Origin of the sequence: Vibrio sp. FF266 (assembly GCF_041439695.1) — a bacterium.
GTDB classification, from domain to species: domain Bacteria; phylum Pseudomonadota; class Gammaproteobacteria; order Enterobacterales; family Vibrionaceae; genus Vibrio; species Vibrio tasmaniensis_A.
Window position 1 is genome coordinate 1 of sequence record NZ_JBGOOO010000005.1, and the last position, 207,921, is coordinate 207,921.

At 44.4% G+C, this 207,921-nt stretch carries 172 protein-coding genes and 5 pseudogenes; 102 read left to right on the forward strand and 75 right to left on the reverse strand.

The window, feature by feature from the left end; translation table 11 throughout:
• Window positions 1–55: 55 nt before the first annotated feature.
• A pseudogene (locus tag ACED59_RS05730) lies at window positions 56–574 on the forward strand (sensor histidine kinase); the annotation flags it as partial.
• Window positions 575–697: 123 nt separating this feature from the next.
• Window positions 698–994, forward strand: coding sequence for a Bor family protein (locus tag ACED59_RS05735; RefSeq protein ID WP_017097222.1), 297 nt, complete (start codon window positions 698–700; stop codon window positions 992–994).
• Between the two features lie 224 nt (window positions 995–1,218).
• On the opposite strand, the gene ACED59_RS05740 is transcribed toward ACED59_RS05735, so the two are convergent.
• The 6 genes from ACED59_RS05740 to ACED59_RS05765 all read right to left on the reverse strand — a co-directional run bounded on the left by ACED59_RS05740 (window position 1,219) and on the right by ACED59_RS05765 (window position 9,176).
• On the reverse strand, window positions 1,219–3,669 hold the full coding sequence (locus ACED59_RS05740; RefSeq protein ID WP_017097221.1) for a family 20 glycosylhydrolase: 2,451 nt from the start codon (window positions 3,667–3,669) through the stop codon (window positions 1,219–1,221).
• Window positions 3,670–3,777: 108 nt separating this feature from the next.
• Window positions 3,778–4,407 carry a bifunctional 4-hydroxy-2-oxoglutarate aldolase/2-dehydro-3-deoxy-phosphogluconate aldolase gene (locus ACED59_RS05745; RefSeq protein WP_017097220.1) on the reverse strand — a complete coding sequence of 210 codons (630 nt, stop codon included), beginning with the start codon at window positions 4,405–4,407 and terminating at the stop codon, window positions 3,778–3,780.
• An 18-nt stretch (window positions 4,408–4,425) separates the two neighbouring features.
• The gene (locus tag ACED59_RS05750) at window positions 4,426–5,394 is read right to left on the reverse strand and encodes a sugar kinase (protein ID WP_017097219.1); all 969 of its coding nucleotides are present in this window, start codon (window positions 5,392–5,394) and stop codon (window positions 4,426–4,428) included.
• Between the two features lie 130 nt (window positions 5,395–5,524).
• Window positions 5,525–7,039, reverse strand: coding sequence for a sodium:solute symporter family protein (locus ACED59_RS05755; RefSeq protein WP_371704844.1), 1,515 nt, complete (start codon window positions 7,037–7,039; stop codon window positions 5,525–5,527).
• Between the two features lie 206 nt (window positions 7,040–7,245).
• Window positions 7,246–7,638: a RidA family protein gene (locus ACED59_RS05760; RefSeq protein ID WP_017065166.1), complete on the reverse strand. Its 393-nt coding sequence runs from the start codon at window positions 7,636–7,638 to the stop codon at window positions 7,246–7,248.
• A 104-nt stretch (window positions 7,639–7,742) separates the two neighbouring features.
• Window positions 7,743–9,176, reverse strand: coding sequence for an amidohydrolase family protein (locus tag ACED59_RS05765; RefSeq protein WP_017097218.1), 1,434 nt, complete (start codon window positions 9,174–9,176; stop codon window positions 7,743–7,745).
• Window positions 9,177–9,352: 176 nt separating this feature from the next.
• Here ACED59_RS05765 and ACED59_RS05770 point away from each other — a divergent pair, with 176 nt between their 5' ends.
• Both ACED59_RS05770 and ACED59_RS05775 read left to right on the forward strand, forming a co-directional pair.
• Window positions 9,353–10,627 carry an amino acid deaminase gene (locus tag ACED59_RS05770; protein WP_017097217.1) on the forward strand — a complete coding sequence of 425 codons (1,275 nt, stop codon included), beginning with the start codon at window positions 9,353–9,355 and terminating at the stop codon, window positions 10,625–10,627.
• A 117-nt stretch (window positions 10,628–10,744) separates the two neighbouring features.
• Window positions 10,745–11,608, forward strand: a complete 864-nt coding sequence (locus ACED59_RS05775) for a MurR/RpiR family transcriptional regulator (RefSeq protein ID WP_012600047.1) — start codon at window positions 10,745–10,747, stop codon at window positions 11,606–11,608.
• On the opposite strand, the gene ACED59_RS05780 is transcribed toward ACED59_RS05775, so the two are convergent.
• On the reverse strand, window positions 11,605–12,144 hold the full coding sequence (locus ACED59_RS05780) for a hydrolase (RefSeq protein ID WP_012600046.1): 540 nt from the start codon (window positions 12,142–12,144) through the stop codon (window positions 11,605–11,607). The genes ACED59_RS05775 and ACED59_RS05780 overlap by 4 nt on opposite strands.
• A gap of 363 nt (window positions 12,145–12,507) precedes the next feature.
• Between ACED59_RS05780 and ACED59_RS05785 the strand changes: the two genes are divergently transcribed.
• The 6 genes and pseudogenes from ACED59_RS05785 (at window position 12,508) to ACED59_RS05810 (ending at window position 17,580) form a co-directional block, all read left to right on the forward strand.
• Window positions 12,508–13,077, forward strand: a complete 570-nt coding sequence (locus tag ACED59_RS05785) for a porin family protein (protein WP_371701267.1) — start codon at window positions 12,508–12,510, stop codon at window positions 13,075–13,077.
• A gap of 232 nt (window positions 13,078–13,309) precedes the next feature.
• Entirely contained in the window at window positions 13,310–14,932 is a 1,623-nt protein-coding gene (locus ACED59_RS05790; RefSeq protein WP_017097216.1) for a phosphoethanolamine transferase, read from the forward strand.
• A gap of 324 nt (window positions 14,933–15,256) precedes the next feature.
• Window positions 15,257–16,192, forward strand: coding sequence for a CorA family divalent cation transporter (locus tag ACED59_RS05795; protein WP_009845989.1), 936 nt, complete (start codon window positions 15,257–15,259; stop codon window positions 16,190–16,192).
• Window positions 16,192–16,737 carry a mechanosensitive ion channel family protein gene (locus ACED59_RS05800; RefSeq protein WP_009845990.1) on the forward strand — a complete coding sequence of 182 codons (546 nt, stop codon included), beginning with the start codon at window positions 16,192–16,194 and terminating at the stop codon, window positions 16,735–16,737. The genes ACED59_RS05795 and ACED59_RS05800 overlap by 1 nt, the downstream gene beginning before the upstream one ends.
• A pseudogene (locus ACED59_RS05805) lies at window positions 16,731–16,814 on the forward strand (AraC family transcriptional regulator); the annotation flags it as partial. The gene ACED59_RS05800 and the pseudogene ACED59_RS05805, both read left to right, overlap by 7 nt.
• Before the next feature lie 133 nt (window positions 16,815–16,947).
• Window positions 16,948–17,580, forward strand: a complete 633-nt coding sequence (locus ACED59_RS05810) for a triacylglycerol lipase (protein ID WP_017097215.1) — start codon at window positions 16,948–16,950, stop codon at window positions 17,578–17,580.
• Between the two features lie 175 nt (window positions 17,581–17,755).
• Here ACED59_RS05810 and ACED59_RS05815 read toward each other — a convergent pair whose 3' ends face one another.
• Window positions 17,756–18,730, reverse strand: coding sequence for an arginine deiminase-related protein (locus ACED59_RS05815; RefSeq protein ID WP_009845992.1), 975 nt, complete (start codon window positions 18,728–18,730; stop codon window positions 17,756–17,758).
• A gap of 565 nt (window positions 18,731–19,295) precedes the next feature.
• Between ACED59_RS05815 and ACED59_RS05820 the strand changes: the two genes are divergently transcribed.
• Both ACED59_RS05820 and ACED59_RS05825 read left to right on the forward strand, forming a co-directional pair.
• On the forward strand, window positions 19,296–21,146 hold the full coding sequence (locus ACED59_RS05820; RefSeq protein ID WP_017097214.1) for an ABC transporter ATP-binding protein: 1,851 nt from the start codon (window positions 19,296–19,298) through the stop codon (window positions 21,144–21,146).
• A 296-nt stretch (window positions 21,147–21,442) separates the two neighbouring features.
• Window positions 21,443–22,147 carry a DUF445 family protein gene (locus ACED59_RS05825; RefSeq protein ID WP_017097213.1) on the forward strand — a complete coding sequence of 235 codons (705 nt, stop codon included), beginning with the start codon at window positions 21,443–21,445 and terminating at the stop codon, window positions 22,145–22,147.
• 109 nt (window positions 22,148–22,256) lie between these two features.
• On the opposite strand, the gene ACED59_RS05830 is transcribed toward ACED59_RS05825, so the two are convergent.
• Entirely contained in the window at window positions 22,257–22,745 is a 489-nt protein-coding gene (locus tag ACED59_RS05830; protein ID WP_009845995.1) for an Lrp/AsnC family transcriptional regulator, read from the reverse strand.
• 279 nt (window positions 22,746–23,024) lie between these two features.
• Between ACED59_RS05830 and ACED59_RS05835 the strand changes: the two genes are divergently transcribed.
• Window positions 23,025–23,195 carry a hypothetical protein gene (locus tag ACED59_RS05835; protein WP_009845996.1) on the forward strand — a complete coding sequence of 57 codons (171 nt, stop codon included), beginning with the start codon at window positions 23,025–23,027 and terminating at the stop codon, window positions 23,193–23,195.
• Window positions 23,196–23,257: 62 nt separating this feature from the next.
• Here ACED59_RS05835 and ACED59_RS05840 read toward each other — a convergent pair whose 3' ends face one another.
• From ACED59_RS05840 to ACED59_RS05860, 5 genes are all read right to left on the reverse strand, one after another.
• Window positions 23,258–23,428: a hypothetical protein gene (locus ACED59_RS05840; protein WP_017097212.1), complete on the reverse strand. Its 171-nt coding sequence runs from the start codon at window positions 23,426–23,428 to the stop codon at window positions 23,258–23,260.
• A gap of 441 nt (window positions 23,429–23,869) precedes the next feature.
• Window positions 23,870–25,396: a sodium/proline symporter PutP gene (putP, locus tag ACED59_RS05845; RefSeq protein WP_017097211.1), complete on the reverse strand. Its 1,527-nt coding sequence runs from the start codon at window positions 25,394–25,396 to the stop codon at window positions 23,870–23,872.
• Window positions 25,397–25,545: 149 nt separating this feature from the next.
• Window positions 25,546–26,250, reverse strand: a complete 705-nt coding sequence (locus tag ACED59_RS05850; protein WP_017097210.1) for a 1-pyrroline-5-carboxylate dehydrogenase — start codon at window positions 26,248–26,250, stop codon at window positions 25,546–25,548.
• A gap of 11 nt (window positions 26,251–26,261) precedes the next feature.
• A complete protein-coding gene (gene putA, locus ACED59_RS05855) occupies window positions 26,262–29,417 on the reverse strand; it encodes a bifunctional proline dehydrogenase/L-glutamate gamma-semialdehyde dehydrogenase PutA (RefSeq protein WP_371704843.1) in 3,156 nt (1,051 codons plus the stop codon).
• A 181-nt stretch (window positions 29,418–29,598) separates the two neighbouring features.
• The gene (locus ACED59_RS05860; RefSeq protein WP_012600035.1) at window positions 29,599–30,423 is read right to left on the reverse strand and encodes an AraC family transcriptional regulator; all 825 of its coding nucleotides are present in this window, start codon (window positions 30,421–30,423) and stop codon (window positions 29,599–29,601) included.
• Window positions 30,424–30,921: 498 nt separating this feature from the next.
• Here ACED59_RS05860 and ACED59_RS05865 point away from each other — a divergent pair, with 498 nt between their 5' ends.
• The 3 genes from ACED59_RS05865 (at window position 30,922) to ACED59_RS05875 (ending at window position 35,178) form a co-directional block, all read left to right on the forward strand.
• Window positions 30,922–32,031 carry a PEGA domain-containing protein gene (locus ACED59_RS05865; protein WP_009846003.1) on the forward strand — a complete coding sequence of 370 codons (1,110 nt, stop codon included), beginning with the start codon at window positions 30,922–30,924 and terminating at the stop codon, window positions 32,029–32,031.
• A gap of 157 nt (window positions 32,032–32,188) precedes the next feature.
• Window positions 32,189–34,018 carry a formylglycine-generating enzyme family protein gene (locus ACED59_RS05870; protein WP_017097207.1) on the forward strand — a complete coding sequence of 610 codons (1,830 nt, stop codon included), beginning with the start codon at window positions 32,189–32,191 and terminating at the stop codon, window positions 34,016–34,018.
• Window positions 34,019–34,395: 377 nt separating this feature from the next.
• The gene (locus ACED59_RS05875) at window positions 34,396–35,178 is read left to right on the forward strand and encodes a PAS domain-containing protein (protein ID WP_371704842.1); all 783 of its coding nucleotides are present in this window, start codon (window positions 34,396–34,398) and stop codon (window positions 35,176–35,178) included.
• 87 nt (window positions 35,179–35,265) lie between these two features.
• Here ACED59_RS05875 and pdxH read toward each other — a convergent pair whose 3' ends face one another.
• Complete coding sequence (gene pdxH / locus ACED59_RS05880; protein ID WP_009846006.1) at window positions 35,266–35,901, reverse strand: pyridoxamine 5'-phosphate oxidase; 636 nt, start codon at window positions 35,899–35,901, stop codon at window positions 35,266–35,268.
• Window positions 35,902–36,091: 190 nt separating this feature from the next.
• Between pdxH and ACED59_RS05885 the strand changes: the two genes are divergently transcribed.
• The 6 genes from ACED59_RS05885 to ACED59_RS05910 all read left to right on the forward strand — a co-directional run bounded on the left by ACED59_RS05885 (window position 36,092) and on the right by ACED59_RS05910 (window position 45,675).
• Window positions 36,092–37,990 carry an ATP-binding protein gene (locus ACED59_RS05885; RefSeq protein WP_371704841.1) on the forward strand — a complete coding sequence of 633 codons (1,899 nt, stop codon included), beginning with the start codon at window positions 36,092–36,094 and terminating at the stop codon, window positions 37,988–37,990.
• 100 nt (window positions 37,991–38,090) lie between these two features.
• Window positions 38,091–39,395, forward strand: coding sequence for a sigma-54 dependent transcriptional regulator (locus ACED59_RS05890; RefSeq protein WP_029223839.1), 1,305 nt, complete (start codon window positions 38,091–38,093; stop codon window positions 39,393–39,395).
• A 112-nt stretch (window positions 39,396–39,507) separates the two neighbouring features.
• Window positions 39,508–40,899, forward strand: a complete 1,392-nt coding sequence (locus tag ACED59_RS05895) for an HlyD family type I secretion periplasmic adaptor subunit (RefSeq protein WP_017097204.1) — start codon at window positions 39,508–39,510, stop codon at window positions 40,897–40,899.
• Between the two features lie 59 nt (window positions 40,900–40,958).
• On the forward strand, window positions 40,959–41,627 hold the full coding sequence (locus ACED59_RS05900; RefSeq protein WP_012600028.1) for a transglutaminase-like cysteine peptidase: 669 nt from the start codon (window positions 40,959–40,961) through the stop codon (window positions 41,625–41,627).
• A 5-nt stretch (window positions 41,628–41,632) separates the two neighbouring features.
• Entirely contained in the window at window positions 41,633–43,543 is a 1,911-nt protein-coding gene (locus tag ACED59_RS05905; RefSeq protein WP_012600027.1) for a LapD/MoxY N-terminal periplasmic domain-containing protein, read from the forward strand.
• A 17-nt stretch (window positions 43,544–43,560) separates the two neighbouring features.
• Window positions 43,561–45,675 carry a type I secretion system permease/ATPase gene (locus tag ACED59_RS05910; RefSeq protein WP_371704840.1) on the forward strand — a complete coding sequence of 705 codons (2,115 nt, stop codon included), beginning with the start codon at window positions 43,561–43,563 and terminating at the stop codon, window positions 45,673–45,675.
• A gap of 148 nt (window positions 45,676–45,823) precedes the next feature.
• Here ACED59_RS05910 and ACED59_RS05915 read toward each other — a convergent pair whose 3' ends face one another.
• The 4 genes from ACED59_RS05915 to ACED59_RS05930 all read right to left on the reverse strand — a co-directional run bounded on the left by ACED59_RS05915 (window position 45,824) and on the right by ACED59_RS05930 (window position 52,446).
• The gene (locus ACED59_RS05915; protein ID WP_017097202.1) at window positions 45,824–47,494 is read right to left on the reverse strand and encodes a FapA family protein; all 1,671 of its coding nucleotides are present in this window, start codon (window positions 47,492–47,494) and stop codon (window positions 45,824–45,826) included.
• A gap of 530 nt (window positions 47,495–48,024) precedes the next feature.
• The gene (locus tag ACED59_RS05920) at window positions 48,025–50,157 is read right to left on the reverse strand and encodes a GNAT family N-acetyltransferase (protein ID WP_371704839.1); all 2,133 of its coding nucleotides are present in this window, start codon (window positions 50,155–50,157) and stop codon (window positions 48,025–48,027) included.
• Window positions 50,158–50,248: 91 nt separating this feature from the next.
• A complete protein-coding gene (locus tag ACED59_RS05925; protein ID WP_009846015.1) occupies window positions 50,249–51,223 on the reverse strand; it encodes a ParB/RepB/Spo0J family partition protein in 975 nt (324 codons plus the stop codon).
• A 5-nt stretch (window positions 51,224–51,228) separates the two neighbouring features.
• Window positions 51,229–52,446, reverse strand: coding sequence for a ParA family protein (locus tag ACED59_RS05930; RefSeq protein WP_009846016.1), 1,218 nt, complete (start codon window positions 52,444–52,446; stop codon window positions 51,229–51,231).
• Window positions 52,447–53,707: 1,261 nt separating this feature from the next.
• Here ACED59_RS05930 and ACED59_RS05935 point away from each other — a divergent pair.
• Window positions 53,708–55,687, forward strand: a complete 1,980-nt coding sequence (locus tag ACED59_RS05935) for a replication initiator protein RctB domain-containing protein (RefSeq protein WP_012601303.1) — start codon at window positions 53,708–53,710, stop codon at window positions 55,685–55,687.
• 435 nt (window positions 55,688–56,122) lie between these two features.
• Here the strand turns inward: ACED59_RS05935 and ACED59_RS05940 are convergent, their stop codons facing one another.
• Genes ACED59_RS05940 through ACED59_RS05950 form a run of 3 tightly spaced genes read right to left on the reverse strand, consistent with a single transcriptional unit; the run spans window position 56,123 to window position 58,431 of the window.
• A complete protein-coding gene (locus tag ACED59_RS05940) occupies window positions 56,123–56,668 on the reverse strand; it encodes a hypothetical protein (RefSeq protein WP_017097200.1) in 546 nt (181 codons plus the stop codon).
• Window positions 56,665–57,597, reverse strand: coding sequence for an ATP-binding cassette domain-containing protein (locus tag ACED59_RS05945; RefSeq protein ID WP_017097199.1), 933 nt, complete (start codon window positions 57,595–57,597; stop codon window positions 56,665–56,667). Before ACED59_RS05945 ends, ACED59_RS05940 begins: the two co-directional genes overlap by 4 nt.
• Window positions 57,598–57,606: 9 nt before the next feature.
• A complete protein-coding gene (locus tag ACED59_RS05950; RefSeq protein ID WP_029223838.1) occupies window positions 57,607–58,431 on the reverse strand; it encodes an ABC transporter ATP-binding protein in 825 nt (274 codons plus the stop codon).
• 361 nt (window positions 58,432–58,792) lie between these two features.
• On the opposite strand from ACED59_RS05950, the gene ACED59_RS05955 reads away from it, so the two are divergent.
• Both ACED59_RS05955 and ACED59_RS05960 read left to right on the forward strand, forming a co-directional pair.
• Window positions 58,793–58,987, forward strand: a complete 195-nt coding sequence (locus ACED59_RS05955; RefSeq protein ID WP_004732575.1) for a PA3496 family putative envelope integrity protein — start codon at window positions 58,793–58,795, stop codon at window positions 58,985–58,987.
• A 189-nt stretch (window positions 58,988–59,176) separates the two neighbouring features.
• Window positions 59,177–59,737: an NADAR family protein gene (locus ACED59_RS05960; protein WP_017097197.1), complete on the forward strand. Its 561-nt coding sequence runs from the start codon at window positions 59,177–59,179 to the stop codon at window positions 59,735–59,737.
• 209 nt (window positions 59,738–59,946) lie between these two features.
• Here the strand turns inward: ACED59_RS05960 and ACED59_RS05965 are convergent, their stop codons facing one another.
• Window positions 59,947–60,705, reverse strand: a complete 759-nt coding sequence (locus tag ACED59_RS05965; RefSeq protein WP_017097196.1) for an ABC transporter substrate-binding protein — start codon at window positions 60,703–60,705, stop codon at window positions 59,947–59,949.
• An 88-nt stretch (window positions 60,706–60,793) separates the two neighbouring features.
• On the opposite strand from ACED59_RS05965, the gene ACED59_RS05970 reads away from it, so the two are divergent.
• Together ACED59_RS05970 and ACED59_RS05975 are read left to right on the forward strand one after the other, a co-directional pair.
• Window positions 60,794–63,220 (forward strand): response regulator, encoded by a 2,427-nt coding sequence (locus tag ACED59_RS05970; RefSeq protein ID WP_017097195.1) that lies wholly within the window; start codon window positions 60,794–60,796, stop codon window positions 63,218–63,220.
• 370 nt (window positions 63,221–63,590) lie between these two features.
• Entirely contained in the window at window positions 63,591–64,250 is a 660-nt protein-coding gene (locus tag ACED59_RS05975; RefSeq protein ID WP_017097194.1) for an HAD family phosphatase, read from the forward strand.
• Window positions 64,251–64,344: 94 nt separating this feature from the next.
• Here ACED59_RS05975 and ACED59_RS05980 read toward each other — a convergent pair whose 3' ends face one another.
• A complete protein-coding gene (locus ACED59_RS05980; RefSeq protein ID WP_017097193.1) occupies window positions 64,345–64,527 on the reverse strand; it encodes a hypothetical protein in 183 nt (60 codons plus the stop codon).
• A gap of 83 nt (window positions 64,528–64,610) precedes the next feature.
• Between ACED59_RS05980 and hppD the strand changes: the two genes are divergently transcribed.
• Genes hppD through maiA form a run of 4 tightly spaced genes read left to right on the forward strand, consistent with a single transcriptional unit; the run spans window position 64,611 to window position 68,625 of the window.
• Entirely contained in the window at window positions 64,611–65,684 is a 1,074-nt protein-coding gene (hppD, locus tag ACED59_RS05985; protein ID WP_017097192.1) for a 4-hydroxyphenylpyruvate dioxygenase, read from the forward strand.
• Window positions 65,677–66,852 (forward strand): homogentisate 1,2-dioxygenase, encoded by a 1,176-nt coding sequence (locus ACED59_RS05990; RefSeq protein ID WP_371704838.1) that lies wholly within the window; start codon window positions 65,677–65,679, stop codon window positions 66,850–66,852. The genes hppD and ACED59_RS05990 overlap by 8 nt, the downstream gene beginning before the upstream one ends.
• Before the next feature lie 9 nt (window positions 66,853–66,861).
• Window positions 66,862–67,899, forward strand: a complete 1,038-nt coding sequence (locus ACED59_RS05995; RefSeq protein WP_017097190.1) for a fumarylacetoacetate hydrolase family protein — start codon at window positions 66,862–66,864, stop codon at window positions 67,897–67,899.
• Window positions 67,900–67,920: 21 nt separating this feature from the next.
• Window positions 67,921–68,625, forward strand: a complete 705-nt coding sequence (maiA, locus tag ACED59_RS06000; protein WP_371704837.1) for a maleylacetoacetate isomerase — start codon at window positions 67,921–67,923, stop codon at window positions 68,623–68,625.
• A 235-nt stretch (window positions 68,626–68,860) separates the two neighbouring features.
• Here the strand turns inward: maiA and ACED59_RS06005 are convergent, their stop codons facing one another.
• Together ACED59_RS06005 and ACED59_RS06010 are read right to left on the reverse strand one after the other, a co-directional pair.
• Window positions 68,861–69,790, reverse strand: coding sequence for a carbamate kinase (locus tag ACED59_RS06005; protein ID WP_017098807.1), 930 nt, complete (start codon window positions 69,788–69,790; stop codon window positions 68,861–68,863).
• Between the two features lie 528 nt (window positions 69,791–70,318).
• On the reverse strand, window positions 70,319–72,340 hold the full coding sequence (locus tag ACED59_RS06010) for an acetoacetate--CoA ligase (RefSeq protein WP_017098808.1): 2,022 nt from the start codon (window positions 72,338–72,340) through the stop codon (window positions 70,319–70,321).
• A gap of 199 nt (window positions 72,341–72,539) precedes the next feature.
• Here ACED59_RS06010 and phhA point away from each other — a divergent pair, with 199 nt between their 5' ends.
• The 4 genes from phhA (at window position 72,540) to ACED59_RS06030 (ending at window position 74,968) form a co-directional block, all read left to right on the forward strand.
• Complete coding sequence (gene phhA, locus ACED59_RS06015; RefSeq protein WP_009846042.1) at window positions 72,540–73,334, forward strand: phenylalanine 4-monooxygenase; 795 nt, start codon at window positions 72,540–72,542, stop codon at window positions 73,332–73,334.
• Complete coding sequence (locus tag ACED59_RS06020) at window positions 73,324–73,662, forward strand: 4a-hydroxytetrahydrobiopterin dehydratase (RefSeq protein WP_017098809.1); 339 nt, start codon at window positions 73,324–73,326, stop codon at window positions 73,660–73,662. The genes phhA and ACED59_RS06020 overlap by 11 nt, the downstream gene beginning before the upstream one ends.
• Window positions 73,663–73,945: 283 nt before the next feature.
• Window positions 73,946–74,155, forward strand: a complete 210-nt coding sequence (locus ACED59_RS06025) for a DUF3283 family protein (protein WP_004732615.1) — start codon at window positions 73,946–73,948, stop codon at window positions 74,153–74,155.
• Window positions 74,156–74,251: 96 nt separating this feature from the next.
• Window positions 74,252–74,968, forward strand: a complete 717-nt coding sequence (locus tag ACED59_RS06030) for a YebC/PmpR family DNA-binding transcriptional regulator (RefSeq protein ID WP_009846045.1) — start codon at window positions 74,252–74,254, stop codon at window positions 74,966–74,968.
• Between the two features lie 179 nt (window positions 74,969–75,147).
• Here the strand turns inward: ACED59_RS06030 and ACED59_RS06035 are convergent, their stop codons facing one another.
• Window positions 75,148–75,399: a DUF2798 domain-containing protein gene (locus ACED59_RS06035; protein WP_371704835.1), complete on the reverse strand. Its 252-nt coding sequence runs from the start codon at window positions 75,397–75,399 to the stop codon at window positions 75,148–75,150.
• 84 nt (window positions 75,400–75,483) lie between these two features.
• Between ACED59_RS06035 and ACED59_RS06040 the strand changes: the two genes are divergently transcribed.
• The 16 genes from ACED59_RS06040 to rlmJ all read left to right on the forward strand — a co-directional run bounded on the left by ACED59_RS06040 (window position 75,484) and on the right by rlmJ (window position 97,325).
• Entirely contained in the window at window positions 75,484–76,386 is a 903-nt protein-coding gene (locus ACED59_RS06040; protein ID WP_371694797.1) for a LysR family transcriptional regulator, read from the forward strand.
• Between the two features lie 12 nt (window positions 76,387–76,398).
• Window positions 76,399–77,274, forward strand: coding sequence for an NAD(P)-dependent oxidoreductase (locus tag ACED59_RS06045; protein ID WP_012601274.1), 876 nt, complete (start codon window positions 76,399–76,401; stop codon window positions 77,272–77,274).
• 442 nt (window positions 77,275–77,716) lie between these two features.
• The gene (locus tag ACED59_RS06050) at window positions 77,717–79,327 is read left to right on the forward strand and encodes a methyl-accepting chemotaxis protein (RefSeq protein ID WP_017098814.1); all 1,611 of its coding nucleotides are present in this window, start codon (window positions 77,717–77,719) and stop codon (window positions 79,325–79,327) included.
• A gap of 232 nt (window positions 79,328–79,559) precedes the next feature.
• Window positions 79,560–80,240: a hypothetical protein gene (locus ACED59_RS06055; protein WP_017098815.1), complete on the forward strand. Its 681-nt coding sequence runs from the start codon at window positions 79,560–79,562 to the stop codon at window positions 80,238–80,240.
• Between the two features lie 87 nt (window positions 80,241–80,327).
• Window positions 80,328–81,026 (forward strand): ABC transporter ATP-binding protein, encoded by a 699-nt coding sequence (locus ACED59_RS06060; RefSeq protein WP_017098816.1) that lies wholly within the window; start codon window positions 80,328–80,330, stop codon window positions 81,024–81,026.
• On the forward strand, window positions 81,014–82,312 hold the full coding sequence (locus ACED59_RS06065; protein WP_017098817.1) for an FtsX-like permease family protein: 1,299 nt from the start codon (window positions 81,014–81,016) through the stop codon (window positions 82,310–82,312). Before ACED59_RS06060 ends, ACED59_RS06065 begins: the two co-directional genes overlap by 13 nt.
• The gene (locus ACED59_RS06070; protein WP_017098818.1) at window positions 82,305–83,087 is read left to right on the forward strand and encodes an outer membrane lipoprotein-sorting protein; all 783 of its coding nucleotides are present in this window, start codon (window positions 82,305–82,307) and stop codon (window positions 83,085–83,087) included. The genes ACED59_RS06065 and ACED59_RS06070 overlap by 8 nt, the downstream gene beginning before the upstream one ends.
• A gap of 9 nt (window positions 83,088–83,096) precedes the next feature.
• On the forward strand, window positions 83,097–84,389 hold the full coding sequence (locus tag ACED59_RS06075; protein ID WP_371704834.1) for a hypothetical protein: 1,293 nt from the start codon (window positions 83,097–83,099) through the stop codon (window positions 84,387–84,389).
• Window positions 84,389–85,423 carry a sensor histidine kinase gene (locus tag ACED59_RS06080; protein WP_017098820.1) on the forward strand — a complete coding sequence of 345 codons (1,035 nt, stop codon included), beginning with the start codon at window positions 84,389–84,391 and terminating at the stop codon, window positions 85,421–85,423. Before ACED59_RS06075 ends, ACED59_RS06080 begins: the two co-directional genes overlap by 1 nt.
• Window positions 85,424–85,495: 72 nt before the next feature.
• Entirely contained in the window at window positions 85,496–86,320 is an 825-nt protein-coding gene (locus tag ACED59_RS06085; protein ID WP_017098821.1) for a LytTR family DNA-binding domain-containing protein, read from the forward strand.
• Between the two features lie 249 nt (window positions 86,321–86,569).
• A complete protein-coding gene (locus ACED59_RS06090) occupies window positions 86,570–89,332 on the forward strand; it encodes a pitrilysin family protein (RefSeq protein WP_017098822.1) in 2,763 nt (920 codons plus the stop codon).
• Between the two features lie 326 nt (window positions 89,333–89,658).
• A complete protein-coding gene (locus ACED59_RS06095; RefSeq protein ID WP_017098823.1) occupies window positions 89,659–92,439 on the forward strand; it encodes an insulinase family protein in 2,781 nt (926 codons plus the stop codon).
• A gap of 290 nt (window positions 92,440–92,729) precedes the next feature.
• Window positions 92,730–93,212, forward strand: a complete 483-nt coding sequence (locus ACED59_RS06100) for a hypothetical protein (protein WP_032499963.1) — start codon at window positions 92,730–92,732, stop codon at window positions 93,210–93,212.
• A 273-nt stretch (window positions 93,213–93,485) separates the two neighbouring features.
• On the forward strand, window positions 93,486–95,285 hold the full coding sequence (gene secD, locus ACED59_RS06105) for a protein translocase subunit SecD (protein ID WP_017098825.1): 1,800 nt from the start codon (window positions 93,486–93,488) through the stop codon (window positions 95,283–95,285).
• A gap of 2 nt (window positions 95,286–95,287) precedes the next feature.
• Window positions 95,288–96,226, forward strand: coding sequence for a protein translocase subunit SecF (secF, locus tag ACED59_RS06110; RefSeq protein ID WP_017098826.1), 939 nt, complete (start codon window positions 95,288–95,290; stop codon window positions 96,224–96,226).
• A 232-nt stretch (window positions 96,227–96,458) separates the two neighbouring features.
• Window positions 96,459–97,325 (forward strand): 23S rRNA (adenine(2030)-N(6))-methyltransferase RlmJ, encoded by an 867-nt coding sequence (gene rlmJ, locus ACED59_RS06115; protein ID WP_017098827.1) that lies wholly within the window; start codon window positions 96,459–96,461, stop codon window positions 97,323–97,325.
• Window positions 97,326–97,593: 268 nt separating this feature from the next.
• Here rlmJ and ACED59_RS06120 read toward each other — a convergent pair whose 3' ends face one another.
• From ACED59_RS06120 to ACED59_RS06135, 4 genes are all read right to left on the reverse strand, one after another.
• Window positions 97,594–98,415, reverse strand: a complete 822-nt coding sequence (locus tag ACED59_RS06120; protein WP_009846065.1) for an HNH endonuclease signature motif containing protein — start codon at window positions 98,413–98,415, stop codon at window positions 97,594–97,596.
• 207 nt (window positions 98,416–98,622) lie between these two features.
• Complete coding sequence (locus tag ACED59_RS06125) at window positions 98,623–99,711, reverse strand: alkene reductase (protein WP_017098828.1); 1,089 nt, start codon at window positions 99,709–99,711, stop codon at window positions 98,623–98,625.
• A gap of 52 nt (window positions 99,712–99,763) precedes the next feature.
• The gene (locus ACED59_RS06130; RefSeq protein ID WP_017098829.1) at window positions 99,764–100,972 is read right to left on the reverse strand and encodes an MFS transporter; all 1,209 of its coding nucleotides are present in this window, start codon (window positions 100,970–100,972) and stop codon (window positions 99,764–99,766) included.
• Between the two features lie 83 nt (window positions 100,973–101,055).
• A complete protein-coding gene (locus tag ACED59_RS06135) occupies window positions 101,056–101,739 on the reverse strand; it encodes an SDR family oxidoreductase (RefSeq protein WP_017098830.1) in 684 nt (227 codons plus the stop codon).
• Window positions 101,740–101,855: 116 nt separating this feature from the next.
• On the opposite strand from ACED59_RS06135, the gene ACED59_RS06140 reads away from it, so the two are divergent.
• The 3 genes from ACED59_RS06140 (at window position 101,856) to ACED59_RS06150 (ending at window position 104,941) form a co-directional block, all read left to right on the forward strand.
• Window positions 101,856–102,791 carry a LysR family transcriptional regulator gene (locus ACED59_RS06140; protein WP_017098831.1) on the forward strand — a complete coding sequence of 312 codons (936 nt, stop codon included), beginning with the start codon at window positions 101,856–101,858 and terminating at the stop codon, window positions 102,789–102,791.
• A 205-nt stretch (window positions 102,792–102,996) separates the two neighbouring features.
• A complete protein-coding gene (locus tag ACED59_RS06145) occupies window positions 102,997–103,671 on the forward strand; it encodes a response regulator transcription factor (protein ID WP_017098832.1) in 675 nt (224 codons plus the stop codon).
• Entirely contained in the window at window positions 103,655–104,941 is a 1,287-nt protein-coding gene (locus ACED59_RS06150; RefSeq protein WP_017098833.1) for a HAMP domain-containing sensor histidine kinase, read from the forward strand. The genes ACED59_RS06145 and ACED59_RS06150 overlap by 17 nt, the downstream gene beginning before the upstream one ends.
• Window positions 104,942–104,986: 45 nt before the next feature.
• On the opposite strand, the gene ACED59_RS06155 is transcribed toward ACED59_RS06150, so the two are convergent.
• Window positions 104,987–105,706: a hypothetical protein gene (locus ACED59_RS06155; RefSeq protein ID WP_133151472.1), complete on the reverse strand. Its 720-nt coding sequence runs from the start codon at window positions 105,704–105,706 to the stop codon at window positions 104,987–104,989.
• Between the two features lie 365 nt (window positions 105,707–106,071).
• Complete coding sequence (gene nagE / locus ACED59_RS06160) at window positions 106,072–107,550, reverse strand: N-acetylglucosamine-specific PTS transporter subunit IIBC (protein ID WP_017098835.1); 1,479 nt, start codon at window positions 107,548–107,550, stop codon at window positions 106,072–106,074.
• 240 nt (window positions 107,551–107,790) lie between these two features.
• Here nagE and ACED59_RS06165 point away from each other — a divergent pair, with 240 nt between their 5' ends.
• From ACED59_RS06165 to ACED59_RS06180, 4 genes are all read left to right on the forward strand, one after another.
• Window positions 107,791–108,183, forward strand: coding sequence for a GFA family protein (locus ACED59_RS06165; RefSeq protein WP_029224043.1), 393 nt, complete (start codon window positions 107,791–107,793; stop codon window positions 108,181–108,183).
• A 56-nt stretch (window positions 108,184–108,239) separates the two neighbouring features.
• Window positions 108,240–108,707: an OsmC family protein gene (locus ACED59_RS06170; RefSeq protein WP_017098836.1), complete on the forward strand. Its 468-nt coding sequence runs from the start codon at window positions 108,240–108,242 to the stop codon at window positions 108,705–108,707.
• A gap of 122 nt (window positions 108,708–108,829) precedes the next feature.
• Window positions 108,830–110,062, forward strand: coding sequence for a MalY/PatB family protein (locus tag ACED59_RS06175; protein WP_029224044.1), 1,233 nt, complete (start codon window positions 108,830–108,832; stop codon window positions 110,060–110,062).
• Window positions 110,063–110,272: 210 nt separating this feature from the next.
• Window positions 110,273–110,617 (forward strand): ribosome recycling factor family protein, encoded by a 345-nt coding sequence (locus tag ACED59_RS06180; protein WP_017098838.1) that lies wholly within the window; start codon window positions 110,273–110,275, stop codon window positions 110,615–110,617.
• Between the two features lie 255 nt (window positions 110,618–110,872).
• Here the strand turns inward: ACED59_RS06180 and ACED59_RS06185 are convergent, their stop codons facing one another.
• From ACED59_RS06185 to ACED59_RS06260, 16 genes are all read right to left on the reverse strand, one after another.
• Entirely contained in the window at window positions 110,873–111,112 is a 240-nt protein-coding gene (locus tag ACED59_RS06185; protein ID WP_009846076.1) for an RNA-binding protein, read from the reverse strand.
• A gap of 113 nt (window positions 111,113–111,225) precedes the next feature.
• Window positions 111,226–111,900 (reverse strand): SDR family NAD(P)-dependent oxidoreductase, encoded by a 675-nt coding sequence (locus tag ACED59_RS06190; protein WP_017098839.1) that lies wholly within the window; start codon window positions 111,898–111,900, stop codon window positions 111,226–111,228.
• Window positions 111,901–112,105: 205 nt separating this feature from the next.
• On the reverse strand, window positions 112,106–112,369 hold the full coding sequence (locus ACED59_RS06195) for a hypothetical protein (RefSeq protein ID WP_017098840.1): 264 nt from the start codon (window positions 112,367–112,369) through the stop codon (window positions 112,106–112,108).
• Window positions 112,370–112,699: 330 nt separating this feature from the next.
• On the reverse strand, window positions 112,700–113,242 hold the full coding sequence (locus tag ACED59_RS06200; protein WP_017098841.1) for a DUF3833 domain-containing protein: 543 nt from the start codon (window positions 113,240–113,242) through the stop codon (window positions 112,700–112,702).
• Window positions 113,239–113,826: a chalcone isomerase family protein gene (locus tag ACED59_RS06205; RefSeq protein ID WP_017098842.1), complete on the reverse strand. Its 588-nt coding sequence runs from the start codon at window positions 113,824–113,826 to the stop codon at window positions 113,239–113,241. Before ACED59_RS06205 ends, ACED59_RS06200 begins: the two co-directional genes overlap by 4 nt.
• Before the next feature lie 3 nt (window positions 113,827–113,829).
• A complete protein-coding gene (locus tag ACED59_RS06210; RefSeq protein ID WP_017098843.1) occupies window positions 113,830–114,351 on the reverse strand; it encodes a DUF2878 domain-containing protein in 522 nt (173 codons plus the stop codon).
• Complete coding sequence (locus ACED59_RS06215) at window positions 114,329–115,609, reverse strand: cyclopropane-fatty-acyl-phospholipid synthase family protein (RefSeq protein ID WP_029224045.1); 1,281 nt, start codon at window positions 115,607–115,609, stop codon at window positions 114,329–114,331. Before ACED59_RS06215 ends, ACED59_RS06210 begins: the two co-directional genes overlap by 23 nt.
• 100 nt (window positions 115,610–115,709) lie before the next feature.
• Window positions 115,710–116,525 (reverse strand): DUF1365 domain-containing protein, encoded by an 816-nt coding sequence (locus ACED59_RS06220; RefSeq protein ID WP_017098845.1) that lies wholly within the window; start codon window positions 116,523–116,525, stop codon window positions 115,710–115,712.
• Window positions 116,522–117,793 (reverse strand): NAD(P)/FAD-dependent oxidoreductase, encoded by a 1,272-nt coding sequence (locus ACED59_RS06225; RefSeq protein ID WP_017098846.1) that lies wholly within the window; start codon window positions 117,791–117,793, stop codon window positions 116,522–116,524. The genes ACED59_RS06220 and ACED59_RS06225 overlap by 4 nt, the downstream gene beginning before the upstream one ends.
• 2 nt (window positions 117,794–117,795) lie before the next feature.
• Complete coding sequence (locus ACED59_RS06230; protein WP_017098847.1) at window positions 117,796–118,527, reverse strand: SDR family NAD(P)-dependent oxidoreductase; 732 nt, start codon at window positions 118,525–118,527, stop codon at window positions 117,796–117,798.
• Window positions 118,527–118,958, reverse strand: coding sequence for a nuclear transport factor 2 family protein (locus ACED59_RS06235; protein ID WP_017098848.1), 432 nt, complete (start codon window positions 118,956–118,958; stop codon window positions 118,527–118,529). Before ACED59_RS06235 ends, ACED59_RS06230 begins: the two co-directional genes overlap by 1 nt.
• A 14-nt stretch (window positions 118,959–118,972) precedes the next feature.
• The gene (phrB, locus tag ACED59_RS06240) at window positions 118,973–120,388 is read right to left on the reverse strand and encodes a deoxyribodipyrimidine photo-lyase (protein WP_102248802.1); all 1,416 of its coding nucleotides are present in this window, start codon (window positions 120,386–120,388) and stop codon (window positions 118,973–118,975) included.
• Window positions 120,385–121,332, reverse strand: coding sequence for a DUF523 and DUF1722 domain-containing protein (locus tag ACED59_RS06245; RefSeq protein ID WP_017097810.1), 948 nt, complete (start codon window positions 121,330–121,332; stop codon window positions 120,385–120,387). The genes phrB and ACED59_RS06245 overlap by 4 nt, the downstream gene beginning before the upstream one ends.
• A 176-nt stretch (window positions 121,333–121,508) precedes the next feature.
• Complete coding sequence (locus ACED59_RS06250) at window positions 121,509–122,219, reverse strand: ChrR family anti-sigma-E factor (protein WP_017097809.1); 711 nt, start codon at window positions 122,217–122,219, stop codon at window positions 121,509–121,511.
• On the reverse strand, window positions 122,212–122,859 hold the full coding sequence (locus ACED59_RS06255; RefSeq protein ID WP_009846090.1) for a sigma-70 family RNA polymerase sigma factor: 648 nt from the start codon (window positions 122,857–122,859) through the stop codon (window positions 122,212–122,214). Before ACED59_RS06255 ends, ACED59_RS06250 begins: the two co-directional genes overlap by 8 nt.
• A gap of 110 nt (window positions 122,860–122,969) precedes the next feature.
• Window positions 122,970–123,590: an LON peptidase substrate-binding domain-containing protein gene (locus ACED59_RS06260; RefSeq protein ID WP_017097808.1), complete on the reverse strand. Its 621-nt coding sequence runs from the start codon at window positions 123,588–123,590 to the stop codon at window positions 122,970–122,972.
• Between the two features lie 310 nt (window positions 123,591–123,900).
• On the opposite strand from ACED59_RS06260, the gene ACED59_RS06265 reads away from it, so the two are divergent.
• The 5 genes from ACED59_RS06265 (at window position 123,901) to gltS (ending at window position 129,855) form a co-directional block, all read left to right on the forward strand.
• Window positions 123,901–124,287, forward strand: coding sequence for a tautomerase family protein (locus ACED59_RS06265; RefSeq protein ID WP_029223927.1), 387 nt, complete (start codon window positions 123,901–123,903; stop codon window positions 124,285–124,287).
• A gap of 259 nt (window positions 124,288–124,546) precedes the next feature.
• A complete protein-coding gene (locus tag ACED59_RS06270; RefSeq protein WP_017097806.1) occupies window positions 124,547–125,725 on the forward strand; it encodes an O-antigen ligase in 1,179 nt (392 codons plus the stop codon).
• Window positions 125,726–125,803: 78 nt separating this feature from the next.
• A complete protein-coding gene (locus tag ACED59_RS06275; protein WP_017097805.1) occupies window positions 125,804–127,768 on the forward strand; it encodes an acyltransferase family protein in 1,965 nt (654 codons plus the stop codon).
• A 187-nt stretch (window positions 127,769–127,955) separates the two neighbouring features.
• Window positions 127,956–128,312 (forward strand): YibL family ribosome-associated protein, encoded by a 357-nt coding sequence (locus ACED59_RS06280; protein WP_009846095.1) that lies wholly within the window; start codon window positions 127,956–127,958, stop codon window positions 128,310–128,312.
• A gap of 316 nt (window positions 128,313–128,628) precedes the next feature.
• A complete protein-coding gene (gene gltS, locus ACED59_RS06285) occupies window positions 128,629–129,855 on the forward strand; it encodes a sodium/glutamate symporter (protein WP_017097804.1) in 1,227 nt (408 codons plus the stop codon).
• Between the two features lie 202 nt (window positions 129,856–130,057).
• Here gltS and norW read toward each other — a convergent pair whose 3' ends face one another.
• From norW to ACED59_RS06305, 4 genes are all read right to left on the reverse strand, one after another.
• A complete protein-coding gene (gene norW / locus ACED59_RS06290) occupies window positions 130,058–131,227 on the reverse strand; it encodes an NADH:flavorubredoxin reductase NorW (RefSeq protein WP_017097803.1) in 1,170 nt (389 codons plus the stop codon).
• A 1-nt stretch (window position 131,228) separates the two neighbouring features.
• Window positions 131,229–132,734, reverse strand: coding sequence for an anaerobic nitric oxide reductase flavorubredoxin (gene norV / locus ACED59_RS06295; RefSeq protein ID WP_017097802.1), 1,506 nt, complete (start codon window positions 132,732–132,734; stop codon window positions 131,229–131,231).
• A 539-nt stretch (window positions 132,735–133,273) separates the two neighbouring features.
• Window positions 133,274–133,930, reverse strand: coding sequence for an NAD(P)H-dependent oxidoreductase (locus ACED59_RS06300; protein WP_009846099.1), 657 nt, complete (start codon window positions 133,928–133,930; stop codon window positions 133,274–133,276).
• 323 nt (window positions 133,931–134,253) lie between these two features.
• A complete protein-coding gene (locus ACED59_RS06305) occupies window positions 134,254–135,120 on the reverse strand; it encodes a hypothetical protein (protein ID WP_009846100.1) in 867 nt (288 codons plus the stop codon).
• A 565-nt stretch (window positions 135,121–135,685) separates the two neighbouring features.
• On the opposite strand from ACED59_RS06305, the gene ACED59_RS06310 reads away from it, so the two are divergent.
• From ACED59_RS06310 to ACED59_RS06320, 3 genes are all read left to right on the forward strand, one after another.
• Window positions 135,686–137,584: a PTS mannitol transporter subunit IICBA gene (locus ACED59_RS06310; RefSeq protein ID WP_017097799.1), complete on the forward strand. Its 1,899-nt coding sequence runs from the start codon at window positions 135,686–135,688 to the stop codon at window positions 137,582–137,584.
• Between the two features lie 191 nt (window positions 137,585–137,775).
• On the forward strand, window positions 137,776–138,924 hold the full coding sequence (locus tag ACED59_RS06315; protein ID WP_017097798.1) for a mannitol-1-phosphate 5-dehydrogenase: 1,149 nt from the start codon (window positions 137,776–137,778) through the stop codon (window positions 138,922–138,924).
• A gap of 50 nt (window positions 138,925–138,974) precedes the next feature.
• Window positions 138,975–139,511 (forward strand): MltR family transcriptional regulator, encoded by a 537-nt coding sequence (locus ACED59_RS06320; RefSeq protein WP_017097797.1) that lies wholly within the window; start codon window positions 138,975–138,977, stop codon window positions 139,509–139,511.
• A 32-nt stretch (window positions 139,512–139,543) separates the two neighbouring features.
• On the opposite strand, the gene ACED59_RS06325 is transcribed toward ACED59_RS06320, so the two are convergent.
• The 4 genes from ACED59_RS06325 to ACED59_RS06340 form a co-directional block, all read right to left on the reverse strand.
• Window positions 139,544–139,960: a hypothetical protein gene (locus tag ACED59_RS06325; protein WP_009846104.1), complete on the reverse strand. Its 417-nt coding sequence runs from the start codon at window positions 139,958–139,960 to the stop codon at window positions 139,544–139,546.
• Between the two features lie 32 nt (window positions 139,961–139,992).
• Window positions 139,993–140,268 (reverse strand): hypothetical protein, encoded by a 276-nt coding sequence (locus ACED59_RS06330; protein WP_017097796.1) that lies wholly within the window; start codon window positions 140,266–140,268, stop codon window positions 139,993–139,995.
• A gap of 103 nt (window positions 140,269–140,371) precedes the next feature.
• A complete protein-coding gene (nagB, locus tag ACED59_RS06335) occupies window positions 140,372–141,172 on the reverse strand; it encodes a glucosamine-6-phosphate deaminase (RefSeq protein ID WP_009846106.1) in 801 nt (266 codons plus the stop codon).
• Window positions 141,173–141,713: 541 nt separating this feature from the next.
• A complete protein-coding gene (locus ACED59_RS06340) occupies window positions 141,714–142,067 on the reverse strand; it encodes a DUF413 domain-containing protein (protein ID WP_017097795.1) in 354 nt (117 codons plus the stop codon).
• Between the two features lie 156 nt (window positions 142,068–142,223).
• Between ACED59_RS06340 and ACED59_RS06345 the strand changes: the two genes are divergently transcribed.
• A complete protein-coding gene (locus tag ACED59_RS06345) occupies window positions 142,224–143,114 on the forward strand; it encodes a LysR family transcriptional regulator (RefSeq protein ID WP_029222811.1) in 891 nt (296 codons plus the stop codon).
• Between the two features lie 210 nt (window positions 143,115–143,324).
• On the opposite strand, the gene ACED59_RS06350 is transcribed toward ACED59_RS06345, so the two are convergent.
• Window positions 143,325–143,528: a hypothetical protein gene (locus ACED59_RS06350; RefSeq protein WP_012601212.1), complete on the reverse strand. Its 204-nt coding sequence runs from the start codon at window positions 143,526–143,528 to the stop codon at window positions 143,325–143,327.
• Window positions 143,529–143,760: 232 nt separating this feature from the next.
• Here ACED59_RS06350 and ACED59_RS06355 point away from each other — a divergent pair, with 232 nt between their 5' ends.
• From ACED59_RS06355 to ACED59_RS06365, 3 genes and pseudogenes are all read left to right on the forward strand, one after another.
• Window positions 143,761–145,209, forward strand: coding sequence for an AlkA N-terminal domain-containing protein (locus ACED59_RS06355; protein ID WP_017097793.1), 1,449 nt, complete (start codon window positions 143,761–143,763; stop codon window positions 145,207–145,209).
• A gap of 82 nt (window positions 145,210–145,291) precedes the next feature.
• Window positions 145,292–145,774 (forward strand): methylated-DNA--[protein]-cysteine S-methyltransferase, encoded by a 483-nt coding sequence (locus ACED59_RS06360; RefSeq protein ID WP_017097792.1) that lies wholly within the window; start codon window positions 145,292–145,294, stop codon window positions 145,772–145,774.
• 198 nt (window positions 145,775–145,972) lie between these two features.
• Window positions 145,973–146,362, forward strand: a pseudogene (locus ACED59_RS06365) (hypothetical protein).
• On the opposite strand, the gene nhaD reads toward ACED59_RS06365, so the two are convergent.
• Entirely contained in the window at window positions 146,359–147,798 is a 1,440-nt protein-coding gene (nhaD, locus tag ACED59_RS06370; protein ID WP_012601208.1) for a sodium:proton antiporter NhaD, read from the reverse strand. The pseudogene ACED59_RS06365 and the gene nhaD sit on opposite strands and share 4 nt — an antisense overlap.
• A 426-nt stretch (window positions 147,799–148,224) precedes the next feature.
• On the opposite strand from nhaD, the gene ACED59_RS06375 reads away from it, so the two are divergent.
• From ACED59_RS06375 to ACED59_RS06390, 4 genes are all read left to right on the forward strand, one after another.
• Entirely contained in the window at window positions 148,225–148,962 is a 738-nt protein-coding gene (locus ACED59_RS06375; RefSeq protein ID WP_009846112.1) for a nucleoside recognition domain-containing protein, read from the forward strand.
• Window positions 148,962–149,429, forward strand: a complete 468-nt coding sequence (locus ACED59_RS06380; RefSeq protein WP_017097791.1) for a YjiG family protein — start codon at window positions 148,962–148,964, stop codon at window positions 149,427–149,429. The genes ACED59_RS06375 and ACED59_RS06380 overlap by 1 nt, the downstream gene beginning before the upstream one ends.
• A 647-nt stretch (window positions 149,430–150,076) precedes the next feature.
• A complete protein-coding gene (locus ACED59_RS06385; RefSeq protein ID WP_009846114.1) occupies window positions 150,077–150,463 on the forward strand; it encodes an MAPEG family protein in 387 nt (128 codons plus the stop codon).
• Window positions 150,464–150,471: 8 nt separating this feature from the next.
• A complete protein-coding gene (locus ACED59_RS06390; protein WP_009846115.1) occupies window positions 150,472–151,002 on the forward strand; it encodes a hypothetical protein in 531 nt (176 codons plus the stop codon).
• Between the two features lie 70 nt (window positions 151,003–151,072).
• On the opposite strand, the gene ACED59_RS06395 is transcribed toward ACED59_RS06390, so the two are convergent.
• Window positions 151,073–151,708: an START domain-containing protein gene (locus ACED59_RS06395; protein ID WP_009846116.1), complete on the reverse strand. Its 636-nt coding sequence runs from the start codon at window positions 151,706–151,708 to the stop codon at window positions 151,073–151,075.
• Window positions 151,709–151,946: 238 nt separating this feature from the next.
• Window positions 151,947–152,423: a YHS domain-containing (seleno)protein gene (locus tag ACED59_RS06400; RefSeq protein ID WP_017097790.1), complete on the reverse strand. Its 477-nt coding sequence runs from the start codon at window positions 152,421–152,423 to the stop codon at window positions 151,947–151,949.
• A 110-nt stretch (window positions 152,424–152,533) separates the two neighbouring features.
• Here ACED59_RS06400 and ACED59_RS06405 point away from each other — a divergent pair, with 110 nt between their 5' ends.
• Window positions 152,534–153,373, forward strand: a complete 840-nt coding sequence (locus ACED59_RS06405) for an AraC family transcriptional regulator (RefSeq protein WP_012601206.1) — start codon at window positions 152,534–152,536, stop codon at window positions 153,371–153,373.
• Between the two features lie 158 nt (window positions 153,374–153,531).
• Here the strand turns inward: ACED59_RS06405 and ACED59_RS06410 are convergent, their stop codons facing one another.
• Both ACED59_RS06410 and ACED59_RS06415 read right to left on the reverse strand, forming a co-directional pair.
• Window positions 153,532–154,572, reverse strand: coding sequence for an acyltransferase (locus ACED59_RS06410; protein ID WP_017097789.1), 1,041 nt, complete (start codon window positions 154,570–154,572; stop codon window positions 153,532–153,534).
• Window positions 154,573–154,695: 123 nt separating this feature from the next.
• The gene (locus tag ACED59_RS06415) at window positions 154,696–155,652 is read right to left on the reverse strand and encodes an AEC family transporter (RefSeq protein WP_009846120.1); all 957 of its coding nucleotides are present in this window, start codon (window positions 155,650–155,652) and stop codon (window positions 154,696–154,698) included.
• A 161-nt stretch (window positions 155,653–155,813) separates the two neighbouring features.
• Between ACED59_RS06415 and ACED59_RS06420 the strand changes: the two genes are divergently transcribed.
• Together ACED59_RS06420 and ACED59_RS06425 are read left to right on the forward strand one after the other, a co-directional pair.
• A complete protein-coding gene (locus tag ACED59_RS06420; RefSeq protein WP_017097788.1) occupies window positions 155,814–156,407 on the forward strand; it encodes a TetR/AcrR family transcriptional regulator in 594 nt (197 codons plus the stop codon).
• Window positions 156,408–156,646: 239 nt separating this feature from the next.
• Window positions 156,647–157,495, forward strand: a complete 849-nt coding sequence (locus ACED59_RS06425; protein WP_029223925.1) for an alpha/beta hydrolase — start codon at window positions 156,647–156,649, stop codon at window positions 157,493–157,495.
• Window positions 157,496–157,629: 134 nt separating this feature from the next.
• Here the strand turns inward: ACED59_RS06425 and ACED59_RS06430 are convergent, their stop codons facing one another.
• Window positions 157,630–160,170: a glycosyl hydrolase family 18 protein gene (locus tag ACED59_RS06430; protein WP_017097786.1), complete on the reverse strand. Its 2,541-nt coding sequence runs from the start codon at window positions 160,168–160,170 to the stop codon at window positions 157,630–157,632.
• A gap of 401 nt (window positions 160,171–160,571) precedes the next feature.
• Window positions 160,572–161,036: a DUF2850 domain-containing protein gene (locus ACED59_RS06435; RefSeq protein ID WP_012601200.1), complete on the reverse strand. Its 465-nt coding sequence runs from the start codon at window positions 161,034–161,036 to the stop codon at window positions 160,572–160,574.
• A 383-nt stretch (window positions 161,037–161,419) separates the two neighbouring features.
• Here ACED59_RS06435 and ACED59_RS06440 point away from each other — a divergent pair, with 383 nt between their 5' ends.
• The gene (locus tag ACED59_RS06440) at window positions 161,420–161,701 is read left to right on the forward strand and encodes a pyrimidine/purine nucleoside phosphorylase (RefSeq protein WP_009846125.1); all 282 of its coding nucleotides are present in this window, start codon (window positions 161,420–161,422) and stop codon (window positions 161,699–161,701) included.
• A gap of 231 nt (window positions 161,702–161,932) precedes the next feature.
• Here ACED59_RS06440 and ACED59_RS06445 read toward each other — a convergent pair whose 3' ends face one another.
• The gene (locus ACED59_RS06445) at window positions 161,933–162,805 is read right to left on the reverse strand and encodes a pirin family protein (protein ID WP_017097785.1); all 873 of its coding nucleotides are present in this window, start codon (window positions 162,803–162,805) and stop codon (window positions 161,933–161,935) included.
• A 158-nt stretch (window positions 162,806–162,963) separates the two neighbouring features.
• Between ACED59_RS06445 and ACED59_RS06450 the strand changes: the two genes are divergently transcribed.
• Window positions 162,964–163,245: a hypothetical protein gene (locus ACED59_RS06450; protein ID WP_009846127.1), complete on the forward strand. Its 282-nt coding sequence runs from the start codon at window positions 162,964–162,966 to the stop codon at window positions 163,243–163,245.
• Here the strand turns inward: ACED59_RS06450 and ACED59_RS06455 are convergent.
• Window positions 163,242–164,431, reverse strand: a pseudogene (locus ACED59_RS06455) (GGDEF domain-containing protein). The gene ACED59_RS06450 and the pseudogene ACED59_RS06455 overlap by 4 nt on opposite strands.
• Window positions 164,432–164,765: 334 nt before the next feature.
• Here ACED59_RS06455 and ACED59_RS06460 point away from each other — a divergent pair.
• The 7 genes and pseudogenes from ACED59_RS06460 (at window position 164,766) to manA (ending at window position 175,022) form a co-directional block, all read left to right on the forward strand.
• On the forward strand, window positions 164,766–165,104 hold the full coding sequence (locus ACED59_RS06460; protein WP_012601196.1) for a DUF1840 domain-containing protein: 339 nt from the start codon (window positions 164,766–164,768) through the stop codon (window positions 165,102–165,104).
• Window positions 165,105–165,217: 113 nt separating this feature from the next.
• Window positions 165,218–168,132 (forward strand): annotated as a pseudogene (locus ACED59_RS06465) (alkaline phosphatase family protein).
• A gap of 366 nt (window positions 168,133–168,498) precedes the next feature.
• Window positions 168,499–169,893 (forward strand): hexose-6-phosphate:phosphate antiporter, encoded by a 1,395-nt coding sequence (uhpT, locus tag ACED59_RS06470; RefSeq protein WP_009846131.1) that lies wholly within the window; start codon window positions 168,499–168,501, stop codon window positions 169,891–169,893.
• A 202-nt stretch (window positions 169,894–170,095) separates the two neighbouring features.
• Complete coding sequence (gene uhpA / locus ACED59_RS06475; protein ID WP_009846132.1) at window positions 170,096–170,704, forward strand: transcriptional regulator UhpA; 609 nt, start codon at window positions 170,096–170,098, stop codon at window positions 170,702–170,704.
• Window positions 170,704–172,200 carry a signal transduction histidine-protein kinase/phosphatase UhpB gene (uhpB, locus tag ACED59_RS06480; RefSeq protein ID WP_032499231.1) on the forward strand — a complete coding sequence of 499 codons (1,497 nt, stop codon included), beginning with the start codon at window positions 170,704–170,706 and terminating at the stop codon, window positions 172,198–172,200. The genes uhpA and uhpB overlap by 1 nt, the downstream gene beginning before the upstream one ends.
• Window positions 172,201–172,208: 8 nt before the next feature.
• The gene (locus ACED59_RS06485) at window positions 172,209–173,549 is read left to right on the forward strand and encodes an MFS transporter (protein ID WP_017097783.1); all 1,341 of its coding nucleotides are present in this window, start codon (window positions 172,209–172,211) and stop codon (window positions 173,547–173,549) included.
• 267 nt (window positions 173,550–173,816) lie between these two features.
• Window positions 173,817–175,022: a mannose-6-phosphate isomerase, class I gene (gene manA / locus ACED59_RS06490; protein ID WP_017097782.1), complete on the forward strand. Its 1,206-nt coding sequence runs from the start codon at window positions 173,817–173,819 to the stop codon at window positions 175,020–175,022.
• Between the two features lie 11 nt (window positions 175,023–175,033).
• On the opposite strand, the gene ACED59_RS06495 is transcribed toward manA, so the two are convergent.
• The 4 genes from ACED59_RS06495 to ACED59_RS06510 all read right to left on the reverse strand — a co-directional run bounded on the left by ACED59_RS06495 (window position 175,034) and on the right by ACED59_RS06510 (window position 178,814).
• Window positions 175,034–175,543 (reverse strand): N-acetyltransferase, encoded by a 510-nt coding sequence (locus ACED59_RS06495; protein ID WP_029223924.1) that lies wholly within the window; start codon window positions 175,541–175,543, stop codon window positions 175,034–175,036.
• Between the two features lie 96 nt (window positions 175,544–175,639).
• Window positions 175,640–175,897, reverse strand: coding sequence for a YdcH family protein (locus ACED59_RS06500; protein ID WP_009846137.1), 258 nt, complete (start codon window positions 175,895–175,897; stop codon window positions 175,640–175,642).
• Window positions 175,898–176,364: 467 nt separating this feature from the next.
• A complete protein-coding gene (locus ACED59_RS06505) occupies window positions 176,365–177,354 on the reverse strand; it encodes a rhodanese-related sulfurtransferase (RefSeq protein ID WP_017097780.1) in 990 nt (329 codons plus the stop codon).
• Window positions 177,355–177,665: 311 nt separating this feature from the next.
• Window positions 177,666–178,814, reverse strand: a complete 1,149-nt coding sequence (locus tag ACED59_RS06510; RefSeq protein ID WP_017097779.1) for a PLP-dependent aminotransferase family protein — start codon at window positions 178,812–178,814, stop codon at window positions 177,666–177,668.
• Window positions 178,815–178,929: 115 nt separating this feature from the next.
• On the opposite strand from ACED59_RS06510, the gene ACED59_RS06515 reads away from it, so the two are divergent.
• Both ACED59_RS06515 and ACED59_RS06520 read left to right on the forward strand, forming a co-directional pair.
• A complete protein-coding gene (locus tag ACED59_RS06515) occupies window positions 178,930–179,799 on the forward strand; it encodes a GyrI-like domain-containing protein (protein ID WP_017097778.1) in 870 nt (289 codons plus the stop codon).
• A 24-nt stretch (window positions 179,800–179,823) separates the two neighbouring features.
• Window positions 179,824–180,066 carry a hypothetical protein gene (locus ACED59_RS06520; protein WP_012601190.1) on the forward strand — a complete coding sequence of 81 codons (243 nt, stop codon included), beginning with the start codon at window positions 179,824–179,826 and terminating at the stop codon, window positions 180,064–180,066.
• Between the two features lie 139 nt (window positions 180,067–180,205).
• Here the strand turns inward: ACED59_RS06520 and ACED59_RS06525 are convergent, their stop codons facing one another.
• The 3 genes from ACED59_RS06525 to ACED59_RS06535 form a co-directional block, all read right to left on the reverse strand.
• A complete protein-coding gene (locus tag ACED59_RS06525) occupies window positions 180,206–183,061 on the reverse strand; it encodes an FAD-binding and (Fe-S)-binding domain-containing protein (protein ID WP_017097777.1) in 2,856 nt (951 codons plus the stop codon).
• A gap of 429 nt (window positions 183,062–183,490) precedes the next feature.
• The gene (lldD, locus tag ACED59_RS06530) at window positions 183,491–184,630 is read right to left on the reverse strand and encodes an FMN-dependent L-lactate dehydrogenase LldD (RefSeq protein WP_017083007.1); all 1,140 of its coding nucleotides are present in this window, start codon (window positions 184,628–184,630) and stop codon (window positions 183,491–183,493) included.
• A gap of 248 nt (window positions 184,631–184,878) precedes the next feature.
• A complete protein-coding gene (locus tag ACED59_RS06535; protein ID WP_017085042.1) occupies window positions 184,879–186,585 on the reverse strand; it encodes an L-lactate permease in 1,707 nt (568 codons plus the stop codon).
• 83 nt (window positions 186,586–186,668) lie between these two features.
• On the opposite strand from ACED59_RS06535, the gene ACED59_RS06540 reads away from it, so the two are divergent.
• The 11 genes from ACED59_RS06540 (at window position 186,669) to ACED59_RS06590 (ending at window position 201,321) form a co-directional block, all read left to right on the forward strand.
• Complete coding sequence (locus ACED59_RS06540) at window positions 186,669–186,797, forward strand: hypothetical protein (RefSeq protein WP_261879047.1); 129 nt, start codon at window positions 186,669–186,671, stop codon at window positions 186,795–186,797.
• Between the two features lie 34 nt (window positions 186,798–186,831).
• Window positions 186,832–187,749: a LysR family transcriptional regulator gene (locus tag ACED59_RS06545; protein WP_017081288.1), complete on the forward strand. Its 918-nt coding sequence runs from the start codon at window positions 186,832–186,834 to the stop codon at window positions 187,747–187,749.
• A gap of 11 nt (window positions 187,750–187,760) precedes the next feature.
• Window positions 187,761–189,821 carry a prolyl oligopeptidase family protein gene (locus ACED59_RS06550; protein ID WP_017097776.1) on the forward strand — a complete coding sequence of 687 codons (2,061 nt, stop codon included), beginning with the start codon at window positions 187,761–187,763 and terminating at the stop codon, window positions 189,819–189,821.
• A gap of 374 nt (window positions 189,822–190,195) precedes the next feature.
• Window positions 190,196–191,536: a carbohydrate porin gene (locus ACED59_RS06555; protein ID WP_017097775.1), complete on the forward strand. Its 1,341-nt coding sequence runs from the start codon at window positions 190,196–190,198 to the stop codon at window positions 191,534–191,536.
• Between the two features lie 598 nt (window positions 191,537–192,134).
• Window positions 192,135–193,142 carry a LacI family DNA-binding transcriptional regulator gene (locus tag ACED59_RS06560; RefSeq protein WP_017097774.1) on the forward strand — a complete coding sequence of 336 codons (1,008 nt, stop codon included), beginning with the start codon at window positions 192,135–192,137 and terminating at the stop codon, window positions 193,140–193,142.
• An 18-nt stretch (window positions 193,143–193,160) separates the two neighbouring features.
• A complete protein-coding gene (locus tag ACED59_RS06565) occupies window positions 193,161–194,408 on the forward strand; it encodes an ABC transporter substrate-binding protein (RefSeq protein WP_017097773.1) in 1,248 nt (415 codons plus the stop codon).
• 66 nt (window positions 194,409–194,474) lie between these two features.
• Window positions 194,475–195,461, forward strand: a complete 987-nt coding sequence (locus tag ACED59_RS06570) for a carbohydrate ABC transporter permease (RefSeq protein ID WP_009846152.1) — start codon at window positions 194,475–194,477, stop codon at window positions 195,459–195,461.
• A gap of 46 nt (window positions 195,462–195,507) precedes the next feature.
• Entirely contained in the window at window positions 195,508–196,356 is an 849-nt protein-coding gene (locus ACED59_RS06575) for a carbohydrate ABC transporter permease (RefSeq protein WP_017097772.1), read from the forward strand.
• Window positions 196,357–196,373: 17 nt separating this feature from the next.
• A complete protein-coding gene (locus ACED59_RS06580) occupies window positions 196,374–197,723 on the forward strand; it encodes a GH1 family beta-glucosidase (RefSeq protein WP_029223922.1) in 1,350 nt (449 codons plus the stop codon).
• A complete protein-coding gene (locus ACED59_RS06585; RefSeq protein ID WP_004732790.1) occupies window positions 197,723–198,814 on the forward strand; it encodes an ABC transporter ATP-binding protein in 1,092 nt (363 codons plus the stop codon). Before ACED59_RS06580 ends, ACED59_RS06585 begins: the two co-directional genes overlap by 1 nt.
• 92 nt (window positions 198,815–198,906) lie before the next feature.
• Window positions 198,907–201,321, forward strand: a complete 2,415-nt coding sequence (locus tag ACED59_RS06590; protein ID WP_371704831.1) for a GH36-type glycosyl hydrolase domain-containing protein — start codon at window positions 198,907–198,909, stop codon at window positions 201,319–201,321.
• Between the two features lie 73 nt (window positions 201,322–201,394).
• Here ACED59_RS06590 and ACED59_RS06595 read toward each other — a convergent pair whose 3' ends face one another.
• Window positions 201,395–202,342, reverse strand: coding sequence for an aldose 1-epimerase (locus ACED59_RS06595; RefSeq protein ID WP_371704830.1), 948 nt, complete (start codon window positions 202,340–202,342; stop codon window positions 201,395–201,397).
• Between the two features lie 64 nt (window positions 202,343–202,406).
• Here ACED59_RS06595 and ACED59_RS06600 point away from each other — a divergent pair, with 64 nt between their 5' ends.
• The 3 genes from ACED59_RS06600 to ACED59_RS06610 all read left to right on the forward strand — a co-directional run bounded on the left by ACED59_RS06600 (window position 202,407) and on the right by ACED59_RS06610 (window position 207,686).
• Window positions 202,407–205,481, forward strand: a complete 3,075-nt coding sequence (locus ACED59_RS06600) for a GH116 family glycosyl hydrolase (protein ID WP_029223921.1) — start codon at window positions 202,407–202,409, stop codon at window positions 205,479–205,481.
• A 96-nt stretch (window positions 205,482–205,577) separates the two neighbouring features.
• Complete coding sequence (locus ACED59_RS06605; RefSeq protein WP_029223920.1) at window positions 205,578–206,591, forward strand: LacI family DNA-binding transcriptional regulator; 1,014 nt, start codon at window positions 205,578–205,580, stop codon at window positions 206,589–206,591.
• A 375-nt stretch (window positions 206,592–206,966) separates the two neighbouring features.
• Complete coding sequence (locus ACED59_RS06610) at window positions 206,967–207,686, forward strand: hypothetical protein (RefSeq protein WP_012601173.1); 720 nt, start codon at window positions 206,967–206,969, stop codon at window positions 207,684–207,686.
• Window positions 207,687–207,921: the final 235 nt, after the last annotated feature.

The window sequence follows — 207,921 nt, forward strand, 5'->3', positions numbered from 1 at the left end:
CTTTGAAAAACAATATGTCGCTTAATGCGGTGTCCAGTCTTACTGGAGCAGATCACTACTATATTACGCAAAACTCGACAGTTGTGATCTAGATAACTTACTACAGCCATTAGAGGTAAGAGACTTTCTCGATCACGCAATGAGCCGTTGGAACAAAGAGACTGAGTTTAGTATTGATCTATCACTACCAGAACAACCTCATTTGATATTAGCAGATGATACGCTGCTCAATCGCGCGTTAGATAACCTAGTACGTAACGCGATGAAATTCGCACGCTCACAAATTTCGATAGAAGCAAGCGTGCACCACGATATGCTACAAATCGCCGTGCATGACGACGGTGACGGCGTAGCAAAAGAGCACCGTTCTCGCCTATTCGAACCTTTTTATGTTGGAGATAAAGCGCGTAACAAAGCCAAGAGTGGCCATGGTCTAGGGCTTTCTATCGTCAAGAAGATCTGTGTTCAACACGGTGCAACAGTACAAGTCGCACAAAGCAATACTTTAAAAGGCGCCGTATTCACTATAGCCTTTCCACTGTGTAACGATTCGACTGACAAACCCATACAGTAACGACCAATCATCTCTGGAATAATGTTCAACATCAACCGAAGGAGGCTAGATATCCCCCTTCAAAACCAACAACACTCGTTCACCCTTACTAACGTGAGCTGAATTTTATCTCTGGAGAAACACATGAAAAAATTAATGATCATTGCGGCACTATCGCTAGTAGCAACAGGTTGCGCTCAACAAACTTTCGTAATGGCCCCTCAAGAGAGCGAAGCAACAGCACCAACAACTGAAAAGTCACACCACTTTTTCATCAATGGTCTAGCGCAGAAAAAGCAAATTGATGCAGCTAAAGTATGTAACGGTATCGACAACGTTGCTAAAGTTGAAGTTCAAGAGACATTCGTGAATGGTTTACTAGCAGCCGTAACTTTTGGTATTTATACACCACGAGAAGCACGCGTTTACTGCAAAGCTTAACTCGTCGTTATTTGTCCACGAACCAACTGACGACACCAAAAGTTTGGTCTTGGAAGCTTCTACCTGACATTAACGTTAACGCTACAGAGTAGTGTTAGTGAGTAGTCGCTTATATTGGGCGAGAAATTACACCCAATTGAGAAGCTAAAACTAAAAAACCGCCCACAGAGGGCGGTTTTGATTCACTTATTGGCGTGTGACTTATTCGCTAATCCGTTAACGACTTACTCAGCTAGCTGCTTCAACAGTAACTCTGTAGGGCGAACAATCGCGATGATCGATTCATCATAGATTTTCGCTGCTTCAGACAATATCGCTTGGTAAGCATTTGCATCTGATGCTCTAACTTTTTCATCCGCTTGTGCTTTAGCAATCAAGGTTAACGCCAAGTCTGCGACTTCCGCGGTTTTCTCTGCGACAATCACAGTCTCTACCGAAGACACATTACCTGCGAAGACAGTCTCAGCAGCGAGTGCAGCCGCTTTTGCTTGTTGATAATGCTGGGCAAGTTGCTCAAGCGCTTGTTGATTACCCGTCTCGACTTCACTGACCAAATCTTGCATCTCATACACCGCGTAGCTTTCTACTGGCAGCGCATCAACAAAGCGGTTTAGACGCTCGTATTGGCTGTATAAAGTGCCCTTAGGCTCCGTAGAGTTCCACTTCTCCCAGTTACGTGCATAGTACTGTGCTGGTTCAATGTATTTCGCAAGCACGCGTAGATCGTGGATATCCTGCCCTTTAGCAATACGTTTTAACAACATGTCGGCATCCGCATGGTGACGCAGGCCAACCGACACTTCAGACCATGTATCCATCGCTTTCATGCGCTTGTACATGCTGCGTTCGTCCGTCAATTCCGCATCAGACCAGAAGCGCTCTGCAATCGCATAGCTGCGCGGCCATAGGTAGTTTTCAACCGTGAGGCTGTCTTTATTCTCTAGCCACATGGTGATCTCGCCTCCCAAGATAAGCTCTTTTTCTTTGTCGGTTAATTCTGCAGGGTAACCACCATTTGGTTCAGGAATCACGCTGCCTTCAACATCACTGCTCGCAATCACTTCACCTGTGGTTGGCCAACGCACATTACCGACCAATTGGTAACTGCCTTCGGTAAAACCCTTGGGATTTAGGTTTAGGTTGAACTCGGTGTACGACATGAAGTTATCGAAGTGACCGACAAAGGTTTTACCCGGTACATAATCAAGGATGTAGATCTCTTCACGAGACTTGCCGTTATAATCACTGAATGCGCGGAAAGTACCGTCTTTCCCTTCAATAATAGTCAGTGTTCCCTTACGTGGGCCGCCTTTTGAACGTGGCTTCTGCCATTGATACGTCACGAACTTTTCGCCACTGTGCAGCTTATCGTCAACTGTGATGCCACTTGGCATTGGGTCATTGCGATAGTGGTAGCTAGTCGGCTGAGGTTGATCTAGGTAATAACCCGTAGAAAGAATACCTGGGTAGCCCTCTTTCGCCGCACGACCAATGCTGTCATGCCCTTGCCAGCTTTGAATCACGATGGAAGTCGGCAGATCTTTATGCCAAATCTCATCCCAACCGGTCATCTTCTTACCGCGCTCTTCGAGCATCTTCTCAACTTTTACATTGAGGTAAGACTGCAGACCACGCTCGCCATCGATATTGTTCTCTTCAATGAACTGTTGGTGCTTTTCGCTGTTTTTCCATTGCGCATAGTTCGGCTCATCGCCACCGATATGAAAGTACTCATCAGGGAACAGCTCGGTCACTTCGTCAAACACGTCACCTAGCATCTCATAGACTTCTGGGTTCAGTGGATCCATGAGCGGTTCAAACACTCCCCACCCTCTTTCTTGCTCGTAGTTTTGCCCTTCAACGCCCGACATCAAACGCGGGTAAGCATGAGCCACGGCAGAAGAGTGACCCGGAAGAGAGACCTCAGGGATAACACGAATACCAAGATTACGGGCGTATTCAACTAAGTAGCGAACTTGGTCTTTGGTGTAGTAATTACCATCGGCAGTTTCAGACCACAGACGCGGCCAAGATTCCGTTTGAATTCGAATGCCTTGATCGTCCCAGAAGTGCCAATGGAACACGTTCATCTTCGCCGACGCCATCGCATCTAACTGACGAATCAGCACATCGAATTCAATGAAGTGACGTGAAGTATCGTAAGAGACACCACGCCAACGAAAACGGGGCTCATCGACAATTGTTACGGCAGGAATATGGTAGCCAGTCGCTGTGGTTTCAACGAGCTGTAAAAGGGTTTCGATGCCGTGAATAGTGCCGTATGAGCTTGGAGAGCTCAGCGTGATTTGTTCACCCTGAGTGGTAATTTTGTAGGACTCTACAGAGTCGATGTTCTGTACTTCAGACTTTGGTGCCGCATCGATATCTATGATCAGGTCCGCTTGATCTGCACTATCAACCTGCCAATTTAGAATCGGCACACCTGTCTGACGCTCAAGGCGATCAATAAAGCGTTTCGCCGTGTACTCAACGCGATCAGAATTAAAGCCTTTGATGTAAACTTGAAAATTACCATCTACTTTCACTTGCCCAGCTTGCAGCTCGACCGTTTGTGGGTACGGCATTAAATTTAGATCGGTATTTGGAGCCATTGCTAACGCCATTGGGGACACTACTGAACCTGAAATCAATAGGGATAATATAGTTTTTTTCATTATTAGTTTTCCTATATAAATATGGTTCTGTTTTGTTTATCGGAGGCAATTCACAAAACAGAACCATCAACCACTGCTGTTGTTTATCTTTATTCCAAACGCTTCTCGTTAGTCCACAAGAGCGACTGCTTCACGAACCAATGCCGCGATCTCGTCCCACTGTTCATTCTCGATCATCTTCGGAGATACCATCCAAGTACCGCCACAACACACCACGCGATCCACGGCTAGGTAGTCATTCACGTTGTGCTTGCCGATACCGCCCGTTGGCATTAAAGACACATCAACGTATGGCGCTAACAGAGATTTCACCATGTTGATGCCGCCAGACGCTTCTGCAGGGAAGAACTTCAAGAAGTTAAGGCCAAGCTCTAGCGCTTGCTCTACTTGGCTTGGGTTATTTACGCCCGGAACGATTGGCATACCGATCTCTTGGCAACGTTTTACGGTGTTTGGGTTCAGGCCCGGAGCTACGATGAATTCGCTGCCCGACTCTTTCGCAAGGTCGATCTGCGCTGGCGTTAATACTGTGCCGGCACCGATACACATTTCTGGATACGCATCGCGCATCGCACGAATCGCGTCTGCTGCCGCTTCAGTACGGAATGTGACTTCAGCAACTGGTAGGCCGTTTTCTACCAACACTTTTGCCAGTGGAATCGCGTGTTCAACCTTGTTGATTTGGATAACAGGGATAACTTTGAATTGTTTAAGTTTGTTGATCATTTCTTGAGACATAGTAATTCCGCTTTTTATTTATTTTTTAATCAGTTGGCTCATAGCGCTCACGGGGATGATTGCGCCAGAGTATTGAATAACGATGGAAGCTAGTTGGTGGCCAAGTTCGGCTGCGTCGGTGGCGCTCTCGCCAGTAAGACGCGCAGCTAAATAACCCGCAGCGAATGAATCGCCCGCCGCGCAGGTGTCGACCACGTTAGAAACACGAGTCGCTGAGACATAATTCTCAACAATGTTGTCCTGTTCAACTTGAACAATCTTGCATGGCTCGCAGCCACGTTTGATGACGATCTCTTGGCAACCCAAACGGATACAACGTTGTTGAACGCTCTCTGAGTTCCCCCAGACAAGCAGATCGTCGTCTTCGGTAATCAAGGCGATGTCCACCAGCGGCAGTAACTTGGCATACCAATGTCGAGCTTGCTCGGTGATCCAAAGTTGCGGGCGATAGTTATTATCAAAAATCACCTTACCGCCTTGGTTTGAGAACACGCTAATCGCTTTGAATAAACGCTCGCGAGAGGCATCATCCAAGATCGCGATACTGATACCGCTGATGTAAATCGCATCGACTTGTTTCTCTGTCAGGGCGATTTCAAGCTTATTCAGGTTGTCGGTTTGCTTGTTTAAGTTATCAATTTGAAAGTAAGATTTTACTGCCGCGTCGTTGCGCCAGTAATGAAAGTGTCGCTCGCCTGTCTCGTCGGTTTCGACCATGTAGAGCCCAGGAAGCTTGTTCGCGATGCGTTCGACGAAATTGGTTTGAATACCTTCGAGCTGCCAGCTATCAATCATATTTTGAGACAGCTCATCACTGCCCAGGCCTGTCGCGTAATGAACAGAGAGGTTTTGATGTTGAGTTAAGCGAGAAAGGTAAAGTGCGGTATTGAGTGTGTCACCACCGAATTTTTTGGTTAATGGAGAGCCGCTGATTTCGACCATGCACTCGCCAAAGAAAGCAATATTGAAGTTAGAAGATGCAGGCATAGCAGATCCTAAAATAGAGAGATAAATGGGGAAGAAGGCCCTACCGAGAAGCAGAGCCTGAGCTAGCTAAACCACTCCACAACTTGTTGTACTGAATTTGTTGTACTAACTAGCTGTGGAGCGTTTTAGATTAGCTTGTTTGATTTGCAGGACGTTGAGAAGACGCGTCTTCTTCAAGCACACCTGAGTCTGACAATTCCATTTCCATCAGAGCACGCTCGTCATCAAGGATTGCTTTCGCCATTTCTGGTGTTACTTGATTAGCCGGAGTACAAAGGCTTACCAGCACACCAGCCGTTAGAGCCACTAGACAAGAAGGAATCACAGGGTTGCCCCAGAAAGCCGTGTAGTCTGCGTTTAGCATTACGACAAATGAAGCCACAGATGCACCCGCTAGCGTAGCAAGCGCACCCTGCCAGTTGTAACGTTTCCAGAATCGACCCAACATACCGCACACAAACATGCCCGACATTACGGTTGAAATCATTTTCGTGATGTAGCCAATGATGTCGTTTGACGTTAGTGCGAACAACAGTGCAAAACCAATCACCACAATCAGTGCCAAGCGAGAATAGTTCACCATTGACTCTTTGTTTGGTACGCGGCCTGTGAACATCACGTAAACGTCACGCAGTAGGATAGACACGCCCGCAATCGCATCTGAGCTTGCGCTCGACATGGTTGCAGAAAGACCCGCGATAAGAACAATCATGCCAACGCCAACCGGAAGAACCGTTGCAGCTACGTAAGGGAACGAGTAGTTCGGGTTATCCAATGATGGGTCGATTGCGTGTGCAGCCATACCAATGATTGCAGGAATGATTGAGAAGAAAAGGTACAACACACCCGATGCAACAAATGAGCGACGGATGGTTTTAACGTCTTTGCCTGAGTAGATACGTTGACGGAATGAAGGCGTCGCCAGTACACCCACACCGATAACCACAGCCAGAGATACAGCAGGCAGAATGCCCAGTTTATCGATTGCTAAAAAGCTCGTAGCAGCAGGGTCCATCGCAGCGTAAAGGTTATCCATGCCACCGATGTGATCCACAGACATAACCGCCATCAAGATGAAGCCAGCAAAAAGGATGATAGCTTGGATAGTATCGGTCCAAACAACCGCTGTGTAACCACCGATCACCACGTAGATAGTAAATGCCGCAGCAATAATAATCTTCGCAAGGTTAAGGTCGATGTCAGCAATCCACGCTAGGTACATGCCGCCACCTAGAATATGCGCACCCAACCAACCGATTGACGCGATAAAGATAAGCAGACCAACCACGTTTTTCACGATTCGGTTAGCGCCAACATAGTAAGCCAGCTCTTCACTCATGGTCATGAAGTTCAGTTTACGAACCGGAGCAAACCAAAGGGCTAGCAATAGGATGCCGATAGCACCGCCAATTCCGTACAGAGCACCTGCCCAACCATTCGCGTAGCCGAAGCCAACCGCACCCATACTTGAGCCCGTGCCGACCATAGTCGCGACGGTTGTACCCAGTACTAAGAATAATGGCAGGCCACGGCCGCCTAATAAGAAATCTTCGCCAGACTTTTGATTACGCGAGACAAACCAGCCTAACCAAATTAAAAAACATACGTACACGCCGAAGCCTGTAAGAAAAAGTGTGCTGTTCATTTGACACCTCTCAGTGAAATATTAAGTTCATTCCTGAACTTTATTTATGATTCATTCATTTTATATTTCATATAATTACTTTATTGGTTTTGTATATTTTTAATTAAAGTAATTTTTATAAATGTAGGGTGAGAGTATTAAAGGATAATAACAGGGATGCTTACCCCCTAGTACTCTCTAAGTAGGTTATTGTGATTAGGTTATAACTAAACGCGATCAGCGCGGTAGCAAGTCACATCTACTTCAACTTTCACGTCTACCACTAGGTCACAGACCATGCAGATACGTGCCGGTGGGTTAGCACCGAAGAACTCTTTGAATACTTTATTAAAAGATTGGAAGTAACGAGAATCCGTTAGCACAACCTTTACGTGCATTACGTCTTCTAGGCCGTAGCCCGCTTCAGTCATGATATCGACACAGTTTTGGATCGCTAGGCGAGACTGGTCAACAATGCCACCCTCAACCACTTCACCATCTGTCATCGGTGTCTGGCCAGAAACGTACAGGAAACCACCCGCTTCAGTTGCGCGTGCAAATGGTAAATGTTGTCCGCCTGTACCTGTACCGCCTTCAACACCGTAACGTTTAATAGTCATTTTTTAACTCCACTTCTTTATAGATAATATTGGCTATGTTCCAATATATTTAAATTAATTCGTCGTTTTTATATTTACCGTAAATTTAATTTGATAATTAAAATCTAGTTTCGGTAAATAAAAACGCCTGAACGATTATTTTTCACTTTTCCTTTTTGGTAAGTTAACTCACCATTTACAAATACACTTTCTATTCCCTCAGCAACTGAAATAGGATTTTCAAATGTTGCTGTGTCTTTAATATTCTTTGGATCAAATAAAACTAAATCGGCAAATGCACCGCAGCGAACTTCGCCTCGGCCCGCTAAGTTGTAACGCTCTGCCGACATTCCGGTCATTTTGTGAATCGCTTCTGGCAACGAGAACAGCTTTTCATCTCGGCAGTAGTGACCCAATACTTTCGGGAAGGTGCCCCACAATCTTGGGTGTGGATGCGGGTCATTTGGTAAACCATCAGAACCGACCATGGTCAGCTTGTATTTCAATACGCGCTTTACGTCGTTCTCATCCATACAGTGATAAACCGCACCTGCTGGTTGAAGTGCTTTCGCCGCATCCATCAGAGGTAGATTCATTTGATCAGCAATCTGCTTAAGCGTTTTTCCTGCATGTTCTGGCTTTGCTTCAGACCAAGTGATGAAGATGTCGAAATCATCCGTCACCTGTTTCAAATCCAGTGTTGAAGAGCTCGCTGAATATGGGTAGCAGTCACAAGACACATCTTGGTGTTCTGAAACCTTGTCCATCAAATCAAGCACTTCAACGGTTCTGCCCCAGTTGCCCGCACCCGCACATTTAAGGTGAGAGATAACAACGGGCACTTTCGCGTATTGTCCTGTCTCAAACGCTTCTTCCATCGCGCTTAAGATCTCTTCGAATTCGGTACGCATATGCGTGGTATAGATGCCACCGTGGCTAGACAGTACCTTTGCTAACTGCATCACTTCGTTGGCATTCGCTTGCTTCGCACTTGCGTAAGCCAGACCAGAACTCAAACCTAATGCACCTTGCGCCATCGCTAAATCAAGGTTGCTTTGCATCGCTGCAATTTCATCTTCGTTTGCGGTGCGTTGCAGGTCGTCCATCACTTGGTTACGCAGTGTGGTGTGGCCAACTAACGCAGCTACGTTTACTGCGGGTTGAGCTTGCTCTACCGCTTGTGCGTACGCCGCAAAAGTTGGGTATTTAAAATCAGCCTGCGCACCTAAAAGATTCATTGGGTCAGGTGGATCACCAGCCAAAACCGTTGGTGATGCGCTGATGCCGCAGTTGCCAACAATCACGGTTGTCACACCTTGGCTGATCTTAGGTAGGCAATCTGGGTAACGAATTACGTTGGTATCGTCATGTGTATGTACATCGATAAATCCAGGAGCCAATGCTAAGCCTGCTCCCTCAACCAACTGGCCACAATCTTCGTGATCGATTTGACCAATTTCGGCGATTTTTCCATCTCGGATTGCTACATCGGCACAAAACGATTGTTCGCCGGTGCCATCAAACACCTCTACATTTTTAATTATCGTATCGAACAACATTTTTCACTCTCTCAATCCACTGTGTTGATGGAGCTATCTTAAAAATTTGGCCGATTGTTTTCAGTGACAAAACACACATAATACTTTAAATTGTGTGATAGTTTCTATCACAAACAATAAGAATGATAGATTTACACATAACAAAACAACGACTTACATCATGTTAGGAATCAGCAATGAAAAATAACCCTGCACTCGAAAATGTTAGAAAGTATCAAAGAGAAGGTTTTATCTTAACTGAAAAAGGCCAAAAAGGGAGAGCGGTATCACAATCTGAGAACGGTGTTTATCGACTGATTGACGAAGATGTTTCGCTCCCAGTTGCGGTTATCAAGCAATCCGCCTTAACCAATAACCTAAATTGGATGCAATCATTCGCCGATCATCATCAGGTTAAATTGTCGCCACATGGCAAAACATCAATGACACCTGCTTTTTTCCGCCAACAGCTAGAAAATGGCGCTTGGGGTATTACAGTAGCAACGCCTGCACAGGCAGAAATTGCCGCTATGGCGGGTGCAACACGAATCATCATGGCCAACCAATTGGTGGGTAAAACCAACATGGCGATCGTTGAACAGCTGATCAGTGAGTTTGATATCGACTTTTACTGTTGTGTGGATTCTTCGGTAAACGTGCAGCAACTTAACCAATATTTCTCTAATACAAAACAGACACTAAAAGTACTGATCGAATTTGGTGTAGCGGGTGGCCGTTGTGGTTGTCGTTCACCACAAGAAGTTCTAGAACTGGCTCAAACCATCCAAGACACACCTGCCCTTTCGCTGGCGGGTATTGAGGTGTATGAGGGTGTGATTCACGGTGACAACGCAGAACAAGACATTCGCACCTTCTTGAAACAGGCACTGACTTCGGTCGAAAGCCTCGTATCAGATGGTCTAATTACAGAGCAACCTATTATCACTGGCGCAGGCTCGGCTTGGTATGATGTGGTGGCAGAATGTTTGGCGAACCTAACCGATTACTTGGCGATCATCCGCCCGGGCTGCTATGCCATTCACGACACAGGTATTTACCTAGACGCACAAAGCAAGGTGTTGCAACGTGCCCAAGTAAACCAAGGTTATGCGTGTGAATTGGGCGGTGATTTAGAATCGGCACTTGAGGTGTGGGCTTATGTTATCTCTCGCCCAGAGCCGACCAAGTTAGTGGTTGGGCTAGGCAAGCGTGATGTGGCCTTTGATGCGGGTTTACCGATTGCCGAGCGCGGCTATCGCAATGGTGAAGCTATCTCAGTAAAAGGTCTCACCGCGACGGCTGTGATGGATCAGCACACCTTTGTTGAAACCGATGGTTCTTCTGAGATTGAAGTGGGCGACATGATTGCTTTCTCGACCTCACATCCGTGTTTAACCTTCGACAAATGGCGCTACATTGCCATCAGCGATGACGATCATCAGGTAAGACACTGGGTAGAAACCTGCTTCTAGTTCGATTTTTCAATAAGCTAGAATCAGCGAAGCAATAAGATATACTAACGGAGCTAAGCTTTAGCGACCAATGACTAGGTATTAGCAAATAGCCCCATCAACAAAGGATCAGGATTCTTGAGTTTAGAAGTAGATATCATTTCACAGATAACAGAGCGTTTTCCTGCTCTTCGTGATGCAGAAAAGAAAGTCGCCAAGCTGATCATGGATGACATTGATTTTGCTGCTAATGCCAGCATCACAGAACTTGCTGAAGGTGCTCAAGTGAGTGAAGCCACCATTACGCGTTTTGCTAAAGCGATCGGCTGCAGCAACGTGCGTGATATGAAGATTAAGTTGGCTCAAACACTAACCGTTGGCCAGCGCTTTATCCTCGAACCTGTTGACCAAACTGGCTATCAAGGTATCTACGAATCAATCAAGCAGAGCCTAGATATCAACCGAACTCTGTTCAAAGAGCAAGACGTTGAAACTGCAGTGAGCTGGCTGCATAACGCCAGACAGATCATTGCTATCGGCATGGGTGGCGGTTCGACCATTGCTTCTCAAGAGCTGCAACATAGACTGTTTCGTTTGGGCTACCCAGTGGTGTCGTACAACGATGGCTTGATGTCACGTATGGTTGCTGCCACGGCAGATGCCAATGACGTGATGGTGATGATTTCAGCGACAGGCTTTACGCCCGTGATCACTGAAACTGCCGAGCTAGCCAAGCAGTACGGACTTAAGATCATCGCGATTACCCCACAAGACACACCGCTAGCAAAAATTGCGGATATCTTGCTACCAATCAAGCATATGGAAACTGACTTCATCTACAAACCATCGGCTTCTCGCTACGCAATGCTGGCGTTGGTGGATGTGCTTTCAATGGGTATGGCAGTCAATCACAAGAACCGTTCGCGCGACAAGCTGCGTCGCTTGAAAGTTGCGCTAGATTCCTACCGAGGCGGTGGCGACCGACAACCTCTCGGTGATTAACGAATCAAGGATAGAATGAGCTTAAATTCACGCGCGCGGCAGTCCTTTACCAGTTCGTATAAGCTCATTTCCAATCCTGTGATTTCGATACCAGCATCCATTAGTCGACAGATTGCTAGATTCTTGTTGAGTGCCGTTCTCGAACTAATACAGTCGCCAACCACCTGAACCTTGTACCCAAGATCTAACAACCCCATTGCGGTTTGATAAACACAAATATGAGCCTCAATGCCACACACTAACCAAGTCTCCACACCCTTGTCTTGCACAGCTTCAACAAATTTGGGCTCATCACACGCATTGAACGTGAATTTAGGTATCGGCTTTGCATCATTCAACAAGTCATTAAGTTCGTCGACTGTAGCACCTAGCTTCTCTGGATTCTGTTCCAAACGAATAATTGGCAGACCCAAAACCTGCGCTCCTTGAGCTAACTTTCCGCAATTAGCAATCAGCGTATCGCTCTCATCAACAAGGCGTGCGAGCTTGCCTTGTACGTCCACAACCACCAAACCTGTGTTTGCTCGGTTTAACATCCAACTCTCCTTGTCATGATTAGAATCAGCGTACTGCTTTGCTTTCAACAAACACCGCAACAAATACTACAATAGAACAAATACAATGTTTGTTATGTTTATTTTTCAATTAGTTAGGTAAACCCGTTCTCACTTCAACCTTAAAAAACATCGTTTTATTTAGCAAATTTAACCTTTTGTCAATATGTGAATTTTATTTATAAAGAATATAACCAACAAATATGACCTTACCTCTTGATAAATCAAGGGCTACAGATAGTCACTTTATCAATGAAAAAATAGGTTTCATTTGTGAGGGTTTTATAAATCATTCGTCAGCGATACCGTGACTTACATCACAGGATGAGTAAACAAGGTATTATCATGAAAAAATCAGTATTAGCACTCGGCTTAATCGGTTTAGTTTCACTTCCAACTTTTGCAGCAAGCACAGATGGTGGCGCGTATGTAGGTGGTGGACTTAGTGTCTATCAAGACTCCGATACAGATGGTCACGGTAATTTAGATTCAGATGGTATGGGTTATAACCTATACGGTGGTTACCAATTCAACCGTATTGTTGGCGTAGAGCTTGGCTACAACGATTATGCAGATTACAAAAATGGCGCAGAAAAACTCTCGCCAACCTCTATTTCTGCATCAGCGAATATCGGTTATACGTTTGACAACACTATTCGTCCATTCGTGTTGGCTGGTTTAAGCTCTGTTGACCTTCACGCGAACCAAGCGGCAAACTATGGGGACGACAGCGGTACTGGCTTCCACTTTGGCGTAGGTGTTGAATACACGCCGATTGAACACTTAACACTTCGCCTTATTTCACAAGCTGACGCGGTGAGTGTTGATGACTATTCCTATCAGGGTTCTCTCAAAAACGATGACCACACACTAGCATTCAACAGTGTTAGCTTCGGTGGTTCATACAACTTCTAATGTGCTCCTCACGGCCACGTTGTAAGTAAATAACTCAAATTCACTTTGCTACTCTGCCCTATGATAAGGCAGCACAGTAAAGTGAATTTTTGTATCTATACACCCTATCGAGCCATTTCACTTTAGCCGGTTATCACTCACCATCACTTCTCGATCTTTATGCGTTGATATTAGAGCTTTCTTGATAGGGATACTAAAATAAAGAGATAAGATACGCAGGGAAAAAAAACCTATGAATCTACCAAGCTTAAACATGTCGATAAACAAGCTGCCCTTTGTGTTGGCTGTGTATTATCTGCTTATCATCAACATCCCTCTCTCCCTAGAACTGTTTAGTATTGTTCAGGCATCAAAGTCTGAAAGTGTCGCGTTTCTTATATCCATCCCGCTCTTCTTCCTTGCTGCTTTTAATTTCATCTTCCAAGTCTTTAATTGGCCGATATTCTCCAAACCGTTTTTCATCTTATTACTGATCACCTCAACCTTAGTCAGCTACAGCATGTTCAATTACGGCATATTCGTCGACTACGGGATGATAGAGAATGTGTTTGAGACCAATAGTGGTGAAGCAGCAAGCTATGTAAGTACCCACTCCATCTTATGGTTACTTGCGATGGGCGGTATTCCATCGATCATCCTGTTGTTCACCAAACTTGAAAAAGAATCGTGGAAAGATTTCTTTGTCTGGAAATCGATTGGGCTGCTCTCTTCCTTGATCGTCATTGCCATTATTGCCGGGATTTTCTACAAAGATTACGTATCGATTGGTCGTAATCATTCGCACATCAAAAAGATGATCATCCCGACCGAGTATGTGTCATCAACGGTTAAATACATCAATAACACCTACATAAAACAGCCTATCCCTTATCAAGAGTTAGGGTTAGATGCGAAGCAAACAGCACAAGCCAAAGCGGCAACCAAACCAACATTATTAGTGTTTGTTCTTGGTGAAACCGCACGCGTGTACAACTACCAATATCATGGCTATGAGAGAGAAACCAACGCTCATACCAAGCCTTACAACCCGATATTTTTCTCTGATGTTCAGTCGTGCGGAACAGCCACTGCGGTTTCTGTGCCATGTATGTTCTCGAACATGAATCGCAGCAACTACGATCGCGACAAAGCCTACAACCAAGATAACGTGGTCGACATTATGAACCGCGCGGGCATTCACTCTATCTGGCGAGAGCATGATGGGGGAGACAAAGCCGTCGCACATCGAATCAAAGAGATGACTCTCGTCGCCAAAGACAGCGACCCTTTATGTAATAACGATTTATGCTACGACACGGCAATGCTAGAGAACTTTGAGCAAGATACTCAAGATCTTAAGCAAGATAGCATCATTTTCTATCACATTTCGGGGTCTCACGGGCCTACTTACTTTGAACGTTACCCTGACGAACATAAGAAGTTTACGCCAGACTGCGCTCGTGCAGACATTGAAAACTGCACCAAAGAGGAAGTAGTTAACACCTACGACAACACCATCTTGTATACGGATTTCTTTCTCTCACAGGCGATTCAGAAACTGGAGAAACTGACCGACAAATACAATGTCGCGCTGATGTATATCTCGGATCACGGAGAGTCTTTAGGGGAGAATGGTGTGTATCTTCATGGTATGCCCTACTCGCTGGCACCAAAAGAGCAGACTCACGTACCTATGATCCTATGGATGTCTGATGGTTTTGCTGCGCAGAAAGGGATAAGCGAGACCTGCTTAAGAAAGGCGGGAAAAGAGCAGAGCTTCTCCCAAGATAATCTGTTCGATTCTTTACTCGGTCTAATGGATGTACAAACCAAAGAATATCGAGAGAACCAAGATATTTTTGCTTCTTGTCGCTAGTGCTTTTGCTTATGTAAACCATCGGAAAACTCAAGTTGCCTGAGCAAGCTCTCCTCAACTTCCCCTAAAAAGAAAAGACCTCGGTCTTTTTTTTTTCGTCGCTAACATGGAGCCAGAGTGCTAATTTATAACGACGAAACAATGAGCTACATTTAATAGACACAATAATGGAAGAGTCCGTCGTGCTCCAAAGACCAACCTGTCTTATTAGACTTAATCTCACTCACATCGCTCATTGAGCTTACCAAGATTAAGCTCAGTTCAATACGGCACCTGAATGGCGCCTAATATCAATGTTTACGTCATATCATTAAGGACAAATGAATGGACGCTTTCATAATTTCAAGCTGGCAATTTTCTGAGGGTGTGGCACATGAACACACCACCAGCCCAGCCTCATTCGAGCAATCAACTTGGTATCACTGCCAAAGAGATGCTGACGGTTTGAGAGAATGGCTCCACAGTAATACGGTTCCAAATGCCATCATCGATTCATTACTCACCGATGACACCCGCCCTCGGTTCGAACAGTTTGGACACGACTGTTTTTTGATGATTCTGCGAGGCATTAATCTAAACGAAGGTGCTAACCCTGACGACATGCTTAGCCTACGCATCTTATGGTACAAAGGCACTTTAATATCGACACGTAAAGTTCCTTCAAAAGCGGTCAGTAATCTGGTGTCTGATCTCATTCAAAACCAAGGCCCCACATCATTGCCTGATGTGTTGTTGGGCATGATCCGTGGAATCAACCACAGTATTTCAACCTTCCTAGCACCCGTCGAACTATTAATTGACGAGTTAGAATCTAACTCCAATATCGACATAAGATCCATTAACGCTCTACATTCAAGGCTACTCAGACTAAGGCGTTATTTGAAGCCACAGAAATACGTTTTTGAAGATTTAATGAGTGACCTACCTGCACCATTGAGTAATCACAACAGTCATATAAAGAACAGCCTTGATACCATCCTGAGAATTAACGAGTCTGTTGAGTTTTACATCGAACAAATTAATGTATTTTTAGCGAGCCTAAGTCAGCAACAAGCTGAAAAAATGAATAGAAATACGTACCTATTTTCTATCATTGCAGGTATTTTCCTCCCTGCTGGGTTTTTCACCGGTTTACTGGGTGTCAATATCGCGGGGATACCCGGAACAGATAACCCAATAGCATTCCCACTATTTTGCGTTGGGCTGCTCGTAGTCATAGCGGCAGAGGTCATTATTTTGAAAAAATTGAGGTTTATTTAATGGTTGAGTTTTTGCAATCCAATATGTGGCTTAGACAAGTAGTTTTAGGTTTACTTCTTATCACTGTGTATTGGGTGATCAAACGCTTAGGTAAGAACTGGATAGAAACATTAGCGGAAAATAAGCGTGTCGAATTGAAGCGAAAGCAGTTCGTGATTAAGTGTTTCAATATTGTTCTGTTTCTACTCTTCATCGCTGTGTTTACGATTGTTCTTAACTTGGGTTTTGGTGATATTTCGCTGTTCTTATCATCCATATTTGCGGTGCTGGGTGTCGCTTTATTCGCGCAATGGTCCATTCTAAGTAACCTCACAGCCAGCGTACTAATATTTTTTGTCTTCCCTTATCGCATTGGCGACAGAGTAAGAGTCGCGGAGAAAGACGAAGACATCAGCGGTGTGATCATCGATATCACCATGTTCCACGTTATTCTTCGACACAGTTCGGGTAACATTATCACCTACCCCAACAACCTGATTTTACAAAAAGGCGTGATAAAGGTTTTGGTTGAACCTGAAGCAAAAAGTGAAGCTTCAATAAGGTAACAGGCCTAACACCGAATACCTATGCCAAACAAGGTGGGTTAACGATTGATGTGTATGGAGGAGTGAGATCAGAGTAACCCACTCTTTGTCTATAACGCACATTCTTTCTATAGCGAAGGCTCTGTCTTTTGTGTCCCATTAGCCGCAAGTTTTATTGAGTTTAGATTTGCGACTAAATATACTGGGGGCATCATCAGACGGAGGACAAAAATGAATAATAAAAACAAACATATAGTTTTAATTCATGGTCTATATATGCCTGCGTTGATCATGCAATATCTGGATAGAAACTTCAAAAAACGCGGCTTTACAACGCACAAGTTTGCCTACAACTCGCTGCGTTTCCCTTCTGCAGCCAAACGCCTCAATCGCTTCGTGAATGCTCGCTTTGATGAGTACGATGAGGTCTACTTTTTTGGTCACTCACTGGGTGGCTTGCTGATTCGCCACTACTTTAAGTTCTACCAGCCCGACTTTGCAGACACCTGCATTATTACCGCAGGCACACCGCACAATGGGGCAACCATAGCCAAAACACTATCGAATCATGGGCTTGGATTTATATTTGGTTCGAGCAAAATGATCTTAAGCGATGGCCTGGGTGACTACGACATTGATGTGCCGATTGGCGTGATTACAGGCACTTACGACGCCGGAGTTGGACGTATTGTACTGGGGAAAAACCCGGGAGATGGCACGGTAACACTCGAAGACGCAAACCTGAGAGGAGCAACGGATACTTACGCTCTCAAACTCAACCACACGGCGCTTGTCTACTCCAAGGAAGTCGTGGCACTGTCGGCTCAATTCATCGAACACAGAGCTTTTAAGGACGCTTCATAGCTTTTGCGTTAGCTCGTGTCTCTAGCTCTGGTTCTCATATTACTGTTTTCTTACTTCTGGTAGACCGATACAAAGATAGATAAAAACAAAAATACCACTCTGCGATAAGAGTGGTATTCGAAGATCCATTACTGGAAATGAGCGCTTGCTATACTTTCTATACTTTCTATACTTGCTACAGACGATTCACTCGGGTTGGTAAGAACACCTCGCCCAACATGCATCGCACCGAACCACCGCCGATGTCTTCGATCGTTTTCACGTTAAATGGTAGTAGCTTACCGTGTGTCGAAAGCTGAGCTAACTGAGCTGGAGAAAACGCATCATAAGCCGATTGAGACATCGCGATCACCTTGTCGCCATTCACAGTTTCAAGCTGAAGGATGTTGCCACAAAAACGATTCATCTGATCGATTGAGATAGAGATAACTTGCTTGTCTTTGGCAAGAGACTTCACAACAAAGCGGCGCTCAAACTCTGGGATCACTTCATCACAGATCACGCAGAAGTTATCACCAATCGCCATCATCACATTGGTATGGTAAATCGGTTGACCAGACGGTAATGCCGTTTGGAACGAGACCACGCGAGAATAGCCAATGCGCTTCGCGTAATCTTCCAATACTTCGCGGTCACAACGTTGTGAAAGCGCAGCATAAATGGTCTTGTTGATATGGTCGATCACCATCACGCCAGTGCTCTCTAGATAAGAACCTTGAGCAACGTACGACTCCATAGACTCACTGTGATTAACAATGCGACCAGACGCTTCCAACGCTTCAATAAGTGCATTCGGCTTAACTTCATTTTGACGGTTTTCACACGCCATAGGGAAAGTGAATAGGCTTCCATCACTACAAGTACTGAACCAGTTGTTTGGGAACACTGCGTCAGGGGTTTCAACACCCAGTTCCGGATAATCAAACTCTACAACTTGCACACCTTCTTTACGTAGCGAAACCACCATAGCCTTAAACTCGGCCATCGTTTCTAACTTTACCTCAGCTTCAGTCAGATCGACTCTGTGCTGAAACTCGTTATCACGGGCTGTTTCTTCGTTAAATTTAAATTCTTTTGGCGGCACCATAACAACGCAATTTGCGTTTTGAACATTAGTAATATGCAGTGATTTTTTGTGTAGGTTTAACATTTTAACCGTCCCTATCTTTTATTTACATCAGAATTGTAAACAACTTGTTACGACAAAATTCACTGAAAATCACAACGATTTGAATATTTATCCCAAGTAATTACTGCGGATTTTAGATTAGTCGGTAATTTTTACTGCAAGATAACAGCACATCAGAAAGAACCAACTGTATGCATATTCGTTAAAGAATTTACTGGATAAATATTCTCATTTCATTTTTCAACTCCACACGAGTTTTGATTACAATTTAATCCATTTAACGTTAGGATTATCACCGTTGCATAACCATCAATTACGTTTGAAATAAGCTTAACTTTTCCTGTCTAATTCAATCTAAAATTAGCTTCATGAAAGACACTCTTTGGAAGTGTTCTGTGTCGCTTAAACCAAGTACTTACATAAGAACTAAACAAAAATCTATCGAATGGCTTAATACTTATAAGAACGCGTTGGCACTTATATAATTTCAAACTAAAACTGAAAAATTCAAATCAAGACTATAAAAACAAAGCTGCACATCACGATGCTCTAGCTCAAAGATGCAGTAGCTTATAAAGGGAAAACTATGTACAAGAAATTTGAAGGCTTTACTGAAGCCTTTCCAAAGGGAGAGCCAATACAACCTCCTACTGGAATACTGGCATTTTGCCGCCATTACACTCGTGGTTTTGAAAAACCGTTGATCTTGCTCGGATTGATGAGCATGACCATCGCGATCATCGAAGTTGCGCTGTTCGGTTACATGGGACAACTGGTTGACTGGCTATCAACTAGCAACCCGGACACCTTCTTAGCAGACAACCAATCCACTCTGATGGGGCTTGGTATCCTGTTACTGGTCGTGATGCCAATCTTGATCAGTGTTTATTCGCTATTGCTTCACCAAACTTTGCTGGGCAACTATCCAATGTCGATTCGTTGGTTAGCTCACCGCTACCTTTTGAAGCAAAGTTTGTCGTTCTATCAAGATGACTTTGCCGGGCGTGTTGCCACCAAAGTGATGCAAACCTCGCTCGCGGTACGTGAAACCGTGACCAAAATGGTCGATGTGTTTGTTTACGTGACGGTTTACTTTACAGCGATGCTGTTCATGCTCGCTGAATCGGATTGGCGCTTAATGGCTCCAATGTTGATTTGGTTGTTCATTTACGTTGGCATTCAACTGCACTTCGTACCAAAGCTGAAAGACGTGTCTTCAGAACAAGCGGATGCTCGCTCGTTGATGACGGGTCGCATTGTGGATAGCTACACCAACATCGCTACGGTCAAACTTTTCTCTCATAGTAAAAGAGAAACCGAGTACGCCGAAGAAGGCATGGAAGGCTTCCTAGACACAGTCCATCGCCAAATGCGCTTGGTTACTGGCTTCAACATCTGCGTTGAATTCGCTAACTACTTGTTGGTGTTCAGCATTGCCGGTATCTCTATCTACCTATGGCTAGATAACGCGATCACCGTAGGTGCAATTGCGATTGCGGTCAGCTTAGCTCTGCGTATTAACGGCATGTCGAAATGGATCATGTGGGAAATAGGTGGTCTGTTTGAAAACCTAGGTACCGTGATTGATGGTATTAAAACACTGTCTAAGCCCATTGCTATCGAAGACAAAAAATATGCGAAACCTTTGGACGTTCCACAAGGCGGTATCAACTTCGACAACGTGAGCTTTAACTACGGTGAGAATAAGGGTGTGATTAACAACCTAAACCTCAACATCAAACCGGGTGAAAAAGTCGGCTTGGTTGGCCGTTCAGGTGCAGGTAAATCGACCCTAGTTAACTTACTGCTGCGTTTCCACGATGTAGAAAGTGGTCGCATCCTGATTGATGACCAAGAGATCTCGAGCGTTACTCAAGATTCTCTGCGTAGCAACATAGGTATGGTGACTCAAGATACCTCACTGCTGCACCGTTCGATCAAAGACAACATTCTTTACGGTCGTCCTGAGGCAACAGATGAAGAAGTGTATGCCGCAACCAAACAGGCACACGCTCATGAGTTTATCGAAACGCTAACTGACCCGTTTGGTAACGTTGGCTACGATGCTCAAGTAGGTGAACGTGGCGTCAAGCTTTCTGGTGGTCAGCGTCAACGTGTCGCTATCTCACGTGTACTTCTGAAGAATGCTCCGCTGTTGGTTCTAGATGAAGCAACATCAGCTCTCGATTCAGAGGTTGAAGCTGCGATACAAGAGAGCTTGATTGAACTAATGGAAGGCAAAACCGTTATCGCGATTGCACACCGCCTATCGACCATTGCCGCAATGGACCGTTTGATCGTACTCGACCAAGGTAATATCGTCGAAGAAGGCACGCACCAAGAGCTGATTCACCAAAATGGTATCTACGCTCAATTGTGGAATCACCAGACCGGTGGCTTTATTGGTGATGATCTTGAACAGACAACGAGCGCTTAATTTATCTTCCATTTTAAAAGTGCGGCGTAATTCACACCAAAATGTTAATTGGCGGTAAATTACACATGGCAGAATGTTATGTCGTAATCATATAATGACATTAACAGCAATGACGCTTCGCTTGCGCGTTCTGGAATAAGGCTAGACTTCGGGGGGAGGCTAGCCTTTTTTATGTCTGTTATTCTTCGCCCTTTCTCGTCTGTTTTCTTTGGTTCTATAAACTTCATCGATCCTTTTGTTTTTTTCTTGGCGTTTTTTTCTTAAAATGCGCGCAGTATTCTTTCTAGAGATCAACCATGAACAAAAGTGTCTTAACTAACGTTATTGCGTTAGCACTGCTTGCTGGCGGCTATGCGACAGCAAACCAATACTTGCTTTATGCAGGTTTATTCGCATTTTCTGGTGCTATCACCAACTGGCTTGCGATTCACATGTTGTTCGAGAAAGTACCCGGCCTATACGGTTCTGGCGTTATTCCTGCGCGCTTTGAAGAGTTCAAGGCAGCCATCAAAGAACTGATGATGGAGCAGTTCTTTACCGAAAGTAACATCGACCGTTTTCTTAGTAGTGAGATGACCGGAAAGTCACTCAACCTAGAGCCTGTGATTAAGAAGATCGACTTTAACCCTGCATTCGAATCGCTGGTGCATGTTATCGAAAACTCACAGTTTGGTGGCATGTTGGCGATGGTTGGTGGTACAGAAGCACTGCAGCCAATGAAGGCGCCATTTGTTGAGAAGATGCAAGAGTCTGTGATTGAAATCAGCAAGAGCGATTCGGTAAAAAATGCTATCAAGGATGAACTTGAATCGCCTGCAATGATGGATGAAATTAAAGAGAACATTGAGGCGATCATCGATCAGCGCTTGAATGAACTGACTCCAAAACTGGTTAAAGAGATGGTTCAGACCATGATCAAGAAACACCTTGGTTGGTTGGTCGTTTGGGGTGGGGTATTCGGCGGTGTGATTGGTTTAATCTCTGCCGCAATTACGCTGTAAGGCGGAGAAGTTTATCCGATTGCTCTTTATCTGACGTTCAACAAAAATGGAAGCTTATTGGCTTCCATTTTTTATATCTAAATAACCTTGGTAAGGCGAAAGCAGGTCACTATTTTATGGTGGCCAACAACTCAGGGTTAACACCAAAGCCCTTCTTGTGTTCTTCAATCACCACTTCGCTGCGTGTCTGAATCACACCTGGCAGGGTACCCAATTTCGTTGCCATAAACGCTTGGTACGCCTTCATGTCTTTTACTCGAACCTTGATCATGGTGTCAAAATCCCCCGACAGCGAATAGCACTCTTCGACTTCAGGCATCGTTTCAACCGCTTGGGCAAATTTATCAAAAATTGAAAAACTGGTTTGATCGAGGCGAATATGGATAAACACTTGGACATCGAGCCCCAACTTTTCTGAACAAAGCTCAGCATGATAACCAGTGATGTAGCCCACTTTTTCCAATCGCTTCAACCTATCAGAGCAAGGTGAAGTTGTTAGGTTGACCTGTTTCGCTAGTTCAACAACGGGCAAACGGCCTTTCATATGCAGAATTCTTAGTATCTCTTTATCGATACGATCGAGTTGATGCTGAGACATAATATTCCTTAAACATTCTAGATTGCGCTCAGTATATTCCATACTAAGAGCAATCGAAGAAAACCTTGCTCACACATTTAGAAAACTAAATAGACCATTCCTATTCACGTTAAATATGAAACCGAACAGAGCGATAACAACCCTTATAAATCAAACTCCAGTTATTAACAAATTATTATAGAAATGACCCGATTAACAAATAAGTTGAGCCAGAAACGAAAGAAAGGATATAGGCCAAAGTGAATAATAGAATTCTCAAAGAGAAAGGATGACTCTATTATGAAAACGCAAGAACTCGCATATAAACCTTACGGAATCGGTTCATGGACACACGTAACGGTATCAAAAGATGTTGCCCAAGCACTCGCAAGTGAATACTCAAACTATGGCTGGGAAGTTAAGATTGATGGTAATGTCGTCGAGGCAGAACCTTCACTAAAAGCGGCATAAAAAACGAAAAAACCTCCATCAGGGAGGTTTTTAAATCTAAGTTAGTAAGCACTTACTACAATCTAAGCCAGACCAACTTGGGGAACTGCAGTTCCTGTTTCACAACGACAGTTACACGTTCGACAGAAGTGCTGAGTTTCCATGTCGTAGTACAGGTTTCCACTAAATAGCTTTGACGTCCATTGCATCATACGGCCAGAGGTTGTCTCAGGCTCAGATTCACAACGTTTCATTATAGACTTATGTAGTGTTGTTTTTTTACATCCTTTGCAATAGAGATCAGGCATACCTTTGTCCTATAGGTCTTTAGTGGTTACTGATAATTGACACATGATGTCCAATTCAGTGTAATAATTCACCGAGCTAATAACAAAAGTGAGCGCCAAGTTCAAAAAATAGCCATTTTATCGGTTATTTTTTGACATCAAGCGCTATGAAAAGCCTTTATCTTCTATTTATTTCCCTTCTATCATTTGGTTTCGATTTACATTGTAAACCTCATAACAGCCGTGCTTCTTCTGTATCCTACTGGTTTTTTATAAGACAAAGGTAGTGCCCACATAAAAAAATAGAGCCACCGAAGTGACTCTATTACTTTTATTTTTCAATTTCTTTTTACAATTGCTTTTTAGCTAATGTTCTTTTGCTAATTCACATCTGTTTTACAATGTAAATTAGTCTAGCTCAACTAGGTTCTTCTCGAACTCAGCGTGTTGCTTCTTAACTTCGTCTTCAGGCTCGCCAGTCATTAGGCTCACGATAACGATAGAAAGCGTCGATAGGATGATTCCCGGTACGATTTCGTAAACATCGAACCAACCGCCCGTGAACTGCTTCCAAAGTACAATCGTAACACCACCAACCACGATACCCGCTAGAGCGCCGTTACGGTTCATACGAGACCAGTATAGGCTTAATACGATTGCAGGACCGAATGCAGCACCAAAACCAGCCCATGCGTAAGATACAAGGCCAAGTACTGAGCTGTCTGGTGTCATCGCTAGAACAAGAGCAACAAGAGAGATTAGGATAACCGCGAAACGGCCTACACGAACAATCTCTTCTGACGTTGCGTCTTTCTTCAGAACTTGCTTGTACAAGTCTTCTGCCATTGCAGATGAAGAAACAAGAAGTTGTGAATCCGCAGTACTCATGATTGCCGCTAGAATGGCAGCAAGTAGGATGCCGGCGATGACTGGGTGGAACATCGCGTTCACAAGAAGCATGAAGATCTTCTCGCCATCATCTAGCTTAGGTGCGCCAGAGTTCGTCACATAGATTAGACCAACAAGACCCACAAGCATTGCACCAATCATAGACAGTGCAGTCCAGATAACGGCAATGCGGCGCGCTGTTGTTAGGTCTTTATTACTACGTGTTGCTTTGAAACGCGCAAGGATGTGTGGTTGGCCGAAGTAACCCAAACCCCATGCCGCTAGTGAGATGATCGCAATAGCAGACAGTGGCTCACCCTTCGCATCATTCCATAGCGTTAGAAGCTCTGGGTTGATGTTGTGTAGGTCGCTAGAAAGCTGACCTAGGCCACCGTTCATTGCCGCGATTGGTACAATCAATAGCGCTGCAGACATGAGTAGACCTTGAACCAAGTCAGTCCAAGATACCGCTAGAAAACCACCAAACAGAGTGTACGAAACTACACAAACTGTACCGATAATTACCGCAGTTGTGTAATCTAGGCCGAATACCGTTTCAAACAATTTACCACCCGCTACCAAGCCTGAACTTGTGTAGAAAAGGAAGAATAAAAGGATAAAGAAAGCAGAAATTGTTTGGATCAGCTTAGAATTATCATTGAAACGACGAGATAGGAACTCAGGCAGCGTCAGTGATTCAGTCGTAATGCTGTAAGTACGTAGACGTTTTGCACTGATTAACCAGTTTGCCCAAGTACCAACAAGTAGACCACCAGCAAGCCAAAATGCTTCAAAGCCAGCAGCGTAAGCGTAACCAGGCAGGCCAAGTAGCAACCAACCACTCATGTCTGATGCACCAGCAGAAAGTGCAGCAGGCCATGGGCCTAACGAACGACCACCTAGGAAGTAGTCAGTTGAGTTAGATGTACGTTTGTAAGCAATAACACCGATCGCTAGCATCATAATTAGATACGCAATGAACGTCGTCGTTATTGCAAAACTGTTTTCTATCATTTGATAGTCCTCATTTTGTAGAAAGCCTTCCATGCCCAATTCAATGCAAGGCACTCACCGTAAAGGCAAGCAAGTGCATTGAGTTAGGTATTGAGGCTCCAAAGCACTATGAGTTAAATCCAAAGATGGTGAAAACCAAAGTTGGAAAAACCAAAAGTGCTTAGAGCCAATTTTACTGAAGGTTAGTGAGCTTCGCTTCCAAGTTCGAGCAAGGTCGCGTTACCGCCCACGGCTGTTATATTTATAGTTCGCGTACGCTCGGTAATGAAGCGCAGCGATAGGTGTGGATCATTAGCAACATTCATTGTCACCAGATCCATTTCAGCTACTAAACCGACGATTGCACCGTCACGCTTAGCAAGCTGTAAATTGATAGCTTGTGCCGTTTGCGAGTTACCTACGTAACCCACGCTACGTACATCGCAAGACAACAACTGTTGAGCAGCATCATACGAGGCAACTTGCACCAAGTTAGTTGGCAAGTTCGCCGACTTAGCTGCGTCTGCAACTAAGGTATTGAACTGCACATCATCACTGCACAATTGAACACTGTTACCTGCCAATAGCGCAGCAGTAATCAAAGCCATTGCAGTTTGCAGCGCTGGCACTTTCTCTTCGCAATCATCAACAATCACCAAAGCCACACCGCGACCAGCGGCATACAACTCATTGGTTTCGCCCGTAGGACCTGCCATTAGGTGATGTTCAGAAAGCAGCGCAGACGCTTGCTCTAGATGATAAGTCGCCACCATCGCCAAAGGCGAAGACTGACTTTCGATCTCTGATTTAAGCGCAAGTACCTGAGCACTCTTGTAATCAAAATCGGTAAGGTTCCATTGTTCCCACGCTAGCAAAGCATCAGAAAAACCTGTCACTTGATGAACCATGATAATGCTCCTTATGCCTTGTCTTGTGATTGAGAGAAATGAACATCAGTAAAGCGGTATAGGTAGTGAGGACCACCCGCTTTAGGGCCAGTACCTGACAAACCTTGACCACCAAATGGTTGAACACCAACAACGGCGCCCACTTGATCACGGTTAATGTAGCAGTTACCCACACGAACGTGTTTTTCGATCCAACGGTAAGTTGTCTCGTTACGGCTGTGGATACCCATGGTTAAGCCAAAGCCCGTTTGGTTGATTTGGTCTACCACTTGCGCTAGCTCACTCGCTTTGAAGCGAACAATGTGTAGCACTGGGCCAAACTGTTCTTCTTTCAAGCAGCTGATGTCATCAATTTCAAAAGCACTTGGTGGAACAAAATCACCATGTTCACAATCACTACCTAGAGAAAGTTGAGCCACCTTCTTCTGGGTATTGGTCATGTTTTCTAAGTGCGCCATTAGCTTCTGTTTCGCGTTTTGGTCGATAACAGGGCCAACATCGGTTTTATGAAGGTGTGGAATGCCAACACTCAGCTCGTCCATTGCACCGTGAATCAATCCAACCACGCGGTCTGCTATGTCTTCTTGGATGTAAAGCACACGTAGTGCAGAACAGCGCTGACCTGCTGAAGCGAATGCTGAACGAATCACATCACGAACTACCTGTTCAGGCAGTGCAGTACTGTCGACGATCATCGCATTCTGGCCGCCTGTCTCCGCAATAAACGGAACTGGCTTAGCATTACGAGTGGCTAATGACACATTGATACGCTGTGCCGTTGGTGTAGAACCAGTAAAGGCAACGCCCGCAATCGCATCATGACTGGTGAGCGCACTGCCGATCTCAGCACCGCGACCCGGTAGTAGCTGAATCGTGCCAGCAGGGAAGCCCGCTTCATTCATCAGTTCAACCGCACGAGCTGCAATCAAGCTTGTTTGCTCGGCAGGCTTCGCCACAACCGTGTTACCCGCCACTAGTGCTGCAGTAATTTGGCCAAGGAAGATCGCTAGAGGGAAGTTCCAAGGGCTGATACAAACGAACACACCACGACCTTGTCGCGAAGCGATTCGAGTTAGACCATCAAAGCCTTTTAGCTCAAAACCTTGTAGGTTGTTCGCTTGTTTTGCGTAGTAACGACAGAAGTCGACCGCTTCACGCACTTCATCAACGCTGTCGTGAATCGTCTTACCTGCTTCTTGATGACAAATTGCCACCAGCTCAGCAAGGTTGTCTTCCATCAGGTCAGCCAGCTTATCAAGTGCTGCCACTTTGGTTTCAACTGAAGTTGCGTTCCAATCAGCAAATGCTGCGTCTGCGCCAGTGATCGCTGCGGAAACATGATCAAGGTTAGCGAAAGCCACCTGACCCACATTAATACGACGATCATAAGGTGCAGTCACTTGCTCAACGTTCTGATCAGCCTTGATCATGCTTTCGGCAAGAGATTCACCGTTGATCACAGGACCAGCAGTCCATTGATTGTTTAAAAAGCCTTTTACTTGCTCTTCAAACTGGTGTGCTTCGCTTTCGATATCAATGTTCACACCGTATGAGTTTTTACGCTCAGGGAATACCGCTGGAGGCAGAGGAATCTTAGTGTTGTTCAATGTATCGAACGCCAGAAGCATATCGACTGGGTGTTGAGTCAGCTCTGTCACTGGGCAACGAGCGTCAACCAAACGGTGTACAAACGAGCTGTTTGCGCCGTTTTCTAGCAAGCGACGTACTAGGTATGGCAGTAGATCTTTGTGGCTGCCAACCGGTGCGTAAATACGTACTGACTGTTGGTAAGCTTCCATCGCATGGTTGTAAAGAGAATCACCCATCCCGTGTAAGCGTTGGAATTCAAAGTCTTTATGGTCGGTCATTACGGCAATAGCAGAAACCGTATGAGCATTGTGACTCGCAAACTGCGGGAAGATATTGCCACGAACGCTTGGGCTCAGTAGGTAACGCGCACACGCAAGGTAAGCCACATCCGTCGCTTCTTTACGCGTGTAAACTGGGTAATCAGTAAAGCCCGCTTGTTGCGACCATTTGATTTCACTATCCCAGTACGCACCTTTCACCAAGCGAAGCGGGATCAAATCACCCTGCTCTTTCGCTAGGCGGTTTAACCATACTAGAACCGGTAGTGCACGCTTTGAGTAAGCTTGAATAACCAGACCAAATTTACCCCACCCTTTTACAAGGTCAGTGCGGTACAGCTTTTCGAATAATTTAAGAGAAAGCTCTAGGCGATCCGCTTCTTCAGCATCGATCGTAATTGCAACGTCAAGCTCTACTGCGCGGCACAATAGCTGCTCTAACGTGTCGCAAAGTTCCGTCAATACGCGGTCTTCGTTCGCCACTTCATAACGTGGGTGAAGCGCAGAAAGCTTGATAGATACCGATGGCGCAGGGCTCGATTTTGAAGAGACCTTCGATTCTGGAGAAACATAGTTGTCTCGACCTACGGCTTCAATCGCCATTAGGTAATCTTTGAAGTATTTGTTTGCGTCAGCTGTAGTCAGTGCCGCTTCACCTAGCATGTCGTATGAGTAGGTAAAACCTTTATCACGCATAGACTTACCGTTCTTTTGCGCTTCAGCAATGCTGCGGCCAAGAACGAATTGGTGACCCATCACCTTCATTGCTTGGTGCATCGCTTTACGAATTACCGGCTCAGAAAGCTTGTTCACTAAACGGTTAACCGCTTGACCTGCACTCTGTTCTTTAGATGAAAGCCCAACTACCTTACCCGTTAGCATTAATCCCCAAGTGGATGCGTTCACAAACACTGAGTCAGAATTCTTTAGGTGAGATTTCCAATCCGCAACGCTGAGTTTGTCGCGAATCAATGCATCAGCCGTTGCTGAATCAGGAACACGCATCAAGGCTTCCGCTAGACACATCAGCAAGATGCCCTCTTGAGTATCTAAGCTGTATTCAAGCAACAGTGCATCGATCATCTGGATAGAAGTCTTATCCGCACGGATAGCTTCGATCAATGAGGTCGTTTTCTCTGAAATTTGCTGCTTCTCTGACTCAGAAGGGGTAGCTAGCGGCAGAAGTTGCTCTAGCCATTGGGTTTCATCCACCATATATAATGGTGAGATAAGCGACCATAGATCAGCAAGCGACTGCTCGTTGAATTCTGGCTTTAACACATCAGTAGCTGTAAACATGCGTTTTCCTTAATCTCACACCCGGAATTAGCCCGGGATCTCTACAATGGCTGCAGTGTATTTAGAGTATATAAGGATTACTTGTCAAAAACTCCGAGTTTTTTGCTAAAAACTCGCTTTATTAACAAAACAAACACAAGGTCACATATGAAACTTTAAAATAATATGCCGTTTTGTTTCACTATTTAACAGAAATTTTCTTTTTGTATTGAGATGGTGACATGCCTTGAAGGCGTGAAAAGGTGTGAGTAAAGGAAGATTGACCGGAGAAACCAGCCAGTTCAGCGACCTGACCAAGGCTGAGGTTACCTTGTTCGATTAAACGACGAGATCGGTCGATACGCTTACCTAACACGTACTGATGCGGAGTAATACCCATTTGATCTTTGAATAGCATGTGGAACTGGCTTTCACCCAAGAACACACTACCCGCAAGCTGCGCGACGGAGATCTTATTTGCTAAATGCTGTTCTATGTAGCGATCCAACGCTTCAAGATCAAAGCGTGAATCTTTGATTGAGGTTTCGAATGCCGAGATGTGTCTTTGCATCAGCGCGATCACTGTGTCATTACAGGCTCGGCTTAGTAGCAGATCATTAGGACTCGCCTGCATTTCTTGCACCAACATATGGATAAGCTTTTGAATTTGCGCGTCTAATTGGAAGTAGACGTTCGATGATTCTAACTGATTGATCTTCTCTAGCATCAGAGGGTCATCATCCGTTGGCACTGGCATATTGAGTACTAGGATGTCCGACTGGCCAACCACACCACCGAAAGCATGATCAGAGCTCGCCGTTACCACACAACCTTGACCTGGGCCGACAAGATTACCTTTACCGCTCACTTCAAATTCAGCCTGACCTTTTAAACCAATCACCACCTGCGAATAATGATGATCGTGACAGTCCATATGCGAAGGCAAAGTTATGATTTCCGCTGGTCGGGGGCCTGTAAGCCCTAGCGGAGACAAGTCTAGGTTTGGAAAGGGTAAAGGTTTTGGCATGACAGCAAAGTACTTAGGTCGACATGATAAGAATAATACTCTGAAATCTGCAGAAGATGAATTTGTAAATGATCATGAGAGATGTTTTCTCTTCTTCAAAGAAAGATCATTATTGATAACCACGTGATCATGTCTCCGGAAGTATGATCAAGTGAGCCCAAACTACGGGCTTTGTAAAGTCAACCTTCCAATCTTTAGGCCACTCTTCCTTGTTCCAAGAGCAAATAAATCTGAACACCAAAAGTCAAAGCAAGTCACAAATGGAAACCAAATGACTACACCATAACGACAATATTTTCTTATATAGCTCAATTATTTCGGTGTAAATATGTAAAAAGTGTATCCGAAGTACCGAAACTTAGCTTTTGAGTAGATTGGAGGGCAATAAAACGGTATAAAGACGGGTACTGTGTTAATTGCTAATAACTAGTGACTGACAACTAGGAAGTAGACACTTTATTAACGAGCCAATTTTAAATATACAAGTTGCAGGGACCTATGACTAACTTTCGAATTTCAGCGCTTTTACTTGCGCTATCCCCACTTTGGGTATCTGCATCGTTATCAGCTGAAGAACTGAATCAAGTCGATCCCGTTTCAGCTATCGATGCAAAGCTAACAGAGAAAAACTCAGATATTGAGCGTATTTCAGCGACCAAAGTATCGGCAACTGAGACCTTAAAACAACTTCAAAACCAGAACAGTAAGTTGTTACGTGAAGGTGAAGAGTTAAAGGCAAAACGTAACCGAGCTAAATCTGTACTCGACAAACAATACAGTCGCTTACTTGACGATCCAGAAACGGATCTGGTTTCTTTTCAGAAAGGATACCAAGATGCTTGGGCTGCGGTTAAAGAGAATCAATCGTCTCAGCTAGATAATCAGCAAGCGATGAATGAGAACGAAATTTACCTTTCTCAAATTAAGCAAAAGCAAGCTCGTTTGAATAATGAGCTGGCTAACTTGAAAGAATCAAAAGTTGAAGCTCGCGTTAAACGTATTGCAACAGAACTTCGTGAAAGTGCCGTTCTTGAAACGAGCTACACCACCACATGTTCATCAACAATGACACTGGGTGAGTGTATTGCTCAAGGTAAACACCTGACGAAGCAGAAAGCAGTACAAAACTTCAAGAGCAAATTACTTGAACAGCTCACAGAAAGCACGCTAGCGAAGCAAAACTTACAAGGTGTTCAATTGAACATTCATGTTCAAGACAGCCAAGCAATCAAGAGCGGTTTCTCTGGAAACAACTCTTACTTTGTGCAGATGCAAGCTCAACTTCAAGCAAAACCAGAAGCGATTGCAGCATGTAACTTATTGAACGTTTCAACTCGCTACTGTTTAACGGACAGCGACGTTAAGGTTACAAAGAAGAGCGACAAGCAGTGGGCAAACGTGATGGTACGTTCTGATCAGTACAATGACTCAGTCACTATCAACGGCATTAAATACGGCAGCACACCCCTAGAGGTTTCGCTACCGAGCGGTCGTCATCAAGTAACCATTTCAAAAGAAGGTTACGAGTCATACAACCGCACAGTGACTATCAACGGCAGCGATACTATTTGGGTGAAACTCCTTCCTAGTAAAGAAAATGAAATCTAAATATATAAAGCTAAGCCTGATATAAATAGCCGTGCCTATTTCACAAAGCTGAATGAATACTCGCCATCTTGTTGTAGTTATAGAAAGTAGCTTCAAACGAAATGGCGTTTTCGTTAGAATATTCAATTAACCTAAATTACGACTGAAGTAGCCCAACATGCGCCAAGGTTTTCCTACTCTATTATTTGCACTTGCTCCATGCTTAATGACGCCTGCTGTTTTCGCTGAAGCGACATCTCCAGCAATCACGTCATCAGTCATCGACATTGAAAGCTCTCTTTTCGAAGAACATGCCAGTTTAACGGCTATCGAGAAGAAGATGGCGGACAAACAAAATCAAGTCGACAACCAAGCAGAGCAAATGGCACGTCAAGCCAAGTTATTAGCTCAATCAGAGCAAAAACTCGCAACGGCGAAAACTAGCCTAGAGCAAGATTACACTCGCATGATTGATGAGCCAGATTTCGATATCTCACCAGCTCAAAACCGCTTTCAAGATGCCTGGAAATCGGTAAAAGAGCACAAGCTTACGATTTCGGATTCAGAGCAAAAGCTTCAAAGCTTAGTGATGGAACTAGAGGCCATCAAAGCCGAAAAATCGGCTGTAGAAATGTCTATCGCCCATTTGAATCAAGACAAACTAAGAGCAAGAGCTGAGAGATTAAGAAGCGAGGTCACTCAAACACAAGAACATACTGTTAGCTTTACCAACCGCTGTAGCAGCGACATGACGTTAGCTCAATGTTCAGACCAAACGGTGGCTTTGACACTTCAAAAAGCAGTAAAACAATTTCAAAATAGCCTTGTATCCAACGCGACAGAATCAAAAATAGTAAAAGAACACCTAGCGTCTGCATCTTTGAATATTCACGTTCTACAACACAGCGTGAAATCATCTGGCTTCTCCGAAGATAACCGTTACCGAGCAGTGGTTGCTGCGAATTTAGAAACTCGTCCAGATAAGAACACTCCTTGCCGCTTACTTGGCATTCAATCCTCAAACTGTTTCGATCAGAGCGATCTGCAAGCCGATGATCAGCAGAAAGAAGTTGCTTGGGTTAACTTGGTGGTTCGCTCAAATCAATATAATGACAAGGTTTCTATCAATGGTGTGAACTATGGCAGCACACCGGTGGAAGTGATGCTACCGACAGGGCAGCACATGGTTACGATTGAGAAAGAAGGTTACCTTTCTTTCCACCAAGAGCTGAAAATAGCCCGAGATCACAACCTAAGAGCGGTATTACAAGCGAAGCAGAACTCACTGAATGTGGGGACTAAGTTTGCTGACCCAATGGGCAATGGTGCTCAAAGTCCAGAAATGATTGTGGTTGGATCTGGGACTTACCTACTCGGTGAAAATAACGCTGAGCAAGTCACTATCAAACACCCATTTGCATTAGCGGCAACCCCAACTCGTGTTCAAGATTTTAAAGCATTTGTGAAAAATACGGGGTACCAGACAGACGCTGAGCTGATGAACACTTGTGATACCTTCGTGAATGCAGAAATCACGACTGTGTCAGACAATGACTGGAAAGCTCCTGGTTTCAAGCAAGTCGATAACTCACCCGTTGTATGTGTCAGCCAAAGCGATGCGAAAGCGTACACACGTTGGTTATCTAAAAAAACAGGCTTTACTTACCGCCTACCAACACAACAAGAGTGGGAAGCGGCGGCAAGAGCGGGTCAAGATACCAGCTTCTGGTGGGGCAACAAATTCCGTTCAGGTAGAGCTAATACTGGTTGGTCTGGTACACAGTGGTCAAACGTCAGTACTTCTCCTGTTAAATCATTCTTGCCAACGCCAACGGGTTTCTACGACATGGTAGGTAACGTTTGGGAATGGACTGCAACCCAAAAAGGCATCGCTAAAGGGGGCGCGTGGAGCTTCTCTCCTGAAGAGGCAAAAGTGTTTGCTGAACTGTACGTTTCGCCTTCTACTGCCGCTAACTACTTAGGATTCCGAGTATTACGAGAGCTATAAGCTCTTGGTATTACTCAAAGCCCTCAAATATTTACCTTAGATTCTCCTAGTATCAGGTTGAGTCAGTGTTTATAGGGGAATTCCCTCCTTATATTCGATCTCGCCTAGGAGTAAATTCGTCGATAGAGTAGTAAGTCACTCTGGGTATCTAACTGATACCTCAGCTTAATTTACATGACCCTCGTAAATTAAACTGGAAATCTTCTACGTGTCGACAAGGTATATCTTGTCTTTGGCCAGCCCTTCTTCAGGCTGGCTTTTTTTTAGCTTCTTTCTCATCCTTTTTGTTCAGCCACCGATCAATAAAAGCGCACTTAAACAGCACACCGTTCAACTATTGATCACACTCCATTTTTGATGCATAACTCGACTTCTAATTGTCATTGCAGCTCTATAAGAAACTGATATCATTGCAATACTCCCTCTTACGAGATAAAGCCTTGCCGGATCCCCTCAACTCCATACATCGTTCTTTATTTGAACAACTTCCAGGTTGCTGGGGTTGCAAAGATACTGACTCTGTCTTCGTGTATGCCAACCTTGCTTACAACCAATTAATTGGCTTAAAACCCAACGAAACTTGTACGGGCTTAACCGATTTCGATATGCCTAGTCAAACAACCGAATGCGCGCAGGATTTCAGGGCTCAAGACAAACATGTAATGGATACACGCAGTACTCTTAAAATCCTCGATATTCACCCTTATCCAGACGGACGCTGGCACGCCCATATTTTTACTAAAACCCCTTGGCTTGATGGGAATGGCGAAGTTCAAGGCACCATTTTTTATGGTCAAGAACTCACCGACACAGCCATCTTAGAAGTAGGCCATTGGGTGTGTCAGGCGACTTGCGAAAAAGACAATCAAGTGTCCATTGCAGGATCAAAGCCACGCATATCAAAGCTAAAAAAGCGACTGACTTCGCGAGAATCAGAAGTGCTGTTCTTGCTGCTATTCGGCAAGAAACCACAGTACATCGCGTCTACGTTGAACATTTCAATCAAAACGGTCGAAGGGCATGTCGCTAGGTTGAAACAGAAATTTGATGCGCGCAGTAAAAGCCAGTTGATTGAGTATGCGTTGGACTCGGGGCTAGGCTCTATGATCCCAGAAACCCTGCTTAAAAAGCAGATCTCCGTTGTTCTGCACAGTGACTAGATATTGGTTTGAAGAGATACAGACAAAAAAATACCGTTGATAAGTCTAATCAACGGTATTTTTGGATCAGTTAAGCAGTTAAGCAAATTAAGGCGCCAGGCGGTCGATATCCCAACGGCTATCTTGGCGTGAGAACAAGAAGCGATCATGCAAGCGGTGCTCTCCACCTTGCCAAAACTCAATGCTATCCACACGCACACGGAAGCCACCCCAGAAAGAAGGCACAGGAATCTCTCCTTTCGCGAACTTCTGTTTAAGCTCTAGATATTTACCTTCTAAAATCCCACGAGCAGAGATACGGCTACTTTGCTTACTTGCAATTGCGGCCAATTGGCTCTCTTTTGGTCGTGACGAGAAGTACTTCATATTTTCCATTGCTGTCAGTTTTTCAGCCGTGCCCGTAATATGAACTTGTCGCTCAAGAGGGTGCCAAGGGAAATGCAAACTGATTTTGCTATTGTGTTCTAGCTGATGCGCTTTACGGCTACCTAAGTTGGTGTAAAAAACGAAGCCGTCTTTATCAACATTCTTTAGCAGAACAATTCGCTGGAATGGCTGACCATTTTCATCAACCGTAGCAACTGTCATGGCAGTAGGGTCCGTCAACTTAGCTTCAATAGCTTGCTCTAGCCATAGATTGAATTGCTCAATCGGGTCTGCGGCTAAGTCTTTACGTCTCAATCCACCCTTAGCGTATTCGCGACGAATATCGGTCAGTTCCATTTGGTTGCTCCTTTCAATTTTTTTTGATTTTGCGCTGTAATCCTTTGAAACACAAGTCTAAGCCATGGTTTTGTCTCACAGAAGGTGCTCTGTGTTAACAAGATCTCGGTACTCTATCCATCATATTGATAATCTTTATACAAACCGATGACATGCTGAGATCCTAGTGACTAAGATACTGCTTAACATAATGACTCCCTTCGTTTTATTCTCATTGTTATTGGGGGCTATTGGGCTGAGCGCAACTCATTTTTTGGCAGTACAATTTCAAGAAAAAGTGGTCACTCAAAAGCTCAACGAAGCAGCCAATAAAGCGAACCTACAAATCGACTCTGAACTGGATAAATTCAAACAGATCCCTGATTTGCTCAGCCATGACCCACGTCTGCTCTCTTATTTTGACTCATCACCACAAACAGACAAGATTTCCGCGGCGCAGCTCAATCAATTGCTATTTGAATGGTCTAATCAAAGCCAAGCTGACACCATCTATATTCATGACCCGAGCGGTACTGTGGTCGCTTCCAGTAATTACCAGAAGCTAGGTACTTTCGTGGGTGAGAACTTCTCGTTTCGTCCTTATTTTGCGTCCGCGATTGAAGGTAACAGCACACACTATGTCGCACTGGGTGCTCGCTCCAACGTACGCGGTTACTTTTTGTCTTCGCCCCTGTATATAGAGAATGACATTGTTGGGGTTATCACCGTTAAAGTGAGTCTAGAGAACCTTGAAAACATCCTAACCAGCGATGATTTTGAGATTGTGGTACTCGACTCTAACCAAGTGGTTTTTCTCTCGAGCCAAACTCAGTGGCTTTATCACTCGTTGTTGCCGTTAAGCCAGAAGCAACAAACCGATATCGCCCTGCAACGCCAATACGGTCAAAGCGAAATTTCGATCATAGAAGCTTTTCGCTCTTCCAACTATCAACCACAAGTTAACGACGCTAATCAGCCCAACAACATTCAACCAAATCGAGTACAAAAAGAACTTACGGCAAACCGATTGTTTAAACTTGGGCCGTTCAATCTTTACCCCGCCACCTTCAGTAACAATCAGTACCAAGTTGTCGCATTAAAAAAGGCCAAAGCAGAGCTTATTAAAGTGCTGCAGATCGATGTCATCTTCGTGGTGATTTACAGCTTGGTGATGCTCATCGCGTGGTCGTGGCGACAGACTTACGTCGCGAAAGTGGCGCTAACCCGGCTCAACCAAAACCTAGAACAAACCGTTGATAAACGTACTCACTATTTAAAGAAATCCAATCAACAACTTCAGCAAACCATTTTTCAATACCAAGCATCACAGTTAAAGCTGAAGCAGACAGAACAAGAGCTGACCCAAACAGCAAAATTAGCGGTACTCGGAGAGCTGTCAGCCAGCATTAACCACGAAATCAACCAACCGCTTGCAGCACTTCGAACTTATAGCGAGAACAGCTTAAAGCTGCTAGAAATGGAACGGACAGATTTAGTGAAGAGCAATCTTGAGAAAATGATTGGCCTCAACAACACCATTACCGACATCATAGCGCGACTCAAAGTCTTTACTCGCAAGGTCACTAAACAAGAACATCATGTCGCGAACCTGCACCAAGCGGTCAACAACGCCACCAGTATTCTCAGTGCGCTGATGATCAAGCAAGGCATTACACTAAGACTAAGCACGGTGCCAAATCACATTAATATTGCAATTCATCCAACCGAACTCGAGCAAGTACTGGTGAATCTAATTCACAACGCGACCCAAGCGCTTCAACAACACGTTCTTGAACAGAAAATCTTGCAGGAGCAACAAAACCTGGAAAACGTTGACCAACCGGCCAGCCCACAGATAGGCATCGAATGGCAATTGCATCATAACTCTTGTCAGCTGATCATTTGGGACAACGGAATTGGCATGCCGGACGATAAGCTAGAACAGCTTTTCAACCCGTTTTTTACCACGAAACCGGAAGGCTTAGGGCTAGGGCTTTCAATATCGAAACGGATTATTGAAGCTTATCACGGCACGATCAGCGCCAACCGATTAGAGCCTTCAGGCATGGTATTCTCGCTAAGCATCCCGTTATATAACGATAAGGGCTAACGTGCCGTTGTTATCGTTGATTAGAAAATGAATTTTACATACTGCTAATTTCACACATAGTTAACCTCACATACTGTTAAGGATTCGACTTTTGCACCCTCTGCCTAAACTCTATTTTGTCGATGATGAACCCGCCATTCGAGACTCTGTAGAACAAGCCATGCTCATTGAAGGCATCGATATTGCCTGCTTCCCCAATGCCATTGAGGCACTAAAGAGAATAGATGTGACGCAAGCTGGGATTGTCATTACCGATATTCACATGCCAGTGATGGATGGCATTCAATTGACACAAAAGCTGCTGAATCAAAACCCTCATTTTCAGATCATCGTGCTGACAGGCCATGGGGACGTGCAAACAGCCGTATCCGCAATGAAAGCTGGCGCTTATGATTTTTTGGAAAAACCGTTTGTGGTCGATGCCCTGCTGACCGCAGTAAAAAAAGCATCGGATAAGCTGGCACTGGTTGAAGAGAATAATCTATTACGTAAAGAGTTGGCGGTACAGAATCAGGTGGGTCCAAAGTTGATTGGTCAATCGCCATCAATGCAGACATTACGCCGAGAACTGATCTCTCTAGATACCAAAACTAACCCACTTCTACTGTTCGTCGGCGATTTAGGAACGGGTAAAAGGGTCACGGCGCAGTACACGCACGATCTTCACAGCCATCAAGCCGCAGAGCTTTGCCCTGTTGCTGCGTTTAATTTGCCACGCAGTGACGAAGCGACATTCCATCAGTTTGTTTTGCAACTGTTCTTGAAACATCAGGGTGGGACACTTTATATCCATGAAACAGAAGCATTAACTCAAGACCAATGGCAGTGGCTAGCGAACCTAAAACCCACTCTACTTCGTGAAAACTCATGCAAGACCAGTGCAACTTGTATCATTTTAGCAACCACAATACTTCCTACTACAATGGTAAGTGAGTTCCGTCGATTTGATTTGCTACCGCTAGCGCAACGAACAGAAGATATTGGTTCTTTGTTTAAACATTTTGCTCGTGGTGCGGCAAGTCGATATCAGTTACCCCCTCCGGTGATTACAGAAAAAGAGGTTCAACGATTGATCGCCACTCACTGGAGTGAAAATATTCGACAGCTTCGCCAACATGCAGAACTCAGAGTGTTGACTAAACCCAAGCTGGCATCGCTTGAATCAGAGCCTAATCATAATCAAGAGCAAAGCGACAAAGACCACATCGTTCTAAAGACTGAAGAGCAACAACTGTCATTAAGCCAACGAACCGATAGCTTTGAGCAAATCCTCTTGATAGAGGCACTACATCGTCATCAAGGGCGTTTAAAAGAGGTACAGCAAGAGCTGCAAGTATCGCGAAAAACGCTTTATGACAAGCTGAGAAAGCACCAACTTGATAAAACAGATTTCAAAAAACAATAAGAGTTAAAAAATATATAAATTCAAAGATTTAAAGGAGCAAAGCCTTAACATTTATCAAAAGTAAGAATACACTCACAAAGCTTGCACTTTTATTTAGCGAACAAGGACTGTTATGAGTCAGAAAAATTTCAGCAAATTGAATGAGACCGAACTTGAGTATGTCGATGACAAAACAGCGGCACTGCTCCTCAATACGCCCACCAGTGCGCGTATTATGTTGTGGGTTATCGTTCTGTTTTTTGTCGCTGCTATTGGTTGGTCTGCTTGGGCTGAAATCGACAAAGTGACTGTTGGCCAAGGCAAGGTGATCCCTTCCTCTCAGATTCAGGTGGTGCAAAACCTTGAAGGTGGTTTGGTTAAAGAAATTTTAGTCAAAGAAGGGCAACGAGTTCAAAAAGGGCAACAATTACTATTAATAGATGACACTCGATTCCGCTCTGACTTTCGTGAACGTGAGCAACAAGTTGCGAACTTAACGGCTAATGTACTCATGCTGTCCGCCTCACTGACCAGTGTTGTTATCAATGAAGAATTCTCAGTAAAAGAGTGGAAAAAAAGTGTCTTACTCGACTATGGTAAACTTGCCTTCCCACCACTATTCTACGACCTTCACCCCAAATTGGTTAATCGCCAAAAAGCAGAGTATCGTCAAGATCTGAATAACCTGAAGAACCAACTTTCCGTTTTTGATCAACAGGTTGGACAGAAGCAACAAGACCTAGTTGAAATAAAAGCGCGCGTTCAGAATTTAAGACAGAGTTACAAGTTTGCCCGCCAAGAGCTGGATATTACCAAGCCTCTTGCTGATGAAGGGGTGGTGCCAAAAATTGAACTGCTCAAGCTGCAAAGACAAGTAAACGACACTCGCCGAGAAATGACCTCTAGCGAACTCAAAATCCCTCTTCTGCGTTCAGCAATCAAAGAAGCGATGCTCAGTCGTATCGATGCTGCATTGAACTTCCGATCAGAACAACAAGAGAAGCTAAACCAAGCACAAGATAAGCTCTCTGCAATGACGGAATCAGCGGTTGGCCTTGAAGACAGAGTTAATCGAACTGTAGTAGTTTCTCCAGTAACAGGAACCGTCAAAACGCTTGGTATTAATACCGTAGGCGGTGTTATCCAGCCGGGTATGGACATTGTTGAGATTGTACCAACTGAAGATTCCCTATTAGTTGAGGCGAAAATTGCTCCACAAGATATCGCATTCCTCCGTCCAGAATTGAGCGCTGTGGTTAAATTCAGTGCCTATGACTTTACTAAATATGGTGGTTTAGTGGGTGTGTTAGAACACATCAGTGCTGACACCACTCAAGATGAAGAAGGCAATAGTTTTTACATCGTGCGTGTTCGTACCGAGAAGTACAGCTTTGGGGCTAATGAAGAGCTGCCTATCATTCCTGGTATGACCGCTTCTGTCGATATCATCACCGGCAAAAGAACCGTGCTTGAATATATGTTGAAGCCAATTTTGAGTGCTCAAAACAATGCACTAAAAGAGTAAGGACGGTTAATGCTTGATAACGTCTTCCTACGTGCAGTGAAAAAACAAGAGCAGCAGCAATGAAGTCTCGGTTTTCGTTATTGCTACTGTTCCTTACCTCTTTTACTTCCGGGGCACTGAACAAGAGTGACCAAAGGTGGATCGACGCAGTCTCTGTAACCTACGGAGAAAGAGCAGGGAAGCGAGTGTCGACATGGCGCTCAAATATGACGTCGTACGCAGGGTTAAGTGAAAAAGAGAAACTCGATTCGGTAAATAGGTTCTTCAACCAAATGTACTTTGTCGATGACAGTATACTTTGGGGAAAGAATGACTACTGGGCGACACCGCTGGAATTTTTGGGCAGTAACGCGGGTGACTGTGAAGATTTCACTATCGCAAAATACTTCTCTTTACTTGAACTAGGCGTCCCAGATAAGAAATTACGATTAGTGTATGTAAAAGCACTTGAGTTAAACCAATTCCATATGGTGTTGGCTTACTACTCTACACCCAGTGCAGAACCACTAATTTTAGACAACTTAAACCCTGAAATAAAACGCGGCTCCAAGCGCAGAGATCTACGACCGATATACAGCTTCAATGGTAAAAACCTATGGTTAATCAAGTCGGCGGCAGGCAGCGGCAAGTTATCAGGAAAATCTTCAAGATTGAGCTTATGGAACGACTTACGTTCGCGTGAGCGCTCTCTAAAATTAAACAAACCCATTATCAATTACGATGAGTAGGTACAATGACTTTATATAAACAGCTTGTGGTCGGAATGGTTGCGGTTTTCATATTACTGATGACCTCAGTTTTTATGATCGAATTCAATACCACCCGTGACTACTTAGAAGAGCAGCAACGCTCTGAAGTAAATAATACCATTAATACTGTTGGACTGGCGCTCGCCCCTTACCTCGAAGAAAAGGATCAAGTGGCTGTAGAGTCTGTTATCAACGCACTGTTTGATGGTAGTTCTTACTCTGTCGTACGATTGATTTTTTTAGACACAGGAGATGATATTCTTCGTTCATACCCTGTGAAACCAAGTGGTGTCCCACAATGGTTTACCAACCTGGATTTGTTTAAACCGATTCATGATCGCCGCGTGATTACTAGTGGTTGGATGCAACTTGCTGAAGTTGAGATAGTGAGCCACCCAGGCCCAGCCTATACTCAGCTTTGGGAGGCATTTACACGGCTAGTGACCTTCTTTGGAGCGATTTTCTTACTGGGTTTGATCTCGATTTCATGGATACTCCAACGAGCGCTACGTCCGCTGTCATTAATCATAAAAAAAATGGATCAAATCGCCAAAAATCAGTTCGGTGAGCCTCTGGTTCGCCCTAAAACAAAAGACCTCATCTTAGTCGTCGACGGTATTAACCACATGTCGACTCAAGTTGAACTTGCATTTAAGAGCCAAGCACAAGAAGCGCAACGACTTCGTGAACGCGCGTATATCGATCCTGTATCTCAGTTAGGTAACCGTGCTTACTACATGTCTCAACTAACTCAGTGGTTAGAAGAGTCTAGTTTAGGTGGTCTGGCGGTGCTAAAAGCCGAATTTATTAGTGAAGAATATGATGACAAAGGCTATCAAGAAGGCGATGCCTTAGTTCACCAATTAGCTGAACAGCTACAGGCTTCTATTTCATCTCCAGATATTACTATCGCTCGTATTTCTAGTGATGAGTTTGGCTTCATTATGCCGAACATTGATGAAAATGAACTGAAACTCGTCGCGAGCAGCATCGTAAACTGCATTCAAAATCTAGGTTCAGATCCAACAGGTATGGCGAATCCACACATAGCTCTCGGTGTGACGTACAGTAAGAAACGTAAAACCAGTACTGAAATCATGTCTTTGGTCGATAACGCACTGTCTAGCGCGAAAGCGAACCGTGAGCTCGCTTACGGTTACGTAACTGCTGACGACCATGGCGCTGTAATGGGTAAACAGCAATGGCGCATGTTGGTCGAAGAAGCAATCATCAATGACCTAGTAACTTTCCGCTTCCAAGCTGCAAATAATAGTTTTGGCAAAACCTATCACCAAGAAGTGTTCTCTGCGATTGAGAAAGAGGGGGTTCGTTACGGTGCCAACCAATACTTATACGCATTAGAACAGCTTGAAATGAGCCACATCCTAGATCAATACGTTATCGAGAAGATGATTGATAAACTGAATGCAAAAGAGCTTACGAGCCCCGTTGCTATCAATATCTCGCCAAGCAGTATTTCTCAGCCAAGCTTCATCCGTTGGATCGGAAAGTCTCTTGAGAAAAATGCGTCAATCGCTCATCTGTTGCATTTTGAAATTCCAGAAAACTGTTTCGTCAATGTTCCTCACTACACAGCACTATTGTGTAACACCATTCGCAACGCTGATGCGGTGTTTGGTGTCGATAACTATGGACGCAACTTCCAATCACTCGATTACATCAACGAGTACCGCCCTAGCTATGTGAAGCTGGATTACCTATTTACTCATAACCTTGATGACGAAAAACAGAAATTTACGTTAACGTCTATCTCAAGAACGGCTCATAACCTTGGTGTGACGACTATTGCGTCACGAATTGAAACTCAGACTCAGTTAGATATTTTGTCTGATAACTACGTAGAAGTGTTCCAAGGCTTCATTGTTGATAAATAGTTGTAAGGTTATATCGCATGCAAGATCCACTATTAAACTCACTGATCTACGTTAGTCGGTATTACGGGTTAGCCAACTCGCCCGAAGCGTTGATCAATGGGCTACCACTCTCTGATGGAAAGCTAACCCCTTTCCTATTCCCTCGCTCTGCAGAGCGTGCGGGGTTAGTGGCCAAAGAAAACCGTTCCGATCTAGAAAACATCCCTCACTTAATTCTGCCAGCCGTATTGTTACTCAAGCAAGGTGAGGCTTGCGTTCTTAATAGTATCGATATTAAGAAGCAAGAAGCCGAAATCATCACAACGGAAAGTGGGATGATGCCAATCATCATCCCAATCGAAGAGTTGAAAGAGCAATTCATCGGCCGTTACTTCTTAGTAAAGAAACAATTCCGTTATGATGAACGCTCACCAGAAATTTTAAAAACGCGCGAAGGTCACTGGTTTTGGAGCACAATTTGGCAATCTAAAAAAATCTATCGAGATGTGCTGATCGCATCAATTCTAATCAACCTTTTCGCTATTGCAGCTCCAATGTTTACTCGTTTGGTGTACGACAAAGTGGTGCCAAACCTTGCGTTTGAGACGCTATGGGTACTCGCGAGTGGTATTTTTGTCGTCTTCCTCTTTGACTTGCTTTTAAAGTTAATGCGAAGCTACTTTATTGACGTTGCGGGTAAGAAATCCGATATCCTGATTTCATCTAAGTTGTTCAGTAAGGTGCTCGGGATTCGTATGGAAGCGAAGCCTGCTTCTGTCGGTGCTTTTGCTAAAAACCTGCAAGAATTCGAGTCAATCCGTGAGTTCTTTACTTCGGCAACAATAGGCTCATTAATCGATTTGCCATTCGCTCTTATGTTCCTGGCGTTAATTTGGTTAATGGCTGGCAACCTTGTGTTTGTTCCTGTCGTTGGCGTGGTGATACTGATCATCTATGCGTTGTTAATACAAGGCCCGCTGCGTCGTACCATTGAAGAAGGCTCTCGCCTTGCTTCTCAGAAGTACGCAAACTTAATTGAGAGTTTAGCGGGGCTAGAAACCGTTAAGCTATTCAGCGCTCAAAGCCAGTTCCAATTCCGCTGGGAAGAAGCTGTTGCGCACATGGCAAACTGGAACATCAAAAGTCGTCGTATTACCGATAGCATCCAAAATACAGCAGGCTTTGTTCAACAAAGTACCAATGTGGGGATGATCATTTTTGGTGTGTACCTAATGGCAGAAGGCACTCTTACAATGGGTGGCTTGATTGCCGCTACTATGTTGAGTGGTAGAGCAATTGGTCCTCTTGTCCAATTATCATTGCTTTCTACGCGTTATAACCAAGCGAAGTCATCAATGACCTTGATTGAACAAGTCATGTCGATGCCCAGTGAGCAAGAGGAAGGTAAGCGATACATCCACCGCCCTATTATTCAAGGGCATATCGCGCTTGATAAAGTAACATTCCATTACCCTGATTCGCCAATCGCTTCTATAAGAGACCTGACTCTTAATATTAGTCCAGGTGAAAAGGTCGCGATTATTGGGCGAATTGGTTCAGGTAAAAGCACACTTGAACGCCTGATTATGGGCCTGTACAAGCCCACAGAAGGTCATGTTCGCATTGATGATACCGATATGGAACAACTTCACCATGTCGACGTACGACGCAATATAGGCTGTGTGCCGCAGGACAGTAATCTATTCTATGGCACGGTAAGAGACAACATTACCTTGGGACGCCCGTTGGTTGACGATCGTGATGTCATGGATGCAGCCAACCGTGCAGGTGTTACCGCTTTTACTCAGCAAGATCCCGCAGGCTTAGAACGCCAAGTCGGTGAAGGTGGTGGTTTACTCTCAGGAGGTCAACGTCAGTCGATAGCCATAGCTAGAGCCTTCCTAGGGCGCCCTCCTGTATTATTGATGGACGAACCTACCAGCGCTATGGATAACCGTTCAGAGATGCACATTAAGCATCAGCTGAGCCAGCTGTTACCTAGTGAGACTTTGATTCTTATCACCCACAAAACGTCGATGTTGGATATCGTGGATAGAGTGATTGTGATGGAGAAAGGCAGCATTATTGCCGACGGACCAAAATCACAAGTTCTGTCAGACTTGAAGCAAGGAAAGGTAAAAGCGGCAAGTTAAAGCGCTCATGTGACTTAAAGAATAGAACTAAGTCAATATCAGCAAAAGCAAAGGGGGAGCATCAGCTCCCCCTTTCTTATTTGGTCTAATGAGCAGAAAACTGCTCGAACCGCTCTATTCAGTATTGGGCAATTTCCGAGTCGCTCAATTACAATGAGATATCTTCTTTCTCCATTTTGAAAGAACATTGAATTTCATATTGATTGAACGAGAAAACACTGCCGCCGTGCGTTCGCTTAGTCGTCACCATCTCATCACCAAACAAAACAGATACACGGGTGTACACTTTCTCGTGCGCCTCTACTGTGCACTCGGCAAGGTTTGTTTCAAATTCAGCTTCGAGTGTATCCAACTGCGATTTAGTCTTCTCTATCGCTTGATTGTTTTTTTCTCGTTGCTGCTCAATCTCCAACGCTTGCTCTTCGCTTCTTTCCGCTTTTGGTCGCTTCTTAAATTCGAGTTCTTGACGGATGACGTCCATGGTTTGTTCTTGAGCGTGCTTATAAATCTCCTTCAATTGAGCTATCTTTTTTTGATATCCCTCGAAGCGAGCAAAGCCATGAACCTTAGTTGCTGTATCCCCTTCAACGCCTAAGAAAACACATTCCACTTTACCGCCGACTTTAGCTTCACCGCCACTAAGTGTGCCATGCTTCTTAAAGGTATCCATCACAATGAGGTTGTTGCCACAACGAATGTCGTTACTCATGCTATGTAGGTTGAGTAGAATGTCATTGGCGGTTTGCAGTTCAGTATTCTGTGCGTAGCTTGCTGTGATAGAGCCTTTGCTAAGTACCTTACAACTTTTTGGCTCATCCTCTTTGGTCGTATGACCAATAATTCCTTTCGCGACTTTTATATCCCCCTGAGCCTGAACTTCTGCAGATTCAATAAAGCCACCAACAGTAATGCTTCCGGTCGCCTTCACTATCATTCCAGGTTCTATATTCCCAGAGACAAACACATTACCTTTGAATTTAACGTGCCCAGTAGATACGTCGACATTGCTAACACATAAGGCGTCATCCACTTCGATACTTCGCTCTTTAATAATGGGCAGACCAGAGGATGAAGAAAGTAATAAATTAGGGTCGTCAGGGGAAATGTGGGTGCCTTTTCCTGGCTTAATCAAACTGTCTTGGCCCGGAAGGGGTGGGATAATTCGACCTTGGACGGTAAAGCCCGCAATACCTTTGGTGGCAGGAGTACGCTTCATTAGCGGGTCATTCTGACCAACGGTAATGGTTTCACCGAGATCTCGCATATCGATCTTACCGGCGTCTTTACTGCGAGGCTTTAATACTTGATGAGTAATATCTTCAACCAATGCTGAAAACTTAGCATCTTTACCCTTCACAGCTGGAGAACCTTTGGCTACGGGCTGAGTAAATTTTTCACCCGGCTTTAGCTTGCTGCTCATCATCAATACTTTTCTAAGTGCTAGCTTATTAATTCCTTTCGTTATGTGAGCCTGAGCCAAGCAATGAATGATATCGCTGCCACGTAATGCCTGCCCATTATATGCCCCAGTTACAACAAGACTTGCGAGCATCTCATCATCAGACAGTTCAACCGTAACACTGGAATTACGAACTTCAGCAATTAATATTCCTTGATAAGCTTCTCCCTTACCTTCTTTAGCAAGAGTGACAAAACGCAGTATCTCTTCTTCGAAAATAAAATAATTTGATGCGTTCAAAGCTTCTAAGGTTGTTGGCAATGTCTTATTGTCAAAGCTTGCGTTGACCACAAACCCAGACGGCAGACATGCCATCACTTGCTTCCTATCTTCCGACAATGTAACGATGCTATCCCACATTCGAATTGTGTACCCTTAATAACTCTGTTGTTATGCAGTCTATATAATTCGCTCAGTGCTTAGAATCACTACAGTAGAATAATCAGCGTCACATCACTTACTTTCGATGTTGCAAAGGGACTCATAAATAAGACTGACCGATTCTAATCTCTTCTTCACCTTTACAAAAAAGATTCTTTCACGATTTTTCAAACTATGAATATTGGGTACGAGCATAAGATCGCAATACAGCGACGGATCTTCATCACCAAACGATTCGGGATGAATTGATGTGATAATATGAAATTATACCTTCCAAACAACGGCGATGATTAGATCGGTAGAATTGAGATAGGAAATGAGCGCCATGATGGACATGTTCAACAAATTGAGAAATTGCATAAAGATTGGATAATTGAAATCACATAGGTCATTACATACCGCGGTTCAGTTTACAGTGTAAATCCGGCCTTCTAATTTACACTGTAAATCTAATTAACAGCTCGACATATGCTCTGTCGTTCCAAATTTAGTGACGATCGTTGACCTACTTATTTACAGTGTAAATTTAATAGTAGAGTACCGACATCTTTCCTAAACTGTAGCTCAGCTTGTTTTCGTCCGACTAGATTAAACTGTTCGACACAAGTCCCCCACTCTTTCTGCTGCACGACTTTCGCGATAAGTAAGTCTGAAACAACGAAACCTGTATCGATTATAGCGTCAGATTCAGTTATGTGCGCTTGATGACCATTACTTTGGAGAATCAAATTCAGGACACTGAAACCAATGCTGTCGTAACTATTACCACCATCGACATAATTCCTGAGGAGTTGGATTTCAGACTCTGCCATAGATTCCGCTTGCCTTGGTAATAATGCGCGCACCATATCAACCTCGAGAGAAGCCAAAGAACCAGAAGTGAGAAAACAGAAACTACGTTCAAAGTGACTTATCAGATTGTAGACCCAATTCTGTGCGCTTTTATTAAGTGGCTTAACCATCAATACCGAGTGACAGCCGCTTGCTTGATCGCGCTGGTGGCCAATGTGCACAGGTACAAAATCGTTATCGCGCCAGAATGAAATCAATTCACTGGTCGCGCCAAAGCTCGTTGCTAAGTAATCCGCCTGATTAGTTTTCTTTGACAACTGCCCCAACATCCAACGACCAATCCCCGAACCTTGATGACGTGTTGAAACGGCAATACGCATAACTCGAAGGCAACGACTGAGCGCCGCTTGCGTACAACCCAGTTGGTTTGCGAGTAACACTGGAGCTAGGTGACCTTGAGGTCTTCGTTTTCCAAGTTGAATCTGAGCAATCAGATCGCTATCCAACCCACCTTCTTCAGTTACCAACATACAACCTAAACATTCGTTTTTCTGCCAAGCAGCGTACAAACGGATTGCTGGATTGTTGAGAAACTGCATTAGATCGTTTGGTGACGTTTGATAATGAGCGTCAACAAGAAGAGAAAAGCATTGCTGTAGCGGCTCCGGGTTCGCCAAGCATTCTGCCTTTGATAACTCGACCAAGCTCAGTTGGTTGATTGCCAGATCAGAAAAGCTATCTAACTCATGAATCACCGAGTCACTTAGCGACGCGTCGTTACCAAGCAAGAAGCAATCAAACAACCAACGCTCTAGTGGATCATTGCGATTCCAACGAATGGGCTGATCGAGCTTAAAACCTTTCCACCCTGGGCGATGCTCTGAAAGCCAAGACTCGAACTTAAGTCCAAACCCTCTCCCACTCCCCTCGTATCCGTGAACGGTGGTTGAAAAAACCATACGATGATAAATGCCAACCATAGATTTGAGCATCGGGATTGGAATTGCAGCCGCTTCATCGACTAATAGCAAATCACAATCAGGCTTAGACTTAAGTAATTCATCTGGTGCTACGAATCTTAAACTTCCGCTTTGATAGCAAATGTAAGTTGCGTTGAGCACTTCACAGTCTTCTAGGCTTTGACTCGCGTGGGAAAATACAGGCTCGATTGCTTTCACTGAAGGCGCTGTCACGATGATATTTAATCCATGACGCTCAACCAAAAGCTGAGCAGCGGCAATACCCAATGTAGAGCTTTTACCACGTCCTCTATCTGCCGTGAGAACTAAAGGTCGTTTACGATGCCCAGACACCACTTTTTTAACCAACTCAACAGCCAGATTTTGCTGTTCGAATTTGTCCAAACTGTTTTCAAAGTCTTGCTTGAGAGGAAGTGCTTTAGTCGCTTGAACAACATCGTCTGTTTCGTTGTGTCGTGAAACCGAAATGAGCTTATTGAAATTCTCCTTTAACCAACGTTGGCCAAAGCTCTCGTTATCTTCAGAGTCATCAACTTTTGGCGGCAACACCAACAACAGCCCACCACCGATTAACGAACCTAGTGCAGCGCTAAAACCATTCGCATCAAACTGCTCTCTAAAATCACAAACAAGAACTTGGCACTCACGACCAAGCAATTGTTGGCCTTTTTTGACTGGAGCATGAATCACACCTTCAAACGGAGTTCCACCAATCTGGAAGATGCTCGGAGTGTACGAATTTTCAAGGAAGGTTAAAACAGCAGAGTTTTGCCAATCAAAGTCGCCATCAAAGACCACACCGTAACGGTGACCATTGTGTTGGGCAATATTAGAAAGTGTATGCAGAAAAGTATTGGTTGGGTTTGTCATAGTTAGCGTCCAGATTCATCTAAACACAGTTTATCACAGCCAAATAAAAAGCCGCATAAAGCGGCTTTAGAGGAGTAATGAAAGTCGTGACTTAGTCTAACTTAGATTGTACGAATGCTAGGATTTCTTCCATTGTTGTATCATCAACTTTCTTAAGATTTAACGCCAAGTTTGAACCCTTACGGCTATATGACGCTCGACCTTTAATAAGTTCAACTTTTGGAGAAGCTTTCTTCGCGGGTGCTGGTGCTAGTTCGAGCACCCAACCTTCTAAAGTCTCTGTCACGTCTTTTGTTAAACGAGTTACGCCTTGAGCTTCGCTGCGCTGCCACACAAAACCTTCAGAAGCACCACACTTGGTCAGTAATGTTTGTTGCTGCTCACTAGTAAGACCGCTAAATTGTTTGTGTAACTTAACAATAGTCGGACGGCCAAGATCGCTCACATTTGGGTAAGCTTGTAATAATTCAAGTGGTAAAGCGGCCGCTTTCAACGCGCCACTCACCAAAGCTTCACTGCACTGGAACATTTTAGCGAGTGCTTTCTGGTCTTCAGCTTCGCCTTTATCAAGCTTCGCTTGCATCTCCTTCCCCTTCTCATAGAGAGAAAGTGGTTTATGAGCGTTAGCTACATCTGATAAAAACTTAGCATGTTCGCCGTTAATGTTTTCAGCGACATAGATCAAGAACTCTTTGTCAGCCAAAATACATGACATACGACGACGGCTACCATCAAGAACTTCAATCTTGCCGTCTTTGTTCTTACGGCCAACCGCTGGATATTGCTGGCCGCGCTCTTTAAGCGTAGTTAGTACGTCAGAAAGCGCGTGCTCATTCAAGAAAGACTGCTCACGAGCATTCTCTTCAAAAACAACCGTTCGTGTTGCTACATCAGCGGCTGGAATTCGAACCAATTCAAATGAAACTAAATCTTCACCCGCAACAGAAAGCTCAATCACTTGAGCTTGCTCTTTTACCGCAGTTTGAGCTTCTTGTGGCGTAGCTACGCGACGTTTGTTTGCTTTACCAAATAGCTTTGCATTTAAGTCAGATGTTTTAATTGCCATTCTTGTTATCCCTGATTAAGTGAAGGCCAGTTGCTATGTAATACACGCTCTAATTCTAGAGCACTTTTTTGTACTGCGTCTTGAGCCACAGCCAGAGTTTTCTTACCGCCCTCAAAGTCGCTTACCGTCAGATCGAAAACCGTGCTGTAAGTGTCAGCACAAGTTTCAAAGGCGCGGCTTCTTGGAATCGTGGCCATCATTACTTGGTCATTCAACAGGTAGTTCATCTCAGTCAGAACTGATACCTGCTTTTTATTGTCGTCTTCAAACATCGTTGGCATTAGACGAACGAACTCAAGCCCTTTCCAATCGTCCGGGAACATTTCATAAACCGTTGGCAAGTGCTGGAAGAAGTTAACCGTTGAAGCCCAGTCCAAACGCTTGGCTGCACATGGTATTAAAAGCGCGTTCGACGCGTACATTGCATTCCACACTAACGGGTCCACGTGTGGTCCAGTATCAATCATGATCACATCAAAATCATCGGCGATTTTGTCGATAAGCTTTTCTTTCAAAAGACGAACAATATCAAGTGACTGATCTCTAGACAGACTTTGCCATGCTTCAGCGTTAAACATCGCATCTTCTGGGAAGGCTGAAATAGTCTTCAAGTTAGGATACTGAGTTGGCAACAGCACGTTCTTACGCAAGAATTCTAGGTCAACATCCTGCTCTTCTGGCACATTATCCAACATGATATCGACTGCAGAATAAATGCTGTCATGCTCTGCACCACTAATTTGTGGGTTTAAGAACAGACGCAAAGAGCCTTGTGGATCCAAGTCAATCAGACAGATACGGTAGCGCTTATCCAAATTTAGAGATAAGCACGCAGCTAAGTGAACTGCCGTCATTGATTTACCCGTACCACCCTTTTGGTTTTGTACGTTGATAATCCATGGTTTATTGTCAGCATGCTGCTTACGTTGATGGAACTTTGGCACTTCTGCCGCGTCCATCAACATGTGAGCTTCTGTCAATGAAATCGAGTAGTGATTGGCGTTGTTCTTTGTAAACTGATGGCCATCAGCTTCAAGTTTAGTGATCGCTTCATCGAGTTTACGACGCGTTAAACCAGAACGAGTCTCCATCATAGCTTTAGACATTGGAGGGAAATGTTCATCACTTCGCTCTTCCAAAATAATCTCAATTCGGTCAGCCTGAACTTGTTGAGTTTGTTCGGCTAGCTGATAGAGCTTATCAATCGTTTGTTCTCTTTTCATTGCCAGTTTCCGTAATGATTAACTAAGTACAAATTGTACAGCGATTAACAACAAACACAACAAAAACATGAACATGCATTTATGAGTAAACTCACATAAAATAGACAGTGTTTTTACAATTTGATGAAACATCACCTCAGAGTAATACTAAAAGTCATCATTTTCACCATGCACAACCATGTTATTTCTAGTGCACATTTAAAATGTTACAGCATCACTTATTTACAATGTAAATGATATTATCGCTAAAAAGCTGCGGAACGATTGAAACACAACCACAGATTACGGTTGGTGTGATTTGCATTCGAATTTATAGATTTTCAATTCAATAAAAATTAAATAACGCTCAATGGACAAAAAATTCAAAACATAAGAGAAGAGGAGTTGCAAAAAAACAACAGAGGATTCTAACCAGAGCGGAAGAATGATCATGGAACACATCTAATGTAAGAGAATTAATAACACCAAATTATGAAGCATGATCAAGGCGCAAACTTAGCAATATTGATCCGAGCAACTGCACATTACAAATGATCAAACTCCGGAAAAATGATCAAGTAAATATCGTTCCGGAAGCATGTGATTTAAGAGCTAAGTTACGGACAAATGCTTTTGTAATGGGGATTCAACGCCTATAAGGGCTCAATGATTGAAAATTCAATCTACACTGACCGAGAATACGCAAACATGACAATTTCATGATCATGCTTCCTAGTTAACTCCCACCTACGCTAAATACGTCAAAGCTATCCATTTTCAACAGATACAGGTTAAATTTTATCCTCAATAGGGCGGGAAGGATAAAAAAGTACCATCACTTGATCATTGTTCCGATAGATTGGCCATCATAAATATCCGTATTGAGTTGTATGAAGTGACTTAGAAGATGATGTTGACTTCCGAACTGTGGATAAGCTGTATAAGTATAATGATCATGCTTTCAAGCCAATAATGATCATGCTTACAATGACTTAATGATCATACTTCTGGTGTTCTGTGATCATGCTTTCTTTGATTTAATGATCATAGTTTCGGGGTTTTTATGATCATGCTTTCCAAGGGGTTTTATTTTAAACGTTTAAATTCAGCAACTTAAAGGAAAAGAAACAGCCAGATCATTAGATCACTTAATCATTTAAGATCATATTAATCAAAAAGATCAGTTATTTAAAAGCCAATAAATTCTCTTTATTTATGATCATTCTTTCTTTATCATTCAGGAACTATAGTGAAATTACGGTTAGTGTGATACGGATCAAAAATGAAACCAGAAGAGAAATTGTTAATTAAGGCACGAAGCCACAAAGATGGTCATTTATTTGAGGTCTCTGAAACAGCCGTTGAATGGATAGAACAATATCAGCACTTCAAAGGTGTCACCAAAAGCATCGTTGAGCTTCTTAACCTAATTTCACTTCGTGGGTTTAGCAGCAAAGACGGTTACGTTTCTACTACCGAGATTATTGAATCAACCGATGGTCAAGTTACTCGTGCAGCCTTACAGCAAAGGTTAAGAGCTGCGGTTAGTATCGGTCTTTTCAGGCAAATTCCGGTTCGCTTTGAAGAAGGTCTTGCTGGTAAAACTATGCTGCATCGCTTTGTTAACCCAAACCAATTGATATCAGTATTGGGTGCTACTAGCTTAGTGACAGAAAGTGTGAAGCAAAATGAGAAGCAAAAGCGATCTAAAGCTCTAGCTCAAACCAAAGTCAACAAACGCTTATTGAATGAACACGGACTCAATACCCCACCAACGATGAAAGACGAAGCCGATCAATTTATTGTGTCGCCAACCAATTGGGCGGGCATTATTGATCAAGCCTTAGCGCCCCCTAGAACGCGCAAGAGCTACCAAAAATCAATGGTTTCGATCTCTGGCACTCGAGCGGTGATCGAGACACGATCTTCAAAAAACATTATGACGGTTGATGATCTGATGACGCTATTCGCGTTATTCACGCTTACTGTTCAATATCATGATCATCACCAAGATGATTACCATCTAGACGCGAAACACACACCGAACAAAACACCACTTTACATCACGGATATTTTGTCCTTGCGTGGCAAGAAAGACAGCGGGCCGGCACGTGATTCGATCCGTGACAGTATTGATCGTATCGAATTTACCGATTTCCAATTGCATGAGCTCACCGGCCGTTGGCTTAGCGAGAACATGCCAGAAGGCTTTAAGAGTGATCGTTTCCGATTCCTAGCTAGAACCATTACCGCATCGGAAGAAGCGCCTACAGAAGGCTCTGACGGCGAAATTCGCATTAAACCGAACCTATACATCCTGGTTTGGGAACCTTCGTTCTACGAAGAGTTGCTGACGCGTGACTATTTCTTCCTATTTCCGCCAGAAATCCTGAAGCAACATACCTTGGTCTTTCAAATGTATTCGTACTTTAGAAGCCGCATGGCACGTCGCCATTCAGATAGCATGTTGCTCAGTGAACTCAACCAGAAATTGGCGCGTAACATCGATTGGCGTCGTTTTTCGATGGATCTGATCCGCGAGCTCAGAAAGTTAGGTGAAGTAGGGGATCAAGAAGATACCTTCCTGGTTAACCTTTGGGGTTATCACTTAACGATCACCGCGTTGATCGAAAAAGGAAAAACGACTGATTATCAGGTTGATATCAAATGTAATGTGGAAGAAGTCTTACGTTACTCAAGAGCACGCACCACCAATGCAGGCAAGCGTAATATGGCACCAACGTTACCGAACCCACTGCGTAATGAAATGGTGTCTAAGCAGAAGTTGGAAGAGTTGTCTGAGATTATTGATGGTGAGTTTGAGCCAATTCAGCGCAAAGCACCGTCGCCAAGAGGCAAATTGGGACGTCGAGTTAAGCAGCGTAAACACTCTGTTGAGATCAACGCTGACGAGATCATGATTACTCTCTCTAAATATACCTCTGCAGAGGCTCTAGAACGCAGTATAACGGCTTTATCTGCTATGACAGGGCATTCACATGCTTCAATCAAAGAAGAGTGTTCTGAGCTCATTGAGAAGCTTGATTGGTTGAGAGTAGGGGAGGACGTTATCCCATACGAAACACTGAGTCGCTTGATTGAGCTTTACAACGACCGTGACAGCACCAGCAATCGACACTTGTCTATTGAGCGTTTGATCTCTGGTTTAGCTGTGCGTCGTAAAGTGTGTAAACAAGTTCACGAAGGTCATTTAGACGAAAACGTGTTCTTAGCGCTCGACGAAATGGCGATTGGCCACTAGTCATTAACCACCAATCACTGTCACTGCTCAGTTGTAAGAAGCCCATATTTACGGCCGACGAATGGATAGTTTGAACACATTAGGTGCTGATTAAAACCGCACCTAACGCTGACAAATTGATGACAATGTAGCGCATCCAGTTGATTATTATTTATCCCGAATAGACAACCTTTTGTCCTTTCTTATGATTAATAGATTGGCTCATATTTTGTTACATCATACTGAATAGATTTTTGCGAGTTCCTAAGGGACTCGCTTTTTTTTGCCTGTAATTCGGCTAATCATTAACATTCAAAAGCTTACCATTTAAATTCTACAGCTTATGGAGTCCGTTCCTGAAGCATGATCAAGGTGAGATCATGCTTTCTACGGTGCTTATTTTTGATGGGGTTCAGCTTTGATGCTTGATCGAACAGGGGTTGAACAAGGAGTGGATCAGTGCAGTTGACGTAGAGCTATACCTTGATCATCGTTCTGGTGTTGACTTGCCATAAAGCGTACATGCGATTCGATCAATTTTTCTGATTCTTCTTTCCAGCGCGGTTCTTGTTGTTGGTTGGTAAACTCCAAAGCCAATACACACAAGTGCTGTAGCCGCTGTGTACACCACTCTTGTAAGTCAGGTTCTGATTTTGGATTACAAGACACAGCTTGAAGCTTACTATAGGCAAACATCAGGTATTGGAAAGCTTTTTCCTGATGGTGCGAGCCACAAAGTTCGTTTGAGATAGATGGTGGGCTTGGTGGTGGAAGCTTTGTCGATGCCGTCAGAATTTCATCTTTATATCGATAAAACGTAAAGATTCTCAAGCATCCGTCTAACCAGCATGCGATGCCTTTGCTCTGTTCATCCGTGATCAAAGGCCCCCAGAGTGCATCTGGAGGCGTTAAGATCAAAGGCTCTAACTTCTCCACTTGATCATGCTTTCGGTCTTTGTACCAATTTCCGATCCGCTCTAACCAAGTGTCTAGTTCATTCATGCAACGTTATCCCACTGTTTAACATAGTGATTATCTGAAACTTGCTTGATCTCATGCTGTATTTCACTGCTTTGTTCACGAATACGATCTGCGTCTATTGAATAGTTTGGCTCATTTTTCACGAGTTCGCCAAATGGTAGATCAGGATCGGGCACTGCAGAGATCAATAACTTAGTGTATGGGTGTTGTGGGTTGGTTAAGATCGACTGGGTTGATCCCCACTCAACGATCTGTCCCTTGTACATCACAGCCGTCTCTTCTGCGATGTAGTGTGCTGTTGCGAGATCATGCGTAATGTACAAAAAACCTATCCCTAACTCTTTCTTCATCCTCTGCATTAGGTTCAAAACACCGAGTCGTATTGAAACATCCAACATCGAGGTGGGTTCATCGGCAAGGATAACCTCAGCACCGACTGCAAGTGCTCTTGCTAAGTTTATGCGCTGTCTTTGGCCTCCACTGAGCTCATGAGGGTATTTGGTGAGAGTTTCGATGGGCAACTCCACCAGCGTTAACAACTCTTTGAGACGCTCTGTGAGAGCTTGTTTCGTAGCAACTTGCTTGTGGATCTTAAGGGGCCGCGTTAAGTGGTGTTCAATGGTGTGGGTTGGATTGAGTGAGCCAAATGGGTCTTGAAATATCATTTGCACGCGGCTTCGGTAATCCAAGATATCTTTACGACTTTTTAAGGTAGAAATATCTCTGCCATTGAACAGTATTTCTCCCTCTGTTGGCGGATACACTTTGGTCATCAGTCGAGCGCAGGTGCTTTTCCCGCAGCCTGATTCGCCAACCAGTGCCAATGTTTTACCTGCATGTAAATCAAAACTCACCCCATGCAGTGCTCTAAAGATCTCTTCTTTGCCAAATCCACCACCAACAGTGAATTCTTTAACGAGGTTTTTTACTTGAAAAATAGGTTGTGACATGGAGCTCTCCTAGCACGCAGTTGCGTGAGCGTGTTCGTGAATATTGGGGAAGGAACTCCATAGCTTTTGGGTGTAGGAGTGCTGAGGGTTATTGCGAATCTCATGGGCTTGGTTGACTTCAACTATCTGTCCATGACGCATGATGGCAATTCGATCGCACAGTTGGCTCATTAGTGCGAGGTCGTGGGTGATAAACAATATTGAGAAACCAAACTCTTCTCTGAGTTGGTGTATTTGCTGCAGAATTTCGCGCTGTACAACCACATCCAGTGCCGTGGTCGGTTCATCCATGATAATCAACTTAGGGTTGAGCGCGAGAGCTATCGCAATCACCAAACGTTGACGCATCCCACCGCTAAACTGGTGTGGGTACTCGGCTAGACGGTGGCGAGGGATATTGACTAGGTCGAGTAACTTTTCGGCGCGATCTTTTGCTTGCTCGTTGTTCATGCCCTTGTGGTGGCGCAATACATCGGCAAACTGTTCTTCAATGGTCAGTACAGGGTTAAGCGAGTTCATCGCGCTCTGGAACACCATTGCGATCTCACTCCAACGTAAGGTGTTCAAGTGGCTGTCCGATAAGCTCAGCAGATCTTGCCCGCCAAACAGTATTTGCCCGCCAGAGATGAAAGCCGGTGGCTTATGCAGGCGGTTAATGGCAAATGCGATGGTACTTTTGCCACACCCGGATTCTCCCGCTAAACCAAAAATCTCGCCTTGGCCTATATTAAAGCTTACGGATTTTACGGCATTAAAATCGCCGTCATCGGTAATGTAATCGACACATAGATTCTTCACTTCGAGAAGAGGTGTCTCTGAATTTTCCCTAGACATGATAAACACTCAGTTATGATATTGATAATCATTATCATTAACATGTGTTGAATTTAGTGGAAGAGAAGAGCACAAAAAGAATGAAGTGACTCGAATTATTTTTTGATTATTTCATGAAGTTTCAGCGGGAAATAGGAAATGAGAACGAGGAAAATGAGAGGTGGATCAAACCACATTTCTTATGGGGAATCTTTTAAATGTAATGGCACAAAATGGCTTTGGCAAAGTTTAAATGAGGCATTTATTAATTAGCTTTGTGAAGCGTCGGAATCATCACATTTCAGTACAGAATTGCTTAACAAGCGAAATAGCATTTGCTACAGATTACCTGTCCATTACATGGTGCTTTTCGGAGGAAAACATGTCCATTAATTCTATCAACCATGATGAAATGACAAATATTGCAAATAAGTGGGATGCTGAAGAAGAAGTATCTTTCAAACCAGAAAAGAAAATGAAGTCTGCTGAAGCTCGTCGTCGTATTGAAGCTCTAAGAGAAATTAGAGAAAGCGGTTTTAGTCTGGAAGAAGCGAGGGAGCTAGGTCTAATTCATTAACAATCCCCATTGCATTTAGAAGGGTGGCGCACCGCCACCCTTTGATTTATCTGATTTTTTTAAGAAACTTGTGCTTTTTATAAGTAAACCATGCTCCTTGCCTCTCTCCATTTAAATCCATTGTCCTTCCTCTACATTACTTGTTCTCGACTAAAAACATGCCCTTGGCATACTCTTTAACTAAGTTGTTTGACAGTTATATGCAACGCCACTAATTTTAAAGTTAAAGCAAAAATATGCGATGTTGCTGGTAAGGAGAAGGCTATGTCTAATTCGGTGGCTAAAGCCAAAGAAGTGCTGTTCTATGAACCTGAAGATCCAAACGGGTACCTGTCAAATTTTGCCGCTTGTCCTATCAAAATCGACGATCAAGTTTGGGCAACCAGCGAGCATTATTATCAAGCGATGAAGTTTGCCTCTCAAGCGCTGCGTAACACCATTCTCGAAGCCTCGACTCCTGCTGAAGCATTCTCTTTAAGCCGTGATTATGAAGACCAAGTTCGGGAAGATTGGTATGACATTCGTGTTGAAGTGATGCAGTTCATTGTCACAGAGAAGTTCAGGCAGAACCCACAGTTTGCGTTGTTTCTTACTAATACCGGAGATTCGGTGATAAAAGAACATTCGCACAAAGACCACTTCTGGGGGGATGGTGGCGATGGAACCGGCGAGAACCATTTAGGCAAGATTCTGATGGCAGTACGACAAGAGCTTCGTACTCAGCAACTGCATTTGATTGCTGCACACTAATCCATTTACCTCCGTGGTTCCAAATTAAGTAGGTCGATTACAGGTAAACTCTTTTAGCCCTTATAGATGAATTAAAAAAGGCCGCCCTACTTAGCTTCTGTGCTAATCAGGGCAGCCTTTTAGGCTTAAGAGCGAGTTAGTCATCGAAGAGAGCTAAATTACGATACCTAAGCTATACCTTTATGCGAAGGTTACAACTGATGCTGTTGCTATAAGTAACTCTGTACGATGTCGTTGAGCTGACCATCGTCTTTCATTTGGTCGAGGCGCTGGTCGATGAAGCTCTGCAGTTTAGGATCCATCTCTGGGTCAAATGCTAAATGGATGGGGTAGTTATTGATCACTGAGCCAAACTCTTGCATCTGGTAGTCATCAATACTGAGTTTCTGCTCATTTAGGTTGTATTTGATTCGAGATTCCATTTCAACAAAAACGGTATCACCCGGAGCTCGGTTTAATACACGAAAAGCCGCGCTGTAATCTTTAACTCGAATCTCGTTAAGCTTACCTTGTTGGATATAAGGCTCTAGATTTGGATATTCAAACCCCACCAGTAATACTACCGCTTTTCCGTTTAAATCATCGATAGTGTTGAACTCAAATGGCTTCTTGCCGCTGCTAAGTAACACATGTTTTACATTGTAAATCGGATCTTTAGACAGGTTTACAGATTGGATATTTCCCCAACTTGGGCTGCCATAGGTGACCCAGTTTGGATTCTCTCTAGCGTCGAGCTTATCGACCATTCTGTTGAAAGGGTAGGTGTGGTAATCGATCTCGTATTGGCTGTCGTCAAATACGGCTTCAACAATATCCGAAACCATTCCTCTGTGAGATGACCCGTCAGTTTCGATCTGAAAAGGTTGCGCTTGGCTTGCAATAATGTAGTAGTGAACAGGTTCGCTTGCAAAAGCATAACTGCTTGAAAACAAACTGACTATGGATGCAACTATTAGATGTTTTTTCATAACCTTCCCTAGTTATTTGATGAATGACTACTATTATACTAGTTGAGTAATTGTAGTTTGCTAGGATAACAATAATGGTAATTTTTGTATGGTGAATAAAGGAAAACGCTATATTGGACTCTCCCGACAGTTGATCGGGGTAATCATCGCAATCAGTACCTTATTCACAGTCATAGTGACAGGTCTAGGTTTGTATGTGGAGTACCAAAATCGAGTTTCTTTTATCAGTTCTCAGATCGAACAGGTTAAGGATGGTTATCTTTCCGGCTTAACCGCCAGTTTGTGGGTTGAAGACCGAGAGCAACTGTTTGTGCAAGCTGAAGGTATCTCCCGCTTACCCTCGGTCAGTTATCTGTTAATAGAAAGCCCCGATGAAAAAATTTTAGAATTAGGTCAACAGACGTCCGGTCAGTCTTATTCTCAATCTTGGGATATGGTGCATCAGATGGGAGGCTCAGAGTTCCAACTGGCGACGCTCACGGTGCAGTCTGATCTGAGTATGATTCTCAACGACTTTGAAGATCGGGTATTATTATTGCTCGCCTTCGAAGCAGTTAAAATCTTCTTATTGTCTCTGGTGTGTTTAACCATCGTCTATCGCCTTGTAGTCAAGCGCTTAATGACCATGTCTTCTCAGATCAACCATCAACAGGTTGAAGACAACAAACCGCGATTTTTAACACCCACTAACTCTACCTACAGTGATGAGATCTCGACACTAGAGAGTAGCTACAATCAGTCGATTGAACGTATTCGCCAACAATACCAAGAATTGGAAAAAGCCAAAGATACTGCAGAGGTAGCGAACCGCAACAAGAGTGAGTTTCTTGCCAACATGAGCCACGAAATCCGCACTCCAATGAACGGGATTATCGGGCTTTCATCACTGCTTTCTGAAATGGATATGCCGAAAGAGCAAAAAGAGTATGTCGACATGCTTAACACCTCTTCGCTTACTCTACTCGATTTAATCAATGACATTCTCGACTACTCGAAGATTGAAGCGGGTCGTTTAGAGCTTCAGCAAGAGCCGATGAAAATGATGGGTATTGCTGCCGATGTAGAGTCGACCTTCAGAGTTAAAGCCGAGCAAAAAGGGCTCAAATTCCAACTGGCGATTGATCCTAAGATCCCAACCATGGTGATTGGTGATGGCACCCAGCTAAGACAAGTGCTGAATAACCTAGTCGGCAATGCCATCAAATTTACCGAACATGGTCATGTCATGCTCTCACTTCGTTTAGAAGAAGTCATAGAGCCGGAACAGAAGCTCAGAGTGAAATTTGAGGTGACCGATAGTGGTATTGGTATCGCAGAAGACAAACAACAATCGGTATTCGATAAGTTTCAACAAGCCGACGGCAGCACCACCCGCATCTACGGAGGCACGGGGCTTGGTCTTACGATATGCGATAAGATCGTGACCTTAATGGGCAGTAAGCTTGAGCTAACCAGTGTCGTAGGTAAGGGAAGTACATTCTACTTTACCGCAGACTTTGACCCGAGCTTAGACGTTGACGAGAGCAACATAGATTTTAATAAAGTCTCGGTACTTCTGGTTGATGACAGCCAGTTGAACATGCGTATTACCTCAACACAACTTCAATCATTCGGCGTTAAGTCTGAGTGCTGTGAAACCGCCACTCAAGCGTTAGAGCTTGTTTCAGAGTCTGTGGCGAAGTCGTTGCCTTATGATTTGGTGCTGATTGATAAAGTGATGCCGTCTATTGACGGATTCCAATTAGCAAGAAGTTTGATTGAGCGTTTTGACAAAGCTTGTCCGAAGCTAGTGATGATTTCTGCCGACCCTCGAAAACAAGATGAAGCACGCGCCAAACAAGTGGGTTTTGTTGCCTACATTGCTCGCCCTTATCAAGATAATCAGCTTAAATGGACGCTGAGTGAAGTCCTGGCGAGATCGGCTGATACCTCAACCTTTACCTATCCAAATCGAGGTGAGGTAGCGTTTAAAGATAATCAACCCGTGCCATTAACCAAATCATCGAGTTCTGTTGAAGCTACAACACCTGCTTCTGTTAGAACGACACAAATAGACAAACAAGCTCCAATCAAAGAAGAGCCAAAACCAGTGGCTGCTCCGTTTAGTGGTAAGGTTTTGGTCGTTGAAGATTCTAGAGTGAACCAACAAGTTGCCAAAATGATGCTTAAGAAGCTGGGGTTTGAGGTGGATATTGCAGACAACGGTGAAATTGGTGTCGAGAAATTTAAGGCCAATGACTATGTGATGATTTTCATGGATTGCCAGATGCCAGTTCTTGATGGTTTCGAAGCGACTAAGCAGATCCGAGCGCTCGAAGAAGGAACCTCTAAACACATTCCGATCGTTGCGCTGACGGCCAACGTCGTGCAACGAGATAAGCATTTGTGCTTCGATGTGGGTATGGATGAATTTTTACCAAAACCCGTCAATCAAGGGAAACTAAGAGAGATCGTTGCCAGTTTCTTGTCGAAAGGAACTGAGTCGAGCAAGGAACATGAGCAGAAAATCGTTTAGGTTCAATTAGCTGATGTCTCGCTAAAGCATATCCAACTCTATAAGAAACTCCGACAGAATCAGTCGGAGTTTCTTTTTTTTGCTAATGAGCACTTGGTTAGCTAATACACCTAGTTAGCGACATACACATAGTTATTTAAATACACATAGTTATTTAAATACATATAGTTAAATAACTATGTGTATCAATACTGATTGAATCCATAAGCTGTTGTATTTAAGAAAACAAGCATGTGGTGATTGTCATAGCCGTGAAATACAACTGCCACGAAAATATGCTCTTAATGTCACAATCCCGTTATAGCATGCAGCCAACTAGAACTATGGTTTAGTTTTAACCTTAACGAAATTCACCCCGTGAGAGCCTAAGATGTTCAAACCTTTGTATGTATTTGATATGGACGAAACACTGATCAATGCCGATGCAGCGATGCTTTGGAATGAGTTCTTGGTTGAAAGGGGCATTGCCACAGCGCCCAACTTTATTGAAGAAGATAAGCGCTTAATGGGTTTATATTCGGAAGGCAAATTGAACATGGAAGATTACCTAACATTTTCCATGCAGCCTTTGGCCGATATGCCAACAGAGCAAGTTACAGCATTGGTCGAAGAGTGTGTTGAACAGCATATTTTGCCTAAACAGTTCAAGCAGTCGAAACCCTTGATTGAGCAGCTTGAGAATGATGATATCGATATGTTGATCATCTCTGCCAGCGTGACTTTTTTAGTGGAAGCGGTGGGTCGCAAGATTGGTATTGAGAACGCACTTGGTATTGATTTGATTGAAAACCAAGGTCGCTTCACGTCTCAGATCTCAGGTGTACCAAGCTACCGTGAAGGCAAAGTGACGCGTTTAAAAGAGTGGTTAGACAATCAAGAAACCAACTACTCAGACATCCACTTTTATACGGATTCAATCAACGACTTACCTTTGTGTGAACACGCTGATTTTGCTTACCTAGTAAACCCATGCCCGCGTTTGAAAGCACTGGCTGATCAACCGAATTGGTCGATTCTCAACTGGGATTAACGCTGATCCCATCTTTGAATTAGGTTCTTTCTAGAACTCATCAAGCCGCTGACTACAGCGGCTTTTTTGCATCATCAGTCTAATGTTCGATTTATTACCTTAGCTGATAAAAGGATGTATGTAACAATTCAATAACATCTATTACTCTGCTGTAAATCAAACAACCATCTTTCAATCCCTTGATAGCACTCACTTTCTTGTGAATAGAGTTTATGTGTAACAAATATTTTACAAACTGACGGGCTTTTAGCGTTATTGTCCATTTCCTTCCATCCATTCCAATCTGTCGGCTTGTGAGCCAAATTTAATTAAGGACAAAAAACACACAACACAAAACCAATAGGTACAAGGAGAAAGTTCATGGTGGATACATACAACCCGCTTGGCACGGATGGATTCGAGTTTGTTGAATACACTGCCGTTGACCACAAGGGAATTGAGCAACTTAAAGCGCTGTTTGTGTCACTTGGTTTTGCTGAGATTGCCAAGCACCGCTCAAAAGAAGCTTGGTTGTATCGACAAGGTGACATCAACTTTATCGTCAATGAACAGCCACACAGCCAAGCGGAAGCGTTCGCCAAGGTGCATGGGCCATCGGTCTGTGGTATGGCTTTTCGTGTCAACGAAGCAACCGCTGCAATGGAGCAAGCATTCAAGGGCGGTGGTGAAGAGTACAAAACAGAAATAGGGCCGATGGAGCTAAGCATTCCTGCCATTTACGGCATCGGTGAAAGCCTGCTCTATTTTGTGGATCGCTATGGTAAGCAGAGTATCTATGACGTCGATTTCCGATTCTATGACGATGCGGAACAACGCATGGCTGAAGCCAATGTTGGCTTGTATGAAATCGACCATCTCACGCACAACGTCAAACAAGGCAATATGGATGTATGGTCTGGGTTCTATGAGCGTCTTGGCAACTTCCGCGAGATTCGCTACTTCGACATTGAAGGCAAGCTGACAGGCCTTGTGAGCCGCGCCATGACCTCACCGTGTGGCAAAATCCGAATTCCAATCAATGAGTCTTCCGACGACAAATCACAAATCGAAGAGTTTATTCGCGAATACAACGGCGAAGGCATCCAACACATCGCACTCGCCACCGATGACATCTACAAAACCGTGAAGACTCTGCGTGATCGCGGTATGGACTTTATGCCAACCCCAGATACCTACTACGAGAAAGTCGACGAGCGTGTAAAAGGCCACGGGGAAGACACCGATCTATTGCGTGACCTACGCGTTTTGATTGATGGCGCGCCGACCAAAGACGGCATCTTGCTGCAAATTTTCACACAGACGGTAATTGGTCCTGTGTTCTTTGAAATCATTCAGCGTAAAGGCAACGAAGGCTTTGGTGAAGGTAACTTCAAGGCGCTGTTTGAATCGATTGAAGAGGACCAGATTCGTCGAGGAGTATTAGACGATGCATAAATGGATCTCATTTCCTCATCGGGAGGGTGTGTGCTCTAAACAAGCGCACGCCGATTTTCCCGAAGAGGCAATTTATGAGCGAGAGGCGGGCCGAAGTGGATTCTTCGGCCCTGCCGCTCATTTTCACCACCAACATGCCCCAACAGGTTGGTCGGAGTGGGAGGGCGATCTGCGCCCTCGCGCTTTTGATTTTACGCTGGTGGAAAAAGCCAGCCAGATAACCCCTTGGGCGGTGCCTCATCTTTTGCACAATGCGGACTGCAAAATTCGCGTATGGCGCATGGATGACAAGATGGATTTCTTGGTGCGTAACTCCGATGGCGATGAGCTGCTGTTCATTCATCAAGGCAGCGCCGATCTCTATTGTGACTATGGTCATCTAGCGGTGAGTGAAGGGGATTACGTGATGATCCCGCGCTCGACCAACTGGCGTTTAGAGCCAAGCGAGCCGATGTTTATCTTGATGATTGAGAACACAGACGCGGCTTACTCCTTGCCAGAGAAAGGCATGGTCGGTAATCACGCGGTGTTTGATCCTGCGGTGCTCGACATTCCTTCAATCAATGATCAATTCCGCGCTCAATATTCAGAAAACCAGACTCAGTTTCAGGTGAAACGCCACGACAAAGTCAGCGTGATCACTTATCCGTTCAATCCATTGGATGCCATTGGCTGGCATGGCGACTTAGCGGTGGTGAAAGTGAATTGGCGTGATATCAGACCGCTGATGTCACATCGCTACCACTTGCCTCCTTCTGCGCACACCACCTTTGTGGGTGCAGGCTTTGTGGTGTGTACCTTTGTGCCACGCCCGATTGAGAGCGACCCAGGTGCATTGAAAGTGCCGTTCTACCACAACAATGACGATTATGACGAAGTGCTTTTCTATCACGCTGGTGACTTCTTCAGTCGCGACAACATTGAAGCGGGCATGGTGACTTTTCATCCGGCTGGGTTTACGCATGGGCCTCACCCTAAAGCCTTCAAGGCGGGTCAGGCGCATAAGAAGAAGTTTACCGATGAAGTCGCGGTGATGATCGATACTCGCCATGCGCTGCAGTTTTCTGATGAACTCGATAGCGTTGAGAACAAAGAATATGTCTACAGTTGGCAAGACACGGGTTTGCAAGAGACAGGTTCTCAAACCATGGCTGACGATAAGAAGTAAGGGACAAGGATGAAATTAGCAACCAAGAAAAATGGCACTCGCGACGGTCTATTGATGGTCGTAAGTAAAGATCTTAAACAATGTGTAGCTGCCACCGAAATTTTCCATGCGATGCATCTAGCGCCAACCATGCAGGTAGCATTGGATAACTGGGACAGCGTGGCTTCTCAGTTAGAAGAGTTATACACCTCGTTAAACAACGGACATGTCACAGGCAGTGAAGTGTTTGCACCTCAGTATTGTGAATCGCCTCTGCCACGCGCTTATCAATGGGCGGATGGCAGCGCGTATGTAAACCACGTTGAATTGGTGCGTAAAGCACGTGGTGCTGAAATGCCAGAAAGCTTCTGGGTCGATCCATTAATGTATCAAGGCGGCTCAGACGCGTTTATCGGCCCTCGTGACAATATCGAATTTGCCAGCGACGAATGGGGCATCGATTTCGAAGGTGAGGTCGCGATTGTGACCGGTGACGTGCCAATGGGTGCAAGTGCTAAACAGGCGCACGAGTCGATTCGATTACTGATGTTGGTGAACGATGTGTCGCTGCGCGGCTTGATTCCGGCTGAGCTCGCGAAAGGCTTTGGCTTCTTCCAGTCTAAACCGTCTTCGGCGTTTTCTCCGGTTGCGGTAACACCTGATGAGCTTGGCGAGCAATGGAGAGGCAGCAAGGTGCATCTGCCACTGACTTCAACCTACAACGACGCACCTTTTGGATGCCCGAATGCAGGTGTGGATATGACCTTCAACTTTGCAGAATTAGTTGTTCACGCTGCGAAAACTCGCCCACTATCGGCCGGTGCAATCATTGGCTCGGGCACGGTTTCCAATAAGCAAGGCACTGACCATGGCACCTCAATTGCCGAGGGCGGTGTGGGTTATTCATGCATAGCTGAAGTTCGTATGATTGAGACCATCCGCGATGGTAAACCTTCGACTCAATTTATGTCGTTTGGCGATTCGATCAAGCTTGAGATGTTTGATGCTGCAGGTCATTCTATTTTTGGCGCGATAGACCAAAAAGTGAGCCAGTATCGAGCGCTATAATCCACATAATAGGATTTCTGTATGAGCGAGAGCATCGTGAACAAGAACATTATACTTTACGGTTACTGGCGCTCGTCCGCAGCCTATCGAGTGCGTATTGGATTGAACCTAAAGCAACTCAACTATGAGTCGAAATCGGTGCATTTGGTGCGTAATGGCGGCGAGCAACATGATCCACAATATCGCGAACTCAATGCCAGTGAGTTAGTGCCTGTGCTGGTGGATGGTGACGTTCAACTCAATCAGTCACTGGCTATTCTTCAGTATCTCGATGAGCACTATTCTTGTGAGAGTAGCCCGGAAGTCTCGCTGATTCCTGAGCAAACACCACTGCGCTATCAAGCACTGGCGATGGCTCAGGATATTGCCATGGAAATTCATCCTCTTAATAACCTGCGCGTGTTGCAATATTTGGAGCGAGAATTGTCGTGCGAGCAAGAGGCGAAAATGGATTGGCTTCGTTACTGGATGAGCCAAGGGTTTTCAGCGTTAGAAGAGAAGCTGGCCAAACACCGAAAAACACACGGTGATTCGGTGTATAGCCTCACGGGTTCGCCTTGTATCGTAGACATTTGCTTAGTGCCGCAGGTGTATAACGCGCTGCGCTTTGGCGTTGATATGTCGCCTTATCCGCTGATCAACTCGATTGTCGAAGCGTGTAATCAGTTACCAGCCTTTATTGATGCGATGCCAGAGAACCAAGCGGATGCAAATGCACCGATGTGAACGTATTGAATTGTTTTTTAATGAACTGGAAACGTTATTTGGATTAAATCACGTTATAATTAAGATTGGGTATATTTAAAGATATTATGTATTAATTCTTTTCGGGTTTAATTTCCAAAATTATGAATACTTATCTCATCTAGCATTAAACGGTCCGAATAAAACAAGCCTCATTATAATTAAATAAGAGGCTTGTAATATAATTTATATTAGTGGTGATTATCATTCGACAATATTAATAATAAACAACACCTTCGCCTTTTGTAATCAGAGTACCAGCTTCATTGGTAATTATTTTATCTAAATCAAATAATGAACCAATCGCCGCATGACCCAATCCAGCTTCAACGAACTTACACACGGCATCAATTTTTGGTCCCATAGAACCGGCAGGGAATGAAAACTCTGCTAAACCAGCAGGCGTTGCTTGCTTCATTTCTGCTTGGTCTTCTTTACCATAGTTACGGAAAATCGAACCATCGGTTAAGATAATAAATAAATCGGCATGGATTTTTTCAGCCAGTAGTTCAGCCGTAAGATCTTTGTCAATTACGCACTCTACGCCAGTACTCTTACCTTGCTCAATACTCACGGGAACACCGCCGCCGCCACAAGCGATAACAAGGTTTTCTGTATCTAGAAGAGTTTCAATTTGCTGAATTTCAACAATGCTTTTTGGCATAGGAGAAGGCACAACGCGTCGGTAGTACTCGCCATCAGCTTTAAACTGCATTGTGCTTTGAGCCATTAATTCTTTAGCTCGTTGCTCTGTATATACAGGCCCAACAAATTTTGTCGGGTTAGCAAACGCAGGGTCTTTTTTGCATACTTCAGTTTGCGTGACTAGCGTCGCTACGTCTAATTCAGGGTCAATGTTTCTTAGCTCTTGTTGTAGCATGTAGCCCACCATGCCACAGGTTTGAGAGCCGAGTACATCCATTGGGTATGGGGTAGTCTCTGGCGAATATTCGCTATAAGCCGCGTTTTGTTCCATCAACAAACCTACTTGTGGGCCATTACCATGAACGATAACAATCTCATGCTCGCGTGCGATCGCGGCAATACTCGCCGCTGATTTTATTATATTTTCACGTTGGTTCTCAGCCGTTAATGCTTGGCCTCTTGCTAAAAGAGCGTTACCGCCTAAAGCTAATACTATGCGCATGATAATGTCTCCGATCATTTGATAATGATTTTATTTATTTTACGTAGGGATTAACCGCTTGTTTCTAATTAAATTCAAGCTTATTAATAGGAGTGACTAGTTTTTTTTAATTACTCTTAAGTAAGTAACATGCCGAGATAGTATGGGAAAATAACTGTTCTAAATGTGATAGTTATCAAATTATCATTTCACTAGAAATGGGGCTGTGGAAACGGGAGTTATTGTAATTCGATTAAATATCCATAAGCTTGGATACAATTCAGTGGTGGACTCTTTTTTTGTATAAATGATTCGTCTTTAGTGAATATTATCTCTGGCTATAAAATGATTAATTTTCAAATTTTGTTTTAAATATGACGTTCAGATCGCATTAAGATCTTTAGAAAAGGCACGAAGCCAAACAGATGAGAGGGTTCATGAGCTCAAAGAGTGGCTTCGATTTAGTTTTCAATCGGCTGCCTTTACTCTAGATGTTATCTGACAACCAAGTGAAAATTGGAGATAGTTAGCCACTTTCTAAGGCTAAAGCTAAAGCGAAACAACGCGCTTTATCTCTTTCAAAACCTCGGCGTTAGCAATTGCCCCGAGGTTTTCTACATCCTTACCATTTACAACCTGTTTCACCGCCAACTCCACCAGTTTGCCAGAGCGTGTTTTTGGTACATCGCTGATCGCAAATATCTGGCTTGGCACATGCCTTGGTGAGCAAGATGATTTGAGTTTACTTCTGATGGCTGTCAGTAACGTTTCATCTAGACTCACATCTTGCTGCAGTTGGACAAACAGCCATATCTGCTCATTGCGGTCGATGTCTTTGCCGACTGCTATCGAATCCACAATGCCTTCAATAGTGTTCACTTGCTGGTAGATCTCAGCGGTACCAATTCGCACGCCACCGGGGTTGAGTGTGGTGTCGCCTCGCCCATAGAACAGGTAGCCGCCATGTCCGCTCTGTGCGACTTCATCTCCGTGATGCCACACATTATCGAACCTATCCCAATAGGTGTTGTGATAGCGCTCTCCGGTGTCATTCCAGAAGCCAACAGGGAAGTTGGGTAGGGAGTTGGTACACACCATTTCGCCACGTTCGTGATCGACCTTGTGACCAGAAGAGTTGAACACCTTGATGTCGACGCCGAGCCCTGCCTGTTGGAACTCACCACGATACACCGGCGAGATAGGGTTGCCTAAAACAAAGCAGCCACAAATATCCGTGCCGCCAGAAATAGACGCCAAATGTAGGTCTTGCTTGATGTGTTTGTAGACGTAATCGAATTGCTCAGGGTAGAGCACTGAACCCGTCGAGCACAGTGTTCTTAAGTGGGGAAGAGAGTGGCTGTCGATCGGTGAGAGTTCCGCTTTCTCAATCGCTTCTAGGTACTTGGCTGAGGTGCCAAATGTCGATACATCAGCTCGCTGCGCTAAATCCCACAGAACGCTAGGTTGCGGATAAACCGGGCTACCATCAAAGATCACCAAACAAGCCCCGCTGGCGAGCGCAGAGACGTGCCAGTTCCACATCATCCAACCACAAGTGGTGTAGTAGAACACGCGATCTCTTGGTTTAATATCGCAGTGAAGTTGATGCTCTTTTAGGTGGTTGATGATGGTGCCGCCAACAGAATGCACAATACATTTTGGCTTGCCGGTGGTGCCAGAAGAGTAGAGTACAAACAGAGGTTCATTGAAGCCGACACGAGTAAATCGAAGAGGTTTTGGTTGATACTGATTGATGATGCTGTGCCAGTTTTGGAGTGACACGTCATGCTCAAAATCATTGTTCTTTAAATAGCCGATCTGACACACCTGTTTTAATTCGTTTAAGTGTTCGATGATTTCACGGTTTTTGTCCGTCATATCGAACGTCTTGCCATTGAAGGTGTAGCCGTCACAGGTGAAAAGCACCTTAGGTTTCACTTGGCCAAAGCGCTCAATCACGCTCTCGACGCCAAAATCAGGCGAAGTCGATGTCCAAATCGCACCCAAGCTAGTAGTTGCCAACATCGCAATCACGGTTTGAGGAAGATAAGGGGTATAAGCAGCAACTACATCACCTTGTTGAACACCTATATCGACAAGCCATTGTTGAACGTTAGATACTTCCTTACACAAGTTTTGCCATGTGTAGCTTTGATGCTCGCCACGCTCATTCTCAAACCAAATCGCAAGCTCGTTTGGTAACGTTTTTGATGAGTGCAGCAAGTTTTCGGCGTAGTTAACTTGAGCATTCGGAAACCACACCGCATCGCGATTCGATTTTGACTGTTGCCAACGGCTCTCGCCTTGAGTTTTGATGAGCTCTCTTTGTGCGTTATCAATACTGTCTTGCGAGCCCACCATTCCACAAAACTGCCAAACGTTCTGCCAAAACGACTCGGGATGTTCCACAGACCATTGATGAAGCTCCGTGTAGTTTTTCCATTCCGTCTCTAGCCCTAAGTCTTGTGGCTTTAATCCTGACAGAGTGAGGCTATCCATAAATCGGGTTACGTTGGCGTGTGCGATACGCTGGTCGCTAGGCTGCCAAATTGGCTTATTGCTTTCGTGCATTCCTTTACCTTTAACAAAATGTTAACGATTTCAGTCTGGTATTTAGGTTTTACAAAGTCAAAAGATCAGCAAAATAAGGGTGCGTCGGAACTGTGTAAACAAAATGTTACACAATCGCTTGTTTCGAAAAATCGCGCAAATTGGCGGATATAAGGAGTGGAGATAGGCTTAAAGTGAGACATTCGAAAGGAGGTGTGTAATGACTCAATATCATTCTAAGCCCGTGAGCCAAGAGGGATGGGTTGAGTGGAGCCTCGAAGAAGACGCCATTTGGCACGACTTAGTGAAAAGGCAACTGGACGCCATTAATGACCGCGCATGCGATGCTTATTTGCACGGTTTGACCCTGCTGGATCTGCCATTAGACAGAGTCCCTCAGCTTCCAGAGATAAATAAGGTGCTAATGGAAACAACAGGTTGGCAGGTTCAGCCTGTGCCCGCATTGATCGATTTCGACCGATTCTTTGATTTGCTCGCTAATAAAAAATTCCCAGTTGCGACATTTCTGAGAACGCGAGATGAGTTCGATTACTTACAAGAACCTGATTTCTTTCATGAAATTTTCGGCCACTGTGCCATGCTCACCAATGCCGATTTCGCGGCTTTCACTGAGCATTATGGAAAACTAGGCCAAGCCGCTACATCTAAACAGCGCGCCTATCTTGCCCGTTTGTATTGGTTTACGGTTGAGTTCGGTTTAGTAAAAGAGGGACAAAAACTGAAAATTTACGGCGGTGGTATTCTCTCGTCTCCGGCGGAAACCATGTATGCATTGGGTGGTGATTTGGCGGTTCGTGAGCGGTTCGATCTGCAAACAGTGTTAAGAACTCCTTATCGTATCGACATCATGCAGCCGAAATATTACGTGATCGACGAGCTGTCTGAGCTCTTCCAAATCAGTCAGGAAAACCTATTACAGCAAGCTGATCTCGCCATCGATGCGGGGTTACTACCACCACTTTTTGAACCCAAGGAACCAACACATGTTGAATGAACAAAAATGCGAAGCCTGCAGTATCGACGCGATTGCCCTAAGTAAAGACGAGCAACAGTCTTTATTGTTGGAGTTGTCTGATTGGCAAATCATCGAAAGAGACAGCATCCCACAGCTTGAGAAGGTGTTTAAGTTTAAGAACTACAAACAAGCGTGGGCATTCAGCAACAAAGTGTCAGAATTGGCGGAAGAAGAGTTTCACCACCCTTCGATCTTACTGGAGTGGGGCAAAGTCACCGTCACTTGGTGGAGCCACTCAATCAAAGGTCTGCACAAAAATGACTTCATCTGCGCCTCACGTTGCGATGTGTTCGCCGTGAGTGAATAGACTTTTGGGGTTCGAGGAGGCGTCTTTCTTGGTTCTGTGATGCGATTATCTAATTATTCGGCTCATTAGGTGAGTCGAATAACTGTTTAAACGGCTCATGGTATGAGTTGAATAAGCGATACTTTCTCATCAAGGGTATAACTTCTCTCAAACTAGCTTGACCTGCATCAGCGACTTGATGGTTTCTCGTCCTACAACCCCCACTATTGCTCATAGTATTGGTTTTATGAGGCTGCTCTATGATATATTTCTCGGCCAAGCGTATTACAGACGAAGGCTAATAATGTCTATCAACCTTTCACTCCTTCCACCCAGTGAGAAAAATAAAATCGAACTGGATAAGCAAGCATCGTTTCTTGTTTGGAAACTGAAGCAAGCGAAATGTGGCCCTGAAGCCATTGTTGAAGAAGCAATGAAGCTAGGTGATCCAGAAGAAAAGGCTTGGTTTGATCAGTCTGTTGAAAAATACAAACGGGTAATGGGTGTCGCATAAACGCAGATAAACCTTACCCAGCAAAGCTGTTGAATTGAAATGACACAGTAATTTGCTAGAATTTGCACCGTTAATTGAATCAGAGAGAAGATCCCGATGGGAAGAAGTTTTGAAGTGCGCAAGGCCTCAATGGCGAAAACTGCAGGCGCAAAAATTAAAGTTTATTCTAAATACGGTAAAGAGATTTACGTACTGGCTAAGAACGGTAGCTCTGACCCAGACATGAACTTACCTCTTAAGCACCTGATTGCTAAAGCGAAGAAAGACCAAGTACCCGCTCACGTTATCGACAAAGCGATCGATAAAGCGAACGGCGGCGGCGGTGAAGACTTCCAACCAGCTCGTTACGAAGGTTTTGGCCCAGGTGGCACAAGCGTAATCGTTGACTGTCTAACTGACAACGGCAACCGTACTTTCCAAGACGTTCGCCAATGTTTCGTTAAAACTGGCGCGAAAATCGGTGTTGAAGGTACTGTTTCTCACATGTTCGCTCACCAAGCTGTATTCCAGTTTGCAGGCGAAGATGACGAGATCATCCTAGAAACGCTGATGATGGAAGACGTAGACGTGACTGACGTTGAGCTAGAAGACGGTGTTATCACTGTATTCGCTCCAACGACTGAGTTCTTCAAAACGAAGACAGCACTAAACGCTGCGTTCCCAGACCTAACGCTAGACGTCGAGGAAATCACTTTCGTTCCTCAAACAACTACGCCAGTAGCTGAAGAAGATTCTGAGAAATTCCAGAAGTTCTTAGACATGCTTGACGACTGTGATGACGTTCAGCAGGTTTACCACAACGCTGAGCTGTAATATCAATCTATAATTGATAGCTTTGCTCTTGTGAGTAGAATGTAGAATACAAAAAACCGAGCCTAGTGCTCGGTTTTTTTATGGGCGTAATTCAGACGTTTATCCGTGAGAATGACTCTTTGATCGCAACCCCTTGATGGCAGCTTCTAGATCATAGCTCCTAGAGCATAAGTCCTTGATCATCGTTCCGTGACATCAGGTATGCAAAGCGCTCTCGGGCGACAAATCCATGCTGAGAGTTTTCTGATCAAAGGAAGCACGGTGAGGTTGAGCGTGATAGCACACGGCCAAGCAATGAAAAAGCTTTGTAGCCAGATTGGCGGCCACTCGGGGCTGAATCCCATTTTGTAGCCAGAAATTAACCCAGACATGATAGTCGCCATGGTCAGGGAGGATAAAATCGCGGTTACCCAAAATTGTTTGTTGTTCATACTGTGTTCTCCCGTGATTTTCTGTTGTTGATGAGATAAGGTTACATCTATCCATTAATGAGAAAAATAGGCACATATAGAAGTATGAATTCCATATTTGGAAACATTGATGATCTGTTCTTATTCTGTGCAGTGGTTGAAGAGGGCTCTTTGCTATCGGCTTCTAAACGGCTGCAACTCCCAGTGTCGACTATGTCGCGTAGGCTAACCGCATTGGAAGATCGCCTGAATATCCGACTTTTAGAAAAGAAAGGTCGTGAGCTGGTGGCCACCAAAGACGGCGAGGCGGCCTTTTCTGCACTGAGCAGCGGCATGGAGTCGATTCATCAGGGCTTTAATAGCTTGCTAGAAGAGCGTGACGCTATTCAAGGCAAGATAAAGCTCGCCGTACCTCACAACTTCTATAGTGGCTTTTTAAGGTCGATGGTAGAGCAATTCCTCACTCAATATCCGAACGTTCAGCTCGACCTTACCTTGAGCCAGCAACAGTTTATCCCGCAGACCGACCGTGACTTACTGATCACGTTTAAGATCTCAGAGATGGAAGGCATGATTGCTCGTCCACTTTTCAAAGCCAAACACGGATTTTTCGCGAGCCAAGAATACTTAGATTCGCGTGAGACGATTGAAAAGCCGGACGACCTAGAGCTTCAAGACTGGATCAACGTTGATGATGTGTTTGATATGCCACTCTACAAATCCGACCGCTTGGAACAGATGATCACGATTAAACCCAAGTTCATTGTCAACGATATTCATGCGGTAGCGGCGGCCGCGCAAAAAGGCTTGGGGCTTGCTTCATTGCCTTTTCGTCATGTATCCCCTGAGATGAATTTGATTCAAGTGCTCCCTGAGTATCATCGGGGTGATCGCCAAGCGTATTTAGTGTACAAAGAAAGAAAATATCAGCCAAAGGCTTTGACCCTGCTTATTGATGCGTTGATTGAGAGTGTTCGATCTTTTCATAGCGATGACTTGGTCAAATAAAAGGAGAAAGAAATGAAAGTAAGTTTTATCGGGCTAGGCGTTATGGGCTTCCCAATGGCAGGCCACCTAGTCAAAGCCGGTTTTGAAGTAACGGTGTTTAACCGCACTCACAACAAAGCATTAGACTGGGCTGATAAACACCAAGGTAAAACGGCAGAATCTGTGGCTGAGTGTGTCGCAGAAGCTGACGTGGTATTGGTTTGTGTAGGTAATGATGACGACGTACGCAGCATGACAACCAGCGAAACAGGCGCATTGGCAGCAATGAAGCCAAACGCGATTCTTGTCGACCACACTACAACGTCTGCTGTGCTGTCTGAAGAGCTTGAAGTGGCAGCGAAGCAAGCTGGTGTTCGCTTTATGGACGCGCCTGTATCTGGTGGCCAAGCGGGCGCAGAAAACGGCGTGCTAACCATCATGTGTGGCGGAGAACAAGCGCTTTTCAACGACCTTCAACCTGTGTTCGAAGCTTACGGTAAGTCGTCAGTTCTGATGGGTAAAGTAGGCCAAGGCCAACGCGCAAAGATGGTCAATCAGATCTGCATTGCAGGTGTATTGAATGGTCTTTCTGAAGGTTTGGTACTTGCAGAGAAATCAGGTCTTGATATCCCAACTCTGGTTGATTGCCTTAAAAATGGCGCTGCCGGTTCATGGCAGATGGAAAACCGCGCGACCACAATGGCGCAAGATAAATTCGATTTCGGCTTTGCCATTGATTGGATGATCAAAGACTTAGGTTTCTGCCTAGATGAAGCAGAACGCCAAGGCATCCAACTTCCTTTGACGGAAAAGACCAACAACGCCTACAAGACACTGTCTGCCCAAGGACAAGGTCGCATGGATACATCAGTATTGATGAAAGCTGTAGTTGAAGAGACTAAGAAGTAGAAGAGACGAAAAAGTAGAAGAAACTAAGAAATAGAAGAGTTTGAATAGTAGACGAGATTAAGTAGAGAGACTAAAAGTCGTCGAAGCTTCGCTCTGTTTTGACAAAATAGCCGCTAACTAGCGGCTATTTTTTGTTTTTAATCAAAAAGAAAAATAACATATCTTTCAACAATGTAAGTGGTTGTAAGCTTATTTTGGTTGAAAGTCCATCAGCACCGTTCGCGTGCTGCGAGATCTGTATCAATTTCGCTTCACTCTATGCTGGTGAATTGTTTAATTGATCAAGTTATGTTGCTATTCCATTACAAAATAGTTGAGGAACGATCGCAGTTTGAACTGGTCTGTTTAGGTTGGTGGGTTATAAGTCAATGATAAAATCATTAAAAAGCGTGATACAATTATCATTATTAATAAATTCCCATACATTATTTTTCAGGGTTATATGAAATCAATATCAACAAAGCTTCTTCTAGTTCCACTGTTCTTTTCTATCTTTTTAGTTGTAAGCAACTTAAAAAGCGAAGCTACTTCAAATGAGGTTATGGACAGTTTTCACTCTGTGTACGAGGACCGAGTCATTCCGTTATCTGATTTGAAAAGTATTTCGGATTTGTACGCGGTAAGCGTGATTGATGCGGCGAATAAATACCATGTGGGAATGATAGAGCAGACGGCTTTTTATTCTGGTGTTTCTGTTGCGATGAAAGAGGCTCATGAGCTATTCCTTCATTATCTGGCAACGCAGCTAACACGAGAAGAAGAGGGGTTGGCAAAAGAGCTTCAACTTAAAATAGACAAGGTGGAGCGAGAAGTACCATTAATTCTTGATAAACATAGAAATATGATGATTGATGATTCTGAGATGATCACTCAGCTTTATCTCCTTGTTGATGATATGGGAGGCGTTCTTGGTGAATTGATCTCATTGCAATTGGACGTCGCTAAGGAAGAATTAGCCCATTCTGATTCAGTTTTAGAGTCCAACTCTTCTTTCTCATGGTGGCTGGTTCTTTTCTCTTCTATCGTTGCTTCTGGCTCATCTTATTTCCTAGTGAAAAGAGAATTGAGAAATTTGCCATTGATCGTAAATTGGATTAGAGCCCTTGAGAATGGACGTTTATCGGACGTTAAATTGAAAGAGGGTGGAAATGAGCTCGACACTATTTCAGATTCTTTGTCTCAACTGTCTGCAAAATTGAATGATATCCTGTCACAGGCAGGTGTAAGCATGAATTCAATTAACCAAAAGCAAGAAGAGTCTTTAGCTCTGATAGAGCGATCCCAGAGTAACTCTTTGAATGAACTATCATCGGTAGAGCAAATCGCGACGGCCGCGACTGAGTTATCTTCAACAGCAAGAGATGTTGCAGACAACGCACAAAGAGCTGAGCAGTCAGCGATGGAAGCGAATGACATTATTCAGCTAAGCCATGGAACATTGAAAAACTCAACTGACACGACAGAAGAAATTTCTGAATCAATATCAGAAACTCAAACGGTCGTGAATTTACTTAGAGAGCACTCAGAGCGTATCAGCAGTGTTGTTGAGGTAATTAAGAACATCTCTGAGCAAACCAACTTGTTAGCGCTTAATGCCGCGATTGAAGCGGCTAGAGCCGGTGAGCAAGGAAGAGGGTTTGCTGTTGTTGCTGATGAAGTAAGAGCTTTGGCTGGGAAAACTCAGCAGTCGACTATCGATATTCAAGAGATCATTGCGCAGTTACAAGACCAATCTAAGCAAGCGGATGAATCTATGGTGAAAAACGTTGAACTGATGCGCTTAACAAAGTCTACGACCGATGAGCTTGCTCAATCTTTTCATTCGATATCAGAAAAGGTTTTAAGTATTTCAGAAGTGAATGCCATCGTTGCTACGGCATCAGAAGAGCAAAGTGCCGTTACGACAGATATATCGACACAGCTTGAAAATATGAACATATTGGTTCAACAAAACATTGAAGGCATTGATCAATCTGCACAAGCAAACCAAAGCGTTGTTGAAGTGACGAAAGAACTCAACTCAGAGCTAAGTTTCTTTAAGTTAGATAAATAATGAGTCATGCAGTGTGCCTTTTCTTTAGATGTGAAGCATAGTTGATTTAGACCATGACAAGATAGCCGCCATTGAGCGGCTATTTTTTTGTCTGTATTTTTTGTCTCTCTTTACCGTTCACACTCTCGAACAACCATTCACTCCTCGTAATTACCATTCGTCGCATTGATAAAACGGCATGACAAATTCTAGTTAACCTTTCAACGTCAACATTTGAAAGGGATTAGAAATCATGACTACTTCACACTCATTTAATTCAGGCTCTACCACTTCTCTGCTTAAGCGTTCATTACTGATTGCGCTTGTTTCTTTTGCACCGTCGTTAGCTTTGGCTAACCCAAGCTCTGACGTGCTCGATATCTATAATCAAGCCGCGCAAGGCAATGAAGACTTGGTTGAAGTAGCGTATGAACGCCTGAATGACACGTTACAACAAAATGGTGCTACGCCACTGACTTTGGTTTATCTAGGCAGCACAGAAACCCTGATGGGGCGTGATGCGTTCTTACCTTGGAACAAGATGAAGTATGTGGAGAAAGGCTTATCAACCATTGATAAATCACTGGTGCTGCTGAAAGACGAAGACCAACCGATTCATGAGCAACCTCGTGTTCAAGGGCTGCCAGATTCTTACCTAACTCGCGCAATGGCCGCCGTTACTTACACCTCGCTACCCGACATGTTTAACCATTTCGATCGTGGTTATGACTTGTTCCTCTCGTTACTTGCGGAAGATGATTTCCAACAACAACATTTCGCTGCGACCTCATGGATTTACCGTTACGCCATTACCGCATCGATTCGTGCTGAAGACTTCGAGCAAGCACAGGTGTGGCTTGAAAAAATGGAAAATACCGATGCCGGAAACATCGAGACCATGACAGCGAAGGCCCTAATAGCGAAAGCCAAGTAACAGTTGCCAAAGCCAAATAACAGCTGTGAAAGCTCAATTTCGGCTTGCGAGAGCTTGAGAATGGATTGGTAATAAGAGGACAACGAAATGATTGAATTTAAAAATATCGGCAAAGCATATGTCACGGGCGGTCAACGTGTTGATGCATTAAACGGGGTCGATGGACATATCCAACGCGGTGAAATGGTGGCGCTGTGTGGGCCGTCTGGGTCAGGGAAAAGCACACTTTTGAATATTCTTGGATTGTTGGATATGGACTACCGAGGCGAGATAAATATTGATGGCCAACCATATCCGACAGAGAAAATCGCCGCTGCACGTTTTCGTCGTCAGTCGTTGGGTTTTGTATTTCAGCGCTTCAATTTGGTTCCTGTGATGACGGCGCTAGAAAACGTCGCTTACCCATTGATGTTGAACCAATGCTCAAAACAAGAACAGCAGACCAGAGCTCAAGAGATGTTAGAGCGTGTTGGGCTAGGAGATTACGTTCATCACCGTCCAGACAACCTTTCAGGCGGTCAGCAGCAACGTGTTGCGATAGCCAGAGCCCTTATCCATAACCCAAGCTTGGTGATTGCCGATGAGCCGACCGCTAGCTTAGACAGCCACACCGCCAACCTTGTGATCGACATTATGAAAGAGCTTGGCCACGAAATGGGCACGACTTTTATTGTCGCAACGCACGACCCAAGAATGGCACAGCGCTGCGATCGAGTCATTGAACTTATCGACGGTCAACTGGCGCCACAAGCTGTAACCACGGAGGCGATCTCATGGGCAAGTTAACACAAAGAATGAGCACGTTTTTACTTCCAACTTCGGTGCGTTTGGCGTGGCTTAATTTATTAAGAAATGGTCGCCGCAGTCTGCTTTCGGTATTGATTATCGCCATTGCGGTATTTGCGCTGACGTCGGCAGGAGGTTACGGGCTTTACACCTACGAATCTTTGAGAGAATCGACCGCTCGAGATACTGGTCATCTTACTTTGAGCACGCCGGGATACTTTGAACAAGACGAAGACATGCCGCTGAGCAATGGTCTGGACAACGTTCAAGCGCTAACCAAGAGCATTATTGGCGACAGCGACGTGCGTGGTGTGCAGCCGCGAGTCTATTTCAGCGGTTTGGTGTCTAACGGCAGCAAGTCGACCATTTTTATGGGAACAGGCGTGAATGAGCGTGAGTTCGATATGAAAGGACCTTTCCTTGATGTGCGCAGCGGGCAAACCCTGTCGGATGTGAAATCCCCAAGATACGACAGCCAAGAACCACAAGTGATGCTAGGAACTGACCTTGCTCGTAACCTCAAAGTTGCGGTTGGTGATTGGGTTACACTGCTTGCGACTACTAGTGATGGCGCTTTGAATGCCTTTGATTTTAAGGTGCAGGGCATCTACTCGACAGGGGTGCCTGAGCTGGATAAGCGTCAGCTTTACGTACACATCACCACTGCTCAAGAGCTTTTGGCCTCAGACAAAGTCAGTACCTTGTCGGTGTTCCTATTTGAAACCAACAAGACCTCGACCGTTCAACAGCGTATCCAAACTGCTTTAGATCGAAATAGCGCGAGCCAAAACGATCAAGGCGCAGAGATCGAGATCACCCCATGGCAAGATCGCGCGTTTTTCTACACCAAGGTTAAAGATCTTTACGACCGTATCTTCGGCATCATGGGCGCAGTGATGGCATTGGTGGTGTTCGTGTCTTTGTTTAACACTATGACCATGTCGGTGACAGAACGTACTCGTGAAATCGGCACCTTGTCGGCACTCGGGAGTTACCCCTCTGAAATCGTCACAGGCTTCTTAAAAGAGGCGGGATTGCTGGCTGTGATTGGCAGCGCGATAGGCGCATTAGTGAGTGGCTTAGTGTCGGTGTTATTGCTGGTGGTTGATATCCAAATGCCACCACCTCCGGGTCGAACCGAAGGCTACCCACTCAACATTTACTTCTCATTAGAATTGGTTGGTTACGCTACTTTAGGTGTGCTGACGATATGTTTGCTGGCAGCTTATTTCTCTGCTCGCAAAGGCGTGAATAAGCCAATCACGGAGGCGCTGGTTTATGTATAAATTTACTCGTTTACTCACTGTTTTAGGTTCTGTATTGGTTCTGGTTTTAGTATCGACACCAAGCTGGGCGGTTGATTCACAACAAGTCACTGAGATGATTGCCAAGGCAGACAGCTATCGTTTGAACAGCGCACAAGCCTCTAAGGTAGTGTCTTTGGTGGCGCTGTATCAAGACGAGCAACTGGACAAAACCCGTGAATACAACGTCTACACAAGGCCAAACCGAGAGTCATTAGTGGTCTTTAAATCAGCCGTTGAGGCTGGTCAAAAGATGCTGATGATAGAAGATAATTATTGGCTACTGATGCCGAAATCTCGTCGCCCAATTCGTATCACACCGATGCAAAAGCTATTGGGAGAAGCTTCTGTGGGGGATATCTCGACGCTCACTTGGAGCGAAGATTACCAAGGTGAGTGGGTTGCCGAGCAACAGGTTGAGATGCCGACTGGCGAGACACTCGATACCCATCACCTAAAGCTCGCGGCGAAAACCAAGGGTGCCAGTTATCAATCGATTGATCTGTGGTTAACGGCAGACCGAGCGTTTCCAGTTAAAGCGGATCTTTATCTGCGTTCAGGAAAGCTGGCGAAACAAGCGTGGTTTACTGAAGGTGTGCGTGATGGATTACCCACAGTGATGTCGATGACCTTGCTCGATAAGATTCAACCAAGCAAGAAAACCGTGATTGAGTATCGCGAAGTGATTGAGCAAAGCTTGGAAGACAAGTATTACAACCCTGCTTACTTATCGCGTAACAGCGTGTCTGGGCTGTAGGTGAGCGTCATGAAAGCTTCCAATCGCCGATTCCACATTAAGTCTTCAATCGCTACTTTGCTTGCCTTGTCTTGTGTGAGTCACCCGATTCAAGCGGACGATCTGAGCTTGGCGTGGGACTGGCAACTCAGTGCAGAAGCGATTGAATCGCGAGAGTCGCCATTTAGCCCTTTACCATCTGATAATCGTCAGTCTTTGAATGGCTTGTTGGATCTTGAGGTTGGATATGACAATTGGCTTGGTCTGTTCGCAGTGAAAGCCAACGATATTCTAAGCAATAACCCTCAACAACAAGACGCAAGCTTTGAATCTGAATTCATTGTGCGTGAGTTGTTTTGGCAAGGTGGTGTTGAGCTGTCGAATTCATTAATCGGTGACCACTATCTTGATATTACGCTTGGTAAGGTTCGTTTGGATTGGGGCGTGGGTTATGGCTATCGACCGTTAGACATCATCAAGCCGTATCGACAAAACCCAGTGGGTATTGTCGCAGAAGAGGGCGCGGGTGTGGCCTCGGCGTCACTGTTCGATATGACGGGAGAATGGACACTGCTTTACAGCGATTCGTCATGGACTTCTCAAGACGTAAATGAATTCGAAAAGCAGAACCAACAACAAGGCTTTGGGCTGCGTCGTTATAACCTGGTGGGCGATCACGAATATCAATGGGTCGCTTATTATGACGATGTACGTCACGGCTTGCTTGGGGCGAGTTTAGTGTCGGTGTTGAACCTCGCTTGGGAGTTTCATGGCTCGGTGGTCTATCAACGACAAAGCCTTGGCTACAGTCAGCCTAACATACTGCTTAAACCGGTTTATCTTGAAGAGCAGGGCGAAGCTTATCAAGCGTTGGCAGGACTAACATGGGCCAATGACACGGGTCACAATGTGGTCTTGGAATATTGGTTTGATAGCCGCGCTTGGAGCAATTCTGAATGGCAAAGTGCAATAGAAAGTGCCGAGTCTTTGTCGGTTAATTCGATGACAGCATCACTGGCAGGGTCTTACGCGCAAGGTTATCAACACGCCAATTTGGTTCAGCACAACATCATGTTTCACTGGTCTTTGGATTCGACACATGGCTGGCTTGAAGATATTACGCCAACATTCGATGTGATGTTGTCTCCTCAAGACGGCGGTTTTATTGCGACTCAGTGGCTCAATTATCAAGCATTAGATAATGGCAATTCATTGTTGGATTTGGAACTTGCTGCACGCTTTCTAGGCGGTAAAAGTGATTCTGCTTACGCCAGCTTACCCGATAGTCATATGATTCTCTTAAATATCAAAGGGCGATTTTAATGGACACTTCTTCAAACAGTCGATTTTCATGGATTAAGAGTTTCGCGTTCACCACGCTATTTTGTGTTCTTATTGCGATTACAACCCATACGATTTGGGGCGGCGGATTAACGGTTAACCTGGCAATCAGTTTTGGCTTTGGTTACAGCGCCGTGGGTTCTTCTTTCATCTTGGTGAAGTTGTTTAAGAGGACATCTCGAACGCTTGAAGTGGGTATCTCAATGGTGATCGCGATGACCTTTGGTACCTTGAACGCGCACTATTGGTTGAACGGATATTTCGGAGCCAATATCTCGGACCTTAAATCTGTCGTGTTGCTCGGTGTGATCTTCTGTTCGGTTTGCTATTACTATTTCTATACCCGAGAGCAGCAGTTACGTGCCGATAACGAATTGGAAGTGGCCAAGCGTCGTCAGGCCGATCAAGAAAAGGTGGTGGTGCTCAGTCAGCTTAAACAACTACAGAGCCAAATTGAACCGCACTTCTTGTTCAACACACTTGCGACCATCAATGTGTTGATTGAGAGTGACAGCGCGAAAGCCAAGTTGATGCTCGAAAAACTGACTGACTTATTGCGTGTGACTTTGAAAAACAGCCGCAACGAGCAATCGACCATCGCACAAGAGGTCGACTTGTTAGACGCTTATCTTAATATCCAAAAGATACGCTTGGGGGAGCGCTTAACGTTCTCGATTGAAACACACGAGATTAGTGAATTGCAGGTGATTCCACCGTTCTTGATTCAACCTTTGGTCGAGAATGCACTCACACACGGTATTGAACCCAAAGCCGCTGGTGGCCAAGTGAATATTCGTATTACTCAACAATCCCAGCAGCTAAAAATTGAAGTGGCTGATAATGGCGCTGGGTTGAAAACGCCTTCTGCGAATACGGGTCACGGTGTTGGGTTAAGCAATATTCGTCAAAGAATAGAAACCCTGTATGGTGATAAGGCGAGCCTAACGATTACTGAACACGCTGAAGGTGGGGTAGTCTCAACGATCTTGTTACCGTTGACTGATGCAGCCGCCTAGAATTACAGACCAGAAAGCACAGAACAGTGACGAAAAATAGACGATTTACAGTGTGAATTTAAAGGACTAACCATGAACAACCCAGCAGTACAGCCGATCGTAACGGCGATTATCGCAGACGATGAAGCACTGTTAAGGCACCACCTAGACAAGAGTTTGGCTGAGGTTTGGCCGGAGCTAGAGATCGTCAGCAAGGCACAAAATGGTTTGGAGGCGATGCAGAGTATTCAGCAGCTTAAGCCCGACGTGGCTTTTCTCGATATTCGTATGCCTGAGCTAGATGGCATCTCGCTGGTGAAACAACTCAACAAGCTAGCTTCACCGCCATTGATTGTGTTTATCACGGCTTATGACGAATACGCGGTCAAAGCTTTTGAGCACAATGCGATGGATTACCTGCTTAAGCCTATCAATGAAGAGCGTTTACTAGCGACATGTCAGAAGGTGCAAGCGCGTCTGTCGAGCAATCAAACACAATCAGGTATTACGCCAGAACAGCCCGATATTACGGCGTTAATGAGTCAGCTTCAGCTATTATCTCAATCAACATCACAGCAAGTTCAATATCTAACATGGCTTAAAGCCAGTGTCGGAGAAGACATTCACTTAATCGCTGTCGATGATGTGGCTTACTTCAAAGCGGAAGACAAGTACGTCTCGATATTCAAAAAAAGCCAAGGCGGCTCTCTAGAGGAGTTTATTCTTCGCGTGTCTCTAAAAGAGCTGATCGCCCAGCTTAACCCGGATGAGTTCTGGCAGATCCATCGTTCGGTGGTGGTGAAAGTGTCGGCCATTGATAAGGTAAAGAAAGGGCTCTCAGGTCAGATGTCGGCGTATGTTTCTGGAGAAAAGTTACCGATCAGCCGTGCTTCCCAAGCTCTTTTTAAAGGGATGTGAGAAACTTGTTTAAAGGAATCCAATAAATTAGTTTAAAGGAATCGAATCATAAGCTTGGAGATGAAGCGAATTTAAGAGGACCTGATACCCCGATCTACAACCTATGACTATCAGCTTGTGTAATTTATAAAGTTGACAGTTTCATGCATGTTTAGATTGTCTCTCAAAATTTAAATGACTGAATTTATATAAAATTATTATGCTATTGCGATCGGATATATTGGAGGAAAGCCCTTCAAAGAGATCGTTATGAAAGCATACTATTTAGTCGTCGTATTGAGCTCCACATTGCTAGGTTGCAGCTCTACTCCTCAACAACAAACGTTATTGAAATCCGATCCATACTGGGTCAAAGGAGAGTTAGATAACGGATTAACCTACCATGTCTACCCTGACCAAGAACAACCGGTCTCGGTACGCTTACTAGTGCATGCCGGATCTTTGCAAGAGAGCGAACAACAGAAAGGGTACGCCCACTTTGTTGAGCATATGGCGTTCAATGGCAGCAAGAACTTTTCAGGAAATGAGGTGGTTGAGCTATTTGAGCAATCTGGTGCCAGTTTTGGTGCAGACTTAAATGCTTACACCTCTTACCAAGAAACCCTCTATAAATTAGATCTACCTGACAATAAGAATTTAGATAAAGCGCTGGCTTGGTTTAGAGACATTGGCGATGGTTTATTGCTGTCCGAAGCTGAAATCGAAAAAGAGAAAGGTGTGATACTTGGAGAGTTTCGATACACGCGAGTTGAAGATAAACCTCTCTCGTTTAAGTTCTACGATCATCTGGTTGAAGGGACGACTTACCAAAGTAACGATCCTATTGGCAATAAAGAATCCGTTTCTAAAGCGAATGTTCAAGAATTAAAGAACTATTACCAAACCTGGTATCAACCTCAGTTAACCGAAGTGATTGTCTCTGGTGATATCACACTGGCAGAAGTGATCCCTTTGATTGAAGACACTTTCTCTGATTGGCAAAGAGGCACAACACCGGTTCCCGTGAAGAACACGTCAGTGGATTACAATACTCAAGATTTTGTGGCGTATGGATCTGCTGTCGAGCCACCGAGCATCGGGATAGTCATTGATCGTGGGGAAAGAGTGACACAGAGCCATGAGCAACAACATCAGCTTTGGTTAGATGATATTGCTCAACAACTTATCCAACAAAGGTTGAATTCTGACTTTGTTGACGCTGCGTTACCTGTGCAGTGGGTTTTTTCAACACCCTACTTATTAGAGTACCAAAGGTATTCGATTACTACCGTCAGTTTTCCTGTTGGTAGCCGAGAGCAAAGTCAGCAGCAGTTTGTTTCTACTCTCGCCTCTTTGCGTGATTATGGCGTAAGTGAATATGAGTTGGCGAGTGTGCTTCAGCAATACCAAGCGAACCTTGACGATATTCAACTAAACTGGGATCAAATGGATGCTGTGGCTCATGCTGATGGTAAATCGACAGCATTGGTGATTAACCAACCCGTTCAATCACAGCTTGATTATAAGTCGAGTTTGAAAACGTTTCTTGCGAATACGGATCTCGAGGCCGTGAATGATAACTTAGATGATTTGCTTTCTAGCCCTTACATTTTGGGGTTAGGTTTATCTTCTAAGGAAGATCTTCAAGCCATGGAGAATGAGCTAAAAGATGTCAGAAAATCCTATAAAAAGACAGGTAATAAACCACTGCTTGTTACCGCAAGTTCTGCGTTTAGCGTGCCAGAATCTCAAGGCGACATTGTGAAACAAATTCAGGTGAGTGAGGATCCTAACTTACAACAATGGACATTGAGCAATGGTATCGAGGTTTGGTATTTACGAAACCCTGAGGTGGGTAATAATGTTGGTGTTTATTATGCGAGTGAAGGTGGAAAAGCAGCCCTAGATTCTTCTTTATTTCCTGCGTCAGAGGTGGCGATTTCAGCATCGATCCGTAGTGGTGTTGGTAAATTCAGTGGATCGGAATTAAATACCCATTTGAAACGCAAAGACATCCAAATTTATTCCTTCATCAACTTTACTCATCATGGGCTGGAAATAAGCACTAAGAAAAAGACGCTCGCAGAAGGCTTAGCTGCGCTGTATACCATTGTGACCGAACCTAAAATTGACAGCGATCAGCTTGAGGCTGTGAAATCTGCATTTGCACAAGATCGCACGGCTTATCTAGAAACACCAGTGGGTCAGTTTATGAAAATGGTTAACCATAATAGTTATCAAGATAGCAGTCGTCATATCATGCTGGAAAGTGAAGATATTGAAGCCGTGACATCTCAAGATATACTTGACGTTCAGCACCAACTCTTTCAGAAGTTAAGAGACAATACGCTTGTCATCGTTGCTGATATTAAACCATCTGAAATTAAGCCTCTCGTACGCCAATATGTTGCTTCATTGCCATTGGAAGCCGTTGTGTCTCCTGACTATCAAGTTGCCTATAGCACTGATTCGAAAGAACGAATCGATATATCTATCAATAATGAAGACAGCAGCCAGTACTTATTACGTATTATTTCTCAGCAAGCTCGAGAGAAAACAGCAAAGGATGTGTTCATGGACGATATGCTGCAGCGTGTATTGTCGAGCCGCCTAACGGCTTACGTTCGTGAAGAGTTAGGCTTGGATTATGCGCCTTTTGTGTATTCGGTATCTCAAGACAGTGAGCCAAGTTATGACTGGTTGGTCGGCTCTTTAGCTGCGCCTGAGAACTCAGATAAGATAGAACAGGCGATTGATAAAGTTATTGCTGAAGCCGTTAAAGGCATTTCTGAAGATGAGACTCGAACCGCAGCTAAACAGCTAGTGGCTGACCTCACGCCACTTCAATATAAGCCCACGCAACAAGCTTGGTTTATTTCACGTTACATAATTCATGACTATGGTGTTGAGGCACTGTTTGACTTACAGGGAACGACAGATTCAATTTCTAGTAAAGATATGACGGAGTATGCTAAAGAAATTTTTGGAGATAACAGCTACCAGTTGAAGAATTTGTTAAGGCCACAAAGTTAAGCTGATTGAGTAAAGTGACTTTTCAGAAAAGTCGCTTTCACCCTGAATATATGATGTCGAATCTAAGCCAAATGCACCGTCATTTGGCTTTTTTATTTGGGTTAGGGTTAGTCTTTAAACTCGTTACTTTTTAATTCATCACTTTCAAGCTTGTCACTTTTAAACTAGTTACTGACTTTTAAATGCTCGTAATTTGCGCCTTATATAACTGAGTGCAATTTATAAAATAAAGATCCAGATCACAAAGATACTCATTCGGTTCAGTATTAAATAATAATCATTAACTCAAGCTGTATATTGTCGATGAATGACATTAAGAGGTTGTTATGAAAACATATTATTTAGCGACGGCAATATGCCTTACCTTGGTTGGCTGTAGTTCAACATCCAAAACGACTGACACCTTCATCCAACCGGACCCGGCTTGGACTTCAGGCCAACTAGATAATGGCTTTACCTATCATGTTTACCCTGATCATGAAGCGCCAGTTTCTGTTCGTTTAGTCGTACATGCAGGCTCTATTCAAGAAACTCGTCAACAAGAAGGTTATGCGCATTTTGTCGAACACATGGCATTTAATGGCAGTAAGAACTTCTCGCAAAACGATGTGATTCGACTATTTGAAGATGCAGGTGCTAGTTTTGGTGATGATATTAATGCTTATACCTCTTATGAAGAGACGGTATATGAGCTAGATTTACCCGATAACGTCCAATTACAGTCAGCCCTAACGTGGATGCGAGACATCGGTGATGGATTGGATCTCGCCAGTTCAGAAGTTGAAAAGGAAAAGGGAGTGATTCTTGGTGAGTTTCGTATGGCTCGTCTTGATGATAAATCATTCTCAGAAGTGTTTCATGACCACTTTATTGAAGGTAGCCCGTATGAATATCAAGACGCATTGGGAACTAAAGAATCGGTTGTAAATGCCACTTCTCAAACCCTAACCGACTTTTACCAGACTTGGTATCAACCACAAATCGTAGAGCTCGTTGTCTCGGGTGATGTGGATATCGAAACCGTGATCCCATTAATCGAAGCGAAGTTTTCTAGCTGGCAGCGTGGTGAAACGCCTAAACCATTAAAACAGAAAGTCACCACTTTCAACGAAGGTGACTATGTTGAGTATACGAAGAGAGAAGCCCCAAGTATTGCATTGGCGTTTAACCGAGGTTCAAACATCATTGAAACTCACGATCAACAGCACCAACGTTGGTTGGATGAAACCTCCCAGTTATTGATTCAACAACGACTCGAGGCGGTATTTAATGATGCGGCTTTGCCTACTCAATGGATAGCGTCAGACAGGCTTGAAATAGGCGCTCTGCTTTATTTATCAACAAGCATTGGGTTTCCAGTCGGAAGTCGTGAAGTGACACAGCAAAAGATGCTCTCGACGTTGGCATCATTACGTGATTACGGTGTGTCGGAGGCGGAGATCGTCGGTGAGCAGCACTACTACCAAAACTTACTCGATAATATTGAGCATGATTGGGATAAAGAAGATGGTGTCGATCACGCGAACAACAAAGCAAGTGCTTTAGTGACTGGCCGAATCGTTCAATCACAGAAAGATTATCAGGCCAGTATGGGAGATTTCATTTCCAACTTCAGTCTTAAAGCGATTAATGACAATATAAAAAGCATACTTTCTGGTGATTATTTCATGATCATTGGCATGAATAAGACTGAACATAGAGCCGAAATCAACAATTCTTTAGATAGCTTAAAAGCCACTTATAGCCAGGTGGGAAACGCGCCGTTGGTTGCTGCGGCGGGCAGCACTTTTGCTGTGCCGAGTTCGCAAGGCGATATTGTGTTGGTTGAACAAATATCTGTCGACCCATACATTCAAAAATGGACGTTAAGTAATGGCGTTGATTTGTGGTACTTGCGTGATTCTCTTGCTAGTGATGACGTAGGTATTTACTACACAAGCTTAGGTGGTAAGGCGGCTCTAGATCCTAGTTTCTATCCAGCGACAGAGCTGGCTCTTGCTGCTATCGGTAGAAGTGGCGTTGGTGATTTTACTGGAACGGAGCTTGATGCCCACCTTGATCGTGAAGATATTCAGGTTTATCCGTTTATCGATTCTACTCGTCATGGCGTCGAAATTAGACTCAACAATAGCGGCTTAGGTGAAGCTTTTGCCGCACTCAACGCGATCGTTACATCGGTTAAAGTATTACCAGATCAACTTGAGGCGGTTAAACAAGAGTTTATTCAAAATCGAGAATCCTACTTAGCAAGCTCTGCTGGTCAGTTCACTTATGCTATAAATCAAAACACGTATCAAGCGAACAGCGATCATGTGTTACTCGATGGTAAAAGTGTAGAAGCTGTTACCATCGAGGATGTAAAGAATGTGCATCAACAGTTATTCGGTCAATTGCGAAATAACCAACTGGTTATTGTGGGCGATATTGACCCAAGTGAGCTGAAACCTCTCGTTCGACAATATTTGGCTTCTATTCTGTTGGAAAAAGCCGACGTGCCTGACTTTAACGTCGAGTATAAGCACCCATCTAAAGCGATCATTGATCTGGAGGTCAACAGTGCCAATAGTACCGAGTATACGCTAAGAGTGATTGCTGAACCTTCCGCTAGTACTAGTGTGGTAAGGGGGCAAACTGCGAAAGATGTCTTTATGGAAGACTTACTGCTACGCGTACTTGCTACTCGTTTAGACACTTACATACGTGAAGATTTAAGTCTAGATTACTCACCTTATGCTTACTATGCATCTCAAGATGGTGAAACTAGCCATGACTTGTTTATTGGATCGATGATTGACCCTAAAAATGTCGATAAGATAGAAGTTGCGATTGATAAAGTGGTTGCAGATCTTTTACTCGGTGTTTCACTAGGCGAACTTCAAGTTGCGGGCAAGCAATTAGAAGGGGATTTTACGCCTTTAGATGATAGCACTATTGACCAAGCATGGTACGTCTCTCGCTATCTTTTGTACGACTATGGCATAGAAGCTTTGTTTAACGTGAAAGCGACGGTTAACTCGATTTCTCGTGAAGACATGAATCAACTTATCCAACGTATTTTTGGTGAGAACAGCCGTAAGGTTAAGAACATCATGCGTCCTAAAGCCTAAAGCCTAAAGCCTAAAGCCTAAAGCCTAACGTAGAGCGCGAAAACGATAGCCAAAAGTGCTTCGACAAATACCCCATTAAAGCCAAGCATTCATTGCTTGGCTTTTTGTTTTTTGACGACTTTGTATGCGTGAATACAGCGCTAGGAGGTCAGCAATTGTCAGCGTAGTGTCAAATGTGTTCGGTTGTGTTTCTAAATCAATTGTAACTTTCATAGCTGTTATATATTGTCGCAGTGTTTACTATTCAGGATTATTGTTAATTGCTTAAACTAGGTACCCGATTAGTCTTAATGTTGTTTTTACTGAGCTTTGGCTTAGTGAACTCTAACGGCTATTCGTTTCCTTCTAAGCCATTCCAAATTCAGTCGGCTCAAGAGCAATCTTCGCAGAATGAACAATCTTCCTCGATAAAACAGTGTAAACAAGCCACTACGGATAATCCGTCGGCCTATTTAGAGTGCGATAAGGCTCCGTTTGGCACCGTGCCTTATGGCGACAGTTCCAACTATCATGACACCGAGTCGAGCCTCCAAGCTGCAAACTTCAGACGTATGCTCAGTAACGAGCAAGAAAGCGTGGCCGACCTTGAGCCTGCTTATCATCTACTGATCGACTTCTCTCCCCCTTCAATACTGGCTTCTCTGCTCTTCAACACGCCGTTGTTGGATTCCAAGCAGCACTGGACCAGTATTGTGAGTTCTCCGTCCTCCCGGCTTTCTGGGTGGAAAGAGGGCAATATTCAATACTCGCATTTCCGAGAACTTCTTAGCTAATCGTTTGACCCTAAATTGGTCGTATCGATGGTCACCTCGTGCCCGTTGAACTCGCCAATTAACCCAATATAGCGACACACAATTATTAGCCTCACTATTACTCAATCAGCTTGTTTTGGTTGTGACTAGTTGTCGTTCGTGTTCGCAAAGCATTAGTTATACCAATCGCAGTAAATAACTGGCCATCCAAGCTGGTTAAAACGCTCGATCACTGCTTTTTCCCGGCGCTATTTTTGAGCACGTGTTTACGGTGATTGGTAAAAAGAAGAGATCTTGACTGTGAAAAAACGCATTCCAAGAAAACAAATTAACCACTACTCAAAGTGGAAATACGCGGTGCTTATCGCCACCATTATCATCATGGTTCTGAGTGCTTTACCTTCTTGGTATGGCGAGAATGCATCGGTTCAAATTAGCAACCGCTCTGAGCAGACGATCGACGCTACTCAAGTGACGCAATATCTTGCTAGCGAAGGCATTCAAGCCAAATCAGCCTTTCAAAAAGACAAACGTTTAGTGGTGATCTTAGAAGATGCGGAGCAACAAGCGAAAGCCAAAGAAGTGCTTAATGAGCGCCTATTGGATAACGCGACAGTTGCGCTTGCTATGGAGCCTGCAGCACCTAAATGGCTGACTGATATGGGCTTTGCGCCGATTCAGCTAGGTCTTGATTTACGTGGTGGTGTTCAGTTCTTATTAGAAGTGGACATGGAACCGGTTTACCACGCACAAGCTCAAGCGATGGTCGATGAGGTGACCAGTCAGGTGCGTTATGCACGCGGTAAAGTGGTCAACAACCAAGTTCAGTTTGATTTCCGTACCGACGCCGATTTCGAAAAAGCACAAAAGCTGATTCGTGAAGAGTTCCCACATTGGCTACGTGATCGTTCAGATAAGTCACTGACGTTAACTCAGTCTGAAGAAGAGCAAAGAACGCTAAGCAACCTAACAGTTCAACAAAACCTGCAAATCATGCGCAGCCGTATTGAAGAATTAGGCATCACAGAAGCATCGATTCAACGCCAAGGTGAAAGCCGTATTCGTATTGAATTGCCAGGTGTTCAAGACCCTGCAGCAGCAAAAGACGTGATTGGTGCAACCGCATCTTTGGCGTTCTACTCTGTTTACGACAATGCAACTCGTAATACTCAAACGCTAAAAGATACAGATGGCAATCGTGTCGTTGTCGCTCGCAAAGCAGTACTGAGCGGTGAACACATTATTGATGCTCGTAGTGGCATTGGTGAGATGGGCAGCGCAGAAGTAAACATTACCCTAGATTCTTCTGGTGGTAAGAAAATGTCTGAGTTTTCACGCCATAACATCGGTAAGCCAATGGCAACCGTGTACAGCGAATACAGTCGTGATAGAGCGGGCAACAGCAAGCAAGACAGTGAAGTGATCAGTGTGGCAAACATCCAGTCTCAACTGGGTAGCCGCTTCAGAATTACTGGTGCTGGCAGCTTGGCTGAAGCGCAAGAGCTTGCGTTACTGCTGCGTGCGGGTTCACTGACTGCGCCAGTGACCATCATTGAAGAACGTACCATTGGCCCATCTTTGGGTGCTGAAAACGTAACTAACGGCTTTGCTGCTTTGGCACTTGGCCTTGGCCTGACGCTAACGTTTATGGCGCTATGGTACCGCCGTCTTGGTTGGGTCGCGAACGGCGCATTGGTGGTTAACATGACCACATTGTTTGGTTTGATTGCGCTACTACCGGGTGCGGTATTAACTCTGCCGGGTATTGCTGGTTTAGTACTGACCGTTGGTATGGCGGTGGACACCAACGTGCTTATCTTCGAGCGTATTCGAGACAAGATGAAAGAAGGGCGCAGCTTTGCTAGCTCTATTGACCGTGGTTTCGATAGCGCATTCTCGTCAATTTTCGATGCTAACGTCACCACCATGATCGTTGCTGTGGCTCTATATACCATTGGTAATGGACCGATTCAGGGCTTCGCTCTGACACTGGGCTTAGGTCTTCTAACCAGTATGTTTACGGGTATTTTTGCTTCACGAGCGATCATCAATTTGGTTTGGGGGCGTGACCAACGCCACGATGTAAGGATTTAAGCATGAGTACTTCAAAAATGACTATTTCAGATCGCTATTTTTCAAATAGCAATATGACTCGCCTTCGTAAGGTGATGTCTGTGATTTCTATTGTGCTGTTCATGAGCTCTGTGATGCTGGTGGCAGTGAAAGGTTTTAACTGGGGCTTGGACTTTACTGGCGGTGTGGTTGCCGAGGTTCAGCTCTCTGATCAAGTAACTAAAGATGCGTTAAAAACCAAACTTGATACGGCTTTCCAACAAGACGTACAAGTGGTTGGTATGGCAGAACAGGATCGCTGGACAATTCGTTACAGCCAACTGACAGACGCTCCACAGCCAAACTTAGTGGATGCTTTGTCATCGGTGAGTGATCAAGTAAAAGTGCTTAACAGCAGCGTGGTTGGCCCTCAGGTGGGTCAAGACATGGTTGACCAAGGTGGCTTGGCGGTATTGGTGTGTTTCCTAATGATCATGCTGTACCTGAGTGTTCGATTTGAATGGCGTTTGGCACTTGGTGCTCTTGCTGCAATCATTTACGACGTGACGCTTATCTTAGGTTTGTTCGCTTTTACTCAATTTGAGTTCAACCTGACTGTATTAGCGGCTGTGCTAGCGATTCTCGGTTATTCATTGAATGACTCGATCATCATTGCTGACCGTGTTCGTGAAATGCTTCGCGGCAATCCAAACGGTGATACTGACAACCTGCTTAACGAATCAGTTAAAGCGACCTTCTCACGCACCATGGTGACATCAGGAACGACGCTAATCACCGTGTCTGCGCTTTGGCTACTTGGTGGTGCGGCACTGCAAGGTTTCGCTATTGCACTCGTTGTGGGTATTGTCAGCGGTACGTGGTCCTCCATTTCAGTAGGCATCACCCTACCTAAGTTACTTGGATTGCAGCCTTGTCACTATCAGGTGAAACCAGTAGTAGAAGTTGAGGGTGAGTATCCTTAGTTTCCTGATTGCTTAAGTCTTCTAATTAGATAGCGCTCAGCCATAGTCCTCATGGACTAACGAGTGAGTTCAGCAAAGCCTTTCGTTTGTAGCAAGACGAAGGGCTTTATTTTTTATAAGAGTCAGTCAGTTAGTTAAAAGAGAGGCTATTTCAAAAAACAATGGATTGAGCAGGCAAGCCCCCATTATATGAAGTATGTTTATATGACGTCAGTAGAAATGAGGCAAGGTAATGGAATATCGACATCAATGTCATGTAGGCGACCACGGTGATGCACTCAAACATCCAGTATTGAGTGCTCTGGTTAAATCATTAATGCAACAACACTCTCGCCTCAATGTTATCGACACGCATTCAGGCACAGGGTGTTATGACCTCACTACAGCGCCAAGCAATCACGCGGGTGAGTTCGCTGAAGGGGTCGGGTACTTGTGGCGAAACAAAGCTTATCTTCCTCCAGCATTCGCTTCTTTTATGTCGGTGCTGGAATACTACAATCCGAATCAACTTATCTCTCTCTATCCGGGCTCAGCAGCCATCACTTACCAACAAGGCCGCAGCCAAGATAGTTTCTATTTTTCAGACATTCAGCAAGATGAAGCTGATTTACTGCAAACTAACATTGAGAAGTTACAACGTGACCTTGATGTTTCAAGCAAGCTCACTATTACCGCAGGTGATGGGCTCAAAGCGCTGCCTGATGATGTAGCAAAACACGATAATCATCACCTGATTGTTATCGATCCTCCCTATGAAACCGATTCTGAATATCTCGCGGTGATCGATGCCTTGGTTAAGGCGTATCAACAATCTGATAAGGTATCTGCACTAATTTGGTACCCGCTTTACACGGATGACAAGAGCTCACTGATTCTGAATCACTGTGTTACTGCAGTGAAAGATGGTTTGCTGCCAAGTCCGATTAAGTCGGAGCTTCGCCTTCGAGACCCTAAGGGTGATGATCGCCTAATCGGCAGTGGTTTGTTGTTATTCAACCCACCACAAGGCATTTCAGGAATAGTCGCAGATACGCTTGATTATTTACACAGCCAACTCTCGACCAATGGTGAAGGCTACTGGCAAATGAGAAGCCTATAGATCTGATTTTTATGGGTTTTATGATGATTTTCGAGATGTAGATCGCTAAATCATTTCAATCTGTATGGTTTAAATTGACCAAACTCTAACTTTTATCGATTGATTTATCGCGATGAATCATATAAAAATAGTACATCAATGCGCACAGGTGCATACTGGCTCATAAGTTAAATAATTACCCAAATTAATATCAGATTGTGGTTTACCCCCTAAACTGCATAAGGCTCGCACTAGTCACGCGAGCCTTTCTTTTGCCTGTCGAAAATGTTTACAACAGATTCTCTTCAATTTTTAGTGCTTTCTCGATGAGTTTCGCATTGAAATCTGCAGCTTCCACAGAGTAATGTGCTTTACGATGGCAAGTCGGACAGAGTGCAATTACATTTTCAGGGCAATCAGCTCCACCATCAGCTAACCGTGTCAGGTGATGCACTTCTAGGTAAGGACCTGACTTGGTCTCAAAAGGCGAGGGCACACCACAACCTTCACAAAGCCCATTTGCTCGTTTCTTTGCGTAAAGCTTGATTGCTTCACTGCGGTACTTCACATGCGTGAGTTGTTCTTTGGGGTCAGCTTTTAGTGGCGTTGAAGCTAACGCAATGTCTCGTAATTGCTTCAGAGACTTACTTTTAGTTGGCTTAGTAAGGTATGAAACTTTCGGAGATTGAATGATGTTTCCGATACTTTGAGGGACGATATCTAAATGGAAAACTATTGCATCACGGAGTTGATCGTTCTTGTCTGGGCGCTGTTCGATGTGATGACAGATGTAGTTGCAAACACCGACGAATCTTACGAAGCCAGTTGAGACTGATTCGAATAAGAGAATCTCTTTGAGGTTGTTTTGGTGTTCAAAGATGGCCAAGTTTCCTTTAACCATTTGCATATCACCTTCTTGCCCTTCTCCTGTATATCGGAAAGTGCCGTCTGCACTAAAACCATCAGAGTAGCCAAATTCTTCACCAGCATCGCTAGTGAAGATAAACACATATGGGTGAGCAGCCGGCGTCGCGATACCGCCATATTGCTGACCTTTGTAATGACCGTGTATATCTGTACGTCGATTGTAAACCTGTCCTACATTGAACAATGGAGAGTCCTCATTTATCCGTTTAAATCGGAATTATTATTGATATTTCTATAATTTAATTTTTGTGTAAAGTTCAAATATAACAGTGGTTTAAGTTGAAATGTGCAATTGGATTTTCGAGTGTAAAAAGGTATCGGCTCGGTCACGTTTCTAGACAATTAAGCCTGCAGTACTCTGCAGGCTTGGTGTTTGTTTAATGCTTTATCACTACAACGCTGGATAATCGGTATAGCCTTTTTCGTTGCCGCCGAACAGAGTGGCGCCGTCGAGATCGGATAGTTCGTTGCCGTTTTGTAAGCGTGATACGAGATCTGGATTCGCAACGAATGGGCGACCAAATGCGACAAGGTCAGCGTAGCCTTTGCTTAACACTTCTTCGGCGCGTTCTGGTGTGTAGCTGCCAGCGACGATGATTGTGTTAGAGAATAGTTCTCTTAGCTCTACACGGAAGCTTTCAGGTATCACAGGCGCGTCATCCCAATCGGCTTCTGAAAGGTGCAGATAAGCGATATTACGAGCTTGCAGTTCCTTTGACGCTTCTAAAATCGTTGGCACGATGTCTGGACAATTCATGTCTTTGAAGGTGATAAACGGGGCTAAACGTACACCCACTTTATCGGCACCAATCGCATCAATGACTGCATCCACTACTTCGATTAGAAAACGAAGTCGGTTCTCGCGGCTGCCGCCATAGTTGCCGGTGCGCTTGTTTGAATTTGTTCTTAAGAATTGATCGATAAGGTAGCCATTACCACCGTGGATCTCGACGCCATTGAACCCTGCCTCGACCGCTTTTTTTGCTGATTCCGCAAAATCTTGAACCACACGATCGATATCGGCTTGGGTCATTTCTCTTGGTTGAATGCAATCCACCATGTTGCCATTTCCATTCTCATCAGAAATCCAAACTTGAGTTTCTACCGGAGCCAGTGCCGAAGGCGCGATTGGCAGTTCACCTTTTTGGAAGGTTGGATGAGATACGCGCCCCACATGCCATAGTTGGCAGAATATCGCTGCGCCTTGTTTTTTAGCGGCAGAGGTGACACCTTGCCAGCCTTTCACTTGTTCGCTTGTGTAAACGCCGGGTGTGAATGAGTACCCTTGAGAGTCATCTGAGATTTGTGTCGCTTCAGTGATGATTAGCCCTGCACTGGCACGTTGTTGGTAGTAAGTCGCCATCATTTCATTTGGCACGTTTCCAGGTTGGCTAGTGCGAGCGCGTGTCATGGGCGCCATAACCACACGGTTTTGTAGTTCTAGATCTTTGAGTTCTGCTGTTTCGAATAATTTGCTCATGGTATTTACCTTGTGTCGGTCATGTGTTGATTGATTTAACGTGCGGTGGTCACTATTTCGATTCCGCAGGGCTGAAGATAGAGTCGTTTTGTGGCTTTTCAGCTCGGTTGGCTTTTGCAATAAGCAACAAACCAATCACTGGGACAACAACGGCTGCGAATGGAATCATTCCTGCGCCTAGTTGGCTGTCGAGTACCATGCCGCCTAGGAAGCCACCGAAGGCATTGGCCAAGTTAAACGCTGAGATATTCGCGGTTGCTGCTAGCTCTTGGCCTTCGCCACCGTGGTTCATTACTCGAAGCTGCATAGCAGGAACGTTCGCAAATGATGCAATACCAAAGACAAATGCAGCTGCAACGAATAGGATTTTGTTGTCTACAACAAGGCCAACCACTACTAATGAAACGATCATCGCGATAGCCCAAAATATCGATGCTTTGCCTAAATCTTTGTCAGAAGAGCGTCCGCCCAAGGTGTTACCGATGATTAAGCCGACACCAACAATCACTAAGATCCAAGTTACTGATTCTTGACCGTAACCCGTGATGTGCATGGCGATAGGCGCAAGGTAGCCGTAAAGCGTCATGAAGCCAGACCAAGCAAAAGCGGTGATCGCCAAGCTGATGAGAAGCATTGGATTTTTGAATGCCAACAGCTGAGTTTTGATGTCTTTCGCTTCGCTGTGACCTGAAGATTTTATTGACGTTAAGATTGAAATCATGGCGATGGTGCCAAGTGCTGCCACGGTAAAGAAAGTGGTGTGCCAACCGAATTGCAAGCTCACCCAAGTTCCTGCGGGAACCCCAAGAACGTTAGCGAGCGTTAAGCCAGCGAACATCTGGCCAACAGCACGACCTGCCATTTTCTCAGACACTAAATTGGTCGCGACAACGGCACCTATGCCATAGAAAGGACCTTGCACTAAGCCTGCGATAACGCGGCTTGCAAGTAGAAGTGGGTAGCTAGGAGCTAAGGCTGACAAGATATTGCCGATGATGAACAAAGCCATTAAGCCAATCAGTACCATCTTTTTGTTAAAACGTGCGAGGTAGATGGTTAAGATTGGGCCACCAATAACGATAGCCAATGCATAAGCACTGATTAGGTAGCCAGCTTGACCTTCGGTGATCGAAAGGGATGTGGCAATTTGTGGAAGGATGCCTGCAATAACAAACTCAGCGGTGCCGATGGCAAAAGCTGCGAGTGTCAGTATCCAAACTTGGAATGGGATCTTTTCTTTATGGATCGCTTCTGGTTTCATAGTGAAGTACCTGTGTTAATTCTTGTTTGTTAGGACGTTTAGATACACGCCCTAACGATTGTTCTTTGCTTCTTTGCGAAGTGTTAGCCGAGTAGAGCCCCGCCATCGATGTCGATGATTGACCCCGTTACGTATGGGTTGTTAATCGCGAATAGATAGCCCATTGCGATATCTTTAGCCTCTCCGACTTTGCCTGCTGGTAGGTTGTTTTTCGCGTTGTCGTACATGGTTGAGCGAGCTGAATCGCCCATGTTTTTGTAAGCCTCGGTCATCGTAAGGCCGGGGCTGACCGCGTTGACTCGAATCGGTGATAGCTCTTTGGCAAGCACTTTAGTTACGCTCTCTAGTGCGGCATTAATCGCGGTTTTTACGTAAGTACCAGCAACTACTTTGCGTGACAGCATGCCCGTGGTTAGCGTGATTGAGCCGTTTGGAGTCATGTAACGTGCGGCGTGCTTGGCTACGTTTAAGCTTCCCCAAAACTTGGTATCAAATGCTGCTTTTGCGTCTGCGATAGCAACGTCTGTCACTTTTCCTGCGGGGGCGTATGAACCCGCGGTTATCACCAAGTGATCAAATGCACCGATCGATTCGAAGTATTCACAAACCGATTTCTCATTGCTGATATCAACGCCGGTGTGTCGGCTGGCAATGTGTACTGTGTTGTCTTCGTTTCTCAATTGCATTGCTAATGCTTTGCCGATACCTGATGTCCCACCAATGATGACAAATGTGTGCTTTTCTTGGTTTGTAAGTTCGTTGTTCATGTTCTGAATTCCTGCGTGTTCTGCTGATGGTTGTCATTATATTTATTCGACTAAATTTGATAATTGGCTAAAATATAAAATCATTATTCGGATTAACTGAATGGTAGGAGAGGTGAATGGACAAGTTTTCAGATATGGCGATGTTCGTGAGCATTGTTAAGCATCACGGGTTAGCAGCGGCGGGGCGAGAGTTAGGGCTTTCTCCTGCGACCATGACAGCAAGGCTTCAGGCGTTGGAAGAGCGTTATGGTGTGAAGCTGCTGAACCGAAGCACAAGACATGTGTCTTTAACTGACTCTGGGGAGCTGTATCACAAGGCGTGTCTGGAGATATTGGATAACGTTAGCGAGGCTGAAAACCTGATTCAAAATGGCGTCAAAGAGGTTAAAGGCCCACTAAAGATTGCAGCACCTAAAGACATCGGAAAGCAGTACATCCTTCCTATTTTGTCGGAATTTTGTCAGCAGTATCCAGACGTTATTCCCTACCTGTATTTGAACGATCACCTATCGAATATCGCTGAATCAGGCATGGACATCGTGATCCGTTATGGGGAATTGGTCGACAGTAGCTTGATCTCAAGACGCTTATCACCAAGCCGACGAGTGCTGTGTGCTTCACCAGAATATCTTGTCAAGCATGGAACGCCGTTAACACCACAAGATTTGGTCGAGCACGACTGTTTGGCTATGCTGCGTAGCAATGAAGAGCTCAAGACATGGCACTTTCAAGATCATGATATGAAGAAGACTGTGACGGTTGTGCCGAAGCGATTTTCAGACGATGGCGAAGTGATTCGATACTGGGCATTGCAAGGAGAAGGGATTGCGTTGAAGTCGGTGCTGGATGTGCAAGATGACATCAATAACCAACGCCTTGTGACGCTACTTAATGGCTACATGAAGAACTTCAATACTTCTACGTCAGTATCGAGCGCCGACTTGAATGTGGTGTACATCAGCAAGAAGTATCAGCCTAAGCGTATCCGGCTGTTTTTGGATTATCTGTTTGATAATTTTAATGACTTGGTCGAGATATCAGGCAGAGATTAATTATCGTTAATCTATTGAAAATGAAACCTCAATGACGATAGATCTATAGTGACTTTGAAGCTTTATTGATCAAATAAACTTTATTAACGAATTGCAGTTTACCCCCTAAGTTGCATCTGGCTCGCATTAGTCACGCGAGCCTTTCTTTTTTTGGCGATAAGTATTTGGTTTACGATAATATTTATCTCCGATAAAGGGGGAAGTAGTGAAAATACTAATTATCGAAGATGACACCACCACAAGAGAATTTGTGGCCAAAGGTCTTGAAGAACATGGTTATGCGGTCGACCAAGCAGAAGATGGCAAAAAAGGCTTAATGATGGCGTTAAGCTCCGAGTATCAACTGGTGATTCTTGATCGCATGTTACCGTATTTGGATGGAATGAAAGTTCTCTCTGCAATCAAAGCGACAGAAGAAAATTTACCGGTATTAATTTTGAGTGCCATGGACAGCGTGGAAGATCGAGTGAATGGCCTTCAAGCAGGAAGTGATGATTATCTGATAAAACCTTTTGCGCTGGCTGAACTTATCGCGCGCGTAGACATCATTATCAATAGAACCAAACGTCAGCCCGTTACTGAGACAAATTTAGTCTATGACTGCTTAGAAATCGATTTACGAGCACATCAAGTCACTTGTATGAATCAAGATCTCCAATTGCAGCCGAAAGAGTTTCAACTGATTCAGTATTTTGTCGAGCACAGTGAGCAAGTTGTCTCAAGAATGCGCTTGTTTGAGGCTATTTGGAGCTACCACTTTGACCCGAAAACCAATGTCATTGATGTTCATGTCGCCAATTTAAGAAGGAAGCTTGAAGAAGCAGGTTGCCCTGATTTGCTTCATACAGTGAGAGGGGCAGGTTATGTCCTTCGTCGATGATTACTCCCTCACTCGTTCCTCTGTATTTAAGACTCTAGTCGGTTTGTTTGTGTTGGTGACAGTGATTAATGTCATCGTGATTAGGCAGGTATACAAAGACTCAGATGCGTTCCATCGGGCACAACTCATTCGACAGCTGCAAGATGAGTCATCCGAATTCAGTTATGCAGCCAATCAAAGTAAAGAGGACGTTGAAAGGTTACTTGCCGTAAAGCAAACATCCGACACTAATTTTTACTATCGCCTTTCTGAGCGAACAAGCCCTTTACTAACCACGTCTTATCCTGTTGTTTCGCTTATGTCTGAAACCGCCAACATTAGCATTGGAGATACGCATCGCTTGGTGATTGGTATTGATAGACAGGCGGTAGAAGAGTATCGAAAAACTCTAATCCCGATTGTATTTTCGGGCATTGTACTTCCTATTGCCGTTATGCTGATCGCGGCTCTGTTTTTTACGGTTCTGATCTTAAAGCGTTTAGAAAGAGTCAACCAAGCGATGAATCGAGTGCTGTGTGGTGAAAAAAGCGTAAAAATCCCCGTATCCAAACAAGATGATGAATTTGATATTTTGGCGATCCATCTCAACTTCATGATTGAGCAAATGGCTAAAAATGAAGAGTCATTGAAGTCGTTAACAGTAGGCATGGCTCATGATATGCGCACTCCCATGGCTCGGCTAAAGTTACGCTTAGAAGAGGTATTATCGGATTCAACATTGACCGACGAACATCAAGAGCAATTCTCGGCTTGCCATGATGAGCTGGAACTCATTCTATCGCTATTCAATAGTATGTTAGAGATCACTAAGCTGAATAGCGGGCAAACTTTGATCGCCACAGAGCGTGTAGACCTTGGAAAAATAGCTCAAGATGCTATTGAATTTATTAGCCCTATCGCCGAGATGAAACAGCAAAACTTGGTTTGTCGTCTAGACCAAGAGTGCGAAGTATTGGGGGATAAAAGCCTACTGTTTAGGGCTGTCTTCAACTTGGTTGAAAATGCAGTGAAATACACACCTGAAAAGGGAAAAATTGAAGTGGTGGTTGATTACTTTGGTGTCACGGTGGCAGACAACGGTATCGGGATATCAGATAAAGACAAGATGAATGTTTGTCGGCCTATGTTCCGTGCTGATAAAAGTCGAACGGAATTTGGCAACGGCCTTGGCTTGTCTCTGGTTGATGCCGTAGTAAAGCGTCACCATGCCCATCTTATTTTAAGAGATAACACCCCAGGATTAAGGGCTCGCCTCTATTTTGAACGTTAACTTTAGTGGACTTTGTAGGCTGCTCAACACCTTAATCCTTATTCGTTAGGCGCGTTTTTTAGGGTGTAGTATTTGGTTGAATAAACTGCGCTGAGAGCCAATTTCCATCGTTGCCTTGACTAACGATTTCAATAACTTATCGGATGCGCTATAGAAATTTGTTATTGGATTTGAAAAATCTCTAATATCCAACTTTGAGATAATCTCGTACTGGTTCAACGCATCTGCATCTCTATGAGCAATAGTATTAAGCCTAACTTCACGAAACTGCTGGATAGTGACTTTATGAGCTTTGCGTAATTCCTTTAATGCTCCTGACACTTCTTTTTTTGATTCATCAGATAAACCTGTGCACTCAAAAATAAACCCCATTTTCTTGCCCGTCACCTTTGTCATATCCCATTCATATATGGTCAAGAGCAGAGTACGCAAAGCTATGCCTCGTTTCGTTTCGTTCGGATGCGCAAAAGCATCTGCTTTCAAGGCTTGGATGTCTCTTTCGGCAAGTAGAAAATAAAGACTAAGGTTGAAGAACTGTTTAGATGCAGGGAAATATTCAGCATTGATCTTTTTCATCTGCTCAACAACTGTATGAATTGTGTTGTTAATCACTTTATCTCTAAACTGGAACTCTTTGTTTAGCTTTCGATGTAACCGCCACAAGAATAATGCTTTCAACTGCTTTCCAAATTTCTGATGGAATTTCATACGCCACCATCGTTCTTGAACTTGGCGAGAAGAATTCAAAAATTTTTGACTCATCATAATATTCCACTGTAGCGCCTAACATTTTAATATCGTACATACACGAATCTATTCCGCCTAACATATCAAGATTATTGCTTATAACCAACTGAATGCTATGCATATAATGTAAAACAGTTTTATTGTTTAAATGAGTAACCTTGCAAGCACACATTACCTCCTAGGTGGGGTACGTTATCAGTCTGAAATGGTTCTTGAATTAGTGATTAATCAACGTCTTAAAAGTGGTTATTCGTGCTTACACAATGTTAAGACCCTGTCTTTTTCTCTTTACGCTGCGAGTGCAAAAAAGCCAAAGCGAATAGCTTTGGCCTGAGTGTTTTAATGTGAATCGCAACGTGTGCTGTGTTTTAGTGACGCTGGGTTTAACTCGGAAGTGGAACCGAGGTTAGATCTTGGCTTTTAGGGATTTGAGTCATCGCATGAGCGATCTCCTCTGCCTCTGTGCCAATAATAACCTGAAGGTTGTTAGCCCCAATTTTTACCACGCCCATTGCGCCAATCGCTTTCAGTGTCGCTTCATCAACAATGCTGATGTCTTTAAGTGTTAAACGCAGTCTTGTGATGCATGAATCGATACTGGTTAGGTTGGCATGCCCCCCTAGCGCTTTTAAGTATTGCGCCGCCTTCTCATTCGATGAAACTTGGTTTACTTCTGCAACGTCCACATCTTCACGTCCCGGTGTTTTGAGATCGAACTTTAGGATGGCGAAGCGGAATATTGAGTAGTAAATCGTCGCAAAGAATAGACCTTGAAGTATCAACATGTAAGGTTTTACTGCGAGCGGAAGATTGTAAGACAGCACGAAGTCAATTAACCCACCACTGAAGGTAAAGCCAGCGATCCACTGCATACTAGCAGCAATGTATAGCGACATAGCGGCAAGAAGCGCGTGAATAACATAAAGCACAGGTGCCACGAACATGAAGGCAAACTCAATCGGTTCTGTTACGCCAGTTAAGATAGCGGTTAACGCTGAAGCACCTAGAATACCGCCGACTTTCTTTTTGTTTTCTGGTTTTGCACAGTGGTACATCGCTAAACATGCCGCTGGTAAGCCATAACCCATAACAGGGAAGAAGCCACCTTGATAAATACCCGTTACACCGAGTTCGCCAGTGCCCGACCAGAATTTAGAAATGTCATTGATGCCCACTAAATCGAATAGGAAAACTTGGTTAAGTGCGTGGTGCAAGCCAACAGGAATAAGTAAGCGGTTAAAGAAACCATAGAGGCCAGCGCCTGTCGCACCCATTTCAGAAATAGAGATGCCGAACTCAACCAGTGCTCCGTAGACGACAGGCCACACATAAACCATGACTAAGCTGATACTAATCGCGGCCAGAGAAGTGATGATTGGAACGAAGCGCTTGCCACCAAAGAATCCGAGAGCCGCAGGCAGTTTTATGGTGTGGAATCGGTTATATAGAGTGGCGGCGACAATACCTATCATGATGCCAGTGAATGCACTCACTGCTGCATTGGAGGCGATAAGTTCAGATGCGCCCATTTGGTCAACAGGGACACCGGTGATTTGTGAGATAACATTCACGTTACCCACGATCATTTCCACGACGAGTAGACCTAATAGGCCAGAGAGAGCGGCAGCTCCGTTATTGTCTTTCGCTAAACCATAAGCGACACCAACCGCGAATAACCACGCTTGGTTATCCATAATGCCTTTACCACCGTATACCAGTATGGTGGCTAAGGCGCTGTTAGCTCCCCAACCTGATGGGTCAAGGGCATAACCTAGCCCTAGCATCAAACCACCAGCAGGCAGTACGGCGATCGGCACCATCAGTGCTTTGCCGATTTTTTGTAAGTATCCAAGTATGTTCACGTTTTTTCTCTCTCTATTTTTATTGATAGGGAGAGCTTACTTGCATAAGGATTAAGGATCGGTTGTGCTTAGATTAACGATTATTAATGTAGGGCGATGTCGTTGTAAAACTGAGAACTATTGAAGGTTTTATGGATAAGTTGATTGTTCTAAAAATGCTAAATTCAAAGCTTCCTTACGGACAACGTAAACAGTTCTCGTTAAGATAGCTTGACCACATGGACGTGATTGGAGATAAAAATGAAAGTCGTCGGAGATACGGTTATCCAACCTTTTCACAAGGCAACCTGCCATTGCGGTGCGGTTGAACTAGAGCTCAGTTTATCTAACGGGATAGAAAAACCACGCCGCTGTGATTGTTCTATCTGTCGTCGCAGGGGAGCGATTGTGGGCTCTGTTGCGCTGGATGGAATCAAGATCCTCAAAGGTGCTGAGCATCTCAAGCTTTATCAATTCAATACCAACACCGCGAAGCATTACTTCTGCTCAAACTGCGGTATCTATACTCATCACCAACGCCGCTCAAGCCTCAATGAATATGGATTTAACATCGGTTGTTTGGAAGGAGTAAACCCTTTTGATATTGGCGATGTGGTGACTAATGATGGTGTCAATCACCCTGCTGATCGCTAAATAACTCGTCGTTTGAGAACCAATTATTTGATAACTAATGGATAGAGGAAGGGATTATGTCTGAATATAGTGCGGTGATTCGTTGGGCTCGTGGTGACGATGAAGCCTTTAGTGACAACCAATACAGTCGCGGTCATACGTGGGAGTTCGATGGTGGTATCACTGTGCCAGCTTCATCTTCTCCTCATGTTGTGCCACTGCCGTTTTCGGTGGAAGCGAATGTCGACCCAGAAGAAGCGTTTATCGCGGCACTTTCTAGCTGCCATATGCTGACGTTTTTGGGCATTGCTGCAAAGCAGAAGTACGTGATCGACTCTTATGTGGATGATGCGATTGGTGTGCTGGAAGAAGATGAATCTGGCCGCTCGTCTATCACTAAGGTGACTCTGCGACCTGATATTGTGTTCTTAGGCACTAAGAAGCCAACTGCCAAACAGCTCGACAAACTGCATCATTTAGCGCACAAAAACTGCTTTATCGCGAACTCGGTCAAGACTGAGATAAAGGTCGAGATGCGAGATTAATTTAAATTAGTCACAAGATTTCTTTGGAAGCTTCGTCTTTTGAGCCTTGTCATCGTCTTAAGGGTATTCAGGCAATCCAGTTGATTGCAAAAGAACCAAACACACTATTTGAGGAACCCTTCATGACAGCGTTTAACAGTGCATCGAATTACGGTGAAAATGCGTTTATCAAAAGCAAACCAGAGATGCTAGATAGCATTTACAACACCACCGATGTATTCCCATATTGGGTTGCCGATATGGATTTTCAGGTAGCAGAACCGATCACTCAAGAGCTGAATCGTTTAGTTGAGCGTGGAGTGTACTCGTATGAGTTCAATGAACAGGCGGTGTTTGAGGCGCTTTCTCAATGGTATTCAAAACGTCATGGTTTGAACCTATCTGCTGATAAGTTCGTTCAGGTGCCGGGTGTGTTACCAGGCATCGCGTTGTTACTGCGCCAGTTTACTAATGAGGGTGATGGTGTACTTATTCATACGCCGGCTTACCATCAGTTCGCTAATTTGGTGAATAAAGCAGGTCGTCAGGTGGTGAATAGCCCGTTGATTAATGACGGACAGAGTTATCAGATTGATTTTTCTGGTATGGAGCAACAGATCATCGAACAGCAAGTGAAGACGATGATTCTCTGCAATCCGCATAATCCGACTGGGCGAGTGTGGACACCTCAAGAAATTGAACAAGTCATCGAAATCGCCAAGCGCCACGATGTGCTGATCATCAGTGATGAAGTCCATTCCGACATTATTTTTGAAGGTCATTCTTTTACGAGCTTAACCAGCTTTGATTACGACAAGGTCATTTCCTTGATTGGCTCTCCAGCGAAAACCTTCGGTATGCACAGCATCTCAAATGGTTATGTGTACACCAACAATCATGAGTTATTTGAAGCGTTCAAAACCAATGTGGTGGCGATGTATCTCGACCATGGTAATGCGTTCAGCACATTTGCAACCGTGGCGGCCTTTGAGAAAGGTGAAGAGTGGTTAGACGGCATGCTAGTGTATCTGCAAGACACAGTTAAGTGGATTACCGAATTTTCTGAGCAGCGAATTCCTCAGCTAAAAGTCTTCCAACCGCAAGGGACTTACCAAGTGTGGTTTGATTTCTCAGGCTTGGATTTTTCGGAAGAAGAGCTAAAAAATGTGGTGTTTGAACAGGCTAAAATGGGCTTAACCCCAGGAGGTTGGTTTGGTGCACAAAGCCCTAACTTCATGCGAATGAACATCGCGACGTCACGCGATAATATCGAGCAATCATTTACCGCGTTAGCAGATGTAATTGATGGCTTTGAGCGAGGACGTCAGACTTCTTCAACTTGTTGTAATAGCGGTGCTTCAAAAAGCTGCTGCTGATTATCCATGTTGAATTGAAAATGCTTAGCCGCTGATGCTGATCATTGGGCTCTAAAGAACAAAAAACCGCGAGGCTGCTTAGTGCATCACTGGCGGTTTTTTTGTGTCTGTGTAATTCTAAGCATGATTTTATTGATAGAGAATGTTGAGTTGCCGAGTGGTAGTTAGAGAGCGCTTGAATGATTGGTATAGGTTGGTTGGCAGAGAGTTATGTTTAGTGTCCCACTGAATAGTTTTGTACATCGTGTGAGTGATAAAAGCCAAGTGATGGCGAATGCGACTGAGTGTGGATGCCAGTTGAAGCGAGTGCGACGTTCACGCAACTGGTTGTTGGTGGCTCAGGATCATCAACTCATTGAATTTAAAACCCTGCTCACTCATGAAAAAGACGGTTGGATAGCAATCGCAATCGACAAAGTACTGCCTAAGCCTGTGGTGTGTTTGGCATCGTTGTTAGCCGCTACGCCCTCGATGACGGTCGCGCAGTTAGTGATGGAATCAGGATGTTCAATGGCAGAAGCAAGGCGTGCTATTGATGAATATGAAGGGTTATAAGCGCAAACGATAAGTGAATAGGTTGGTTTTGAAAAGAGAATCGCGAGCAGCAAAAAGCCCGTAACGATATTATGCTTTTTCAGCGGAATATCGTTACGGGCTTTATTATCTGAGCTTACGGTGAAGCTAGATAAAGAGACCAGTCATTTGATGATTGCTGTTAACGATTAATCTGCTGTTAACAACCGATCTGATGTTAACAATCAATCTTAAGCTATAAGCTAACAATCAGCCTTTGCTAAGTGCTTGCTCTAATTAAGAGTTAGCGACTTTTACACGAATCGTGTTGCTGCCAAGCTTTGACATGTTCAGCTTGTTTAGTGCCGCTTTCGCTTCTTCGTGCTCTGGCATTTCAACAAATGCAAAGCCTTTAGATTCGCCAGTGTTTTGGTCTAAAACTAGGCTGCACTCTTTTACTGAGCCGAACTCAGAAAATAGAACACGGATGTCTTGCTCAGCAGTAGAGCGCGATAGGTTACGAACTAGAAGTTTCATAATAAACCTTGAATATGAATTTACGCCGAGCATTGTCGCACACTTTCATGCTCACCCTCACAAATAATTAGCTCGAATAGCTCTGTTTACCTGTTCGATACTCTCATTAGCCGTTAACCGCGGTTTATCGTGATATCTGATACAAATCCATGCTCAGTGCTGGTTAACGCCTGTTGCAGCATTTGAGCAGCCTCTTGAGCTGTCATAAAGCTTGAAGTATCCATCGCTTTGCCGCTGGTTCCCCAAAACTCTGTCGCCATTCCGCCGGGATAAACCGCAACGATTTTCATCGGGTGACCTTTGAGCTCCAACCTTACCGATTCGATAAAGCCTTTTACTGCCCATTTTGCTGCGCAGTAGGTGGATTCTTCTGCTTTCGCGCCTTGAGCCGCGGTCGACATCACGACCGCAATGGTGACGGGTTGATCTTTGTAACGCTGAACAAGCTCGCGAATCAGAAATATCGAGGACTCGATATTGTTTTTTAGCATGTCACTGATCGCAGCTGGATCTTGTTGTTCTATCTTACCGAAGTATCCACTGCCAGCGCTGTGAACCACCAGTTTTGGTGTTTCTGGCAAGGCATCAAGCAGCTCGCTCACGGAGTGCGGGTCACATAGATCACAGGTTTGGCTAACGGTATCTGCTGGCAGGTTTTTCGCTAATTCAGCTAAACGCTGTGAGCTGCGGCCAGTGATCATTAAGCGCTGACGGCTGTTTGATGCGTTCGCATATTGCTTAGCTAAAGCTGCGCCTAAACCGCTGCTTGATCCGGTGATTAAAATCATGGGGACTCGGGATTGTTGAATTGAATCGAGATAGTAAGGCTTTGAAAGCGTGTTTTCTGAGATCTAAGACCAAGATGCTGAGGCTCATGACTAAGATTGCTCGATAGAATTGAGGTTTGAGAAAGTGATGTAAGCCAAGAAAGAAAAAAGAAGGAGTACTAAAAAGTAAAAACGCCGGCATAGGCCAGCGCTTTTGAAAATCAGATTACTCGTCGTCGAACTGTTTGGTCGTGAATGAGTCTTCGATTCTGTTGAGCTCTTCTTGATCTTTCACGCGCTGTTCTTCTTGGCGAATGACTTTCGCTTCATTGAAGCGTTTCTTTTCCGACTTAGTCAGGAATTTTACAGCTTTCTTGTTGGTCAGTGCGTAAGCAACTACGTCTTCGCCTTTTTCTCTGCGGTCGTTTACACGTTGTGAGAAACGTTCATTGTCGCGAGCTTTACGCTCCGCTGAGGTCAACTTGCTCATGCTTTAAAGCCTTTTCAATTATTCATGGTAGGGAATCTACGCTTAGCGAAACCAATGGGGAAGTGCTCATAATTGGTGGAACTGTGTATCACGTTCGCTCAACTGAGTTTAGCCCATTTGTATGCTGGTGGCGCATCTTAGCACAAAGGCTTGAGCATACAGGTATGCTATTCGAGGGATTAAACAGAACAACCCACAATTTTCTGTTGTGGGTTGAGATTGCATTGTGGGTAGAGATTGTTTGCGGGCTGATATTAAAAGGTGGGCTGAGATTGTCTTTTGGAGTAGAGGTTATCGCTGATGGAGCTAAGAATCAGAAACGGCAGTTAATTAAAGTTTCTCGATATACAAAATCACTTCACCGACTTTAAAGCCAAACTTAGACATCTCGGTTTTATTGAACAGGCGTTTGTCGTCCATCAAGAACATCCAATCATCAAGCACCACTTCATAGGTGCTACCGTCTACTTCGATTTCTAAATCATATTTCCAATAAAGCGCTGAACCTTGGGTCTCTCCATATGCCGTCCCAACGACATCGTTGGCGGTGCCTGTGTAGGTATTGTCACCGGTTTTGATGAGGTTCCAAACGCGAGTTGAACGCTCACCATCAGCAAAGGAGAACCACTCTTTGATTTCTCCGTTGTCTCCGTCCCAAGTAGCGATGAGCTTGGCATCAAAGCGGCGCAGTAAGTTACCAGAGCGGTCGAGTACCATGCCGTATGCCATTAGCTCGCCATTGAAAAAGGTTTCAAGCTTGAGCTCTGGCGTAGTGTCTACGTGGTTTTCTAAACTTGCAGAGCCACAACCCGCTAGCCAAGTGAGTGAAAACAGTGCCAAAGCAAATTTTATTATTGTTGTTTTTGGATTCATTTGTTCAACCCTAATAGTTGTTTGCGTAGACCGGGCTCAGAGGTGTTTTCAGATAACCAAATGGCTAGGAAAGCGTCACCAAACTGCTTGTCTTGGATGGTGCCTATGGGTTGCTCATCGAAATAGAAGCGACTTACGTTGTCTTCAGCAACTCGGATAGTCAGCGTGCTGCCTTCCTCAACGTTGGGCCACATTGCGTACAAAGGCTTCAACCAACGTTGGATATTGTTGTTGGAGTAACCAAGTTTGCTCCATTGGTCTTTGGTTGCGTCTACAAGGTCTTCGCTGTCAATTGCTCGGTAGTACTCAAGTTTCAAGGCGCGCTCAGAGTTAGAAGGAGTGGTGTAGAACTCTGCAGAATACAAAGTCCAAAACAAGTAACTCATTTCTCCCTGACCGCGCTTATTTAAATCATCGACAGCAGAAGCTTTGGCATTCCCGATAAATAGGAGTGCTGCGCAAATGAGGATTAGAGTGGCTAAGCTAAATAATCGATTTCTTGATTGCACGCTTGCTTGAGTGCGAACGCGACTAACATCGCTCTCAGATTTGAACGCTTGCGTAGGGTTGCGTGGAAAAGCCATAAGTCACCTCGTTGTTGCCATTTTGGGTTGTATTAAGTTGGAGTAAGCGGCCACCAGTAAGGGCAACAAAATCCCCCAACTTATTGCAAGGGCAGCTAACACCGATGCGTCTGGCCAAGTAGTAAGAAGGGCGCCTGCTTTGATGCCTCCCCAATAACTACTAGTACCTGCTACGAACCCTATGACAAACAAGATCACTTTCGAGCATTTTAAAAGCCAATTTAGGCTGTGGTTAAAACTGATTAAAAACATGATCCACAGGCAAACGAGCCACACTGGGAACCACGATTGATTAGCAATTTCAGAGTCGACGGCAAACACGCCGAAGTGAAGTAAGAGGCTATCAAGCAACAGCCCCAATGGTAATAAAATGAGTATTTTCAGATCGCTACTGCGGGTAGGGGAGAGAAGGAAGTGAACGGCCACAATCAGTGGCGCCACGAACGGGGCTTGCGCGGTAAAGAACGCGCTGCAAACCCAGGTCGCTTGAAACAGAACGAGATTAATAATCCAAAACCGTTTCATCTTTTGCTCCAAAGTAACGAGGTTTTCTAGCAACTAAGTGATGAGTACTGATCACGCGCTCTTTGAATGCACCTTCACAGTAGCAGAAGTAGAAGATCCACAAGCGCTTAAACTCTTCTGAATAGCCGAGAGACTCTAACTCTTCCCAACTGTTTTCAAAGGCAACATTCCAATCATTAAGCGTTCGAGCGTAGTGCAGGCCAATGTCATCAATTTCTTGGACAACAAGGTCTGTACTGGTCGCAAGGTGTTGGGTCATCACTGAGACCGAAGGTAGGCAACCGCCTGGGAAAATGTACTTCTGAATAAAGTCGACGCCTTTGCGGTATTTGTCATAACGACTGTCGGCAATGGTGATTGCTTGAATCAGCATTTTGCCTGATGGTTTCAACAGTGAAGAACATTTCTCAAAGAAGGTCTGTAGATATTCATGGCCGACCGCCTCAATCATCTCGATAGAGACCAACTTGTCATATTCACCAGTAAGGTTACGATAATCCTCTTTAAGCAGGGTGATTTTGTCGGTTAAGCCAAGCGCTTTTACTCTTTGTTCTGCAAGCGCGTGTTGGGCATCTGAGATTGTGGTTGTGGTGACATGGCATCCGTAGTGTTGCGCCATGAATATCGCTAAGCCACCCCAGCCTGTGCCTATCTCGACCACGTTATCGTTCTCTGACAACTCTAATCGCTCACAGATGGTTTTCATTTTGTTTTGCTGAGCCTTCGACAAGGTTTCTGCTTCTTCGCTGTAGATAGCGGAAGAGTATTGCATCGAGCTGTCTAAGAAGCGTTCATACAACTCATTGCCAATGTCGTAGTGCGCAAGAATATTACGTTTAGAGCCTTGCTCGGTATTGGCATTCTTACGACGCAACAATAGGTTTTTGATGCGAGAAATCCATTGCGTTTTATCGTCAAGCTCGTCGAGTTGAGATTGATTTCGAGCCATGATTTGAATCACTTTGGTGAGATCTGGGCTTGTCCATTTTCCATCAATGTAGGCCTCAGATGCGCCAATACTGCCGTCAATCACGACATCTCTAAAAAAGGTTGCATCGTGAATCACGATTCTACCTTTCAAGTCTGCTTCTCGATCGCCGAACACCGAATGCTGGTCGCGCTCAATAATCTCAAGCGTCGCGAATTGCAGGCTTTCTAGAACCTTAAAGATTAAAGCTCGATATTTACAGTTGCTTGAAACAGCAACGGCTTTAGCTTGTTGTTCAATGTTGTTGTTTTGTTTGGCAAGCTGTTCCATGTAAACCTCGCTGAGAAATTGTTTTAAATTTAGTTTTACTGGCTGAGGGTTAGAAGTGTTGGTCTCGTTAAGCCAACCCAAGCCTTCACTTTAGACATCTTTAAGGCGTTTTAGACGCTGAGTCTGGATGCGCCACAAACGGTACTTTTTTCAGAAATAATTTGAGAGCCTGAAAGTAGATACCCATTACAACCTTGATTGTCATTGCAGGGGTCCGCAGTACCGTTTTCCTAATGTTTGCTTTTGTTACCGACTGCTTTGAGAGTGCTAGTGTGGCATCAAAAATCTTGTCGCTACGATGACTCTCGATGTGTACTAACGTCCGTTTCGTTGGTGGCTTTATTTTCCACAAGTAGTTCATGTCTAAATCCATGAACGGCGAAACGTGAAATTCTTTTTTTACTTTCAACTCTTTGTGCATGTCGATGAGATAATAGTGTCTTTCTCGCCAAGGCGTATTGCTCACTTCGGCCAACATATAGCGACAATCACCAGTTTCGTCGTAACAGAAAAAACAGTTGATTGGGCTGAAATAAATCCCTAAACAACGGCACTGAGCCAGCATCGTTACACGGTTTGATACAGACCAAACCCCACCAAGTTGTTGTACTTTGGATGCTATACGTTGCTTAAGTGATTTAGGTTCATCAGCTGTGACATTTTCTTTTTTTTCAGCGAGATAATCCGATTCAACAAAGCGAATCGGGTTATACCACTGAGTACCGAATAAGCGACTGCGAGTGGTTGTTTGAGGGATTTCATCGAGATCTAATCCCATCATGTACAACTGGTAGCTAAATTCATGAGTAATATCGCCAAAGCGGCGGTGGCGTACGTTACCCCAGTAAATGCCGCTGAGCTCTTCACTCTTTTCTGATGCTATCCCCATGTCGGGTGTCATGGTGTGAGTGTTCATCGTACTGAACTCGTGCTCAAATCTAGGCCAAAGCGCTTAGTCACATCGAGAGCACTGTGAACACCGTCTTCATGGAATCCGTTGTACCAATAAGCGCCTGCAAAGTGGGTGTTGTTTTTGCCGCAAATCTGCTCGCGTTTATGTTGGGCTTCTACCGTGTTCGAGTTAAGTACCGGATGATGGTAAACAAAGCTACGAATGATTTTATCAGGCGCTATCGCATCACTTTGGTTTAGGGTTACACAGAAGGTGTCTTGGCTTTCAATGCCCTGCAGAATGTTCATGTTGTAAGTGACACAGGCAGGTCTTTGGCTGTTGCCATCGAGCATGTAGTTCCAGCTAGCCCAAGCCAGTTTACGGTCGGGTAATAGGTTGGTATCTGTGTGTAGAACCACCTCATTTCGGCTGTAAGGGATCTCCCCTAGTACCTGTTGTTCTTGTTCAGTTGCGTCGCCCAGCAATCGCAGGGCTTGGTCTGAGTGACACGCAAATATTACCTCGTCGAAGTCTTGTGTGCTGCTATCTTCGAATTCAATGGTAATCCCTGACTGTTGGCGAGTGACTTGCTTAATCGAGGTGTTTAACGCGACCGGTTTATTCAAGCATGAAAGGATGATCTCGACGTAAGAACGCGAACCTTTAGGAATCACATACCATTGAGGGCGATTGGCAATGTCTAACAGGCCGTGATTGTAGAAGAACTGGATAAAGAACTTGAGTTCGAATTCTTCCATCTCTTCCAAGCTTGTGGACCAAATAGCAGCACCCATCGGCAAGATGTAATGCTGACTGAAAAAGTCGGAAAATTGATTCTCGCGCAGGAAGTTGCCGAGGGTAACATCTGGCGTGAATTGGTTGCTTTCGAACTGGGCTTTACACAGCTTATTGAACTTGAGGATGTCAGATACTAAAGACCAGAACTGAGGTTTGAAAATATTACTCCTCTGAGCGAATAACGAATTAATGCTGTGGCCGTTGTATTCGAATTTAGTCGTGGTGTTGTGTACGCTGAAGCTCATTTCGGTCGGTTGCCTTTCGACACCGAGTTGCTCAAGCAGTTGGTTGAAGTTTGGGTAGGTTCTGTCGTTGAATACGATGAAGCCAGTATCAATTGAAAACGCCTTGCCTCGGTGTTCAATATCAACCGTAGCAGTGTGCCCGCCGACGTAGTCATTTTTCTCGAATACCGTAACTTCGTGGTGCTTATCTAATACATGTGCGCAAGTCAGTCCAGATATGCCTGAACCTATAATGGCGATTTTTTTCATTGTTATACCATCCTTGAAGCGAGTTTTTGCCAAACTGGAGTCGGTAGCATTCTTAGTAATTTCATTATTAATATGAATCGTCTTGGGAAATCGATCTCGCTCTTTCCTTGAGCAATACCATTTACGATTCGTTGAGTGGCTGCCTCGCTACTAATAATCATAGGCATAGCGAAGGAGTTTCGCTCGGTTAATGGTGTTTCAACAAAGCCTGGGTGCACAATTGAGACATGAATGTTGTGCTCGGCGAGATCAACTGAGAGCGTTCGACCTAAGTAGGTGAGAGCAGCCTTTGAAGCGCCATAAGCTTCGGCTCTTGGCAATGGTAGAAAGCTCGCGCTTGAACTGACCAAAACCAAGCGGCCGCCGGGCTTGATGTTTTTTAGCCAAGCTTTAAGGGCGTAGCCAATTGAAATTAGGTTGATGTTGATGACGCGCTCGAACAACTCTGCGTCGAAATTGACAGGATCATCGATGTACTCACAATCACCCGCGTTCAAGATCAGTAGGTCGAGCGGCTTATCTTGGTCGAGTGCTGGGAAATTGTGGTAATCGGTCAGATCAAAACAGAGTGGGTCAATTGACGAGTGCGATAAGTCTGTCTCGTGAGAATCAACTAAGGTTTGCAGTTTGTCTTGATTACGGCCGCAAGCAATCACTTGATGCCCTTGTTGGGCGTAATCTATAGCAAGTGATTGGCCGATACCTGAGGTCGCGCCTGTGATCATAATACGCATTATCGGCTCGCTCTTTTTTTGATGGATTTGATCGCGCAACCCAATACTGGGATGTGCTCGTACAGCATAGAACCCACATCCAGATAATCGCGATGATAAACCACTTGATTGTCCAACATTTTGATATGGCTGTGCCCTTGAACTTCAATCGGCTTTTGCCCATTAAGTTGTTTGTGAGCGAATTGCATCGTCCAATACACCGAAGCTTCGTCGTTCACTTCGAAAGTGTGTTCGATATGAAAGTAACAGCTCGTTACCTGGGTGTAGAGGTTCTCGAAGTAGTGCGTAAGCGCCGAAATACCGCTGACATGATGCAGCGGGTCTTGGAATTCAATATCAGGGTGATAAACTGTCTTAAGCACGTCGAAATTGTCGGTTCCGAGTTCTCGATACATGTTGAGAAAGTTATCAAGCCATAGAGAGTTATCCATAATATTCACTCTAATTATTTGAAGAAGGCTAAGGCTCTCAATCGTGCTTCTTTGTGCTCAACGATGGGTTGCCAGTATTCGCTGTCTATTCCGTTTTTAGCGATAAAGTCATGTGGGAAATGCACATGCTTATCTGGGATATTTTGCAGCTCTGGTATGTACTTACGAATAAAAATTCCTTTTGGATCAAACTTTTCACTCTGAGTGATTGGATTGAAAATTCGGAAGTAAGGTTGAGCATCACAGCCCGTACTTGAAGCCCACTGCCAGCCACCATTGTTGGCACTAAAGTCACCGTCGATAAGGTGTGACATAAAGAAACGTTCGCCCCAACGCCAGTCAATAAGCAGGTGCTTGGTTAGGAAGCTTGCCACCACCATTCTTAGCCTGTTGTGCATCCAGCCCGTTTCAACCAGTTGACGCATTGCTGCATCAACCAATGGATATCCTGTTTTTCCTTCGCACCAAGTTTTAAAGCTAGGATGATCGTGATACCAATCTAAACCATTGTATTTTTGCTGGAAGTTAGCGCCTTTAACCAGTTTAGGATGGTGGAACATCAAATGCTTATAAAAATCTCGCCAAATCAATTCGTTGAGCCAACAAAAGGCCGGTAATTGCGTATCAAATAACAGATCGGGTTGTTGCTGAATCAATTGAATCGCTAACCAACGTGGGCTCACTGCGCCAATTGCTAAATAAGGTGATAGGCCCGATGTTCCTTTAACTGAGGGAATATCTCTCAGACGTGCGTAGTCGTTGACTTTATTGCCTAAGAAATTGGGGATCACATTGCCCAATACATCTTGGCTTAATGGCCAGCGACTTGAATCAACACGAGGAAAGTCGAAATCATAGCCAGCGGAGAGGGTTAAGGCTTGTAAGTCGTCAGGAAGCTGTGTTTGTGAACGTTCAGTCGGCACGACAGGAGCTGGACTGCAGATGATGCCTTTCACCTGAACTTCTTTTAACCAAGCGTTCTTAAAGGGCGTAAAGACTTTGAACATCTCGCCTTGTTTGTTGAGAACGCTACCGAGTGGCAGCATAACGTCACAATCGCTGATCTTGAGGTTTAGGCCGCTTGAAATCAGCTCTTTATCGCGAGCTTGTTCATCGACCTCTGGTTCAGAGTTAGCGTAGACGCACTTGGCATCAAGCTGCTGGCACAAATCGATGAGCTGTTTGGATTGGTCGTCAAAGTCGCTAGCTTTCAGGTGAAGCAACGTTATCCCGAATTCAGCGAGCTGGGAATCGAGTTGTTTTAGATGACGATAGATAAAATCAGCTTTGATTGGCGCAAGATGGTGTTGCTGCCACGTTTGAGGTGTCGAAATGAAAACGGCGGTCGTTACGCCGTTTTCAACTGCCGAGAGGAGCGCTGGGTTATCGTGAATCCGCAGGTCTCGTCTTATCCATAGAATGTCGCTCAATATCCGTATCTCAGTTTAAGTTCTTGTGGGTGCGGGTTTAGGTAAACCTGTGATTCAAGGTACTCGTTTGGGTATTCCATCAAGTAGTGGTTGATCAGTGTTAGTGGAACTAACAGAGGAACTAGCCCTTCTCTGAATGATGAAATCTGATTCGTGAGCTCTTGTTTGTGAGCGCTGCTCAGTTGTTTCTTAAAGTAACCTTGTAAGTGATGCAGAGTATTAGCATGACTGCCGCGGTTTGCATGGTGCATTAGCGCCGTCATCAGACCTTCGATGTACTTTTCAGCCAGCTCATCAATCTCTAAATCGTTACTCGCTAAAAGTTTGCCTAGGCTCTTATAGCCTTCAATGTGGTGACACATTACCAGGTACTTGTGAGCGCTGTGGAATTGAATCAGCTTGTGTTTAGTTACGCCTTCGTCAACAAGGTTGAGCCACTTCTGATAAGTGAAGACACGTGTCATGAAGTTTTCGCGCAAAATAGGGTCATTGAGGCGACCATTCTCTTCAACTGGAAGTAATGGGTTGCCTTCCATCACTTGTTTGGTGAACATGCCTACGCCTGTCGATTCAGAGCCGCGACCGTGGTGGTGGTACACTTTTACTCTTTCCATACCGCAGGTTGGGCTTTTTTGACACACAATGAATCCTGCGATGTGCTGGTTGCTCTTTGAATAGTTTTGTCCAAACTCGATCAGATCATTGGTCACATCACCAGAACCGTCAGGTCTAGAAACGTGAATGATATTGTCTAGCTGACGAACTTGGCGAATGGTTGGGCGAGGTGTTGGAAGACCCACTGCCATTTCTGGGCATACTGGTTCTAGTTCAACATAATCTGCAAGGTCATCTGTACAAAAACGAGAGCGTTTGTGACCTGTATCGAAACGTACCTTATGTCCTGCAACACAAGCACTAATGCCTATTTTAATTTTCTTTTCCATTGGCCAACTCCTTTGCTCTTGCTTTGAGCTATTTATTATATTTCAACATTGCTAATCGTACTTACAGAGCTGGGTGTGTTTTAAGTCTCAACAGCGTTGATGTTTTAAGCCAGATGTATTTGACGATATACAGGATAACTTCATGCCATCCTGTATATTTATAGCGTGCAACAGGGTTAATAGATATATTTACCGAGTGGATTGAATAACTGGCTCACACCTTTTGTGAAGTAAAGCGCATCACTTGAAACGGTTAAACACACACAGCCTTCTTTAGTCGCAGGTTGGTGGGTGTGTTCTCCATCTAACCAGATGAAATCGCCTTTGTTGTAGACGCCCATTTCGTCTTCGAAACTGCCTTCTAAAAGAAGCGTGATCTCGAAGCCTTTGTGGGTGTGGCAAGGAACTTGTCCATCTTTGTCGATGTGCAGCAAGCTGGTGTGGTGTGCTTCGTCGTCAAAATCGAGTCGCGCTCGCGAAATTTTGCCTAAGTTCATCCAGTCTTTTCTCGCCACTGAGTTCAACGCGCGAGGAATAGTGAACGTGGTGTCTGCAACCGTAACTTGCTGAACTTCGGGTGTCACTTCGATAGCTTGAGATGAATCAGCAGTGATTTGAGCAATCGTATCAAAATCAAACTCTCCATCATCGGATAGGAACGCGTCCATTTCGCTGTCAGAAAGTTGAAGCCCTGAGGTATCGCTTTCAAAGGCAGATGTATCGCTTTCAAAGACAGTGTCAGCAGCTTGCGCCGTCAGCATGCTCACTTGTTTTTGGCAGTGTGCACAAAGCCCTACATGGCTAGAAACAATCAGAGAAACCGAATCCGCTAGATTGCCATCGACAAAATCTTTCAAGATTGCCGCATTTGGGTGATGTTTAATCATGGTCTTGTTCCCCCATGTGAACTTTTAGTTTGGCGAGTGCGAGTCTTAGACGTGATTTAACAGTTCCAAGCGGGACATCGAGTTGTTGGGCGAGCTGCTCTTGCGATAACTCTTGGAAGTAGACACCTTTCACAATGGTTTTTTGAGCGAGAGGCAACTTTTCGATTTGAGTCATTACATGACGGCTCATTAGATGATCGCCAAACTGAAGCTGATCACTTTGTGATTCGGCTACCATGGCATCAATTGGCCAAATGTCGTCAGCGATGGTTTGCTCTGCTTTCGCTTTTACCTTTCTTAACATATCAAAGGCGGCGTTCCGCATCACGGTGTATACCCAAGTGGTTGCTGCGCCTTTCTCTTCGTTGTAGAGATGCGCTTTCTTCCAAACGTTGGTCATCGTGTCTTGGACTAGCTCGTTGGCAGCGGCTTCACCGCCCAACTTACTGATGCCAAAACGCTTGATTTTGGGAGCAAAGAATTTAAACAAGCAAGTAAATGCCTGCTTATCTCTGTCTGAACCAACCAAAATCAGCCAGCTTGAGAGCTCTGTAGGTACCTTACTTTCGGTAGGTAGTTTGTTGTCGGGGATAATGACATGCTCCTTGCCGTTCCCTGTTCTTCTGCTTTCCACTTGCATAGTAATCAACCATCATGCGAATTTGATAGACACTACGTGGAGAGTGAGAGTAGGGATCACTTTATTTTAAATTAATTTCTACTATACAAAATTATAGTGAATAAAAGTGCTTATTGCCCTGTAATGATTTGATTCAAAAAGGGAACTAACGAAGGAAAACTAGCGGGTTCTGTGAATTTGGTTTTCTTTTCCAATGGGATAGGCATCATTTCGAGGAGTCGAGCACAGATCCATTGAGGGCTTTCAAAGTCAGGAGACGGGTAGAGTGTTCTGATCGAATCATGTTCTCGAAACAACTCGACAAGAAACGCGGTAACCACGTTCGGCACCTTATAGCTGTGTTGTGGCCAGTGAGGTAAAGGGCGGAAATCACTTTTGATTAAATCATCTGTGTCGCGGAAGGAGGAGTGAAGCTGGACCAACTGTTCGCCTTCAACATCGATTTCCAAGATTTGGTCATCGGACATATTGAAATCGACAATAGACACTTTTGTCCCCCAAGAACTCAGACGTTCGGAGTTGGTGTTGTCCTGAGTCGCAATGATGAAGCCGTCTCCCTGCGCAGCATGAGCAACCATTTTCAAATACTTGGGCTCAAAAATACGCAGTCTTTGTCTGCCCCTTGGCAAAATGAATAACGGGAGAGGAAACACCGCAAGCTCTTGAGAAGTCTCTACGGGTGTTTCTGGTTCGGTTTCTATCCGTGTGATCTTCTCAGCTGAATTCGGCACATAGCACTCCTTAGTTCATACATGGTTGAGTCTGTACGGATTTGATTCGTACGTAATTCAGAGATGTATACGCGTGCTCGTTGAAGTTCGATCAATGTGGGGTGATGTATTGAACAGGAAGTTAGAGAGAGGGAGACATGGTTTTTTGTCGCGTTTATTCGCAATTTAATCGGTTTAACCTTTTTTAACTTACGTCATTAGGTAATATGGGTTAAGAATTAGTCAATGGATAGATAATAAGTGACACGCTTATCTTACGTTGCTTATCTCTTAGTTCTTCTTTACCTGACATCACATCAAAGGAATGGTCATGATCGTTATTTATGGTATCAAAGAGTGCTTAAATCCGATTAAGTTACAGCTTTCTAATGTCTTACAACAATGTTTGAACAGTGAGATGGGGTTACCTGATGACAAACGAGCGCATCGGTTTGTACCATTAGAAAGAGATGATTTCTTTTATCCCGAAGGGCGAACAGAAGCTTACACCGTCATAGAGATCAATATAATGGAAGGGCGAGCGGTGAACACCAAAAAGCGCCTGATTAAGAAGATATTTTCTGAAATAGAAAAGCAGCTGGCCATCTCTCCCATTGATATCGAGATCACCATCAAGGAGCAGCCATCGCATTGCTGGGGCTTTCGAGGCATGACTGGCGATGAAGCCCAAGATCTTAAGTATAAAGTAAAGGTCTAGGGTTTAAGCTCCTAACTCCTAACTCCTAATACGTAAGACAGAAGACTTAAGCTAACCTATCTAGTCGTGGTTTTGGAGTTTGATGCCAAAGCCGTTAGATGGGCTGAGTTTGGACATATGAATTATAGGTAAATCATTCATGGACAATGCCCTAAAGAGACGAGTTTCTTTGTTTTCCGCTGTATGTCACTACAGTTCGTTTGCGACAGTGGCAAGTTTGTTTTAGAGTGCAACTCTTCTCAGCATTTTTAGATTAGTTATGGTTAGAATCAACACGAATTTAATTCAAAAGATACTCATTACACTGCCTTTGTTTTGGATTGTTACCGTTCAGGTGTGGTTAGGTCAGGGGAGTAAGCCTCTTGCGGGTATCACTTTATTGATTGCGGCCTGTTGTGCTCTTTTGTACCGAAAAAACAAGGAGAAGCATGACTGGTTTGAAGATGGCTGGGTGTGGATACTGCTCTTGCTCTCTATTTTTTCCACTATATCTTACGAGTTGCATGGTTTCAGTAGTCAAGAATTGAGGGCAACGTTGATTGCTCTGGTATTTTTCCTTTTTTATCGAAATGGCTTTGTTAAGTTATCAGGTATACAGAACTTATGTTTCACTTCTGTTGTCAGTACAACCGTCCTTGTTGCTTACTATATCTTTTTTCTCTCTGGGGATCGGGGGAGCTTGCCGTCTAATGCTCTTGTTATAGCTTCAATTCAAGGCTTCTCTGTCATTTTATTGCTCGCACTTGGGTGTGTTTCGTATGAAGGGAAAAAGCCCAAAGCAATGGCTATTTTGGCATTTATAGGCTTTCTATCCATGTTTTTGGTGGGGTCAAGAGGGCCTCTACTAGCCGTTATTTTTATTGGTTTAGTTGTCCTATTCAAAATGATGATGCAGCATCGTCAGTACAAGGCGCTGCTTGGTATTAGTGTCATGGTCGTTTTTTCTGTGTTTTTGATGTCGAAATATGACGTGGTAAGTGAACGTATTGACTATAGCTTGCATGAGTACCATGAGATATCACAAGGCAACATGGATACTTCCATAGGCTTAAGATTACAAATGTATCAAGCAGGGTTCGATTTCTTTGTGGATAGCCCCTTGCTCGGCATTGGAGGTGATAAAGAAGCGCAATTAGATAAACTCTCATTCACGCCAACAAATTCGGGTAAGAGATTTATCGTTAATGCGCATCTTCATAACAACTATATTGATAAAGCGGCTTCATCCGGTTTGGTAGGCATTGCCCTTCTTATGCTTAGCCTGATGTACCCTTTGTTTAATTCAAGATACAAGCTATCGCCCATTGTATTGTTACCGGTCGTTTATTTTTCTTTCATGTGTCTATTCGATTCACCTTTCAGGAATGGTGATTTAGCTGTGATGTACTTTGTGTTTATTGGAGTACTACTAAAACTGCAAGTGAGAAAAGAAGCGTAATGAAACCAGCGTATTACGCTAATTTCATTGTGGGTAGTTTTAGTGCGTTTATTGATTTAAGGTTATAACGAACAAATAATGAATAAAAATTTCAGGTATGACATCAATGCATTACGTGCATTAGCTGTCTCAATCGTCGTCATTTTCCATTTTTTTCCGGGTTTTATCACTGGCGGCTTTTTAGGTGTGGATGTGTTTTTTGTCATTTCAGGTTTCCTGATGACAAAAATTATCATGTCGAGTTTGGAAACTAATACCTTCTCATTAAAGGACTTTTATTTAGCGAGAGCAAAACGCATTATTCCTGCCTTAGCGGTTATGTGCCTTGTTGTGTTACTCGTTGGCATTATTTACCTAGACCCTTGGGCGTTAAGAAAATTAGGTAAGCATATTCTCACCAGTGTCGGGTTTGTTTCTAACCATACCTATTTAAAAGAGTCGGGATACTTTGATGTGGCCGCGCAAAGCAAGTGGTTACTTCACACTTGGTCTTTATCCGTAGAATGGCAATTCTATGTATTATATCCTCTTGTTTTAATGGCGACCTACAAGTTATTCGGAGCTAAAGGTGCAGCCGTTGCTATTGGAACGACTCTAATCGGAAGTCTAGCTTATAACTATGCGTATTTAGGGAGCTCGGCTTCTTATTACACATTACCGTCCCGCGCATGGGAACTGCTCGCAGGTTCGGTAGTTGCTTTGAAAAGAGAGCCCATTGAATTCAAAAAATCCAATGTTCAGTTATTGCTGTTAGTTGCTATTGCCTCACTGTTTATATCTCCTTTCATGATCGACAGCAGCACACTTTGGCCGAGTCATGTGACGCTTATTCCGGTCATTGCTACCGCGATAATTCTGCTTTTGAATTTGGACCTCAATTTTACCTTTCATAAATCACGGCTGATACAAGGGGTTGGGTTATGTTCCTACTCAATTTATCTCTGGCATTGGCCTATTAATGTTTTCATTAAAAACCTCACAAATAACACTATTACCCACAATATAATCGGAGTAATGGTTTCGGTCTTGATGGGGATCCTTTCATTTAAGTTCATTGAAAGTTACCGACCTAAGGAGAGACCCAAAGGCGGTAAATTCTTTTTGAACTATTACCCTCTAGTTCTTGCTTCCTTTATTGCCTTGATAGGGCAGGTTATTTATGAAAGTGAAGGATTACTTTGGCGCCTGGATAAAACACAGCTCGTCATTGCACAAAGTGTCTATGACCGGAATCCACGAAGCGGAGAGTGCCACGTCGAATTTGGACCATCTCCTGAGTGTCACTATGGCTCAGGACCCGTATCCGCGATTGTTTTAGGCGATAGTCATGGCGCATCGATAGTGAGAAGTGTTGAGGCGTCAGCACCTAACGATACATCGGTCATCGACTGGACGAGAAGCGCATGTCCGACGATTTCAGGTATCAAAAGAGTGCTTTCAAGTGGTGAGTTATCAGAAGAGTGTGGGGATTTTGTCTCAGCATCGTTAATTAAAGCTAAAACTAATTACCCTAACGTTCCTGTTGTTGTCATTAACAGAATGGGTGGCTATCTTTATGGTTCGAATGAAGATGGGTGGCAAAGTGAGAACGAAAAGATCAGTTTAATCGCAGGAGATAAAAGGTTTCAGACCAGATCGGAAGAGTACCTGAACTCAATCTTATCCAGTTTTGAAAAGACCATGTGCGAGCTTAGTCAATCTAACCCTGTTTATTTGGTCAAGCCAATCCCTGAGCTTAAGAAAGATGTACCTAAAACTATGTATAAGTATTCGATTTTAAATCAATCTGATATTTCGGTTTCTATTCCTCTTGAAGAGTACCGACAAAGAACCGCATTGATTACGAAATCTTATGAAAAAATCAGCCAAAACTGTCGAGTTACTCTTATAGACCCTGAGCCGATATTTTGTGATGATCAGCAGTGCCTAGGGGATATCAACAATCACCCAACATACGTTGATGACGATCACCTGAATGAATTTGGTGCTGGCCAACTTATTCCTCAATTTCGCGAAAAAATATGGGGTCAATCAGCTCCGTAGGAAATGCTCATTCGCCCTTATTGTTTACACGAAAGAATAAGGGCGTTTCTGTGTTTGGAGCTATTGTGTTGGTCTTAAATGATTCGTTTAGGTAGCGATGTTTAAGATAAATTTCGGTTCAAGTGAACCATTGTGCTATACTCCGCGCCCCAATCCGAATTGGCTTGTTAAATCTTAGGAAATTATTATGAGTGTTAAAAACGAACTTCAACAAATTAACAACCGTCTAGACAAGTGTCGCAACAAGTTAGCGGCTGCTAAAACTCGTAATGATCGTCCTGTTGTTCGTCAATTTGAAGATGAGATTAAGAAGCTAACCAAGAAAATCGCTCAGCTGAAACATAAAGAAAGCTACGATGTGAACCAAGAGCGTAAGTCTCTGGTTGATATGCCATTTAAGCGTGAGATTACTAAGGCTGAACAAGCGGATATGGGTAAACTTAAAAAGTCTGTTAAAGGATTAGTAATTGTTCACCCAATGACCAAGATCGGTAAAGAGCTTCGCATTGAGGTTATGACTGGTTACGCACCGAAAAAATTCTAATTGCCAGTGATGGTGATGAAAAAGGAGCTAGCAATAGCTCCTTTTTGCTTTTTTAGGTATTAAAAAAGCAGAGTCAGCGGTAATAATACTCACGCCGTTTTCAACTTTTTAGAGGTGATTGTTGTCACAAATCCTTTTATCTCCTATAAAAGTTAACGTGCTACTAACATGGCACCAAGTGAACGCAGTAATGTGTTCGCTTTTCGAATCTACAATTTCTCTCCAGTTTGTATAAATATAGGTAGAGCAGCACAGATAATTACAGATAAAACTAGACTCGTTAAGGAAGATGAGAACGTAAAAAAATAGAGGTTATATGAATCAATTAATTTCAATTGGACCACTAGAATCCTTCCTAATCGCGATTAGTGTTTTGTTTCTAGGTCATTTCGTCAATGCAAAGCTTCCTGTTCTCAAAAAGTACAATATCCCAGAGCCCATTGTCGGCGGCTTGATTGTCGCTTTTGCTATTACAGCCCTGCACTTTAACGGCCTTGATCTTGAGTTTTCTTTGCCCTTGCAGAACACATTTATGTTGATGTTCTTTGCAACGGTCGGCCTTGCAGCTAACTACACACAGCTGATGAAAGGTGGTGCCAAGGTATTCCTATTCTTAGGGGTGGCTTCGGTTTACATCATTATCCAAAACGGTGTAGGCGTAACCTTAGCAACGACACTAGGCCTTGAGCCCTTGATGGGTTTGATTGCTGGCTCTATCACCCTTTCGGGTGGTCACGGTACAGGCGCGGCTTGGTCTCAAACTTTTGCAGACACGTTTGGCATTGCAAATACGCTAGAAATCGCAATGGCTTCAGCGACCTTTGGTTTGATCATCGGTGGTATTATCGGTAGCCCAGTGGCGCAAAAGCTGATTGATAAAAACCAGCTTGAATCTGAGTACGGTACTGGCACGCATACGCACGAACGCTTCCCTGAACTTGTTACTTATAACGAGTATGAAGAAGACAAAGTGACGGCGAAGAAGGTGATTGAGGTGTTGTTCATCCTTCTTATCTGTATCACAGGTGCGAAGTACCTAGAGCAGTGGGTGGCGACTTTTGAAATTTCTTGGTTGATGATTCCTGACTTCGTTTACGCGTTGTTTATCGGTGTGTTCATCACTAACGTGTTTGAAGTGACCAAGCTGCATAAGACTGACAGCGAAACGGTCGATATTCTTGGTACGGTGTCATTGTCACTGTTCCTAGCAATGGCGCTAATGAGCCTTAAGCTTTGGAACATCTTTGACCTTGCGATTCCGTTCTTGGTTATCCTTGCGGTTCAGGCGGTGGTGTTAGGTATCTTCTCTTACTTTGTGACGTTTAAAGTAATGGGTTTTAACTACGACGCAGCGGTTATGGCAGGTGGTCACTGTGGTTTCGGCCTAGGTGCAACACCAACAGCGGTAATGAACATGGGCTCTTTGGTGAACCGTTTTGGTCCATCGCCACAAGCCTTCATGGTGGTGCCAATTGTTGGTGCCTTCTTTATCGATATCGTTAACCTGATTATCCTTCAAGGTTACATCTCGTTTATCGGTTAATGTTCGCCTTTGCTTAAACGCGATGAGCTCATCGCACTAAGATGAACACAAGAAAGCCAGTTTGTTGACTGGCTTTTTTATTGCTTGCTTATACTCGAGTTGCTCTAGTATAAGCATCAAATTTTCCCGAATTTGATGTGTATTTTTGCGTTGAATACAGCCGAACATATGTAATGAGTCGACTGCTTTTACACCTTTGTACTTATGATGGTGAACTGATTTGCAACTCCTTTAGTAAAGGAAATGCAGCCTTGATGTGCTCTCCCGTGACAATGAATCCAACCAACTGGTTATCTTCATTGAAGCCTTTGGCGACAATGCCTTTAGGATCGAATCGAGTTTCCCAGCTCTGAGCTGTGTGAATATCGCGCCCTGCCAGCTGAATCGGGTAACTCGGTGTTTTCACCTTGGTGATCATATGAGGCAAGCTGAGCTTTGCATCGCCCACTTTGATCTCGCCTTTATCCTTAGTTAACTGCTTGGCCAACACGTTTGCCGATAAGATTGCTGGCTGCAAATAGGCCATCACGCGCCCTTCAATTTCAGCGCAATCACCAATCGCATACACATTGTTGGCGCTGGTTTTCAGGGTGTCATCGACCACAATGCCTCTGTTGACGTCTATTCCCGCTTGCGTGGCTAAAGCCGTATTTGGCCTTAACCCTGCTGCGGCAATCACTATATCTGCTCGTATTAATCGAGAGGCGGTAGTTTGTAGCCTAACTCCATCGTGGAGGTAAGTCGTTCGACAAATCGCAGAGTCGGTTTCGACGGTAACCCCTGCTTTTGTCAGTTCCCTTTCCAATTCAAGCGAAACGAAAGGTGGCACTAGGTTATTCAATAGATAACTTGCGGGTTCGATAATCGTGACATCTTTACCCGCAGTTTGAAGGTCGAATGCGAGCTCGACCCCAATCAAGCCTCCCCCCACCACAATGATGCGTTGAGCGCGGTCGATCTGAGCTTTGTGTTTATCAAACTCTTCCAAACTATTTAACGTAATGGTTGCGCTGCGTTTAAGCCCTTTCGCTGGTGGTATAAAAGGCGTCGCACCCGTCGCTATTACCAACTTTGAATAGTGGATAGATTGGCCATCAACATGAACACACTGCTGCTCAGTATCTATCTCGCTCACAAGTGCTTTGGTTTTGATGACCACGTTGTACTGCTCAGCCAATTGTTGAGCGTTATGTACTGCCAGTGTTTCCGGCGTTTGTTCCTGACTGAACGCGTGCGAAAGATTCGGCTTACTGTACTCAACCCCGGCATCGGCGGTGATCATGGTAATAGCGACATCTTGGTCAATTTTACGTACCATCTTTATGGTTTGTAGGGCGGCGAAACCACCGCCCACAATAACAATGTTCGACATGCTACTTCTCCACAAACACTTCTTTGCCTAAATGGCATTCAGGGCAAAGGAAATCATCAGGTACTTGCGCCCAAGGAGTTCCAGGTTCGACGCCTTGGTAGGGTTCGCCCAATTGTGGGTCGTACACCCATTCACACACTGTGCAACGCCAGCAAGTGCAGTCTGCACTGTGTGCTGGCTTATCTTGCGCTTCTTCTGGCTTCAGCTCTGTTGCGTCTTTGAGCTCGGTAGTGGTGTTTGCCGGTGCTTGTGTAGCTTCAAGCGGTGTTACATGATGTGATACTTGTTTCGGTGTGCTCACTTCATCTGCTTCTACACGCCAAACCTCGGCCAGTGTTATGCCGTAATCGATACATTGGCGAAGAGCGTCTGTGTCTGGTTTCCAATGGATGTGTTGTGGCGCACTGACTTCAAAGTTGGCTTCACGTAGTCGAGCGTCGATGCGTTTTACCGCGCCGCCTGTCCAACCTGAAGAACCAAATGCAGCGGCTCTTTTACCTGAAAAACGTAAGCCGTGGCTCTCTTCTAGTAGTGCAGCGATTTGCGGCATCATCACATTGTTCATGGTCGATGAACCAACAAGCACACCCTTTGAACGGAAGATATTGGCAAGGATGTCATTCTTATCGTGCTTAGAGATATTAAAGACCTTGATTGCTGTTTCTGGGCTGCCTTTACGGATACCTTTTGCAATTGCGTCAGCCATCATGCGAGTGTTGTTCGACATGGTGTCGTAGACAATGGTGATACGATCTTCTTTGTAGGCTTTAGACCACTCGTAGTATTGCTCAACAATTTGCGTCGCGTTGTCGCGCCAAATACAGCCATGAGAGGTGGCGATAACATCGATAGGCACACCTAAGTTCAATACTTCTTCTATCTTCGCTTTCACCAAAGGTGCGAAAGGTGTGAGGATGTTCGAGAAGTAACGCAGACATTGGTCATGAAGCTCGACTTGGTCTAGCTGATCGTTGAATAGGTTCTCATCACAGTAGTGCTGACCGAACGCATCGTTACTGAACAGGATCTCGTCACCAGTGAGATATGTTGCCATTGAGTCTGGCCAGTGCAGCATTTTCATCTCAACAAAGATGAGTTGCTTACCGTTACCGACATCGAGCGTGTCGCCTGTTTTAACGGTTCGGAAGTTCCAGTCTGGCTGGTGGTGATGGCCAACAATAGAGTTAACGCCAGCTTCTGTGCAGTAGACGGGTGTGTTTGGAATTTTGGCTAATAGTGCTGAAAGGGCACCTGAGTGGTCTTCTTCAGCATGCTGACAAATGATGTAGTCGATCTCATTGATGTCGATTTCCATCTCAAGGTTTGCAAGGAATTGTTCAGTAAAGCGATGATCAACGGTATCAACAAGCACCGTTTTCTCTTCACGAATCAGGTACGAGTTATAGCTGGTACCTTTGTTCATGTGGTATTCCTTACCATGGAAGTGTTCTGTTTCCCAATCGTGGACGCCAACCCAGTGAACATTTGATTTAACGTGAATAGTCATAATGATAATACCTTATTTAAATATCTAAGGTCATCATCGCACTAGTTGTGCCATGTTTTTAAGTATCTGTTTTAAATGTGTTTGTTTGGTCTTTGTGTTGTTTGGTGAGTCATTTTGACGCTCTGTATTTTGTGGTTAAAATGAATCTTAGGTGTCTTTATGACTTTGTGGGTTTATAGCGGTTTGGCAAGAAAATTAATGATGTTTGCTCAGAAAGAGCAGGGTGAGGAACCTGTTTCAACAAAGGGGATTATAGCGTAACTCCTGCGCTTCGCGAATTAGAACACGTGGATTGATTAGGTATTGGTGGTCTAAAAAGCGGCTGGAATGGCTAAAGCTGAGATAGAAAGGATGGATGCGAAATACAGACATGAAAAAGGCCAGACGAGTGTCTGGCCAAAACAAGGCAGTGTAATTTAACAGTCTGAAGTGCTGTTGAAACTATATTTTGTAAAACGAAAAAGCGTTTTAAAAATTAAAGCGTTGTAACTGTTTAACGTGTTATAGCTGTTGATTCATTCGTCATCTTAATTAACGCGTTAAAGCGTCGTCACGATTTCATCAAGAGCTAGGCGCGCTTTTGGTTTACCGTGGTTATAGTCTTCGCCGTCTTTGTGGTAGCCGATTGCTAGCGCTACATCAACAACGTGACCGTCTAGTTCGTCAGCAAACTCTTCACCGATCATAGCGGCATCTACGCCTTCCATCGGTGTTGAAGCAATACCAAGACGAGCCAGTGTGTGCATTGTGTTACCTAGCGCGATGTACACTTGAGACTTAGTCCAGTTTCCGTTGAAACCAGTCTCATCTGTGTTCATTTCTGCGAATGCGTAAGCCCCTAAGAACTGCTCGTACATTTCAGCGGGTAGGTGACCAGAGCTTACTTCTGTGTCAGCACGCTTTGCGAATTTCTCTTTAGTGTACTTAGGATCGTGAGCAAACAGGATCGTATGTGACGCTTCTTTCGCATGCGGTTGGTTAAACTGGAACATGTTCTCGAAAGTATTGTGGAAGCGTTGTTTTGCTGCGTCACTCTCAATGATGATGAATTTCCAAGGCTGAGAGTTGATAGAAGAAGCTGACAAACGAAGTGCTTCTTTGATTACTTCCATGTCTTCCGCAGAGATGCGCTTTTCTGCATCGTATTTTTTAGCTGTGTAGCGAGTGTTTAGATCTGAAATGATTGGATGAGTCATGTTGAATCCTAATATCTATCAATATAAATGTTGTAGGGTGTTATGTTCGGTAACGTCAACAATAAACGGATAACGCATTTAGGCTATATCTCTATAGAAGTCGTTTCTAGAACAGTCAGCCTCTAAAAGGCTGAACGCTTAAATGGCTATCGAACATGCCCCAATAAATCGAGTATCTGCGGTAGCTCAAGTTGATGGGTGTAAGATAATAGAAGATTGGCTTGGGAAAAATAGCGAACACATCAAATCACTATGGTTAATAATGTCCATAATGATTTGATTAGTGTGATCTGGATGTGTGTTGGTTTTCGAAAATCAGCCAGTTAGTACGCTTTGATTCCATATTGGCGTAATAAAGAGGGAAGTACACTGTCGAGGTTTGGGATATCTTCAGGGTTAAGTTCAATCAAGCTAAAACCGTGCTCTTGGTAAACTTTCTTGGTCGCATTTCGTTTGTCTTCTTCTATAGGGCCTGAATCTGTTCCCCAGAACTGAATGTATACCTTGCCGCTTGGCAGGTAGAAATCGCTCATTACTTCTTTTGATATCGGGAGCGGACGTTCATAGGCATGAACCACTCCCGCCATATAAAGCCAGTTATCGATGATCAGCTCTCCCTTTGAACGCACATAATGTCCGTCTAAGGTTCGGTGTTTCGCCTCAAATTTCTGACGAAAGCTAGAAAACGAGACATCGGTAGAGTGGCTTTCAGCATCATGCCCTAGAAATTCGACAACAGATTGCTTCAAACGTTTATTGCGAACTAACGAATCGTGCCATACCACAAATAGGTTTTGAGTCGCTTTATCTTCCCTTTGCTCACCGCCTGCTTTTAAGCCTGTTGAGGTGACATGCCAACCATCTTCTTCACGTGTTATCCAACCAAGCTCGCTGAGCAACAGGTTAATTTTTTTTGCGCTAAGTTGAAAGGCACTGCCTAGTTGAGTTGCCGTTAGCGTTTTTCCAGAGAAAGAATCTAGGTCGATGAGTAGTTTTTCTGGCCAGACAATAAAGACACCAAACTTCTTGTGTTCGACATACTCCCCACCAAAGCTTTCGCCTCGTTCTGTGAGTACCCAACGCTCCTGTGAACGCACGATATAGCCAGCTGTTTTCAAATCACTGAATAGAGCCTTTGCTTCTATCCCTTTTTGTTTGGCTAGTGCTGATGTGGAAATCTTGTCTGGCATAGTCTGTTTCTCAATTAGCAGTAGAACTGCTGATTAATGTTGAGGGGCTGTTGTATAGAATAGGGAAATACAATAACACAACTGTTGATACTAACTGCAGTTCACTGGTCCATGTTTTTAGTGAGTATTCGCTCTCATTTTGAATGTTAAGCAAAATGTCGCCTAATTTGTAATTAAATTACAGTTTTAGGATTTTTACCCATCTTGGTGCATATTTATTATTCGTGACACGATGTTCTTTTATACGGGTTATATAGATCTCAGATGCTATATTTTATTAAGTGTGATTTATATCACTATTTATTTTTAAGTATTACAAAATAAAATGCGATCTAGATCTTGCGTTAATGATATTTATTCTCATTAATTTGGCTTTGTAATTTAAATTCATGATGTTTTTGTGATCTAAGGTGTACTCGTTAACCCGAAAGTGTTTTTTGCGTGTGATGGTTATCACGAAAGTTGGGCTGAGGTGCATTTTAAAAATGTTGTGATACATTTTAATCGACTTTTGAGTACACACTTTCGGTCATTTGACCAACCAATACATTACGGGGTTCTACCTATGTTATCACCAGAAGCAAAGATTAAGGTTCAAAACTTTGGTCGTTTCTTATCCAATATGGTAATGCCAAACATCGGCGCATTCATTGCGTGGGGTTTCATTACTGCACTATTCATTCCAACGGGTTGGTGGCCTAACGAAACGTTAGCATCAATGGTTGGTCCAATGATCACATACCTATTACCACTATTGATCGGTTATACCGGTGGTAAAATGGTTGGTGGCGACCGCGGTGCCGTAGTGGGTGCTATCACAACGATGGGTGTTATCGTTGGTACTGATATCCCAATGTTCATGGGTGCAATGATTGTTGGTCCACTGGGTGGTATCGCAATTAAGAAATTCGATGAAGCTGTTCACGGTAAAGTGAAGAGTGGTTTCGAAATGCTAGTGAACAACTTCTCTGCGGGCATCATCGGCATGATCTGCGCGATCATCGCGTTCATCGTGATTGGCCCTGCGGTTAAAGTTCTGTCTTCTGGTTTGGCGGCTGGTGTTAACGTAATGGTTGAAGCGGGTGCATTGCCTCTTGCCTCTATCTTTGTTGAACCTGCGAAAATCCTATTCCTAAATAACGCAATCAACCACGGCATCTTCTCTCCACTAGGTATCCAGCAATCTGAAGAAATTGGTCGCTCAATCTTCTTCCTAATCGAAGCGAACCCAGGTCCAGGTCTTGGTCTTCTACTTGCTTACATGGTGTTTGGTAAAGGTAGCGCGAAGCAGTCTGCTGCTGGTGCATCTATCATCCACTTCCTAGGTGGTATCCACGAAATTTACTTCCCTTACGTTCTAATGAACCCACGTCTAATTCTTGCTGTAATCGCGGGTGGTATGGCGGGTGTATTCACTAACGTAGTGTTCGATTCTGGCCTTATCTCTCCAGCATCACCAGGTTCTATCTTTGCTATCTTGTTGATGACGCCAAAAGGTTCTTACATCGGTGTTGTACTTTCTGTAATCGCTGCAACGGCTGTGTCTTTCATCGTAGCTTCAATCCTACTTAAGACTTCAGCTCAAGGTGATGACGAAGATTCACTAGAAAAAGCATCGGCTCAAATGAAAGACATGAAAGCGTCTTCTAAAGGTGCAGCATCAGAAGCTGGTGTAAACCTAGCGGATGTGAAAGCTGTCTATGTAGCTTGTGATGCAGGTATGGGTTCGAGTGCAATGGGTGCTGGTCTACTTCGTAAAAAGGTAGCAGCAGCAGGCCTAGATATTGAAGTAACAAACTACGCAATCAACAACCTACCGGCTGATTCGCAAATTGTTATCACGCATAAAGACTTAACAGATCGTGCTCGTAACACCGTACCAGGTGCAATGCACATGTCTCTGAACAACTTCTTAGATGGCGCAGTATACGACAACCTAGTAGCAGAACTTGTTGAAGCACAAAGTGGTGAAGCGAAAGTAGAAGCTCCGGCTCCTGCAGCAGCACCAGCTCAAGAAGGCAACAAGCTTGCACTGACTAATGACAGCATCTTCCTTGGCCTTAAAGCGACTCAGAAAGAAGACGCAATTAAGTTTGCTGGCGAACAATTAGTAAAACTTGGCAACGTATCACCAGAATATGTAGATGGCATGTTTGCTCGTGAAGAGCTTGTGTCTACTTACCTAGGTGAGTCTATCGCTGTACCACACGGCACAATCGAAGCGAAACAGTACGTACAAAAAACCGGCATTGTTTTCTGTCAGTACCCCGAAGGTATTCAATGGGGCGAAGATGAAGATGAAGATGATATCGCGAAGATGGTTATCGGTATTGCCGCACAAGGCGATGAGCACAACATGGTGCTGATGGCTATTACCAATTCACTCGACGATGAAGAAGCTGTGGAATGCCTACAGAACACAACAAACCCTGCTGATGTTCTACGTATTCTCAACGGAAACTAACAAGCTCTAGTCAAGCTCCTGAGTGAAGGAGGCCAGTATCCCCCTACTGGCCTCATTTCCGGTCTCAATCTTTATCTGTAGATAAAGGTTCGGTCTGAATAGGTCACTGCTTAATGCCTAGGACGTGATTGAAAGCGGCATGTGTTTGAGTGGTTAGCTATTTAGATTCAAATATTTATAAGGTCAAAATTATGAAAGCGTTACATTTTGGTGCAGGTAATATCGGTCGTGGTTTCATTGGTAAGCTTCTTTCTGATGCTGGTATGAAGGTTACGTTTGCTGACGTAAATGAAACGGTTGTAAATGCGTTAATTGAACGCCAAGAATACCCAGTTAAGATTGTTGGCGAAGAGTGTGTTGTCGAAGTTGTTAAGAACGTGTCAGCAGTAAACTCAGCGACAAGCGCAGTAGTAGATTGCATTTCTGAGTCTGATCTTGTGACGACAGCAGTGGGCCCTACGGTTCTTAAAATCATCTCTAAGTCTATCGCTCAAGGCATTGAAAAGCGTGCAGCTGCAAACAACACTGCACCAATGAACATCATCGCGGCAGAGAACATGGTTCGCGGTACTAGCCAATTAAAAGCAGCCGTGTTAGAGCACCTTTCTGATGAAATGAAAGCGTTCACTGAAGAGCACATTGGCTTTGTTGATTCAGCGGTTGACCGTATTGTTCCACCGGCAGAAGCGGGCGAAACAGACCCTCTAGCGGTAACGGTTGAAACGTTCAGCGAGTGGATCGTAGACCAAACACAATTCAAAGGTGAGATTCCAAATATCCCAGGTATGGAATGCACTGACAACCTAATGGCTTTCGTTGAGCGTAAACTGTTTACGCTAAACACAGGTCACTTAGTAACGGCATACCTTGGTGTGCTTGCCGGTCATGAGACTATTAAAGATTCTATCGAAGATGACGTAATCCGTGCTGAAGTAACAGCGACGATGGAAGAGAGTGGTGCGGTTCTGATTAAGCGTTACGGCTTTGATCCAGAAGCTCACGCTGCCTACATCCAAAAGATTCTCGGTCGTTTTGCTAACCCGTTCCTACGTGATGAAGTGGGTCGCGTTGGTCGTCAACCTATTCGTAAGCTGAGCCCACAAGATCGCCTAGTTAAGCCTCTAAACGGTACATTAGAGTACGGCCTACCGAATGCTCACCTAGTAAAAGCAATCGCTGCTGCGTTCCATTACAAGAACGAAGACGACCCTCAAGCGGTTGAACTTCAAGCAATGTTCGCAGAAAAAGGCTTTGCTGAGACATTAGCGCATTATTCTGAGCTGAATAGTGACTCAGAAGTTGTTAAACTAGCGGAAGAAGCTTATCTAGCATTGAAATGATAAACCATCAAAGTGCCACACCAGTGGCACTTTATTCTTTTAGAGCAACCATGCCCATACATACAACACACGAATCAGAGTTACTTGAAGAACTAGCCGAATCAGCTGATGCTGCGGAGTGCCTGTTGTGCGCCTACGATGTCTTAGAAGACATGCTGGACGCTTTGTTGAAAAGTATCTTCTATAAAGATGACTACGCAGTAAAATTTGTTGTTGACCCTCTCCTCACCACCGATGGCCCTTTAGGGGAAATTCAGGTTCGAACAAAATTATTGTTAGGGTTAGGCGTGATCAGTAAAGAGGTGTATGACGATATTGAAGTTTTCGTTACTCTAAAAGAGTGGGTAAATATTCAAGAAGGTCAGGTGAATTTCTGGGACCAAGATGTCGTTTTTGAACTTAATCGTATCAATGCTATTCAAAAAATGATGCCAATCGACTACGCCCCGGAGTTGGTCGAAGGCATGTCTGATGATATGAAGCGGATGTTTTTAGAGCGCCATTTTCAAAAAGTGCGCTCTACGATAGTGCTAGCGGTTAATGATATACATCAGCAGTTAGCGAAAGAGAATGTGCTGACCTCTTAAGCTATCTCTAGGTAGTGAAAGTAAGCTCGGTGCTATTTATGATCTACTTTTGTCAACCACAGATCACACTGATCGATGAGCTCTTGCAAAAATTGTGTTGGGTTCGCAAGTTTCTCATTTCCTTTTACACTTGTTGTCGTTACCTGCCAAAAACTCAGTGAGACTAGGTTTCTTTTGTATAGGAACTCATTTAACTCTGCTGATGAAAGCGCAAGGGTCTCCCCAAACACATCATATAACTGTTGTATAACTGGCTTTAGCTCTGTGATAGTGCCTTTCAGAAACTGCTCTGAAGTCAGGTTTTCAATGGCTTGGGTATCACTAGAACTGTTTTGTTTACAAAGTGCTCTAATCGACTGGTAGAGTGAGTTTTCCAATCTTTGTACTGAAAGCAGAGCTTTTCCAAGTAGAGATAGTTGTTCATTGCTTAGGTTAGTTGTGTCTGTCATTTAAGTCAGTTCCTAATAAATTGAAGTCTGTTTTACCTGAATTTTGAGCTAGCTTGTTCGGGCGTATAGGTGTCTGCATTGAAAATAATATAGTCACCGCTTATCAATTTTTCACATTGAATTTGTCCTTTAAAGCCAATGCTGCACAGTTTTTTTAGCAAGTGTGGCTTGGCGTTATCGTAGACAATATTCAAAAAAGGAAGGTGGTTAGAGTGAACTACGTTATGTAGATTAAACTCTTCTAATGCCTCTGAGAGGTAATCACTGTCAGTCAGTTCGATGACCTCGACAATTTCATTCAACAACATGTCTATTTCCATATTTTTTAGTTGATAGCGATTGTGACATAAAAAAAAAACCACTTCCGATAGAAGAAGTGGTTTTAATTCTACAATCAAGATCTACATCAAATTATAGGTCTTGAATGTTCTCAGCTTCTAGCTCTTGGAAGTAGCGAAGAGTCTTAACTTTTAGCTCTTGTTGAGCTGGCTCATCAGCAACGATGATAGCTTTACGGTGCATCTGTAGAGCGGTAACAGTCCACATGTGGTTTACAGAACCTTCGATAGCCATTTGAAGCGCTTGCGCTTTGTTGTGGCCTAGAGAAAGGATCATTACTTCTTCAGAATCTAGAAGAGTAGCAACACCGATAGTTAGTGCGTATTTAGGAACTTGGTTGATGTCGCCATCGAAGAAACGAGAGTTCGCGATACGAGTGTCTTCAGTCAACGTTTTGATACGAGTGCGTGAAGATAGAGAAGAACCTGGCTCATTGAATGCGATGTGACCGTCGATGCCTACGCCGCCCATGAACAGGTTGATTTTGCCGTATGAACGGATTTTCTCTTCGTATGCTGCACAGTGAGCATCGATGTCTTCAGCTTTGCCGTCTAGCAGGTTGATGTTTTCTGCTTGGATATCAACGTGGTTGAAAAAGTTCTCGTGCATGAATGTGCGGTAAGACTCTGGGTGGTTAGGGTCGATACCAACGTACTCATCCATGTTGAATGTTACAACGTGCTTGAAGCTTACTTCGCCAGCTTTGTAAAGTTCAATTAGCTCAGCGTAAGTAGTTAGAGGTGTGCTACCAGTAGGAAGACCTAGTACAAATGGACGCTCAGCAGTTGGAGCGAATTTGTTGATCGAATCTGCGATATGACGAGCAGCCCATTTACCTACTTTTGCTTTGTTGCTTAATGGAATAAGTCTCATTGATTTTGCCCCTAGAAATTAAATATTATAGTGTTCTGAAACATTAATTCGCATTATAAAATAAGTTATCAGATTCCGCTATTGTTTTAGGTCAAGTTTTTGCCTTTTTGATCATATCTGTGATTGGAATTCTCAAAATTGCACAATTATTGTATGGATATTTGGTGGCGTTAAACAAGATTAATACGTTTGTCATATATCGTCGGATGGATTTGATTCAGGGGCTGAAGGATCAACAAACTTTATTGGATGAAGAGTAAGGGGGCAATGAAAATGCGATCAAAGTATGGTGGCTATGTGGCACTGCCGTACAAAAAATAAGGAAGTTTCGCCGACAGGCGTGAATTATCATTGGGTATATTTAAGAATAGTGATTATTCAAAGGTATCACTATGAATTTTATATAAATATTGGTAAAACTGGACAGGTTGGCTAAACTTATTAATTACGAAGAAGATGCGAGTTTATTTTAAGTTCCCGCTAATCCGAGATGAACCCAAAAAAAGCTCAAAGTGATGAGGTATCACTTTGAGCTGTTTTACTAATCTTCTAACACTAACTCTCTTTCGTATTCTTCCCGAGAAACTTCGCTGCGTTTGCAGCCGTTTAGGGTATGAAAGCGACGGCGTCCACGAGCCAGTTGAATGTACTTCAACCAAACACGCTCTAACTTGGACTTCGCCTTATGAGGGTGAGACAACACTTTGATGAAATGTTTTTCTTCTGAGTTGCTTGGCGAAAGTTCGCCAGTCTCAAGTGCAAGCATAGTGTCACCAAACAAGGTTAGGATTTCCTCTTCTGAAAGAGTAAAATCACCCGACTTAGCAAACCCTCGTGGGAATTTAATGGTGTCATAAAAACGTTTTTTTCCGTGTCGGAATTCGGTCTCAGACATATCAGCCTCAGTAATGTGGTTAGATAGAAATTAGTGTTTATTGCTCACGCGAAAATATTGTTAAAAGGCTAAAATAGGAAACAAAACGTTTTTGCCTTTACGATAAACAATCCTAGATCGGCTAGTTAGCAGATTTATTACAGAGATGTATTTTTGATGGATGTGAAAGTATTTAGAACCTTTCTTGAGGTTGCAAGGGTGCGCCACTTTGGGCGTGCAGCTGAAAACTTGTATTTAACACAAGCAGCGGTGAGTGCGCGGATTAAACAGCTTGAAGGCTATTTTGATACTCAGCTCTTCATTCGTGACCGCAATAACATCAAGCTGACCTCTTCTGGTGAGCGTTTGATTGGTTATGCTGAAGTGATGGTATCCACCTTACAACAAGCCAAATTTGAGCTGTCGTTAGAGAGTGGAAAAGCGTTGCAGTTAACACTGGGTGGCACACCGAATATCTGGGATGCGTATCTACAAAACTGCTTAAGTGTGGTGACCGACTCTTTCGGTGGCTACGGCTTTATGGCCGAGGTGATGGGTCGCGAACAGCTGAACCGTAATTTGCTAGAACGAACCTTAGACATGGCTTTTGCTTTCGATCAGATCAAAGCGGAAGAGCTGAACTGTAAAAAAGTCGCTGACTTGGTTTTGGTGTTGGTATCAACGGAGCAAGATGATCTGGAATCTGTATTCCAACATAAATACGTTTATGTAGACTGGGGAACGCGTTTTGGTTCTGAACACGCCGAGCGTCACCCCAAAGTGCCTGCGCCGTATCTACGTACCTCAACAGCTCGTATCGCTTTAGATTTTATCTTAGAGAAAGGTGGCAGTGCGTATTTACCTGTTTCTATGGTTGAACCTTTTATCGAGTCGGGTCAATTGCACAAGGTCAAAGGGGTTGAAGACTGGTATCGTCCAATTTACCTGAGCTACCGTAAAAGCAGTACTTCGGTTGATGCGATCATTCAGGTTGAGAAGTTGGTTAATGAAATTGACCCATCGACTGCCTACACGTTGCAACAAGCCGCTGAACAAACACCAGAGTAACAGCTGTTTCTGTAACCAATATGCTTTGTTGACTAAATAAAAATGGCTCCTAACTAGTTATATAGTTGGGAGCCATTTTTGTTTTTAAACCAGAGATGATTTTCTTTTCCAAATCAGAGATAACCCTAACTCGGATAAAACCGTTTAAGCCTGGTATGCGTAACCTTTTTTAAAAGCCCTATCACTTCAAAGCACTATTCTTCGAAAATTCTAGAGATTCATTAGATTCTCGATAGACTCTTCAAGAGAGTGTGACATGTAAGAATGGATTTGATTGCCATCCGTTGCGTCAATCTCAATCTTAGAAATCCCCTTATCCGCTTCGTCTTCAAGAAAGCTTAGAGACTGTTCGACTGATTGACTGGTGAGAACCTGTTGGTTTGATAAAACAATACGACATGTGTGAAGAACCATAGCCTTTTCCTTATTATTCGATAGGTCTCTGCATCTTAATGTGCTGAGTACCGTTCGTTGACGTTGTGAGAATAATCCTTTCTCAAGGTTAAATTTAGTCGAATTGAGCGAAAAGAAAACCCTTTTTTGTGATTTATCTAACCTTCAGTTCCGAAAATGGCTAGCGACAATAACAGTTCACGGTAAACTTTTAGTTATTGGAGCACAGTATGGCTAATGAGAAGGACAGAGTATGTCTAAGAATATTCATCACAACAGCGCGTTAACGAGTGAGCAGTGCCATTTGGCTCGATATGCGCGAGATGTTCGCTTTGATGGGATGTTTTTCACAGCGGTGAAAACCACCGGGATTTTTTGTCGCCCTATTTGCCCTGCAAGCCCACCCAAAGAAGAAAATGTCGAATACTTTTCTCATCAAGCTCAGGCTTTGAAAGCGGGTTATCGCCCATGCTTACGTTGCCGACCAGACAGCGCGCCTTTTTCTCCGGCTTGGAAAGGTGTTGAAACTACCTTTCTGCGAGCTATGCAATTAATCGACAACGGTGCGCTGAATTCGGGGTCGATTGTCGACCTTGCCACTCGACTAGGCATCTCAGATCGTTATTTACGAACCTTGTTCGACAATTACATCGGGGTGTCACCGAAGCAATATAGCCTTTATAGCCAGTTGATGTTTGCCAAGCAGTTACTGCATACCAGCAGCATGAGCATTACCGATGTCGGTTTTGCGAGTGGTTTTAACAGCACGCGCCGCTTCAATGATGCCTTTCAAAAAGAGCTTCAGCTTTCGCCAAGTCAAATACGAAGAGCTAAGCCAAGTAACAATCTAAGTAATCATATCCAACTCAGTTTCCATGGCCCGTTGGACTGGGATCATTTGCTGGGCTTTTATCGACGACGAATGATCGAAGGCTTAGAAGAGGTGGGCGACGGTTATTACCAACGCACAGTGAACGTGAACGGCTCGAAGGGCTGGTTCAAGGCCACTTTAGCCAAAGAGAGCAGTTTGGATATTGAGTTTGAGTTGGATGATATGAGCCAATTAAGAAGTTTGATCGCCAATATTCGACGTATGTTCGACCTTGATGTTGATATCAGCAAAGTTGAAGATTTCTTTAGCACCATTGATCCCAACTTGGTGGCTAAGAGTGGTATTCGTATCCCTGGTGTGTGGAGTGCTTGGGAAGCCGGAGTAAGAGCTATTCTCGGGCAGCAAGTCTCGGTAACAGCGGCCATTGGTCAGCTCAACTTGTTGGTGCGAAAGCTCTCAGGTTCATATCAGGTGTTTGATTCACAAGAGCAAGCTAATTCACAAGAGTGCTCTGACTTACAACAAATTGCTGATTCATCAGAGAAAGCGTATTTCCCTACACCTAAACAAATAGCTGATGCTGATGTGAGCTTTCTAAGGATGCCGGGAAGTCGTAAGGAAACCTTAAAGCGTTTTGCCCAATACATGGTCGATAACGAAGCTGAGCATCCTTCTAAGTGGATTGATCTCAAAGGTATTGGTCCTTGGACGATTCAATATGCGCTGCTGCGCGGGCTCAGTGAACCTAACCACTTGCTAGTAGGCGATTTGGTGGTGAAGAAATTCATCGAGCATCGCCCTACCATTAATACAGAGAGTGTTTCGCCTTGGGGAAGTTACGCCACGTTCCATTGTTGGAATCAGTCTTAAACGATGTTTCAAGTGGAATAGAGATACCTCTCTGATATAGAAGCAATGAATAAACATCGGAATTACCAAGCTAGGAGAGATTATGACTAACCGTTTTACTTATTATCAAAGTCCACTAGGAACCGTGACGTTACAGGCGAACGATGAAGGGCTGCTCGGCCTTTGGTTTGAAACTCACACTACCAAGCCTGAACAGTTAGGTGTTCAAGATGATAGCTTTCCGATCTTTGCGTTGGCTATCAAACAGCTCGATCGTTATTTTGCTGGTGAAGCTATCCAGTTTTCTGTGCCTATCGCAGCCAAGGGCACTCCGTTTCAGCAGTCGGTTTGGCAAGCGCTGATGACCATTCCTTATGGAGAAACATGGAGCTATGCACAATTGGCCGATGCGATTGGTAACCCAAAAGCGGTGCGTGCAGTGGGTTTGGCGAATGGCAAAAATCCGGTGTCTGTGATTGTGCCGTGTCATCGTGTGATAGGTAAAAATGGAAAGCTGACGGGTTATGCGGGTGGCGTAGAACGTAAACAACGCTTGTTAGTGATTGAGGGAAGAAAACAAACTTAGAAAGCTACTTAGCTAGCGACTTGAAACTCTGTTCTGTCGGTTAAGGTTGAAGGTTTGTACGACTGAGGAGGAATATTAAGAGGCCTCAAGCGTGACTCTGCAATAAAAACGTGACTTTGCAATAAATTCGCCACTTTCTGGAAAATAATGATTTGGTTGCATATTATTTAGCCATGTTTTTTAGGCAAGGATGCCCAAATGAATAACCATCATTTTCTGATAATAGCTTTCACTAGTGTGTTATTGCTGACCGGTTGTTTAACTGATACTAGTCGCCCCTTTGAAGTACCGCAGCTTGTTTTGTTCAAAGGGATGTATGAGAACGCGGACGATAACAGCTATCTACTTTTTGAGTCAGGACAAATGACCTATTAAACAATCGGTAACACGGTCACTAGAACTTATCGTATTGAAAATGATTTGATTAACATCGAGTTGAATTCAGGAAATAGCCGAGTGGATTCTGGGCTGATGATGCGTATTCAACAAGAAGGAGCAGTGTTAACCTGCAACCAGTGTCCAGCAGTGCAGTTAAGCAACGTCTGGACACGTGTTGAAAAGCCTTTAGTTGATTCCCCTTTAGACTAGAACATATCACCGTTCAGCCATAGGTGAGCGGCGATACTGACCCCATAACCAATCATGATTACTGGCATCCATTTTAAGTGGCCAAAAAAGGTGTACTTACCATGTGCAGCCCCCATTAATGCCACACCAGCGGCACTACCAATAGACAATAAGCTGCCGCCAACGCCCGCGGTTAGGGTGATCAGTAGCCAGTTGCCCATCGACATTTGGGGTTCCATGGATAACACGGCAAACATCACCGGAATGTTATCGACAATAGCCGATAAGATCCCCACCATGACGTTGGCCCAAATTGGATCCCACTGGCTATACATCACGCCCGAAGCTAATTCCAAGTAACCAAGTAGACTCAAGCCACCGACACACATTACCACGCCGTAGAAGAACAAAAGCGTGTCCCATTCGGCATGAGAAACTCTTCGAAATACATCGAATGGCACAACAGAACCGAGTCGTTTCAGGGCGCCTTCATCGTTATTGGCGATCGCTACCGCCTTTTTCTTGGCGAGTGAGTTGGGCAAAGTCTTGCGTAAGTAATAGCCAAAGAACTGCAGATAGGCGAGCCCCATCATCATGCCCATTACTGGAGGGAAGTGGAGTACGGCATGGAAAGCAACAGCGGTCGCTATTGTCATGATGAACAAGAATACGATGCGCCTCGCACCACGTTTTAATTCAACGTGTTGATGGACTGTGTCGGGCTGAGTGGTGGGTACAAAGTAAGACATGATCAACGCAGGGACGAGGTAATTCATCACCGAAGGAATAAACAAAGGAATAAACTCACTAAAACTCACATAGCCAGCCTGCCACACCATGAGCGTTGTGATGTCTCCGAATGGACTGAATGCACCGCCAGCATTGGCGGCTATCACGATATTCACGCAGGCTAGGTTGACGAATTTAGGGTTAGAACCTGCCACTTTAAGAACCACAGCGCACATCAGTAGAGCTGTCGTGAGGTTGTCGGCGATAGGTGAGATAAAGAAGGCCAGAATACCGGTTATCCAGAACAAAGAGCGAAAGTTAAAGCCTTTGCCTACCATCCACGCTTGCAACGCATCAAACAGTCTTCTCTCTTCCATGGCGCTAATGTATGTCATGGCGACGAGTAGAAAGAGTAATAGTTCGGCGTATTCGAGTAAGTTGTGTTCGAGCGCTTGTTTGGCGACTTCAACAAGGTTGTGTTCTTGGTAGGTAAAACCAATGATTATCCAGATCAGGCCCGCTGCAAGTAGAACTGGCTTGGATTTTCGGAGTTTTAGGTATTCTTCCATCATCACCACGATGTAGGCGACAACGAAAATGGTCAGCGATAGGTAGCCAGCAAATGAACTGGTTAGTTTGAGCGGCTCTCCCAACTGAGAAGTGGCAGCGCCTGCTACCGTAGAAAAAAATAATAAAGAGAGAACAGCAGAAAGCTGGATACCTAACATGGATTACGCTCCGAAGTTAATCAGTTATTAACACGGGTAAAAGCGTAGACCTAAATAACCCTGTTCAGTGTGATAGATATCTTAATAATTCAATAGATTATATAGAAAACAGTAGATTGGGTGAAAACGTGAGATCACGATGAAAGATTTTTTTGAGCTTTCTATTCGAAGCCTGATTATTGTGGCGATTATGTGCGTTTTTGGTTGCGGTGTTGAAGCTAGGTTTGTTTAGTTTTGTATGAGAAGTATTCTAATTTTTTTAGCGTATACCTCTACTTTAAAATTTGAATCACAGTTTTATATGTTGCTTTGGTTCTTCTATTTAAACCGATGCACTATTTGATTTTGGTCATTAACCTTTTGCTCATTAGTTTGCACTATCTATACGTGTTCTGTTCCACATAAACGAGATGTATAGAGGTCCTTATGACTAATCCAACCAAAACCGATCGTAAAGTCACGATCGGCAGCTATATCGCACTCGCGTTCGCGATTGTGTTCTTTTCAGGCTTAATGCAGTCCAATGAATGGTATGGAGTGCTCGATTTTACGACGCTCAACGGTTCATTTGGTAAGGTCGCTTACGATGTGAGTGAGTCGGCTGATGGTATCCAAGCGGCAACGACGTCACTGCGTGGTAAAGGCGGTAGTGGTGCGCGCGACGGTTTCATTTTTGCATTGACACTTATTCCGACCGTGATGTTTGCACTGGGTATGATCAACGTACTTGAGCACTACGGTGCACTGGACGCGGCTCGTAAACTACTAACTCCACTACTTCGTCCTTTAATGGGTATTCCGGGCAACTCAGGCTTGGCACTGATTGCTTCTCTGCAAAGTACCGATGCGGGTGCTGCGATGACACGTCAGCTCAAAGATGAAGGGCATTTGACTAAGCGTGAAACCGATGTGTTCACCATGTTCCAGTTTACTGCGGGTGCGGCGATCGTTAACTTTTTCTCTTCAGGTGCGGTGTTGTTCACTCTAACGGCGATGGATGGTTCTTTGGCAGTGACATCGTCAATAGGTCTTGCTGTTGCGGTGATGTTTATCTTCAAGTTTGTTGGTGCGAACTTATTCCGCCTTTACCTCAATATTACTGAAGGTAAAGAAGACAAAACAAAATCAGACAAAGAACAAAAACTGGAAGAGGAAGTAGCATAATGAGCGAAGTTAAAGCAAAGAAACCAATGGTTACTGATATTTTCGTTGAAGGTGCTAAGAAAGGCTGGGTTATTGCGACAACCTCTACAGTACCTAATGTTCTGATGGCGTTTGTGATTATTAAGGCGTTGCAGATTACTGGTGCACTGGATCTGATGGGTAGTGTGTTTGCACCTATCATGGCGGTATTTGGTTTACCGGGCGAAGCGGCAGCAGTATTGATTGGCGCGTGGATGTCGATGGGTGGTGCAGTCGGTGTGGTTATCACGCTATTTGACCAAGGCATTCTGAACGGCAACCATATTGCTATCTTGGCGCCAGCTATCTACTTGATGGGTTCTCAGGTGCAATATATGGGACGCATCATGGGACCAATTGGTACTGAAGGTCGTTATATTCCTGTGATGATCGCGATTTCAGTATTGAATGCGTTTGGTGCTATGTTTTTTATGAACATTATTTTGTAACGTGGCTTTGAACGATTAGCTACTATTTGAACGATCAGTTACTAATAGCTTTTCGATGTTGAAAAAAGAAACCCCGTTTGGCTTTCACCAAACGGGGTTTATTCTTTTTCGTAGCCATCCTGCTACTGACGTTGTTACTTATTTTTTAATAAGGTCACGTATGCTCCTTGCATCGTTCCTTGATTTGGCTAAATCCTTTAACCTATCCAATCCATCGCCTTCCTAGCGGTGTCCATGCTAACTCATCATCCTGACAAGTGACTCTATCCTAGAGTAAAACTTCCTTGCTGATCACTCATCCTAAGCCATCAAATCTTCATCCTGAAGATACCTAATCCGTTAGGCTTTTTCCTGTTCCTGCCAACTCCCTGTCGACATGAGTATTAAACACTTTGGAGGCTTTATTCGCAATTAGCCTTAGGAAATAAATATCCTCGTTAACTAAAATAAATATGCGTGGATTCATATAAAACAAGGGGTTGGGTTTGTAATTTTACTTTTTTCTGCGAAGCTTGACTGTGATCTCTTACGTTCGGTGTGAGAGATCTCTTACAAATGTTCGGGCGCGAATATCATTCGTTGTCGAACTCATCCGTCGATAGGTGAGCGAAATACGCTCAACAAACTCAAAGTAATAGGAAAATATAATGGTTACAGCACTTTACGCAGCCTTGCTGACGGTCGTAATGATTTGGTTGGCGATAGAAGTCATTAAGCAAAGACGAATCAATCTGGTTGCTCATGCAGATGGCGGTGTTGAGTCGCTACAGATAGCACGTTCCGCACAAAGTAATGCAATGGATTACATCCCAATTACGGTTATTTTGATGGGCTTTTTGGAGATGAATGGTGCCAGTGTGTGGCTTATTCATGCCATTGGTGTTGCATTTATTCTGGGGCGTGTGATTCATGCAAAAGGTATTCTGGCAAAAAACTTAAAGGGTAGAAAAGTGGGCATGGTGTTGACGCTTATCTGCATGATCTCTTTGATTGTCCTAAACTTAGCTTACCTACCTTTTGATAAAATGTTCTAGGGAGCATTATGGCATTGCGCCTTCCCCCTGCTTGGGCGATTGTCCTTGCAGGTCTCATACTGAACGTCATGGCTATTGTCATGTCGAGCTTGGTGCTCGACAAAATTGAAGCGGAAAAATCGGAATACAACGATCGTAAATACGGTAATGTGTACTCAATACAACTGGCCTGGAATACGATCGAAACCTTAGAGCGCAAGCGTGAAGCCATTCTGATCCACCTAGATAAACCCTCAACAGAAACCGCTCAACCTGCCACCATCCTCGATGAAGCGCTGCGCGGCCAACTCCGGAGTTGGGTGAGTGAGGAGGTGCCAGCCATCTCGTTGGCTAATTTACCCAAGCTTATGATGCTGATAAACAGTGCTCAAGAAGCCCAACGAGCACGAATTGATGACTACTATTTGGATAATCTGACCTTGGTTGAATTAATCCAAAGGCTCGATGAAAAAATGGCTTTCTACAAGAATATTGCCCTGTTTCTTCAGGTGTTTGGTTTAGCACTTATCTTAGCTCGCGACCTCGCTAGAAGGCCTTAGTATCTATTTATCTACCACTTATCTACTCACTTACTTAGCTACCTAGTTATCTACCCATCGACTGGTATCGCTAGCGAGACTCACTTGGCAGGTTAGGGTGCTGCTGGCCTTGGTACTTCTGTAATTGTTCTTTTAGCCCTTTAAACGTGCTCAGTGCACTATCAATCGATAATTTGTTCATTAACCAATTTGGCAGGATGCCACCTGCGTTCGCGTAAGCGGTATAGGTGATATAGGTATTACCATTGGTGAGCGGTTGCAGAGTCCATAAGGCATCTACATCATAAATTCGAATGTATCCCGACTCTTTCGCCAAATAATCAGACGCATCCTTGATCGACAAGACAAACTGCCCATCCTCGACGCTGTATTTTGAGTAGGTCACCATATCGCGGTCTCTGGCAGGCCAAGGCGCTTTGAACTGGGTATAGACGATATTTTCATCCTCAGATATCTGCATCAAAACACGACTTTCCGATACGTTATCTATCCAGTTTGGCACGTTCGCGCTGTCTTCCAATAACAGCAAAAAACCAGAATAAGTGGTGGGCGTTTGCATTTGTGCTCGTATTTCTACCAAGCCTTCAGTGTGAGGTCTCTTATCAATGATGATGCCATCTTCACTTTTCACGAACTGCCATGGAGCAGCGTAAGTCAGTGTTGATAAAGCATAGAGTCCGATTGCTAAAATCCTAGGTAATATCATTATTCTTCCATGAAAAGAAAAGCTTATCTTTAGGAGTATAGAATAAAAATGGTTTTGATTCGTGCTGAAATCGCACTGATTTCTCTCTGATTTGAGCGTTACATCGCTGTTTATCTTGGTGTTATCAATAATTGGCTGCTTATTTGTATTTGAGCCGTGAAAATAAAAACGGAAGCGTTCGGTCGCTTCCGTTTTGTTAGTGGGCAATGGATAAACGTTGAAGGCTAGAACCTAGAACTTAAAGCTTGTAGGCATCCACGGTTTTTATAGTGGTCCAATTGCTGTTGGCGTCTTGGATGAATTCTTGCGTATTCTCCAGCCAACGCTTTTGAACTGACTTATCTAAGTTCAAGTACAGCTTCCCACCTTCTACTTTCCAAGCTAGTGGGTCCGTTTCAAATTTCTTACCCATTGCCACACCAAAGGCACAATAGCCACCATATTGAGGTGCATAAGCCGATGGGTTAGATCGGAATTCATCTCGGTTTTCACTGCTCACAAAGTTATAAATCGCATTCTTATAAGTCGCTGTGAATTCAGATGTGCCTTTAACTGGCCCCTCATTGGCAAAGTAAGCGACAGGGTCATAACCTTTAATGGCGAGGTCATTGTTGTCGACACTCATATCAAGGTCTGCTGCCATTAACGAAAAGCTGGTTCCTAGTAACGCGGCCAATAGAGTGACTTTTTGACTGGTCGATTTCATGTGTGACATATCAAGTTCCTTGTCAGTGTTGGTTATTTTGTTTGAAGTAATTTAGCCCACTTGTCCGGTCTATAAAGGGACAAAAGAACTAAAAACTAAGCGAATCGTTCGGAGAGTGCATGGATCTGCTGTCACAATTAATGGAACACTTCTCGATACGCACTGGCGTTTTCTATTCTGGAAACCTGTGTGGGGTGTCGTCATTTAACGCGCAACAAGGCAAAGAAGGGCACCTTCACGTATTGAGAGCGGGCGAGTTGACCTTATCTGGTGCTCATATGGAATGCAGGCAGCTTTCTCAGCCCTGTATTATTTATCTGCCGAATAGCACACCACATGTAATTGAAGGTGTGGGAGAAGGTGCTGAGCTTGTGTGTGCGAACGTGGAGTATCGTTCAGGGCAGATGAATCCTTTATTATCGGCTCTGCCCGACATGATAGTGATTCCGTTTGAAGATGCACCGAACTTAATGCCTGTGATTGAGGTGCTGTTTCGAGAGTCGGGGCAAGCATCTTCAGGACAACAATCGTCAGGGCAGCAATACCTAATGGACAAGTTGAGTGATGCGTTGATGGCGTTGATTTTTCGTCATCTCATTGAACAGCAAAAAATCGATAGCGGCGTTTTCTCTGCTCTTGCACACCCAAGGCTTGCTGCTGTGGTGACGGCTATTCACCGGTTGCCTGCTCGTCACTTTTCGGTTGCAGAAATGGCGTCATTGGCCGCGATGTCTCGAACTCAGTTTATAGAAGCGTTCAAGCGTGAGGTGGGTGAAACGCCGGGAGATTACGTGCAAAAGTGGCGTGTTTCCGTTGCTCAATCTCTGTTACTGCAAAATAAGCCCATCAACTGGGTTGCCGATGAAGTCGGTTACAACAGTTATTCAGGTTTCTCACGCGCATTTCAGCATGTATCGGGTGTGTCGCCACGTCAGTGGTTAAAAGAGAGTAACGCATAAGAGGGAAAGGGATGTTGGAGTTTAAAGTTGCCAGTGAAAGCGAGTTAGTGCTTTCACTGGCAAGGCGAACCTCATTGCAGAAAAGAATGTTACATCGGGGCAAATTACAGACTGAGGGGGGTCACTAGGCCTGTAATACGTCGTTGGCTAGATGAGCACTAACGAAGTAACCAGTGGCGCAGTGGCGTTTTTTCTATACCAGCGATCAATATAAAGCTCAGGGTAAAGGTGCCGAAGAACACGGTGATGTCTTTAGCTAGCTCAGTGATGCCCAATACTCCGCAGACATTGAACAGTATGATAATGATCAGTAAATGGCTGACGTAGATACCCAGCATGCGATTTGAAATGGCACGAACCCAAGCGTAGTTACCCATGTTTGGATTAGCCAAAAGCCACATAAACACGCCCATCCCCCATAGCGCCGTGCCAAACAAGAAATCATTCATGTTGAATCCGACGTCGAACGTGGTGAGCCATGCCGCCTCAGCAAAGTGAATCAACATGCCTAACGCTAATAGCCCCAACGCTTTAGTTGATGACACTTTCCATTGATTCTGACGAATAAGGAAACCTAAGGTCACCATTAACGTGCTAAAGAACGGGCCATTACGCGTGAAGAAGGGTGCTTCTAACCCGGTTAGCGTTGCGTAGCTGCCCGCTAAAACACCATAAACGTAAAGTACAATAGCCGCTGGTAATAGCAGTTTGTCGAGTTTCATTTCGACGATCAAAGCAATGATCAAAACGGCACATACGAGAGCGGGAATAAACCATAAATGAACCAATCCACCCTCTAAGAAAGAGTTAAGTGGCGTGTTCATTAAGAAACCCCAATAGCCTTGGCGCTCACCTAGGTAGCCAAACTCTTCTACCTTCGCGAGGTTGAATGGCATCACTAAGCAAATGATGCTCCATGTCAACCATACTTTAAGCAGTGGTTTAGAATAATTAATGACGGTTTGCCACGGGGATGCAGTCAACTTGGGCTGAATAAGATAACCGGAAATTAGGAAAAACAGAGGCACGGCAAAACGAGCGGTTTGGTTGAGCACATAACCGATCCAAGGCACTTCATCTATTTGCCAATAAGTGAGTGCCATTTGGCCGTGCAAACCAATGATCGCCAAGATAGCAATCACTCTGCCTAACTCGATACTGGCGATGTGTTGTGAAGGCGTATGTTGAACGGAAGACATATCAGATCTCTCAGTAAAATTTTTACGAAATCTAGCAGCCTTTATGCCCAACCAGTTAGTCCTAAATCAAGGCTTATGACCTTTGTTTCAAGGCTTGTGTCGGTTTTTTGAAGCTTGTCGCAGCTATATTAAATCCATTGCAGTGAGTGCAAATATACCTAGTGTACAAGTGATAAGAGAAACAACAGTAGTAAGAGCTATGATGTTAGCCGCGAGTGTTGAGTTTCCTCCCATCGCACGCGCCATAACATAGCTTGCCGCTGCCGTTGGTGCTGCGCTCATCAAGAAGATAAGTCCGAGATCGAGCCCTTCAAACCCTAAGTACCAACCAGCCAGTGTAGTCAGTAAAGGTGAGGCGATTAACTTGTAACTAGAGGCGAACCACGTAGACAACTTTTCTTGTTTAAGCGAACTAATATCTAGAGAACCACCAGTACAAAGTAGAGCCAAAGGCAAAGTCATGTTGGCAAAGTATTGCCCAGCATCAGTCACCATTTTTGGAATCGGAATTGAAAGTGCATAGAAGACGACTGCTAAGAAAATAGCGATGATTAACGGGTTTTTGGTGATGGACTTGGCGATCACTTTAATGGCTTTAGCGCCGGTGTCTTTGCCTTTGGGTGTCAGTGCTATCACGGCTTGAATGTTATACAGTACGGTCAGAGATGCGACATAGATAGCAGCCAATGCCACGCCTTGGTTGCCATAAATATTAGCCACGTAGGCGAGGCCGATGATCGCGGTATTAGCGCGGAATCCACCTTGGATGATCACACCTTGATCTTTAGAGCTTTTGAATACCAACTTGGTTGAGAAAATCGTGAACAAGAAAAAGACAAAGTTAGCGATGACGCCAAACGCAACTAACGCGCTACTGGCTGAAAAGTTGTGATTCGATTGAACAATACTCAGAAATAGCATCGCGGGTAGGGTGACTTGAAACACCACTTTGGACGCGACATCAATGAAATTATCATTGATCAAACCGATTCGCTTGAGCATCACACCAAGAAACAGCATTAAACAGATAGGGCCTGTTACTGACGCCGAAAACGCAAACTGTTCCCAAAGTGTGTTCATTGTTTTTCCTTTGTTAGTCGATTTCAATTTCCTTTGAATACTGTCGCATTTTTCCACAGTTCTTTGATAAGACAAAATGAATACCAAGGGTTAAGTAAAAAACCTTGAAAAAAAGAACGAACGTGCTAAAAATGAAACATGAGATTTATTATTGGTGAATAATGAGCAAGGGAAAGATAACCAAAGAGTATATTTTGAGCCATGCATTCGCGCTTGCGAGTGAGAATGGTCTCGAGAGTTTGACGATTGGTGAGTTAGCCAAGCAATGTGGTATGTCTAAGAGTGGCTTGTTTGCACACTTCAACTCTAAAGAGAACCTGCAACTCTCTGTACTGGAATATTCCAACGCCATATTCACTGAGAGAGTCATTATTCCCGCAAGAAAGCTGGGGGATGGTGATATCGAAGCGAAATTGAAACAGTTGCTCGACAATTGGTTGGGTTGGAACCATTCATTCCAAGGCAGCTGTATGTTTATTGATGCTTGGAAAGATGCAGGCAGCGAAACGTCTGTGATTCAGAAGGCACTGCAGAAAACCATTTCAGTGTGGATTGATTACTTGACGATTCAGGTAGCAAAAGCGGTTGAGAGCAAACAGTTCAGGGCCGATTTAGATCCCAAACAGGCAACCTTTGAATTATATGGCCTTTATTTGAGTGCGAACTTGTTCTACTCGTTACGAGGTCAACAAGCGAGCCACACCCATTTTTGGAGTGGTGTACAGCGCTTGGTAGCCAGTTGGAAAGCTGTTTAATACATACAGCAGGTTAACTCGTAAGCCACTTAGCTCGCAAATCATGAAGTTCGAAAATCATGGAATTCGCAAAGCATGTGACCTTGCTTAGTTAAGGTTTGCAAAAGATTTTAAGAGAAGTGGCGGCAAGCAGTCATAAATAGCGTTTTCGCCATTTTTTATACTAACAAATAGCACGGTCGTTCGATTTTAGGGCCGAGCTCGATCCGCCAACAATGATGGCGATACAAGGAACGGTCATGAGTGACAAAATCTATTTCAATACATCGAACAAATTTAGCTTCAAGCGTAGCTTGATTGGCGCTACAACCAATCTGCACTACATTTTAGCGCCAAGTCATGCGAAGAAAACGGCACGTAAGCTGCTGCTCACTCCAATGCGTACTGAGCAGAAAAATGCCGATCCGCAAGGGCTTATCAAGAGTGAAATCAAAGGTCGTGATGGCGTCTTAAAAACGTATTCTTTGGGCTCGGGTCCAGTTTGGGTTCTGACTCATGGTTGGTCTGGCACCGCGAGTCAGTTCTTCCCTCTGATGGAACATATTGCAGCCAAAGGTTTTACGGCTCTGGCTTATGATCACCCGGCGCACGGTGGCAGTGATGGTGTACATGGTCATATCCCTGCATTTGTGAATGGCTTGGAAGCGATTCTAGATTCGGTTGGGGAGGTAGCAGGTTTGGTCGGTCACAGCATGGGTACGGCTTCTGCATTGGAATGTAAGCACGTTAAATTGGAAAACAAGCCGCTGTTGCTGATTGCACCTGTACTGGATTATCTAGAAAACCTATTTGGCAGTGTTGCTCGTTCTGGTTACTCAATGAAACTGTTTGAGGCGGTAGTCGGAGAAGTAGAAGAGCAATTTAACTACCCGATTCAATCTGTTGATCCTTATGGAAAGCTAGCGCTTCGTGAGTCTCAAACTATCATTGTTCATGATGAACAAGATAAGTTTACTAAGTTTGATGTGTCGAAGCGTGCAGCCTATGAAATGGGTCGCGTTAACTTGATTGCAACTCAAGGGCAAGGCCACGGACGAGTAATGAAGTGCCCACAAGTGTTCGAGAGCTTTGATAACTTGATTAGCTAAGCCTAACGAGCGTAAGTCAGTAGAACGCAGGTTAAGAAAACAAACACTAAAAAGGCCAACCAGACATTATTTGGTTGGCCTTTAATTTTAGGTGTTTAGTTGACGCTTAGTTGGTGTTTAGTTAAACCCTACTTTTAGTTAGCACAGCTTGCTGGGCCGATCTCTTTCCACACGCCCCATTGGCCAGTCGTTGTTGGATCTTCACCTGTTGTCCACCATTTCGCTTCCCAAATCTTACCACCTTGAGTCACTTGATCACCGCCATTGTAGACCGCACTTGAATCCCAAGCGTTAGTACACGTGCCACCGCCTGTGGTTTTCTTAAGAACTTTCACTGAAGTAGCCGCGACTGATGTCTCTGTACCATCACTGACTGTCACTGAGAAATTCAGTGTCGTATCTTGCGTGTATTCAGCCGCGACAAAGCTTACTGAAGCGCCTTGAACAGTAGCATCAATACCTGCAGGTACATCCCACGTGAAGGACAGCGTGTCTTGATCCACATCGCTCGAAGCCGAAGCATCAACCACAACAACGTCACCCGTATTGGCTTCAGCCGGAGCTGCAACCACTGCTACCGGAGCTGTGTTGATTGGGCCTGTGTTCTTAGGGTTTACCGTGACAACAACTGTGTCTGTTGACGTTGCGCCTTCGTTGTCTGTTACGGTTAGGCTGAATGTCAGAGTCTCTTGCTGTGTGACTTCCACTACATCGAAACTCGCAACAGCCGCATTCGCGCTGGCTAGCGTTACCGCAGTTCCGCTTACTTGTGACCAAGCGTAGCTCGCAATTGTACCGTCGCTGTCTTTTGAAGCGCTGCCATCTAGAGAAACAGAAGCAGGGCCTTCAACCGATTGATCTGCGCCCGCTGCTGCGGTTGGTTTACGGTTTACAGGGTCAGTAGTTCCACCTGCTAGACCTTCATGCATCGCATTTAGGATATCGCCGTTATCCGCATCAATTTCCCAAGAGAATAGACCCGCAAGGCCAAGGCTACGAACGTATGCGCCTTTTGCTTTCACTGAGCGGTCATCATCAAATGTGATCAACTTGCCTGAAGTACGGTTCCAAACGTAAGGCGCTTCTGCCATTTCGTCGTAGCCATATTCAAAGCCGTTGATGCCTTGGTTGTTTGCACCAAGCATGTTCGCTTTTATGCCTTTGTAGTCAATAACGCCATCTTCCCATACGCCTTGCGCAGAGCTGCCGGTTAGTTTGCCATTACCCACGCCTGTCATTGGATCGCTAGGATCTGAAAGTGATGACGGTAATACGCCCTCCCAACCACGACCGTACATTGCTGTACCAACCACAAGTTTGTTCGCTGGAACGCCTTGCGCAAGAAGCAATTGGATGCCGTTGTCTGTAGTGTAGGCTGGGCCTGTGTACTGTTCGCCATTTTCATCTAGCCCTGTACCATCACATTGACCCGGGCGCATGAAGTTACCGCAGTTCAGTGCTGTTTGGTGGCCTAACACGTTGTTCCAACCGCCGTAGAAGTCGTAAGTCATTGCGAAGATGTAATCCATGTATTGGATTGCTTCACCATAGTTCACGTCTTCGATCTTGTCGTGACCGACACCAATCGCAGAAGTTAGCTCGTAAGTACGACCGTTTTCCGCTTCTAGTTGATCAAGCATAGTGCGAAGTTCTGCCATCAGTGCAATGTAAGCTGGGCCATCATTCACAGGGTCACCAAGGTCTGGCGCCGCACCGCCTCCACCAGGGAACTCCCAGTCGATATCTACACCATCGTAGAATTTCCACGTGTTAAGGAATTTCTTAACCGATGCAATGAAGGTGTCTCGGTTAGCTTTAGTTGTGAAGTCGAAGAATGGGTCAGACAGCGTCCAACCACCAATCGATGGAATGATCTTCAAATCAGGGTTACGCTGTTTTAGCGCCATCATCATCGCGTAGTTACCCTTGATAGGTGAGCTATATTCGTGTCCTGCTTGAGGGAAACTCTTCTGGAAAGCCGCCCATGGGTCATGAATCACCACTTCGTAATCGTTAACGCCCTGACACGCTGTCATGAGTGCGTTGTAGCTGTTACCGCCTACTGATTTCACTGATTCGTTAGGACCACAAATTGGGATGAAGCCGTAAAGGATATGGGTCAAATTGTCAGCAGGTAGGTTATCGACTGTGTAATCACGGCCATAGATGCCCCACTCAACAAAGTAAGTACCTACTACCGTGTTTGGGTCTGTGTTGTATGACTTGTTGTTTGGATCCACATTCATCGAAAGTGGCGCTAGGTGTGATCCATCGGTATCAGCGATGGTGATCTGAGCGGGTGCACTTTTGGCACAGCCTGTTTCATCACACGCTTCGATTTTCATCTCAAATAAGCCGCCTTGGCCATACTCGAATGAAGCTGTAGTTTGGCTGCCAGTAATTGGGCCAGTAGCAACTTTAACGCCATCAAAGTAGATGTTGTAAGTGTTCCCTGATGTTCCGCTCCATTGGTTGAACTTGACATCGACCTTTGCTTTGTCGTGATACTTAACCATCTGGTTGTAACCAGAGGTTGTTTCCATCGCGAGTTCAATTTTAGAAAACTGTAGGTTGTTGGAACCGTACATATCAATGCTAGGTGCTGTTGGCGCGGCCAATGCTGTACCAGATAGCGCTAGAGCAATACTCGCAGCACAGGTGTTTATACGAATCATACTATTTCTCTCATTCCTTGAAGGTTTAGAACCAAGTGGTCCTAGAATCGGCTCCCGTCAGTTTTGAAGGAGCTTCCCCGTCAGTATTCGAGAGAGTTTTAATTTCATGACTGAAAATAAATCCGTTTTCGATGGACAACTAAAAAATTGTATCTTGTTACAATTCTGTTGCTTAATGAATGAGAGGCTGAGTCCATGTTTTATAAAATAAAACCTCACTCAGAAGGAAAGTCTCATAAGTGAAATTACACGACATGAAGTTATGAAAAAGTGCGGCAAGCTATTATTAAATATCGTGAACTGAAGCAGTATCACAATCTGAAGCACGTCATACCGGTGCTTGTAAGAGACAGGTAGTATTGATGCAAGAGGGGTTACTAAACAAAGCGCTGTTGAAAGTATTATTTTTTGAATTGCTCAGCTAATACTGAGCGTCGTTGCTGCATGAGTCCTTGAGTATCACCCGCAACAGTATCTTCATACCCTTCTTTTATGAATTGTTTGGATGGTGTGTTAGGCACTAACCGTTTTAAACGAGGTGAATTGTAGGTACCGCTAATGGTATAAATCGTTGGGCCTGAACCTGTGTTGATCGTGACATCTTTGCCATCAAAATCAAACGAGGTACTGATGAAACGATAGTTCATCATCACACCATCATCGGAAAGTGTAAGAATATCTGTTTTGTAAGGTGGAGCACCAATCTCGATCCATGTGCCATGGACGTTACTTGGGCTTACAGATTTTTGGTAGGCTTGGTAGCCAAAATAGCCGACGGTGAGGGCAATCATAAAGCCAGCCATTAAGAAGGCGTAGAGTAACGAATTGGCCAATATATCGCTGCTTTTCGTGGTATTTTTAGCCATTATCTCTTCATTTTAGTTACTCATACTGGTGATGATTCTATAAAATAAAACGATAGGTTGCAAAGGTTCTTATAAGAGTTAGAAGCAGGATCGAATGTTCTTTTGAATCAAACTGCCTCAGTGATTTTTTACCCACACATTCAGTCTTCATGCTTTGTTAAGGAATATTTACTTAGAATGATTAGGTTGTATACCCAATGCCACGCCTAAAATGATTTCATCTCGAACGAAATTTAACTTCGAAAGGTCAACAGATCCTAAGCTATATTCATTTATTTCTTGTAGGACAGTCTCGAATTGGTTAAAACAATTAGCACCTAAATTTACGCATAGGCTTATTCGTTGAGCCTAGTAATGCAATTTTGAGATAACAAGGAAGTACAATGATTAAAGAAAATACATACTTTGAAGGCGGTGTTAAGTCGTTAGCGTTTAACCAGTCTGGTGCTGATGTGAGTGTTGGTGTGATGGCCGCTGGTGAATACACATTCGGTACTGCAGCTCCGGAAAAGATGACTGTTGTTAAAGGTGCTTTAATTGTAAAGCGTGTTGGCGATGACGATTGGACGACATTCCAATCTGGTGAGTCTTTTGACGTTGCGGGTGACTCTTCATTCGATTTACAGGTTAAAGAAGCGACAGCTTACCTGTGTGAATACTTGTAGGAAGGCCTGAGTTCGTTCAACCAGAGTATCGTTTATCTATGGCTTAATAGAAAAAAACCACGCTCTAGGAGCGTGGTTAAATAAGTGATAATAACCGGCAGTGGATAGTGTCACTTGTTTTTACAGTCATCAAATGGATGACCAAATTGTTGTTCGTTGCAAAATCTCTTCAATCTTCAATCTTCAATCTTTAACTTCAATTCAAAGCTAAAAGCGCAAAGACGTCGTCAATTAGTAAGTCTCAAAAACGCCATTGTTGTAGTCCTGAATCGTCTGTTCAATTTCTTCCATCGAGTTCATGACAAACGGACCATAGTGCGCAACAGGTTCATTAATCGGCTCACCAGAAAAAATCAGTACACCTGAATCTTCTAAACTACTCAGAGACAGCAAGTCAGCTTTAGTGAGTAACGCAAGTTGACCTTGGTTGATGACTTTATCACCGATCTTAATACTGCCTCGGTACACGTAAGTCATGGCATTGTGATTAACATCTATCCCTAATGTTATTTTTTGCCCAGAATGAGATCGCCAATCCGCTACGCTTAACGGCACACCTGTTTGTTGCAGTGGGCCTTGCGTTCGTAAAGCCTCTACATCATGGTCAGCTAGGTTATGCAGTTCGAATACACCAGCAATAACTCTCAATAAACCATTTTGTTCACTTTGATGCTCCGCGATGCTTTCACTTTGGAAGTCGTGATATTGCGCTAGTTGCATTTTGTGTGTTGCAGGCTGGTTTATCCAAATCTGAAATCCATGAAGTACACCTTCTTCCATCATTGGCATTTCGCTGTGAATCACACCACGACCCGCGGCCATCCACTGTGCACCACCGCTGCGAAGCTCTCCAACATTCCCCATGTGATCTTTGTGCTGGAAGTGACCTTGCAGCATGTAAGTGAGCGTTTCTATCCCACGGTGAGGATGTGGAGGAAAGCCGCCAACATAATCTTTGCTTTCATCCGACTTAAGTTCATCAATCATTAAAAATGGAGAGAAACGCGTGTTATTGAAACCAGCAAGTCTTTGTATTTTTACGCCATCACCATCGGAGGTAGCGTGTGCTGCAATCACATGATCTACTGCTCTTACACTCGTCATTTTGAAATCCTCATAAACTTGAATAGCTGTAGTTTATGTAATTTGATTTAAAAAGAAGATGGCACAGTGTTGAGTGACTTATTCGAAAATTTTGAACAGGTAAGAATATGAAATTATGTCTATACTTGAATAGAGAGCAGACCGCCAAGGAGGCCGCTATGGCAGTACAGCAAAAACATGGCGAAAGGCAAGGTCGGATGGGCTTTGATAACGATTTTACAACGGAGCAAGGTCAGCGTTTTACAGAGGTTGCGAATAAAGCGGTTAAGCGCCGTGTTAGAAAGCACCAAGCAGATGGGCCTTTTATACACTCGGCCAAGCAAGCCGCTTTTAAAACCGTTGCTAAATCTAAGAACGAAAACCGAAATTTAGTACGACAAGTCGTATGGATTATTGTTATTGGCTTAGTGAGTTTATGGGCCATGTATATGGCAGGCTAGCGTGGACGCGTTTTTAATAACGTAACATTGTTCCCTTCGACCTTCGCTTCAAGACAACCTTCAAGCTCAGATGATTCCGATTCTGAGAAGGCGAGGTTCGTTGGTAGCTCTTCTATCAAGGTTGATACGGGATTATCGTGATAATAAGCGTATCGATTTTTTCCTGAATGTTTGGCAACATACATCGCTTTATCAGCACATCTCGTCAGCTCATGTAATTCTTGAGCATCTTGCGGGTACAACGAAACCCCAACACTGAGTGTCAATTCCTTGATTCTCTCGTTTGTCTGGCAACCACTTTCGAATAGCCCACAAATCCGGTCTAAAATACCGTCTAGATCTTTGCGAGTTGGTACATCGTAGAGCATCAAAACAAACTCATCTCCAGCAAAGCGCGCAATCGAATAATCGTATTCATGACTTACCCTGTCTCTGGTTCGGATGTTGTTGCTCAAACGATTCGCAAAATGCTGCAAAACACTGTCTCCGACGTCGTGCCCGTAGCTATCATTAATGCCTTTAAAGTCATCTATGTCCAAAAAAACTAATGCAGTCAGTGAGCGTTCACTATCCACTGTCGCAAGTTTTTCTGTCGCCCAGCGTTCAAAGCTCCAACGGTTTGCCAAGCCTGTTAGTTGATCTCTATAGGCCAGATCTTCAATCCCCTCTTTATATAGGCGTTGAATATAACTGACGGCTTTTGTGTAGTAATAAGCTGATGTGTGACATACCAAGCTCATTGTAAATAAGCTAAGAATAAATCGGTGTGAGCTGCTAAAAGGTAAAGAAAAGCTGCTAGGCATCGCTGTAATCAAGGTGCTGATAAATACACAAAATGAGGTACTGAATATAATGCCAATTCTAAAATCGTTTATGAAAATAACGGCAGCCAAAATCGGGTAGAGCCAAAGTGTCCGCTCGGGAATGGCGTGACTGTACAAGAATAGGATGACTCCTTGAACGAGCAGAACACCACTTAGAATCAATTCTGAATACTCAGCGGCAGTGACTTTTTTACGTAAAATGCATTGGAGATAGCAATAAGTGCAAAACACAGTTCGAAAATTGACAGAGTGTAATGCTGACCTTGGAAGTAAGCCCAAGTGTAGAATGTGAATAACGCAGCGGCAGCCAGTGAAAAGGAGTGGACAATTTTTTGCTTGCGAGTGGATCGTATGTCCGCCATTTCTTCTAGGTGTCTGCCGACGAGCCTTTTCATGTGATTTGTGCCAAAGATTTTGATGATTGATGTTAATAGTAGATGAAATAAAAGTCATAGCAGAGTGTTAGTGACCTTTTTAGTGTGACTACTATCAAGGTTTCATATTTAAATGATGAGTGACTCATAATAAATAGTGATGCGCGTCACTAACGGTGCAGATGTATCCGTTAGTGAAACAATCACGGTTCTAGTTGCAGGAAGTTACTTGGCTATTATCTACTTGCTTTCCAATACGTTACTCAACATAGTTTGTAGATAGCTAATGTTTATAGATACCTAAATTTGATAGAGGCTCATAATGTTAATTACCTTTAGTTGCAAAGCTCATGCTAGCGTCACGATGTTTGGTGAAGTCGGTCTTCAGTTCATTAAGATGCTTGGGCATAGTGGCACTATTCCAGGAGCAATTGATGCTTCAGAGGTTTCTCAAGCGTTAAGTAATTTGCGTGCTGCGATCGCCGCTGAGCAGAGCAAGCAGGTAGAACAAGAAAATACCGATGATGACGATAATGAAGAGGTTGTTGAAGCGCCTGTTAATATCGGTAGCCGAGCGTTCCCGTTAGTTGAACTATTGAAAGCGGCCATTAAAGACGAATGCGAAGTGATGTGGGAAGACGGTAGCGGTAAGCGATTGTAAGAGTATTCGAGCTCTTCGAATCAGAAAACAAACGTTTTCATAGGTTGACTAATAAATGCAAACTGAAACAATACGCTGCATTTATAGAAGTGTGTTGATCTAAAGGAAATTTGATGAGCTCTTATTCTCACGTTCGCAGTTACGCCAGTTTATTCAGTGCCTTATCGTTGGCGCTTGCATCAGCTCCGAGTGCCGCTGATATATCAACAACGCCCGTCATTGGTGGCGTGTTTAGCTCCAGTGAAGTGTTGAAAAATCAGGTGCTTTCAAGCCTAAGTTATTCTGCCAAACTCACTCGTGATGCAGCTCTTTTCACCATTGGTGGCGTTACATTAGATGCGTATATTCTCGCTCTCCCTTTAGATGTCAAAACCAAAGCCAGAGTCGTTGCTCAGTTATCTAACCCGACGTACTCAATTCCTTTGGGTTATTTTCTCTATAGTTATTACGACCGCTATTCAGGCTTGGGCAGTGAAGATGTGTTCAAATCTTACTTGTCGACGGTTTATGATAAGCAGGCGCTAAAGGGCTTTGAACATAGCCTTTATCATGTTGGAGATAAGCCAACCTCAGAGCATCACGAGCCAGATACCTCGACTGAAGCAACGGGACATCATGAAGGTATTCGTATCGATGAACAGTTCATTGCCAACATGGTGGTTATCTACGATGCGTTATTCGAAATTGGTGTCTGGCAGGATATGGACACGCTCCCTGCGAATTACACATACTTAACCAATAGCCCTGAAGATCTAGCGATCGTCGCTCAGATTCAACCGATCATCGTTGATTTGATCGGTAAAGCGGCATTGGGAATGGATGACGGCGATATGAAGTCTGCAATGCTGGCGATTGCAGAAGATGGTAAACCAGAAAACGCTGATAAGCCGAATAACAAAGCACAAGCTCTTACCATCACGCTTATTGATTTTGTGCGCTTAAACTTGCTGAAAGCCTACCGACAGTTTGTGTTTAAAGAAGAACGCGCAGCAGCGCTAGATGATTGGATGCAGCAAGCGTTCAGTGACCAGCCTGATGCGCTCATTCAGTTCTTAGATTCCCAACAGCACAAACGTTTTGCAGTTCAAGTGACGGTCGATGGTTTACAGCAAGGATTGATCGAAGGTTTGGTCGATGATAATGCGCCTTTCATTTCAGTGGCTTACCAAAATCATAAAAACCGAGCGCAATACAAACCTCAGCTAGAAAAGGTCATTGAGCCAGAACATCAACAACAGGTGAGGTTCATGGAAGTTCTGTCTGAACAAACCTACCGTGATCCGAATTATCTTCCGTTCTTCAAAAATCTCTATCAAGAGCATCGAGACAATATTAGCCGAGTGGGTATCTCTTCAACTCCCACAATCAGTGTACGTAACCTACCTATCATTAAAACGGGCGCGAAAGTATCGGGGCAAGGTGGTACGGGTATCCCTAATTTCCACTTTGTTGACCGAGAGATCGACCGAGCTTATTACTTCTTCGGAATGATGCCCTGCAGTTGGATGTGTTGATGGCGAACAACAAGGTGCAGACCATGTTTGATCGCCTTGATTACCTTAAAACGCTGAACTGCAACGCCCAATACGATTGGAATGCTCATACCACTTATGATGGGTTAGTGAACCTAGGCTTGGGTGAGTCACTGCGTGATTATGGTGAGAAACGTTGTGTGAAAGAGCTTCAAGAACGTTCAGAAGTCGAAGTGGTTTTGCAAGAAAAGCGTCAAGCCTTGATAGAAGATATTGAAGCGTACCAGTCTATATCTAGCTTTGATTTTTTCACTAAGTTTTCAAAGAGAACTCAGGTTAAACAGTCGATCACTCAGTTTGCCGAGTTAGATGGAAAAGGGATGCCAGACTACACCTTGGTGTATAACCCATGGCCGGATCATTTCGCACACTTTACCGGTCCTTTTAGTGACGAAATTCTGATGCCGACTGGAGAGCTCAACCGACTGGACTATTGGATTCGCCAGATTGAAGCGACCTACCGCAGTGCAGGCGTTTACGATAAAACGCTATGGGGCATGGCCGGGGATCATGGTTTAACGCCGGTGTTCTACGCGCTCAATCCCGAAAAGCAGGTGTTTGAAGGCTTACAAGCAGAGCTAGAGTATCCAATTGTGGTTAAGAAAATATCTTCAGACGAGGGGGAAGGGCCTAAAATCACCAATGCTCTAAGCTATCCAAGCTCGAAAGAATTGGATGTGGTGGTCGCCTCTACTGCTGGTGGTAACTTTATGATGGACTTCTTTAATTCGGCTAAAGGGTGGCAGGTTCAGCCGGTTTACCAAGAACTCACGCAGTGGTCTCCGATTGCAGCGCCAGCTGGTCAGAATATCGACATCATTAATCAGATAGCGCAACGCTTGCCTGAAAGTCTTGAGTATATGGTCGTAAGAGAAAGCACATGTGATCAACAACGTTGCGCTGTTCGTGTGATTGGCAACCGTGATTTAAAACGGGTCGATGAATTGATCACACGTGAAGGTGACAAGCTTTTCTATGAGTCATTGGAAGATAACCGAGCGCCGATTTTGCTCAATACGCAAAGGTTAAATCCATACCTAGCATCACCAAGCGAAGCTGATTTTTCACAGTACTCTCTATTAGTAGAAAAATGTATTAATCGAGCGGTTAAGGCGGATGTGACAACGTGGTGTAGCAGTGCTGAGTGGACTTCATTGACGCAACCAACGCCTCGACCAGATTCAGTGAATCAACTGGCTAATATTTACCTTGAAGATAGGGCTGGCACGGTTAACTTGTTCCCTAAAGCGGGAATTGGTTACAACACTAAGGTGCCGGGTCGTCATGCTGGTGAGGATTACTTAGAGAAAGATGCCTTCATCGGATTCTGGGGAGCGCCAATTGGCGATAACTCTCAGCAACTGAAAATCGAAGCTAATGGCTCTTTGGCTCCAACGCTGTTTGAGTATTTGACCGGAGAACCTGTGATCGAAGGTGAGAACGGTTGGGGTTTTCCGTCGTTGCTGAATAAGTTGGATGTGTCTAAGAATAATTAAACTCTATTATTTATCGTTTAGGTTACGATACCGTAAAGCGAATCTAATGTGGCTTTTATTAGCCACTTTAGACTTCAATCAACTGCTCAATACAATCGATGTTTAGTTTGCTTGGGGCTCCTATTAAATACCTTAACTAACGACTCCTTTCCAATACCTCTTCACGACATAACACATTTTAAATAAAGTGATGCTGTTCACGCTTTCTTGACTCCCAATTCTGAACTAAGAATTTTTCCTAGTTATTCTAAGACCCTCTCTCATGCGGTCGCTTTTTAGACTCCTTATTATTTCATCATCGAATTGCAAAGAGTGCATGGTCAGTAATGTTCCGTGCAGACCTCATCAATAATAAGAGAGTTCACAATGTTAAAGTTCCTAGATCAGGTTAGAAAACCGACGCTGGATCTTCCGGTCGAAACTAGAAGAAAAATGTGGTTTAAACCATTCCTACAATCGTACCTAGTCGTATTCATTGGCTATTTGACCATGTATTTAATCCGTAAGAACTTCAATGTCGCGCAAAACGACATGATTTCTACTTATGGATTATCAATGACCGATCTAGGTCTTATTGGTCTTGGTTTTTCAATTACTTATGGTATTGGTAAAACGGTTGTTTCCTACTACGCGGATGGCAAAAACACCAAGCAGTTCCTGCCATTCATGCTTATCCTATCTGGTCTTGCCATGTTGGGCTTTAGCTTCAGCTTGGGTGGCGGCAGCGCTAGCTTATTCATGATGGTTGCCTTCTACGCATTGAGTGGTTTCTTTCAAAGTACCGGTGGTCCTTCAAGTTATTCGACTATTACTAAATGGACGCCTCGTAATAAGCGTGGGTCGTATTTAGGTCTTTGGAACATGTCACACAACGTAGGTGGTGCAGGTGCTGCTGGTGTAGCGCTGTTTGGCGCTAACTACTTTTTTGATGGCAACGTAATTGGTATGTTCGTGTTCCCATCGATCATCGCGATTGTGGTTGGTTTTATTGGGATGCGTTTTGGTAACGACTCTCCAGAAGCATACGGTTTAGGTACAGTTGAAGAGTTGTTTGACGAAGAAATCAGCGAAGAAGATACTATTGCTGAAGAAAATCAAATGACTAAGAAAGAGATCTTTGTTGAATATATCCTTAAAAACAAAGTGATCTGGTTACTCTGCTTCGCGAATATCTTTTTGTACATTGTTCGTATCGGTATCGATCAATGGTCTACCGTTTATGCGTATCAAGAGTTAGGTCTATCAAAAGAAACGGCTATTTCAGGCTTTACTCTGTTTGAAGTTGGCGCTCTGGTCGGTACATTAATGTGGGGTTATTTATCAGACCTTGCTAACGGACGTCGTGCTTTAGTTGCTTGTGTATCGCTTGGACTGATTATTGTATCTCTAGAGTTTTATCAGCATGCAACGAGCGAGTTCATGTACCTAGCATCACTATTCGTACTTGGCTTCCTAGTATTCGGTCCTCAGCTGTTGATTGGTGTTGCTGCGGTAGGCTTTGTTCCTAAGAAAGCAATCAGTGTGGCTGATGGCGTGAAAGGCACATTTGCTTACCTAATTGGTGACAGTTTTGCCAAACTTGGCCTAGGCATGATTGCAGACGGAACGCCTATTTTCGGCTTAACAGGTTGGAAAGGGACATTTGCAGCACTCGATACTTCTGCTGCCATTTGTATTGTTTTACTGCTGTTCGTTGCTATTGCGGAAGAGAAGAAGATTCGTCACGCGAAGAAGATGCACCTAGCGGCTCAAAACGCGTAGCTTGTCTGAGTACTTGTTCTCGCGCATTTGTTGTCGCAAAGAGAGTTTCGGGTAGATAGTTTCACGTGATTTATTGGTTTAAAGCACGTGAGATCATACCAATCGTTAGTTCGATTCAGTATCATCTCTACCAATAAACTTAATTTTAGATAGCTCCTGTTGGGGCTATTTTTCTTTCTCACTCTTAATTTTGGTTAATATCATGATTAATGTTGCGCTTGTTGATGACCACGTCATTGTTCGATCTGGCTTCGCTCAATTACTCAGTCTTGAAACTGATATAACGGTCGTGGGGGAGTTTAACTCTGCGGCAGAAGCGCGCCTCGGACTGCCAAGTTGTCACCCTGATGTCGTTATCTTGGATATTTCAATGCAAGATGAAAGTGGCCTGAGCTTATTGGAAGAGATTCCATCTGGCATTGCTAGTATTATGTTGAGCGTACATGACTCTCCGGCGATGGTTGAAAAGTCATTAGAGTTAGGAGCTAAAGGTTATCTCAGTAAACGCTGTAGCCCTGATGAGTTAATTCAGGCCGTACACACGAGCGCAAATGGCGGCTGCTACCTTACGCCAGATATCGCCATAAAACTTGCGACACCAATGAAGAATAAAGCCTCGTTAAATCAGCTCACCCGCAGGGAAAGCGAAGTGTGCCAGTTATTGGCGACAGGGCTCGACGTGAAATCTATTGCTGTCGAGTTAGGGGTTAGCCATAAAACGGTACATGTGCACCGTGCCAATGCCATGGACAAACTCAATGTTAAGAACAACGTTGAGTTAGCTAAATTGTTCGCTCAAGACCAGTACTAATGCGTTCTTATCTAGCCACCTCCTTATGCGGGGTTTTTATGGCTGGCTGTGCATGGTTCTGTTTATGGGTTATTGCCTTCTATTTCATTAATGACCCTGAGTTAGCCATTCTGCTTTTCCCATTCTCACTCCGGTTAGGAATGACGCTGCACACTCGCACTCACTATTGGCCTGCTATCTATATTGCAGAGTGGGGGCTCGCGATTGCCCTAGCTCTCCTACTTGATGAACCTCAATGGCTGACGATACTAATCGCCAGTGGACTAAGTATTCCAGCCACTCTGATTGCCAAACGTTATTATTCTGGTGACCTGAATCGTCACTTGTTGGTGATGGCGAGCTTAATCATGGTCACAGCACTCATCAATGTTGCCGCGGTCAGTTCTCATGTTCCGGCTGTTTACATGGTGTGGTTGGTGAGCACCACAGGTGGTTTGATGTTAGTGCCGATGTGTTATCTGGTATGGAATTACCTATTCCAAAACAAGTGGGCGCCACTGAGCTCTTACTTAATCAACAATGTCATTGAGTTCAAAATCCGTCACATCGCTTTATACAGCCTCTTGTTGGTCGTCAGTATTTTGATACAAACCAGTTTGCCAGATGAGCTAAGGCGCTTCGCCCCGTTCTGTATGGCTATCCCTATTATCTTGCTCGCCGTTCGTTATGGATGGCAAGGCGCCTTGCTCGCTACCCTGCTAAATAGCGTCGCGTTGATTGCAGCCCACAGTGGCACGTCCAAACTCGAAATTACTGATTTACTCTTGTCTCTTTCCGCTCAGACCATCACAGGTATTTTGCTTGGTTTAGCTGTTCAAAAACAAAAAGATCTCAACTCGAAATTACGCAGTGAGCTCTCTAGGAATCAAAACCTTTCCCGTCAGCTAATCACGGCTGAAGAATCGGTTCGTCGTGATATTGCCCGTGAGTTACATGATGAGATAGGCCAGAACATCACGGCAATTCGGACTCAAGCGAGCATTATCAAACGTGTCGATGCGGCTGAAATGAGCGTTCGCTGTGCTGGTACGATTGAATCATTGTCGTTGAATGTTTATGACACCACTAAGCGTTTGCTAACAAAGCTAAGACCAAAAATGTTGGACGACCTTGACCTGAAGGACTCCGTTGAACAGCTCATACGGGAAATGGAGTTTTCAGATCACGGCGTTGATATCCAGCTAAATTGGCACGGTGACTACTCATGTTTGAGTGACACGCTCAAGGTTACTCTCTTCCGACTGTGCCAAGAGTCTTTAAACAATGCCCACAAATATGCTGAAGCAAGTGAAATTAGAATAGAACTGATTCTAGATGATCAAGCTTATCTTCGAATTACAGACAATGGTGTTGGTTTTACAGCGCAGGATCTTCTCAAAGGAATGGGTGTTCGTGGTATGCAAGAGCGTGTTCAGGCGCTCGGTGGCAAGATGGCAATCAACGCTAATGACTCTTCTTCGGGTACTAATATCAGCGTTACATTACCTAAAGTGTGAGAACGAATATGTTTGGATTTCTGCGCTCAACAACGTCAAAAAGTCATACTCTAAGCGATGATGAGGTCAATCAGCGTTATCGTTATTGGCGTCTTCACATCATGATAGGAATGTATGTCGGCTATGCAGGTTTTTACTTCACTCGTAAAACCTTTAATTATGCCGCGCCAGCCATGATCACCGATCTTGGCTTAGACAAAGGCGATATCGGCTTGATTGGCACGCTCTTTTATCTTTCTTACGGCTTAGCTAAGTTTATTTCAGGCACCATATCGGATCGGTCGAACCCGCGTTACTTCATGGGGCTCGGCCTAATCGCGACAGGCTTGATCAATATCGCGTTTGGTTTTTCTAGTTCGTTGGCGGCTTTTATATCGCTTTGGGTGCTTAATGCATGGTTCCAAGGCTGGGGCTGGCCATCGTGTTCCAAGTTATTGACGACCTGGTATTCTCGCTCCGAAAGAGGCTTTCGCTGGGCTATATGGAATACAGCACACAACGTTGGTGGGGCATTGATTCCTATTCTCGTCGGCTATCTAACTCTCCAATACAGTTGGCGATCTGGGTTCATATGGCCGGGTGTGATTGGTGTTTTTATTGGTCTTATCGTCTGTTTACGCTTACGTGATAAGCCCACGACCATGGGGCTTCCGACGGTAGGGAAGTGGCGCAATGACCATCTAGAATTGGCGCAAGAGAGCCATGGGCAAGGGTTAAGCTATCGAGAGATCCTGAAAGCCTATGTGTTCAGCAATAAGTACATTTGGCTGCTCGCCTTTAGCTATGTGTTGGTTTACATCGTAAGAACGGCAGTTAACGACTGGGGCAATTTATATCTCACCGAAGAGCACGATTATAGTTTGATAAACGCCAACGCTGCGTTGTCTCTGTTTGAGATTGGCGGTTTCGTTGGTTCACTTGTTGCTGGATGGGGATCGGATAGGCTGTTTGGTGGTAACCGTGGTCCCATGAATATCCTGTTCGCGATTGGTATCTTCCTCTCGGTATCCGCTTTATGGCTTATGCCTCTAACCAACTTTGTGTTTCAAGCGGCTGGGCTGTTTTGTGTAGGCTTTTTTGTGTTTGGCCCTCAAATGCTAATAGGTATGGCTGCCGCGGAATGCTCACATAAAGACTCCGCAGGAGCTGCGACAGGCTTTGTTGGCTTATTTGCCTATATGGGTGCAGCACTTTCTGGCTACCCATTAGCGCTCGTTCTAGAAACTTATGGTTGGAGTGGGTTCTTCATTACCATCTCGACTTGTGCGGCCGTTATTGGCTTGCTGCTACTGCCTTTCCTACAAGCCCAATCGCCTCAGAAAAGTGCAGAGGTTCGCTCTGGCTTTTAAGGGATTTCTTCGTAAATAAGATAGCTGCTAATGGTCCTCTGGTTATTATGCAGCTACCCTATCTTCAGCGTTTTTTATACGTAGCATTCAAATGTGACTCTTTTCACGCTTTTCATGGTTCTCACCTGTTTCTAAGAATTTTTCCTATTGCGTCTAAGACCTCATCTCATGTGGGTTCTAGCTGCTCTCTGTAGTCTTTCTAATTATTTACGTTATTAGAAATTAGCTCTCTGAATTGTGTTCAAAGGGCTCACTACGGAAAACGCCATGTCACTCAGCCACTTCTCAGAATACTCATTTTTCCCAATGGAAAACACCATCCAAAATTATGCATGGGGGAGTATTTCTTCGATACGTGAACTGTTTGGCTTTAAGAATGAGTCACAAGAGCCGCAAGCGGAAGTTTGGATGGGAGCGCATCCAAAAGGTTGCTCAATGGTTAAGCTTGACCAACATTTGGTGCCTCTCTCTGAGCTGATTAACAAGAATAAACCCGCTTATTTATCTACTGATATTGCGCAGGAGTTCGGTGAACTGCCGTTCTTGTTTAAGATCTTGGCAGCGGAAAAAGCGCTATCGGTCCAGGTCCACCCAAACAAGCACCAAGCCGAGTTAGGCTTTGCGAGAGAGGAGCAAGCAGGAATCCCTCTGACTGCAGGGCATCGTAATTACAAAGACTCTAACCATAAACCTGAATTGGTTTACGCGATCACTGAATACCAAGCGATGAATGGCTTTCGAGAATTTAACGAAATATTAGGTTTGTTCAGAAGATTAGACTCTAGCGTGCTCGCTGGCTTGATTGAAGAGTTTGGGACCCACCTTAACTCTCTAGGTTTAGAAGCGTTTTTCCGTGATCTATTAACGCTTAATGACCAATGTAAACATCAAGCACTAGAGCAACTTCTGACTTACGCAGCCGCTCACCAAGATCAAACAGAATTTGCATTGATCATTGAACTTAGCCATCAGTACCCGAACGATATCGGTCTGTTTTGTGTTCTGCTGCTTAACTTGATCACACTAAAGCCAGGTGAAGCGATGTATTTGAATGCGAACACTCCGCACGCTTACATTAAAGGTACCGGGCTTGAGATTATGGCAAATTCAGACAACGTGCTACGAGCAGGTTTAACGCCAAAACACATTGATGTCGCTGAGTTAGTCGCCTGCACAAAATTCACGCCAATTCCGTTCGAAGGCTTGTTGTTAGAGCCATCAAAACTGGGTAAATGTGATTGTTATGATATCCCGGTCAGTGACTTCAATTTCAATATCTTTCATCGTCCTCATCAAGAAGAAGTTATCACAAGTGGCGCTGAAATTTTAATGGCAATAGATGATGACCTAGTGCTAATGAGTCAGAAAGGCGAGCACTTAACCCTCACCAAAGGGCAATCGGTATTTATCCCAGCTTATATTGGCCATTACGAATTGAGCAGCAAAGGGCGAGTGGCGAGAGCGTTTAATTAGCGAAGTCGCTTCTAGTTTAAATAGAGAGTCATCCCCACGAAATTAGTATCACTATCATCAACAATTTGGTAGTCAAGCGCTTGATAAAAACTGATGGCGCGGGTGTTACTTCTAAAGCTCGACAGAGTGACTTGGTTTCGTTGCTCTTGATGGGCTTTTTCGTGGATGCGTGACATGACTTTTTTACCAATAGACTGATCTTGGTATTGATGGGAAATGATCTGAAGGTGAACATGGTATGCGTTGTCATAAGGCTTAAAACACACAAGTCCAACCCTTTGTTTTCCTAGGTATACCCAATGAAACCAAGAGGGATTGTACTCGTTTAAAAGTCGTTGACGTTGGAAGTCGTCATCCCATCCGAAAACGCTATCAACGTGTATGAAAAGCCCTTGCTTAACACACGCAAACAGTTCTTCGAATTCGAGATTTGAAACGAGCTGGAATTGTATGTTCTCTTCTTCTATTGTCACTCTGCTCACTTCCTTATCAAACGCTTTCGAATAAGCAAACAGTAACATAATTGAAGAAGCCGAATTAGCTTAGATTTGCGCTGTTATGAAACCAAAAAGCCATGCGTAGTGCATGGCTTAGAATACAGTATCGGATTGATTTTTCTATACGATCTTAAGCGCGTGATGGCGCGTGAGCTGTTTGTGTAGCGAGTCTTTTAGCTCCATGCGTTCTACTTTGAGGTTGTGCATGCTGTCGTCATCGATAGGGCTGCCAGAGATTTCTAGCTGACGGATGTCGTAGTCGAGTTGGTGGTATTTTTGCATGTCTGCTTTGAATTTTTCGTCGTCGTGGTTGAGCTGAACAATGTCTAATTTAAGATCTGGGAAATCTAAGATAAAGGCATGGTTTTCATTGAGCATTGGCACTTCCTCTCTAGTCGGATTTTTAGGGCGTGTTGATCTTTCGAGCTTGTTTTTGCGGCGAATTGCTGGGTATTTCTACAAGGCAGAGGCTTTGATGTGTAGCTAGCCTACATGAGAGGCCGATAACGTAGTAGAAATAACCAGCAAACGCTGCCCGAAGGGTTCGGCTAAAAGCGTTTTACTCTTTGTTAAGGGAGATTTGCTTAGAATGACTAGGCTACTTCTCCCTCGCCGCGATTAAAACGCGTTTATCTCGAACAAAATCCAACCGCGGAAGGTCAACACGCCCTGACAGTATAGAAGCAATTTATCGAAAGAAATGTGGTTCAAAACACAAAGCCGTAAAGCGATCAAAAAAGGGCACAAACTCGAGGAATCATCTTCGAACTTGCGCCCTTTTGTATGTATATAGCTAACTATTTATAGTTATATGTTTAGAATCCTAAGAGTTTAAAGCAGAGCGTTTACTTCGCTTTCTTGCCAGAGCGTTGCTGCTCTTTGTGTGCAAGCTTCTCTTTCTTACGTTGATCGATAAGGTGAGCAGCATCGCCGCCTACGTGGGTTTCGCCACGAGCATTCGACAATTGAACTTGCTTTTCACGTTCACGGAAACGGGCTTTTTGCTCGTCGCTGTGCTTATCAACACATTTAGGGCAGCTTACGCCTTTCTCGAAGTGCTCAGAGGCTTTGTCTTCGTCAGTGATTGGCAGACGACAAGCGTTACACACATCGTAGCCGCTCTTTTCTAGCTGGTGGTTTACTGCAACACGGCCATCAAATACGTAGCAGTCGCCTTCCCACATGCTCTCTTCTTCTGGTACTTCTTCTAGGTACTTAAGAATGCCGCCTTCAAGGTGGTAAACCTCATCAAAGCCTTGCTCTTTCATGTAGGCTGTTGATTTTTCGCAACGAATACCGCCAGTACAGAACATCGCAACTTTCTTGTGCTTCTTAGGATCAAGATTTTCTTCAACGTACTGAGGGAATTCACGGAAGGTTTCTGTGTTTGGGTTTACAGCATTTTTGAATGTGCCGATGTCCACTTCGTAGTCGTTACGGGTATCAACCAGAATTACATCAGGATCAGAAATCAGAGCGTTCCACTCGTTTGGTTTCACGTAAGTGCCAACAACGTGGCGTGGGTCGATACCCTCAACGCCCATGGTTACGATCTCTTTCTTAAGCTTAACCTTGGTGCGGTTGAATGGTTGTTCTTCGTTGAACGACTCTTTGTAAACAACATCAGCCAAACGAGAATCTTGTTTGAACCATTGAAGAAGAGCGTCGATAGATTCGCGCTTACCTGCAACGGTGCCGTTGATACCTTCACTCGCAAGTAGCAAAGTACCGCGGATTTGGTTGGTTTCTAACACGTCAGTGAGTGGTTGGCGAATTTCTTGGTAATCATCAAGTGCTACGAATTTATACAGAGCACATACAACATATTGAGACATGGTTTTTCCTTTCTGCGAGCTGGAACGTAAATCCAGAGCGGTTGCCTTTTATGATACAGACTGAGTTTAATTTACTCAGGTTTGCCCATATTGGCTTATTAAAATCCGCCGCAGTATAACCAAGCCAAGGATGGACAAAAACCAACCAAAAGTAGGGCTATTTATCATTTCTATTTATGTGGTTTATGGGCTAGGAAATTCAACAAAACTGTTTTATCAGGTTCGAATTACAACATGTATTCCCAAACCAAAAGGCCCTGCTGTAAAAACAGCAGGGCCTTGGTATTGAATCTGTCTGACTTAATCAGCGATTACGCTTGGTTAAGTACTTCCGCTAAGCGTTTTACCGCTTCTGTTAATTCTTCTGGGTTGGCGTTGGTGAAGTTTAAGCGCAGTGCAGCTTTAGCTTCATCAGCCTTTGGATAGAATACTGGGCTTGGTACTACCGCTACGCCATTCGATAGCAGAGTCTTAGCTAATTCGAAGGTATCGCACTCTGGGATTTCAACCCAAATGAACATTCCGCCATCAACGGATTTTAATACACAGTCAGTAGGCAGCTGTTTTTCTAGCTCTGAAAACAGCACTTCATAACGAGACTTGTACAAGGTGCGAATGTTTTCCATGTGTACGCCAAAGTCTTCATGTTTTAGAAGACCGACAAGCAGCGCTTGCATGGGTACACTTGAGTGCAAGTCAGCGCCTTGTTTTACTTTGATTAATGGCTCAAGGTAGCTGCGTTTACCTGTTACCGCGCCAATACGTAAACCTGGCGATGCAATTTTAGAGAATGAACGAAGAACGATAGAGTTGTCAGGGCAGAACGAAGAAACCAACGGTAGTTCTGTACCGGTGAAACGTAGCTCACGGTATGGTGCATCTTCAATGAATGCCACGTTGTATTTGATGCACAGTTCAGCGACTTTTTGACGAGTTTCTGTTGCCCAGCACACACCTGTTGGGTTGTGGAAATCAGGCACGGCATAGAACATTTTCGGTGATTGCTGTGCAAAGCAGGTTTCTAGTTCGTCTAGATTTGGGCCAAATTCAGTTTGAGACACGGTAGCGATGTTTGCTTGAACTAGGCCAAACACCTGCATCGCACCTAAGTAGCTTGGCGCTTCCATCACAACCACATCACCCGGGTCAACATACGCACGCGCAATCAAATCCAAACCTTGCTGAGAACCTGTACAGATCATTGCCGTGTGAGATTCTGGCAATTGGTAGCTTTGTGTTAGGTGATCAAGCAACGGGCCATAACCTGCGGTCGAACCGTATTGGAAAACTTCAGGCATGTTCGCTAGGTTTTCTAGCGTAGGCTTCATTAAATCGATAGGGAATGTTTTCGCATCGGGTAAACCACCGGCCAACGAAATAACATTTGGATCGCTTGCGGCTGCTAGGATCTCTCGAATGTATGAAGATTGAATCTGTTGTAATGACTGTGCGATTTCCATGTGTTGTGTCTCGTCTTTTATCGTTTTTATTCTATCGCTTGATATTACACGGCAATTGTAAAAACTAGCGTGTCCGTTTATGCTCTTAAACATGTCCATTTATGCTATTTAAACGATGTCACGACAACACTTATCCCGAATCAATGATGTTTTGTTCCATATTCATCAAGACATCAGCCAACCTCTGTCGGCAAAAGCGCTCTCCGAGATTGCGGCTTATTCAGAGCAACATTTTCATCGCACCTTTAAAAGCGTGGTTGGGGAGTCGCTACATCAGTACATTCGACGCACTCGAATGGAGTATGCAGCCAATCAATTGATGTTCGATACCACGTCGTCAGTGGTAGAGATTGCTAGTAAATGTGGCTTTAGTTCGGTGTCTTCATTTAGCCGAGCATTCAAAGCGACCTTTAACATGTCACCGGGAGAATGGCGTAAACACGACTTACAGATAGCAGAAAAACCCTATTTGAAAGATCCCGAAGTAGCGGCGGGTTATTTGAACGTAGCGCAGCGAGTGTTACCTGAACCGAAGATCGTTGAAACACCGGAGCGAATGGCGGCTTATGTTCGACATACGGGTTATAACCGTTCTATTCGCAACGCGTGGTTGATATTGAAAGCGTGGGCGAACTCAGAACAGCGTGACTTTTCGAGCCAATTTGGTTTGCATCACTCAAACCCTGCTTGGGTGGAAATGGACCAGTGCCGCTATGTGGCGTGTATCGCGATTGATGAGCCGATTAAGTATCGCAGTGTTGTGAACCAGATGGTGATTCCGGGTGGGTTACACGCGGTATTTCGACTGAATGGCCGTTATGGTGAACTGCTACCACAGATCAGTATGGTATTAGAAAAATGGTTACCTGCTTCTGGTTTCAAACAGCGCTCGACTCCCGCGTATGTGCATTATCATCAGAATCATTTTCTCAACAGTGATGAAGTGTTTGAGCTTGATTTCTATCTGCCAGTGAGTTTTTATTAGTAACCCCATTTTTGAGGAAAAATTATGTATCTCGTTTTGTATTGCCACAATATTGGTATGACGGACTTTTCATTCTTTGAAACGGAAGATTTTGACAAAGAAGAGGGCTATATCGTGCGAGGTAAATGGCCGAATGAGAAAGCGTTTCGTGATTACTTAACCAAAGAGTTTGGTGACATGAGCGAATTTCAAGTGATCGACTTAATCGCCAAAGGTGCAGAAGCAGAACACTACTCGCCAGAAGAGTTGATGCGCTTAGCTTTGTAATATCTAGCTTAATAACGGTTAGCTCATCAACATCCAGTTAAGTAGCATCTTTCGAACAAACGAATAAAGAAATGGCAGCCTGACTGGGCTGCCATTTTTGTTTTAAGTGAGAGCAAATTGCTCTGTACTAAGAGTGAAGCTACTGCGCCACTTCGTCCACCAAGTACAAGATGGATTGATACGGAATGCCACTGTGATGCGACAAACCGATCTCACAGGTTCGGCTGTTACTAAAGCCGCGAGTGCAGTTGCTCGGTACTTGTTCTTTGAGTGGGTGTACCGCCGCCTCATTCAGTTCTGGAGTGGTAAAACCTTTATCACCCGCCCAACCACAGCATTGAATATGCTCAGGAACGATGACTTCTTCGGTACAGGCTTTAGCAAGGCTCAACATCGCGCCTTCCAAGCCCATTCGACGAGAGCTACAAGTCACATGCAGCATCACGGTTTCTTGCAGTGGCTCAAGTGTCAGGTGCTCAAGCAAGTATTGGTTCACAAACCCTGTCGGCTCTAGTACCTCTAACGGTTTGGTGAACTGTTCAATACTGCGTTTAGCACATGGGCTAGTATCCATTAAGACTGGGTATTCACCCTGACGACTGGCCTGCCACAACACTTCTTCGAGCTGTTGAGCTTTAGATTGGGCTAAATCGATCATCCCTTTGCTGTCGTAAGGCATGCCACAACATTGGTCATCTAGCTTCTTCGGAAGAATCACCTCAAATCCTGCTTTGTTAAGCAAAGACATGGTCACTTCAGTTAGAGGACGTTGGTCGCCCGCATCGCTTTGTTGTCCCATGGTGCGACTTGCACAGGAAGGGAGGTAAACCACCTTCTTATGATTGCTTGAGTTTTCTGCCGTCACTGGTGATGAGACTAGCGAGTGGCTATTGGATTGTGGCATCTCCGGCATCCAAACTGGTGTCGCGCCTTTAGTTATTGAGCGCAAGCCGTTGGTTAGCTTGCCGACTGTGTTTGCGCCCAATACTTTGCTCGCCACTTGGTTGGTTTTGAGGCCAGCCTTAGTCAGTTTAGTGGTGGTCGAGAAATGATCCGCTGTCCACTTAGCGATTGGCGTAAATTTCTCGTACTTGGCAATACGAAGCTTCTTAATCAAATCACCGGTGTTGATTCCCACTGGGCAACGCTCGGCACACAGGCCGGTTGCAGCGCAGGTATCGATACCTTGATATTCGAAGGTTTTCTCTAGTTCGCTTGCTTCTATTTCTTCACCTGCAGCACGGCGGCGTTGTAACTCGCGGTACAGCACGATACGTTGGCGAGGCGATAGGGTTAAGGTACGAGACGGACAAACAGGCTCGCAGAAGCCACATTCAATACAGCGGTCGACAAGGTCGTCAGCAGCAGGCATTGGCTTCAAATTCGTTATGTGTGAATTTGGATTGTCGTTAATAATAACGCCGGGGTTGAGCAGTCTTTCTGGATCAAACAAGGCTTTGATCTGTTGCATCAAGGCGTAGCCATCTTTGCCCCATTCCAATTCGACATAAGGCGCCATATTACGGCCAGTGCCATGTTCTGCTTTCAGTGAACCTTGGTATTTCACCGCGACCAGTTCGGCAACGTCATCCATGAAACCGCCGTAGCGATCAATTTCTGTTTGGCTGTCAAAACCTTGAGTAAACACAAAGTGCAGGTTGCCTTCGAGGGCGTGACCAAAAATAATCGCTTCGCTGTAGTCGTATTTATCGAACAGCTCTTGCAGCTCTCGAATACCATTAGCAAGGTTTTCGACAGGAAAAGCCACGTCTTCGATGATAACGGTAGTGCCAACTTCACGAACGGCTCCAACCGCAGGGAACATGCCTTTTCGAATGCCCCATAGGGTTGCGACTGTCTTTGGATCGGAAGTGAAAGGCACCGATTCAACAATCGTGTACTCAGTTAGTGCACCCAAAATTGATTTACATTGTAAATCTAAGTCCGGCTGGGAGCTGGCGTGTGATTCAACCAAAATCGCCGCGGCTTCTAAGTCCAAGCTTGGCATAAATGCAGGCATACCCGGTTTATCCGCCACTGAACGCAGTGCTCTGCCATCCATCAATTCAACCGCAGCAACGGGTGTTTTTGATAGCGTAGTAACGGCTTTACTGGCTTGTTCGATGTCGGCAAACACCAACAGAGCCGAAGCTTTGTTCGGATGTTCGATCACCGTGTTGTAGGTAATCTCAGCGATGAAGCCTAGCGTGCCTTCAGAACCGATCATCAGGTGTTTAATGATTTCGATTGGGTCGTGGTAATCGACCAATGCATTCAGAGCGTAGCCCGTAGTGTTTTTGAGGCGGTATTTGTGGCGGATTCTGTCTGCAAGTTCTTGGTTTGACGCTGTCTGTTGATGTAATTCAACAATGCCTTCAAACAGTTCTTTGTGTGATTGCTTGAATGCCTCAACACTTGCGTTATCAGCCGTATCAAGCAGGGAGCCATCACTCAATACGATTTTCATGCTCTCAACGGTGCGGTACGAGTTTTGCGCAGTACCACAACACATGCCACTGGCGTTGTTCGCTGCAATACCACCGATTTTACAGGTATTGATAGAGGCTGGATCTGGGCCGATTTTACGTTGGAAAGGGGCAAGGTATTTGTTGGCATCTGCACCAATCACACCCGGTTGAAGGATGATCTGATTGCCGTTGTCGACGATTTCGTGGCCGCGCCAGTCGTCGGTCAGTGTGATGAGTACCGAGTCTGAAACCGCTTGCCCTGACAGGCTGGTGCCCGCGGCGCGAAAGGTAAAATGAATACCGAGTTCGCGACAACTTTGAATGGTGAATATGACTTCGTCTAAGTTCTTGAGCCTTAGAACCATTTTCGGCACCAAGCGATAGAAACTCGCATCGGTGCCGTAAGCCAATCGCTTTGCCTCTTGCGTGACAATGCGTTCTGTTTCTATTTTTTGAGCCAGTATCGCTTCAAGCTGCTGATAAGCTTGTGCGTCTATTACTCGCTCATGGGATGTGGTTGTCTCCATCTTTGCTTCCTTGTGCTTCTTATTTGGCACTGATCAGGGCGTGTTGACCTTTCGTGGTTAAATTTTGTTCGAGATAAAAGCGTTTTAATCGCGGCGAGGGGGAAGTAGCCTAGTCACTCTAAGCAAATCCCCCTCAACAAAGAGTAAAACGCTTTTAGCTGAACCCTTCGGGCAGCGTTTGCTGGCCATTTCTACTACGTTATCGGCTTCTCATGTAGGCTAGCTACACATCGGCGCCTCAGCCTTGTATAAATACCCAGCAACTCGCTGCAAAAATCAGCTCGAAAGATCAACACGCCCTAGCTTTTTATTTTATTTTCCAGTGCTTAAACGGTGTCACAACGGCAGTGGAATTGCTGTGACACCGATTGAACTTCAGTCTAAGTAGACCAAAGCATTAGTCCGAATCCGAACCTAAGTCGTTGAGGTTTAATCTAGCCCCACCAGAGAATCACGAGTTAAGTCTTTGATTGTCTTGGCGCCAGTTAGAGTCATCGCAACGCGCATCTCTTTGTCGTAAAGGTCGAGTAGGTTCTCAACACCTGCTTGTCCTTGCGCTGCTAACGCGTAGACGAAAGAGCGACCAAGCAAGGTACAGTCTGCGCCCATCGCCATCATGCGAACTACATCTAAGCCAGTACGAATACCAGAGTCGACCAGAATCTTAGTGTCGCCTTTTACTGCGTCTGCAATTGCAGGCAGTGCTTTAGCACTTGATAGAACGCCATCAAGCTGACGACCGCCGTGGTTTGAAACTACGATACCGTCTGCACCAAATCTTACGGCGTCTTTTGCATCTTCTTCATCAAGAATGCCTTTGATGACCATCGGGCCGTCCCAGAAATCACGGATCCACTCTAGGTCTTTCCATGAAATCGACGGGTCGAAGTTGTCACCCAACCAACCGATGTAGTCTTCCAGTTTGGTTGGAGAACCTCGGTAAGTAGAGATATTGCCAAGATCGTGTGGTTTACCCAACAGACCAACATCAACCGCCCAACTAGGATGACGCATCGATTGGAATACACGACGAATTGCTGCATTTGGGCCGCTCATTCCTGAGTGCATGTCACGGTAGCGAGCGCCAGGTACAGGCATATCCACCGTGAAGACCAGTGTTGTCACGCCTGCCGCTTTGGCACGTTCCAATACGTTCTTCATGAAGCCGCGATCTTTTAGCACGTAAAGTTGGAACCACATTGGGCGCTCAATCTTAGGTGCGACTTCTTCAATCGGGCATACAGATACGGTCGACATCGTAAAAGGGATGCCTTTATTGTCTGCGGCTTTTGCAGCTTGTACTTCGCCACGTCGTGCGTACATGCCTGTTAGACCAACGGGTGCTAAGGCAATCGGCATCGCGAGCTTTTCACCAAACAACTCGGTTTCTAAATTTAGGTCCGACATGTCATTGAGGACACGCTGTTTGAGCGCGATCTCTGCAAGATCGGCCGTGTTGCGGCGTAGGGTATGTTCACCGTAAGAACCGCCGTCAATATAGTGGAAAAGAAACGGTGGTAATTTCGCTTTTGCTGCGGCGCGGTAATCAGTCGATGCGGATATGATCATAATTTCAGTCCTAAATTCTTGGGATGTTGCCCTTCTATGAGAGCTTGGCTTGGGCTGCTTTAATTCTTGAAAGTCAGTGTTCGTTTGTTCTCTAACGGTGAAACAGAGAAGCAATAAAATGGCGTTAATACCCGAGGGTGTTGATGTGTTTTAGTATCCATTCCGAAACTCATCAACTGTCTTATTAGACGGTGTTGCAGTCGGGGAATTGAGTATTAACGCCAAGTGCTTTTGTAACGACTTATGGTTTACATAAGTGCGTCTGTCATTTTGAAGCCGTAGATAACCACGAGGCCGATGATTCCGGTCATCACCAAGTAGTAGAACGTTGGGATGATAGTCTTACGTAGTGTTGCGCCTTCGCGTCCTAACAAGCCTACGGTCGCCGATGCGGCTACCACGTTGTGAATCGCAATCATGTTACCTGCTGCAGCACCAACGGCTTGCAGAGCAACAACCACAGCACTAGAGATAGACAGAGTTTGTGCTACTTCGAATTGGAACTGGCTGAACATCATGTTTGAAACGGTGTTCGAACCTGCAATGAAGGCACCTAACGCACCAACCGTTGCACTTAACGCTGGGAATGCGCCGCCGACTAGGTCAGCTGCAAAGTTGGCCGTTGTTACTGGCATACTTGCTAAATCAGCGCCGTTCACGCCAGAGTTAATGAAGATACGAACCATTGGGATGGTGAACACCAACACAAAGCCAGCGCCTATTAGAGTCTTGCTCGACTCACCAAAAGCTTTAGCCAGTGGTGTTGCGCTGCGTGATTGCATGAGAACAGCAACCAGTGCGACGAAGACCAAGATACCGCCAGGTAGATACAGAGGTTGAATCGCTGTGCTTACGCCTGTCTCGCCAAGGATGTTGCTGAAAGAAAGGCTAACGCTCTTAAGTAGGCCTTTGAACTCAGGGCTCACACGGCTAGCAACGAGAGTGACAGCGAGCAGCACGTAAGGTGCCCATGCCATCGCCATACTCATTTTCTTATGACCTTGCTTACTGTTTGAATGAGTGTCATCTAGATCGATTTTCAAAGAACCTAGCCATTCTGCTGGCCACTTGTCTTCACTCTCAAAATCCCATTTTGATTTAGGGACTAGGAAGCCACGTTTTGCTGCTGTTACAACAATAGCAAGGCCAACCAAACCACCAATCAGCGATGGGAACTCAGCACCGAGGAAAACACCCGTTAGTGCGTAAGGAATGGTGAAAGCGGCACCTGCGAACAGTGCGAATGGCAGGATATCAAGACCTTCAGTCCAGCTTTTGTTCTTACCGAAGAAGCGAGTCAGCATCATCGCCATCAATACAGGAATCATCACACCAACGCAGGCGTGGATGATTGCAACACTTGATGTGATCTGTTGTAGGTAAGCATCCCATGTTGAACCATTGGCAATCAGGCTTTCACCGATGTTGTGCGTATCCAAACCTTTGTTTACGCCAACAATGATAGGCGTACCCACCGCGCCGAACGATACCGGCGTAGATTGAATCATCATGCCCATCAGTACCGCAGCTAACGCTGGGAAGCCAATGGCAACCAACAATGGAGCGGCGATTGCAGCGGGTGTGCCGAAGCCAGATGCCCCTTCAATGAATGAACCAAAACACCAAGCAATGATGATCGCTTGTACACGACGGTCTGCTGATATGTCAGTAAATCCGTTGCGGATGGTGGTGATAGCTCCGGTGTGTTTCAAAGTGTTTAATAAGAAGATGGCGCCAAACACAATCCAGAGAACCGACACGGTAATGCCGAAGCCTTGGAATACTGAAGCCAGCACGCGAGTGCTAGACATATCCCATGCGAATAGGGCGATAGCAACGGTTAATGCAAATGCCACGGGCATCGCTTTTTTTGCAGGCCAGTTAAGGCCAACCAGCAGAATCGCTGCAACAACTATTGGCGAAAAGGCCAATAAAGCTAGTAGAGTTTCACTCATGGGTACTTCCTCGTACTTGTTTTCAAACGTTCATGTTTGAAGTGAATAACACGTCATTAGTTTGTAGGTGTAATCTGAATCTCATGGATTCAATTGTTGTAATTAGAGTCGCTTTATTTGTAACCGATGTGATTGCAAAAGCTGTTTTTGTAATTGTTTTGTTAATTTGGCGTGAATTTACCCCTTTATTTTTTATTGATATAGGGAAATAATGAAAATAATTAATTCCAAAATTGGCATAATCAAATGCGAGCAGACGATTTGATCCTGTTTTCACAGGTAGTAGAGCTGGGCAGTTTTAGTAAGGTGGCAGAACAAAATAACCTTACAAATTCGGTAGTTAGTAAGAGAATTGCGCGTTTGGAAGAAGAGATTGGCGTGCAGCTATTATATCGAACCACGCGTAAATTGACGCTTACCGAGGCGGGTAAGGCAATGTTACACGGAGCCAAAAATGTGAAGCAGGCGGCTCAAGAGGCTATGGACGCAGTTTCAGGCTTTGGTGAAAATGTTAGTGGTCATATCAAAATGTCAGTGCCTACTATCTCCGGAGATTTGATTCTGGCAGACGCTGTTGCCGAGTTTTGTAATATGCACCCAGGTTTAACGGTCGATATGTCTCTTAACAATCGCTTTGTGGATCTGGTTGATGATGGCCTCGACTTAGTGATTAGAACTGGCTACTTGGAAGACTCCAGCTTAATTGCCCGTCATATCTTGGACTCTCAATGGGTGGTATGTGCTTCTCCGTCTTATATCGCCAAGAATGGTAAGCCGATGCAGCCCAAGGATTTGGTTGAGCACAATTGTCTGCAATACGCTTATCAAACAACGGGTGCCAGTGAATGGCAATTTCTGCATAGCAAAGATGGCTTTACCGATAACGATAAATACATAGTGCGCGTCTCTGGCTCTTTCTCTACCGATAATGCGACGGCATTAAGAAAAGCCGCTTTGGGCGGTCATGGTGTTGCGTACGTGCCACGTTGTCTGGTGTATCACGATATTCGCAATGGTCAGCTGGTGGACATCTTCCCTGATTTAGTAGGCAAAAAACTGGGCATCTATGCAGTGTACCCGTTCACTCGTCAGCCACCGAACAAGATTAAGTTATTGATTGAACACATCAGAACGCGTTACCTGACGATTTCACATTATTTTTAATAAGGATCACGATGAGCTATTTAAAAGAGTATCAATATCCAGTCACCAACAAACAGATCGTCAGCGATGACTATTTTGATCAAATAGTTGAAGACCCTTATCGCTGGTTAGAAGACGACAGAAGTGACGAAACTGCGCAGTGGGTGGCGAGCCAAAATGAAGTCACGTTCGATTACCTTGCTCAAATTCCGTATCGCGATGACCTGCGAGAGCGATTAGCGAAAGCACAAGACTATAAAAAGAGCTCGCAGCCGTTTGTACGAGGAGATTACACTTATTTCTATAAGAACGATGGCCTGCAGAATCACAGCATTCTCTATCGTCACAAAGAAGGGCAACAAGAAGAAATTTTCCTAGATCCGAACACTTTCTCGGAAGATGGCACCACATCACTGGGTTCGGTGTCGTTTTCTAAAGATTACAGCCTAGTGGCGTACAGTATTTCAGTGGGTGGTAGCGACTGGCGCAAGATTTTTGTTATCGATACCGAGACCAAACAACAGCTCGAAGCCGAAATCACTGACGCGAAATTTACCGGTATTTCTTGGTTAGGTAATCGCGGCTTTTATTACTCTAGTTACGACAAGCCAGACGGCAGCCAGCTTTCTGCACGTACCGAACAGCACAAACTTTACTTCCATGAGTTGGGTACAGAGCAAGCCAACGACAAAGTGGTTTTTGGTGAGAATAACGCCGAGCAGCACCGCTATGTGTCGGGTTACACCACCGAAGACGACCGTTACTTGATCATTCTAGGGCGAGAGTCGACATCGGGTAACAGACTGTTCTATATCGATTTAAATTCACCAGAACAAAAGCTGAATACGTTGATTGATCATGTGGATAGCGACACTTATCTCATTGATAACCAAGATGAGACCTTCATTCTATACACAAATCTTGATGCGCCTAATGGCAAGGTGGTGAGCTTTGATACTCACGATGGGAAATGGCTCGAAATCATCCCTGAAAAGCCACAGCCATTGGATATCAGCACGGGTGGTGGCTACTTGTTTGCTCACTACATGGTGGATGTGGTGTCTAAGGTTGAGCAGTTGGATTACCAAGGTAACCTAGTTCGTGACATTCATTTGCCTGGGCTGGGAACGGCCAGTGGCTTAGGTGGAAAAAACGAGCAATCTCAGCTTTATTACACCTTTACCAACTATGTTACGCCGCCAACAATTTTCTCTTTTGATGTTGAATCTGGAAGCTCTAAAATCTACCAACGCTCTGAGTCTCCGTTTGAGTCGGATCAATTTGAGTCTAAACAAGTCTTCTATACCTCAAAGGATGGCACCAAGGTTCCGATGCTTATCTCTTACAAGAAGGGATTAGTGTTAGACGGCAATAATCCAACCATGTTGTACGCCTATGGTGGCTTTAACGTTAGCCTAACGCCTTCTTTCTCGGGCACTGTGGGCAGTTGGCTAGAACTGGGTGGCGTATATGCGGTGCCAAACTTACGTGGTGGTGGCGAATACGGTAAGGCGTGGCACAAAGCCGGTACACAACAACAAAAACAGAATGTATTTGATGACTTCATTGCTGCTGCGGAGTTCTTAATCGAAAAAAACTACACCAGCAGTGATAAGTTAGCGATCCGCGGCGGTTCTAACGGTGGTTTGCTTGTGGGTGCTTGTATGACACAAAGGCCAGAGCTGTTCCAAGTGGCTCTGCCTGCGGTTGGGGTGTTGGACATGTTGCGTTACCACACATTCACGTCTGGCGAAGGTTGGGCGTACGACTATGGCACATCCGCGCAAAACAAAGAGATGTTCGAATATCTGCTTGGTTATTCTCCGGTTCATAATGTGGTGCGCGGCACGGACTATCCTGCGACATTGGTTACTACAGCTGATCATGATGACCGCGTGGTACCTGCTCACTCTTATAAATTCATTGCAGAGCTGCAAGATAAGCATGAAGGTGGCGTGCCAGTGATGATCCGTATTGACGTCAATGCAGGGCATGGGGCAGGTATGCCGCTGAGTAAAGCTATCGATCTCACTGCTGATATCTACGCATTTACCCTGTTCAATATGGGAATAGAGTCCCTAGATTCAATCTAGAAAATACTTAATTTTAGATAACTGGGTATTTGACTCAATCCAAAAAGCCTCAAAATCTGCCTTAGATCTTGAGGCTTTTCATATTTACGAAAACCAATCAAAATTTCACCATATTTTCCTCGCTCCACCACACTCTTTTCCGTGATAGACCCCGCCATTACTGATGAAATGAAAGCGATTTCAAGCTGTATTGTTACGGATTTTTACGTCTATCTATCTGATTGTAAATAAATAACCATTTCTGGTGATAACTCTAAAAGTTTCATGGTATTTAGGCTGGTTTATCAGTGTGAACAGCAACCAACTTTTCAACGCTTTCATTGCTTAATATTTCCCTGTTCGATGAAAACTCAAAAAAATAATAGGGAATTACAATGCAAAAATTTAAGCTTTTGCCAATAACGGTCGCAGTGGCGGCTTCGCTTGCTTCACTCTCTTCTTTTGCTGCTGATACTAATATCGAAGCACTAGAAAAACGAATTCAAGAGTTAGAATCTAAGGTTGTTGATATTGATTATATTAACGATCAACAACCCGCGGTTTTAACGGCTGAAACTAAGGTGCCAGATGGCATCGTCTTCTCTGGTTATGCTCGTTACGGCGCTCACTACAAGAGCGGTGATGAACGTTACGTAGACATCGGTACAACAGGTCGTTCTGTCGGTCGTTTAGGTAACGAAGCCAATGGTGGTGAGGTTCAGCTAGCTAAGCTATTCGAAGCTGACAATGGTGCGATTTGGGACATCGTATTCATGGCTGACCACTGGGAAGCAGACGCTTGGGCTGACGACGGCGGCCTGAGTATGAAAAAAATGTACGCAGGTGTAACTAACGTATTTGAAAGCCAACCAGAACTTTATATGTGGGCTGGTCGCGACTTCCATCAACGCCCGCAACAAGGTTTGAATGATTACTTCTGGATGACGCACGATGGTCAAGGTGCAGGTTTTAACAACCTAGATTTCGGTGGCGCTAAGCTAGATATGGGCTTTGTCGGTCAAGTGAAAGGCGGCCTAGTGAATGACAACGGTCGATACGCTGTGACCGCGAAACTACACAGCATTGACGCTGGTATTGGTAACCTAGATTTCTACGCGAACTACGGTTTTGCGTCGAGCGAAGCGGATACAGCAAGCTCTACTGAGTACGTAATCGATCAAGATACAGGTTTAACGGAAAAAGTGGTGACTGCAGGTACTAAAGTCAGTGATGAAACGGCTTACTTGGTAGGTGCGACGTTAGGCTTAGGCGATTCTAACCGATTAATAGTGAAATACGGTGACGGTGCGGATTCATCGGTATTTGAACTTAAAGGTGACTACCAAACTTTGTACGCAAGTGTTGAAGGTAGCTACGCAGCAACTGACAACTTCATCATTGATTACTTAGTGTCGTACAAAGACAACTCTGGCTCAGACTTAGATCGCGAGAACACGGAATACGCGGGTATCGTTCGTCCACAATACCAATGGGATGATGTTCACTCTACATGGCTAGAGGCTGGCTACGGTATGGTTGATTACGATGACGACGGTGAAGAGAACGCTTGGAAAGTAACGCTTTCTCAGAACGTTTCTCTAGGTGGCTTACCTTGGAGTCGTCCAATGCTTCGCTTCTACACAACTGTGGGTGATGTAGAGACAAAAGGCGCTCCAAAAGACAATGGTAATGTAGATACATTGTCATTCGGTGCGATGTTTGAAGCTTGGTGGTAATCACAAGCTAGCGACAGCAGCTCTTTGAATTAGGCATATTTTCAAAGAGCCTGTGTTTAAAAGTAGTAAATACTGTCCATTTAGCCCTAAAGGCAGATTAATTAGGGCACGTTTCAATTAACTCCATTCTTGGGCACATTTTATGTGCCCTTTTTTTCGTCTTGAATACCTGTTCTATCATTTGGTATTGCCTCTTCACTTATTCTCCATATCGTCTTCAATACCCCGTTTCATATTAATTTATTTCACACACGTTGATTTCCCCTTGTTAATTGTAATGGCTAAGTCGCATCGTAGCCCTTGCATATCAATAGGCTAGATAGGAGGAATACTAGACATCAATTGTATTGGATACGCCGATAGTTATGTTGAAACCCCTTCACTGAACTATAACTTTTAACAAAACTGACTAACTATGGATTCATGATTTCATGAAATAGTTTCATGGCGTGAAGCGAATCTGTAAGCGCTTTCATGATTTCCACAACTGGCCTTTTTACCTCCAACTTTAGTGTGATGACACTCACTTCAACCAAGACGCCTTTCTTTAATAATCGTTTTGTAAGCGGTTACAAGCTAATGAAGTATCGAGGTTCGAGTGGCAACAATTAAACACGTATCAGAACATGCAGGTGTGTCTCAGGCGACAGTGTCTAGGGTTATTAATGGCACTAGCAGAGTCAGTCATGACAAGAAGTTAAAGGTTGAAAAAGCGATCAAAGAATTGGGTTATCGCCCGAACTCTATCGCTCAAGCCTTGGCTTCAAGTCGTACTGGTAGTGTGGGTGTTGTTGTTCCAGAACTTGGCGGTTCTTTCTATTCAGGCATTTTGCATTGCATAGAAGAGAACCTACGCCGCTTTGGTTACCACGCTGTGGTTACAGCGGGTTCGAACACCGAACAAGGGCAGCGAGAGTCTGTGGAGTTTCTGTTGGGGCGTCGTGTTGATGCTTTGATTCTTCACACTCAACTGCTCAGTGATGACTATTTAATTGAATTGGAAGAACAGGGGACCCCTGTGGTTTTAATCAACCGCTTCATCCCAGAAATGGCGATGAGTTGTATAGATATTGATAACGAAGTCGGGGGGCTACTCGCTACTCAATATCTTTTGCAAAAGGGACATACAGATATCGCGTGTATTACCGGGCCTTTAGATAAAGCAGATGCTAGGGGGCGTTTGCAAGGGTATCGAAAGGCCTTGGAAGAAGCGGGTGTGCCATACGATGAAGCCTTAGTCTCGGAAGCGGGTTTTACTGAAGAGACGGGCATCAGCGCTATGAAAAAGCTGATGAATCGTAAGTGTCATTTCACAGCAGTATTTGCTTCGAATGATCACATGGCATTCGGCGCCTTTGAGGTGCTGCATCAAGAGGGACTGTCTGTTCCTAAAGATGTATCACTGGTGGGCTTCGATAACACCATCTTCGCGCGCTATCTGACCCCTAGTTTGACCACCATTAATTTCCCTATTGAAGAGATGAGCGTTGAAGCAGTACAGCTCACTCTACAGAAGCTAAAAAAAATAAAACATGACGTGAACTTTAAATTGCTGCCGACGTTGGTCACTAGAAACTCGGTATCGGATTTACCAGTTACCCTATAAAAATATTAAGGATAGAACATGAAATTTAAGACCTTAGCGCTTTCATGCGCGGTTGCTTTAGGATTAGGTACAACAGCTGCAAATGCAGCAGACAAAGAAATTCGTTTCGACGGTTTCCCTGATTTCGATAGCAGCCTGAAGGTATTACTGCCTGATTTCGAAAAGGAAACGGGTATCAAAGTTGATTACCTTATGAACAACCACGGTGACCACCACACGAAACTGACAACGAACCTTGCAACGGGTTCTGGTGCGGGTGATGTGATTGTTGTGGACGTTGAGAAAATTGGTCCATTCGTGGGTTCTGGTGGCCTAGTTAACCTGTCTGAAAACTACGGTGCAGATAAGTACGAAGAACGATTCGCACCTTACGCATGGGCACAGGGCAAAGGCGCTGATGGCGACATGTACGGCATCCCTGTCGACCTTGGTCCTGGCGTTATGTACTACCGCACTGACGTGTTCGAAAAAGCAGGCATTAATGTAGAAGACGCAATCAAAGATTGGGACTCATACATCGCTGCTGGTGAAAAACTGAAAGAGCAAAACGTACAACTTATCGCTTCGGCAGCCGACGTGGCACAAGCGATTATCTTCACGACGGTTCCTGAAGGTGAAGGTCTGTACTTTGATAAAGATGGCAACCCAGTCGTGACATCAGAGCGTTTTGTTCACGCTTTTGAAGTAGCAAAAGAGATTCGCGACAAAGGCTTAGACGGCCGCATCCTGGCTTGGTCTAACGAATGGTACGAAGGCTTCCGCAACGGCACATTTGCAACTCAACTTTCTGGCGCTTGGCTTCTTGGTCACCTAAATAACTGGATTGCTCCTGAAACTAAAGGTAAGTGGGCAGTCGAAAACCTACCTGATGGTATCTACGGCAGCTGGGGCGGTTCATTCCTTTCAATTCCAACTCAATCAGACAACCCAGATGAAGCTTGGGCGCTTATTGAATACATGACGACGGATCGTGAAGTACAGCTTAAACACTTCGAAACGATTGCTGCTTTCCCAGCGAACATCACCACGTATGACGATGAGCTTTTCCAAGAAGAGATGGAATTCCTAGGCGGACAAAAAGCCCGTCTTCTTTTTGCTGAAGTGGCGCAAAACATCAAACCGGTCTCTCCAGCACAAGGCGACCACGTTGCACGTTCTATTATCTTAGAGAACGCATTGATGGAAGTACTTGATGAAGGTAAAGACATCAAGACTGCGCTTAAAGAGGCAGAGCGTCTAATCAAGCGTCGCACGCGCAATCTTTAATTTGTTTTTACTTTAAGTAAGTGAGGAAGCGTGGATAACGCGCTTCCTTTTTAAGAGGTCGTTACTATGAATCATACAGCGAGCACAACGATAGAACCTGCGGACAAAAGCCTTTTTTCTCGTCTAAATTTGAAAGCGCTTACACCGTATGGATTTCTTCTGCCGTTTCTGATCATTTTTTCTGTATTTGGGATCTTCCCGCTGTTGTTCTCTGTTTACCTGTCGTTCCACGAGTGGAACCCGGTAAGAGGCATGGATGCGATGGAGTTCGTTGGTTTTGAGAACTATCACATTGCTTTAACAGACCCATGGCTATGGCGTTCATTGAAGAACACGCTTTGGCTAGCGATCACTTCAGGCGTGGCTCAGCACTTAGTCGCTATTCCAGTGGCTTACATGTTGGTTTCAATGGGTGACCGTATGCGTCACTGGCTAACATCGGCGTACTTTCTACCGTTCATTACATCAACGGTCGCAGCGTCACTGATTTTCTTCAATATGTACTCTCCTAACTCAGGAATTATTAACCAAACGCTAATGGCACTAGCCGATAGCACGCTGTTTGGTTGGGCATTTGCTTGGGTTAATGATTTTCAACCCATCCGTTGGTTAGACGATGCCACTATGGTGAAGCCGTCTATCGCAATCATGGTTTTCTGGAAATACACCGGTTTTAACATCGTCCTTTACACCACGGGTTTAATGACGATTCCTAAAGACATCTTAGAAGCTGCGCGTATGGATGGTGCCAATGCCTTCCGCCGCTTCTGGAACATTTCACTACCAATGATTCGTCCATTCATCTTCTTTGCTATCACGATGACCATCATCGGTAACCTGCAAATGTTTGAAGAACCGTTCGTCCTAACGCGTGGTACAGGTGGTACTGGCCAATCTGGTTTAACTATCTCGATGTATCTCTACAAAGTGGGTTGGGAATGGCTAGAAATGGGCACAGCATCCGCTATCTCATGGTTACTGTTTGCACTCATCGCGACTTGTACATTGGTTCAATTTTTACTCTTCGGTAAGAAAGGCTTAGGGGAACATTAAGATGTCGACATCAATTAAGACAAATACCTCACCACTAAGTGGACTGATGCCAAGCGAACGCAGCATGTTCATTCTGACTAAGATCTTGATGGTCATGCTAGGTATCTTACTGGTTGTTTCAGCGCTAATTACAGTCTTTCCATTTGTATGGTCGGCACTGCTATCAACGCGTGACCGTTCTGAAATTTTCGGTACGGGCATTAGCTTTGCGATTGGCGATAGCCTGGCGATTAACTACGCCAAATTGCTTGAAATCATGCCGTTTTGGAAAGCGATGTTTAACTCGATTTACGTGGCTTTCTTAGGTACCACCATCTCGCTGCTGTTTTGTAGCATGGGTGGCTACGCGTTTGCTGTGTTTAAGTTCCGCGGTAAGAACGTGTTGTTCGGCATGCTGGTTGGCTCAATGGCGATTCCGCCTGTGCTTAGCTTGATCCCTTACTTCATGATCGTGAAATTCTTAGGCTTGTTGGATAACCACATGGCGGTATGGCTACCGTTCACCACCACACCATTTGGTATCTTTTTGATGCGTCAGCACGTGATTGCATCGATTCCAAAAGAGCTACTTGAAGCGGCGAAACTGGATGGCGCTGGTGAGTTCAGAACGTACTGGAGCGTGGTACTGCCACTAATGAAGCCTGCACTCGCAACATTGGCTATCGTTCAGTTCGTTTTCTTCTGGAACATGTTTATGCAGCCTCTCGTGGTGCTAAACAACCCAGATAACTATGTCATTACGCAAGCACTTCGAAGTGTTCAAGGTATTCCGAATACGCCATGGGGCGCGGTAATGCTAGGTACCACAATTTCTATTTTACCGCTCGTGATTACTTACTTGTTCGCATCGAAACAGATGATCAGTGGTTTAACGTCCGGCGCAGTCAAAGGTTAGGTTTAAGGGTTATAACAATGAATAAATATCAACTTCCAAGTGATTCAAAGTTACGCAGTAAGGAATTTGTATTCGGTGTCGCGACATCTTCATACCAAATTGAAGGCGGCGTTGAAGAGGGCGGTCGTACACCGTCTATCTGGGACACTTTCTGTAAGATGCCGGGCAAGGTCGATAACGGCGACAGTGGTGATGTGGCGTGTGACCACTACCACTTATGGCAACAAGATATCGAGATGATTCAAGGCTTAGGCGTTGATGCTTACCGTCTCTCTATTGCATGGCCGCGCATCCTGCCACAAGACGGTGTCGTGAACCAGCAAGGCCTAGAGTTTTACGGTCAGATCATCGATGAGTGTCATGCTCGTGGCATGAAGGTATATGTGACGCTGTATCACTGGGATCTTCCGCAATACCTTGAAGATAAAGGCGGCTGGTTAAACCGTGAAACGTCTTACAAATTCGCAGAATACGCAGAAGTGGTGAGCAAATACTTTGGTGACAACATCGATGTGTACACCACGCTTAATGAACCGTTTGTGTCTGCATTCCTAGGCTACCGCTGGGGCGAACACGCGCCAGGAATCAAAGGTGAAAAAGAGGGCTACCTAGCATCTCACCACCTAATGCTGGCACACGGTTTGGCTATGCCGATCCTTCGTAACAATGCCCCTCATGCTAAGCATGGTGTGGTATTCAACGCGACTCCTGCTTACCCGCTGACGCCACAAGATCAAGCGGCAGCAGATTATTGCGAAGCCGAGAACTACCACTGGTTCATCGACCCAGTATTGAAAGGCGAGTACCCGCAGTTAGTGGTTGAGCGCCAAGCGATGAACATACCGATGATCCTTGAAGGTGATTTAGACATCATCAGCGCACCGGTCGATTATATCGGCATCAACTACTACACACGCAATGTCGCTCGCTTCAACGAGAATGGCGACATCGAATCGGTGAAACAAACTGACGCTGAACACACTTACATTGGCTGGGAAATCAACCCACAAGGTCTAACCGACTTATTGGTAAGACTGGATGCTCGCTACGAAAATATGCCACCTATCTACATCACAGAGAACGGTGCTGCAGGCAACGACGAGCGTGTAAACGGACAAGTGATGGATGATCAACGTGTTCGCTACTTCCAAGGTCATATCGAAGCGGTTCACAACGCGGTTGAAGCGGGTGTGAAAGTTGACGGTTACTTCGCTTGGAGCCTGATGGATAACTTTGAGTGGGCATTCGGCTACTGCCAGCGTTTTGGTATTGTCCATGTCGACTACACCACCCAAGAAAGAACATTGAAACAGAGCGCAATTGCGTACCGAAACATGCTTCAAGAGCGCGCTGAGGAGAACAGATAATGGCTAAAGTAGAATTTAAGAACATCAAAAAATCATTCGGTGATGTTGAAGTCGTCAAAGAGTTTGATTTTACGGTTGAAGACGGTGAGTTCGTGGTTTTCCTTGGCCCATCTGGCTGTGGTAAATCGACAACGCTACGCATGCTGGCTGGCCTTGAAAGCATCAGCTCGGGTGACATCGTGGTTGGCGGCAAGTTGATGAATAAAGTCGACGCGAAAGACCGTGACTTGGCGATGGTATTCCAAAGCTACGCACTGTACCCGCACATGACGGTATACGAGAACATCGCATTTGCGCTAAAACTGAAGGGTATGCCAAAAGCAGAAATCGACGTAGAAGTGCTAAAAGCGGCGAAAATGCTAGAGCTTGATCCGCTACTCAACCGTAAGCCAAAAGAGCTTTCTGGTGGTCAACGTCAACGTGTGGCAATGGGCCGTGCAATGGTTCGTACTCCTAAGGTTTTCTTGTTTGATGAGCCGTTATCTAACCTAGATGCAAAACTTCGTGGCGTGATGCGTGAAGAGATCAAACATCTACACCGTGAACTAAAAACCACCACGATCTACGTAACCCACGATCAGATCGAAGCGATGACATTGGCGGATCGCATCGTGATCCTGAAAGACGGCTATGTTGCTCAAGTTGGTACACCAACCGAGGTGTTCCAGCGTCCTGCAAACAAGTTTGTTGCGCAATTCATTGGTAACCCGTCAATGAACATGTTGGAAGCAAAACTGATTGAAAAAGAAGGCGAGTACTTCGTTGAAATCGGCGATGTTCAGATCCCACTGCCTGAGCGCTTTAAGTCTCTGGCGTCTAAGAACCTAGCGCTGCATTTTGGTGTTCGTCCAACAGACATTCACCTACGTGCCGAGCAAGTTGACCACGACCGCGTGCTGCCATTCCCTGTGAAAATCAAAGACAAGGAATTACTGGGCGCGAGCATTCTTCTGAAAACAGAAATTGGCGGTCAACCGCTGATGGTTGAAACCCAAGCGGCTGAAGTGGATGTAAAAGATTTGACGCTTTACTTGGATTTGGATGCTTTCCACTTGTTTGATGCTCTGAGTGAGAACTCGCTAGCGAGCTAGCCAGTCAATTTAAATCAGCCATGAGCTGACACCAACCAACTTACGACAAATTGTTTTGGCTCCTCCTGATTTGGGAGGGGCTAGGGATAGTGATGATGAAATTCGGATATTTTGACGATAAAAACAAAGAATACGTAGCAACCACACCGTGTACACCGATCAAATGGTGTAACTATGTCGGCACATTAGATTTCGGTGGCATTGTCGATAGCAACGGCGGCGTCCTGTTGTGTAAGGGCGATCCTGCACTTAACCGTATCACTAAGTACATTGCTCAACTGCCAAACTCAGATTTTAAAGGCTCGACCATGTACCTCAAGGTGCGTGATGAAGCGGGCAACGTAGAGGTGTTCTCACCTTTCTACACGCCAACCTTGAAGCCGCTCGAGAAGTTTGAAAACCACACGGGCTTGTCTTACACCACCATCATTGCAGAAGCGTTTGGTGTGCGTTGTGAAGCGACTTTCTTTGTACCAAAAGCTGACCAAGTACTGCTACAAGACATCAAAGTCACCAACATTTCAGACAAAGCACTGCACGTTGATGTGGTACCTGTGTATGAATTCACACACTTCGATGCGCTTAAACAGCTACTCAATGCGGACTGGGTTCCACAAACCATGACGCTGAAAGCGCATCAGCAAGAGTCGGGTCATACCGTGCTTGAGCAGTACGCCTTTATGAAGCGCGATTATGCGGTGAACTTGATGACAGCGGATCGCCCTGCGACGTCTTTTGATGGTGACCGCCAATCGTTCTTAGGTAATTTGGGCTACGGTACATGGGCAGCGCCAGAAGCACTAAATAATGATGAGCTAGGCAACACCGAGTGTTTGCGTGGCGACAATATTGGTGCGCTTAACCTACGCCTAGGTTGGTTATCTCCAGAGCAGACAGAACGTACGATTGTGCAAATCGCACAAGAACAAAGTCTAGAAGCAGCATTGCCTCTATTGGCTAAATACCGTGACCATCAAGTGGTCGATTCGGCTTTCGCTGAACTGGCTGAACATTGGGATGGTTACCTACAAGCGGTTCAGGTTGAAACGCCAGATCCAGCAATGAACTCGATGCTTAACGTACATAACCCACGTCAGTGTCACACAACCAAAAACTGGTCTCGTTACTTGTCTCTGTATCAGCTTGGCTATGGCGCTCGTGGCATCGGTTTCCGTGACTCTTCGCAAGATACTTTAGGCGTGATTACTCACATGCCAGAAGAAGCGCGCGAGTTCATTGAGCGTCTGTTGTCTGTTCAGAACACTAACGGTTCTGCGATGCATCAGTTCTTCCCATCAACGATGGAAGCGAACGCGGGTGACTCACGTGAAGAGGAAGATCGCCCTGATTACTACGGTGATGATCACCTGTGGATCATCTACGCGGTGACGCAATATGTGAAAGAAACGGGCAATGCAGACTTCTTGAATAAAGAGATCCCGTTTTATCAAAAAGACAAAGCGGGCAACCCAGTTGAAACGGGAACGGTTTGGAACCACCTGTGCCGCGCGATTGAATTTACCTACACCAATACTGGCGAGCACGGCCTACCGCTGTTAGGTTTTGCTGACTGGAACGACACGGTGAACCTGCCAACGGGTGCTGAGTCGATGATGGTGGCGAACATGTACGGCAAAGCATTGCTCGACATGTTGGACTTGTGTGAGCTGCGTGGCGAAGCGCAACTGACGGCTAAGTTTAAAGATCAGTACCAACAGATGCAGAGTACGGTGAATGAGTGCGGTTGGGATGGCGAATGGTTTGTTCGTTACTTTGATGAGCAAGGTTTACCGATTGGTTCTCATAAAAACGAGCAAGGGCAGATTTACACCAACGGTCAAAGCTGGCCTGTGATCTCTGGTTTCGCGACTCAAGAACGCGCAACTCAAGCTCTAGATTCGGTTTACAACAAGCTGAATACAGCGAATGGCATTAAGCTTTCAACTCCTGGTTACAACGGCTTTGATCCGCAACTAGGTGGTGTTTCAACTTACCCACCAGGTGCAAAAGAGAATGGCGGTATCTTCCTGCACTCTAACCCATGGGTGATGATCGCAGAAGCGAAAATGGGCAACGGTGAGCGTGCTTATGAGTACTACCGTCAAATCAACCCAGCTTCTAAGAACGATGACATCGATACCTTCGAATCTGAGCCTTACTGCTACCCACAAAACATTTTGGGTGACGAACATAAGCAGTTTGGTTTAGGCCGAAATGCGTGGCTGTCGGGTACTTCATCTTGGACATACGTTGCGGGTACGCAATGGATTCTGGGTGTTCGCCCTGAAGTGGATGGCTTGCTGGTGGACCCATGTATTCCTGCTGAGTGGCCAGAGTTCAAAGTCCGTCGTCAGTTCCGTGGTGCGACATACCATATTCATGTCACTAACCCGAATAACGTGTGTAAAGGTGTGGTAGAGATGAAGGTAAATGGTGACCTGATTTCAGGTAATAAAGCGCCAGTATTTACCTCTGGTGAGCACACCATCGAGGTGATTTTAGGTTAACAAAGAGAAGGGCGCTTTATGCGCCCTTTATTGCTTTTTGGTTTCTCTTTAGTGTCGCTTTATTTTGGTTGCATCACTGTGGTTGATAGCTGGCTTGGCATTGCCAAGTAAAGGTCTGAGATTGGTTCGGGCTAAGCGTCAATAAGCCTATCTGGTTATTGAATGCATCAGCTGGGCAAGTCATTGGTTCTATTGCAATACTTTGTTCGCTAGTCGGCGTGTAAAGCTGAACGAATGGGTAGCTTGCATCTTGTTGATAGCGAATAGCGGCAGACGAATCTGAGCGTGTAAACGCAAGTTGGTTGGTTGTCTTGGAATCAAATTCAAAGCAGTGATTTAAGCTTTGATTGGCGAGTGAATCACCCAAAGACAAACAGTCAAAAGCCAGTTTTTCACCATTGGGTAGGTCGTTTTCGTGTATGACCTCAGAGCAAGGCGACATAGCGAGTCCACATTGTGCTAGCTCAGTACCGAGTGAAAAATAAGGGTGCCAAGCATCTCCGAATGGGAAGGCGGAATCACTCAAATTAGAGACGGTCGTTGAGGAAGTGAGTTTACCCGTGGTATCGATAGTGAAGGTGACTTCAAGGTTGAACGCAAACGGGAAAGCAGGATGCAAAGATGACGTTTGATACTGCAACGTCACACTGGCGGATTCTTCAGTGGCTACGCTGTTTGTGATTGAAAAAGGTTGGTTGTAGAGCAGGCCGTGTACGGCGTGATCAGACCAAGGAAAGTTAGCTGGGAGTTGATGGTTTTGGTTATCGAAACTGTAACGACCTAAGTTTAAACGGTTTGGAAAAGGGAATAATTTAGCACTGCGGGAAAAGAACGGATGTTGGTTGATCAGTTCATCATAATTCTGATAACCACAAATAAAAGAGAATGGACTGTTATTTACGGTATATTTATTAATAACAGCACCAAATCCATTGATTATTTGAAGTTCTATACCATGTTGGTGGTTTATTAATGTGACTGAGTCAATATTTCCAAATTTTTCATTTATAATTTTAAACATGTTGATGTCTCCATTTTAAAAAGATATTAACAAGAAGAAAAAAATATTCAATGGCGGTTTTAAAATGAATAATAAAATTCCATATACGAGCTACTCAGGAAATTCGGAACACTTATGTAAAAAAGGTGATGCAGTTGAATTTATTCAACCTTGGTACACGCCAATTTCTACCACACCAGAAAATACCGGTATGGCGGTGGGTGGAATTGGTAACACATTTACACTGACGCCAAACGGGAAAACACCAAATTTCAGCTTTATTCCGGGAATATTTGTTGATTGTTCAGAGCAAGTTATTAATTTTAATGATTTTTATGCGTCGGTGATGAATGTGCCGACCATCGATACGCTGCAAGTCAGTGATGAGCAAGAGCTGAGTGTTCACCTAAACTTCTATCCTGCCTTGTTTGATGGTAAGAAGATTGAAAGCGCAGAAATGTCGGATGCGATTAACCACATTCGCGCGGCATTGAAAAATGGTCACTTCTACCAGGATAATAAATCTAACTTTACAAAGTGGAACGTTGAGTTTTCAAATAAGACTCAATTATTGATTGAAGAAGATTCATTGTCGATTATTTGTCAATTATATGTCGCCTTGGATTTCTTTAATGGTTTATTAATTAATGATACAACGAGATTATTATCACTTACTGCGGGTGAAAATAATGATACAGGTAGTGTTAATGGTAGAGATATAGAGTATCAAGCTTTATATCCACTGGCTGAATATAAATATAGTAGTTTCGATGATATTAAAATAAAGCGTAAGGTAGTCTCTCCGATCGTTAAAGAGGACAAACGACTGTGTTCTTTGCCGATGCACTGGAATCACTTTGAATTAACCAATAATTCATCGCAAACACGTGTGATTACGCTTGCTCAGCCGCTAAAAAACTTGATTGGCTCAACCTACCAAAAAGGCCGTGATGGTATTCAAGATTCGGCTTGTACCTTGTCTCAAAACCCAATTGCTCAGCAGCATCAAACGGTTAACTTAAAGGGTGAAAGTCGCAGCTTTACGGGTGTTCAACTGACCAGTCAGTCTCCTTATCAAAGTGATATTGAAGGTGAAGTGGTGTTTGGTGTTCAAGCGGATAATCAACTGACAGAATCTGGTAAGGTTTCGATTTCTGTGAAGCCAACGCTTTATACCTCTAAGGCAGAGGAACAAACAGAGTTCGCACTGAAAACAGGCCGTACCAACGCGGAATTCCAAACAGGAATTTACACAGGGCGTGAAGCTCTGAGCGCATTGGTGGTGGTTCAGGTTGAATTGGAAGCGGGTGAGTCTGTTGATCTGCGTTTTGCGCAGGTCATGGCGCACAGCAAAGTCATGCTTAATGGCTGGTATTCAGATAAGGCTTACACGCAATTTTACCCGCAAACGCAACCAGCTCTGCTGATGTTAGAAGATGTATTACCAGAGCTAGAAGCGATTGAGCAGCAGATCGTCGCACAACAAACCGCTTTCCTAGAGCAAGCTCAAAGCAAGATCTCGCAGCCTGAATCGGCACTTCGCTATGCAACGATGGCGATGAACTCATTGTCGTTCTTGGCGGAATCAACGGTATGGGACAAAGAAGATAAGTTCTTGGTAAAAGAGTGTGTCGACTACCCATTCTTTAACTCTCTGGATGTGTACTTCTACGGATCGTTCTCTCTGCTTTATTTGTTGCCTGAGCTTGATGGCTGTGTGATGAAAGAGTTTTCTAAGGCCATTTTGGCGGAAGACTTCACTCAGCGCCGCTACTGGGAATACGAAGCGACGCCTAATGCCGAATTGATTGATGAAAAGTATCAAGGTGTACGTGCTATTCGAGGTGCGGTAATCCACGACTTAGGCAGCCCATTCGACATTCAGCCCGATGCTTACAGTTGGCACAACGTGAAAGAGTGGAAGGACTTAGCGCCGAAATACATTCTGATGGTGTACCGCCATTATCAAAACACCCAAGATCTCTCTGTGGTTAATGAGTGCTGGCAAGCGGTAACTGAAAGCATCGATTTTTTATCGAATTTGATTGCTGAGGGTGACGATTTACCATTAACCCGAGGCACAGACGATACCTTTGATAACCTAGCTTCTCACGGCATCTCTATTTATTGTGCGAGCCTGTGGGTTGCTGGCCTGCAAGCCGCGAGCGAACTTGCACAATTGATGGGTGAAAGCGAGCTAGCTAGCGGTTACTTAACGCGTTCTAAAAAGGCGTTAGCCACGGTTGAGCAAAGCTTGTGGGATGACAAAGAGGGTTACTACCACTTCTTCGTGACGCCAGTTCAAGCCAAGCATTTAACAGGTGAAGGCTATCAAGCTCTGGAAACCTTAGGACTTTCATTGACTGGCGATGCGATTGCTGACAAGAACACGCTCAATACCTATCTCAATGAAACGGATACTTCCATCAGCATCAGTAAGGTATCTCAAAGAGTCTCTAAGAAACGCTTGCTGAGTGAGACGGCGCCACAAGCCTTTACTCAAGAATACTTAGATTTAGTGCCAGATTCTGACAACAGTTTTGGTGATGCCTTGTTGGCCGACAGCTACCTAAAGCTCATCGGCTTAGACGGTATTTTCCCGCAAGAGAACATCCAACGCGCATTGGACTATGTTTATAAGCACAACTTCGAAATTAATAGTCCTAAGTTGGGTGTTGCGAATATGACGTTAGCCGACGGTTCACCGCATGAAGCGTTCCAAGCACAAGACGTATGGATTGGTGTTCAGTTTAGTGTGGCAACAGCGTTGAACTTAGCGGGTAAATCGCAGCAAGCAGAAACATTGATGGATACCGTGTATACCGCACTCTATGACTATTCGAAAATTCCATTTGCAGCGCCAGAGGGGTTCAATTGCTCTGTGTCTGTCAATGAGAAAGATCTTATAGAAGTATTTAAATTGTCGCAAAATGATGCGAAAAACTGCCTAAATGTACTTAAATGTCAAAACTGCGTGCTGTCTGACGGTCGTATCAATCCAACATTGACGAAAGATACTGATAATTTTGTTAAAATGTTGAGCGTTGAAATCCCGCGAGAAAAGCTCGCTGGCTTGCACAAATGGTTACTGAGTACTGGCTTGAAATACACGGCTGGCCGTTACTTCAGGCCGGGGATGATCTTCGCCTATATGTATTAACTTAATGACACGATTTTCAACGAAAGCAGTGGTATGCAGGTTGAAACTGATGGGGAGCTTAAAGCTCCCCGAATGTCACTTGATTGGGGTATCGAGATGCGCACTAAAACAAAAAAAACAACAGTATACGATGTAGCAAGACTGGCTGGTGTTTCTCCCAGCACCGTGTCTCGCTTCCTTAATCGAACCACTTATGTGTCGGATGATAAAAGCCAAAACATTGAGCAAGCCATTAAAGACACGGGCTACAAACCTAACTTCCAAATGCAAGAAAACACCAACCGACGCTCGCTCACTATTGGTGTATTGGTGCAACACCCTGATAGCCCCTACACCAGTCGTATCCTCAACGACATGGAAAAAACCCTAATAGCTCAAGGCTATTCGCTAGTAATAGCAACCGGACACTGGCAAAAAAAGCTAGAAATGCACGCGTTGGAGTATCTCGCAAAAAGTAACGTGGATGGCATGATCATCGTGACAGGCAGTATTACTCAGGAAGAGATTGCTAAGTATGCACAAGACATCCCTATCGTGATGGTTGGCTACGATTTTGTTGAGAATAATGTCCGCTCCATCAATATCGACAACGTGTTGGGTGGCTATATGGCAACCTTACATTTACTGCAACAAGGGCATGTGAACATTGCTCACATCAAGGGGTTATCAAGCCAGCCTGATGCAGGTAATCGCTTTGAAGGCTATAAGAAGGCCCTTCAAGAGGCCGGTATTAAGGTGATGCCAAAACTGGTCAAGCAGGGCGATTTTAGTAGTGAATCTGGTTATGAGAAAACGGTAGAGTTGATTGAATCTAAGGTTCACTTCTCTGCTTTGTTTGCTGCTAATGACCAAACGGCTTACGGTGCGATTAAGGCGCTGTCTGACCACGGTTATAAAGTGCCAGAAGATGTGTCTGTGATTGGCTTTGATGATTTGCCGACCTCTAAGTATTTCACGCCAGCGTTAACCACCTTAAGACAGCCGATTGAAGAGATTGGTGAAGTGTGTGCTCAGTCGATCTTGAACTTGTTATCTGGCGAGCGGCATGAAGCTCGACTGCCACCGATTGATTTAATCGTCAGAGAGTCGACCAAATCATTGTATCGTTAATTTCAAGACAAGCCTCAAGGTGGTGCGCCCGTGATGATTCGTATTGATGTCAGTGCGAACCGTGGTGCAGGAATGTCGCTGAGTAAAGCTATCGATCTCACTACTTATATTTGCGCGTTCACATTGTTCAATATGGGGATTGAATTGTGAGCTAAATTAGCTGTGAGATAATAAAGATGTCACATATTTCATGTGGCATTTTTTATTTGTGGGAAAAATAAACCTTGCATTGAATTTGTCGAGAAGTTTGTAGTGCACGGATATTAAGGTGTTACGTATGCTTACGTTAGTAAAGCGATAAATACTGTAATATCCAACCAAGTTAAACGTCACTACTTAGCCTTCATCCTAGACGGCTTTATTATAGGTTTTCGAATGAAAAAATTAACTCTAGCTCTCATTTTGTCCTTTTTATCGTCAGTCAGTTACAGTCAGGATTCTGAGTTTTATCCTGAATACTATTCCCAAGAAGTTATATCAAATGATCACTTAACTTTTGTCCTTAACTTTGATTTGGACTTTAAGTATGACAAAGAACGCTACATTGAAGCCGCTAACAAATGGCTAGGCATAATCAAAAAGGTTGATGGAAAAGATCAGCACACAATTAACATTGAAATTATTGTGTCAGATGATGTGGAAGAGTACGGCTTAGCGGCAGTAGAAGAGTATGAAGACAATATCCCCTCATTAGGCATTATCTGGATTAGCTCAGATCTCCATGAGCCTGATTTTGATCCCAAAAGCTATAAGCCAACTATTTTGCATGAATTTGCGCATATTCTTGGCGTTGGAACTTCAAGTGACGTGTTTATAGACGATTCAAAAGAGATTGCCGGTAAAGGTTTTTGTATGGAAACCAGCAAAGCAGTTACTGCCTACAATGAAGCTTATAATAGAGATTATGAATGCTTGCCATTTTCCGACGGCGGTCATTTATACGATTACATCAATGGGACTGACGACAAACGCGGTAAGGATTCTAAAGGCCGAACTATTCCGCCAATGCCTAAAGAGTTAATGGCTAATGGTGATGACTTGGGACCGGTGACGTTGTCAATTATTGATGATCTAGGCTTTGAACTTTACGACTAATTCTAGGGCGCCCTTTACTGGGCGTTTTTTAAATCTTCAAAGTTAACTCAATCACTACTTATCGAAAAATTCCGACTTGTTCTCAGACTTTATGTTCAGCTAGTTCTGATAATTTACAATAAAGATTGATTGGTTTTTCATCATCTCAAGTAATACGGGGCATGTAAGCTAAATCACTTTTGCCCCTTTATCAGCTAGAACAAGAACTCATTCATATCCTGTTAATGGCAATTTA

Coding starts and splice junctions, on each gene's coding strand:
- ACED59_RS05735 (WP_017097222.1), top strand. CDS start 698: ATGAAAAAATTAATGATCATTGCGGCACTATCGCTAGTAGCAACAGGT.
- ACED59_RS05740 (WP_017097221.1), bottom strand. CDS start 3,669: ATGAAAAAAACTATATTATCCCTATTGATTTCAGGTTCAGTAGTGTCC.
- ACED59_RS05745 (WP_017097220.1), bottom strand. CDS start 4,407: ATGTCTCAAGAAATGATCAACAAACTTAAACAATTCAAAGTTATCCCT.
- ACED59_RS05750 (WP_017097219.1), bottom strand. CDS start 5,394: ATGCCTGCATCTTCTAACTTCAATATTGCTTTCTTTGGCGAGTGCATG.
- ACED59_RS05755 (WP_371704844.1), bottom strand. CDS start 7,039: ATGAACAGCACACTTTTTCTTACAGGCTTCGGCGTGTACGTATGTTTT.
- ACED59_RS05760 (WP_017065166.1), bottom strand. CDS start 7,638: ATGACTATTAAACGTTACGGTGTTGAAGGCGGTACAGGTACAGGCGGA.
- ACED59_RS05765 (WP_017097218.1), bottom strand. CDS start 9,176: ATGTTGTTCGATACGATAATTAAAAATGTAGAGGTGTTTGATGGCACC.
- ACED59_RS05770 (WP_017097217.1), top strand. CDS start 9,353: ATGAAAAATAACCCTGCACTCGAAAATGTTAGAAAGTATCAAAGAGAA.
- ACED59_RS05780 (WP_012600046.1), bottom strand. CDS start 12,144: ATGTTAAACCGAGCAAACACAGGTTTGGTGGTTGTGGACGTACAAGGC.
- ACED59_RS05785 (WP_371701267.1), top strand. CDS start 12,508: ATGAAAAAATCAGTATTAGCACTCGGCTTAATCGGTTTAGTTTCACTT.
- ACED59_RS05790 (WP_017097216.1), top strand. CDS start 13,310: ATGAATCTACCAAGCTTAAACATGTCGATAAACAAGCTGCCCTTTGTG.
- ACED59_RS05795 (WP_009845989.1), top strand. CDS start 15,257: ATGGACGCTTTCATAATTTCAAGCTGGCAATTTTCTGAGGGTGTGGCA.
- ACED59_RS05800 (WP_009845990.1), top strand. CDS start 16,192: ATGGTTGAGTTTTTGCAATCCAATATGTGGCTTAGACAAGTAGTTTTA.
- ACED59_RS05810 (WP_017097215.1), top strand. CDS start 16,948: ATGAATAATAAAAACAAACATATAGTTTTAATTCATGGTCTATATATG.
- ACED59_RS05815 (WP_009845992.1), bottom strand. CDS start 18,730: ATGTTAAACCTACACAAAAAATCACTGCATATTACTAATGTTCAAAAC.
- ACED59_RS05820 (WP_017097214.1), top strand. CDS start 19,296: ATGTACAAGAAATTTGAAGGCTTTACTGAAGCCTTTCCAAAGGGAGAG.
- ACED59_RS05825 (WP_017097213.1), top strand. CDS start 21,443: ATGAACAAAAGTGTCTTAACTAACGTTATTGCGTTAGCACTGCTTGCT.
- ACED59_RS05830 (WP_009845995.1), bottom strand. CDS start 22,745: ATGTCTCAGCATCAACTCGATCGTATCGATAAAGAGATACTAAGAATT.
- ACED59_RS05835 (WP_009845996.1), top strand. CDS start 23,025: ATGAAAACGCAAGAACTCGCATATAAACCTTACGGAATCGGTTCATGG.
- ACED59_RS05840 (WP_017097212.1), bottom strand. CDS start 23,428: ATGAAACGTTGTGAATCTGAGCCTGAGACAACCTCTGGCCGTATGATG.
- putP (WP_017097211.1), bottom strand. CDS start 25,396: ATGGAAGGCTTTCTACAAAATGAGGACTATCAAATGATAGAAAACAGT.
- ACED59_RS05850 (WP_017097210.1), bottom strand. CDS start 26,250: ATGGTTCATCAAGTGACAGGTTTTTCTGATGCTTTGCTAGCGTGGGAA.
- putA (WP_371704843.1), bottom strand. CDS start 29,417: ATGTTTACAGCTACTGATGTGTTAAAGCCAGAATTCAACGAGCAGTCG.
- ACED59_RS05860 (WP_012600035.1), bottom strand. CDS start 30,423: ATGCCAAAACCTTTACCCTTTCCAAACCTAGACTTGTCTCCGCTAGGG.
- ACED59_RS05865 (WP_009846003.1), top strand. CDS start 30,922: ATGACTAACTTTCGAATTTCAGCGCTTTTACTTGCGCTATCCCCACTT.
- ACED59_RS05870 (WP_017097207.1), top strand. CDS start 32,189: ATGCGCCAAGGTTTTCCTACTCTATTATTTGCACTTGCTCCATGCTTA.
- pdxH (WP_009846006.1), bottom strand. CDS start 35,901: ATGGAACTGACCGATATTCGTCGCGAATACGCTAAGGGTGGATTGAGA.
- ACED59_RS05885 (WP_371704841.1), top strand. CDS start 36,092: ATGACTCCCTTCGTTTTATTCTCATTGTTATTGGGGGCTATTGGGCTG.
- ACED59_RS05895 (WP_017097204.1), top strand. CDS start 39,508: ATGAGTCAGAAAAATTTCAGCAAATTGAATGAGACCGAACTTGAGTAT.
- ACED59_RS05900 (WP_012600028.1), top strand. CDS start 40,959: ATGAAGTCTCGGTTTTCGTTATTGCTACTGTTCCTTACCTCTTTTACT.
- ACED59_RS05905 (WP_012600027.1), top strand. CDS start 41,633: ATGACTTTATATAAACAGCTTGTGGTCGGAATGGTTGCGGTTTTCATA.
- ACED59_RS05910 (WP_371704840.1), top strand. CDS start 43,561: ATGCAAGATCCACTATTAAACTCACTGATCTACGTTAGTCGGTATTAC.
- ACED59_RS05915 (WP_017097202.1), bottom strand. CDS start 47,494: ATGTGGGATAGCATCGTTACATTGTCGGAAGATAGGAAGCAAGTGATG.
- ACED59_RS05920 (WP_371704839.1), bottom strand. CDS start 50,157: ATGACAAACCCAACCAATACTTTTCTGCATACACTTTCTAATATTGCC.
- ACED59_RS05925 (WP_009846015.1), bottom strand. CDS start 51,223: ATGGCAATTAAAACATCTGACTTAAATGCAAAGCTATTTGGTAAAGCA.
- ACED59_RS05930 (WP_009846016.1), bottom strand. CDS start 52,446: ATGAAAAGAGAACAAACGATTGATAAGCTCTATCAGCTAGCCGAACAA.
- ACED59_RS05935 (WP_012601303.1), top strand. CDS start 53,708: ATGAAACCAGAAGAGAAATTGTTAATTAAGGCACGAAGCCACAAAGAT.
- ACED59_RS05940 (WP_017097200.1), bottom strand. CDS start 56,668: ATGAATGAACTAGACACTTGGTTAGAGCGGATCGGAAATTGGTACAAA.
- ACED59_RS05945 (WP_017097199.1), bottom strand. CDS start 57,597: ATGTCACAACCTATTTTTCAAGTAAAAAACCTCGTTAAAGAATTCACT.
- ACED59_RS05950 (WP_029223838.1), bottom strand. CDS start 58,431: ATGTCTAGGGAAAATTCAGAGACACCTCTTCTCGAAGTGAAGAATCTA.
- ACED59_RS05955 (WP_004732575.1), top strand. CDS start 58,793: ATGTCCATTAATTCTATCAACCATGATGAAATGACAAATATTGCAAAT.
- ACED59_RS05965 (WP_017097196.1), bottom strand. CDS start 60,705: ATGAAAAAACATCTAATAGTTGCATCCATAGTCAGTTTGTTTTCAAGC.
- ACED59_RS05970 (WP_017097195.1), top strand. CDS start 60,794: ATGGTGAATAAAGGAAAACGCTATATTGGACTCTCCCGACAGTTGATC.
- ACED59_RS05975 (WP_017097194.1), top strand. CDS start 63,591: ATGTTCAAACCTTTGTATGTATTTGATATGGACGAAACACTGATCAAT.
- ACED59_RS05980 (WP_017097193.1), bottom strand. CDS start 64,527: ATGGATGGAAGGAAATGGACAATAACGCTAAAAGCCCGTCAGTTTGTA.
- hppD (WP_017097192.1), top strand. CDS start 64,611: ATGGTGGATACATACAACCCGCTTGGCACGGATGGATTCGAGTTTGTT.
- ACED59_RS05990 (WP_371704838.1), top strand. CDS start 65,677: ATGCATAAATGGATCTCATTTCCTCATCGGGAGGGTGTGTGCTCTAAA.
- ACED59_RS05995 (WP_017097190.1), top strand. CDS start 66,862: ATGAAATTAGCAACCAAGAAAAATGGCACTCGCGACGGTCTATTGATG.
- maiA (WP_371704837.1), top strand. CDS start 67,921: ATGAGCGAGAGCATCGTGAACAAGAACATTATACTTTACGGTTACTGG.
- ACED59_RS06005 (WP_017098807.1), bottom strand. CDS start 69,790: ATGCGCATAGTATTAGCTTTAGGCGGTAACGCTCTTTTAGCAAGAGGC.
- ACED59_RS06010 (WP_017098808.1), bottom strand. CDS start 72,340: ATGCACGAAAGCAATAAGCCAATTTGGCAGCCTAGCGACCAGCGTATC.
- phhA (WP_009846042.1), top strand. CDS start 72,540: ATGACTCAATATCATTCTAAGCCCGTGAGCCAAGAGGGATGGGTTGAG.
- ACED59_RS06020 (WP_017098809.1), top strand. CDS start 73,324: ATGTTGAATGAACAAAAATGCGAAGCCTGCAGTATCGACGCGATTGCC.
- ACED59_RS06025 (WP_004732615.1), top strand. CDS start 73,946: ATGTCTATCAACCTTTCACTCCTTCCACCCAGTGAGAAAAATAAAATC.
- ACED59_RS06030 (WP_009846045.1), top strand. CDS start 74,252: ATGGGAAGAAGTTTTGAAGTGCGCAAGGCCTCAATGGCGAAAACTGCA.
- ACED59_RS06035 (WP_371704835.1), bottom strand. CDS start 75,399: ATGAACAACAAACAATTTTGGGTAACCGCGATTTTATCCTCCCTGACC.
- ACED59_RS06040 (WP_371694797.1), top strand. CDS start 75,484: ATGAATTCCATATTTGGAAACATTGATGATCTGTTCTTATTCTGTGCA.
- ACED59_RS06045 (WP_012601274.1), top strand. CDS start 76,399: ATGAAAGTAAGTTTTATCGGGCTAGGCGTTATGGGCTTCCCAATGGCA.
- ACED59_RS06050 (WP_017098814.1), top strand. CDS start 77,717: ATGAAATCAATATCAACAAAGCTTCTTCTAGTTCCACTGTTCTTTTCT.
- ACED59_RS06055 (WP_017098815.1), top strand. CDS start 79,560: ATGACTACTTCACACTCATTTAATTCAGGCTCTACCACTTCTCTGCTT.
- ACED59_RS06060 (WP_017098816.1), top strand. CDS start 80,328: ATGATTGAATTTAAAAATATCGGCAAAGCATATGTCACGGGCGGTCAA.
- ACED59_RS06065 (WP_017098817.1), top strand. CDS start 81,014: ATGGGCAAGTTAACACAAAGAATGAGCACGTTTTTACTTCCAACTTCG.
- ACED59_RS06070 (WP_017098818.1), top strand. CDS start 82,305: ATGTATAAATTTACTCGTTTACTCACTGTTTTAGGTTCTGTATTGGTT.
- ACED59_RS06075 (WP_371704834.1), top strand. CDS start 83,097: ATGAAAGCTTCCAATCGCCGATTCCACATTAAGTCTTCAATCGCTACT.
- ACED59_RS06080 (WP_017098820.1), top strand. CDS start 84,389: ATGGACACTTCTTCAAACAGTCGATTTTCATGGATTAAGAGTTTCGCG.
- ACED59_RS06085 (WP_017098821.1), top strand. CDS start 85,496: ATGAACAACCCAGCAGTACAGCCGATCGTAACGGCGATTATCGCAGAC.
- ACED59_RS06090 (WP_017098822.1), top strand. CDS start 86,570: ATGAAAGCATACTATTTAGTCGTCGTATTGAGCTCCACATTGCTAGGT.
- ACED59_RS06095 (WP_017098823.1), top strand. CDS start 89,659: ATGAAAACATATTATTTAGCGACGGCAATATGCCTTACCTTGGTTGGC.
- ACED59_RS06100 (WP_032499963.1), top strand. CDS start 92,730: ATGTTGTTTTTACTGAGCTTTGGCTTAGTGAACTCTAACGGCTATTCG.
- secF (WP_017098826.1), top strand. CDS start 95,288: ATGAGTACTTCAAAAATGACTATTTCAGATCGCTATTTTTCAAATAGC.
- rlmJ (WP_017098827.1), top strand. CDS start 96,459: ATGGAATATCGACATCAATGTCATGTAGGCGACCACGGTGATGCACTC.
- ACED59_RS06125 (WP_017098828.1), bottom strand. CDS start 99,711: ATGAGCAAATTATTCGAAACAGCAGAACTCAAAGATCTAGAACTACAA.
- ACED59_RS06130 (WP_017098829.1), bottom strand. CDS start 100,972: ATGAAACCAGAAGCGATCCATAAAGAAAAGATCCCATTCCAAGTTTGG.
- ACED59_RS06135 (WP_017098830.1), bottom strand. CDS start 101,739: ATGAACAACGAACTTACAAACCAAGAAAAGCACACATTTGTCATCATT.
- ACED59_RS06140 (WP_017098831.1), top strand. CDS start 101,856: ATGGACAAGTTTTCAGATATGGCGATGTTCGTGAGCATTGTTAAGCAT.
- ACED59_RS06150 (WP_017098833.1), top strand. CDS start 103,655: ATGTCCTTCGTCGATGATTACTCCCTCACTCGTTCCTCTGTATTTAAG.
- ACED59_RS06155 (WP_133151472.1), bottom strand. CDS start 105,706: ATGATGAGTCAAAAATTTTTGAATTCTTCTCGCCAAGTTCAAGAACGA.
- ACED59_RS06165 (WP_029224043.1), top strand. CDS start 107,791: ATGAAAGTCGTCGGAGATACGGTTATCCAACCTTTTCACAAGGCAACC.
- ACED59_RS06170 (WP_017098836.1), top strand. CDS start 108,240: ATGTCTGAATATAGTGCGGTGATTCGTTGGGCTCGTGGTGACGATGAA.
- ACED59_RS06175 (WP_029224044.1), top strand. CDS start 108,830: ATGACAGCGTTTAACAGTGCATCGAATTACGGTGAAAATGCGTTTATC.
- ACED59_RS06180 (WP_017098838.1), top strand. CDS start 110,273: ATGTTTAGTGTCCCACTGAATAGTTTTGTACATCGTGTGAGTGATAAA.
- ACED59_RS06185 (WP_009846076.1), bottom strand. CDS start 111,112: ATGAAACTTCTAGTTCGTAACCTATCGCGCTCTACTGCTGAGCAAGAC.
- ACED59_RS06190 (WP_017098839.1), bottom strand. CDS start 111,900: ATGATTTTAATCACCGGATCAAGCAGCGGTTTAGGCGCAGCTTTAGCT.
- ACED59_RS06195 (WP_017098840.1), bottom strand. CDS start 112,369: ATGAGCAAGTTGACCTCAGCGGAGCGTAAAGCTCGCGACAATGAACGT.
- ACED59_RS06200 (WP_017098841.1), bottom strand. CDS start 113,242: ATGAATCCAAAAACAACAATAATAAAATTTGCTTTGGCACTGTTTTCA.
- ACED59_RS06205 (WP_017098842.1), bottom strand. CDS start 113,826: ATGGCTTTTCCACGCAACCCTACGCAAGCGTTCAAATCTGAGAGCGAT.
- ACED59_RS06210 (WP_017098843.1), bottom strand. CDS start 114,351: ATGAAACGGTTTTGGATTATTAATCTCGTTCTGTTTCAAGCGACCTGG.
- ACED59_RS06215 (WP_029224045.1), bottom strand. CDS start 115,609: ATGGAACAGCTTGCCAAACAAAACAACAACATTGAACAACAAGCTAAA.
- ACED59_RS06220 (WP_017098845.1), bottom strand. CDS start 116,525: ATGAACACTCACACCATGACACCCGACATGGGGATAGCATCAGAAAAG.
- ACED59_RS06225 (WP_017098846.1), bottom strand. CDS start 117,793: ATGAAAAAAATCGCCATTATAGGTTCAGGCATATCTGGACTGACTTGC.
- ACED59_RS06230 (WP_017098847.1), bottom strand. CDS start 118,527: ATGCGTATTATGATCACAGGCGCGACCTCAGGTATCGGCCAATCACTT.
- ACED59_RS06235 (WP_017098848.1), bottom strand. CDS start 118,958: ATGGATAACTCTCTATGGCTTGATAACTTTCTCAACATGTATCGAGAA.
- ACED59_RS06245 (WP_017097810.1), bottom strand. CDS start 121,332: ATGGAAAAGAAAATTAAAATAGGCATTAGTGCTTGTGTTGCAGGACAT.
- ACED59_RS06250 (WP_017097809.1), bottom strand. CDS start 122,219: ATGATTAAACATCACCCAAATGCGGCAATCTTGAAAGATTTTGTCGAT.
- ACED59_RS06255 (WP_009846090.1), bottom strand. CDS start 122,859: ATGCAAGTGGAAAGCAGAAGAACAGGGAACGGCAAGGAGCATGTCATT.
- ACED59_RS06265 (WP_029223927.1), top strand. CDS start 123,901: ATGATCGTTATTTATGGTATCAAAGAGTGCTTAAATCCGATTAAGTTA.
- ACED59_RS06270 (WP_017097806.1), top strand. CDS start 124,547: ATGGTTAGAATCAACACGAATTTAATTCAAAAGATACTCATTACACTG.
- ACED59_RS06275 (WP_017097805.1), top strand. CDS start 125,804: ATGAATAAAAATTTCAGGTATGACATCAATGCATTACGTGCATTAGCT.
- ACED59_RS06280 (WP_009846095.1), top strand. CDS start 127,956: ATGAGTGTTAAAAACGAACTTCAACAAATTAACAACCGTCTAGACAAG.
- gltS (WP_017097804.1), top strand. CDS start 128,629: ATGAATCAATTAATTTCAATTGGACCACTAGAATCCTTCCTAATCGCG.
- norW (WP_017097803.1), bottom strand. CDS start 131,227: ATGTCGAACATTGTTATTGTGGGCGGTGGTTTCGCCGCCCTACAAACC.
- norV (WP_017097802.1), bottom strand. CDS start 132,734: ATGACTATTCACGTTAAATCAAATGTTCACTGGGTTGGCGTCCACGAT.
- ACED59_RS06300 (WP_009846099.1), bottom strand. CDS start 133,930: ATGACTCATCCAATCATTTCAGATCTAAACACTCGCTACACAGCTAAA.
- ACED59_RS06305 (WP_009846100.1), bottom strand. CDS start 135,120: ATGCCAGACAAGATTTCCACATCAGCACTAGCCAAACAAAAAGGGATA.
- ACED59_RS06310 (WP_017097799.1), top strand. CDS start 135,686: ATGTTATCACCAGAAGCAAAGATTAAGGTTCAAAACTTTGGTCGTTTC.
- ACED59_RS06315 (WP_017097798.1), top strand. CDS start 137,776: ATGAAAGCGTTACATTTTGGTGCAGGTAATATCGGTCGTGGTTTCATT.
- ACED59_RS06320 (WP_017097797.1), top strand. CDS start 138,975: ATGCCCATACATACAACACACGAATCAGAGTTACTTGAAGAACTAGCC.
- ACED59_RS06325 (WP_009846104.1), bottom strand. CDS start 139,960: ATGACAGACACAACTAACCTAAGCAATGAACAACTATCTCTACTTGGA.
- ACED59_RS06330 (WP_017097796.1), bottom strand. CDS start 140,268: ATGTTGTTGAATGAAATTGTCGAGGTCATCGAACTGACTGACAGTGAT.
- nagB (WP_009846106.1), bottom strand. CDS start 141,172: ATGAGACTTATTCCATTAAGCAACAAAGCAAAAGTAGGTAAATGGGCT.
- ACED59_RS06340 (WP_017097795.1), bottom strand. CDS start 142,067: ATGTCTGAGACCGAATTCCGACACGGAAAAAAACGTTTTTATGACACC.
- ACED59_RS06345 (WP_029222811.1), top strand. CDS start 142,224: ATGGATGTGAAAGTATTTAGAACCTTTCTTGAGGTTGCAAGGGTGCGC.
- ACED59_RS06350 (WP_012601212.1), bottom strand. CDS start 143,528: ATGGTTCTTCACACATGTCGTATTGTTTTATCAAACCAACAGGTTCTC.
- ACED59_RS06355 (WP_017097793.1), top strand. CDS start 143,761: ATGTCTAAGAATATTCATCACAACAGCGCGTTAACGAGTGAGCAGTGC.
- ACED59_RS06360 (WP_017097792.1), top strand. CDS start 145,292: ATGACTAACCGTTTTACTTATTATCAAAGTCCACTAGGAACCGTGACG.
- nhaD (WP_012601208.1), bottom strand. CDS start 147,798: ATGTTAGGTATCCAGCTTTCTGCTGTTCTCTCTTTATTATTTTTTTCT.
- ACED59_RS06375 (WP_009846112.1), top strand. CDS start 148,225: ATGACTAATCCAACCAAAACCGATCGTAAAGTCACGATCGGCAGCTAT.
- ACED59_RS06380 (WP_017097791.1), top strand. CDS start 148,962: ATGAGCGAAGTTAAAGCAAAGAAACCAATGGTTACTGATATTTTCGTT.
- ACED59_RS06385 (WP_009846114.1), top strand. CDS start 150,077: ATGGTTACAGCACTTTACGCAGCCTTGCTGACGGTCGTAATGATTTGG.
- ACED59_RS06390 (WP_009846115.1), top strand. CDS start 150,472: ATGGCATTGCGCCTTCCCCCTGCTTGGGCGATTGTCCTTGCAGGTCTC.
- ACED59_RS06395 (WP_009846116.1), bottom strand. CDS start 151,708: ATGATATTACCTAGGATTTTAGCAATCGGACTCTATGCTTTATCAACA.
- ACED59_RS06400 (WP_017097790.1), bottom strand. CDS start 152,423: ATGTCACACATGAAATCGACCAGTCAAAAAGTCACTCTATTGGCCGCG.
- ACED59_RS06405 (WP_012601206.1), top strand. CDS start 152,534: ATGGATCTGCTGTCACAATTAATGGAACACTTCTCGATACGCACTGGC.
- ACED59_RS06410 (WP_017097789.1), bottom strand. CDS start 154,572: ATGTCTTCCGTTCAACATACGCCTTCACAACACATCGCCAGTATCGAG.
- ACED59_RS06415 (WP_009846120.1), bottom strand. CDS start 155,652: ATGAACACACTTTGGGAACAGTTTGCGTTTTCGGCGTCAGTAACAGGC.
- ACED59_RS06420 (WP_017097788.1), top strand. CDS start 155,814: ATGAGCAAGGGAAAGATAACCAAAGAGTATATTTTGAGCCATGCATTC.
- ACED59_RS06425 (WP_029223925.1), top strand. CDS start 156,647: ATGAGTGACAAAATCTATTTCAATACATCGAACAAATTTAGCTTCAAG.
- ACED59_RS06430 (WP_017097786.1), bottom strand. CDS start 160,170: ATGATTCGTATAAACACCTGTGCTGCGAGTATTGCTCTAGCGCTATCT.
- ACED59_RS06435 (WP_012601200.1), bottom strand. CDS start 161,036: ATGGCTAAAAATACCACGAAAAGCAGCGATATATTGGCCAATTCGTTA.
- ACED59_RS06440 (WP_009846125.1), top strand. CDS start 161,420: ATGATTAAAGAAAATACATACTTTGAAGGCGGTGTTAAGTCGTTAGCG.
- ACED59_RS06445 (WP_017097785.1), bottom strand. CDS start 162,805: ATGACGAGTGTAAGAGCAGTAGATCATGTGATTGCAGCACACGCTACC.
- ACED59_RS06450 (WP_009846127.1), top strand. CDS start 162,964: ATGGCAGTACAGCAAAAACATGGCGAAAGGCAAGGTCGGATGGGCTTT.
- ACED59_RS06460 (WP_012601196.1), top strand. CDS start 164,766: ATGTTAATTACCTTTAGTTGCAAAGCTCATGCTAGCGTCACGATGTTT.
- uhpT (WP_009846131.1), top strand. CDS start 168,499: ATGTTAAAGTTCCTAGATCAGGTTAGAAAACCGACGCTGGATCTTCCG.
- uhpA (WP_009846132.1), top strand. CDS start 170,096: ATGATTAATGTTGCGCTTGTTGATGACCACGTCATTGTTCGATCTGGC.
- uhpB (WP_032499231.1), top strand. CDS start 170,704: ATGCGTTCTTATCTAGCCACCTCCTTATGCGGGGTTTTTATGGCTGGC.
- ACED59_RS06485 (WP_017097783.1), top strand. CDS start 172,209: ATGTTTGGATTTCTGCGCTCAACAACGTCAAAAAGTCATACTCTAAGC.
- manA (WP_017097782.1), top strand. CDS start 173,817: ATGTCACTCAGCCACTTCTCAGAATACTCATTTTTCCCAATGGAAAAC.
- ACED59_RS06495 (WP_029223924.1), bottom strand. CDS start 175,543: ATGTTACTGTTTGCTTATTCGAAAGCGTTTGATAAGGAAGTGAGCAGA.
- ACED59_RS06500 (WP_009846137.1), bottom strand. CDS start 175,897: ATGCTCAATGAAAACCATGCCTTTATCTTAGATTTCCCAGATCTTAAA.
- ACED59_RS06505 (WP_017097780.1), bottom strand. CDS start 177,354: ATGTCTCAATATGTTGTATGTGCTCTGTATAAATTCGTAGCACTTGAT.
- ACED59_RS06510 (WP_017097779.1), bottom strand. CDS start 178,814: ATGGAAATCGCACAGTCATTACAACAGATTCAATCTTCATACATTCGA.
- ACED59_RS06515 (WP_017097778.1), top strand. CDS start 178,930: ATGTCACGACAACACTTATCCCGAATCAATGATGTTTTGTTCCATATT.
- ACED59_RS06520 (WP_012601190.1), top strand. CDS start 179,824: ATGTATCTCGTTTTGTATTGCCACAATATTGGTATGACGGACTTTTCA.
- ACED59_RS06525 (WP_017097777.1), bottom strand. CDS start 183,061: ATGGAGACAACCACATCCCATGAGCGAGTAATAGACGCACAAGCTTAT.
- lldD (WP_017083007.1), bottom strand. CDS start 184,630: ATGATCATATCCGCATCGACTGATTACCGCGCCGCAGCAAAAGCGAAA.
- ACED59_RS06535 (WP_017085042.1), bottom strand. CDS start 186,585: ATGAGTGAAACTCTACTAGCTTTATTGGCCTTTTCGCCAATAGTTGTT.
- ACED59_RS06540 (WP_261879047.1), top strand. CDS start 186,669: ATGGATTCAATTGTTGTAATTAGAGTCGCTTTATTTGTAACCGATGTG.
- ACED59_RS06545 (WP_017081288.1), top strand. CDS start 186,832: ATGCGAGCAGACGATTTGATCCTGTTTTCACAGGTAGTAGAGCTGGGC.
- ACED59_RS06550 (WP_017097776.1), top strand. CDS start 187,761: ATGAGCTATTTAAAAGAGTATCAATATCCAGTCACCAACAAACAGATC.
- ACED59_RS06555 (WP_017097775.1), top strand. CDS start 190,196: ATGCAAAAATTTAAGCTTTTGCCAATAACGGTCGCAGTGGCGGCTTCG.
- ACED59_RS06565 (WP_017097773.1), top strand. CDS start 193,161: ATGAAATTTAAGACCTTAGCGCTTTCATGCGCGGTTGCTTTAGGATTA.
- ACED59_RS06570 (WP_009846152.1), top strand. CDS start 194,475: ATGAATCATACAGCGAGCACAACGATAGAACCTGCGGACAAAAGCCTT.
- ACED59_RS06575 (WP_017097772.1), top strand. CDS start 195,508: ATGCCAAGCGAACGCAGCATGTTCATTCTGACTAAGATCTTGATGGTC.
- ACED59_RS06580 (WP_029223922.1), top strand. CDS start 196,374: ATGAATAAATATCAACTTCCAAGTGATTCAAAGTTACGCAGTAAGGAA.
- ACED59_RS06585 (WP_004732790.1), top strand. CDS start 197,723: ATGGCTAAAGTAGAATTTAAGAACATCAAAAAATCATTCGGTGATGTT.
- ACED59_RS06590 (WP_371704831.1), top strand. CDS start 198,907: ATGATGAAATTCGGATATTTTGACGATAAAAACAAAGAATACGTAGCA.
- ACED59_RS06595 (WP_371704830.1), bottom strand. CDS start 202,342: ATGTTTAAAATTATAAATGAAAAATTTGGAAATATTGACTCAGTCACA.
- ACED59_RS06600 (WP_029223921.1), top strand. CDS start 202,407: ATGAATAATAAAATTCCATATACGAGCTACTCAGGAAATTCGGAACAC.
- ACED59_RS06605 (WP_029223920.1), top strand. CDS start 205,578: ATGCGCACTAAAACAAAAAAAACAACAGTATACGATGTAGCAAGACTG.
- ACED59_RS06610 (WP_012601173.1), top strand. CDS start 206,967: ATGAAAAAATTAACTCTAGCTCTCATTTTGTCCTTTTTATCGTCAGTC.